Source organism: Acetoanaerobium noterae, assembly GCF_900168025.1.
In the GTDB taxonomy this organism is placed as follows: Bacteria; Bacillota; Clostridia; order Peptostreptococcales; family Filifactoraceae; genus Acetoanaerobium; species Acetoanaerobium noterae.
Genome location: NZ_FUYN01000003.1, coordinates 288,358 through 502,099, shown reverse-complemented (window position 1 = coordinate 502,099; position 213,742 = coordinate 288,358). Strand labels below are relative to the sequence as shown.

Sequence of the window (213,742 nt, the reverse complement as noted above, 5' to 3'; positions counted from 1 at the left end):
GTTCCTTGATTTTCTTATTTAAAGCTCGTATTTCTTCACTTGAAGCATTATTTTCTTTATTATGTGGTTTAATATATTGGCATTCTTCACTGTATTTTTTAATCCATCCTGCTATTGTAGATTTTGCTACTCCATAGGTCTGGTAAAGATTATTTAATGATTTACCATCTAAATATTCTTTAACTAATTCTTTCTTAAAATCTATATCGTAATATGTTTTCATTTGCAATCCTCCTAGTCCGATTTTATTATATATTTTCGTACTAGATGTTACAACTTTATTATACCATTACAGAGGCTTGCTCGACCAATAATCTCCCTCGGTTCTCATGTAAGAAAGGGAAGAAATAAGGGTGAAAAATGGGTTCTCCTCTTTGTTTTCTAGCTTGTTGAAGAAAGATATAGTTGCTCGATATGGCTTGTTGCAGGGCGATTCTAGGACTCTTATCGGGCGTTCAAATACCTCCTGAAAACGAGTAATTCTCCGCCCCAACACCGATAATAGATTGTTTCTAGATTTAGTATCTGATGAGGATTTTTCTTTTTTCATTCCTTTATTTAAGGTTGTATGAAAGAGAGTGTTGAACGACGATTGAGGGGCGGGAAAGTTACTTGAATATCGATGGATTTGTACCGCCTTTTTCTAGAAATAAATGTGCCTTAGAAGAAGGAGATAAAGGAGTTTTCTCTAAATAGATGTTGTAAGGTGATTAATGAAAAGTGTGTTTTTATAGTTCTGCTTTCATTAAGTAGTTTTGTGACCTGTTCTTAAAGTAAAAAGTTATCAGCACCTTACACTCTTTCATTACGTTATATTTGAAAATAGTATTTATGGGAAGAACGGTTTAACCTATTTTGGTTTCTCTGTTCTTTTTTTTGCAAGGAATCGCGGATTGGGCTGCAGGTTGTCACCAATCTTTATTTTCATCTGATTGGGAGATGATGGATGGGAAATGTGAGTATATGGATGCGATGGAGATGATTTCTCACCAAACTTTATTTTCAATAGGAAAGTGGGTGAAGAGGTCGTGTGCTAGTGATACCAGTTAGTTGAGTTAATTTATCTTGCTTGTTGGTTTTCACTCGACTTTATTTTAAATGCACAATAATCAAATCCTATCTATGAGATTAATTTCATGATAGGATTTTTTTATGATAATATTAAGTATGAACGTTTATACATAAGAATATAAGACATAGGAGGAAGTCATTTTGGAAGCGAGAAAATTATTAGATATATTATTGGTGGCTGAAAGATTAAAGGATACGACTCGTCATTGCTATACGGCAAAGGGAAGGCATGAGAGTGTTGCTGAGCATAGCTGGATGATGACTTTGATGGCTTTTTTTATGAGAGATGAGTTTCCTGATGTAGATATGGATAAGGTTATGAGGATGTGCGTCATTCATGATTTAGGGGAATGCTTTACTGGAGATATTCCTACTTTTGAAAAAAATGAAGCCCATGAGCAAAAGGAAGAAGATTTGCTATACGGCTGGGTAGATTCTTTGCCAGAAAAATATGCAATAGAAATGAGAGAGCTTTATGAGGAAATGTCAGAGAGAAAAACTGCTGAAGCCAAAATTTATAAAGCTATAGATGGCTTAGAGGCAGTGATTCAGCATAATATCTCTGACATATCCACATGGATTCCTAAGGAATATGATTTAAACCTGACTTATGCGCAGGACAAGGTTGAGTTTTCTGAGTACTTGAAAGAGCTAAGACAGCTTGTCCGTGAAGATACTTTAAAGAAAATAGATGAAGCGAAATAATCGTTAGCTTCTAGTCTATATTATATACAAGACTATCAATGAAAATCTTGTGATTTTTAGTCAAATCTAGTGGCTCGTAGCTATAATTTCCCTCGGTTCCTTTGATTAATCTAAGCTTTGGTCTAAGCGGCAGTCCTTTTATTACCTCGTCGACTACCGCTATATCACCTGTGCTTAGTTTAACTAAGGAGCCTGGTGGATAAGGATTGATTTTTTTAGTAAATACTGAAACTACGTTGCTATCAAACAATCTTCCAGAGCCAGCCATTAGATATTCTATGGCTTCGTGAGGGGTAGTTGCTCTGCGGTAAGGCTTATCTGAGGTCATAGCATCATATACATCAGTTATACCTACGATTTGTGAAACTGTATTTATTTCTTCACCAGATATTCTAAGAGGATAGCCTGTTCCATCTAGCTTTTCGTGATGCTGAAGTGTAGCTTGCTTTACATAGGCATTTAGAAAATGCTTATCCTTTAAAAATTCAATTCCTATTTTAGGATGATTGATTATCATCATTTTTTCTTCTGTTGTAAATTCAGTTTTCTTTTGGAAAATATCAGGTGGGATAAGAGCCATTCCTATATCGTGGAATATCCCAGCTAAAAATATATTTTTTGTCATTTCGTAATTATAGTCCATATCCATAGCTATAAGTGCTCCTAGGATACCACAGTTGAGGGAAGACATATAGAGGTAGTTTTCTACGCTCTTGATATCTATATATTCTAGAGGAATATTTTTTTTAGAAGACAGCTCTAATAGTATTTCATCTACAATAGAATTCAAGCTGCTCATATATTCATAAATAGATTTTGATTTTAGCTGTCCGTTTGCATCTCTATAGCCAGCAGCTAAAAATATTTCCTTGATTATAAGCATGGCTTTGTTTCTTAGGTTAGGATGAATTAGTCTATTTATTTTTGAATTAGAATGTTCATCTGTAATATAGAGGGTGAATATTTGGTTTTCTTTAATCTTATTTAGTAGCCTTGCAGTTAACTTTATACCTTCATTTGCTAACAAAACTCCATCAACAGAGTAGATAGTATCTCCAAGTATGGAATTTTCCTTTATATGTTCTATAGGAACAAATCTCATTAATATACCTCCGAATTAAATTATATTTACTATTATATGGGAAATATATTGATAGTGCAAACGTCTTATTGAAAATAAGACTTAATTATGAAAAAATTTACATATACTAGGTTCGAAGATTAGCAAATTGCAATTATAAGTTTTAAGAGATATTTGATTTAATCTTGGGTATGTTATAGAAAGAGAGCAAAAAAGGATGTGATAGAGATTTGAATATATTCAGTGAAAAATTAAAAGAAGTTTTTTTCTCAGTGCTTCCAGTTACCATAATAGTAGTCTTGCTTAACTTTACTATAGTGCCACTGGGGTATAATTTGATGTTTAGATTTGTTATAGGGGCTATGTTTATAGTTATAGGCTTGACTTTATTTTTACTCGGAGTAGATTTAGGAGTTACACCATTTGGAGCTGTGCTTGGGGATGAAATCACTAAGCGAAATAAACTCTGGATTGTAGTATCGGCTGGATTAGTACTTGGATTTTTTATATCATATGCTGAGCCTGGATTACTTATTTTAGCAAATCAAATTGACACTGTAACTCTAGGGAATATTTCGAGCAGTTCGATTTTGATAGTAGTATCAGCAGGAATAGCTTGTATGATGGTTTTAGGATTTTTAAGGATATTGTTTGATTTGCCATTATATATTATATTAAATGTTTCATATTTGATTGTTTTGATATTAGGATTTTTTGTTTCAGAGGAATTTTTGGCTATTGCCTTTGATGCATCTGGATCTACTACAGGAGTTCTGGCTGTGCCTTTTATTCTAGCATTATCCTTTGGTATATCTGCTAGGAAAAAGAACAGTAAATCATCTGAAAAGGATAGCTTTGGATTAGTCGCTATTGCATCAGTTGGAGCCATTGCTTCAGTTATGATTTTAGATATTTTTAGTAAAACAAGTGAATTTGCAGGAACCTTGCCAAGCAGTCAATTTGAAAATCTTTCAATTTCTGGAGTATTTATGAGAGAAGTGTTTCCAGCTATTCATGATAGCTCTATAGCATTTTTGCCTTTATTAGTGATTTATATAATAACTATACTAATATCAAAATCCATATCCAAAAGAGAAAATAGAAGGATGGTTTTTGGTTTTATTTATGCATTTCTAGGATTGATAATATTTTTTATCGGAGTAAATGCTGGTTTTATGGAAGTAGGAAGTCTTATAGGAAGTCACTTAGTAGAACAGGAAAAATATATTTTCCTAATATCCATAGGGTTTGTTTTAGGAATAGTTACTATTCTTGCAGAGCCTGCTGTATATGTACTTACTCATCAGATAGAAGAGGTAACAGCTGGTTATGTAAAAAGAAGATCAGTTTTAGTAGCTCTATCTGCTGGAGTTGGACTAGCCGTTGCTTTATCTATGCTGAGGATTGTAACTAGTGATATAAGGCTATGGCATTATTTGCTTCCAGGCTACATTATTGCAGTTATGCTGACATTCTTTGCTCCAAAGCTCTTTGTAGGTATTGCTTTTGACGCAGGAGGAGTAGCAACAGGTCCGATGACAGCAACTTTTATTTTGGCATTTACTCAAGGGGCGGCAAACAGCTATCCTAATGCAGAGCTACTAGCAGATGGCTTTGGAATGATAGCCATGGTTGCCATGATGCCAATAATCACACTGCAGATTTTAGGACTTGTTTTTAAGATTAAAAATAGAAAAACGATAGAAGGAGAAGAGAAATCCTTATGATAATATATGATATGAATGTACTGATTTTAAAGCATGGTATGGGTAGTAAAGCTATAGCTATGGCAAAGGAATGCAATATATCAGGAGGAACTGTGCTCCTTGGAAAAGGAACCATCAGAAATTCTTTTTTGAGTTTTTTTGAGCTAGCTGAGTCTACTAAAGAGATAGTTTTAATTATTGCAAATAGAGAGCTAGGGTGCAAGTTCTTAGAAAGAGCTAATAGCGAATTTAATTTGATACATCAGAATCATGGAATAGCTTTTTCTATTGAGCTATCAAAGGTCATGGGGTATACAAGCTACAAGAAGGATACTTTAAATTACTGCCAAACTGGAGGAGAAGTTATGTTTAATTACGATTCTATTTTTGTAATAGTTGATAAAGGAAAAGGTGAGGATGTAGTAGATGCAGCTAGCGAGGCTGGAGCTAGAGGAGCAACTATTGTAAATGCAAGAGGCTCTGGAGTCCATGAAACTAGTAAAATCTTTGCGATAGAAATAGAACCGGAGAAAGAAATTGTTTTAATTCTTACAAAAGACGATATCACACAGGCTGTTTGTGACAACATAAATAAAAAAATGAAGCTTGATGAATCTGGAAATGGAATATTGTTTGTGCAAAAAGTTAATAAAGCCTATGGAATATATTAGGATAGAGGATTATAATGTGATTATATATGAAATTAATATTTTTAATTATTTAGATATTTTTATTGATAATATTAAATAAAGGTTGTATAATTATAAATAGAGAAATAATTAACAAAGTAAAATTTAAAATTTAGTTTTCCTATGAAAGGAAACTGAGCCGTTGAAACGACTAAAGATAACGTTGTTTGTTGCGGCTTTTTTTTGTTTGATTTTTTATATATTCGGGAGGGAATTATTATGCATATGGCTGATGCTTTAATGTCACCTGCTGTAGGAACTGCTTTATGGGGAAGCAGTGCAGTGGCTATGGCTTATTCTTCAAAAAAGGTTCAAAGTGGGTTGGACGATAATAAAATTCCACTGATGGGAGTTATGGGGGCTTTTGTTTTCGCGGCTCAAATGATTAACTTTACAATACCTATGACAGGCTCTAGTGGACATATAGGTGGAGGCTTGTTGTTATCAATTATGTTAGGACCTTATGCGGCATTCATAACGATGGCGTCAATACTGGCAATCCAAGCTTTGTTTTTTGCAGATGGAGGGTTGCTAGCATTAGGAGCGAATATTATAAACCTAGGATTTTTTACTTGTTTTATTGCATATCCATATATTTTTAAACCTATGATGAAAAATAAATTTGATGAGAAGAATTTATTTAAAGCAAGCCTTACAGCTTCAATATTAGGACTTCAAATGGGAGCCTTTGCAGTTGTACTTGAAACTTTGATTTCAGGCAAAACCGAACTGCCATTTTGGAACTTTTTACTTCTAATGCAACCTATACATCTTGCAATTGGAGTAGTTGAAGGTTTAGTTACTGCAGCTGTAGTTACTTTTGTTTGGAAGAATAGACCAGAGATTATTTCATCATCTTTTGAGAATAATAAACTTTCAGGAGTTTCTATTAAAAGCGTAGCATCAATGATTATGATTATGGCTATTTTAACAGGAGGCTTTGTTTCTTGGTTTGCATCCTCAAATCCCGATGGACTTGAATGGTCGATGTTTAAAACATCTGGACAAGAAGAGCTAGAAGCAGATGGCCATGTTTATGAAAAATCTGCTAGCCTTCAAGAAAAAACTGCAGTACTTCCCGATTATGGCTTTAAGAATACAGAAGGAAGCAATATAGGAACTTCAGTATCTGGAATTATAGGCGGTGGAATTACATTTGTCGTTGCATCTGCTTTGGGATTTGGGATTAATCAATATAAAAAGAAAAATAAAACAGATAAAAAAGCTGCATAAAGGAAAGTGATATATGTCTAATATTGCTAAATCTAGTCAAAATTTAAGATGGATGGATAATCAAAGCGATAAAAACACTATAATTCACAGGATAAACCCAGTTGTAAAGCTAGTCGTATCTTTGATTTATATATTTACTATAATATCCTTTGACAACTATTCACCTCAGAGGCTTATTCCATTTATTTTTTACATATTCATTGTGAGCTCACTTGCTGAGATTTCACTGATTCATTTACTTAAGCTTTCTGCTGTATCACTGCCACTTATAATTGGGATTGGGATATTCAACCCTATTTTTAATCGAGAAGTTGCATATTACATAGGAAGCATACCTATTTCTTTTGGTATGCTTTCTTTTTGTACGTTATTTATAAAATCATTGATGACAGTAATTTCAGGATTGCTATTAGTCGCTACTACTGGAATAAATAACCTTGGAATGGCACTTAGAAAAATTGGACTTCCTAAGATATTTGCAGTTCAGATTATGTTGACTTATAGATATATCACTGTTTTTATGGAGGAAGTAAACACAACTCTCACAGCTCACTCTTTAAGAGCAAACAACAAAGGGGTTTCATATAAGTCATACGGATATCTCGTGGGAAATATCTTGCTTAGAACTATTGATAGATCTCAGAAAATATATGAAGCGATGTGTCTAAGAGGTTTTCATGGAGATTATGTAACTGGAAAAAATCCTAAGATAAATAAAACTGATATTATATATTTAGCTGTATGGTCGAGTTTATTTATTTTTATTAGATATTTTAATTTATCACAGATAATTGGAAATTTGATTATAGGAGAGTTTTAATATGAGCCATAATACTATAAAAGTAATGGATTTGCATCATACATATCCCGATAAAAGAGAAGCGCTAAGAGGAATTTCCTTTGAAGTACAGCAAGGAGAATCTATAGGTTTAGTTGGAGCAAATGGAGCTGGAAAATCTACATTACTTCAGCATCTTGTAGGTGTGCTAATGGCTTCAAGTGGAAGTATAGAAGTAGGACATATACCTGTAAATAAAACAACGCTTCAGACAATAAGGCAAAAAGTTGGATTGGTTTTTCAGGATTCTGATAATCAGCTTTTTATGAATAGAGTATATGATGATGTAGCATTTGGACCTAGAAATTACAATATTCCAGAAGATAAAGTGGATGATATAGTTAAAGAAAGTTTAAATAGGATGGGTATCGAGCATTTAGCTGAAAGGGCTCCGTATAAGCTTTCTGGAGGAGAAAAAAAGTCAGCCGCTATTGCTAGTGTATTAGCAATGTCTCCTGATATTTTGGTGATGGATGAGCCAACCTCAGGACTTGATCCTAAATCAAGAAGAAATTTAATTAATATTTTAGGTTCTTTTGAGCATACAAAAATTATTGCAACTCACGATATGGATATGGTAATAGATTTATGTGACAGAACTATAATTTTAAAGGATGGATTAGTAGCTGCTGATGGGCCTACTTTAGAGATATTTTCAGATGCAAAGCTTTTGGAAGAATGCTCTTTAGAAATTCCACTTCGAATGGCTAGCTGTCCTAAATGCTCAAAGCAAAGTGAATGATTTTTAGAAATATATTTACAATCAATAAAAGCTAAAGAGAAGCCTTAGCCTCGTCTTTAGCTTTTTTATTTTCTATATAAAAATAAAAAAATCATTTAGTATTAAAATCTTTTTATCAAGCTGCTTTAATCTAGTTCTTAAATTTTATAATTTTTATACTGTTTAAACTTATAATACTCTATTGTCGTAATCATATTTATCCATAATTACACTGTTGTTGTCACGATAATGTGTATATACTAGATCTCTTCTGTAATCATCACGTTCATCAACCGCAACTATAATATATCCTTGGTCTAGATATCCTTTAAATTCATCAAGTTCAGCTTCATCTACTCCTAAATCAACTAAAGCACCAGCAAGTCCGCCTACTGCTCCACCTGCTATTATACCTCCAAGAGTTGCGGCTATAGGGCCAGCAGCTAAAAACGGTCCTACGCCAGGGATAGCAAGTACTCCTATTTCAGCAAGTAAGGCTCCTGCCCCGCCTATAATACCACCGGTTACTGCACCTGTTGTAGTATTTCTAGCAGTGTCCTCAGTTTTTATTTTAGTATTAGTTACATTCTCTACATTTCTTATTTCATCATGATGTTTAGCCATAACAGATATTTCTTTGTCGCTATATCCATTTGCTCTAAGACTTTCAATAACTTTGATTGCATCAGTTTCTGTTTTAAATACTCCTATAAGTTTCTTGTTAACCATAATAAGCCTCCTTAGACTATTAATTGGAAAAAACACATTAACACTATAGGTTGGTTCAAAATTAACACATTGAAAATATTAAACATAAAAAAAAAACAACCTAGTATATATATAACCACTAAAATCGATATTAAACATTTTTGATATTTAGTATCAAAATGAGATAGCTATTGATTTGAAAATTATAATGAGATTAGAAATAACATAAAACGGATATTATATATTTGAGAATAATGTTTAAAAAATATGAAAAGGAGGGGCATGATTTAGCCAAAGTTAGATTGTGCTAAGCCATTATGAAATTATATGAAGGAAATATGTACTGGCCTACAACAAAAAAATCTATAAAATATGATAGCTTAAATACGGATATAGATAAAGATATAGCTATAATAGGTGCGGGGATGTCAGGCATCTTATGTGGTTATGAATTAGCAAAAAGAGGACATGAGGTAGTTTTAGTAGAGGCTGAAGAAATAGCTAAAGGTAGCAGTAGTGCCAATACTGGACTATTACAATATTCTAGCGATAAGATGCTTTATGAGTTTATAGATGAGATTGGAAAAGAAAATGCTGTATTATTTTATAGGATGTGCCATGAAGCCATGAAAGATTTAAAAACTCTTTCTGAAAGGCTTCCTGAAAGAGGAGATTTTGTAACTAGAAAGAGCTTGTATTTGGCAAGTAAAATTGAGGATATAACGAAGCTTAAAAAAGAGTATAAAGCTCTTTTGGAAAATGATTTTCCAGTTGAGTATATTGACAGCAAGGCTCTAGAGACTGACTATGGGATAAAAGGAACTGAGGCTTTGCTTACTAAAGAAGATGCAGAAGTAAATCCGTATAAATTTATACTTGAAATATCAAAGGAGGCAGTAAGGTTAGGACTTGATATATTTGAAAATTCTAAAGTTTTAGACATTGACAAATCAGATGATTGTTTTATTATTAAAACAAAGGATGGTAGTATAAAAGCAGAGAAGCTAGTATATGCTACGGGATATAAAGCTAGTAATTACAGTGAAATAAAAGATGGAGAGATAAATAGAACCTATGCACTAGCAACAGAGCCTATCTCTGGTGACAGCTGGAAGGATAGATGCTTAATTTGGGAAACTGCTAGACCTTATTTTTACGCTAGAATGACAGAAGATAATAGAATCATACTAGGCGGTGAAGACGAAGAAAAGGATAGTATAACAAATAGTGAAGAAAAATTGCAAAAAAATACATTAAAGCTACTAGAAAAGCTGACAAATCTTTTTCCACATATTGAAACCAAAATCGAGTATTCATGGAATGCTGTATTTGGAGAATCTGACGATGGAATTCCATTTATAGGACAGGACACAGATGACAAAGATGTTTATTATTGTCTTGGCTTTGGAGGAAATGGAACTGTATATAGTATGGCTGGCTCAAAAATAATTGCTGACCTAATAGAAGGAAAATCAAATAAATATGCTCATATTGTGAGCTTAGATAGACAAGGATAATGATAAATTTAAAATATCTTATTATAAATCTTTGAAAACTATTATAAATCGGAGGTAAGGATATGCTAGAGAAAATCGTTCAAGGGAAAAGTTTAGAAACGTGGTTTAATGAATTTCCTAAGCTAAGAGAGGTGTATGATTTAAAGGAAGTGCTTTGGATTAATGACAAGTATGAATCAATAAAAAGTAAAACAAGCTTTGAACCTAGCATGGATGATATTTTGGATGCTATGAATCGCTTGGGTAGGTTTGCTTCATATATAAAGGTTGCATTTCCTGTAACTAGAGAAAGTGATGGAATCATTGAGTCAGAGCTATTTGAAATTGATATGATGAAAAATGATTTAGCAAAGAAAGCTAATAAGGATTTTGAGGGAAGATTGTTTATAAAAGGAGACCATGCTCTTCCTATATCTGGCTCAATAAAAGCCAGAGGTGGAATATATGAGGTACTAAAGCATGCAGAGGATTTGGCTATTAGTCATGGTCTTTTAAAGGAAGGCATGGATTATTCTGTTTTTGATTCAGAGGAGTTTAGAGCTTTATTTTCTCAGCATTCCATAGCTGTAGGCTCTACTGGAAATCTAGGGCTTAGTATAGGAATAATAAGTGCTAGGCTTGGGTTCAAAGTTTATGTTCACATGTCTTCAGATGCGAAAAAATGGAAAAAGGATTTACTTAGAAGTAAAGGGGTTACAGTAATTGAGTACGAATCTGATTATAGCAAGGCTGTAGAAGAAGGAAGAAAACAGGCAGAGCTAGATGACAAGATGTATTTCGTAGACGATGAAAACTCTGTCAATTTATTTCTAGGATATGCGGTTGCAGCTCTTAGACTCAGCAAGCAGCTAAAGGATATGAATATAGCTGTAGATAGTGAGCATCCATTATTTGTTTATCTGCCTTGCGGAGTTGGAGGAGGCCCTGGAGGGGTAGCATATGGACTTAAGCTGATATTTGGAGATAATGTTCATTGCTTCTTTGCTGAGCCTACTCATTCTCCATGCATGCTCATAGGGATGATGACTTCACTGCATGACAAGGTAAGCGTACAGGATTTTGACATTGACAATAAAACTGCTGCTGACGGGCTTGCAGTAGGAAGACCATCTGGGTTTGTAGGAAAAATATTAGAAAATTTACTAAGCGGAGTTTACAGCGTTACTGATGAAAATCTATTTATAATGCTTTCTGATTTAGCTGATTTAGAAGAAATATACCTTGAGCCTTCTGCACTTGCTGGAGTAAATGGAATAGTTCATATGCATAGTGAAGAGGCAAAGGGTTATATAGAAAAAAATAATTTAGCTGATAAAATGAAATCTGCTGTTCACATTGCTTGGGCTACAGGTGGAAGTATGGTGCCAGAAGCTGAGATGAAGCTTTATTATGAAACTGGTGACAAGCTTAGAAAATAAATAGTGTTTATGTTAGGACATATCGAGGTATTTTTAGGATATGTCCTTTTTTTGCTTCCAGTATTTACTATGTAAAGTTTTTGATATAAAATGATATAGGAACTTATGTTCGTTTTTGTAGAGGTGATGAAATGGAATTTAAAATAGTATCAGATTACAAACCTATGGGAGACCAGCCTCAGGCTATAGACACCATGGTTCGCTCGATAGAATCAGGAGCAAAGCATCAGACCTTACTTGGGGTTACTGGTTCTGGTAAGACCTTTACCATGGCAAATATAATAGAAAGAACTCAAAAACCGACCTTGGTTATAGCGCATAATAAGACACTCGCCGCTCAGCTTTATGGTGAATTCAAGGAGTTTTTTCCAGAAAATGCTGTAGAGTATTTTGTTTCTTATTATGATTATTATCAGCCAGAAGCCTATGTAGCTCATTCAGATACCTATATAGAGAAGGATTCTAGTATAAATGATGAGATAGATAAGCTAAGACATAGCGCTACAGCAGCTGTTCTAGAGAGAAGAGATGTAATAATAGTAGCCTCAGTTTCTTGTATTTATGGTTTGGGGGATCCTTCTGACTATGAAGAGATGATGGTTTCGCTTCGCCCAGGGCAAAATAAAGATAGAGATGATGTTATTAAAGAGCTCGTTGAGATTCAATATGAACGCAATGATATCAACTTTGTGCGTGGTACATTCAGAGTAAGAGGAGATATAATAGAAATACTTCCTATAAACACTGATGAGAGAGGTATACGAATAGAGTTTTTTGGTGATGAAATAGAAAGAATTTCGGAGATAGATTATATTACTGGAGAGATAGTAGGACTGAGAAATCACGTAGCTATTTTCCCGGCATCACATTATGTTACAAGCAAGGAGAAGCTAGCTAAAGCAATCGAAAAAATAGAAGCAGAGCTAGAAGAAAGAATTGAGTACTTTAAGGAAAGGGATATGTTCCTAGAAGCTCAAAGAATAGAGCAAAGAACTAAGTACGATTTAGAAATGCTAAAAGAAATAGGCACTTGCAAGGGCATAGAGAACTACTCAAGACATCTTAGTGGAAGAGATGAAGGGGAAAGACCATTTACACTTATGGATTTCTTTCCAGATGATTTTTTGATTATAATAGACGAATCTCACGTAATGCTTCCTCAGCTTCACGCTATGTATGCAGGTGATAGGTCAAGAAAAGGTACACTTATCGATTATGGATTTAGATTGCCTTCAGCATTTGACAACAGACCTCTTAGGTTCGAGGAGTTTGAGCAAGTTGCAAACCAAATTCTCTATGTATCTGCGACACCTTCGAAATACGAAATGGAACATTCTGTAGCATTTGGAGAGCAAGTAATCAGACCTACAGGATTAGTTGACCCTGAAATAGAAATAAGACCGATAAAAGGGCAGATAGATGACTTGTTATTTGAAATAAATGAAAGAGTTAAAAAGAAAGAGCGTGTATTAATAACTACTCTTACAAAGAAAATGTCAGAAAATCTAACTCAATATCTTAAAGAAGCTTCTGTAAAGGTAAGATATCTTCACTCTGATATTGAGACCTTAGAGCGTATAGAGATAATAAGAGACTTAAGACTTGGAGAATTTGATGTACTTGTAGGGATAAATCTTCTAAGAGAAGGTCTAGATTTACCAGAGGTTTCGCTTGTTGCTATTTTGGACGCTGACAAGGAAGGCTTCTTGAGATCTGAGACTTCTCTAATACAAACTGTAGGAAGAGCGGCAAGAAACTCAAATGGAAAAGTTATCATGTATGCTGACAACATGACAGGCTCAATGCAAAGAGCTATAACAGAGACATATAGAAGAAGAGAAATCCAAATTAATTACAATAAGGAAAATAATATAACTCCTACTACTATATTCAAAGAAATAAGAGGAGTAATAGCAGCTACTAGTGCAGCTGAAGGAGAAGGAACTTACTCAGTAAGAGAAACTATAGACAGAGAGAGAGTTAAGGACGAGATTATTAAGCTAAGCACTGAGATGGTTGAGGCTGCAGAAGCGCTTGAATTTGAAAAAGCAGCAAGCCTTAGAGACAGGATAAGAGAGCTTGAATCAAAGTTATAATCCTAGTAATTTTTATGAGATAAAACGGAGGAAGAAATGGAAAGAAGCGAGATAATAATTAAAGGGGCTAAGGAGCATAATCTAAAAAATGTAGATGTGACTTTACCTAGAAATAAATTTATTGTATTTACAGGATTATCAGGCTCAGGAAAATCCTCATTGGCATTTGATACCATATATGCCGAGGGACAAAGACGTTATGTAGAGAGTCTTTCCTCTTATGCCAGACAGTTTTTGGGACAGATGGAAAAACCAAATGTAGAGTATATAGAAGGGCTTTCTCCTTCCATATCAATAGACCAAAAAACCACATCTAGAAATCCACGTTCTACAGTTGGAACAGTAACTGAAATTTATGACTATCTGAGACTTCTATTTGCGAGGATAGGAGTTCCGCATTGCCCTGTGTGTCATGAGCCTATAAGCCAGCTTACAGTTCAAGAGATAGTGGATAAGGTAATGGAACTTCACGACAGGACTAAAATTCAGATAATGTCACCTGTAGTAAGAGGAAAAAAAGGACGCCATGAGAAATTACTTGAAGCTATAAGAAAAGATGGATATGTAAGAATAAGAGTAGATGGCGAAAATATGGAAATAACAGATGATATTGAGCTAGATAAGAATAAAAAACACACTATAGATGTAGTAGTTGACCGTATAGCTGTAAAATCAGGAATAGAAAGTAGACTTTCAGATTCCATTGAAACAGCAGTAAAGCTTTCAGATGGGCTAGTTATTATAGATGTAATAGATGATAAGGAAATGCTATTATCTACTAAATTTGCATGCCCAGAGCATGGTGTAGGTATAGAGGAGCTCACACCTAGAATGTTCTCTTTCAATGCACCTTATGGAGCCTGCGAAACTTGTAATGGACTAGGGAGCATGAAAAAAGTAGATGAGTATCTAGTAGTGCCAAATCAAGATTTGTCTCTAAGACAAGGTGCTATAGATGCTTGGTTTTCTTCAGGCTCAGGAGCAAATGAAGATACCTATTACTTCAAAATGATAGAATCCCTAGCAACAACTTATAAAGCATCGCTTGACGTACCTTTTAGAGATTTGGATAAAGAGTTTAAGCAAAAGCTACTATATGGAACACCAGATATGATTGAGTTTAAGTATGAAAGCAAGTATGGAGGAAACAGAACCTATAAAGCACCTTTTGAGGGAGTAATCCCGAACCTAGAGCGCAGGTATAAAGAGACTCCATCAGAGTATATAAGAGAAAAAATCGAAAGTTATATGTTTGAAAGTCCATGCCCAAGCTGTCATGGAGCTAGATTAAGACCAGAGATACTGTCAGTTACTTTAGGAAATAGAAATATATCTGAGGTTACGGATTTCTCTGTAAATGAGATTCTAGATTACGTAGATTCTCTTGAGCTTACACCAAAACAAGAATTCATATCTAAAGAAATTCTAAAAGAAATAAAAGTAAGAACTAATTTCTTAAAGAATGTTGGACTTGATTATCTTACCTTGTCTAGAAAAGCAGGAACGCTTTCAGGTGGAGAATCTCAAAGAATTAGGCTAGCGACTCAAATAGGTTCAGCCTTGGTAGGTGTGCTTTATGTATTAGATGAGCCATCGATAGGACTTCACCAAAGAGATAACGACAAGCTACTTGCAAGTCTTAGACACCTTACTGATATTGGAAACACTTTGATTGTAGTAGAGCATGATGATGATACTATGAGAGCGGCAGACCATATAGTGGATATTGGACCAAAAGCAGGAATCCATGGAGGAGAAATAATAGCGCAGGGAACCCTAGAGGATATAAAGAAGAATCCAAATTCGATAACTGGACAATACCTAAGTGGTAAAAAACGAATCGAGGTTCCTAAGGAAAGAAGAGCTCCAAATGGAGCTAAGCTAACAATTAAAAATGCATCAGAAAATAACCTTAAAAATATAGATGTGGATATACCACTAGGGGTGTTTACCTGTGTGACCGGAGTGTCTGGCTCTGGGAAAAGCTCGCTTATAAATGAAATTCTTTATAAAGGAGCGGCGGCTAAAACCCAAAGATTAAAGGAAAGACCAGGAAAGCATGACGAGATACTAGGGCTGGAGCAAATAGATAAAGTAGTAGATATAGATCAGTCGCCTATAGGAAGAACACCTAGGTCGAACCCAGCGACTTACACTGGCGTTTTCGATATGATAAGAGATGTCTATGCACTTACTCCTGAAGCAAAAGCAAGAGGCTATAGCAAAGGAAGATTCAGCTTCAATGTAAAAGGTGGACGCTGCGAGGCATGTAAAGGCGATGGAATTATCAAAATAGAAATGCACTTTCTTCCTGATGTATATGTTCCTTGTGAGGTATGTAAGGGTGAACGCTATAACAGAGAAACTCTTCAAGTAAAATACAAGGGCAAGAGTATTTCAGATGTGCTTTCTATGAATGTAGAAGAAGCGCTTGAGTTTTTTGAGAATATCCCTAAGATAAAGAGAAAACTAGAGACTCTTAGCGAAGTAGGGCTAGCATATATAACCTTGGGACAGCCATCGACTCAGCTATCTGGAGGAGAAGCTCAGAGGATTAAGCTTGCAACTGAGCTGAGCAAAAGAGCCACAGGAAAAACGCTATACATCCTAGATGAGCCGACTACAGGTCTTCATGTAGACGATGTAAAGAAGCTCATAGAAGTTCTTCAAAAACTAGTAGATGGTGGAAACACAGTCGTAGTAATAGAGCACAACCTAGATGTTATTAAGACCTGCGACCATATTATTGACTTAGGCCCTGAGGGTGGAGATAAAGGTGGCTCTGTCCTAATAGAGGGGACACCTGAAGAAATAATTAAGTGCAAAGATTCATATACAGGATATTTCCTAAAAAAATATCTGTAATGATACTGTTATTTCAACTAGAGGTAAAATCTGCTAAACTATAAGTAGAAGCATCGATGGCTATGAAATTATAGTAATTTATGAATACAACGAGATTCAATAATGAATTCTTTGTCTTAAGGAGTGTTATAAATGAAAAAATTAACTAAGTTACTTGCAGTATTATTAGTTTTAGGGATTATGGTAACTGGATGTAACAACCAAATTAAACCATCTGAGCCTGACAAAATCCCAGTAGAGTCTAATGAAGGGCAAGAAAATCCAGATAATCAAGCTAAACCTGAAGATGAGCCTGCAGTAGATAAAGATTTAAAACAAGTAAATGCAATATTTTACTCTATGGATGCTGATAAGGCAGATATGATAATTTTAGATTCAAATTTAGATTCAAAAGAAATAACTCTAAAAGATGAAGCTAGAGTATTTTTAACTGATAAAGAAGTAAATACAGTGGTTAGCCTTCAAATTAAGGAGTCAAGCAAAGGAATAGAGGTATACAATGCCAAAGATGCTGATAAAGCAACAGCTAAGGCGAAGTATATAGGCTTTGCAGACAACAATTTTGCTGAGTTTGAAATAATGAATAAGGCTTTTGTACTTCAGATACCTGAAGCTTTAAAAACTGAACTTGAAAAAGTAAATACAAATGAACTACTAGAAATTACTATAAAAACCAATGAAATACCTATAGCCAATCCTGTGTTAGAATCTTTTAAACGAGGTCAATAATTTACAGGTATCCTATTTTATGCACAAACAAGACATCATACTTTAGTAGGAAAAACTACTGAAATAGGATGTCTTTTAATTTACAAAAAACGGTAATTAAGTTATAATATTACTAGGTCTTTAGAATGAAGTTGTGGGTCCAATTTAGTCCAGACTGAGAGGTATAATAATGATAAAAACGATTGTAGTAGATAACGATGCACTAATTCGAGATATTGTACAAAAGATATTGGAAGATAATAGCCAAATAGAGCTGGTTCACAAGGCGGAGGACGGGTTTGACGCCTTGGAATATTTAGAAATAAATAAAGTAGACTTAGTTCTTCTTGATATAGGTATGCCTAAAATTAATGGAATTGAGGTACTTCAAAAGATTAAAAACCTATATCCCCATATAAAGGTAATCATGCTTACTAGCTGTAAGGATAAAGAAATAGTACTCAAATGCCTTAATCTTGGAGCAGATGGCTACCTTTCCAAAGATGTAGACTGCGAAGGCATAATTGACGCAATACTAAGAGTACATGATGGTGAGATGGTGACTTTCCCAAAGGTATCTGACCTTATCATAGAGGATATGGATTATGTTAGAAAGCAGATAGAGGAGAATACCAAATCTCAAAAGCTTACAAAAAGAGAACTGCAAGTTATGTCACTAATATCAAAAGGAATGTCAAATAAAGCCATAGCAAAGCATTTAGAAATAAGCGATAAAACAGTTAAAAACCACGTATCAAGCATACTTAGAAAGCTATCCTTAAATGATAGAACTCAAATTGCAGTATATACACTTAGCAACAATATTTTTTAGCAGAAATATAAAACTTAAAAGAATTTCCATATATTTAAGAAAAACTGCTAGCAGTTTTTTGATTGATAATTTTATATAAAAAAAGCTGAACTTCCTAGAGTAAACTTTAGAATGTTCAGCTTTTTTACTTTTATGACAATTAATTTGCTATTTTTGGAACTGTAGTTTTTTCTTGGATTGTTTCTAATATTTTTTCTAATCTAATGTGGATATCGTCGATTATACCGTCACGCTCATAGTGAAAATCATTAGAATCTAACATATAGCTATGGGTGATGGCTATAGTTTTTGCACCTTTATCATAGGCTTCAGCTACCATATTCTGAAGCTTTTCTGTTGTAAAAAATTCTAATCTAAGCTCTTCATTCCTGCTAAGAGCATAAACAGGCATAGGATTAAGTAGTCCTTTAAGTGGAGTGTACTGCTCTCTGTATGGATTATGAGATTCGTACTTAATATCTGTAAGCTCTGCTAGTATTTTACTAGTATCTTCATTCATTGAGAAACAGCCACCTCTATATATCTGAATAGGTTCAATTCCTTTATTATCCAAATATTTCATGCATAGATTTACGATTTGTTTTTGCTCTTCATAGCTGTAGCTAGCTAGGTATTCCTCGTCAGGTCTAATAAATGAGCATTTTGAAGCTATAGCTTCTGGAAGATTGTCTGGATGTATATGAAGTCCAAAAATTACTTTGTAATTTTCTTTGATTTTATCAATTAGATTTAGCTTAGAAAGCATGTCTGCAAAGTACGGAGTTATAAATAGAATACAGGTTATGTTATTATTTGTTGCAAGCTTTAAAAAACGCTCGAGATTCAATACATTATTTTCTAAATTTTTATCGTAATTTGTACCTTCACAGTCCATGCTGACCACTAGCTCAAAGCCTTCGTTTTCAAATAGGGAACGGATATCGTTGTTATAAATGGGTTTATTTACAGAATTTGACATGATTTTATATCTCCTCTCTTGTTAAAGTTACAACTTATGTATATAATTAAGTTGTTAGATTGCCAACTTTATTATATACATAAAGTTTGAACTTGTCAAAATTAAACAGTAAAGGAGAAGGACTATGAAAACACTAGGATTCCCAAGAATGCACAAGGAAAAAGGAGAAATAAGAGCGTTTTTACCAGATTTTTTTGAAAAATTAGAGGTTAATGGTGCTAAAATTTATATAGAAGAAGGCTATGGCTCTAAGATGGGGTATAAAAAAGAAGACTATTTATCTGTAAATAAAAATATAGAATTTGTCTCAAAAGAGGAAAGCTACAAGCAAGATATTATTATAGTACTTAGAAGTCCAGAGTTTGATGAGCTTGAACTTATACCGGATGGGAAAATATTAGTCAGCATGCTTCATTATCCAACTAGAGCAAAGAGAATCAAAGTTCTTAAAAGAAAGAATATTAAAGCAGTATCGCTAGATTCTATACGAGGAGATTTTCTTCAAAGACTTGTATTTAACGCCAAAGGAACTTCTCTTCATGGGATGGAGATAGCATTTTCTGAGCTAGAGAAGATAAAACCAGACTTTTATAGCAATACCAGAGGCCCATTAGAGGTATCTATAATTGGTATGGGTATGGTAGGCTTACAAGCTGGAAAAGCCGCTAGTAAATTTGCTCTTCCAGAAATAGCAAAGAAAATAAAAGAAGCTAAGGCAAAGGGCGTACTTATTAATATGCTACCTAGAAACATCACCTCAGATAGAGAAGAGATGATTAAAATATTAAAAAGAACCGATATATTAGTAGATGCCTCAACTAGAGACAATCCTTATGAATATATTGTTGACAATGAGCTACTTGGGAACTTAAAAGAAGAGGCTATAATACTTGATTTGACTGCTGATCCATATTTAGTTGATGAAGAAGGAATCCAAGTAAAAGCCATAGAGGGAATTCCTACGGGTACCCTTGATAAATATGTTATATACAAAGATGACAAAGAGTATTATGATATACCTGATACAGTAAATACATCTAATCGAAGAACTGTTGTGAGCTGCGATGCATGGCCTGGAGTCAAGCCTCGTGAATGTATGGAGCTTTATGCTGTGCAGATGCTTCCGCTTATTACAAAGCTTCTAGAAAAGGAATTTGATGAGATGTCTTTAGAAAGTCCTTATTATTTTGAAAGAGCAATATATAGAGCAACTCTAGATTACTTTTTCAAATATGATAAAATTAAAACAGAATAATGAATTTGTGGAGGGGTTGTAAGTTATGAAAGGGCAAAAGAAGGCAGCATATGTCTCTATTGCATTGGATATCGCGAACAAGATATTAAATGGAGAATTTCGAGAAAAACAAAAGATTAGTGGAAGGTCAACACTAGCCAGTATGTACAATGTTTCTCCAGAGACAATTAGAAGAGCGATAGTCCTGCTGGAAGATATGGATGTAGTAAACAGTAGCAGAGGTAGTGGAATTGATGTCATATCTAAATCTGCGGCAGAGAAATTTATCGAGAAAAATAAAAGCAGCAGATATATTTCTTCTATTAAAGATGAGATTAGAGATTTGATGCAACAAAAAAAGAAAATCGATGAGCAAATACAAGAGAGCTTTGACACTATTTTTGACTATATTGAAAGATTCAAAAGTGATACGCCATATACGTTTATAGAAATTAAAGTTACTGCTGATTCAAAAAAAATAGGTAAAAAAATAAATGAAGTTAGGCTTTGGCAAACTACAGGAACAACTATGGTTGCATACAGACGTAAAGGTGAAACCGTGATATCACCTGGACCTGATTATGTATTTGAAGAGGGAGACACCATAGTAGTAATAGGTAGCAACAATGTCTATGAAAAGGTATATGAGTTCTTGTATTCATAATTGTTTTGGGGGGCTTGTCCGTGAAAAAGAAATTAGCCTGGGGATTGGTAATTCTTAATTTTTTGATTTTGCTTTTAGCATTAGGCACTTGGATATATTCAAATACTCTAAGACCGCCTAATCCAGATATGAGTAGAGGTATTCTTCAAAAAATATTAAAAGCAGATACAATTGAGCAAAATATTTCAAATAAATCCAAGCTTTTAGATTTAGGCGATGATGCCTTTGCAGTTGGATACTTAGAAAAGGGCAATTTATTTTTTGAGTTCTATGATGAAAATCTAAATAAAGTAAATCAGCTAAAAACTGAATTTACTGGAGTTAAGGATTTTGCTATAAAAGTAGATGGAGAGAATTATTTATTATACACACTTGCAGATGGCAATATAAGAAAAACTATAGTAGAGTCCAAAAATTTAAAAAGAATTGGCAAAGATATTAGAATAGATGAAGCCGATTTTATGGTTCAAAAGGATGGTTATCTAGTATATGGGAAAAATGATGGGTTAGGAGTAGTTGAAAAGGATGGAAAAACTTATATCCTGAAAACTCAAGATAAAGTCATAAATGCAGACATTAAGGTGAGTGATGAAGGTGTAAAAATAGTTTATGCAACTATATCAGATATGACTACTCATCTTAGATATACTAAATACTTAAATGCCGCGTTTAGTGATTATAGGGATATTGCTGAGCTTGGTACAGATATAAATAGAAAATTGAGAAGCTTGGTATTGGAATCAAATCAAAACCAAAGTACTTTAATTTATGGAATAAAGGATCACAAAAGCCAGAATGTGGCATATTATACTGTGGATATAGATAAGGCTGAAGCAAAGCCAGTTTCTGTATCATCACTTCATCAGGATTCAGCACCAGTTTTTTACAATGGTACTAGCGAGATGATTTTATTAATTGATGATGTAAAGGGAAATAGTGTATATACTCAAGCCGCAATTGCTGATTTAAATGCCTCAGAGCCTAAAAAGCTTCTTACTAAAGGCAAAATAACAGCTTACAATCCAGAAATGATAAGCCTTAATGGGCATGATTATTTAAAGTATGAAAATGTAATGGCAAACAAAAAAGAAGTGTATCTTGCCTCATCAAGCCCAAGCATAATGGAAAAAACTAGTAAGCCAAGTGTGGATGAAGTAAACGGTATACTAGGAGAAACAGTTGCAGCTTCAGTATTTGGATATGCTTTTTCTCTTAGCTATTTCGGATATATATTTATATTTATTTCATTATTATTTTTCTCAGCCATGTTGTTTTTTGTGAGCTGGACAGAGAGAAACCCAGGAAAGATAATAATCGCAGCTGCTGTAATGCATTTGATTGCTCAGCTTATGACTATGTCGAGCTATCTCATTCAAAATGCTCCATCAAACATAGCTTTGCCATTTTATCTAAAAAATCCAGTAATAGTAATTGCTATGATAGTAATAAGCTTGCTGATATCACTTGCATTTATTTTTTACAGGCATACTAGAAATGACATGAAACAAAGACTTTGGGGAACATATTTTGAGTTTTTTACTGTAAATACTATACTGTATATGCTGATATTTTTCCCTTATCTAGCGGTGTACTATATATAACAATGAAATTAAGAAATCCTAGATTAATAAGCAACTACAGAAATGTAAAGGCTTAAAAATAATCTAGGATTTTTAATGTCTATAAATAGGTATTTTAGTTTGCAAACTAGCAAGTTATGTGAATAAGAATGTCATATTAAACCAACCGTTATTACTAGTACAGCTTGCAGACGCCTTATATTTATTTACGATTGACAATATAGACTGCATGCCTATTCCATGACCAGGCTCAGTGCTTGTTGGGAACCCACTCCTTCCAATTAAAATTTCACCGTTAAATCTATTTTTGAAGATGATAGCTAGCTTTTCATCATAGAATCTAGCACTTATATAGATTTCTTGCTCATCAAGGCTTTGCTTAGAGCTAGCGATTATTGCATTTTCAAAAGCGTTGGCTATCAGAATGGCTATATCGTTGCTATTCCACGGAAGCTTATCTGGTATATTAAGCTCTAATTTCACATCTATATTTTTCTCTTTAGCCTTTGTCATATAAACCAATAAGGCAGAATTTACTATAGTGTTTTTACAATATACGAGAGGTTCAGTAGCTTTCATAGTTGCGTCTAGCTCTTCAATATATTTAAGTACATCTTCAGTTTTTTTATCTTGAATTAATGACCTAATTATTCCAAGGTTATGTCTCATATCGTGTTTGCAGATTTTAATGTGATTTTCTGATTCTCTAAGAATTTCAGCTTGAGCTAAGATGCCTTCTGTTTGAAGATTCATGATTTTATTTTGATTCTTTAAGTAAAGCATGTTTTCCAGAGATTCAAAATCGAGAGTAATCCATTTCCAAGATATAATTAAGGACAAAGCGGTCATTATTCTAGAGATAATCTGAGGAAGGCTATTAATCCACTCGTTATTCATAGTAACCATTGCATCACTGTAAATTGCAAGGGCAGGAATCATCCATATTACATTCCAATAATAATCATTTGTTATTTGGCTATTAAAAATAATCGAGTTAGAAACTTTCTTCCAAAGTGGAATGAAGAAAAGAATAAATAAAATGCTATAGCCGATGGTTTGAATGGAAAGTTGAAGGTACAAAGGTGTAGCAGTGCTTATTCTACCTACAAATAAAGCCACTATGGAATGTAGAAATAAAGAGTAGCCACCTTGCATTCCATAAATAAAAATATGCTTGTATAAATTTCCTTTGATAAATGCAATATTTATAAAAACATAGATTGTAGATAGTAAAAATAAGAGACGTTTATATGTAAGAAGCGTGACGTTGCTATAATCACCCCTAACGAGAACATACACAGCAAAATGCTGAAAAATAAATGCAGCAGTGTAATATATAAAAAGCTTTTTTTTTCTTCCAAGTTCTAGAGATTTTGAAAAAGGAAGGTATCTCATGACTAGCCCAGGAAGCTGGGCAATAGTGATAGCAAGTATAGTTATAAATAACGGCATCAAAAACCCCTTCTATTTATAAAATAAGTAGTATATTGTTCTATAACCTCAGTCTTTCTTCTTCTACTGATAGGAATTTTTTCTCCTGTTTTAAGTAGAAAGTCGTTTTCTATAGGTTTGACTATATAATCCATATTTACAGTGAGATTTCTATAGCATTCTAAAAAACGATGGTCTTCACGTAAAGCTTTAGAATAATCAGAATATTTTCCTGAAGACTGAACAACTTCAGAAGCAAAATGGATAAATAAGTTTCTAACTGAGCTTTCAATATATACGATATTTTTATTCAAAACAAACATGTCCCCAGAGCTTGTCTTTATAGTTATCCCACATTTATCAAGATTAAGTAGCTCTACAAAATAATCCAAAGCCTTGTAAAAAGCTTTCATATGTTTAGTTACAGGTTTTAGTATATAACTCAGAGCATGAACCCCATATCCATCTAGGATATGTTCAGTGCTAGTAGTAAAAAAAATAATCTTGATATTTTTATCAAGTAGCAATAATTTTTCTGCAGTTTCAATCCCAGTGAGCTCTGCCATATAAATATCCAAGAGTACTAGGTCAAATTCTGCTGGCATAAAGCCATCTATAAACTCTTCGCCACTTTCATATTCACAAAACTCAGGAGTAATATCAAACTGTTGAAAGCGAACAGAAAAATAGTCAGTAACAAGACTGATAATCTCGTTTCTCTCTTGTACTAAATCATCTACAACTGCTATTTTCAAAACGGACCTCCTAGTTATTGTTAATATAATTATATATCAAAAATTTACCATCTTCAAAAAATATTTACCACTCAGTCAAAAAAATGACCGCTCGGTAAAAATCCATAGAAAAAAATAAACTTAAAATATAGAATAAACGGTGTGTGTCTATGGCTATTAAAACTAGTCTATACTTAGATAACATGTAAAAAAATTAAGAATTGAACTAAAAAAGGAGGTAAAAAATATTGAAAACAAGTCAAATGAAAACAATTCAACTAAAAGCAAATAAGAAGAAAAAAGTTCTCTCAATGCTACTTGCCCTTACTATGATATTCCAAGTTAGTATTCCAGCAGTATTTGCAGAGAATGAAGAAAATCAAAAGAGGATAGTAGCCTTTGAAGAGCTAGCAGATGATGTAAAAAACATCACTGTAGAGGTAGATAGCACTGAAGGAGAGGTAGTAGAAAAAATGCCAAGCTCACTTACTGCCTCATATCAAGAAACAACTACAGGCTCAGCCATAGAAATCACCATAGAAAATGTAACCTGGGAGCTGGATGAGGCAAATAGTGAATCAGCTACCTTTGATTCATCTCAAAGTGGTGCTAGCTATACCTACAAAGCAAAGCTACCAGCTACAGATAGCATAGGAGATGAGCTAGTATTAGATAGTGGTGTTTCACTACCGAATATAACAGTACTAGTAGGAACTACTCCTATCCTCATGTCAACTAGAGGAACAAACCCAGTCACAGAGCTGTGGATAGGACCTACAAAGGTAGTAAGCGGAGAAGCAGTATTTACTACTAGTGGTATAGGCTGGAGCTATGATAATAGTACTTGCACACTTACATTAAATGGAGCAAATATTATAAAGGCAGCACCAAGTGATGAGATAGACTACGGAAATTTGGATTTAAGTGCGGCTCGTTATGGACTCTTCTGTAGAGGCGATTTAAATATAGTGGTTAACGGGAATAACACAATTGATATGAGAGAGTTTTCTCCTCAGAGAAGTATGGGAGCTTATATTAAGGGTAATACGACAGTATCAGGAAATGGCAAGCTGACATTTGGAGGACTGTTCAGAGGACTTCTTGCTGATGGCGATTTAAGGGTTCAAGATGATGTAGAACTAGAAGGTATTTTTGCAAAAGAAACAGAGTTTACAAACTATTCTGGTGGTGGTATTGCTATTCTTAGAAATGCAACTGTTACAGACAGGGCCCATTTGATAGGACGAGCAAATAACGGAGGGCAAAACACAGGAATTCATTTATTTGGTCAGATGACCATAGGGAATGAAGCGATGGTAAGTGCTTTTGCCAGGTTTGGAAATGGTGGAAATAATAAAGGAATAGATGCCCTTAATGCTAATATAGAGGTAAATGGAAAACTAATCGTAGAATCTGCAGATGCTGCAGATAGAAAATATGGTTCTGGAATTTATCTATATAACTCTAACCTAAAAGTACTAGGAACTGGAAGTGTCGAAGCTAGAGCAGGAAATCCTGGCCCAACATCAGGTTATGGAGTATATGGAGTAAAAACTTCAGGAGGCTCTATCACTATAGACGGAGGCGGATTTCTTGCATCAGGAGGCTCAGGAGCTATCTATCCATCAAGTACACCAGTAACTATAACTGAGCCACCGGTTTACTACGAAATCAGTGAAAATAAAGATGGTAGTAACCCTACTATTTACACTAGCGCTGAGGATTGGGCTACTGTAAATGGAAAGTTTGAAAACATTAAATATATCAAGGCAACTACCATTTATGATGTATATGTAAATGATGTGCAAGTAACTAGGCTAAACTCTCATGATGTACTAGGAGATGGAACCGTATCTTATGAGGTAGCAAATGTAACAAATCCTGCTACACTTAGACTAAATAATGCCAGCTTTGCTGGAGATTTAAAGCTTAGTGAACCTACGAGTATAATACTTACCGGAGAAAATGCTGTAGGAGATATCCATACAAAAGGGGAGCTAAAGCTAGGAGGAAGTGGAGAGCTTACTCTAAATGGAAGCTTAGAAGGAACTGATACTAAGGTAATAGTAGAAGGTCAAGCTAAACTAATCACCTTAAGTGATATCACTATAAAGGAACTAATAAATAATTCAAGTATAGAAAATAATGCAAAACTAACAATCACAGATAGTATTAGTGGTAGTGGAGATATAGTAAATGAGGAAAGAATTGTTTTCCCATCATCAACTGATGAGAATTTTGTAAAAAATGTAACTGGAGATGGACTATGTGAGATAGTAACTGGTGCAGGAGAGCCTTCAGCATTTTACTCACAAGGCCGTAGGCTTTTTTTAGTAACTGATTCACTCGACTTTACAACAGATCCATCTCATGGAAGCTACAAAGCTTATGCCACATTAGAAACTGATGGATATAGCTTTGATAGTATAAATAAAGTTCTAACTTTAGGAAATATATTAATAGGGAGTGTATATGACTACGCTATTAAGCTTCCAAAGGAAGCTACTGTTAAACTTGAGGGAATAAGCCATATTTCTGCCGGTAAATTAGGAATATTAGCAGATGACAACTTAATAGTGGATGGAGCAGGTTTTTTAAAAATAGAAACTGAAAATTTACCTTGCATACTAGCAAACAAAACTCTATCCATCAATGATGGAAAAATCATAGCAAAAAGTTCAAGGATAGCATTGCTGGTATTAGATGTTGAGCCAAACTCAAATGGAATTATATTAGGAAAAACAAGAAGGATTCTTACCCCCGAAAATGCAAATATAATTTCATCACAAACTCAGGCATTTGGAGCACAAAATGTAAGCTCAGTACTTTCTCCTAATGAAAATATACTTAGGATAGAGGAATCAAATCCAGCTTCAATTTCAGGAACAAATGCAGCTAAAAAAGTTGTAATAAATAAAAAGCTAGAGCAAGATGAGCTAAGTGTAAATGAAACTGGACTAAAAACCTATGGAGATGAAACCTTTACTCTAGCTACTACAGGTGGAAGTGGTGAAGGAGATATATCATTTGAAAGTTCAGATGCTGAAGTACTAAGTATAAATGGTGATATAGCAACAATAAAAAAAGCTGGAAATGTAACCATAACTGCAAAAAAACAAACAGATATAAATTATCTAGAAACCTTTGCAACTAAATCAATAAATATAAGCAAAAAAGCTCTTAATATAAAAGCTGATGATAAGCTAAATGTAGTAAAAGGAAGCACCATGCCAACCCTAACTTACAAAGTTAATGGCCTAGTAGGCTCAGACATTCTAACTAAAGAGCCAGTAATTACTACAAGTGCTACAGATACTAATGCCGTAGGCGAGTATGTAATATCCATATCAGAAGCAGAAGTGTCAAATTCTGATAGCTATGAGATAAGCTATACAAATGGCAAGATGACAGTAATAAATAGTAGTAATGGAAATAATGGTAATAATGGAGATTCAGGCAATAACAGTGGAAATGGTTCTTCTAGCGGTAGCTCATCTAATAAAGATGACAAGGACGATAAAGAGCCAACTAAAGCTCCAGTAAATCAAACACCACCAGCACAAGGAGAACTACCACTACAAACTACTGAGCAAAACAGCACTAACGCTCCAGTATTTTCAGATACTGAAAATCACTGGGCGAAATCAGATATAGATTTCGTAATACAAAGAGGCTTATTTGGTGGAACAGGAGATGGCAAATTCTCTCCAAATATGCCAATGACTAGAGGAATGTTTGTAACAGTTCTAGGAAAACTAGCAAAAGCAGATTTAACTGGATTTGATTCAACGGATTTTAAGGATGTAAAAACAGATGCTTACTACCTTCCGTATATCCAGTGGGCAAATACTTCTGGAATAGTAAATGGAATATCCTCAGAAGAGTTTGCGCCAGATATGGAAATATCTAGAGAGCAAATGGCAGTTATGCTACTAAACTATATTAAAGCAATGAATATAGATTTAACGAAGCTAAATGAAGAAAATAATTTTGCTGATACAGATGAAATGAGCGCCTGGGCAACAGAAGCTGTAAAAGCCATCCAAATGTCAGGCATATTATCAGGAAAACCTGACAACAAATTTGATCCAAAAGGAATAGCTACAAGAGCTGAAGTAAGCTCTGTGCTAAGAAAATTTATAGAATTAACAGAGCAGAAATAGTTAATATTTCAAATTTTTAAAAAATAGCTTGCATTTTTATTCGGTATAAAATATAATAGCTATCAAATAAAAAAACGATTAAAAATATATCTAAGGAGAGATACTAATGAACCTTCTAATACTTACAACTGTACAACTACATCATCATTATTAGAAGGGTATGTGCCGTTATTGGTCCAGCCCTGTTCGTGTTTTGAAAGGGCTAACTTCTAATAATGGCGAAAATAAGATATATTTTATTTTTAGTACGCACAAGAGCCATTTTGGATTTATAGTCCAAGGTGGCTTTTTTTAATTCAATAAAAAGGAGAGATATTATGCTAAGAATAGCACTTGCAAAAGGAAGGCTTCAGGAGGATTTTTTAGATTTAATATACCAAAATCAAGGCACTATGAGTCAAAACAAAAGAAGCTTAAGATTAACAGATAGATTAAGAAACTGGGAAATTCTTCTTCCAAAATCTCAAGATGTACCTCAGTACTTAGATATGGGAATGGCTGATATAGGTGTGGTGGGCAAGGACGTACTTCTAGAGTGCAAAAGCAACTTAAAAGAGGTAATGGATTTAGAGCTTGGAAGATGCAAGATGGTAATAGCTGGACCTACTGAAAACAAAGGAAAAGTTAAGTATAAAACTGTAGCAACTAAATACCCAAATATAGCGAAGGATATTTTTAAAAATAAAGGAATTGATGCTGAAATCATTTATCTTCAAGGCTCTGTGGAGCTTGCTGTGGCAACTGGAATAGCTGATATCATAGTAGATATAGTTCAAACAGGCAGAACCTTAAAAGAAAATGGACTTGTAGTTTATGAGGAGCTATTTGATATTAATGCAAAGCTAGTAGTATCTAATGCAATATCAAGCAGAAAATTTGCAATGATAGATAGCTTGATAAATGAATTACAAAGAGGAGGAGAGCGCTGTGAATATATTTAAGCTAAATTCTGAAAAAGCAAAAGCTTTCCTAAATAAAATAAGCTCTAGGCAAGCAGATATGGAAGATAAGGTGCTAGATACTGTTAGAGAAATAATAAACAAGGTAAGACAAAACGGAGATAATGCATTAATAGGCTATGCAAAGCAGTTTGACAAGGTAGATTTAAAAAGCCTAGAAGTAAGCAGTATAGAGCTAAGCGAGGCCGAAAATAAAATTGATAAAGATGTTAAAAAAGCTATAGATAAGGCATATGAGAATATATGGGAATTTCAATCAGCTCAAAAGCCTGAGGATTTTATTTACGAAAAGGAAGGAATCGTATCTAAAACTAGATATATACCTATAGAAACAGCAGGAATTTATGTACCAGGGGGCAAGGCTGCCTATCCATCATCGGTACTTATGAATGCCATACCAGCAAGAGCAGCTGGGGTTAAAAATATCATCATGACAGTTCCTTGCGATGAAAATGGAGGGATAAACCCTGAAGTGCTATATGCTGCAAAGCTTTGCAAGGTAGATAGAATATTCAAGGTCGGAGGAGCACAGGCAATAGCAGCTCTTGCATATGGTACTGAGTCTATTCCAAAGGTAGATGTAATTACAGGGCCAGGAAATATCTATGTGTCAGTTGCAAAAAAATTAGTTTATGGAGCTGTAAATGTAGATATGATAGCTGGACCTAGTGAAATACTAATAGTATCAGATGGAAATCAAAATCCAAGCTATATAGCGGCAGATTTGATTTCACAGGCAGAGCATGATGAGCTAGCATCATCTATACTACTAACTCTAAGCGATAAAGAAGCAGAGGCTGTATCAAATGAAGTGGGCGTTCAGCTATCAAAGCTTCCGAAATCTAAAATTGCATCTGAAGCAATTAAAAACTATGGGGCAATTCTAGTATGTGATACTAAGCAAGAACTCATAGATATAGCTAATCAAATAGCTCCAGAGCACCTTGAGGTTTTGTTAGAAGATAAAAAATTTACTGACAGCCTTATAAATGCTGGATGTATTTTTTCAGGAAAATACTCACCGGAACCACTAGGAGATTATATGGCTGGGCCGAATCACATACTTCCAACCAATGGAAGCGCTAGAGCTTTTTCGCCTCTAGGGATTCAAAGTTTTATGAAAAGAAGTAACTATATAGAAGCAAGCAAAGAAGGGCTTGAAAAAATTTATAAGGATATAGCTTGTTTTGCAAAGGCAGAAAATTTAGATGGACATGCAAATTCGATTTTGAGGAGGTTTTCAGATGATGAGTAATATATTAAAGCTAGATGCTAATGAGAGAGCTAAGGATTATGAAGCAGAGATAATAGCTTCAATCATACAAAAGTCAGTACTTTCCAAAGTGAGTATAAATAGATATCCTGATGCAAAGGCTATTAAGCTAAGAAAGGCATATAGCAAGTATTCCAAAATTCCTTATGAAAACCTAGTTGCAGGAAATGGTTCTGATGAGCTTATAGATTTAGCATTTTCAGTATTTGCTCAGTCTAAAACTGTAGTTTGCTTTGATCCAGATTTTTCAATGTATGAGGTATATTCTAAAAAATATAATGCTAGCTTGATTAAGGTTAAGACCATGAAGCTCGAAGACCTTATAAATGCTGCAAGAATAAATATGGCATCAGTTATAGTTTTTTCAAATCCCAACAATCCAACTGGCAAAGGTTTTTTGAAATCAGATGTAGAGCAGCTGGTTAAAACATTCTGGGGAACTGTTATAGTAGATGAAGCCTACATGGATTTTTACAATCAAAGCGTGTCTGACCTGATATCAAAATACGACAATCTTGTAATAACCAAAACTTGCTCAAAAGCCTTAGGGCTGGCAGGGATAAGAGTAGGCTTCTTAGGCTCCAATTCAAAGAATATAGATAAAATAGAGCAGATACGCTCTCCATACAATGTGAACAGCTTGACCCAAAATATAGCTACTGAGATACTGAGTTATCCTAAGCTTATTGCAAAATACATTAAAGAAGTGAAATGCTCAAGAGATGATTTATATTCTTCACTTATAGCTGAAATAAATGATGATGAAACCGAGATTTATGAAAGCTCAGCTAATTTTATCTATATAAAAACAAAGTACTCAGCAGATATCTATGAATATTTACTAGAAAAAGGAATCCTAATTCGTTCATTTGAAGATGGGATAAGAATAACTGCAGGCAATATAGAGGACAATGTGAAGCTGGTATCTGAGATAAAAAGAGCTATATCACTTGCTAAAGAAGAAAGAAGGGGATATCAAAATGAGAGGGCAGTATAAAAGACTCACATCGGAGACAAAAATCGAAATTCTTTTAGATACCAGGGCTGATGAGTATAAAAGCTTAGAATCAGATACTGGAATTGGATTTTTCGACCATATGCTCATAACCTTTGGACGATATGCGAACTTGAATGGTTATATAAAAGTCGAAGGAGACTTGTTTGTAGATACTCATCATACAATCGAAGATACTGCAATAGCTTTAGGCAAGACTTTAAAAATGATGATAAAGGATACCTCAATAAATAGATATGCAAACGCAATTATTCCTATGGATGAAGCTCTAGTTAGAACAGTTATAGATATGGGTGGTAGAGCTTATCTAGATTTTGACTATGAATTTAAAAGAGAAAAAATCGGAGCTTACGATACGGATATGACACTTGAGTTTTTAAGGGCTATCGCAAATAACAGCGAATCTACCATTCACATAGATGTATTAAAAGGGAAGAATGACCATCATATAACAGAGGCTATTTTTAAAAGCTTAGGATTAGCAATAAAACAAGCAATAACAGTAGTGGATGGAGAAATATTTTCGACCAAAGGAAAGGTGGAGGAATAAATGATAGGAATTTTAGATTACAATGCAGGAAATTTAAAAAGTGTAGAAAGTGCCCTTGAAAACATTGAAGCAAAATCAATGGTAATAACGTGTCCAGCTCAGTTAAGTGAAATTTCTGGACTGATTATCCCTGGAGTTGGCTCATTTAAGACTGCAATAGAAAATCTAAAAGCTAAAGGTTTTACTAAAGAGGTCATATCAGAGTTTGCAAAGACAAAGAAGATACTGGGGATTTGCTTGGGAATGCAAATATTTTATGACTCTGGGACTGAGGAAGGGCTAAGCACTGGGCTAGGATTTTTTTCAGGGAAAGTGGATTTGCTAGATAAGGCAGTGGTGACTCCTCATATGGGTTGGAATAAAATTGAGCTAAGAAAAAGCACTAGGCTCACTAGAGGCTTAGGCGATAAGTTTGACGGATATTTTGCTCACTCATATAGAGCATATGAACAAAAAGATGAGGTCGTAGGCATCTGTAGCTATACAGAAGATATGCCAGTTATAGTGGCAAAGGACAATATATATGGACTTCAGTTTCACCCAGAAAAAAGTGGAAACTCAGGACTTAAGATACTAAGAAATTTTAAGGAGATGTGCTATGAAAATTATACCATCTGTAGACATTAAATCGGGAAGAGCGGTAAGACTCTATCAAGGAAATTTTGCAAAAGAAACAGTAGTTGGGGAAAATCCAGTTGCTATTGTGAATAACTTTCTTAATCTAGGAGCAGAAGAAGTCCATATAGTGAATTTAGATGGGGCTCTTGGGGATAAGTCTGCAAATATGGGGATAATAAAGGACATATGTAAATTGAAAACATCACAAAGGCAAAAGATTCAGCTAGGAGGTGGAATAAAAACTATTGAAGATATAGAAACTGCTCTAGAGCTTGGGATAGACTCTGTAGTTATTGGCTCCATGATAGCAGAAGATTTTGAGCTATTTGTAAAAGCAGTAGGAATATATAAAGATAAAATAGTTGCAGCTCTTGATGTGAAAGGTGAAGTGCTGATGACTAGAGGCTGGCTAGATGGTTCAGAGGCACTGGTATATGATATCACGAGTAAGCTGGAAAATCTAAATGTAAGAAGAATAGTATTAACAGATATCACAAAGGATGGAACACTTTTGGGGCCAAATATTAACTTAGCTCTAGAGCTAAGCAAAATCTACAGTGGCGAGATAATAGTATCAGGTGGAGTAGCTGACTATGAAGATTTAGAGAGTATAAAAGATAATAAGCTTGCAGGAGCAATACTAGGCAAGTCCATTTACAGTGGCAGAATAGATTTGGAAAAAGCATTTGAATTAGGAGGAAGTTATGGCATATAAACGCATTATCCCATGTCTTGATGTAAAGGATTCAAAGGTAGTTAAAGGTATTAATTTTGAAGGCTTAAAAACTATAGCAGATCCAGTTGAGCTTGCTCAAAAATACTACATGGATGGAGCAGATGAGCTTGTATTTTTAGATATATCAGCAACCTTAGAAGCTAGAAAAACTATGCTTGAAATGGTGGAAAAAGTCGCAAAATCAATATTTATTCCATTTACTGTGGGAGGAGGAATCTCAACAGTTGAGGATATGAGAAATGTGATTTTAAAAGGAGCGGATAAGGTATCGATTAACAGCAGTGCAGTGAAAAATCCTAAGCTGATAACAGATGGAGCCAAGCTATTTGGAAGTCAATGCATAGTAGTAGCAGTAGATACCAAAAAAATAAATGGCAGAGAAGAAGTAGTAATAAATGGAGGTACTACTCAGACAGGAATGGATGCTTTAGAGTGGATAAAAAAGGCGGCAGATTTAGGAGCTGGAGAGATACTTTTAACTAGTATGGACAGTGACGGAACAAAGAGTGGATATGATACTGAATTTCTAGATAAAGTAACAAAGGCTGTAAATATTCCAGTGATAGCCTCTGGAGGTTGTGGTTCAAAAGAAGATATCTTAGAGGTATTTGAAAAAACAGGAGCTACTGGAGCTTTAGCTGCTTCTATATTTCACTACAATCAAGATAGCATAGGAAGTGTAAAAAAGTATCTATCACAAAATGAAATATCAGTTAGGGTGGGATAAAGCTATGGTTGATTTTAGCAAAGGATTGGTTCCAGTAATAGTTCAAGATTATAATACAAATCAGGTGCTGATGCTAGGATACACAAACGAGGAAGCGTATAGTAAAACACTTGAGACTAGGTGTGTATATTTTTATAGCCGAAGCAGAGATAAACTCTGGAAAAAAGGGGAAACCTCAGGAAATATTTTAAAGGTTAAAGAGCTGTATTTAGACTGTGACTCAGATACAGTACTTATAAAAGCCCTACCAGAAGGCCCTACTTGTCATACTGGTGAAACTAGCTGTTTTTTCAACCAGATTGTTTAAGAGATTATATAGAATATAGAAATTAAAAATTAAAAAGGTATTTTAATAAAATTTTAATCGGTATGTATTTAATGATATATGAACGATATAGACTTTTAAAGGTGGTGGAAAAATGAAAAATTTAAGTGAGCTTTATGAAGTTGTTTTAAACAGAAAAGCAAATAAGGTAGAGGGTTCTTATACCTCGTATTTATTTGACAAGGGACTGGATAAAATCCTCAAAAAAGTAGGGGAAGAAAGTGCAGAAGTGATTATCGCAGCAAAAAATGATGACAAATCAGAGCTTATATATGAGATATCAGATTTGCTGTATCACCTTACAGTACTTATGGTCGAAAAGGGTGTAGATTATAAAGATATAGATGAGGAATTGGAAAAAAGAAGGAAATGATATCTATTAAGTTTTTATTTTCTGCCGATATATAATATAGAGCAAAAATGGAAATATGACTTGTATTTTTGTTGATTATCAAGGAGGAAATAATATGGATATTAAATCAGTTAATTCGCAGGGACAGATACTACCTCAAGGTAAGCCTGTGAAAGAAAAGCTAGCTGAGAAGGACAAGGATGTCAGCTCTCCAAAAGTAGAAAATAATCCAGCGGTAAAGTATGAGAAATCAGAAAAAGTTGAAGAAAAATATATAACCTACGATAAAACTGCTGTTGATAAATTAAAAGCTGAAGCTGAGCAAAGACATGCTAACCTAAGGAACATGGTTAAGGAGCTTTTGAGAAGACAAGGGCTTACTTTTAATGACGTATTTGAAGACGGAAAAGAAGTAAAAGTAGATGAGCAGACTAGGCTAGAAGCTCAGGCATCGATAGAAGAAGGCGGAGAATATAGCGTAGATGCAGTAGCGACTAGAATAGTTGATTTTGCAAAAGCAATTTCTGGGGGAGATAAAGCTCAGATTGGTAAGCTAAAAGCAGCTATAGAAGATGGATTTAAGCAAGCCAAGGAAGCACTTGGAGGATATCTTCCTGAAATTTCTCAAAAAACCTACGATGAAGTTATGAAACGTATGGACGAATGGGCTAACGAATAATTTAAAATCAAAAATTTTTAACTAATTATAAAAGCACAAGTTTTATTATACTGAAAAACTTATTTTATTAACAATAAAAGCCTTGAATCATTTTATACTAAATGATTCAAGGCTTTTTAAGTTATTCTAAGACTCCTATTTTATTAAAAGGGAAAAGACGTACCATAGCTCTTCCTTGGACTTTATCTATAGATACGGTTCCAAAGCTTCTGCTATCCAAGCTATTATCTCTATTATCTCCCATTACAAAAATTTCACCTTCTGGAATTTCTTCTATATAGATATCACCAAAAGTAAAATCGCCTAAGATGTAAGGTTCTTCTTGTAACTCTCCATTGAGATATACTTTACCATCGTAGATTTGAAGCTGATCACCAGGAAGAGCAATGACTCTTTTGATTAGGTTTTTTGTATCTCCAGCTTGAAACTTTTGGATGAAGTTGAAGCTTTGCAGTTCATATTCTTCAAAAGGGATATCTGAAGTGAAGGATACAATATCTCCACGCTCTATTTTGGCATGGTCGTTTAAAATAAGATAGTCATTTTCAACTAGAGTTGGATTCATTGATACACTGTGAACTTGAAGTGGAGTGATAAATACATTTATAAGAAATGCTGCAGCAAAAGCTATCACAATAGTTTTAATCCATTCAAAAATTACATTTTTCATTAAAGAAACCTCCAAATTTCATATGCAAATTATTATCATGCAAATTATAACACATATACATAAATAAGGTTAACATCTAAATGACAATATTTCATGTGAAAAATGTAAAAGATGTAGTTTAATAATCGAGCTGTTTATTTGAGTTGAAAAATGTTTTATAGCCTAGGCTAAGACTCAATATAGTAGTAAAAGACACACTTCCCAAAATTCCTAGCATAATAGCTATTTGATATCTTATGGCAACCACTGGAGAAGTACCTGATAGTATTTGACCAGTCATCATACCAGGAAGAAAAATTATCCCCATTCCAAGCATGGAGTTGATGGTTGGCAATATAGCTGAATCGAAAGCTGAATCTATAAATTCTTTTGAGGCTTGTTTTGGAGTTGCACCCAGCATAAGTGCAGTTTCTACTTTGTCCTTTTGAGTAGTCATGCCTTTTATTAATGTAGATATTCCGAGAGAAATACCTGTCATAGAGTTTCCTATAAGCATTCCAGCTATTGGGATAAAATATCTAGGGTCATACCATGGTGATATCCGAACAACTATAATCAAGAAATAAAATAAGCTAGATAAGGTGCCGATGCTCATAGAAAAAGCTATTATTTTTTTTAGCTTTGAGCTAAGAGGATGCTTGCTTTGCTTAAATATAGTATAGATTGCAAAGCACTCCATCAAAATAATTATGCAAATCGTATAAAGCATACTTACATTATCAAAGATATATACAAGTACATAGCCAGTCAGTATAAGCTGAATAGTCATTCTGATAGTGGAAATCAGAAGTTCTTTTTCCCGATTTAGCTTTCTTTTTCTTATGATTACAAGTGTAATTAGCACAAAAATATATGCAAGTCCAAGCTGAATAAAGCTCAGCTCCAATATCGAAGAATCCAATTTCTACACCTCCTTAATATCAATTACTGAGCCGTTTTCCATTTTTATTATGCAGTCAGAATAATCATCTGCAACCTCAGTAGAATGACTTACCATTATCAAGGTTTTATTAGTTTCCTTTACATGTGTATACAAAGTCGATATGACGATACCTTCAGTTTCTTTGTCGAGTGCAGAGGAAGGCTCATCTAGCAAATAAACTTCAGGGTTCATGAGCAATATTCTTCCTAGGGATAGTCTTTGCTTTTCTCCACCAGATAGCTTGTCTGCATCTGCAGATAGTGAAAGGTTAAGTTGAACTTTATGAAGAACCTCGATTAGCTTATCATCAGATGGGTGAGGCTTTTCTGAGAAATCAAGTCCAATTAGAAGATTATCTTTAACTGAACCAGCAAAAACAACAGGAGTCTGAGATAACATTACTACGTTTCGTCTATGAGCGATTGAATCTACTTGTTCTAAATCATTTTCTAGGTAGTAAACTTTTCCGCTTTCAGGACTAATGAGTTTGTTTAAAAGCTTAAGAAGAGTAGTTTTACCACTTCCGCTTTTTCCTACTATAGTAGTGACTATGTTTGAACCAATTTCTAAATCTTTTACATCTAATATATTTTTGTATTTAAGATTTTCTATTTTAAACATAATACCCCCTTATTTAATCTCTTTAAAGAGTTCATAAGCTTTGGCTTTAGCTTGCTCTAGTATATCTTCGCCAAGAGGAGTGATAGAATAGTATTTTCTAATTTTGCCATCTACATTTTTATCCTCTTTAGTAAGCAGTCCTTTATTTTCCATACTGTGAAGTATAGGATAAAGTGTGCCAGGACTCATATCATAGCCATGCTCTTCTAGCTCGTCTATCATCCAAGTACCATAGATAGGCTCTTTCTTTGCATGATGCAATATGTGAATCTGAATAAAGCCAAGAAAAAATTTTCTTAAGATTTGATCTGCCAAGTGTATCACCTCAATATTATTTAAACGAAAAACAATATCGAATATCGATATTGTTTTAATTATAGCATTTTATAAATTTTTTTACAATGAAAGTCATGCGGAACATTAAGGATGAGTTTTTTTATAAAGGAGCTTTGGAATATCAAGCTCGATAAGAAGCATTCCTACAACTATAAGAACAGCGCCCATACTTCCTTTTACTCCTAGAACTTCGCCCACTGCAAGGTATGCAAATATAGCTGCAAATACTGGCTCACAGGTGTAAATAAGTGCAGTGTGAGTAGCTGAGGTGTATTTTTGAGCTACGTTTTGAACTATATAGGCTCCAGAAGTACATACTAAGCTTAATATAGCTAGGTTAATCCACACTGGAAGACTTACAGGTACTGTAGGAGTTTCTATTGCTAGAGATACTATAAGACTTAAGAAACCTACTACTCCGATTTGAACTATTGCAAAGGCTATGGATTCTGCTTTTACAGTAAACTTGCCCACGAGAATGATATAAATTGCAAAGAATACAGCGCAAACTCCTGTGTAGATATCTCCAATATTTAGTCCGCCTACATCTTGATTTAGGGTGATTAAGGCAAGACCCGAAAAAGCTAAGGCGACACTTATTACAGTTAGAAGATTTGGAAGCTTTCTTGCGATTATTGCAGAAAAAATAGGAACAAGTATTACGCTAAATCCAGTGATAAAAGCGGATTTGGATGCTGTGGTGTAATTTATTCCTACTGTTTGAAAAGCATAGGTTGCAAATAACAATAAGCCCAGCAAAATTCCATACTTTAAGGTAAATTTATCAATTGAAATTATTTTTTTGTAATAAATTACTGCAGATATAAAAAAAGCAAAAATGAATCTTAAAGCAAGAAAATTATAGGATTGAAGCTCAGACAGTGAGTTTTTGGTCAATATAAAGGAAGCTCCCCATCCAACCGTAACAAGTAGTAAGGCAATATCTGCCTTAAGTTGTTTTGTCATCTAATCTACTCCTTTGCACAGCTGTATTTTTAATGATATAGCTATAATTATATCTCATATTTAGTGTTTGAAAAGCCAAATACTATAAGTTTTATGGGAAAGCTGAAGATAATTATTGCTATTAAATTTTAGCGATAATTATATTAGCCTAAGTGATAGGTTGAAAATGTGAAATAAAAATTTCTAATTATTATTATAACTATGAATATTTATGTATAAAAATAATATATTTCGAATAATTATTTATTTTGTGAATAAAATAGTATATAATGAGAATAGCAGCACTAGATGATAAATTTTTTTATTATAGGGAGGCGTGTTAAATGGGAGAGATAATTAAAGGTAAACCAGTAGCAGATAGTATTACTGAAGAGCTTATTCAGGAAGTTGAGCTATTAAGTGTTAGGGGGATAACACCAAAGCTAGCTATCGTAAGAGTTGGAGCTAGAGGAGACGATTTAGCTTATGAAAAAGGAGCTCTAACAAAATGCAAAAAAGTTGGAATTGAGACTCAAGTTGTAGAGCTTGCAGCAGACATTACACAAGATGACTTTATAGCAAAGCTTCAAGAATTAAATAACGATGCATCAGTTAATGGTATGCTAATATTTAGACCATTGCCACAACAGCTTGATGAGAGCGTAATTAAGTACATAATCTCACCAGAAAAAGACGTAGATTGTTTTAGCCCTGTAAATGTTGGTAAAATGACTGAAGGAGACGAAACAGGTTTCCCACCATGTACACCAACTGCAGTTATGGAAATTCTTAAGTTCTACGATGTAGATGTAAAAGGTAAAGATGTTACAGTAGTTGGAGCATCTATGGTTGTTGGTAAGCCAGTATCTATACTTTTACTTAATGAATTTGCAACTGTAACTACTTGCCATATCTTTACAAAGGATTCTGCTAAGATGACTAAAGAGGCTGATGTAGTTGTAGTAGGCGTTGGAGTTCCTAGACTAGTTAAAGAAAACTGGGTAAGAGAAGGCGCTGTAGTTATAGATGTAGGTATAAACGTAGATAAAGATGGAAATATGTGTGGAGATACTGATTTTGATAACATAGTTGATAAAGCAGCTATGATTACTCCAGTTCCAGGAGGAGTTGGATCAGTTACTACTTCTATCCTTGCTAAGCACGTAATTAAAGCTTGCAAGCAACAAAACCATGTAAATTCAAAAGAAATCGAAGCAGTAATGAACTAATTAAATAAATTTCGAATTTTATAAGTACACTGTAGATATATTGCTATATTTACAGTGTACTTTCTTATGCAGAAATTTCGTGGTAGAATAAGAATAAATTCATATAAGGAGTGATATATCAATGAGTAAAAAAGTAATCGCAACAGAAAAAGCACCGGGAGCAATAGGACCATACTCTCAGGCTATGAGAATAGGAAATATGATTTTTACTTCAGGACAGATTCCACTTAATCCAGCAACTGGAGAAATGGTTACTGAGATTGCTGCAGCTACAAAGCAATCATTAGAAAACGTAAAGGCTATACTTGAAGTTGAAGGAGCTACTATGGATAACGTTATAAAAACAACTGTTTTCCTAAGCGATATGAATAATTTCGTAGCTATGAATGAAGTATATGCAACATATTTTCCACAAAACCCTCCAGCTAGATCAGCTGTAGAGGTAGCTAGACTTCCTAAGGACGCAATAGTAGAAATAGAAGTTATAGCAGCTCTTTAATAATCATATATTATGTACTTACAGCTTGAGTTTAAATGCATAGGCATGGCTCAAGCTGTTTTTTAACCTAAAACAATCGAGGTGAGTATATGAAAATCGAGAATAAAGAAAATAAGACTGTAATTAATGTAGGTTTAGTAGGCTATGGCCTATCAGGAAGGTTTTTTCAAGGTGGAGTATTAAGAGGTTTAAAAGAGTTTGATATAAAGATGATAGTTACGACAAATCCGGAGAAAAAAGTTCAAGCTAAGCTGGATTTTCCTAGGGCAGAAATTGTCGATAATATAGATGAAATTACAAAAAATGATAATATAGATTTAGTGATTATAAGTACACCTAATCAGCTGCACTTTGAACTGGCAAACAAAGCACTAGATGATGGGAAGCATGTTGTAATTGAAAAGCCATTTACACCAGACTCTCTAAGTGCAAAAGTTCTGATTGAAAAAGCAGAGAAGCTAAAGCTAGTACTTTCTGCATACCAAAATAGAAGATATGATGGAGACTATCTGACTCTAAAAAGTCTAATAGCTAATGGCAGTTTAGGAAGACTGGTAGAGCTTGAATCTCATTTTGATAGATTTAGACCAGAGGTTAAAAAAGATGGCTGGAGAGAATGCAGTCTCCCAGGATCTGGAGTATTGTTTGATTTAGGCTCGCACCTTATAGACCAAGCACTTGATTTATTTGGGATGCCAGATGAATTATACTGCGATATTGCAAGGCAAAGACAATCAAGTGAGGTAGACCAGTTTGAAATGATACTTTACTACGAAGAAAAAAACCTTAAAGTGACATTAAAAGCGGGCTCACTTGTAAATGTTGTTTTGCCAAGATTTATGGCCTTAGGTACTAAGGGAAGCTACGCAACTTACGGTCTAGATCCTCAGGAAAATGCTCTAAGATGTGGTGAGAGCTATCCTATTGCAGCTGTAGATGAAGAATCCTATGGAATTTTATATGAAGAAGATAATAAAAAAGTCATACCTACATTAACTGGAGACTATAGACTTTATTACAAAGGAATTTACGAAGCTATAGTTAATAAAACAATACCTCCTGTGACTGCTTTAGAGGCTTATCAAGTGATTCGTCTAATAGAGCTAGGACATATGAGCGATGCAGAAAAAAGAAGAATTTCTGTAAAAGAAAATATCTAGATTATAAATCGTGAAAGGGGATAGCTGCCTATGCTAAGAGGCTTGGTTAGGCTGATAAAAAAATACTCTATAAGCTTACTTGTTATAGCCATATGCTTGGCATCTGTAGTGCTAGGACAGTTAAAAGCTATTAATTCAAAGCTCGTTGAAGAAGCTCCAGACTATCATTTTTATTTCATCGCTCAAAGCTCGACTGACCCTTTTTGGCAAAAAGTAGAGGAGGGAGTAAAAAAAGCTGCACTTGACTACAATGTCTATGTAGAATATGTATCTCCGAGATTTTCTAATGCTCAAGAGGCTTATAAGTATCTTGACATAGCAACTATTTCAAACGTCGATGGAATAATTACCTATGTGCCTAGATTGGCTGATTACTCAAAGCGTATCGACCAAGCTTTTGAACAAAATATCCCAGTTGTGACAGTAGATAGCGATTCCTCTTCTAGCAAAAGACAGGTATATATAGGAGCAAACAGCTATACATTTGGAAAAGAAGCTGCAAAGCTAATGCATGAAGCTACTGGAGGGATTGCTAAAATAGCAGTAATTTCCAATGAAGATATAGGAAGCGATACCTTGGAATATGACCTTAAAATGAGCGGATTCTTCGATTTTTTAAAGGAACAGCCAAATATGGAAATAGTAAAGGTATATACCTCTGCTATGGGAGTAATTAGCTCAGAGGAAATAACTCAGGATATAATAAGCAATCATCCTGAAATTAACGCTATTCTTACGCTTAGCACTTCAGATACTCTAGGTAGTGCGAGGCTTATAGTAGATAGAAATAGAGTAGGAAAAATTAAACTTGTAGGAACAGGAAGCTCAGATAAAATAAAAGATTATATAGATAAAGGCATCATTCACAGTACTATTGAAAGCGATGGATACAGCATGGGATATATGAGTGTAGAGAGTATGGTAAATATTAATAAAGGTTACTACACTCCTACCTACATAAATACTCAGATAAACATCCAAAAGCAAGGTAGGTGATAAGATGAAAAACTATTTTGCTAAATTCATTGGAATAAGAAAAAAGCTCATAATTTACTTTTTAGTTCCTATATTTTTGCTTGGAAGCGTAAGTATGATTTCATATTTTACGGCAGTATTTTTAAAGAGCAATACTCAGGATATAATAGTGGATTACGTATATCTTAATAATTTGAAAAACGATGTAACTGAGTTAAATATGGAGCTTGAGAAATATCTAATCAGTGCTTCTTCTGAAGATTTGCTAGACTATTATTCCCATTATAATAGTCTAAATAATCTGGCAGCTAAAATTCCTAGAAAATTAAGCTATAACAGAGATGAAATGCTGTTAAAAGACATAGGCTTTATGCTAGAGGACTTGCTAGCTGAAACTGATAAGGCTGTAATTTCAAAGCGTGGAAGAGTAAGTAGCCAGTATACCGAGCATTTTGCAAGAAGTAATGAAATCAGAGCATATATAGATTCATATATAGTAGAAATGCTGAACAACCGCCTAGAGGAAGGCTCAAAGCGATATGACGTTTTAAATCAGACTATGAGATTCTTGTTTATACTCAATTTAGGTCTTATTATTTCTATGATAGTAGTAACCCTTATTGTAGCAATAAGGTCATCGTATAAGCTCACCCAGCCTCTTACAGATTTGTCTCATAATGCTGAAGAAATAGCCAAAGGGAATTTTTATATAGAAATGGAAAAGACCCATACAGGAGATGAAATTGATATACTTTCTGAAGCCTTTATAAAAATGATGGACAGCGTAAAGGGACATATAGTAGATATAAAAAATCAAGCGGAGGTTGAAAATAGATTAAGAGACCAAGAGGTACAGAACTTTAAAATGAAAGCCCTTTTAAAGGAATCTGAACTGAAATTTTTACAGTCTCAGATTAATCCACATTTTCTTTTCAATACATTAAATGCAGCTTCTCAGCTAGCTGTAATTGAGGATGCAGAGACGACTTCACTTTTCATACAAAATATAGCGGATATATTTAGATACAATCTAAAAAGCTTGGACGAGCTAGTACCCCTTAGTGATGAACTTGAATTTGTGAGCAACTATATGAGTATACTCAAGATGAGGTTTGGGGAGAGAATAGCTTATGAATATAACATAGACAAGGACTCGCTAGGAATAAAAATCCCTAGGATTACACTTCAGCCAATAATAGAAAATGCATATATTCACGGACTTCAAAATCTTGAAAGAAATGGAACTATAAGGCTTGAAACTAAAGTAGAAAATGATGTTCTTATAATTTCCATTGAGGATGATGGGATGGGGATGACAAAAGAGCAGGTAGATAATTTAATAAATGAAGATAATGCCGAGGAAACAGCTGTAGAAAACTCAAATAAGCATCTTTCAGGCATAGGTGTAAGTAATGTTATAAAAAGACTCAAGCTTTCATTTCAAGTAGAAGAAAAACAAAAGATAATTGATATAGTGAGTACACCAGACAAGGGAACCAAGGTAATCTTAAGTTTACCACTCAATAATAGACTATAGAGGTGTTTTATGCTAAGAATACTGATTGCAGATGATGAATATCTAGCGATAGAGGCTGTTAAGAAGATAATAAAAAACAATATTGAGGATGTAAATATAGTAGCAACTGCATCTAGTGGAAAAGAAGCTATAATTAAAGTTAATGAGCTTAGTCCAGATATAGCTATAATGGACATTCAAATGCCTGGAATAGATGGACTAGAAGCAATTAGACAGATTAAAGCCAGCAATCCAAATATATTGTTTATAGTGCTTACAGCATATGATCTTTTTGATTATGCAAAAGAATCTATCGGTCTTGGAGCGGTAGAATATCTGCTAAAGCCAATAAAAAAAGACCAGCTTCTTATGGCAATAGAGAAAGCAAGCAAGATAGTTAAAAGCAAGCAAATTCAAAATAAGTGGGAGTATGAGCTAAAAGAGAAGCTAACCCTTGTTTCGCCATTGCTTGAAAATCAGTTTATAACTCAGCATATGTATGCATTTGAAGATTTTTTTTCAAAGGATTTTTATGAAAATTTATTTGAAATAAATCTTGAAAAAGGATGTGCAATCACACTGAAAATAACTGAGGATGGGCCAGATGATTACAAAACATCTAGTCAAATTCAAGCTTTTTTTGAAACAGCTAGGATATTATTAAAAAAAATAGCTCCTTGTATTGTGAGCCAGAGCGTTGCAAGCAAGCAGTACGCATGGGTGCCAAATACTGATGATAGGCGAATATCAGATTTCTTAATCGATGAAATAAAATCCTTGCATCAGAAATTATCGAGACAGTTTCCTTATGAGTTTAAGATAGGCATAGGCAGCTTAAAGGATTATGAAAATATATATGAGTCCCTAAAAGAAAGTGAGCTAGCAGCTTTTGGTGATTATAAGGTTAACGTTTATGAAGCTGATAATAGCGTGAATGAGTCTGAGGTAAAGGACTATGCCTATCAGCTTGTAAGGCTAGCTGAGAATATTGGAAGACTAGACTTTGTGGGAGCAAAGCACAGCTTAAAAAAATTCCATGATAAAATATCTCACCTTCCAGCGCATATATATAAGCAAAGATTATTAGAAGCCCTAGTGATATGTGAAAAGCACCTTCCTATAGATATGACTCAAAAAACAGGAGAAAAAATAGAGCGGTTATTAAACTCAGACTCTATATTAGAAATGGCGAATCAGTTTTCTAATTTCATATTGCAGTGGGATAGTGAAGCAAAAGCTCAGCTACTGTCTATAGAAGAAGGCGTGATTCCAGATGCCTTAAAATACATTGATAAGCATTACAATGAGAATATTAGCATGGATTTTGTAGCCAAGCAAGTGAATATCAGCTACCATTATTTCAGTAAAATTTTTAAGCAGAAAATTGGAAAAAGCTTTACAGATTATCTTACGGATTTAAGAATAGAAAAGTCACTCGAAATGTTAAGCAGGACTCAAAAAAGTGTCAAGGATATAAGCCTTGAGATAGGATATAATGACCCGAATTACTATTGCAAGATTTTTAAAAAAATAACTGGATTGACACCGACTGAATACAGAGCCGGGAGTGATAAATGATGAATAAACCTAAACTAGATACAAAAAAAATAATTATAGGAGCGCTGATTATTACATTGTTAGCACTTGTAATTATGATAGCCTATGAAACTAACATATATCTTAAAGCAAATGAAAAAAACGACAGTATCTTAAAAGCAGAAAACAAGCTAACGAAAATAGGTCTTACTCTTGGGACACTAAAGGAAGATAGATGGATAAAGGACAGTGGCCTTCTAAGAGCAAAGGCGGCTGAATACGGAGTTGATTTGATAGTTCTAAATGCAAATAACAATGACAACGACCAAATAGAGCAGGTGAAATATCTATTAAAACAAGAGATAGATGTTTTAATGATAGTTCCAACAGATTATAAAGCAGCAGCAGAGGCGGTATCTCTTGCCAAGGCGAAAGGAGTTCCTGTTATTTCTTATGACAGGCTAGTTCAAAATGCAAATGTAGACCTTTACATATCCTTTGACAACTTCAAAGTAGGCCAGCTTATGGCACAGACAGTAGTAGACGAACAAGTACAGGATTTACTGATAATTAATGGAGCAAAGTCTGATAACAATACAAATATGATAAAACAAGGCTATGACTCAATATTAAAGCCTTATATTGAAAGTGGCGAAATCAATTTAATTGAAGAATATTGGGCCACAAACTGGCTTAAGGAAGAGGCTTTTAGATATACAGAAGAGACTTTGAAAAGTGATGTAAAACCAGATGCAATTATATCTGGAAATGACAGTCTTGCTGAAGCTGCATTTGAAGCACTTTCTGAATACAGACTCTCAGGCGAAGTTATACTAGTGGGGCAAGATGCAGATTTAACTGCTTGTCAAAGAATAGTAGAAGGCACTCAGCTTATGACAGTATACAAACCAATAGATGATTTGGTTACTATAGCTATAGAGATGGCTATAAAGCTTGCAAATGGTGAGAAAATTGAAACTAAAGCCACAATGAGCGACGGGACTTATGATATCAAGTGCTTATTTTTAGAACCAGTTGCAGTTGATAAATCTAATATAGACGAAACAATAATAAAAGACGGATTTCACTTAAAATCAGATGTATATCGCAAACAGTAAAATTTAGACACAAAATATTACAGATATTTTCTAAAATTTACATTTTTTTTATTAATCCCCCCAAATCCTTATATATGTTGTTAAATTAGTATAGTTACTTAATTTTAGAATTTTGAGATAATTTAAGAGATAAAAATCTTATGTTTATCAGGAAAACGATTTATTTAAGGAGGAAGGGTAATGAAAAAAGTATTAGCACTACTTATGTTTGTCGTAGTTTTAATGGGACTAACTGCGTGCTCTGGACAAAGTGCACAAGTTGACGTAGGAATAGTTCTACCAACCAAAGACGAGCCTAGATGGGTTCAGGATGAAACTCGTTTTAGAGAAGCATTAAAAGATACAGAGTATTCTGTAGAGATTCTATTTAGCCAAGGTTCATCAGCTAAGGAAAAAGAAAATGTAGATGCTCTTATTGCAAAAGGTATTAAGACTCTAATTATCTGTCCTCACGATGGTGGAGCAGCAGCGGCAGCGGTTGAAGCAGCTAAGGCAGAGGGAATAAATGTAATATCTTATGACCGTTTAATCACTGATACTGAAGCTGTAGATTATTATGTAACATTTGATTCTATAGCTGTTGGTGAAGCTCAAGCTCAATACTTAGTAGACAATGCAACTGGAACTGGACATCCACTTTACCTGTATGCAGGAGCTGCATCAGATAATAACGCTTTCCTATTCTTTGAAGGAGCTTGGAACGTACTTCAGCCTAAAATCGCTGATGGAACTTTTGTAATCAAGAACTCTTCAGAGGCTATAGCTCTTCAAGACAAAGCAACACTTACAAGAGATGAAATGGGTAAAATTATCGGCCAAATCACTACTAACTGGGATTTCAACGAAGCTAAGAACAAAGCAGAAGCTCACCTTACTTCAGCAGCAGATGCAGATAAGGGAGATGTATTTATACTAGCTCCAAACGATGGAACTGCAAGAGCTATAGCAGATGCATTTGGATCAGACGCAGCTGTAACTAGCTACCTTGTAACAGGTCAAGATGCTGAGATAGCTTCAGTTCAATACATCATAGATGGAAAACAATCTATGACAGTATTTAAAGATGTTCGTACTTTAGTTAAAGACTCAATTGATATGGCAGTTGCATTATTATCAGGAGGAACACCTGATACAACTGGATCATATAACAATGGAAAAATAGATGTAAAAGCTAAGCAAACAGAAGTTATAGTTGTAGATAAAGAAAATGTAAAAGCTGAGCTAGTTGATTCTGGATACTATAAAGCAGAAGAATTTACTGGGCTTGAGTAATTAAATTAATAGAGGCTTGCAAGGGCTAAACCTTTGCAAGTCTCTTAAAACTCATAGCTTTAATTAGAGTTTGTTTTGGAGGAATTGTCCATGAGTGAATATATATTGGAGATGAATAACATATCCAAAACCTTTCCAGGAGTAAAAGCTTTGGATGAGGTTAGTTTTAAAGTAAAAAAAGGTGAGATTCACTGTTTGGTAGGAGAAAACGGAGCAGGAAAATCTACACTTATGAAAGTACTAAGCGGAGTATATCCTCACGGTGATTATGAGGGAGATATAGTTTTTAATGGTCAGGTTCAAAAATATTCAGGGATAAGCGACAGCGAAAAAGCTGGCATTGCTATAATCTACCAAGAACTAGCACTTGTTCCAGAGCTTACAGTATATGAAAATATATTTTTAGGCCATGAAATTAAAAAAGGTAGATTGATTGATTGGAATGAAACAATTTTAAAATCTAAAGAGCTTTTAAATAAGGTTAAATTAAATGTCGATCCTTCATCAAAGGTCAAAGAACATGGAGTGGGAAAGAGACAGCTTATAGAAATTGCAAAGGCGCTTAGCAAGGAAGTTAAATTGCTTATACTAGACGAACCAACAGCAGCGCTAAATGAAGATGATAGCGAAAATCTACTAACACTACTTAAGGAATTAAAGTCTCACGGAGTAACTTCTATTATGATTTCTCATAAATTAAAAGAGGTTATTGCTATTGCTGATACAGTTACAGTTTTAAGAGATGGAAAAACCATATGCTCAAAGAGCAATGAAGACGAACCTATAAGTGAACCATTTATAATTAAAAATATGGTAGGAAGAGATATTGATAATATTTATCCTAAAAGAGAAGAGCATAATATCGGTGAAGTAATATTTGAAGTGAAAAATTGGAATGCTTTTGACTATAAACAAGGAAGAGACATTCTTAAAAACATAGATTTTGACGTAAGAGAAGGCGAAGTTGTTGGAATAGCAGGACTTATGGGAGCAGGAAGAACTGAGTTTGCCCATAGCGTGTTTGGTAATATCAGTAATTATAAATTATCAGGAGAGATTGAATTTTTAGGTAAGGCAGTTCAGCTTAGAAATCCATACGATGCAATTAAAGCTGGAATTGCTTATGTTTCAGAGGATAGAAAAGGTGATGGACTCATATTAATAGATGATATCAAGCAAAACATAACGCTAGCAAATTTAAAAAAATTCTCTCCAAATGGTCTTATAAACAAAAATGAAGAAGTAAAAATAGCATCGTGGTATAAAGATTCTATGAATATTAAGGCACCTAGCATAGAACAAAAGGTAGGGAATCTAAGTGGAGGAAATCAGCAAAAGGTATCCTTTGCAAAGTGGCTGTTTGTTTCACCTAAGCTTCTGATTCTGGATGAGCCTACTAGAGGAATAGATGTAGGAGCAAAGTATGAGATATATACCATAATAAATGATTTGATATCAAAGGGTCTGAGCATTATTATGATTTCTTCAGAGCTTCCAGAGATACTGGGAATGTGTGATAGAATTTATGTCATGGCTGAGGGTAAAATGACAGGAGTTTTATCTAGCGAGGAAGCAAATCAAGAAATAATTATGCAGATGGCCACGAATTAGGAGGCAGGCAATGAGTTTAATAAATGAAGCTAAGGGCTTAATAAAACAAAACATTCGAGAATATGGTATGTATATTGCCTTGATAATCATAATGGTTACCTTCAGTGCAGCTACAGGAGGACTGTTCATGTCCTCGAGAAATATAAGTAATCTTATAAATCAAACTGGGTATATAGCAGTACTTGCAGTAGGTATGACTCTAGTTATGGTTATAAAGCACATAGATTTGTCAGTTGGATTTTTGGCAGGATTTCTAGGTGCTATAGCGGCAATACTTATGATGAGATTTAATGTATCTGTTCCAGTGACTATACTTTTAGTTCTAGTATTTGGAACGATAACAGGAACCTTTACAGGATTTTTAGTTGCGAAGATGGGAATTCCAGCTTTCGTTGCATCTCTTGCAGCAATGCTTGTATTTAGAGGTGCACTGCTTATGGTTACTGAAGGTACAGGAACTATAGTAATTTCAAACAAAGCGTTTAATGCTATTGGAAATGGGTTTATTCCAGATTTCGTAAATATGGGAAATCTCCATGTGCTCACTCTTATTATAGGAATAGTGGGAATTGCAGCTTATGTTTGGTCAGAGATAAAAACAAGAAATGATAAGATAAAGTATAATTTCGAAGTGATTTCTAGCACTATGTTTACTATGAAGCTAGTTGCTATAAGTGCAGTTATAGGATACGTAACATGGATACTAGCAGGATATAACGGCTTATCTTGGACAGTTGTAATTACTATTATAGTAGTTTTAATCTATCACTTTATAACTACTAAAACTATTATAGGACGCCATGTTTATGCAGTAGGTGGAAATGCTGAAGCAGCAAAACTAAGCGGTATTAATGTAGAACGAATCACCATGATAGTGTTTGCATCCATGGGGATGTTATCAGCTTTATCAGGCATATTATATACTTCTAGGCTTCAGTCAGCTACTACAACAGCAGGAACGCTATTTGAGCTAGATGCAATAGCTGCCGCCTATGTAGGTGGAGTATCTGCAAACGGAGGAGTAGGAAAGGTTACGGGTTCTATTATAGGAGCTTTCGTAATGGCTTCTCTTACAAATGGTATGAACTTGGTTGGAGTAGGAATATCCTACCAGTATATTATAAGAGGTATTATTCTAGCAGTAGCAGTAATATTTGATGTAAAAACTAGAAACAGAAGTAAGTAAGACCCCTCCATAAAAAATAGCCTGCTCTATATTGTGAAAACAAAGAGCAGAGCTATTTTTAAATTATATTAAAATAATATAAAGCAAATATCTGAATAAATAAAATTGCAGGTACCCCATATACGAAGCTAGCATGCTTTGTTTTATGGCGAAATGCATACATTCCAAGAAGAACTCCTGGACTTCCAAATAACGCCGAAGTTATAAATAAGGTGCTTTCTTTAATTCTCCAATGATTTTTTTTTGCCCTTCTTTTATCTATATACATAAGTATGAAACCAACTATACTCATAAGGCAAGAGCCAATAATAACAAACGATAATGAATTCACAAAATCTATCTCCTTTTTCATAGTGATTTATTATAAAAATCTTTTGTCTATTATATCATGATTCGTTTATTTCTTCGGATTTTTGTTGTATATTATTGTATATACAAATACTAAACGGTAGATACGGGGGAAAATTTATGCTAGGGACTATAGTAAATGCACTTTCAATTGTTGCTGGAAGCTTGATAGGGCTTTTTTTAAAAGGTGGAATCCCTGTATCGATGGGAGAAACAATAAGTAAGGGACTCGGACTTTGCATCATATACATAGGTATGTCAGGAACCATGAGCACCCAAAATCTATTGCTTGTGATTTTTTCACTAGTAATAGGAGCGATAATAGGAGAACTTATAGACATAGATAAACGATTTGCAGAGCTTGGAGATTTCGTTGAAAAAAAGCTAAACAAAAATGGAGAATCTAAAATAGCAGAAGGCTTTGTAAATGCAAGCTTGCTTTTTTGCGTAGGCTCAATGGCTATAGTTGGGTCACTGCAAAGTGGACTAGAAGGCAATCATGAGACCTTGTTTACTAAATCTGTACTAGACGGAATAACCTCAATTATATTTACCTCTACTATGGGTATAGGTGTTATTCTTTCAGCTGTTAGCGTATTTATATATCAAGGAGCAGTTACACTATTAGCAAGCTCTATAAAAGCGCTTTTAACAGATGCTATAGTTGCTGAGATGACTGCTGTAGGAAGCTTGCTTATTTTGGGAATAGGACTAAATATGGTAGGAGCAACTAAGATAAAGGTTGCAAATATATTGCCAGCTGTATTAATCCCTTTCATTTATGGAATGATTATGAAAATAGGAATAGGAATGTGATAGTTTGCTAAGCGATAAATTAAAGGATTTAATTAAGAACCTCCCGCATCAGCCGGGAGTTTATCTTATGAAAGATAAAACCAAGAAAGTAATCTATGTGGGAAAAGCTATCTCACTTAAAAATAGAGTTAGGCAGTATTTTCAGAGTAAGAAAAACATGGATGCAAAAGTAAGGGCTATGGTGAGTCATATAGATGAGTTTGAATACATCGTTACAGACTCGGAAATGGAAGCTCTGATATTAGAAAATAATTTAATAAAAGAATATAAGCCTCAATATAACATTTTGCTTAGAGATGATAAAACCTATCCGTACATAAAGGTTACTCTAAACGAATATTTCCCTAGGGTACTAAAGGTTCGAAAGGTAGAAAAGGATAAGGCAAAATATTTTGGACCGTATACAAATGCTTTTATAGTAAACGAGACCTTGGAGGTTATAAAGGAAATATATCCTATAAGAACCTGCACTAGAGATATTAAAAGGTCTATAGAAAAAAAGGAAAGACCTTGTCTTAACCTTTACATCAAAAAATGTGTGGGACCCTGTACTGGAAAAGTAGATGAAGCTGAATATATGAAGATGATATATGAAATCATCGATTTTCTATCTGGAAAAAGCGAGGATATGATAAGCATACTAGAAGAAAAAATGAGACAAGCTGCAAAAAATCTGGATTTCGAAGAAGCAGCAATTCTTAGAGATAAAATATCTAGTATGAAAGGCATGCTTGAAAGACAAAAAATTGTTTCAGCCTCTACCATAGACCAAGATTATATCGCTGTAGCCAAGGAAGAGGATCTGTCATGTATTCAAGTATTCTTCGTAAGAGGCGGCAAGGTAGTTGGAAGAGAGAATTTTATTTTCGACAAGAGCAGAAATTCTCAAGCAGAAGAAATAATAAGCTCATTTATAAAGCAGTTTTATATGAGCGTGAATTACGTTCCTAAAGAGCTTGTTGTAGATACTGATTTTGAAGATATGCAAATAATGTCTGACTGGCTTTCAAGCAAAAAGGGTCAGAAGGTTCAAATAACAGTACCTCAAAAAGGGGATAAAAAGCATCTTTTGGATTTAGTAAGAAAGAATGCCTTTGAAGCTATAAAGCAAAAAAGTAATCTTAAAATGGCAAAGCTAGAAAGAACAGTTGGAGTAATGAAGGAGCTTCAGGAATTTCTTCAGCTAGATGAGATGCCAGTAAGAGTCGAAGCTTTTGATATATCAAATATCCAAGGTGTTGACTCAGTGGGAGCTCAAGTAGTTTTTGTAAATGGAGAAAAAGCAAAAAAGCTATACAGAAGATATAAAATTAAGTCTGTGGATGGACCAAACGACTATGCATCAATGGAAGAAATAATAAGAAGAAGACTAAAGCATCCTGATTTGCCTGATTTAATACTTATGGATGGTGGAAAAGGACAGGTTTCAGTTGCTAAAAAGGTAATAGCTGAAGAAGGTCTAAGCATACCAGTGCTAGGTATGTATAAGGATTCGAGGCATAAAACCCTAGGACTTACTACTGAAAGTCAAGCTGTAGAGCTTTCAAAGCACAGCCTGATATATAGATTTATAGCTAGTGTGCAGGAAGAGGTTCACAGGTTTGCTATTAGCTATCACAGATCTTTACGAGATAAAGGGATGGAAAAATCGGAGCTTGATGAAATATCAGGCATAGGAAAGACTAGAAAGATGGCTCTTATTTCAGAGTTTAAAACAATAGAGCGTCTAAAAAATGCCACGTTGGAAGAGCTAGCCTCTGTAGAAGGCATGAATAAAAAATCTGCCCAAGCAGTATTTGAACATTTTAGAAAGGGGCAAAAAAGTGATTGATAAATCAGATACTAAAAAAGTTTCAATAAGGAAAATCATTGAGGATTTAAAGATTGGAGTTGCCTATATACCTGATGGAGTAGATTATCATATTTCTACTACAGATATAAATAGACCTGGCATGCAGCTTAACGGGTACTATGATCATTTCCCAGATGACAGAATACAGGTCATGGGAAAGGTCGAATATTCATACTATCTTTCACTGGACGAAGAAACAAAAAAAGAGCGTATGGATAAATACATGTCATATGATTTGCCTGTAGTGATAGTAGCAAGAGCTCAAATGCCAGATGAAATTATGATTAATGCGGCAAGGAAGTATAATAGAATAATACTTACAACCCCTATGGGCACTACTAAATTCATCTATAAGCTGCTTGATTATTTAAACGAGCTCTTAGCTCCTGAAACTATGATGCATGGGGTTTTAGTTGATGTAGATGGAATGGGGATACTAATCACAGGTGAAAGCGGAGTAGGCAAAAGTGAAACTGCACTAGAGCTTATAAAAAGAAGCCATAGACTTGTTGCTGATGACGCTGTTGAGATAAAAAAAATTGAAGATGATATGCTAGTAGGAAAATCTCCTGAGACTATAAGATATTTTATGGAGATTAGAGGACTTGGAATACTCGATATAAAAAGTCTTTATGGAATAGGCGCAGTTAAACCTACGAAAATAATTGATTTAGTTGCGCATTTAGAGCCGTGGGTTGAAGGCAAGTACTATGACAGAATAGGCTTAGATGATGAATTTATAGAGATTTTAGGTGTAGCTGTTGAAAAAATAACTATTCCAGTAAAGCCTGGAAGAAATTTGGCTGTGATTTTAGAAATTGCTGCTAGAAATAATCGGTTAAAAAGAATGGGTTATAATGCAGCCCAGACATTTAATGAAAACTTGATGAAAAGACTATCTGAGGAGGGGTAAAGTGAGTAGATTTTATATAGGTGTAGATATAGGAGGAACTGAAGTAAAGACTGCCTTGGTGGATGAAAACGACAAAGCAGTATTTGCACAAAATATCCCTACAGAGTCAGAAAAAGGCTATGTTCATACCATAAATATGATTGCAAATCAGATAAAAACTTTATTAGATGATAACAAGGTATCACTTTCCATGGTTAATTCTATAGGCATAGGTATTCCGGGGCTTACTGATGGAAAGTCAAAGGTATATATGGCTCCAAATATCTCTTGGGTAGATATAGATATAAAGGCAGAAATGGATAGGCATTTTCCTAAGACAAGAGTATTTATTGCCAATGATGCTTCAGTAGCCGCTCTTGCAGAGCATCATTTTGGAGCTATAAAGGGAGCAAAAAATGCTGTAATGATAACACTAGGAACTGGAGTAGGCGGAGGGGTTATCATAAATGATAAGCTATACAGTGGAACTAATGGAATAGCTTCAGAAATAGGTCACCTCATAGTAGGAGAAAATTTCTATAATTGCAATTGTGGGAACAATGGTTGCCTAGAGACTTATTGCTCGGCTACTGCCATTATAAAATATGCTCAGAGATTATTTGTAGACAGCCCATGTAGCAAAATAATAGATATGACAGATTCTAAACCTGAAAATATCACAGCAAAGCTTATATTTGATGCCTATAAAGAAAAGGATTTAATGGCAAAAATTATAGTTAAACGCTTTGTTACTTATCTTTCTATAGGAATCATAAACCTTATGAACGTATACGATCCAGAGGTTTTTGTTATAGGTGGAGGAGTATCAAAAGCCTATGATTTATTTATAGATGAACTTGAGAAAGAAGTAGATGAAAGATTGACATTTAAAAATGCTCCTAGGGGAAAAATTGTAAAAGCTAAGCTAGGAAATGATGCTGGAGCAATAGGAGCAGCTATGCTAGGGTTATATATGTAATATAAGGGGGGATAGAGTTGTCGCATACAGATGATAGACAGGGAAGGGTTCCATTTGAATATATAAGAGATAAATTTTCAAAGGCAAACCCAGAGATTATGGCGAAAAATACATTTAGTAAATTAATAAACTCAACTATTCACATGAATTTTATGGGAAGGCCTTATGCAGTTCAGCATCCTTCTGGTAAAATCTTTGATGAAAATAATAAAGAAGTAGAATTTTATACTGTAAGAATTTTATTTTTAAGGTTTTTAGTTAATGGTCAAGGGATAAAGCCTACAGGAAAGCATGTAACCTACAAAGACATACCTGGTGGGCTAGTTTACTATCCAAATTTTAGTAAGAGAACAATTGAAAGATTAGCTAAAACCTATGGAAGTGATTTAGAAAAATTCGAAAGCGATATGCAGAGTATAGGAGCAGTTAAGGTTTTGCAAGGGGATAAGGCTTACAAATTTCCATTTATGAACGAAACCTATATGACTTTTATAATATGGGAAAAGGATGAAGAATTTCCACCTGCTGCAAATATTTTGTTTGACCAAAACATCCAATTTTATTTTGATGCTGAGGATCTTGCGGTAGTTCCAGATGTCGCTATTGACATTATTAAAAATAAGGGTATAATGCCAGATTGGATAGGTTTATATAAAAAGAAATCCATCTAATAATTATCAGAGGTGACGAATTTGAGCTATGTATTGCTAGTAATTGGATTTATTATACTTATCAAAGGGGCAGATTTCTTTGTAGATGGAGCCTCATCTATAGCAAAGATTGCAAAAATGCCTACCTTGCTAATAGGACTCACAATAGTTGCATTTGGAACAAGTGCTCCAGAAGCAGCTGTAAGTATTAATGCGGCATTAAAAGGGTCTAATGATATCGCGATTGGAAATATTATAGGTTCGAATATCTTTAATTTGCTTGTCGCAGTAGGTTTATCGGCTATGATTAGACCTATTAAGGTTCAAAAAACAACTATCATTAAGGAATATCCTCTATCAATTTATTCTGTAGCACTCCTGATAATACTATCTCTTGATAATTTATTTGCAGGAAACGATGCGAATTTACTTACAAGAGGTGACGGACTAATACTTCTGCTTGGATTTGGAGTATTTATGTTCTATCTAATAGAAATGGCAGTCCTATCAAAAGAAGCTGATGATGAGGTAGAAGAAATAGTTAAGCTACCACTTTCCAAAAGTATCATCTTCTCTATTTTAGGATTAGTTGGAATAGTTTTTGGCGGGGATATGGTTGTGAAATCAGCTACGGATATTGCATTACATGTTGGAATGAGTGAAACTCTTGTAGGGCTTACTATTGTGGCAGTTGGAACATCGCTTCCAGAGCTGGTTACTTCCGTGACAGCGGCTAGAAAAGGCGAGAGTGATATAGCTATAGGAAATATCATAGGTTCTGGATTATTTAATATATTCTTTGTGCTTGGAGTATCAGCTACAATACACCCTATTGCTGTATCAAGCAAATTAATTTTTGATTTTATTATTTTGGCTATAGTTACTGTAATATCTCATGTATTTGCATATAGTAAAAAAGAAGTCGATAAGAAAGAAGGCTTTGCACTTACAGCAATGTATATTGCGTATATGGTGTATATAATTATCAGAAATTAGAGGGATGAAGTAATATGATAGATAATGAGCTTATTAAAGAAGCTTTGGAAATCATAAATATAATAGAGGATTCAGGCTATGAAGCCTATATAGTAGGAGGGAGTCTTAGAGACTCCCTTTTAGGTATGCAGCCAAAAGACATAGATATAGCTTCATCAGCTAGTCCTACCGAGATAAAACGAATATTCAATAGCTATAAAACTATTGATACAGGCATAGATTTTGGAACTGTCACTCTAATATATAATGATAAACCTGTCGAAATTACTACATTTAGAAGTGAATCTGTGTATTTAGATAGTAGAAGACCAGATAGTGTAAGCTTTGAAAAAAATGTAGATGAAGATTTAAAAAGAAGAGATTTTACTATAAATGCTATGGCTTACAATCAATCTAAAAAGCTTGTGGACTTATTCTCTGGAGAAGAGGATTTAAATAACAAGCTTATAAGATGTGTAGGAAGCCCAGATGAAAGATTCAGTGAAGATGCTCTTAGAATGTTAAGGGCTGTAAGATTTGCATGTGTACTAAACTTTGATATTGAGAAAAACACCTTTGAGGCTATAAAGCATAATGCCTCAAGGATTGAGCATATAAGCAAAGAGAGAATTCAAGCAGAGCTAAACAAGATATTCATGAGCAGTAAGCCATCTAGAGGAATAAGATTGCTACTTGATTCAAAGCTATTAGATTATGTACTACCAGAAATATCAAGGCTATCAGGCTTTAACCAGAATAATCCCTTTCATCACTTAGAGCTTCTAGAGCATACTTTATGCGTCCTAGATAAAGTAGAGCCAAGGCTTCAGCTTAGGCTTGCAGCTTTATTTCACGATGCAGGAAAAATAGATACAGTTACACTAGATGAAAATGGAATAGGTCATTTTTATGGTCATGATTCGGTCAGTGAAGAGATAACAAAATCAGTGCTAAAAAGATTGAGATATTCAAATGAGATTATAGAGCTGACATCTCAGCTTGTGAGATATCATATGATACAAGCAAATGTAATAGGAAAAAAAGGGATACAAAAGCTTCTTAGGATTTTTGGTGAAAATAATATCTTCGTGCTTGCTGATTTGCACTTTGCAGATTCAAGCTGTACAACTATGGGAGTAAAGGAAGATGTATTTAGATTAAAAATAAGACAAGTTTTAGAGGAAAATATTCCATTTTCAGTCAAAGATTTAGACATAGATGGATATGATTTGATGAAAATTGGAGCAAAGGGAAAGCAAATTGGAGACATATTAAATGAGCTACTTGAGCTAGTCAGTGAGGATGCCTCTAAAAATAACAAAAATCAGCTTATGCTATATGCTAAGGAGATATACTCTAATTTAGAGTAAAAGTAAAAACCATGAGAATTTAGCTTTCTCATGGTTTTACAGAAGGGTATATTTGAAAAGAAGAATTTGCTATATAGAGGCTACCTATCCTTTCAAGGTTCACCTCTAGGGCGACTGTCACGCCATCCCTTATGTATTATTTTATAGATTTAATATCAAACTGCAATAGATTTTACACAATCTTAACTGTTACATTAAGGTTAAGAATCAAAACATATTTTGCTAGGAGTTATTTATTTTGAAAAGTATAATAGACAAATTATCTGAAGAGGTTGTATTTATTGTTTTGCTGTTTGTTTTTTCGGTTTCAGTATTTTTTAGGATACCTACTATAGAAGCCATAGACTGGGGCGTATTAGCTGCACTTTGGAATCTTATGGTAGTTGCACTTGCTCTTGAGGAGCAGAGGTTTTTAGATTATTTAGCCAATAAAATCTGCATAAGGTACCATACTGAAAGAAAGCTTGCTTTTGCACTTATAGGACTTAGCGCTTTATTTGCAATGTTCATGACAAATGATGTCGCTCTTTTGACTTTAGTTCCAATAACTATAATAATAGGGAAAAAAGGAAGGTTTAATCCATATAAATTAGTGGCTCTTGAAACTATAGCTGCTAATGTAGGAAGTAGCTTGACTCCATTTGGAAACCCTCAAAATATTTTTCTATTTAATTATTTTAATATGAAGCCATTGGAGTTTTTTTCTTTCACTGCTCCATTTGTAATCATATCTATGATAGGACTGCTACTTATAGCAATGACTTGCTCCAAAAGCAAGCTAGATTTTGATTTAGAAAAAATTATAATTAAATCGAAAACGGAAATAATAGTATATTTAGGGTTACTGGTAGTTGCCATTTTATCGATTTTGCATGTGTTATCTTGGCATTTAATTACACCCATGATCTTTATAGTAATTTTTATTATGAAGAAAAAATTAATTATCGATGTGGATTATTTTTTGTTAGGAACCTTTGTACTATTTTTCTTGCTGGTTGATAATCTTTTAGCTTTAGATAATATTGTAGATATAATTAGTACACAGCTACAAACGCCACTTAAGACTATGTGGGTATCTGCTATAGCGTCTCAAGGCATAAGCAATGTTCCGGCCGCTATATTGCTATCTCCATTTACATTAAATAAGGAAGCTTTGCTAATAGGCGTTTCGCTAGGTGGATTTGGAACTCTTATAGCATCACTTGCTAACTTGATATCATGGAAGCTTTATATCAAGGCTTTTCCAAAAAGAAAATACTTTAGATACTTTACATTAACCAATGTAATATTGTTGATTTTTGTAGGAGCAATTATGACTTTGTGGATTTTTAACTAGTCCACAGCGTCATCTGCTCCTTTTTAATGCTTGAAATTGGACAGAAAAAAATCATCGTGATAGAATTGTAGGATATATATTTTAGACTAGAGGTGTTTTAGATGAAAGACATAGGTTTAGTATTGGAAGGCGGAGGCATGAGAGGAATATATACCGCTGGAGTATTGGACTTTTTTATGGATAAGAATTTTTATCTTCCATATGTGATAGGAGTATCAGCTGGAGCTTGCCAAGGAGTATCTTACGTATCTAGGCAAAGAGGCAGAGGGAAAAATGCAATTCTAAACCATATAGAGAATCCCAGATATATAAGTAAGAGAAATCTTGTGTTTAAGCGTTCTATTATGGATATGGATTTTTTATTTGATGAAATTCCAAATAAATATGAGCTTTTTGATTATGATACTTTTTTTGAAAATGAGCAAAAATGTATTTTGGTAGGAACTAGCTGTAAGACTGGACAAGCTCTCTACTTTGATGCAAAGAAGGATAAAAGCAAGCAGTTTGTTTTAGATACCTGCAGAGCCTCAAGTAGTCTTCCGTTTGTAACCCCAATAGTAGATGTTCGGGGAGAGCCAGTGCTAGATGGAGGCATAGCAGACTCTATACCTATAAAAAAGGCTATTGCTGATGGCAATAAAAAAAATATTATTGTACTTACCAGAGGTAGGGAATATAGAAAAAAACCATCAAATACTGCTTTCATTTCAAAAAAAGTGTATAAAAATTTCCCAAAGCTACAAGAAACTATTTCAAGTAGATATAGGGTTTATAATGAAACCTTGGACTATATTGAAAGCTTAGAAGAGCAGGGCGAGGTATTTGTTATTAGACCTAGAAGAAAAGTGGAAATAGACAGGATGGAGAGAAATAAATCGAAGCTTGCTGATTTTTATAAAACTGGATATGAAGATGCACATGATATCTGGGCAGATTTGAGTGATTGGATGAGTAAAATTAAGTAAATCAAAAATTATATTTTTATCAATACAGAAAATATGTATAGTACTGCATATTTGATATATAATAGGTATAGCGATTAATAATTAGGGAGGGATAGTTATGAATTATTCAAACATCATGGAAGAAATCAAATCGACAAGAGATTATAAAGAAACTGTAGTAAAGGGCGAGCTTTTAAAAGAAATAATATCTGCTGGAGATACTGCACTAGAAAATCACGGACTAGACATAGTATTATTTGAAGATGGAGAACAAACAAAGCAAAAATTAGAAGGTAAAGCTGGATACTTCGGTAAATTCATAGGTGCACCTCACTATATTGCTGTTCTAAGCGATGACGGAAGAAAATCTAAAGAAGATGCAGCTTATATTATGGAGATGATGAGATTCAAGGCTCATAAGGAAGGTCTTGGAAGCTGCTGGATAACTATTCCTAATACAGATGAGATTAAAGCTGATTTAGGTATAGATGCAGCACGTTCACTTTGCGGATTTTTAGCTATAGGCTACCGTTATGCAGGTATCTTCAAAAAAGATATTCAAGAAAAAGCATTTAGACAAGGAGCAATAGAAATAACATATATGGATGAGTGGGGCAATACTCCTGAATGGGAAGATTTAGAAGCAAGAGGCTTAGATCAAGTCTTTTATTTAACTAGATTTGCTCCATCATGGGGAAATAAACAGCCATGGAAGTTCTTAATTCTAAAAAAACATGTTATTCTTGCGGTTGAGAAGGATTCAAGCGCAGATACAGATTTGGATACAGGAATTATTAAATTCTATTTTGAAAAAGCTTGTGTAGACAAGGGATTATCACTTCAGACTGCTGAAGCAAGTGGAGAGTTTAATATTCCAGAGAGCTATGAAATTAGAGCGGTATATAATATATAACTGGAGGCAATTATGGATTTGACGGGCTTAAATAAAGACCAGCTATCAGCGGTTACAAGAGTCGAAGGACCTTTGCTAATTTTAGCTGGTGCGGGCTCAGGTAAGACTAGAGTAATAACGTATAGGATAGCTCATATGATAGAGGATTTAAAAATATCACCTTATTCTTTGCTGGCTATCACATTTACAAATAAAGCCGCAAAAGAGATGAGGGAAAGGGTTAATTCATTAATTGGAGATAGAGCCAAGGATATGTGGATTAGCACTTTTCACTCTCTTTGCGTTAGGATATTAAGAAGAGATATAGAACGAATAGGCTACAATAGATCCTTTGTAATCTATGATACTCAGGATCAGCTAAGCTTAATTAAAGAGTGTATAAAGGAATGCGGCCTAAGAGAGGACAGCTTTAAACCAAGCAGTGTCCTCTCTGCAATTTCTGGGGCTAAAGATAAGCTACTTAACCCAAAGGCATTCGAGGCTAGATATTTTAATGATTTTAGATTATCAAAGATTTCTAAAGTTTATGACTTATATCAAAGAAAACTAAAATCAAATAATGCACTAGATTTTGATGATCTTATTTTTAAAACAGTAGAGCTTTTAAAAACTGATGAGTTTGTGAGAGATTTTTACCAAAGAAAATTTCAATATGTCATGGTCGATGAGTATCAGGATACCAATCATGCTCAGTATGTGCTTATAAACCTTCTAAGTGAGATGCATAAAAATCTATGCGTAGTAGGAGACGATGACCAGTCTATTTACGGATGGAGAGGCGCAGACATAGCAAACATTCTAGATTTTGAAAAGGATTATAAGGATGCTTTTGTAGTCAAGCTAGAGCAAAATTATCGTTCTACTGAAGTGATTTTAGATGGAGCAAACAGCGTAATAAAAAGAAATCTAGGAAGAAAAAACAAAAAACTTTGGACTCAGCTGAAGGAAGGCGAAAAAATCAAGCTTCATAAAGCCTATGATGAAAAAGATGAAGCTAATTTTATAGCTAGAGAAATTAAAAAAAGACAAGAGGAAGAAGATAGAAATCTAAGAGATTTTGCTCTTTTATATAGAACAAATGCTCAGTCAAGAGCACTTGAAGAGGCTCTTATTAAGCATTCGATTTCATATAAGATATTTGGCTCGCTGAAGTTCTACGATAGAAAAGAAATCAAAGACATAATGGCATATCTTAGATTGGTTCAAAACCCTCTAGATGATTTGGCTTTAAAACGAATAGTAAACGTGCCAAAACGTGGTATAGGAGCTAAGACTCTAGAAAAACTAGAAGAAAGAGCATTAGTCACTGGGGAGAGCTTGTTTGGATTACTTCATGATTTGTCTGGCTTTGATTTATCCACTAAGGTAAAAACTACCTTAAATAAGTTTGTAATGATGATTAATTCATTTATGGATATGAAAGAGATTTTGCCGCTTACTGAGTTTGTTCAAAAAGTCATAGACAACACAAGATATGTGGATGAGCTAAAGGCAGAAGATACAGATGAAGCAAGAGGAAGGATTGAAAATATAGAAGAGTTTAAGTCTGTTGTAATGGAGTTTATGCAAAATTCAGAGGAAAAAACTTTGGAAGAGTTTTTATCTTCAGTGTCTTTAGTGTCTGATTTAGACAGTATAGATGAAGAGGATGATTTTGTAACCTTGATGACCCTTCACAGTGCAAAAGGCTTGGAATTTCCAGTGGTATTTTTAGCTGGAGTAGAGGAAGGAATTTTCCCTATATCTAGAGCTATGCTAGATGAAAATCAATTGGAAGAAGAGAGAAGACTTTGCTATGTGGGTATGACGAGGGCAAAACAAATTTTATATATTACCTATGCAAATGAGAGAACTCTATATGGAAGGCGAAATCATGCTATTGCCTCTAGATTCATATCTGAAATAGATGAAAGTCTTTTTGAAGAGAATGCTAAAATAGAAAAGACGAAACCTCAGAGTTTATATGACAGGTATAAGGATAAATATAAGATAGGACAAGATGATAAACCTAAATTTGATGGTCAGGATGATATTACTGTAGGCTCAAAAATCAAGCATCCTAAATTTGGCATAGGTATGGTAGTTGCAAAAACAGGCACTGTCTACACGATAGCATTTGAAGGACAGGGCATAAAGCAAATTGACACTACGTTTATCAGTCTAAGCAAGCTATAGAATTTAGTAAATGCAAAAGGGGAGAACTATTATGGAAAAAAAAGCAGTAGCACTCGATATGATGAAATTTTTGGATGCATCAAAAACGCCTTATCATGCCGTTAAAATATCTGTAGAAAAATTAAAGGAAGCTGGCTTTAAAAGATTAAACCTAAACAAAAAATTTGAAGTCAAAGAAGGCAAAGGCTACTATATAGAGTATGGAACTGCATTGATTGCTTTTAGAGTTCATACAAAAACAGATGGCTATCAGATAATAGGAAGTCACACCGACTCTCCAGCAATGATGATTAAGCCTAAAGCAGTAATAAAGGACAACGGTTATGTAAAGCTAAACACTGAGATTTACGGTGGACCTATTTTAAATACATGGATGGATAGACCTCTATCTTTAGGAGGAAGAGTGCTGCTTCGCTCTGGAAAATCTATGGAGCCTACAGAGGTACTTATAGATTTTGAAAAGCCTGTAGCAATTATCCCAAATCTAGCTATCCACTTAAATAGAGATGTAAATAAAGGAATTGAGCTTAATAAACAAAAGGACATGCTTCCTCTAGTTTCTCTTAGTGGAGACTTTATAGGTGAGGATCATTTGATTCATAAAATCGCTGAGTACCTGTCTATTGAAAAACAAGGAATCCTGGATTATGAGCTATATGTTTATGATCCTCAACCAAGCTCATTTGTTGGATTTAATGATGAATTTATATCAGCACCTAGAATAGATAACCTTTCTATGCTTCATGCTTCATTAAAAGCTCTAATAGAAGCTGAAAAAGGAACAGGAATTAAGATGGTAGTGAGCTTTGATAATGAAGAAGTAGGAAGCATGAGCAGATTAGGAGCAGATTCAACTATCCTTGCAGATGCTCTAGAGAGAATTGATTTAGCTCTTGGGTTAAATAAGGAAGAGCATATGATAAACATAGATAAATCATTTATGATATCAGCAGATATGGCTCATGCAGTTCACCCGAATTCTCCTGAAAAACATGATCCTACTAATAGACCTAAGCTTAATGCTGGACCTGTTATAAAGCTCAGTGCAAACAAAAGATATACAACAGATGGTTATTCTTCTGCTGTATTTAAAAATCTTTGCGAGGAAGCCTCAGCGCCATACCAGACCTTTGTAAATCCGTCTGACCAAGTAGGAGGATCAACTATAGGACCGATATCTTCTTCACATCTTTCAATTAAATCTATAGATATCGGAAATCCAATGCTTTCTATGCACTCTATAAGAGAATTGTGCGGTTCAGATGATCAATATTACCTAACAAAGATATTCTATAAGTTCTTTACGGTGTAGACATGAATTATGAACATATATGGGATGTGATATATAGACTTTCTGGCAGAGTAAGAGTTTCTAAATCACTAATCAATAGAAATGAAGAAATATTGCTTCATATATCAGATACACCATATAGCATATTTTCAGCTCTAGATAGTTTGATTATGACATTAAAACCTGAGTATATAGTGCATACAGGAGATTTAGTGGACAATATAAAACTAGAGCTTTATCCTAAATCTTTACCTAGATATAAATTATATCTAAAGAACCTAATGAAAATAATGCAAAAACCATTTGTCAAGGGAATATATATTTCCCTTGGCAATCATGACGATATAGAAGCTATTTCTGAGTATAAGAAATTAGATAATAGAATAACTGTAGGCAGAGAGCCTAATAGCATTAAATTAGGAAATAAAACAATTCAATATGCTCATTACCTTGAAGCTCTGAAAGACACACCAAATTCATATGGACTTTATGGGCATGACCTCTCAGTAAAAGATGAAATTTCTGAAAATTCTATTTATTTAAACGGTATAAAAACTATTAATATAATCATGCTAAAGTCAGGAACTATATATAAACTCCAGTATCCTATAGGCACTGATGATGCAAGACTAAAAAAAGGTAGAATTGGATTTTAGTGTTATATTTAAAGGACAAGGGAGGCATAGTCTATGTTTTCTTTTTTTAGAAATGGAGTAAATTTTATAGTTTGGGCTTCAGATGACATCTCTATGTTAAGAGATAATATACTTGAAATTAGCAAAGGGCAAGAGCTTTCTCTCGAAGAGGCTTTTGATTCATCAGGTGAAGATGATACTATAGTAATTTTGACTAAAGAAATGGCTGATAAAGTCAGTAGTGAAAATCTTGAAAAGGTTATAATTGCTAATATCAGCAGCGAAGATTTACTATCTAGATTTATATCTCAGGAAAATCCTCCCCAAAATACAAAGGTAAGAAGTGCTCCTTCAATTATTGTAATGAGATATTTTGGTGATGTGGAAAAGATTATAAGTGAGATTGAGCACGACTATGATTGTAGGGAAGGTAGCTTTGTAGATCTTTTAGAGCAAGGAAATGATAAGGGTGTAATATTAAGCTTTACTGATAGAAGCTTGAAATCGGATGTTTTTATTAGAAGCCTTTATAAAAAAGCTTTGTATATCAAGCTTCCTTATGAAACCTTTATGGCAGATATGAGAATGCATGCACTGAGATATATTAACGAAGGGATAGGCAAAAAGGATTGGTATGAATTAGAGATAAGAATCTACGATAGATATCAAGCCTATAGCCTTCAATACGATAGATTAATTGAGATTTTAGAAGAACTTGAGCTAGGATTAGTTTTAGGAGAGGCTTGGACTAAGGATTACCCTAGAATGTTTATGCCAGTGGGGGTGTATAGAATTAGATTCTTTACATTTAACCCACCAAAAGATATAAAAAAAGTTCTGCTTGGTTTTGAGTATACCAGCGATGGAACTAGAATAGTAGATATGGATTTATATCAGGGGAAAACTAAAATTAACTGGACAGATACCTTGGAAAAGGAGCTTCCAAGAATCAGGTTTAAAATGGCAGAGGTATTTAGACAAAGAAGCATAAGCCAAATGAGAGAAGATGTCGTAGATAATATTAACAAGCTTGATGAAATGATACTAAATACAAGAGTCGAGTAAATGAATTATGGGGAGTTTATGCATAAAATTATAAAATGATACTATAGATAAAAAAGGGGTAAATAGGATATAAGTAATCTGAATAAGGGAGAGATAGTATATGGACCTAAATAATGGTAGATTAGAAATCCTCACCTTCGGTAGCTTTGATATCTTAATAGATGGAGAATCCCTTTTGACTCAGTTTGGAAAAAGTCAAAAAGCACTTTCGCTATTGAAATATTTTATATCTAACAGAGGTAAAAAAATCCCTGTAAACAGAATAATTGAAGCAAATTTTAAACTATACGACTATACAGACTATAACAATGCACTAAGAAGCCAAGTTCACAGACTAAGAAAAATAATAAAGGATATAAATTCGAAGCTTGAATGTGAAGTAATGAGACTTGATTTTGTAGCTGGAAATTACGTATTTAATTTAGAGAAAGAGTATATTTTAGATGTAGAAATATTTGAAGATTACGTTTGTAAATTTTCCCTAAATCCACTGGAATTAGAGGATAATTTTGAGAAAATATCAGAGCTAAAGACAGCACTTAAGCTTTATAGAGGAGATTATATTGAAGGCGCTGAATTTTATGATTGGATATTCCCTCTCAGGACACATTACAAAAGACAGTATCTAATGCTTTTTTCTCAATATATAGGACACCTAGCCAAAAAAGCTAGATATGATGAAGTAATCAATGAATGCGAATCTGCACTTTCTATAAATTTTTTTGATGAAGTAATTCATGAGTATTTGCTCGAGGCCTTATTTAAATCAAATAAAGCTAATCAAGCTCTAAACCACTATAACTATGTTACTTCTAGATTTTATACTGAGATGAATATGAAGCCTTCAGAAAAAATGAAAGAAATCTATCAGAAAGTACAAAAAAGAGAAAACTCAGAGTATGGTACTGATCTTTTTACCTTAGAAAGAACTATACGGCTTGCAGAGCAGTCAGATGGGGTGTTTTTTTGCGATAAAGATTTCTTTATTAACCTTTACAGACTAGAGCTTCGAAAAAAAGAAAGAGAAATAGGTAAAACCATGGTTGGGATAGTAACGGTGTCTGCCTATGACTTAAGAGAAATAAGCGAAGAGGAGTCTGTAAAGATAGTGGAGGATATAGGCCCGGTAGTAGACAAATATATGAGAAAATACGATGTTATAACAAAACTAAATAAAAATCAGTTTGCTTTTATGATGTTTAATAGTAGCGAAGAAATGATAAAAAGAATAAATCAAAGAATGAACTTTTTATTAAATCAAGTCAAGAAAAAGCATAGAATATTATTTACTCTTAGCTGTAAACCAATACAAGCAACTGATGAAAATTACAATGAGACTGCCTTTTAGGGCAGTTTTTTATTGGAAGGAAAACAAGCTTATCAAAAATTATGAGCCATTTTAGTTGTTTTAATAGTGTTGATTCTTATTGAATGAATAAAAAGGTTTTCACGTAACTGAAATGTAACTGAAAACAAATTGTAATCAAATTGAAATAAAAATCCTATGTAATTTTAGCTTGGTAAAAGTAAGATAAGAACTTTTAGAAGATATGAGGAGGTGAAACCGTGAAGAAAATAAAATTGTGGCAAATCATTATCTTAATTTTTGCTCTTACTTTTGTAAATATCCATCCAGCTCTTATTTATGCCTCTCAGTTAGAAGTAGAGTCTCAGGATGTTTCATCTGATTCAGTGGAAGGTGAAGTAGATATACAAAGCGAAGATGCCCCGCAAGTAGAAGCATCGGACGAGGAGCAAAACATTGAACCTCAAGAAGGAGAAGGTGAGCAAAATTTAGAAGAACAAGAGCCACCAGGAGAACCGCAAGCTGAAGAAGATTTAGACAGTCCTGATGGTGATATCGAAAATCCAGATGGGGAAGAAGTAATTGAAGATGAAGAAACACCTCAAGGACCAGTAGATGGAGAGCTCCCACCAACTGAAGAAGAACCTGTAGATGGAGAACTTCCACCAGTAGAGGAACCAGTTGAAGAGCCTGTAGATCCAAATGTACCACCAATAGAAGAGCCGGTTGACCCAAATGCACCGCCAGTAGATCCTAACACACCACCGGTTGATCCAAATGCACCACCAGTAGATCCTGTAGTTGATCCGACAGTTCCAGTTATTGGAGGGGGAGGGGTAATAATACCACCGATAACCGCAATACCTGGTGAGGAAATTATTGTTACGAAAACAGCTGACAAGGATCAAGTAAATCCTGGAGAAACGATTAATTACACTATTGAAGTTACTAATAATTCAGGTGGAGATTTGACAGGACTTACAGTAGAAGACCCTATGATAAATCTTATAGAAACGTTTGATTTATTAACTGGGGAAACAAAAGTTTTCACTGGCAGTTTTGAAGTAAAACAACCTGAACCTATAATGGTAGCAGGAGAAGAAATAATGGTAGCTCCTGAAGAGCCTCCTGTGATTACAAATACTGTAAGAGTATATGGTACAGGACCAGTCGGTGAAATTAACAAAACTGCTACTGCAGTAGTCAACGGAGATGCAACTTTATTGCCAGAAATTATTGAGTTAGCTGAAGCATCACAAGAAACTGGAGATATTTTTGTAGATATATCTAAATATCAAGAATTACCGATGCTGAGAAGCTTTGGATTATCTGTTGTAAATCCTTATGAGAATGATTTTCTATCAATAGATAAAACAGCTAAAACATTAGATTTAGAAGAAAGATTATATCAGATAGATTTTCAAATTACTGGGACTCCTCCAGATAAACCTATTGATGTATTTCTTGTAATTGATACTTCAGGAAGTATGGGATACAGAATACCAGGGGATTCGCATACACCACTATATTATGCAAAAGATGCAGCAATTGAATTTGCGAAAAAAATAATTGATGAGGTTCCTGGAAGTAGAGTAGGAGTAATAGAATTTTATGGTCCACAATATGCAAGTGGTTATGGAGATTCAGATGATGCAAGAGTTGTAACTGAATTAACTAATAATAAAACTACTTTAACTAATAATATAAACTCTCTTGTTGCGGGGGGAGGGACTAATACTCAAGCAGGATACAACTTGGCTAACACAAAAATATCCCAAATAGAGAGTTCTAGAGATTCCGTAAAAGCGGTTGTATTTTTGACAGATGGAGTTTCAACTGCGAGCAATGGTAATCTTTATGGACCGGGAGATCCAATAAATCATAATGTCCATACTATTGCTGGATATACAGCAGGCCAAAGTCTATATTCAACATTAGGTGGAAATTTATTTAATATAGGATTGTTTGGTGTATATGAAGATGAAACAGAAGTTTTAGCTATAGCAAGAGATACAATGAACTTAGCTGTAAATTATGATAGTGAAAAATATTATGAAACAATGAGCGCAGCCAATTTAAATCCAGTATATCAAACAATTGCTACTAAACTTCAATATGCAGCAACAAATGCTGGGGTAGTAGATTTTATGTCTATACCAGTCAACGACCACTTCGAGGTTATAACAAGTAGTATTACAGCTAGCAAGGGTACGGCTGTATATAATCCTTCAACCAAGAAGATTGACTGGACTATAGGAGATATCAGAGAAGAAACTGTAACTATGAGTTATCAGATTAAAGTGATAGATGATATGTGGCCTACAGCTGCATGGCCATCTAACTGGAGCTCTTTAGATACAGTAGGACCATTTGGATATACTAATGAGCCTAATGCAGGGCTTAACCCAGTATATACAAATGCTTCAGCTACACTTAGTTACAAGGATCCTAATAATATAAATTCAACTATGGATTTCCCTATGCCAAAGGTTCCAGTACCACCAGTACTAAGATTAAATATAATAAAAGCAATAAATGGCACAGGACTTCCTAAAGAATTTGAAATTAATATCTCAGGTAATTTATTGAATCAAACAAGTACTAACTTTAACCACTTCACTTACGGTGGAACTCACAAATTCTGGGGATTAAAGCAAGGTTTGTATACTGCAACTGAAGCCTACTTGCCATATAACTATAAGCTAGTTGGAATTTCAGCTCCAGTTAATATCACCTATTCTAATCCTGAAGATAGCATCACTGTAACAAATGAACCTAAAAAAACTGGTTGGTTCTATGATGATGATGAAGAAAAGAACTATTTCCATGTAGGCGGAGTAATAATAGCTGATATGAATTTTGATTCTAAGAAAATTGAAATAGCAAAAGCATAAAAGGTAGGTGATGGGGATGCTAAAGAAGATAACAAGTATATTATTTAACTCTATATTTATAATAGTAACAGTAGTATCTTTAGTTTTCGTATATACTATGCTTCAAAATGCAGGTCGTATACCAGATATTATGGGATACAGACTCTATGTAGTTCAAAGCGGTAGTATGGAGCCAGATATTCAAACAGGAAGTTTGGTAATTAGTAAAAGAGTATCCCCTAAGGACCTTGTTATAGGTGATGTAGTGACATTTAAATCAAAAGATGATTCTACTACACTTGTAACACATAGAATAGAGCAAATATCTAAAGAAAACGGAGAGCTTAGCTTTATAACTAAGGGAGATGCAAATGATGTAATCGACTTAGAACCAGTTAAGCCAGAAAATATCATAGCAAGAGTACAGTATGATATTCCATATCTTGGATATATGACTGAGTTTATAAAGACTAAACAAGGTATGCTTTTAGTAGTGATAATACCCGCGATAGCACTACTTCTCATAGAAATATTTAAACTGATAGGTTATGCAAGTGAGCTGGATAAGCAGAAAAAAGCTCAAAATCATGAAATTAAGTTTTAAGATTAGTGATTTAAATTATTTACCTTATGTTATTTAATCGTTCGGATATATTTATTAATTAAATTCCACTTTAAGGAGGGAAATATCATGTTACAAAGAAAAATGCTAATGAGTATAGCTTCTGTGTTGGTTTTAGTAGCTCTTATTGCTGGGGCAACTATGGCGTGGTTTACTGATAGTCAAACTGTAGCTGCAACATTTACTGCAGGTACTGTAGAAGTAGGAATTACTGATCCTACAGATATAGACATTGTTAATCCTGGAGACATCATTAAATTTGGAGAACCTCAAGATGCTGGATATTATCATGGGTTTGATGAGGACAGAGAAATTCCTCAAGGTGGATATGATAGAGCGCTTAAGATCAGCTATACAGGCACCAAAGCAGCTTACGTAAGAGTATTAGTAGGTGCTGGATGGGTTGGAGAATTAGCTAATACAAATCTTACACTTGAAGGAGTAGAAGGAAGTCATTGGGTACTTCAAGAAGATATGGTTGATGGAAAATATGTTTTCCTACTTGATGGTATCTTAAATGGAGCTGATGAAGATTTTGGAGTTTATGATTTAGCAGATGTTGAAAATGTACCTTTTATAGTAACTATTGATGGTGCAGGAACTGGAAATGAGTATCAAGGCGCAGCACTAGATATGGAATTTGAAGTTCAAGCTGTTCAAGCTGCAAACGTAGATCAACTTAATCCTCCATTTGAAACAGTACCAGAAACTTAAAATAATAGTAATTTAGATTTTGAGAAGCTATAAGTTAAATTAAATGAGATTTTCTTTAAAAACTAATATTAATAGAGAGGGGTGTGAAGATGAAACGAAAATGGATGATACCACTATTAACAGGCATCTTCGCCGCCTCGCTGATTATAGGGATTACTACAGCATATTTCAGCGATTCTGCAGCGGTCAGCCCGGATATTACAGCGGGTACGGTAGTAATAGATTTAAGTGAAAACTTTAATCCGCCTACAAATTGGCAGGCCGGAGAGACCACACCAAAAGAGATACTGATTAAAAATACAGGCAATAAGCGTGCATATATTAGAGTAAGAGTAGCGGGAGTATGGCAAAAAGATCAAGCGGATACAGCGCTAGATATAAACAATGTACAGGTAACAAACAATTCTAGCGACTGGGTACTAAGCGGAGGCTATTACTATTATAAACATGTGCTTAATGCCGGAGCTACCACTTCCCCACTCAACCTATCAGTTAAATTGCTAAGTAAAGATGAAAAATATAATGGTCACACATTTATGTTGAAGGCTTATTCACAGGCAGTTCAAGCTACAAATGGAGCATATATGGATGTTTGGGGCTTGTCAAGTTTGCCGCCTGAGGTTGAAATCCTTTCCTTACCATAGGGTATAGGTAAAGATAAAACCCTAGAAAGGAGGGTAACATGTATAAAAGAATTGCAATAGGAATCTCTAGTATAGCTCTTTCGCTAGCTCTTATAGTATCTGGACTGATTTTGCAATCGCCTTCAATAGCATTTGCAAATAACATTGAAGTTAGTAGTGATGCTACAGGACAACTTAAAATTGAGCCTGTTGGAGATAAGTTTTTTGATCTTAGTAATATGGGACCAGGAGATGGAACCGATAGTGACATAACACCAAATGATGAAAGATCTACTATTAAGATAACAAATGGTTATTCTCAAAGATTTCAAGTTTGGCTGATAGCAAAAAGAGATATGGGAATCGAAATCCAATCTCCAGATTTATATGATCAGTTGATGCTAGAAGTTGTTTATAGAGGAGAAACAGACCAGACCTCTATAAAAGGGTATGCAAAAGATGAAATGAGCTTAGGTTTTTTTGAACCTGGAGAATCTCAAATAATGAATTTAAAAGTTTCATTACCTGAAGAATTAGGAAATGAATATCAAGGAAAAGAGGCTGGAGTAATTTGGTCTTTTAGAGCAGAGATACCTGATACACCACCTCCACCACCTCCACCACCACCAGATGATGACGATGATGATGAAGATGAGCCAGAGGATGTTCCAGAAGAACCAGTACCTCTAGCAGTAGTAGAACCAGTACCTGAGGAAATTATTCCTGAGGAAATAGTTCCACTAGCAGTTCCAGAAGTTGAGGAAGCTATTGAGGAAGAACCAGTTCCACTAGCAGTTCCTAAGCTACCTAGAACAGGAGGAATGGCACCAATATTCTTCTATAGTGCTGGAGCAGTATTACTTGGAGCAGGAGTTGTTATACTAAGAAGAAAAGATGATGATGACGAGAAATAAAAGTAAAATATAAAATTAACTAATGCGCCTTCTCTTGAAGGCGTATTTTTTTAGTAGTATTATAGATAAAAGGCTGTTAATGTATACAATATTAATTTAGCAAAGGGGATGTAAAGATGTCAGTAATACCTACTAGAACACAAGCATGGGAGCTACTTAATGAATACAATCAAACAGAATATCTTATAAAGCACGCACTTGAAGTAGAAGGCGTAATGAGATATTTTGCCAACTTATTAGGAGAAGAGGATGTAGATAGATGGGCTCTTATTGGACTTCTTCATGATTTAGATTATGAAAAATACCCAGATGAGCACTGTATCAAGGTTCAAGAAATACTTAGAGAAAGAGATGTAGATGAATCTATTATTAAATCAATAGTAAGCCATGGCTATGGACTGGTTGCCGATATAAAGCCAGAGCATCAGATGGAAAAAGTGTTATTTTGCATAGATGAGCTATGTGGACTTATCCACGCAGCAGCAATTATGAGACCTTCTAAGAGCGTTATGGATATGGAGGTTAAATCAGTACGTAAAAAGTTTAAATCTCCTAGCTTCGCAGCTGGAGTATCCAGAGAAGTAATCCAGCAAGGGCTAGACATGTTAGGCTGGGAATTAGACTATGCTATAGAGCATACGATACTAGGAATGAGAGAAGTAGCTGAGGAAATTGGATTAAAATAGAATAATGATTCAAAAAAGTGAAAACTCCGGTAGGGCAACCGGAGTTTTCTGTTTGAGGGTCAAAATCTATCATATCTTAGGAGTATGATGATACATTTTTTCTTACAACTATATTCTAGCAAAGTATATTCTTTTCATAGTTACAAAATACTTACATAAGATTTACAAAACTGTAATTGAATTTAACTTTTTTGAAATAGTATAAATATACAATATATGTTAATCTTTTAATTAAGTGATTCCTATCTATCACTTAATTAATCTAATTTGGAGGGGAATATGGGAATTGAAGACATTTTAAAATTTGCAGTACCAGGAGTAGGAATATTACTTTTAATAATTATTATTGTGGTTGGTTATGTAAAGGCATCACCTGATGAAGCAGTTATTATTTCTGGTGTAAAGCGTACTCCTAGAATAATAAGAGGAAGAGCATCAGTGATGATTCCGTTTTTTGAAAGAAAAGATAGACTTACATTAAAAGTTATAAAAATCGATGTAAAAACTAAAGAATCTGTGCCTACACAGGAATTCATAAACGTAAATGTAGATGCAGTAGTAACTGTAAAGATAAGCTCTGATGAAGATTTGCTTCCAATAGCTGCTCAAAACTTTTTAAATAAAGATGAAGCATATATCCAAGCTATAGTAGGAGAGGTATTGGAGGGTAATGTCAGAGAAATAGTTGGAACTATGACTCTTGAAAACATGATTTCTAATAGACAGGAATTTGCTCTTAAGGTACAGCAAAATGCAGTACCTGATATGCAAAAGATGGGAATAGAAATAGTGTCCTTTAATGTACAAAACTTCTCAGACAAAAGTGGTATCATCGAGGACCTTGGTATAGATAACACTATGAAAATCAAGAAAGTAGCTGCAATTTCTAAGGCTGATGCTGAAAGAGATATCCAAATTGCTCAATCCAGAGCGGATAAGGAATCTAATGATGCTCGTATAGATGCTGAAAGAGAAATAGCAGTCAGAAATAACGAGCTAGCTATGAGAAAAGCTGATCTTAAAAAAGCTGAGGATACAAAAAAGGCAGAAGCTGATGCGGCTTATGAAATTCAAAAAGAGGAACAACGTAAAACTATAGAAATAACCACTGCAAATGCTAACCTAGCAAGACAAGAAAAGGAAATAGTAATAAAAGAAAGAGATGTCCAAATCAAAGAGAGAACCCTAGAAGCTGAAATCAAGAAAAAGGCAGAGGCTGATAAATTCGCCAGACAGCAGCAGGCAGAGGCAGAGCTATTTGAGAGACAGAAAAAAGCAGAAGCAGATAAGTTTGAAGAAATAGCAAAGGCAGAGGCATTAAAAGCAAAAGCAGAGGCTGAAAGAATAGCTAAAGAGGAAGAAGCCATGGGGGTTAGAGCCTTTATGCTAGCAGAGGCGGAAGGTATCAGAGCTAAAGCTCTAGCAGAAGCCGAAGGTATAGAGAAAAAAGCAATAGCAATGGAAAAAATGAAAGAAGCTGCAATACTAGAAATGTACTTCAACGTACTTCCTGATATAGCTAAAAATGTAGCTGAACCATTAACTAATATTGATAAGATAACTATGTATGGTGAAGGCAACTCAGCAAAAATGGTAAAAGATATCATTAATTCAACTACTCAAATATCAGAAGGATTAACAGAAGGACTAGGAATAGATATGAAAGCATTAATTTCTGGTATAGTAGGTGGCAAGATGGTGATGAATCATGAGCATGCTGAACCAAAGGAAATAAATGAGGTTAAAAACTTTATAGAAACAACTAAACTAGATGATATAACACCAACTGAATAAAAAAATTATTGCCTAATGTAATACTTAGAGGAAAGTCTTTTTCTGGGAAAATATACGTTACTGGAGAATAAAAAAAGAGTGCGACTATATATTGATGGTTTTTGAAATCAACATATGGCAGCACTCTTTTTTATTTTTTTTAATAAATTACATTTAGATTTTACTTATTCTAGTTGCATTAAGAACTGCAATAACTGCAACTCCTACATCAGCAAATACAGCTTCCCACATATTAGCCATTCCAAAGGCTCCAAGAATTAGGACTAGTCCTTTGATGCCTAGTGAGAAGTAGATGTTTTGCCATACTACTTTGTTTGTGAACTTGGCTATTTTTATAGCTTCTGCGATTTTTGAAGGCTCGTCTGTCATGATTACTACATCAGCTGATTCTATGGCTGCGTCACTTCCTAGGCTTCCCATAGCAATTCCAATATCTGCTCTTGCAAGCACTGGAGCATCGTTGATTCCATCTCCTGTGAAAATAACCTTGCCTTTTGGACTAGACATTTTCATAAGCTCTTCAAAAGCAGCTACTTTTTGATCTGGAAGAAGGTCGTATTTTACATTATCGATTCCTATTTTTTCTGCAATATCTAGAGCTGTCTTTTCGTTATCTCCAGTTAGCATAGCTATAGAATGTATGCCTACGGATTTTAATTTTTGCATCGCTAGCTTTGAGTCTTCTTTTATTTTGTCATATATAGATATACTACCAGCGTAGCTTCCATCAACTGAGAGATGAACTATGGTTCCAAATTTATCATTTATATAATCAATTTTTTCTTCTTGCATCAATTTTTCATTTCCAGCAAGCACTTTTTTACCATCTATTACAGCTCTTACACCGTAACCAGGAAGATTTTCATAGCTTTGGATTCTGTCGTAATCTATAGGCTTATTATAGGCTTTGAGTATAGATACACCTATAGGGTGAGATGAATGACTCTCTGCATAGGCAGCGAGCTCTAGTAGCTCATTATCGTTCATTCCATGAGCAGGAGTAATTTCCTGTACTTTGAATATTCCCTCTGTAAGTGTTCCAGTTTTATCAAATACTGCTATTTCTGCATTTTTTAAAGCTTCTAGATAGTTTCCCCCTTTAATTAATATCCCATGCTTAGAAGCAGCTCCTATACCTCCGAAAAAGCCTAGAGGGATTGACACTACTAAAGCACAAGGGCAAGATACAACTAGAAATATCAAGGCACGGTATAGCCACTCGCTAAAATTAAATCCTGTAAAAAATGGAGGGATAATAGCTAGTGCTAGTGCAAAGAAAACAACAGCAGGAGTATAGTATCTGGAAAATCTAGTAATAAATTTCTCGGTTGGAGCTTTTTTAGCTGAAGCATTTTCTACAAGCTCTAGAATCTTATTTACTGTAGATTCTCCAAAGGTTTTTTCTACCTTCATTTCTATTGCGTGAGTTTTGTTAATAAAGCCAGATAATACAGTATCGCCCTTATTTACGATTCTAGGAACGGATTCTCCTGTTAAGTTAGAAGTATCCATCTGAGTGGACTCGCTTAGAAGAGTTCCATCTAGAGGCACTTTTTCTCCAGGCTTTACAAGTATTATATCTCCTATATTTACAGCCTCAGGCTTTACTATTTCAAAATTATTATTAACCTTTAGATTTGCATAGTCAGGCTTTATGTTCATAAGAGCTTTTATGGATTTTCTGGAACGATTTACAGCCATATCTTGGAATAACTCTCCTACGTTGTAAAACAGCATTACTGCTACGGCCTCTGGATATTCACCTATAGCAAAAGCTCCTAGTGTTGCAATTGACATTAAGAAGTTCTCATCAAAAACCTCTCCTCTAAGGATGTTTTTAAATGCTGATAAGAGGACATCTTTTCCTATGATTATATAAGCTATTATAAATATTGCTAGCTTAATCATGTCACTGCCTTTATACATAATACCAAAAGCATAAATAGCAATGGTTATACCTATTATAAGCATTTCTTTTTTGTGATCTGCAAGAGAATGAGAAACATTAATATCAGCATGACCATGAGAATGCGAATGACCGTGAGAGTGACTATGAGAGCGGTCGTCATCGTGAGAGTGATTGTGTTCATCGCAGTCACAGCTATCATTTTCTTTTTTATTAACAGGCGCACTAGATGCAAGTCCAAGGCTCATTGGCTCTTTGTCAGTAAGGTAGGCTTTTGGTTCTATCTGTGTGCAAAGCTTATTTAGTTTTTCAAATACTGTATTTTTATCTGAGTCTTGTTTAAATTTTACGTTTATCTTTGCACTTGCGTAGTTTACGTGTATTTCTTCAATTTCAGCAAGCTTTGATGCTTTTTCTTCGAGTTTCTGTGAGCAATTAGCACACATCATTCCATTGATATATAGCGTTAGTTCCATCATTATCACCTCTCAAGTATATGGGCATAACCCATGTTAAATATTGTCTGTACATGTTCGTCATCTAGGGAGTAATATACTACCTTACCGTCTTTGCGGCATTTTACTAGTCTAGCTTGCTTTAGGACTCTTAGCTGATGTGAAATCGCTGATTGAGTCATACCTAGTAGAGCAGCTATATCGCAGACGCAAAGCTCTGATTGAAATAGAACATAAATGATTTTAATTCTGGTGGTATCACCAAAGACTTTGAAAAATTCTGCTAAATCATAGAGATTTTCATCCTTTGGCATTTTGCTTTTTATATCATTGACTGTATCCTCGTGGATAGTGTCACAGCTACATTTGGGAGCATCTTTTGCCACTAGCTTCACCTCTTTTATATTTGTTCATATGAGCAAATATTCATATGTTAATTATATATTAATCCTGATTTGAGCTTTTGACAAGTGTTATTTATTAAATTTTATAAGTTTTAGGTATAATATTTTTTGGAGTGGATTATTATGATATAATATAGTAAATTTATATGAAAAACAGGAGGGCAATATGAGTCAAAATCCAATAGTAACAATGAAAATAGAAGATAGAGGAGAAGTAAAGATAGAGCTTTATCCACATATAGCGCCAAATACTGTAAACAACTTTATTTCTCTAGTAAAAAAAGGTTTTTATGATGGACTTATATTTCACAGAGTGATTCAAGGCTTTATGATACAAGGTGGGGATCCAAAAGGAAATGGTACTGGTGGCCCAGGCTACGGCATCAAGGGCGAGTTTAGTAAGAACGGTCATGTAAACAATCTTTCTCATGAGCCAGGAGTTATTTCTATGGCGAGATCAGCGCATCCAGATTCTGCTGGTTCACAGTTTTTCCTTATGACTTCAGTAAGTCCTCATCTAGATGGATCATATGCTGGATTTGGAAGAGTAGTAGAAGGAATGGATATAGTAGAAGCTCTAGAAAAAGTTAAAACTAATTTTTCTGATAAGCCACTAGAGGATATAGTTATAGAGTCAGTAACAGTAGATACCTTTGGAGTAGAATATCCAGAGCCTATAACTCAGTAGAAAAAAATACCAAGACTTCTTATGTCTTGGTATTTTTTTAATTTTCTGATTTTTTTAGAATAAAATGTTTAATATAATTATATTTAGGTATATATGAAATAAGAAGTTCAGGTGTAAAGAATTAGGATAGATAATCCTAATAGAGTATTATACCAGTCATTCCCACCGAAAGTGCAGCGAATGACAATCAAAGTAAGAACTTAAGCAACAACCAAAGAATGTTTGTTTAATCAGTCTATAGGCTAAGTCCTATACGAAACGATTAAACCCCAGAAAGTTGAGTAACAAATAGGTTATAAAAGTTAATGCAACTTTTAGGAGGTAATAGCATCGAAAAAGCATCTATTTTTTTACAACTGAATATTTTAAATAGGAATTACACCTTAATTTCTTAAAAAATGAGATACTTGGAGTCGGGACTGGTATCTCATTTTAATTTGTAAAAAAATAAAATTTCAAAAAAATATATAGTATACCAATATGAACTGACCCCTCAATGTTAGATTTAGAATTCTAACATTGAGGGGTCAGTATTTTGATACTTAAATTATATTTTAGGGTTATTATAGTTATTCTTTATTTGAAAGCCTTATTATATTTACTTTTATTTGAATTAGATAAATAGATTAAGCCCAGAATCCTCAGTTTCAGCTAGATATGATGCAACACCAGCTATTTCAACTCCATCAATTAGCTCTTCTTGTTTGATTCCCATGATATCCATACTCATGGCGCAAGCTACTAGCTTTACACCCATTTTTTGTGCATTAGCGATTAATGTTTCTACATCGTCTACATTTTTCTTTTTCATTACATAGTTTATCATTTTTGAACCCATGCCGCCCATGTTCATGTTTGAAAGCTTAAGCTTTTTAGCGCCTTCTGGCATCATTTTAGAAAACATGTTTTCTAGAGCATCTTTTTCTACTTTAACTCCAGGCTTTCTAAGGACGTTTAATCCCCAGAATGTGAAGAACATAGTTACTTCTTTGCCCATAGATGCAGCTCCTGTTGCTATGATAAATGAAGCCATAGCTTTATCTAGGTCTCCACTAAATACTACCATTGTTGCGCCATTTTTTTCATTTACTACTGGAGCATTAGTCGCCCCTAGAGCTGGGGCTACTCTGGGTGTATCAGTTCCTTTTCTAAGAAGGGTTCTGAAATGAGTCTTGTCAAATTCTGATGAAATTAATGTGTTACCTGTTTTTTTACACCATGCAGAAATATCCTTGCTAAAGCCAGGGTCAGTTGCTAGAACTTCTAACATCTGTCCATTTTCCATAGTACTAACAGCTGCATAGACCTGAGCTATAGGACCAGGACACTGAAGCCCTCTAGCATCTACAGTTAAATCTGGGCTAGTACTTCCAGTAAAAGAATCTATATTATGATCTGCTATATGCATCTCACCAGCATCATCCACATATGCACAGCCAGCAGCTTCTGGAGCGCCATATACATCAGAATAAGTCTTGTATCCGCCATCTAGGTTCTTAACATTATATCCGTGCTGTTTTAAGATTCTAGCAGCAAGATATCCTCTAAGACCTACTTGACAAGATACATAGAGTTCTTTGTCTTTTGGAATTTCATCTAGTCTTTCTCTTATTTCATGAAGAGGAATGTTTATGGAGCCTTCTATAAAGCCCATTTCTCTTTCCATAGGCTCTCTTACATCTATTAGCAAGCCACCATCAGCGATTAGCTTATCGATTTCATTATAATATACTACATCTACTAGACCATCTAAAATATTGCTAGCTACATAACCAGCCATATTTACAGGGTCCTTAGCAGAAGAATATGGAGGTGCGTAGGCAAGCTCTAGGTTGGTTATATCTCTTACGGTCAAATTACCTTTTATAGCAGTAGCGATTACATCTATTCTCTTATCAACGCCATCGTAGCCTATGCCTTGAGCTCCTAGAATTTTACCACTTGGGACTTCGAATATCAGCTTAAGTGATATAGGAAAAGCTCCTGGATAGTATCCAGCATGTGAGCCTGGGTGAATATGAATAGTCTTGTAGTTGGTTTTGCCAAGCCTAGCTAGGGCTTTTTCATTATGCCCAGTTGAGGCTGCAGTTAAATCAAATACCTTTGCAATAGAAGTTCCAAGAGTTCCAGGATACTTTGAATCAATGCCACAGATTCTATCAGCAACTATTCTTCCTTGTTTGTTTGCTGGCCATGCAAGTGGCACCATAGCAGGCTCATTGTATATATAATCAATAGTTTCTATCGCATCACCGATAGCGTAGATATTAGGATCTGAGGTCATCATATTTTGGTCTACTTTTATATGACCTCTTTCACCTAGCTCTAAGCCTGAGGATTTTGCTAGCTCATTTTCAGGGCGTACACCTATCGATAGTATAGTAAGCTCTGTGTCTAGCACTTTTCCGCTGTTTAGACCGATTTTTGTTCCTTTTTGGTCGAAGTAAGATACTCCATCGGATAAAATAAGCTCAACACCCATATCAGTTACATGCTTATGAAGAATGCTTACCATTTCACTGTCAAATGGAGCCATGATTTGGTCTGCCATTTCTACTAATGTAACTTTGATTCCTCTATGCACTAAATTTTCAGCCATCTCTACACCGATAAAGCCTCCACCGATTACTACAGCTGATTTTGGTTTTTTATTATCAACATGAGCTTTGATTGCATCTGTATCTGGAATATTTCTTAGAGTAAATACATTATCTGCTTCATCAAGACCCTTGATAGGAGGCTTGATAGGATTTGCTCCAGGAGATAATACGAGTACATCGTATCTTTCTTCGTAAGTAGTTCCAAGCTTAAGATTTTTTACTGTTACAGTTTTCTTCTCTCTATTTATAGCAGTTACTTCACTTAAATTTCTAATATCCATATTGAATCTTTCAGACATGCCATCTACTGTCTGTACTAGAAGAGCATCTCTTTGAGGAATAACTTCTCCTATATAGTATGGAAGACCACAGTTGGCAAAAGATATATACTCGCCTCTTTCAAACATTACTATCTGTGATTCTTCATCAAGTCTTCTAAGTCTTGCTGCTGTAGTAGCTCCTCCAGCAACCCCACCAACTATCAATATTTTTTTCATAATAACCTCCATTTAATTTAATTATTTACATATTCGAATAAAACGATTAATTTGGTATAGATTTATTATTATTTTACATTGGAATTATTTCCAATATTTAGCAGTTTAAACTAAAAAATACATTCTACAAGCTTTTTTATTCTTGAGTCTGAAATTTCATAAATAATCTCTGTGCCTTTTCTTTCTCCTTTTATGATTCCAGCTGATTTTAGCTTAGATACATGTTGAGATACAGTTGATTGAGGCAGGTTAAGACAGCTGTGCATATTACTTACATTGCAAGGACCATTGCCAATAAGTCCTCTTACTATGCATAGCCTTACCGGATGGGCTAGTGCTTTTAACAGCTCCGAGGTTTCTTCCAGTTGTTTAAAATCCATATCAAAATTGTTCATTTGTTCCTCCTGTATTTCGTTATATTCTAATATTACGATATATAAATGTGGTTGTCAATAATTAGTCAAAAATATTTTTTAAAATTTCTCCCCATAGCCTAATAATTATACTAAAATAGATATAATTGTAGTACTATTATAAGAGGAACACTAATTTTTCTAGTAGTTATGGACTAACAGTTATGTAGTCATTAGGTAAATGGCTACAATATAAAGATGCTTTAATACAACGAATATATTGCTCTATTGATAATGAGAAAATGTATAATATTATAATATAAGAAAGCTAAAGGAGGATTTTATAATGAAATATATCGATTTAAGAAGTGATACTGTTACTGAGCCTACACAGAGAATGAGAGAGGCTATGATGGACGCAATAGTTGGGGATGATGTTTATGAAGACGATCCGACTATGAAGGAGCTAGAAGAGTACGCGGCCAATTTAGTAGGCAAAGAGGCTGCACTATTTGTGCCTAGTGGTACTTTCGCAAATCAATTGGCTATATTTACTTGGTGTAATAGAGGAGATGAAGTAATCCTTCCACACGATTGTCATGTAGTTATGCATGAGGTTGGAGCTGCTTCAGTAATAGCTGGAGTACAGCTTAGAAGCATGCCAGCTATTAATGGACAAATGAATCCTCAAATGGTAAAAGAAGCTATAAGAGAAGATGATATCCACTATCCAGAGACAGGACTTATATGTATGGAAAACGCTTATTCAGATGGAACAGTACTTCCTCTTGAGCATATGCAAGAAATTTATGCTATTGCAAAGGCTCATGATATTCCTGTGCATTTAGACGGAGCTAGGGTATTCAATGCCGCTACGGCTTTAAAGGTGGATGCAAAGGACATGCTTAGATATACTGATTCTGTTATGTTTTGTCTTTCAAAAGGCCTTTGTGCACCAGTAGGCTCAATTTTAGCAGGAAGCAAGGAATTTATTGCTAAAGCTAGAAAAAAAAGAAAGCTACTAGGTGGTGGAATGAGACAAGTTGGAATGCTAGGAGCTGCAGGCTTAATATCATTAAAGGAAATGAGATTAAGACTTATTGAAGATCACGATAATGCTAAATATTTAGCAGAGGAGCTGGATAAAATTCAAGGAATTGAAGTAATTAAGGACGCTCTTGATATCAATATGGTATTTTTTAAAATTACAGATGAAAGACTAGAAGCCCAGCTTACCCATGAAAATTTCTTCAAAAATGGAATCAAAATCAATCCTGCTGAAGGTGGGCTTATGAGATTTGTTTGTCATTATTATATTAATAAATCAGATATAGATAAGGTTTTAGGGGTAATAAATGAGATGAGAAGATATTAATAAATCATCAGGAGGTCTGTTATGAAAAGAGCCTTATTCATTTATAATCCACTATCAGGAAATAGACTTGTTCCAAGAGAGCTTGACAGGATAATTGAAAAATTTCAAGAAAACGACATTTTCTTAGATATGTATAGAATAGCTGAAGATAACAGTAAAATAATAGAAGCTATGCATAGAAAAGATATAGATATGATTATAGGGGCAGGTGGCGATGGAACTATAGGAAATGTTGCTAACTGGATGATTAAAGAAGGTATAAAGCTCCCATACGGAACTCTTGGAACTGGAACCTGCAATAATTTTACTCATAATATAGATATCCCTGAGGATATGGAAAAAGCTATTGATATAATCTGCCAAGGACATAGCTATAGTGTAGATGTAGGTATAGTAAATTCAAAACACAGCTTCCTGTCGAGCTTAGCAGGAGGGATGTTTGTTGAGGCTTCTTTTAAAACTGAGCCAGAGCTAAAACAAAAGCTAGGGCCCTTTGCATATTATTTGAAAGCCTTAAGTGAGCTTGCAAGCTTAAAATCTTATCCACTAGAAATAGATACTGGCACTGATATCTACAAAGAGAATGCGTATTTAGTTATGATACTAAATGGGACCCATGTAGGAAGCTTTAAAAGAGTATTTTCTGAAAGTCAGATTGATATTTCCGATGGACTTATGGAGATGCTAGTGCTTAGAGAAGGAAATCCTATAGAAATAGCAAACATGTTCCTTATGATGATGAGAGGAGAAGACTATCTAAAAAGTGATAGTGTACTTCTTCTAAAGTCAGATTATTTTAAAATTAGCTCAACTGAGAAAGTTAATATGAGCATAGATGGAGAAAAAGGACCTATGCTTCCTATTGAAGTAGAGGTTAGAAAAGAAGCAATTGAGGTTTTTGTACCTAAGACAAAACTTTAATCTATTTAGATAAAAGTATATTATATCAATTTAGTAAAAATTATTTATATTTTTTTATTTTATGGTATGATATACTTATAGTTAGGATAAAGGTCCTAAACAAAATAGTGAGTTGGGATGAGGAAATGTATGGAGATTATCAATAATAGATACAGAATATTAGAGACGGAATATAGTAATAGAGTATTTTCATGCCATGTTGCAAAGGATATACTCTACCCAAACGAGGCATCGTTTAGAATTTTCATTGTAAAGCCACAAATGATGCCTAGCCTTGCTATGCAAAAATTCATATCTGATTTTCAAGTCTATTCTAGTATCAAGCATCCCTATATTGTAAAAGGCGAGCATGTGGATATGGTGTTTTCTATCGATAGAAAACCTGTAGAGAGGACAAATTACTATTTTGTTGTTGAGAAGTTCGACTATAATACTTCATTTTTAGATTATTCATATGAACAAACAGATTCAGATATTTTATTAGATAAATTTATAGATATACTGAGAATATTTGAGCTTATGATTAGAAGAGGCTTTTATTATGATTTTGCTTCAACAGAGCATATTTATCTAGATGACAATCACAATATTAAAATTAAAGATTTTTTATTAACTCAAATTGAAAATATAAGCTTTTCATCTCACGAGCAAAGAGCAGATTTAAAGTATAGAGCTCCAGAGCTTTATTCTGGAGAAAGTACTACTATCTTATCTGTTATTTATGCTTTGGGAATGGTTCTTAAGAGTCTATTAAAGAATCCTTCATTTGAAGTAAATTTTGGGAATAAAATCAAACCTGTTATTGACAAGATGACTGCATATAGATATTTAGATCGATACATGTCTATCACTCAAATAATAGAGGATATAAATTTCTTTTGCGACAAGGATTATGAGTTTCTTTTTGAAGATAAAAATTATTATATAGATAGAAAACCTGGACTTGTAATTAGAGACTCGATTAAGAACTCTATTTTTAAAGGAGTAAATAACCTCAAGGCTGGAGACTATGGAGTACTTCTTTATGAGATAAAGGGAGATAGAAATACAGGAAAGACAAAAACCTTGAGGCATATTAGAAAGCAGCTTTCACTAAATGGTGTAAATATTTTTGCTAGCTTTGATGAAGACAGACCCATACTTAAATACAAGAGTATGCTCCCAGTAGTCAGCAAAATATTAGCTGAAAGAGGCTATGATATTATTAATAAATACGAAAAGGTAAAGGCATTTTTAAAAAGTGGAAGCTGTGAAAAGGATGATTACACTAGCTATTCTCAAATAAATACCTTTATTAAAACGGCTATTGATTCTCAGCTTTCTGCAATAATAATAGATGATTTAAAGGAAACCGATGTTGATTCAATCGAAATCATAAAATATTTGATGTATGATAAAAAATTAAAGGAAAAGCTACTGATAATATATACGTCAGAAGATAATATTCCACTTGAAAAAACTGAAAGCTATATGCTCAATAATCTTACTATAGATGAAACTACTCAGCTAATTAAATCAATTTTGTGTATAGATTACAATCCTATAGACATAGCAACTAGAATATATAAAGACACTATAGGAAATATCAAGCATGTAAAAAACATATTGTTTGAGCTTATTGATCAGAGGATACTCGAGCTTGATAATGCAGGAAAGTGGATTTTTAAGTCAGATAAATACGATGACCTCAAAATCTCTGAGGAATCCTTAGAAAGCCCTCAAAAATACTTAGAAGTACTTAATTATATACAGCAAGAGGCTATAATCAATCTTTCGCTTTTTAAAAACCCATCAACTGCTGAGGATTTAGCCACAATGTATTCACCAGATATTAAGTTCATCGATATAGTGGATAGCTTGATGGATTTGGTGAAAGCGAAAATTTTAATTACTCAGTTTAATGACGATGGATATTATTATGAGTTTGAGGATAGAGTATTTAAGAAAAAGGTATATGACAGTATACCAGCAGATATAAAGCTTTTAAAGCATAAGCAGATGGCTCAAAATACAATGAGCATGAAAAAATCATTAAAGGGAAGACGGCTTGATGAGCTTATTTACCATCTTAAGAAATCTAAAAGCCATAAAGAGGCTAGTGTATATGCTATAAAAAAGGCAGAAGAATATTTTAAAGCAGGGTCTATTATTGAAGCGTTTGAAATGGATAAAGAAGCTATAGAGCAGGCGGTTTTATCCAAGGACCATACAAGGCAGATAATAACCTACCAAAAGGCAGGAAATAGATGCCTGAAAGAAGGTATGCTGTCTAAAGGAAATGATTATTTTAAGGATTCATTGATGATTGCAAAATCGATTAATAATCATAAAGTTATATTAGTAACCTTAAACAAAATAGCAGATGTTTATATGCAGCTAAATGATTTTGTTTTGGCAAAAGCTACGCTAGCCGAGATAGCTAAAGCACTAAAAAGCTATTCTAATACTAAAGCTCAGCTTGATTATTACATCTCAATGCTTTCGTATTTAATTAAGATAGGCGAGTATGAATCAGCAAAAAAATGGATAGAGTCAGCAGAAACGCTATGCCAAGGAAAATATAAGAAGCATTATGCTTGGGTACTTTACTATAAGGGCGTGATTTATCACGAGGAGGGCTATTCAACTGAAGAATTGCTAGCTCTTCATGAAAAAATACTGGATTTGTTCATTCACACTGGCGATAAGATGGGAATAGCCCAGACCTATAACAGCTTTGGTTTTATCTACTCTGAATATTTACTTGATAACCAGAATGCTATGCATTATTTCAAGCTGATGAAGGATTTTGCTGAAGCAAATAAGCTCATGCCTCAGGTTGCTATTTCAAACTTTAATTTAGGGGAAGCAGTTCTTAGAAATTTAAATTATGAAGATGCAATCGATTATTTTAATAAATCCATAGAGGCATCCATTTCATTAAAGAAAAAGGATTTAGTTTTCTACGCTTACATTTATATGGCTCATATTATGATTGAGATGTTAGATTTTTCAAATGCTGGAGTTTATATAAAAAAGGCTGAGTATTTGTTTGATGAGAATATAAAATACGATAGAGCTATTTTGTTTTATCATGAAATTAAAGCAGTACTTAACATGTATGCTGGAAATAAAGATATAGTAAGAAAACATGTTAAGATAATTTCAGATTCAAAAACAAAGCTAATGGGCTTCCAAGCAATTACTTCAAAAGCTGTAGCTTTATTTGCAAATCTTGATAAGCTTGAATCGAGCGAAGATGCAGAAAGAACCCTTAGAGAGATATTTGAAGTTACTAAAGAGCTCTCTAGATATCCATATTCAGTAAAAAGGTTTTTGGATATAGGGCTTATAGCAAAATACTTTTCTAAGTCAGAGCTTATAAACGAAATCTATGGATGGGTTCTAGACAATGTAGATATAAAAGAAAGCATTAGAGCAAGAAACATAAGAGATTATATGAAATATTATATTAATTCAACTGATGCTAGAACAGATTATATGGAAATGCTTGCAGTTAACTTAAATCCAAGCTTTGACATGAGACTTTTATTTCAAGTTAATCTTATTTTGAGTGAGGACTATATAAAGAATAAGCATTATTTTATAGGTGTAAGCTATCTGGTTGAAAACTATATTAAGCTAAAGGATAAAATTTACAGCTTTAATAAAGAAATGAATTTGGATAACTTCTTGGGAAGTATGCTATCAAGTATTATAACTAGGATATTATCAATAGAAGATTTACATTTGTCTGAGCTTGAAAAAATTGATATATATAATCCAAATGTGGAATCCATAAAAGCTATAGTTGATGAAAATGCAATTTTAAAAGTATTACTAAAAGATAAGACCTTTACAGATGAAGCGAAAAAACATCTGAACTGGGATAGAGATGAGCTGAGCACAGATTCTATAATAGAGAATCTTAAATACTCGAATATCGGAAATATAGAGTTTTTACTAAAGCAGCTTATGACTATTACCTGGGCTCAAACTGGAGGTATTTATCTAAGACAGGATAAAGAAATAAACTGTATATCAAGTGTAAATGACATAAGAGATACTCAAGAGCTAGAAATGATTTTTAATCAAGTGGATGTAGTCCAAGACAAGCTTATAGTATCGGAATTTGTAGAAAATAGCGATTCTATTTTCAAAAGCCTTCTTCCATCGCAAGCTAAAGGATTTATGTGTATACCTATATACACGGACAATCTACAGCTAAATGACAGAAGGCTTACAAGAAATAATATAATTGGATATGTTTATTTAGAATCAAAAATGGTTTTAAATAGCTTTACTGAAGAGTCTTATGTGGAAATAGGAAAATTTATTAATTTACTTTCTGCTTTTATAGATAATTATAATCTTTCGCTAAAATATTCAATTGATAAGCTAACTCAAGCTTACAATAGACAATATTTTGATATTTTTATTAAAAATGAGCTTGAAAGTGCTCAAGGGCAAAAATCTATGTTTTCATTAGTGATTATGGATATTGATTTTTTCAAATCTGTAAATGATACCTTTGGCCACGGCTTTGGAGACATTACTTTAAAACGGTTTTCGAAAATAGTTCAAGGCTCTATTAGAAGCTCTGATTTATTTGCAAGGTATGGAGGGGAAGAGTTTGTACTGGTTCTAAAACACACAAGTGCTGTAGAAGCCTATAGCATAGCTGATAGAATCAGAGAAAAAATGTATAATGAGCTGAAGGATTTAGAAGGCAAGCCTATAACTGTAAGTATGGGTATATCCACATATCCAGAGCATGGGGTATGGGAGGAAGAGCTTATAAACAAGGCTGATATAGCGCTATACAAAGCAAAGGATTCAGGGCGTAATAAAGTGTGTATTTGGGATAATACTTTAAATAACTCTGAGATTTTTGACAGGAAAAAAGAAAATATAATTGCGTCTATATTTGGCGAAAATCATCAGCGCTCAAACCTGTTTGTCAACTCGATTAATCTAATAAAAACAAGCGATGGTGATACAGAGGTGTTTGATAAGTACATTCTAGATGTGCTCAAATATTTTGAGGCGGAAAAGCTCTTTATAATTAAGTACGAGGACTCTGAAATAGAATCGTTAATTAAGGGAACCTCACAAGGAACCTTCGTAATCAAGCATGGGTTTGAAAATCAAATAAACCTAAATATTGTCAAAACCTGCTATGATGAGGAAAAAAGCCTTTATTTGACAGATTGGGAGCAAGTTTCCAAGCTGGATGAGCTTACTGGTATGCCAGAATGGGATAGTGTATTATCTACACCGATAATTCATAAAGGCAAGAAAAAAGGGGTGCTTTATATGTGCGCTCCAGTTAGATTCAAGGAGTTTAGTATAGTAGATAGTTCTGTTGCACAAATCATTGCTCCGATAATAGGAGATTTTATGTAGTGAATTATTTTATCTAGTACAGATTGATTATTCACTTATATGACTTAATCTGATATCATTAGTATGTAGAGAACTCAAATCTTGATATGGATATAGGAGTGTTGCTTGTGCTTAATATTGTAACATCAGATCAAAGACATTATGTAGACAGAGACTGGCTTAAAGGATATTTAACCTTCTCCTTTCAAGATTATTATGATGAGGAAAACAATGATTTTGGCAATCTTTTGGTTTTCAATGAAGAGGTATTAAGTCCAGCAAAAGGCTTCAATATGCATCCGACTCATTATATGGAAGTTATAACCTATGTTCTAGAGGGAGAGTTAGCCCACTTAGATAATGTATCAAACGAAACCACTCATGTTAACACGGGAGAGTTTCAAATACTTCATGCAGGTGATGGTATAGAGCATAGCGAGAAAAATGCATCTAAAGAATATCCATTAAAGTTTTTACAATTTTGGTTTTCTCCTAATAGTTATGAAAATAAAGCTGGATATGATAAGCTGAGCATTGATAAAGAAAAAGCGGCAAACTGCTTATATAAGATTTTTGGCAAGGATGATGGACTTTGCCATATAAGACAGGATGTGAACTTTTATCTTAGCATACTAGACAGCGGAAAAACACTGGAATATACTCCTACTGAAGGAAGAAAAACTTTTATTTTTCTATTGGATGGGAAACTAGATATAAACAGACATATATTAAACAGCAGGGATTCAGCTAGAACTAAAGATTCTGAAAGTCTTTTAATCAAAGCTTTGGGAAAAAGTGAATTCTTTCTTATTGATATTAACTAGGCAGCCAGTGGCTGCTTAGTTTTTTTCATTCCAGATTATTTAAATTTATATGTGGTATAAAATTAGTGCAATATTTTTTGTTATAATGTAACATATTCTTTAGAAGATTAAAAAAGAAAGGACTAAACTAGTTTACCTGTTTAGAAATAACAAATTATGACATCGACTAAAACAAAATTCGACAAAACATTTTTTAAAACCATGCTTGCCATAGCTATACCGATATCCATTCAAAATCTTATCAGTTCTTCTCTTAACATGATAGATATATTGATGATAGGCAGAGTCAGTGAGAATGCTCTTGCCGCTGTAGGAATGGCAAATCAGCTGTTCTTTTTCTTTATGCTAATTTCCTTTGGTATTTGCTCAGGTGCTGGTATTTTTATTTCTCAATATTGGGGTAAAAAAGATATAGCTAAAATAAAATCCACACTTGGATTCGCCATCATAGCTGTGGCTATTATTGGACTAATATTTTCATTTGTAGCTATAGTGCTTCCTAAATATATCATGATGGTATTCGATGCCAAGGGTGAGGTTATGGAGCTTGGGGTATCATATCTAAGAATAATAGGCATTAGTTATGTAGTTACGGCAATAAGCTTTGCATATGGATTTTCTTGCAGAAGTGTCCAAAAAGCAAATATGCCTATGATAGTAAGCTCAATATCTTTATTAATTAACACTGGACTTAACTATTTGCTTATATTTGGTAAATTTGGATTTCCTGAGATGGGAGTTAGCGGAGCTGCACTAGCCACAGCAATTGCAAGATTTACAGAGCTATTTCTAATGATACTAATAATATATAGAGATAAAGCTCATCCTCTTGCCGCTAATATTAAAGAGCTGATGGCATTTGACAAGGATTTTCTAAAAAAATACTATGTTACAGCAACTCCAGTTATTATAAATGAAATGATGTGGTCGCTTGGAACTATAATGTATTCTGTAGCTTATTCTAGGGTAGGAACTACAGCTATTGCAGCAGTTCAGGTGGCAAATACGGTTTCGAACATATTTATGGTAGGCTCAATGGGAGTAGGAAATGCTTGCGCAGTTATGCTTGGAAGTGAGCTAGGGGCAGGAAGAGATGAAATAGCAATTAGGTATGCTAAGAGATTTTGTGTGATTACTTTTTCCATAGGAGCAGGAGTGGGATTACTTTTATATACTAGTATTCCTTTAGTAAATACATGGTTTGGAGTTACACCTAATTTAGAACAAAGCGTTAGAAATATTTTGCTAGTAAAATGTTTTTTCTCTCCATTTGTTACTTTTAATACAGCTTTGATTATAGGTATTTTACGAAGTGGTGGAGATACAAAATATGCCTTGTTTTTAGAAATGGGTGGAGTATGGCTTATAGGCGTGCCGATGGCTTTTTTAGGGGCTCTTTGGTTTAAGCTTCCGATTCATTTTATAGTGCTTATGGTTAGTTTTGAAGAGTTTTTTAAAACTATAGTAGGACTTCCTAGAGTTCTTTCAAACAAATGGGCTAAAAATCTAGTAGAAGATACAGCCTTGGCTTAAATAATAAATAAAAACTTTATTGTATCAAAGAAAGGGTGAGAGATATTATGAAGGTATTATTTACTTATGATTATGGAAAAGAGAAAATGGATAGTATCAGAGCTTTAGGTTATGAAGTTGAGATTATTGATGAAGGCAGATTTACTCCTGAGCAGGTGCCTTATGATTCTGAGGTTATGTGTTGCTACAATCCTTTTGATAGACTAGACATAACGAAATTTCCAAATCTTAAGCTGATTCAGCTATCTAGCATAGGCTTTGATTTTATACCGAAAGAGGATATCCTAAATAAATCTATCACCTTGTCAAACAACAGAGGTGGATATTCCATACCTATGGGTGAATGGATAGTTATGAACCTTCTTATGCTTTCAAGAAAAGCTGTAAAGTTTTGGGATAATAAAAAAGAAAAGAAATGGAAGCTAGATTCTAAACTCACAGAGCTATATGGAAAGACGGTTACATTTCTAGGTACAGGAACTATATCTAGTGAAGCGGCAAAAAGGCTTCAAGGATTTGAAATGAATGTAGTAGGAGTAAATACAAAAGGAACTGATACACTTTATTTTGATAAGGTTTATGCTCTAGAGGAAGTAAAAACAGCTATTGAGCAAGCGGATTATCTTGTAATGGTACTTCCTTTTACTGAAAGGACTAATCATTTTCTAGATAAAGAGAAGCTTTCATGGATGAAGAATACTGCTATGCTAATCAATGTTTCAAGAGGAAATGTCATAGATGAAGTAGCTCTTACTGAGGCACTAAAATCTAAAACTATAGCTGGAGCGGCTTTAGACGTTTTTGAAGAGGAGCCTCTAAGCTCTGAAAGTGAACTTTGGGAGATGGATAACGTATTTATTTCACCTCATAATTCATGGATATCAGAGCAAAGAGATAATAGAAGATTTAATTTGATTTATGAAAATTTAAAAGCATTTATTCAAAATAAACCTTTAAAGAATGTAGTAGATATAAAGAGGGGTTACTAAATTAATTATTAAAAATAATTGGGGTGATTAGTTGTCGGAGATAAGAATTGATCCTATAACAGGAAGACATGTAATTTTTGCTGTAGAAAGAGATTTAAGGCCAACTGACTTATGGAATTTAGCTAAAGAGGTTAATCCTATGTCAGAACTTGACTATGTGCAAAAATGTCCTTTTTGCAAGGGCAATGAATCAGCTACACCAGAGGAAATATTAAAGGTTCCAGATAGTGAAGATTGGAAGGTAAGGGTATTTCCAAACAAATTTCCAGCCATAAAAAGCATGGATGATGAAAATATGCAAAGCTCAAAGCCACACTCAATATATGAAAAATACAGTGGTATAGGCACTCATGAGGTTATAGTTGAGTCGCCTTTTCATAATACGAATTACTTTACCATGAACCTAGAGGACTTTACAATATTTATTGAGGCGATGGTTTTAAGATATAAGGCTATAATTAGCAATAAGGATATAGAATATGTGAGCTTTTTCAAAAATCATCAAAAATTAGCTGGAGCTTCATTGTTTCATCCTCATAGCCAGCTTATAGGACTAAATTCTGTTCCAGATTTTGTAAAGTATGAGGTAGAAGGCTCCAAAACTTTTTTTGATAAAACTCACTCCTGTCCTTATTGCCATATACTAGAGCTTGAGCTAAGCAAAAAGGAAAGGCTCATATATGAAAATGAGCACTTTGCAGTTATTTGCCCATTTGCCCCTAAGTATAAGTACGAGACCTGGATACTTCCCAAAAAACACCTTCCTTATTTTGAAACGGAAGACAATATAGATGAATTGGCAAAAGCTCTTTACTTTTGCTTTAAAGCCATGTATATAGAGCTTGGAGATTTTCCTTTCAATATGTTTTTGCATGCACTTCCAAAAACTATGAAATCTGGAGAAATATACTATCACTATCATTTCGAAATAAACCCTAGACTTTCTGGAAATGCAGGCTTTGAACTTGGTACAGGAATTTATATTAACAGTATATATCCAGAGGAAGCTGCAAAGAAGCTAAAGGAAGCTTTGGAAAAGGAAGAAAAATAAAATAGCAGAGGTGATATTCATGGCCGAATCTATAAATGAAAAAGACATTTATAATAAAATTAATGAGCTAAGAGAGCACATTGAGCATCACAGCATACTTTATTATGTTCAGGATAGTCCGGAAATCTCTGATGCAGATTTTGATATGCTTATGAAGGAATTAATTGCTTTAGAAGAAAAATATCCAGAATATATTACTGAAGATTCACCCACTCAAAGAATAGGTGGAGAGGCTCTATCGAAATTTGACCAGGTACGCCACAGCGTTCAGATGATGTCGCTTTCAAATGCGTTTTCAAAGCAGGATTTACTAGATTTTGATTCAAGAGTAAGGCAAATGATACCAAAGCCTGAGTATGTTTTGGAATTTAAAATAGATGGACTGTCAGTTGCACTTACATATGAAAAAGGAAAGTTCAAAGTAGGAGCAACAAGAGGGGATGGAGTAGTCGGAGAGGATGTAACAAAAAATCTAAAGACAATTAAATCAATACCTATGAAGCTAAAGGAAGAAGTATCTTTAGTAGTAAGAGGAGAAGTCTATATTCCTAAGGAAAAATTTAAAGAGCTCAATTTACAACAAGAAGAAAATGGGCTGGCCTTATTTGCAAATCCTAGAAATGCAGCCGCAGGTTCGCTTAGGCAGCTTGATTCAAACATCACAGCTAAAAGGCCACTTGATATATTTATATTTAATTTACAAGAAATAATAGATAAGGATATATATACTCATAGTGAAGCTTTAGAATATTTAAAAGCTCTTGGACTAAAAGTAAGTCCTATGAGAAATGTCTATTCCTCGATGGAAGCTGTCTGGGACGAAATATCAGTTTGGCATGACAAAAGGCATGAGCTTGATTTTGAGATAGACGGGATAGTTATAAAAGTAAATGATCTAGCTCAAAGAGCAATGCTTGGAGAGACAGCTAAAGCTCCTAGGTGGGCTATCGCTTATAAATTTCCAGCGGAAAGACAGCTCACTCAGATAGAAGATATAATCGTTCAAGTTGGAAGAACAGGTACTATTACGCCAACTGCAATTTTGACTCCTGTGAGGATTGCTGGGTCTACAGTTAGCAGAGCTACTCTTCATAACGAGGACTTCATAAAAGCGAAGGATATAAAGATAAAGGACTGGGCCTACATTCAAAAGGCTGGAGATATTATCCCAGAGGTATATGAAGTTGATAAAAGTAAAAGGACAGGTTTAGAATGCGAGTTTAAAATGCCTGAGACCTGCCCTGAGTGCCATACTCCTACAGTTAGAGTTGAAGGAGAGGCCGCTTTAAAATGCCCTAATATTACTTGTCCAGCTCAGATAAAAAGAGGAATAATTCATTTTGTATCAAAATCAGCTATGGACATAGATAAGCTAGGAGAGGCTATAGTAATTCAGCTATATGAAGCTGGACTAATAAGGGATATGGCTGATATCTATTATCTTAATCCAGATGAAGTTTTGGCTTTGCCAAGAATGGGCTTGAAATCTGTTTCGAATCTAATGAAGTCTATAGAGGAATCCAAAACAGCAGGGCTTGATAGACTGCTGATAGGGCTAGGGATAAGATATATTGGAACTAAGGCGGCAAAAACTCTCGCAGCTGTATATTCTGATATAGAGCAGATTAAACTGGCTTCAGTAGAAGAACTACTTCAAATTGATGAAATAGGAGAAAAGATGGCTCAAAGCATTTTTCAGTTTTTTAAAGTTGAGGAAAACTTAAATTTAATTGAAAGACTAAAACTAGCTGGAGTTTCCATGAGCGTTGATAAAAAAAATAGTCAGCAAAAGCCTATATTTGAAGGTATGAAATTTGTGCTGACAGGAACCTTAGAAACGCTAAAAAGAGATGAAGCGGCAGTATTAATAGAAGAAAGACTGGGAAAGACATCCTCATCGGTTAGCAAAAATACAACTGCAGTTATAGCAGGCGAAGAAGCAGGCTCAAAGCTAGATAAAGCTATAGCTTTAGGTGTTGCAGTAATAAATGAAGAGGTATTTAAAAAGCTTCTAGAGCTTGAAACTAAGGAAGAGGTCCTTGCCAAACTTTTAGAATCACAAGAAAGGTAGGTGAGTTAGGATTATTTATCCACCTAAGCTAAGTACTGCCGAGCGTGAAAGTCTAGGAATGGTTTTTACTGATGATAAAATTTCAAATTTTATGGTAAGAAGAAGCCTAAAGCTTTTAAGTGATTCCTTTGAATCTAAAAATAAATCTATCGAAGCTGCAAAGATACTGGATCCTTGTATAGGAGGTGCAAGCTTTGATATAGCAATATTCCAAGCTTTGGAGCAAGAGTATATAAAAAGCTATAAGCTAAGTGAGTTCCTAAAAACTAACTTTATTGGGATAGATATAGAAGCATCGGCTATTGAGCTTGCTAAAGACAACTTAAAAAAGGCTGGGATAAGCTATGCGGATAGCCTAAATCTTAAGTGCAAAGATTATTTGACTGATTTTAATGAACAAGGCTTTGACCTTATAATAGGCAACCCTCCTTATATAGGAGAAAAGGGAAATAGAGCTGTGTTTTCTAAAATAAGAGCTACTGAGTTTGGGCAAAAATATTATGAAAAAGGCATGGACTATTTTTACTTTTTCATTGAGAAATCTTTAGAGCTATTAAATGAAGATGGAATTTTAGCTATGATAACCCCAGCCTATTGGACTAGGGCAGATTCAGCTTCAAAATTAAGAGAAGCTATTAGAGCTAGAGCTAGCTTTATAGATATAATTGATTTTGGAGAGCTTAGAGCATTTAAAGATGCGGCAGGTCACCACAGCTTGATTTTTTTTCTTCAGAAGAAAAAAACAGCAGAGTTTTCTTACTACCTTATAAATGAAACCAAAAATGACTTAGGCAAAATCTTAAAAAATATTTTAGATGACATAAATATGAGCCCTGAACCTGAAATTTCTATATCAAAAGAGAAGCAATCAGATTTTATTAAAAGCTGTGTTTCTAGTGAATTTTGTATGACCTATTCCCCGTACTTTAATTTCATATCTAAAAAGACACAGGGTATTTTTGAAAAAATAAAGAAGCATACAAAATCGACTTTAGGAGAGCTTGCAGCTATTAATCAAGGCATAGTAAGCGGAGCGGACAGGGTAACAAATAAAAACCTAAGTGTTTTGAAAGAACAAATTGATAACGAAGCTGATATGAATATAAAGATAGGTGATGGGATATTTGTTTTAAATGAAAAAGAAGCTAGCGAGTATATAAATGTATGCTCTTGCTTAGTAAGCTTCTACAAAAATTCAGACATCACCGCTTACTCAATAAAAAAGCCGAAGTACTTTTTGTTTTATTCTACTAACAAAATGAGTGATGCTGATAAGGAAAAGGCTATAAGGCATCTTTCTAAATTTGAATTTATACTAAATAAAAGAAGAGAATCTATGCTAGGAAAGCTTCCATACTATCATTTGCAGTGGCCAAGACGTAAGGAGATATTTACAGGGGAAAAGATAGTATCACCCCAAAGAGCCCTTTATCCGAGCTTTGCATATTCCAATGAGGAGCTTTACGCTAGTGCGGATGTGTATTATATTACAGACATTAAAGAAAATCCATTTTTTATTTTAGGCTATTTAAACAGCTCCTTCACTGACTTTTATTTAAGACATGTGGGCAAAAAGAAGGGAAAATATCTAGAGCTATACCAAAGACCTCTAAGTGAAATGCCTGTTATAGATATAAGCGAGGATAAAAAGCTAGAAATAGCGTATAGAGCGCAAAAAATCACTAATTCCAAGATATGCAACGCTTTGGAGATAAGTCAATTGAAATTAGAAATAGATAATATAATATGGAATGAGCTTTACAATCTTTAAGAAAGCTTAAAAGAATCTAAATATTGAGCCATAAATGTTAACAAAACTTAACATTTGTGGCTTTTTTTAACAAAACAATATGTACGCCATTTAAAGACATATAATTTTATTTTTATATTTTATAATTTTTAATTAACAAACAACAATTGTTGATAAATTGTGAAAATATTAAAAATTAAGCTTTTGTTTGAGTTTATATTTTAATATACGATAAACGATAATGAATGTCACCTTAGAACGTTCATTTTTCAAGTACAGTTTTAAAATGTTAAATAAAGTTAAAATTTGATTTGCTGTAATATTATTGAAATAAATAAATCTTATGCATATAATAATTTTTAACAATGATTCTTGAGGAAAAGTTTCATTCAATTTTACAAATGTTTAGAAAAGGAGTGATAAAATGGGAAGATATGTTCTGAAAAGAATTGGATCAATGGTAATAACATTATTTGTAATTACTACGTTCACATTTATAATGATGCACCTTGTTCCAGGAGGACCATTTACATCTGAAAAGAAACTTCCACCAGAAATAGAAAGAGCTTTGGCGGAAAAGTATAATCTAAATGATCCTATTAGTACACAGTATTTCGATTATTTAAAAGGTGTTGCTCAAGGAGACCTTGGCCCATCATTTAAGTACAAAGGTAGAGATGTTAGTGGAATGATAGGAGATTATTTCCCGGTTTCAGCTCAGCTTGGTGGAATTGCAATCGCAGTAATTTTACTTATAGGGGTACCGATAGGAGTTATATCGGCACTAAAACAGGGAACCTGGCTAGACAGCTTTGTAATGCTCTTTGCGATATTAGGGGTAACGATACCGAGCTTTGTGCTAGCAGCACTTATGATTTATGTATTTGGGGTGAAGCTTAAGGTCTTGCCAACTTCACGCTGGGCGTCACCGAAACATATGGTAATGCCTGTATTTGCACTTGCAGCATACTCAGTAGCGTTTATAGCAAGATTAACACGTTCATCTATGCTTGAGGTTATTCAGCAGGACTATATTAGAACTGCTAGAGCGAAAGGTCTTAGCGAAGGCGTTGTAGTTTTCAAGCATGCACTTAAAAATGCACTTATACCAATAGTTACATATATAGGACCTATGGCGGCAGGGATATTAACTGGATCGTTTGTTATAGAAAAGATTTTCGCTATCCCTGGAATGGGAAGAATGTTCGTTGAGAGTATCAGTAACCGTGACTACACAGTAATCATGGGTGTTACAATATTCTATGCAGCAATTCTAGTAGTAATGGTATTTATAGTAGACTTAGTCTATGGAGTTATCGATCCTAGAATAAAAATAGACGAAGATTAGGAGGCGGATTATGGAAAATACACAATTAAAAAATGCTCAAGATTTATGGCAACCGCTTTCTAAAGCAGAAAGAGATGCTGATAAGATAGTAAGACCATCTATGACTTACTGGCAAGACGTATGGAGAAGATTAAAAGGAAATAAGGTTGCAATGGGTTCATTGATTTTTCTAGTATTCTTAATTTTGGTTGCAATATTTGTGCCTATGTTCTGGCCATACAGCTATTCTGACCAGAATCTTATGAATGCTAATCAAAGCCCTACTGCAGAGCATATATTTGGTACAGATAAGCACGGTAGAGATTTGTTTATTCGTGTAATCTACGGAGCGAGAATTTCACTTACAGTTGGTATAGCAGCTTCTATTATCAATCTAGTAGTTGGAGTTGTATACGGCGGTATTTCAGGTTATGTAGGTGGAAGAACTGACAACCTAATGATGAGAATAGTTGATATTCTTTATACTATTCCACTAACATTATACGTTATCCTGCTTATGGTTTGGCTAGGAGCAGGTATGAAAAGTATTCTTATAGCAATAGGTACTACATACTGGATTAGTATGGCGAGAATAGTTAGAGGGCAGATTCTTTCTCTAAAAGAGCAGGAATATGTTATGGCAGCTAGAACACTTGGCGCTAGCGACTCAAGAATACTATTTAAGCATCTAGTTCCAAATGCAATGGGACCAATTATAGTTACAATGACAATGTCAATTCCAAGTGCAATATTTACTGAAGCCTTCCTATCATTTATAGGACTTGGGGTATCTGCTCCTAAAGCTTCATGGGGGGTACTTGCTAACGATGCTCTAGGTAGCTTTATGCTATATCCGCATCACCTATTCTTCCCAGCACTTGCACTATCGTTAACAATGCTTGCTTTTAACTTTTTAGGCGATGGACTTAGAGATGCTCTAGATCCAAAAATGCGTAAGTAAAGGAGGAGAATGTATATGTCATCAGAAAATTTGTTAGATGTTAAAAATTTAAAAACATCCTTCTTTACCCATGTTGGAGAGGTTAAAGCTATAAGAGGGGTGGACTTTCACCTTAAAAAGGGAGAGGCTATAGGTATAGTTGGAGAGTCAGGTTCAGGTAAATCTGTTACTTCTCTTTCTGTAATGAAATTACTGCTTAATCCAGGTAAGATAATAGATGGACAGATACTTTTCAATGGAGAAGATTTAGCTACAAAAACTGATAAAGAGATGCAAAGCATAAGAGGAAATGAAATTTCAATGATATTCCAAGACCCGATGACTTCTCTTAATCCAGTTTACACTATCGGAGACCAAATAATGGAGGCTATAATAAAGCACCAAAAGGTTTCTAAAGAAGAAGCTAGAAAAAAAGCTGTAGAAATGCTTAGACTAGTTGGAATTCCAAGTCCTGAAAAACGTATAAAGCAATATCCTCACGAGTTTTCAGGTGGTATGAGACAAAGAGCTATGATAGCTATGGCACTTTCTTGTGAGCCTCAGCTTCTAATAGCTGATGAGCCTACAACAGCGCTAGACGTTACTATTCAAGCCCAAATACTTGAGCTTATGAAAGACCTTAAGGATAGATTAAATACATCTATCATCCTTATAACTCACGACCTTGGAGTAGTTGTAGATGTATGCAGTAGAATAATAGTAATGTACGGTGGTCTTATTATGGAAGAGGGAAGCAGCGAAGAAATCTTCTATAACCCTAAGCATCCATACACATTGGGATTACTTAAATCAATTCCTAAGATAACAGAGAAATCTGATAAGCAAAGATTAATTCCAATCGATGGAACGCCTCCAGATTTACTTAAACCACCAAAAGGCTGTCCATTTGCACCAAGATGTGATTTTGCTATGAGAATATGTATGGAGCAAAGCCCAGAGTATACTCAGATGAGCCCTACGCACAGATCTATGTGTCATCTACTTCATCCAGATGCACCTAGTGTGCCTGAAATCAACGGAAATATGAATAAGGAGGGACAAGCTTAATGATAAATAAAGATGCAGAAGTATTGATTGAAGTCAAAAACCTTAAAAAATATTTCCCTGTACACAAAGGCTTCTTTAAGAGAACTACTCAAAATGTACAAGCAGTGGATGATGTATCATTTGCTATAAGAAGTGGAGAAACATTAGGACTTGTTGGAGAGTCTGGCTGTGGAAAATCTACAACTGGAAGAACAATAATCAGACTGTATGAGCCTACTTCAGGTGAAATTATTTATAAAGGAACTGAAATAGGAAGATTATCACAAAAAGAATTAAAGCCATATAGAAAAAAAATACAAATGATATTCCAAGATCCATACGCTTCATTAAACGCTAGAATGACAGTTGGAGATATCATAGGAGAGCCACTAGATATTCATGAGCTAGCTTCAGGTAAAGAAAGATTAGAAAAAATTCACCAGCTGCTTCACGATGTTGGACTTAACCCTGACCATGCCACTCGTTATCCTCATGAGTTTTCAGGAGGACAAAGACAAAGAATTGGTATAGCTAGAGCCCTTGCTGTTGAGCCAGATTTCATAATCTGCGACGAGCCTATCTCAGCTCTTGACGTATCTATTCAAGCACAGGTTGTAAATATGCTTGAAGACTTACAAAGAGAAAGAAATATAACCTACTTATTCATTGCCCATGACCTTTCTATGGTTAAGCATATTTCTGACAGAATAGGGGTTATGTATCTTGGTAAAATGGTTGAGCTTGGACCTGCAGATGATTTATACAACTCACCTCAGCATCCATATACTCAGGCACTACTTTCAGCAGTACCAGTACCTGATCCAAATATTTCTAAAAACAGTAAGAGAATCATCCTTACTGGCGATGTACCTAGCCCTATGAATCCTCCTTCAGGATGCAGATTCAGAACTAGATGCCAATACGCTATGGATATATGTAAAGAGCAAGAACCAGAGTTTGTAGAAATTGCGCCAGGCAGAATGTGTGCTTGTCATCTTCATAAAAAATAAACTTTATAAAAAAAATTCCTCATATTTCTAAAAAAAGTTTGAAAATTCTAGAAAATCAGATATTATAGAATAAAAGGTTTTTTTATATGATATTTTCTATAGATGTAATTTTTTTACATCCGTAGATTATATAGAGCTAAACAAAGGTTAGCACTAAAAACTAAGGAGGGAAAAAAATGAAGAAAAAATTAATCGCGTTAACACTAACTGCATTAATGGGATTCTCTGTTCTTGCAGGTTGTGGCGGAAATCAAGCTGCTGAAGGCGGCGACGAGGCTGCAGGTGAGTCTACTGAACCAAAGATTGTTAGACATAACTTAGGGGCAGATCCTCAAACTATCGACCCAGCACTAAACACTGCGGTTGATGGAGCAATATTCCTAGTTAACGTTTTCGAAGGTCTTTGCAGAACTGACGAAAATGAAAAAGCAATCCCTGGTATGGCTGAGAGCTGGGAAGTTTCAGAAGATGGACTTACTTACACATTTAAGTTAAGAGATGCAAAATGGTCTGATGGCGAGCCAGTAAAAGCTCAAGATTTCGAGTTTGCTTGGAAAAGAGCACTTGACCCAACTACAGCTGCTGAGTATGCATACCAAATGTATTACTTAAAAGGTGGAGAAGCGTTTAACAGTGGCGAAGCTACAATAGATGAGGTTGGAGTTAAAGCTATTGATGACAAGACTTTAGAAGTTGTTTTAGAGTCACCTACTCCATACTTCTTAGAGCTTACAGCATTCCCAACATATTTCCCAGTTAGAAAAGACATAGTTGAAGCTGATCCAGAAGGATGGGCTCTAAACATGGAAACTTACATCAGTAATGGACCTTTCAAAGCTGTTGAGTGGAGCCATAATGACGTATTAAAAGTTGTTAAAAATGAAAATTATTATGATGCTGATAGCATTCAATTAGATGGTATAGATTTCTACATGATAGTTGAAGAATCAACTGGAATGTCTGCATATGAGTCTGGTGAGATTGATTACCTAGAGCATATTCCTACAGATCAAATTCCTACTCTTCAAGAATCTCATGAAGATTTCGAAATTCAGCCTTACCTAGGAACTTACTTCTATGTATTTAATACTACTAAAGAGCCAGTTAACGATCCTAAGGTTCGTAAAGCTTTAACTCTTGCAATAGATAGACAAGCTATCGTTGACGTAGTAACAAAAGGTGGACAAAAACCTGCATCTGGATTCGTACCATCAGGTATGACTCTAAGCGATGGTAGTGACTTTAGAGAAAAAGGCGGAGACTTTGGTATCCCTGCAACTGCTAACGTAGAAGAGGCTAAGAAACTTCTTGCTGAAGCTGGATATCCAGATGGACAAGGCTTCCCAACTATCGAAGTTATGTACAACACTCTTGAAGCTCATAAAGCAATAGCTGAAGCTATCCAAGAAATGTGGAAACAAAACCTAGGAATCAATGTAGAACTTAGAAACGAAGAGTGGAAAGTATTCCAAGAGACAAGAACTCAAGGAGACTTCATTATAGCTAGACATGGTTGGATTGGTGACTATGTTGACCCTATGACATTCCTAGATATGTGGTTATCAAACTCAGGAAACAACGATGCTGACTGGTTCAACGATGAGTATGACAAGTTAATCGCTGATTCTAAAAAAGCTGAAGGAGCAGATAGAGACGCTCTTATGCTACAAGCAGAAAAGCTAATGATGGATGCAAACATCACTATGCCTATCTACTACTACACAAAACCAACACTACTAAAATCTTATGTTAAAGGTGTTCACTTCTCACCTCTAGGATTTGTGTTCTATCACAACGCTACAATCGAAAAATAATTAAAAATTTTTTATAAATAAAGAAGCGGCCTAGGTCGCTTCTTTATTTTGTTGCTTTAAATACTGGACTTCTTAATTAAAAACACAACGAAAGATAAATGGTGTATAATTAATTTGGCGTAAAATAATTAGCACTATTAAATTTATTTAGTTTCAAGTAATTTTTAGATTACTATATTAAATTAAAAGCTTTTTAATCACTTATAGTAGGAGTAATTGAATGAATATTTTAGATGAAGGAAAGCTCTCTATAGAGCAACTTAAAGAATTGGTTTTTGAATATACTAAAAATTTTAGAGAAGAAGTACTCACTCATCCGTATATAGGGCAGGATTGTGCTGTAATTGATTCAAAGGGAAGTATGATATCTATATCCTCAGATCCTATTACAGCCGCTAAAGAGGATATAGGAAGGCTAGCTGTGGATATAAATTTAAATGATATAGCGGCTTCAGGAGCTTCTCCGTTTGCCATTACTGTAACTATCTTATGCCCACTAGGAACGACTGATGAAGATATAAAACTAGTCATGAAGGATATATATGAAAGTGCAAGAGCTAAAGACGTTCAAATTATAGGAGGGCATACAGAAGTGACCTCAGCAGTAAATAAAATGATAATTTCTGTCACAGCGCTTGGGCTGTTGTCAAAAGCTCATTTTGAAAATGTACCAGTATTTCAAGCTGGAGATTATATATATGTTACAAAGGACATAGCAATGGAAGGAACTCATATAATAGCTTTAGAAAAATCCTCAGAGCTATCACAGCTTCTAAGTGAAGAAGATAATAAAACGCTTGAAGATTACTCTAGAAATCTAAGTGTTGTTGAGGACTCGAAGCTAGCTAGAGACTATGAATGCATAATGCATGATATAACAGAGGGTGGAGTCTTAGGGGCTGTATGGGAAACCTGTGAAATGATAGGGTTTGGAGCAAAGCTTGATTATAGCTCGATGCCACTATCTGAAACTTCAAAGAAAATCTGCCACTTTTATAATATAAATCCTCTTAGACTTATTTCCAGCGGAAGCATGCTTATTGTTGCTAAGGCTCATTCTTCAAAGGCCATAGAACAAGCATTTGCTTTATCGAATATAAGGCTTTCAAAAATAGGAGAGCTTTCAAAGGATGAAGCTGTAGTGATTTTTGAAGATGGAATTTATTCAAGTGTTTTGCCTCCAAAGTCAGATGAACTTTACAAGGTAGTATAAAAAGTATTAAGAATAAATTACAATACCTCAGTAGAGTTGAATTTTTAAACTATAACGTGATATGCTAAATATATTAAAAAATATTTAGCATATTTTAGCTTTTGGCTGCTTTGGTTTGAAGTAGGAGGATATTAAGATGAAAAAAGGTTTCAAACAATACATAGCTTTAACATTAGCCCTAGGGCTTTTGATACCATCTGTTTCTTTTGGAGCTCCCAAAATTGAATACGGAAAGTTCATAGTGGGAGGCAAGACTCAAAAAATTGCTCTTGCAAACGTAAGTGTAGATTCTGCTCCACTTACAGTATCTAGTGGAGAAGTTCCACCTCTTGTTATAGATTCTAGAACTTTAGTTCCTGTAAAGCTAGTTACAGAAAAATTAGGAGCTCAAATTTCTTGGAATGCAAAAACAGAAGAGGTGACTATAAAAAAATCAGATAAAACTATAGTTTTAAAAATAAACAGCTCTACTGCTAAAGTAAATGGCAAATCCAAGACACTTCCTGATAAGGTTTCGCCTATAATAGTAAATAGTAGGACTATGGTTCCGCTTAAATTTATAGCTGATGAATTTTCGCTTACCGTAAATTATAATGCGGCAAACAACAGCACTAACTTGATTTCAAAATCAGGAGAGCATGTTAATGACGCATTATTTCCGGCTGACACTGTAGTAAATACGGATGATATACTTGGAAGCTTAGATTTGTCTGGAGTTACTGTTGTTCAAAATAATTCCAATAATAATTCAGTTGATTCAAATAACAATTCGAATCAATTGCCTATAGTAGATGTGGATAATATTATAAGTACACCACAAGGCAGCAATAATCAAGTAAACACTAGCACTTCGTTAGCCAAGCAGGTTTCCTATAACCTAGTCCAGCAAAATATGGACAATGAAATATTTAGTATAACTGGGACTAGTGGGCTTAGTAGCTCTAGCTTTTTCCTATCTGATCCAGAAAGACTAGTTATAGATATTCAAGGTGCAGCTATAAATTCTAGCTTAGATGCCAATAAATTTTATTCAAATAGTGCTTTTATTAAAGAGATGAACTCATATTATCATGCTTCAGAAAATAAGCTTAGAATAACCTTAAAATTAAAAGACGATACTAAAAGAGAAGAAGTTCAAATTAAGCAGAATCCTGCTTCAGTTGATGTGACTTATAAATCTCAAAAGCCAAAGAATTCCAATATGACGTATAGCGCAGATAGAATTAATTCGAAATTTGAGCTTAGACTTCTTTCGTCTTACAATGCTCCATCAGTTAATTTTGATATGTTTTCAAATGTAGTTGAGCTTACTATTCCATCTAGCGTTTCAAATCTTCAGCCAGAGATTAGAAATGTAGATGATAGAAATATATCCTCTATAGAAGTAATAAATCAAGGGCAAGATACTAAGATTAAGTTTAAGCTTAAGGAAAGAGTAAATTATGCTCTTACTGAGAATGGAATAAATTCTAAAATAGGTATAAAATTTACAAAGCAAAATAGAACTAAGCCTCTTATAGTTGTAGATGCTGGCCATGGGGCAAAGGATCCGGGAGCAGTTTCAGGAGGCTCTACAGAAAAAGAACTCAACCTTATTATTTCTCAGAAGCTTTCTGCTAGACTAAAGCAAGAAGGATATGAGATAATTACAACTAGAGACACTGATGTTTTTATAGAATTAGTAGATAGAGCAGCCGCAGCAAACAACAGCGATGCAGACTTATTTATAAGCATACACCATAATGCAGCTGGAAGCAGTGCCGCAAATGGAATAGAAACGCTTTACTATCCATCAGATGACAACAAAGCCTTGGCACAGATTTTCCATAGCGAGATGCTAAAGTCATCTGGAGCAAATGATAGAAAGATAATTCCAAGAGCAAACCTAGTAGTACTTAATAGAACTAAAATGCCTGCAGCTCTTTTGGAGCTAGGATATATGACAAACTCATCAGAGCTTGCAAATTTAAAAGACGATGCTTACCAAAATGCTATGGTTGAAGGTATAGTCAAAGCAGTAAATAGATATTTCAAAGGCTATTAGCCACAAAGGAGAAATAAATGTCAAAAGAAAGCAATATGCTAAGAGAAATAAAAATAACTAAGAACTTTACAAAATACGCTGAAGGTTCAGTACTTATTGAGTTTGGAGACACAGTAGTGCTTTGTAATGCATCTATAGAGGAAAAAGTACCTCCCTTTCTTAAAAATACAGGTACAGGCTGGATAAGTGCAGAATATTCCATGCTTCCTAGATCGACTCACCAAAGAAAAATCAGAGATTCAGCTAGAGGTAAAATAGATGGTAGAACTCATGAAATCCAAAGATTAATAGGAAGAGCTCTTAGATCTGTTGTAGATATGAAGGTACTAGGAGAAAGAACTATTTGGATTGACTGTGATGTGCTTCAAGCCGATGGAGGAACTAGAACAGCTTCCATTACTGGAGCTTTTGTAGCACTTTGCGATGCTATGGCAAAGCTTTATGAAAAAGAAGCAATAAAAAGCTTCCCTATAAATGCTTTTGTAAGTGCAGTCAGTGTAGGGATAGTAAAAGGCAAGCCAGTGCTTGATTTATGTTATGAAGAAGATTCAAGCGCTGAAGTAGATATGAATGTAGTTATGACAGATAAAGGTGAATTCATTGAAGTTCAAGGAACAGGAGAACAGCATCCTTTTTCAAAGAATCAGCTTATGCAGCTTTTAGATTTAGCACAGCAAGGCAATGAACAGCTTATGAAAATTCAAAGAAGAGCGATTGGAGAGCCTATATCTTCACTAATTTCTCCAAGACCAAAGCAAGAAATGGTAATTGCTTCATCTAACAGCCACAAGATTGAAGAAATAGGCAGCATACTTGCTGATTTTGGAATTGAGCTGTTGTCTTTAAAGGATGTTGGGCTAGAAGGCTTAGAAATAGAAGAAACAGGCTCTACCTTCGAGGAAAATGCAATTATAAAGGCAAAGGAAGTAATGAAGCTCACTGGAAAAGCTGCAATAGCTGACGATTCTGGTCTTATGGTGGATGTACTAGGTGGAAGACCGGGGGTTTACTCTGCTAGATTTTCTGGCGAAGGAGCAACAGATGAGAAAAACAATGAAAAGCTGTTAGGGCTTTTAAAAGGTTATGATTTAGACAGTAGAACAGCTAAGTTCGTATCTGCAATTGCAGTTGTATATCCAGATTCTAGGCAGTACATAGCAAAAGGAATCTGCAAGGGACTTATAGGCTTTGAAGGCAAAGGAGATATGGGCTTCGGCTACGACCCTTTATTTACTCCTGATGGTTTAGATAAAACTTTTGCAGAGCTAACAAAAGAAGAAAAAAATAAAATAAGCCACAGAGCGAAATCTCTTGATGAAATGAAAAAGATATTAAATGAAATCTTATAGAATATATGATATAATATTTAAGTTGAAATTAAGAGAGAAAGCTATCAATAAATTAGGAGGAATAGAATGAGCAGTGAAATTTTAAAAAAAGAAAATAGCGTTGTTACGCTGAAGCTCACTATAGATGCACAGAGCTTTGATAAGGCATGTAAAGATGCTTACAATAAAAACAAAACTAAATTCAACGTTCAAGGATTTAGAAAAGGTAAAGCTCCAATGAGCATAGTTGAGAAATTCTATGGAGAAGGAGTATTCTTTGAGGATGCTGTAAATACACTTTTCCCAGACGCTTTTGAAGCAGCTGTAAAAGAGCATGATTTAGATACAGTAGCTAGACCTGAAATCGATGTAGAAGAAATCGGTAAAGGAAAGAACCTAGTTATCATAGCTGATGTAGCTGTTAAACCTGAAATCACTCTTGGAGAGTATAAAAACTTAACTGTAGAAAAACCTGATTCAGAAGTTTCTGATGAAGAAGTTGAAAAAGAAATCGAAGCAATGAGAGAGCAAAATGCTAGATTTGTTACTGTTGAAGATAGAGAAGTTAAAGAAAAAGACATGCTGTTAATCGACTTCAATGGAAAAGTTGATGGAGTGGAGTTTGAAGGCGGACAAGCTGAAAACTACTCAATAATAGTAGGTTCAAATACATTTATTCCTGGCTTTGAAGAGCAATTAGTAGGAATGAAGCTAAATGAAGAAAAAGATTTAAGCGTTAAATTCCCAGAGGAATATCATGCTGAAAATCTTGCTGGCAAAGATGCTGTATTTACTGTAAAAGTAAATGAAATAAAAGAAAAAGAGCTTCCAGAGCTAGATGATGAGTTTGCTAAGGATGTAAGCGAATTCGATACTTTAGAAGATTTAAAAGCTGATGCAAAAGCAAAGCTTCAAAAAACTAAAGATGAATATGCTGATAGAGAATTAGAAAATAAATTAGTTAAGATGGCTGCTGAGAATGCTACTGTTGAAATTCCAGAGGCTATGATTGACTCTCAAGTTGAGAATATGGTTTACGATTTTGAATATCAATTAAAATATCAAGGCCTTGATTTAGAGAACTACCTAAAGTTCACTAACATGAGCATTGAAGGATTAAAGGAGCAAATGCGTCCTGATGCAAAATCAAGAGTACTAAACAGCTTAGTAATAGAGGCTATATCTAAATCAGAAAACATCGAGTCAACTGAAGAAGATTTAGAACAAGAACTGGCTAAAATGGCTGAAAGCTACAAAATGGAAGTAGATAAATTAAAATCTACATTAAGACCATCTGATATGGATTATATCAAAGATACTGTTGTTGCTAGAAAAACAGTTGAATTCATAAAAGGAAACGCAAACCTACAGTAGCCATTTTGGCTACTGTAATTTTTTTAAGTAGACTTTAAGTTTTAGTTTTTAGTTTTATTTGTCCTTATTAGGGTATAATAGTTCCTAGGAAATGTAAAAACAATCTTGTAGTTTATGACTATAACATATACAATAAAAGGAGGATTTAAAGTGGCATACGTACCAATAGTAATCGAACAAACAGGAAGAGGAGAAAGAAGTTACGATATATATTCTAGATTATTAAAAGATAGGATAATATTTTTAGGAGATCAGGTTAATGATCATACAGCATCGTTAATCGTTGCTCAGTTGCTTCATTTAGAATCAGAAGATCCAGATAAGGATATCTTCCTTTATATCAATTCACCAGGAGGAAGCATAACAGCTGGGATGGCAATTTATGACACTATGCAGTACATCAAACCAGATGTAGCTACGATTTGCGTAGGTATGGCAGCTTCTATGGGGGCTTTCTTACTAACTGCAGGAGCTAAAGGCAAGAGATTTGCTCTTCCAAACAGTGAAATTATGATTCACCAGCCACTAGGTGGGACTCAAGGACAAGCAACAGATATAAAAATTCATGCAGAGAGAATTATCAGAATGAGAAATAAATTAAACGAAATTATGGCTGATAGAAGTGGACAACCTTTAGAGAAAATCGAAAGAGATACAGAAAGAGATTTCTTTATGTCTTCGACTGAGGCTAAAGAATATGGACTTATTGACGAGGTATTAGAGAAGAGACCTTAGTCAAAAATTTTAAAAGAGGTGTAGTTAATGTCGAGATTTGATGAAAAGAAGCAGCTTAGATGCTCCTTCTGTGGTAAGAGCCAAGAGCAGGTTAAAAGACTGATTGCTGGTCCGAATGTGTACATCTGTGACGAGTGTGTTGAGCTTTGCCAAGAAATAATTAAAGAAGAATTCGAGGAAATAATCGATACAGAAATCACAGGGTTACCGAAGCCAAAGGAAATAAAAGATTACTTGGATGAGTATGTAATAGGCCAAGATGATGCGAAGAAGACCTTAGCTGTTGCTGTTTATAATCACTATAAGCGTATATACGCTGTGGATGGCAAGGCAAAGGATATAGAGCTTCAAAAGAGTAATATTCTTATGCTTGGACCTACTGGTTCAGGAAAGACCCTTCTTGCTCAGACTCTTGCAAAGATGCTTAACGTTCCATTTGCTATGGCTGATGCTACAGCGCTTACAGAAGCAGGTTACGTAGGAGAGGACGTAGAAAATATCCTTCTAAAGCTGATTCAGGCTTCAGATTACGATATTTCAAAAGCAGAAAAAGGGATAATATATATAGATGAAATAGATAAAATAACAAGAAAATCTGAGAATCCATCAATAACTAGGGATGTTTCAGGTGAAGGGGTTCAGCAAGCCCTACTAAAAATAATTGAGGGAACTAAAGCAAATGTTCCGCCTCAAGGAGGAAGAAAGCATCCTCATCAGGAATTCCTTCAAATAGACACTACTAATATCTTGTTTATTGTCGGAGGGGCTTTTGATGGCATAGACAAAATAATTCAAAGACGTATGGGTGAAAAAGCTCTAGGCTTTGGAGCAAAAATCGTTTCTAAAAACGATATTGCTGTAGGTGAAATTTACAAGCAGGTTCAAACAGAAGACCTTCTTAGATTTGGACTTATTCCTGAGTTCATAGGAAGGGTTCCAGTTGTAGTATCGCTTGACCCATTAGATGAAAAAGCTCTTATCTCTATTTTAAAAGAGCCAAAGAATGCTCTTGTAAAGCAGTTTAAAAAGCTTTTTGAAATGGATAAGGTAATCCTAGACATTGAAGATGAAGCTCTTGTAGAGGTTGCTAAAAAGGCAATTGCTAAGAAAACTGGAGCGAGAGGACTTAGAAGCATTTTAGAAAAAGTTATGATGGATATCATGTATGAGGTTCCGTCTAGAGATGATATAGAAAAGGTAGTTATTACTAAGGAAAGTATCACAGACAATAAACAGCCTTATGTAATTCTTAAGTCTAATAAAAAGGATGATACCCCAGAAGAGACAGCTTAGAAATTAAAACTTAAAATAATTAATTAAGGGATGCAAGTGCATCCCTTAATTAATTATATAAATAAACCTAAAAAGCCAAAAAACATAAGTATCACAATAGGATGAAGCTTAGTGAAAAGCAGGAGCGTCAAAGATGCTGAAAATATAATAAACGATTTTAAATCGATTACGCTTTTTAGTAAAGTCGAATAGGCAGCTGATAAAATCAGTGCAGCAGTTATAGGCCTTAAAAAAGTAAAGATATGCTCTGAGATATCACTTGATTTATATTTTTCAATGAACCTAGTTACTATGCTCATGAATATAAATGGTCCGCATACTATGCCAAGAGTAGCTGAAACTGCTCCCCAAAACCCTAAATATCTAAAGCCTATGAAGGTGGCAGCATTTATGGCAATTGGACCAGGTGTAACCTGAGATATTGCAAGGATATCGAGAAATTCTGAATTAGTAAGCCATCCGTGATTTTCAATAATCATGGTTTCTATATATGGGAGCATAGCATAGCCTCCCCCGAAACTAACAGAACCAATCTGTAAGAAAGCTAAGAAGAGTGACAGTAATATTTGCATATACCTAAAAGCACCCCCCCTAAGATTATAAATAGCGGATTTACATCTAAAAAAGCTACAGCTAAAAACGTTATAGCAATAAGAGCAATTGATGAAGCTTTTTTGTTGCTTTTTTGAAAAATATTTATAAATGAAAATGCAAGTAGTGCAGGAACCACTGGTATTATACCTGAAAAAAATCCATCTAATATTTTGGAATTTCTAGTTTTAGAGTAAAACAAAGAAATAAATAAAATTATTATAAACGAAGGCAGAACAGTTCCAAGTAATGAAAGAATAGCTCCTATAAGGCCATGGATTCTATAGCCCATAAGTACAGATAAATTGACAGCAATAGGACCTGGAAAGCTTTGAGCTACAGAAATATAATCTACGAATTCTTCTGAAGAAAGTAGCTGTCCTTTTTTAACTAGCTCAGTTTCCATAATGGGAACCATGGCATAACCGCCACCAAAGGTAAAGAGACCAACCTTGAAAAATGTCAGAAAAAATTTAAACACAATAAAAACTCCTTTGTTGATTAATAATGCAAGATATCCTACTTTTATGATATCATTAGTATGAAAAATAAGTCTATGAAAATAAAGAAATTAATTATATATACGCTATATATTGATAGTTATATATTGAAAGGAGCATAGTTATGGCAAAAAATTATAAAATGAAAACAGTAGACATGCCAATTATTCCCTTAAGAGGAATATCTATATTCCCATACATGGTACTTCACTTTGATGTGGGAAGAGAAAAATCTATAATAGCTCTTGAAGAGGCTATGGTAAATGAACAGCTAGTATTTTTAACAACTCAAAAGGATCCAGAAATAGATATCCCAACTGAGGATGATTTTTATAACATAGGAACTGTTTGTAAAATCAAGCAAATGCTAAAGCTTCCTGGAAACACCATAAGAGTATTGGTAGAGGGTATATCAAGAGCGAAAATAAAAGAGCTCTATCAGATTGAACCATATTTTAGAGCAAAAATCCAAGAAGCTATTTATTCTGAGGAGCTTAGAGAAGAAAAAGATATAGATGCAACTATGAGACTGGTGCTAGATACTTTTGAAGAGTATGTAAATATAGGAAATAAAGTGTCTGGAGAGGTATTAATAACCTTGGCTGACATAGATGAGCCTAGCAGATTTGCTGATACTGTAGCTGCAAATATCATATTAAAGCCAGCTCAAAAGCAAAATATTTTAGAGATTTTTGATCCAAAGCTTAGACTAGAAGAAATCTATAGAATACTGCTTGAAGAAATTGAAGTATTAGAAATTGAGAAAACTATAAATATAAGAGTGAAAAAGCAAGTTAATAAAATTCAAAAGGAATACTACCTTCGAGAACAGCTTAAAGCTATTCAAAGAGAATTAGGTGAAGACGAAGAGGTTTCTGATGAGCTAGATGAATACAAAGAAAAGTTGAAAAAGCTCAAGGTATCAAAGGAAATAAAAGAAAAGATAGAAAAGGAAATAGCAAGACTATCAAGAATGTCGCCATCATCAGCAGAAGGTGGAGTAATAAGGTCATATCTTGATAATTTCTTTGCCCTTCCATGGGATAAGGAAAGCAAGGATAAGCTTGATATCAAGCTTGCTGAAAGCATACTTGACGAAGACCACTTTGGTCTTGAAAAAGTAAAAGAAAGAATCATAGAATATCTAGCAGTAAGACAGCTGTCAAAATCTATGAAAGGACCTATCCTATGCTTAGTAGGGCCTCCTGGAGTAGGAAAGACCTCTATAGCAAAATCCGTTGCTAGATCTCTTAACAGAAAGTTCGTTAGAGTTTCTCTTGGTGGGGTTAGAGACGAAGCAGAAATAAGAGGACATAGACGAACTTACGTAGGGGCAATACCTGGACGTATCATAAATGCTATAAAAGAAGTAAAGGTTAAAAATCCAGTATTTTTATTTGATGAAATAGATAAAATGGCATCTGATTTTAGAGGAGATCCTGCATCTGCGATGCTAGAGGTTCTAGATCCAGAGCAAAACAAAGATTTTACTGATCACTATATGGAGATACCTTTTGATCTTTCAAAAGTGCTTTTTATAACCACGGCAAATTCTTTATCAACAGTGCCTAGACCGCTTCTAGACAGGATGGAAGTAATAGAAATCTCAGGCTATACAGAAGAAGAGAAGCTAAAGATTGCAAGGATTTACTTGCTTCCGAAACAGCTAAAAGAGCACGGACTCTCTGAGGACTTTTTAAAGCTATCTGATGAGAACCTAAAGCTAGTAATTTCAAAATACACCAGAGAGTCTGGCGTAAGAAATTTAGAGAGAAAAATTGGGCAGCTTTGCAGAAAAGCGGCAAAGAGCAAGGTAGAAAATCCAAAGCTTGAATCAGTGACAATCACTAAGCAAAATATGGAAAAATATCTTGGAAAGCCTATATTTAGATACCAAACTGTATCAGAAAAACCTGAAATAGGAAGCGTGACTGGTCTAGCATGGACACCTGTAGGAGGAGATACCCTTACTATAGAGGTGACTACAATGCAAGGCTCAGGAAAGCTGGAATTAACAGGTCAGCTAGGAAATGTAATGAAGGAATCTGCTAAAGCTGGTATGAGCTATGTTAGGTCAATAGCAGATAGATATGGAATAGAGCCAGAGTTTTACAAGGAAAAGGATATACATGTTCATATTCCAGAGGGAGCCATTCCAAAAGACGGGCCATCTGCTGGGGTTACCATGGCTACAGCTCTTTTGTCAGCACTTAGTAAGATTCCTGTAAGTGGTGAGCTTGCTATGACTGGAGAGGTGACTCTAAGAGGAAAAGTGCTGCCTGTTGGAGGAATAAAAGAGAAAGTACTTGCAGCTCATAGAGCTGGGATAAAAAAAGTACTGCTTCCACAGGATAACAAAAGAGATATAGATGATATACCTCAAAATATAAGAAAGCAACTAGAATTCGTTCTAGTTTCAAATATGGATGAGGTTTTAGAGCATGCGCTTATAATGGATAAAAGCGAAAAAAAACAGCAAGTAAAAAAGGATGAAAAATAATGAAATTAAAATCAATTGAACTAGTAATAAGTGCAATGTCTAAAACTCAGTACCCTCATGATGGACTGCCAGAGGTTGCTTTTGTAGGAAGATCCAATGTAGGAAAGTCTTCTGCAATTAACACTCTTCTAAATAGAAGAAGCTTAGCAAGAGTAAGTCAAAATCCTGGGAAAACAAGAACTATTAATTTTTACAAAATCAATGAAGAATTCTACTTTGTTGATTTGCCAGGCTATGGGTATGCAAAAACTGCTAAAACAGAACGTCAACACTGGGGAACAGTAATGCAGGAGTATTTTGAAAACAGTCAGGATTTGAGACATATTTTCCTGCTGCTTGATATTAGACATGAGCCAAAGGAAGATGATATTTTGATGTACAAATATGCAGTGCATTACAATATCCCAGTAACAATTATTGCAACAAAATCAGATAAGATATCAAGAGGTGCATTTCAAAAAACTTTTTCTATGATGAGAAAAAAGCTGGATTATCATGGAGAGAAGATACTTCCTATATCTTCGCTTAAAAAAACAGGAAAAGATGAAATTTGGAACCATATTGTCAATATTTTTGAGCAAGATGGATATAATATAACTGTAGAATAGATATTATACGAAAAGACTCTACCTGGGGTAGAGTCTTTTCTGAAAAAAGGAGCTAGCTTATTTATGATTTATCTTATCCAAGGGACAAATATTCTAGTTTTATTAGGTATGCTTATTGTTCCATTTATTCTAGGATATTTTTTTATAAAAAAGATTAGAGAAAAAAATGAAGAAAGTGAAACCCTAGAAGTTAGAATGGCTTTGCTTGAGAATAGAGTAAAGGAACTAGAAGAATATATAGAAGATTCTAGATGGGAGTAATGAGTTATGGCCTTGAAATCTGTTAGATGTTTTTTGATTATGACTATGATACTAGGGATCCTAATAGGAATTCAGATAAAAAGTCCTTATCAAATCAGCTCTGATGGTTCGTTTATAATGAGAGACACTATAACTAAAATAAACAAAGAAAGAATTGAAAGCTATGCTCTTATGAAGCAAAAGAAAGCCTATGAGAGAGAAATTGAGAAGTTGGAAGACAAAGCATCGGATGAAAATGAAGCTTTAATGGAATACAAAGATAAGGCGGACTACTTAAAAAATCTTATGGCATATACAAGTGTAGAAGGCCCAGGAATTAGAATAATAATCGATACCCACGATGACAGAAATCTGGCGTACCTTATGGAAGAAAGAAAGCTATTTATTATTTTAGTCAATGAGCTAAAAAGCGAAGGTTGTGAAGCTATAAGTATAAACGGGCAGAGAATAAATTCTATGTCTGAAATAACTCTAGCAGGTAATCATATTAACATCAACGCTGTAGCAATAGCTCCGCCATATGAGGTAAATGCAATTGGAAACAGCGCGAAGCTACTAAATTATGTAAACACCAAAAGCCCTATAATAGATATCATGAGAAATGGTTATAATCTATCGATTAATTTTAAAGTTGAAAATAGTTTGATACTCCCAAAGCTGGACTATATTAAAAGCCCAGAGTATATAAAAGAAGTCTTGTAAAGCAACTTTAGGAGGGTTTGAATTGAAAGAAATAAATGTGCTTATTTTGACAGTAACAGCTGGATATGGACATATAAGTGTTTCAAATGCCCTAAAAGATTATCTTGAGAAACGGGAAATAGATTCTAAAGAAATTAATGTAGAGATTTTTGATATTTTAGGAGATGTAAATCCTTTGATTAATAAGGTTTTTACTGAGTATTACCTAAAAGCGATTAAGTATATACCAAATGTCTACTCGTTCTTATATAAAAAGGAAGCAGAAAAAGCTTTAGAAAATCCTAGAAAATTTAAAAGAAGCTCTAAAAAGTTAAAGCAAAAGATACAAGAAGAGGAAATCACAGTTACAGATATTTTTAATAAAGTAATAATCAAGAAAAAGCTTATGTCTATATTAAAAAAGCAAAAGCCTAACTTTATAATTTGTACTCATCCATTTATAGGTGAATTACTTGAGCTTACAGAAATATACGAGTATGTAAAATCAGAAGAAGGATTAAATGCATGTATACTAACTGTAGTAACTGATTACGTAGTTCATCCATCGTGGCTTAATGATGCAAGTGATTTTTTTATTTTTGCATCAGATAGACTTAAGTACTTTCTGAATGAAGTAAAACCTGAGCTACTTGAAAAAGATGAAAATGACAATGTAAAAGCGAAGTTTTTTGGTATTCCGATTAAAGATTCATTTAATAACACATATGACAAAATAGAATTAAGAAAAAACCATGTGTTTCTTAAAGAAAACTATGATTTTTTAGCATATGACTATGCCCTAGGAGATAAATTCACATATTTAATTATGGGTGGAGGATACGGAATAGGAAATATAAAGGACTATGTAAAGCTTCTTATTGAGCATGAAAATAATAGCTCAATTAATCTTCATAGTTCTTCTAGACACAATGAGCTGTCAAACATTTTAGTCGTTTGTGGAAATAATCAGGAGCTTTATGATGAAATACTGAATTTAAAGAAAGAAAAAGACTATAATAACCAAATCATGGTGCTCGGGTTTGTTAAAAACATAGATGAAATAATGAAAATGAGTGATGTTATTATAACAAAGCCAGGTGGAATTAGCATAACAGAGGCTATGGCATGTAGGCTTCCTATTGTGATAAGAGAATACTTACCAGGGCAAGAAGAAAGAAATACTGAGTTTCTTTTAAACAATAATTTAGGAATATATACAGCTGAAGATAGTAGCTTTTTAGCATATCTTTCTCAGCTAAAACACGATGAAGATTATAGAAATCAAATAATTGATAATCAGAAAAAGATATATAAAGTTAATGAACCTTCTGATGTGAATAAAATTAAAAATAGTGGTGTTGATAATAATCCAAATTTAAATAAAGATAGTTCTTTATATAGGATATATAATCTTATGAGTGAGGAATGTTTTAAAAGGAGAGATAATGAATTATATAAGTATTGAAAAACCAAGTCCGTATGACAATGTGATATCGTTTGATATATTTAAGTATAGCGATGAAGTTACTTTAGAGACTCAGCTTTTTTCTCTAGATATAATTAAAATAAATCCCTTAGAGCAATTTAAAGAAAAAATTAAACCTAGCTATAAAGTTCTGGTTTATGATGTACATGTAGAAAAGCAGGATATAGATTTTAATGAAATAGCTAAAATAGTAAATCAAGAATGTTTCGAGATAGAAAGCATGGATATATTTATCTCAATAACTATATAGGAGAAAAAAATGATACTTATTTCCAATTTAAAAATTGGCATAGAAGATAATATGCAAGATTTGACATTTAAAATCAGAAAAAAATTAAAGCTTAAAGACCAGAGAATGCAATATAAAATAGTAAGAGAATCCATAGATGCAAGAAAAAAAGGAAAAATAGATTTCGTTTATCAGGTGCTAGTTGAAGTAGATGATCCAGATAAGATTTTAAAATCAATTAAAGATCCAAATGTAAAAGAATATAAAAAACCTGAACCTACTCCCTTAAAAAAAGGACATTTGAAAAAAAATGGAAGAGTTTTAGTTGTAGGAAGTGGTCCAGCAGGACTATTTGCAGCATATACTCTTGCTGAAAATGGTTATAAGCCCATACTTATTGAAAGAGGAAAGTGTATAGAAGAACGTTCTGACGATGTAGAAAAATTTTGGAGAGATGGTATATTAGATCCAAAATCTAATGTTCAGTTCGGAGAAGGTGGAGCTGGAACGTTTTCTGATGGAAAGCTCACAACTAGGATAAAAGACAATAGAGTTTCAGATGTCTTGGAAATCTTTCATAGCTGTGGCGCGCCTGAAGAAATACTTTATGCTCATAAGCCACATATAGGAACCGATGTCCTTAGGAATGTAGTTATAAATATGAGAAAGCGCATCATAGAAATGGGAGCAGAAGTAAGGTTTGAAGCCATGCTTGAAAAAATAGAAGAAAAAGATGGTCATATAAGTGGAGCCTGGATAAACTCTGAATATATAGAGGTATCTGCACTAATTTTAGCAATAGGGCATAGTGCTAGAGAAACCTACAAAATGTTAGATGATTTTGGTGTAAAAATTATTGCAAAGCCATTTGCTGTTGGGTTTAGAGTAGAGCATCCTCAGCAGATGGTAAATAGAGCTCAGTATAAAGAGTTTTATAATCATCCTCGTTTAGGTGCTGCGGATTATCAGCTTACTTATAAGTCGGATAAGTATGAGCGCTCAGCATATACTTTTTGTATGTGCCCAGGAGGGCTTGTTATTGGTTCGTCATCAGACAAAGATGAGCTAGTTGTCAATGGAATGAGCTATCACGCTAGAAATTTGGAAAATGCAAATAGTGCGTTACTAGTAAGCGTATCACCAAAAGACTTCAAAGCTGGAGCTCTATCTGGGATTGAATTTCAAAAGAAATTTGAAAAAATGGCTTTCGAGCTTGGTGGAGGAAAATATAGAGCACCAGTTCAAAGAGTGGAGGATTTCCTAAAGGGTGAAAAAACAAAAGCTATAGGAAGAGTCAGACCTTCGTATAATCCAGGATTTACAATGGCAGATTTATCGAAGGTTTATGATAAAGACCTTACAAATACTCTTAAAGATGCAATATTAGATATGGATAAAAAGCTAAAGGGCTTTGCTCATCCAGATGCAATATTGACTGGGGTAGAAACTAGGTCCTCATCTCCAGTCAGAGTAGTAAGAGATGAACTCACATTTGAATCTGAATCCATAAAAGGACTCTACCCTTCAGGAGAAGGAGCAGGCTATGCTGGAGGGATAGTATCATCAGCTGTAGATGGGATAAAATCAGCCCAGGCACTTATAGCGAAGTACCAGCCTCAAGTGTAGATTTTATCACAATATAAAACTTAACATAAAATCAATAATCTTAACATTTTTAACATAGACTTAACATTTAATACTCTACTATTTGGTATACTTTGATTCGTAAATAATTAAGGGTGTTCCCAAACATTAGGAGGAGATCATGTATATTGGTATAGTATTAGGGTTACTAGCAGGTCTAGGTTTATTCTTATACGGAATGAACTTGATGGGAAATGGCTTACAAAAAGCAGCTGGAGACAGACTAAAAAAGATAATAGAGCTTCTTACGAGCAATAGATTTATTGCAGTTTTAGTAGGTATATTTGTAACAGGAGTAATCCAAAGCTCAAGCGCAACTACCGTTATGGTTGTAGGCTTCGTAAATGCAGGAATAATGCAGCTTAACCAAGCTATAGGTGTAATTATGGGTGCAAACGTAGGTACTACTGTAACAGCACAGCTAGTATCCTTCGACTTAGAAGCGATTGCTCCAGTAGCTGTTGGTATTGGTGTAATTATACATATGGTTACTAAAAGCGAAAAGCTAAAAAGCTACGCTGAAATTTTAATTGGATTTGGTATACTTTTTGTAGGTATGACATATATGAAAGATGCTATGTCTCCGCTTCGCGAAGTCCAAGCATTTAAAGACATGCTAGTAAATTTTGGGCATAATCCTATATTAGGAATATTAATGGGATTTACTTTAACTTTATTAGTTCAAAGCTCAAGTGCATCTATAGGTATACTTTTAGCTTTAGCATCTCAGGGAATGCTACCTCTAGAAGCAGCACTTCCTATACTTTATGGAGATAATATAGGAACCTGTACTACAGCCTTAATATCTAGTATAGGGGCTAGTAAAAATGCTCAAAGAGCGGCTGTTATGCATCTTACTTTTAACATTATAGGTACTTTGATTTTTGCATTAATATTAAACAGACCTATTATGATGGTTGTAACTTCAATTGACCCTACTAACATAGCTAGACAAATTGCAAATGCTCATACATTATTTAACATAACTAACGTGATTATTCAGTTCCCATTTGCTGGATTAATTGTTAAAATAGCAGAGAGAGTTATTCCAGAAAAACCAGAGGAGCTTGAACTTAAAACAACTAGCTTCATTGACCTACGTATGCTTAACACTCCATCTATAGCATTAAAAAATACTATAAAAGAGTGTCTTCATATGGGAAATAAAGCTAAATACTCTTTAGAAAATTCTATGATAGCTCTTATTGATAAGGATAGAGATGCTGCTTTTAGAACCTTTGACACTGAAAAAGAAATTAATCAGTTAGAAAGAGATATTCTAGAATACTTGATTCAGCTTTCTAATGCAGCGATTTCAGGTGAAGATAGAGCAATAGTAGATGAGCTCTTTAACACTATTAACGATATTGAAAGAGTTGGAGACCATGCCGATAATATAGCTGAACTATCTATGTATTTTATTGAAAAGGATTTGACCTTCTCAGAAGAATCAATTAAAGATATAAACACTATGTATGAAAAAGTAATGAAGACTTATGAAATGTCTCTTCAATCAATGAGAGAAGGAAGCTCAGAGCTTGCACTTAAGGTAGTTAAAATGGAAGAACAAGTAGATATAATTGAGCGTTCTTGCAGAAGTGCTCATATATATAGACTTAATAATAGTATGTGCAATCCTGAGGCCGGTATAATATTCTTAGACTTATTAAGCAATCTTGAGAGAATATCAGATCATGCTTCGAATATAGCCAAAGCGGTTATAGATGCAAAAGGAAGTATTTCTGCATAAAGCTTGATGAAGATTCCATATCAAGATGCTTAGGAAGGATGTGTAATGATGAATAACTTAAAATTAGACGTCACTAAATGTCAGCAATTTGTGGCAAAACATGAATTAGAATATCTTAAGCCCTTAGCTAAGCTAGCAAATGATATGGTCAATAATAAAGCTGGTGCAGGAAATGAATTTATGGGATGGGTGGATCTTCCTTTAAATTACGATAAAGAAGAATTTGATAGAATACTAAAATGTGCAAAAAAAATTCAAGTGGATTCAGATGTATTAGTTGTTGTGGGTATAGGAGGGTCATATTTAGGAGCGAGAGCTGTAATAGATGCTCTTAGTCACAATTTTAAAAATGACCTTTCGAAATCACAAAGAAGATATCCTAAGATTTTGTATGCAGGCAACTCAATTTCATCTACCTATATGGCAGATTTGCTAGAGGTACTAGAGGATGTTGATTTTTCTGTAAATGTAATTTCGAAATCTGGAACAACAACTGAACCAGCAATTGCTTTTAGGATTTTGAAGGATGCCCTTGTTTCTAAATATGGAGAGCATGAAGCTAAAAAAAGAATTTATGCAACAACAGATAAATCTAAAGGAGCTCTTAGGACTTTAGCTTCTCAGGAGGGCTATGAAACCTTTGTTATTCCAGATGATGTTGGTGGAAGATTCTCAGTGCTTACTGCAGTAGGGTTATTGCCAATTTGTGTTTCTGGTATAGATATAACCATGCTTATGAAAGGTGCTCATGACGCTCGAGAGCTTTATTTAAGAGATGATTTAGAAACCAATTCTCCACTTATATATGCTATGTATAGAAATGTACTACTAAGAAAAGGCAAGGATTTAGAGTTATTAGTAAATTATGAGCCTCAGCTTCAATATATTTCAGAATGGTTCAAGCAACTATTTGGAGAAAGTGAAGGCAAGGATAAAAAAGGGATTTTCCCAGCTTCTGTGAACTTTTCTACGGACTTGCATTCTATGGGACAGTATATCCAAGATGGGAAAAGAAATATATTTGAAACTATAATAAAAATCGACTTGCCTAAAAAAGATATTGTTATAAAAGCAGAATCTGAAGATTTAGATGGACTAAATTATTTGGCTGGCAAAACAGTTGATTACGTTAATGATAAAGCTTTTTTAGGTACTACTCTTGCTCATACTGATGGAGAAGTACCTAATCTAGTAATCCATCTACCAGAATTAAATGCATATCATTTGGGAGAGCTGATTTACTTTTTCGAGAAAGCGTGTGCGATTAGTGGATATATCTTAGGTGTTAATCCCTTTGATCAGCCTGGAGTAGAAGCCTATAAGAAAAATATGTTTGCTCTTCTTGGAAAAACAGGCTATGAAGAGGAAAAAGCTATCTTGGAAAAAAGGCTAGAATTGGATGAAAACTAATGAACAGAACTAAAAAGCTAGTTTATTTATCGCTGATGATTTCTCAAAGCCTTGTGCTATATATCATAGAGTCGTTTTTACCTCCTTTATCATTTATTGCTCCTGGAGCAAAATTAGGTCTTGCAAATATCATAACCTTAAGTGTGCTATATATTTCTGGGGTGAGAGATGCTTTTGTAGTGTTGGCAATGAGAATATTGATTTCATCTTTTTTTTCAGGAGGAGTATCCTCTTTCATATATAGTATTTCTGGAGGGATGCTCAGCCTACTCGCTATGTCAGCTACTAAAAAGCTTTCTCGCTTTGACATAAGCATAGTAGGGGTAAGTGTATCGGGGGCACTGTTTTACAACATAGGGCAGCTTCTTGCAGCTGCAGCTATAATCAGAAATATAAAGATTCTTATGTATCTGCCTGTACTTGCATATGTATCTGTTGGAACAGGAATATTTGTCGGAATAGTATCAAAATTTTTAGTTGAAAGATCTGGGTTTAAAAAATATATTACTAAAGCTCCTTAAGGCGGATGCCTAAATGAGCTTTTTTTATTAATTAAAATCATTTGTATATATGCACAATTATGGTAGAATTAATCTAAAGATTCTAAATATTTGGGGCTAAATAGAATCTTTGTAATTTACCTAGTATAAATAATCATAGAGGGTCTAAGGAGTGGCAAAATGAGTAAAAACAGAATAAAAATTGCTATATTGCTTTCTGTAATAATCGTCATTGGATTTGTGTCATATATATATACTCAAAATAATCAATCTATAAAAGAGCAAGTAGTTATCAATTATTATTCACAACCAGATATCAATGGTGTGGTGTCAGAAATTATAAGTAATTTTGAAAAGCTACATCCAGATATAAAAGTTAATCTAGTTGAGCTCCCACCTAATACAGACGATAAGCTTATTACTATAAAGAAAGCTTTCCAATCAGGTGAAATGCAAGTAGATGTTTTTGATTCTGATATAGTTTGGCCACCGATTTTTGCAGCCTCAGGCTGGGCTGAGCCATTGGATGAGCATGTGAGTAAAGAGGAGCTAGAAAAATTTCTTCCTGAATCAGTAAACGCTAATCTTTATATGGGACAGCTGTGGGGATTGCCATATAGAATAGATGCAGGAATGCTTTACTATAGAAAGGATTTACTTGAAAAGTATAATAAAAATGTCCCTATGACTTGGGATGAGCTAGTAGAAACTTCTATTTATATCATGGAAAGAGAAGATAATATAAAAGGCTTTGGAGCTTCCTGGGATGAATTTGAAGGACTTACTGCGAATGCACTGGAATATATTTGGAGCTTCGGAGGAAGCATATTTTCAGATACTCACTCTCAGCAAGTAAATATTAACACTAAGGAATCTATTGATGCATTATCCTTTATGGTGGATATGATACATAAGCACAAGATTACTTCTAATGAAATAACTGTATATAGCAGTGGAGACGTAAGAGAGAGCTTTTTTAATGGAGATATTATTTTTATGAGAGATTGGTCTAGTGGATGGGAGCTTTCTCAAGATCCCCAGAATTCTGAGGTAGTAGGTAAAGTCGGGATATCTGAGCTTCCTCTTGGTGATATGAAGGGAAACAACTATACTACGCTTGGAGGATGGCAGGTAATGGTGTCGTCATTTTCCAATAAAAAGGAAGCAGCTATAGAGTTTGCAAAATACAGAACCTCAGAAGAAGCTCAAAAAGTTGGGGCTTTGAAAATGAGTCATCTTCCTTCTATTAAGAAGCTATATAATGACTCAGAAATAAATGAAAGTATGCCATTTTTGAAATATATGTATCCGTCTTTTGAAAAAGCATATTTAAGACCTGTGTCACCTTATTATGCTGAGATATCAAAGACAATTCAAAATTCAGTGCATAGAGCTTTATTAAATGAATTAACACCAACTCAAGCTATTGAATTAATTGAAATGAATTTAAAGAATATAACTCAGACTAAACAGGTTGTTGCAAATTAATTTTGAAAGAAAAGTTGCAGATGAAAATTATTTGACTATACAAGAACCTTAATTTTTAAAGCGAAAATGAAATTATAATGAATAATGCCTTCAAAAAAAGAGACTATATGTCTCTTTTTTTATATAAAAAATGAATTTTTATATGTAGTTTATCCTTTCTTTTGCAATTTTTATAACATTATGATAATATTAAAAGGACTTTTTTTAAAAATAGGAGAGAGAGGTGTTTCAATGAAAAAGATGGGACTCACTGGAAAAATATTTTCCGGACTTATTTTAGGAGCAATATTTGGAATAATTCTTCATTATTTTGTTCCCGCAGGAAATTTTAGAGATAATATCGTTGTAGGTGGAGTGCTAAGACTATTTGGACGAGGTTTTGTACAGGCTATTCAAATGCTTGTAGTACCACTTGTATTTGCTTCTTTAGTAGGAGGAGCCGCTGCAATAGGGGATGTAAAAAAACTAGGAAGAATAGGTGTAAAAACTGTAGGATTTTACATGGTTACTACTGCACTAGCAATTACTATAGCACTAATTATTGGTGAAATTATCAATCCAGGCTATGGACTTGACCTATCTCAGATTGTAACATCAGAGCCAACAATTGGAGAAAAAACCAATTTGATTGATGTACTACTTGGAATTATACCAACAAATCCTGTTAACTCACTTGCGTCAGGTAACATGCTTCAAATAATATTCTTTGCGATATTAACGGGAATAACTGTTGCAGTGCTTGGAGAAAAAGCCAAAGTATTTTCAGATTTCATAGATAACCTTAATGAAATTATGATGAAAATGACTATGATCATTATGAACTTCGCTCCAATTGGAGTATTTTGCCTTATTGCCTCAACATTTGCAACAACAGGATGGGATGCATTTATACCATTACTTAAATACATGGGAGCAGTATTGTTAGCTTTATTTATTCAAGCAAGTGGTACATATATGGCAATGCTTTCTATATTTGCCCAGCTAAATCCAATTCGTTTCTTCAAAAACTTTGCACCTGTTATGAATTTAGCTTTTTCTACGGCTTCATCAAATGCATCAATACCACTTAATATTGAGACCATGGAAAAACGTATGGGTGTTTCTAAATCCGTTGCTTCGTTTACAATTCCTCTTGGTGCAACAATTAACATGGATGGAACAGCTATAATGCAAGGAGTTGCAGTAGTATTTGTATCTCAGGTATATGGAATTGAGCTTACTCTGGCATCGTTTTTGACAGTTATTTTGACTGCTACCTTAGCTTCTGTTGGAACAGCAGGAGTTCCTGGAGTAGGACTTGTAACACTTTCTATGGTTCTAACCTCAGTAGGCTTGCCAGTTGAAGGGATAGCTTTGATAATGGGAATAGATAGACTGCTAGATATGACTAGAACAGTTGTTAATATCACTGGTGATGCAGTATGTACTCTAATCGTTGCGAAAAAAGAAAAAGAGTTCGACCAAGAGATATTTTACAATGACAACTCTGAATTAGAGGAAGCTGCAATATAATAATAGAGTTTTGTTGATGAAACAATCAAATATAGACATTTAAACTAGTATAAATCTATAAAAAGAGCAATACAGGGCAATTAATTCTGTATCTGCTCTTTTTTATGTTTCAATTTTTTATAATCTTAATGTATAATATAATTACTAGTTGCAATTTAATTGCAAGAAAAATTAAAAAATAGGAGACTATGATGAAAGAAAAGATTTTAGAAGTTAAAAATCTTAGCTTTAGTTATAAAGACCAGAAAGTTCTATCAGATCTTTCTTTCGATGTATATAAAGGAGATTATTTTGGAATCCTAGGACCTAACGGCTCAGGAAAGACTACGCTTTTAAAGCTGTGTTTAGGATTAATTAGCAGTAAAGAGGGAAAGATAAAAATTTTTGGTGAGGATATAAAGGACACTGAACAAAAAAATAAAATATCCTATATATCTCAAAAATCAAATGCTTTTAATGTGAGCTTTCCTGCAACTGTGCAGGAGCTTATTTACTCAAGCTTAAGATCAGTAGGATATGATTCAAAATCGTCTAAAAAGATGACTAGCGATGCTATAGAATTGGTGGGTATAGGTCATATAGCAGATAGAAGGATAGGAAATTTATCTGGAGGACAACAGCAGAAAGCATTTATAGCTAAAGCTATATCTTCAAAGCCTGAGATAATATTTCTAGATGAGCCTACAGTTGGTATAGATTATGGCTCAGAAGGATTTTTTTATGAAGCTATGCATATGCTAAATCAAAAAGGCGTGACTATATGTATGATTAGTCATGATATATCAGCTATTACATCTTATGCAAATAGAGTTGCTTGCATAGGTGAGGATACCTTTCACATCCACGAAAGCAATGACATCATGGATATAGAGACATCACTTAAAAAAATATACGGCAAAAAAATGAGATTGGTAACACATTAGGAGGAGTTATGCTAGAATACGCATTTATGCAAAGGGCACTGATAGGCGGTTTATTAGTCTCGATTATCGCTCCTTTTATGGGAACCTTTATAGTGGTAAGGAGAATGTCGCTTATAGGAGACAGTTTATCCCATGTTGCACTTTCTGGAATAGTGTTAGCTGCATTATTTGGGATTGAGCCTATTTATGGAGCAGTGGTTATAACCGTAATTGCTGCATATTTTATTTTCTTCCTCAGAGAAAATTACGCCTCATATGAAGAAATATCACTCGCTATTATAATGTCATCAGGCATTGCATTGGCATCGGTTCTTATGGGATTTTCTAAAAATATAAGAGGTAATTTTTTATCATATTTGTTTGGAAGCATAACAGGAATAAGCAATCAGGATATATATATTATGATTGCCTTATCAATTATAATATTTGCTTTTTGGGGAGTAAATTATTATAAGTTGTTTCACATGGCATTTGATGAAGAAAGTGCTAAAGCTATGGGAATAAAAACTGATAAGCTAGGTAAGATATTTATAATTTTAATAGCACTTTGCGTTGTTGTATCAATGAGGATTGTGGGAGTTTTGCTTATATCCTCGATGATGGTGATTCCTGTAGCTGCTGCGATGCAATATTCGCTTAGCTTCAAGCAAACTATAATTTCATCTATAATAATAGCAGTTATTTCAGTAATCGGAGGAATAACACTTTCATTCTATTTTGATTTGGCATCAGGGGGAACTATAGTATTAATAAGTGTAATAATACTTATAGCTAGTATATTGCTTAAGGGTAGGAGATGAGGATTTGATTAATAAAGAAGAAATCATAGAAAAACTAAGAAATAATGGACAAAGGCTAACGAGAATTAAATCTGAAGTTGTAGATATTTTTCTAGAGACCAAGGGATATCTCGATGCAGCATCTGTTCATGAAAAACTAGATAAGAATGCCGATTTATCTACAGTGTATAGAAATTTAGAATCGTTATATGATGCAGGAATTTTAGATATAGTATACAAGAACGACAAAAGATGGTTTAAGCTTATTGAATCGCATGAACATACTCACTACGTAGTATGTGAAAAATGCGGAAGCAAAAAAGAGCTGGATTTTTGTCCGTTTTCTCATATAAATAGCCAAATAGAAGGATACGATATACACTCGCATGTGTTTGAGCTTTTTGGAATATGTCCTAAATGTAGGAAAGAGCAATAAGGAAATAATAAGTAATTTTTTAATACTTAAATTTTAAATTATTATTATATGAAGAGTTTTACTTTTAAAGTAAAGCTCTTTTTTTATACCTAAAATTAACAAGAACCTAAAGTGTATTTAACATATCCAAACTTACTACTTAGTAAAATTAGTCTGTAATTTAAAATATCTGATACAGCATTAGGAGGAAGAAATGGATATTAAATTTAATGACTTTAAGAAGTTAAAAGGTAAATTTAGAAATTTTAAAATGCTTAATACAAGGTTCACTTTGAATGGGCAGAGTAGAGGTTTTTTGAAAGATAGGTTTAAAACGAATCTAGACATGAGAATAATAGATAATTTTAGCATTCAAAACAAGCTTTTAGTTCTTGTCTTAGTAACAAGTTTAATTCCTCTTATGCTTTTGAGCAGTATTGTACTTGTAAATACAAGTAGCACAATGAAAGAAGAGATATACAAGGAAAATGAGCTGTATACTTCTATGACAAAAAATCGAATAAATGACTATTTTGATAATAGACAGTCGGATGCAAAGCTGGTTGCTCAGTCTAAGCCAATTAGAGAAGGGCTACAAGTAATTAATTCGTTTGAGGCAGATAAAACTAAAATTGATGCGATAAATAAGGATTTTGAAAATATTTTAAAATTAGCAATTGATGAGTATAACTATACGGATGTTTTCATAACTAACAAATACAAGGAAGTAGTATTTTCAATTAATTATGACAAGCTAGACATTTCTCCTCTTGCTGTAGAAGGAAGCTATGTTCAAAAAGCTCTTGATGGAAAGCAAAACTGGTCAAGTGTGTTTAGAAACAGCTTTATAGATGACAACATTATGGTTTTATCTACACCTATATTTGGATATCAAGATGAAGCTAGCCCTATAGGAGTACTTAATATAGTGCTTAATCAAGAAGAAATAAATAGAATTGTTCAATCTGAGATAGAAAAGATAGGAAAGACAGCGCAAATATATATTGTAGATGACAAGGGAATGCTTTTAACGGACACACTTAAGAATAAATCAGAGGAAATTAAAGCTCTAAATTATGAAGTGAAATCTAAAGCAGTAGATAGCTTGATAAAAACTTTAAATAGGGGAGAATATGATTATTCTGAAACAAAAGCCTATAAAAATTTTCAAGGGAACAAGGTTATTGGAACTGTATCGACAGTAAATATAGGGGATTCCTATAGCGGAATTATAACTGAAATTGAAGAAAATGAAGGCTTTTATAAGCTGTATGAACTAAGAAACAATTTGATTTTAGTAGCTTTAATCATAATTTTAATCTGCTTTATAATAGCAACTTTTTTATCCCGAACTATAAGTCAGCCGATTAAGCAGATAACCAAATGGAGTGATGAAATAGCAGAATTTAAACTCGAGCATGATGAATTAAAGCAAGAGAAACTTCGAAAAGATGAGGTAGGAGAATTACATATAGCTATGGGAAAAATAGTCAATAATTTTAAGCAAATAATAAATCAGGTGAATACTTCTTCAAAGTCAATAGCAGAAATTTCCAGTACCTTAGATCAAAACTCCCTAACTTGTGAGCTTATGGCAAATGAAGTGGATAAAGCTATAGAAAACATAGCTGTGGGCTCTGAAAAGCAAGCTGAAAACTCTATAGAATGCTTAACTGAAACTGAAGTATTAAGTGAAATATTAGAAACTCAGGAAAGTCATATAAAGCAAATGTATTTAGAAACTAGTCAAGTGGTTAATGTTACGAATAGTGGACTTAAGGTAATTGACGAACTAGAGCAAATAAATGAAGCTTCTAAAGAAGCAAATAAAAATGTTTATCACAAAATAAATGAAGCAACAGAAAGCTCAGTAAAAATTGGAAAAGCAAGTCAAATGATTATTGATATAGCAAGTAAAACGAACCTACTAGCAATAAATGCATCAATTGAAGCGGCTAGAGCTGGAGAAGCTGGAAGAGGCTTTGCAGTAGTAGCAGAGGAAATAAGAATGCTATCTGAGCAGTCTAAGGATTCTGTAAATACTATAAATGCTATTGTAAATGAAGTTAAGGATAAGAATTCTCAAGCTGCGAAAACGATCGATACACTTGTTGAAATATTTGAAAAGCAGAAAACAAGAGTTATAGATACTAAGTCCACATATTATCAAATTATAGATTCAATTTCTAAGGTAAATAGTCAAGCCAATCAGCTGAAATCTGGTACTGAGCTTATAAAGGAAGCGAAGAAGGCTGTTGAAACTAATATAGAGCTTCTTTCATGTATCAGTCAGGAAAACTCAGCTTCTACCCAGAAAGTTTCTGGCTCTGTTAAAAATCATGCTCAGGCAATAACAAAGATAGTTGAGACCTCTAATATATTAAATTCACTTTCTAATGAGCTAAATCAAGCTGTTGAGGTTTTTGAGCTATAAAAATCAGATTAGGATTTAACATAATCTTTACCAAAAGTTTACCTTATCTAAACGAAAGACAAAATTTGAGGTGCTATAATTCAGTTGTAAAGACAAGTTAACAAAGTATGTAAAAAACATACTAAATAAAAAGATAAAATATTAGGAGGTTACTTAAACATGAAAAAATGGATGGCAGCATTACTAGCAGTGGCTTTGATGGTGGGGACAGTTGGATGTGCAGGCAATAGCTCTGAGTCAGAAGGAACTCAAGAAGAAGTAACAAGTGAAGCTTCAGAACTATCAGGACAGGTAATAGTTGATGGCTCAGGAACAGTGTATCCTCTTATGGCAAACATAGCAGAAAATTACATGACAAATGTTCAGCCAGGAGTAAGTGTACAAGTTGGTAGAGCAGGTTCAAGTGCAGGCTTTAAGAAATTCATTCCAGGTGAATTAGATTTTGCAGATGCATCTAGAGCAATCAAGGATGAAGAAAAAGCTCAACTAGAAGAAAAAGGAATGAAATTAGGAGAAAATGTTCTAGAGTTTAAGTTAGCTCTTGATGGACTTACAATGGTAATAAACAAAGAAAATACTTGGGCTAAAGAAATGACCAAGGATGAGATTGTTAAGATGTATCTTTCTGGAAGCTACAATGCTGAGGATGTTGTAAAGTGGTCAGATATAAGAGCAGATTGGCCAGCAGAAGAAATCAAATTCTATGGACCTAATGAAAATCACGGAACCTTTGAATTTTTCTTTGAAAAGATTTTAGATGAGCAAGATATGGTTAAAACTGCAAATCTACAACAAGAGTATTCAACACTAGTAGACTTAGTTTCAAACGATAAAAATGCTATAGCATTCTTTGGATATGGATATTATGCTAGCAACCAAGACAAGCTTCAAGCTGTTCATGTTGATTTTGGAAACGGACCAGTTGAGCCAACTCTTGAAACTATAGGTGAAGATCTTCCATATGCTGGCTTTACTAGACCAGTGTTCACATACCTAAACGCAGATTATGCAAAAGAAAGACCTCAAGTTCTTGATTATGCAAAGTTTGTAGTATCAAAGGATGGAGCAGCTAAACTAGCAGGGGACAATGGATTTGCACCTCTTCCTGATTCAGTATACGCAGAGTATCAAGCTCAGCTAGAAAAATTAAGTCAATAAAATTTTATATAAATTACTGGATAAAGATGAGGGATACTTTTCTCTCATCTTAGTCTGGTTTTAAATACTAATGATAAATAGCTAGATGGTTTACGAAAGGAGCATGGTTGTTATGGGTAGTATGCCCAATGTAAGAGAAATGATTCAATTAAATATCAGTAAGAATAAAAATACTTCAGATAAAATAATGCCTAAGTTTTTATTTGTAACAGCATCTATTTCAATATTAACTACTGTAGGAATAATACTTACTCTAGTTATAGATGCAGCAAAATTTTTCAGTAGTGTGCCACTTGCCGAGGTGTTTAGTACAAACCTGTCACCTCTAGGAGCAAATCCATCATTTGGAATCCTTCCTCTTATAAATGGAACTATATTTACTACGCTTATTGCTATGCTAGTTGCTATACCCTTTGGTTTATCATCAGCAATTTATTTAAGTCAGTTTGCAAGTGAAAGCAAAAGAAAAATATTAAAGCCTATGATGGAGGTTTTAGCTGGAATTCCAACTATAGTTTATGGATTCTTTGCTTATTCTTTTGTAACACCTTTGCTTATGAAAATAATACCTTCACTAGAAGCTAAAAATGTTATAAGTCCTGGAATTGTAATGGGAATAATGATTATACCTCTTGTCGCATCTCTATCTGAAGATGCTATGAACGCGGTTCCTGAGTCTATGAAAGAAGGAGCACTTGGACTTGGTTCTACTAGATTAGAGGTTGCTTTTAAGGTAGTAATACCTGCTGCTATATCAGGAATAATGGCATCATTTGTTCTAGGAATATCAAGAGCAATAGGAGAAACTATGATAGTGGCTATAGCAAGTGGAAGCAGTAAGGCATTTACCTTTGATATCACTAGATCTATGCAGACCATGACAGCTTATATAGTTGAGTTTACAAGTGGAGATGCAGGAAGCGGAACAGTTGGTTACTACAGCTTGTATGCTGTTGGATTATTGTTATTCTTATTTACATTAATCATGAATCTGCTAGCACAGTATATTTCTAAAAAATACAGGGAGGAATATTAATATGAACTTAGATGTACAAATTAAAAATACTGCTCCTCTTAAAAATAATTTAACTCTGAAAACTAATCCTGATAATAAGGGATTTGAAATAAACATGAAAAAAATGAAACACAGAATAGCCCTTGATAAGGTTTCTAAATTTATTTTTTCTCTTTCAACTCTAGTTTCACTAGTTGTGCTTGGGATTCTAATATATAGAATATCAGTGCAAAGCATAGGCTGGCTGGATATGGATTTTTTAACTAGCAATCTTTCGATTTTTCCTGAAAAAGCTGGAATAAAAGGAGCTATACTTGGAACCTTATATCTAATGAGCATCGTAATACCAGTTGTATGCATACTTGGAGTATCTACAGCTATTTATCTTGAGGAATATGCAAATAAAGGGAAAATCCAATCCTTTATAAAGGTCAATATATCAAACCTTGCCAGCGTGCCATCTGTAATATTTGGTTTACTTGGACTTGCTGTTTTCGGGAGAATATTTTCTTTGGGTTCAAGTATTTTAGCTGGAGGGCTTACTATGTCATTATTAGTGCTTCCAGTTGTAGTTGTGGCTAGTCAAGAGGCTTTAAGAGCTGTGCCAGGATATCTAAGAGAAGCTTCATATGCAATGGGAGCTTCAAAATGGACTACAACTTGGAAGGTAGTGCTTCCTGTAGCTGTTCCAGGAATACTTACAGGCGTTATTTTATCTGTATCAAGAGCTATAGGAGAAACCGCGCCTCTTGTCGTGCTAGGTGTTCCTACACTTATTATGAAGCTTCCGACTAGCATTATGGATGATTTTACCGCTATGCCAATCCAGATTTATTACTGGACTTTAGATACAGTGCTTACAAAAGAATATGCTAACCTAGCAGCTGCAACTATAGTAGTTTTGCTCCTAGTGTTATTTATAATGAATTTTACAGCTATTTTAATTAGAAATAAATTTCAAAGAAAATTTTAATTAGGAGGAATGAAGCTTGACAGAAAATGTAAAGTTAAGCAGTGAAGTCGTTTATGACGTAAAGGATTTAAATTTATGGTATGGAAAAGACCAGGCTCTTAGAAATATCAACATGCAGATTCTAAAAAATAGAGTTACAGCAATCATAGGACCTTCAGGTTGTGGAAAATCAACTTTTATAAAAACACTAAACAGAATGATAGAAAATATACCAGTTGTAAGAACTACAGGAGAAATAAACTACCACGGAACTGATATATTTGATAAAAGTGTGAGGCTAGAAGAACTTAGAACTAGAGTAGGAATGGTATTTCAAAAACCAAATCCTTTTCCAAAGAGCATATACGAAAATGTGCTTTATGGACCTAAAATTCATGGAATAAAGGATAAGAAAATACTATCTGAAATTCTTGAAACTAGTTTAAAGGCAGCGGCACTATGGGATGAAGTAAAGGATAGATTAGATGACAACGCCTATGGATTATCCGGAGGACAACAGCAAAGACTATGCATAGCTAGATGCCTAGCTGTTCAGCCCGATGTAATTTTGATGGATGAACCTACGTCAGCTCTTGACCCTATAGCAACATCTAAAATAGAGGACTTGATTGAAACGTTGAAAAATCAATATTCTATAGTAATAGTTACTCACTCGATGCAGCAAGCGGCGAGAATATCAGATAAGACGGCATTTTTCTTAATGGGAGAAATGATAGAGTACGATGATACAAATATAATATTTACTTCGCCAAGAGATAAAAGAACAGAAGATTATGTAACTGGAAGATTCGGTTAGGAGGATATGATGATAAGAGAAGGGTTTGACAATGATTTAAAATATCTTTCTTCTCAGGTTTTAGTGATGATGGATATGGTAAGAGATATACTAACAGAGGTTATAAGGACTTTAGAAGAGCAAGATGTTCATGGAGCAAGAGAAATATTCAAGTTTGACGACAGAATAGATGAGAAAATGAACCAAATTGAAGAAAAATGTATTGAGCTGATTGCTTTGCAGCAACCAAAGGCAAAAGACTTAAGAACTTTATTTTCTCTTATTAAAATGGTCACTGATTTAGAGCGTATGGGTGATTACTGTGTAAATATTGCTAGAGAGGTAATTCTTATAGGTAAAGAGCCTCTTATGAAAGAACTAAAGGACATACCTAAAATGAGAGATATCATACTAAATATGATAGATGCTACAAAAATTAGCTTTAAGGAGCTAGATGCTGACCTTGCAATAGAAGTGAGCAGAGATGATGAGATGATAGATGAAATCTATAAGGATATATATAATGAGGTTCTACTAAAGATTCACGAAAATAGAGAAAATATAAGCCAAGGTACGAAACTTCTTTTCATAGGCAGATATCTAGAGAGAATAGCTGATCATCTTACTAATGTATGTGAAAAAATAGTATATATTACTAGAGGAGAGCGACTAGAACTAAATTAGTAATGTTGTTTTAGTTAAAATAATCTGTAGAAATATATAGAGAGTACAAAATAAATATATAATTTTAATTTTTATTCTAAAATGAAGTATATTAATACAAGCATATCCAACTGTGATATAATAAAACTAAATAATATGCAGTTAGGGGAGAATAGTATGGGAATCTATCTTGATAATGGAGCCACATCATATCCAAAGCCGAATCAAGTTGCTAAAGCAGTATTTGATTTCATGGTGGATGTAGGAGTTTCATCAGGCAGAGGCGGATATAGAAAAGCAATGGTCGCTGATAAGATAGTTTACGATACTAGAAAGCTTATCTCTAAACTATTCAATCAAAATGACCCTAAGAAGGTCATTTTTACTTTAAATGTGACTGAAGCCATAAATATGGCTCTTTATGGAATACTTGAAGAAAATGACCATGTCATAACAAGCTCCTTGGAGCATAACGCTGTTTGGAGATGTCTCAAGACCATGGAAAGAGATAAAGGCATAACTATTTCGAATGCTTCCTGTGACAAAGACGGAACTACAAAAGCTGAAGATGTAGAAGCTTTGATTAATAAAAATACAAAGCTTATAATCTTCACCCATGCTTCAAATGTTCTGGGGAGTATCCAGCCTATAGCGCAAATAGGTGAGATAGCGAAAAGACACAATGTACTATTTTTAGTGGATACGGCTCAGACAGCAGGAGCTTTTGATATAGATATGCAAAGAGACAATATAGATATAATTGCATTTACTGGGCACAAGTCACTTATGGGGCCAATGGGAACTGGTGGACTTGCAATCAGAGAAAGCGTAGATTTTAATCCTATAAAGCAAGGTGGAACTGGGGGAGACTCTGCTTATCCTTATCAAGTAGATTACTATCCAAATAAGCTTGAAGTAGGAACCTTGAATATAAGTGGAATAGCAGGACTAAAATCAGCTCTTGAATACATAGAAAATGAAGGAATCAAGACCATACATAATAAAGAAAAAGAGCTAAGAGCCTATGCCTATGAGCAGCTAAAAAAAATCGAGAAAGTAAAGCTTTACGGACCAGATGAATCAAAGGGCTCGGCTATGGTTATATCCTTTAATATTGAAGGAATGCGCTGTGAAGATATAGCATATAAACTCGATAAAAACTACGATATCATGATAAGGGCAGGACTTCACTGTGCTCCTCTAGCTCATGAATTAATAGGGACTATAAAAACAGGAACAGCAAGAATTGGGATAGGTTATTTTAATACTAAAGAGGATATTGATAAGCTTTATGAGGCTCTTGTAGAAATTTCAAATGAAGCTTAGTATTTAGTAAGATAGGAGAAAATCATGGGGAAACTATTAGAAAGTATTATGCTTGATTTTATTGAGCCATGCACGGCTGATTTTAATAGAGTTAAGTTTCATGCAATTTTTGATAAGGACATTTCAGAAATTTTTCCATATTTAAATACCCAGATGAAATCGGCTATTTACAATGTTAGCTCAAATAGCCTGACCTTTAAAAAAGAATTTAGATTAATTACTCTTCATCCCACAAAATTATCTGTATCAAAAGCTATAAATGAGTTTGATGCATATGAAATAATGGATATGGTTATGGAGCTAGTGAACTCTACTTATGATAGCAAGTCAAATATTACGCCTTTGTACGAAAGAAGAGCAAACCCATCAACTATAGAAGTTTATAAGTATCTTCCAAAAACAAATTGCAAAAGCTGTGGCTGTGCTACTTGTCTTTCCTTTGCCGCAAAAATGATAGCAGGAGAATATAAAATTAATCACTGTAAGACAATTTTTATTGAGGGCTATGAAGAGCAAAAGGAAAAGCTACTAGATATGGCTCAGACATTTGGCTGGGACTAAAATTATTATAGATGGAATTTAACAAGTTTCTCTTGACTATATTTATAGTAACATTCTATAACAATCTATTACCTATAGAAACAGAATTAAAAGATAGGATACTTTTATTTATGTGTGCTCTTTCAGCTGTCTTATTAAGGAAGGGATTTAAAGATATAGAAAAGAAAGAAAACTTGGCATCGTGGAAGAAAACAACTTAAAAGAGTAACCAAATATATTAATGCTTATAAACTAATAAGAATAATATCAACATAAGTTTTAATTGGAACTGGTACTGGAACGGGTAAAAAAATCTAAAAACCATACGAAATAATAGTGAGAATAATAAACAAAAGTCTTGAGTATTGAAATTACAATATTTAGGGCTTTTGTATTGTGATAGATAATATATGACAATATTACAATCAGCTATAATATGCAAAGAAGTCCAAGAGCTATCAAATGGTAATCTGAACTTCATTAATGTAAGTAGTCAATTTTATAATAAAGAAATAGCAGAGTTTGACTTTGTTGTTTCTTGGATTCTTCAAGAGGGAGTATATAAAGAAAAAATTACGCTTATTGATCCATCAGGAGAAGCTATTCCATCAAGCGAGAAACAGCTAGAAGCTCAAAATTATTTTTTTACATCCATTACTACTTTTACGGTCGAGTTTGAAAAAAGTGGTGTATACTATATAAGTATAGGATTAGATGAAAAAGAATTTATGAAAATACCTGTTATAATTAGTTCTCATGATACTGAGTAAAGGGTGAAAATATATGTTATCACTGATTATTTTATTTGTCTTATCAATTAGCGGGATGTATTATTTTCTTAAACTAAGAAAACTTGATAAATCTAAAAGTGATGTTATAGCTAGTATTATTATTTTTGCGCCTGTTATTAATAATCTTTCTATAAACAGGAAAGTAAAAGATATAATATTAATCTTCATGTTATTTATTGCAGTAGTTTTATATAAAATTTGCATTAACAATATAGAGAGAAAAAACCTTCATATTGTAGAAAAAATAAAAAATAATTTAGAAGAGTAACCAAATATATTAATGCTTATAATCTAATTAATAATAATTTCATAAGAAATCTAACGGTATATTAAAATACCTCTTATGGTTGTTATTAAGATGAACTTAGGAGAAAAAAATATGATTTCTATTGTGATAATAGGTATATTATCAATAATGACAATATACTATTCTTTTAAATTAATTAAAATTGATAAATCAAGAGGTGATGGAGTAGTTAGTATTATTGCGTTTTCTACAATTGTAAATATTTTGCCAGTAAATACTCATATAAGAGGGATACTAATAATATCTATTTTATCTCTTGCAATTTTTTTGTGTAGAATGAGCTTTAAAAATATAGAGATAGAAAAGAAAGAAAAGCTTGGTATCGTAGAAGAAAACAATTTAAAAGAGTAAGCAAATATATTGATGTTCATAATCTAATAAGAATAATAACAACATAAGTTTTAGTTGGAACTGGTACTGGAACGGGTAAAAAAATCTAAAAACTATACGAAATTAAAGATATACACTAGAACTATCTGTAAAAAAGATACTGATATTGCAATACTTTGTAAAGAAAAGATATAAAGATAGTGAAGAGTGGGAATAGCAAATAAAAGCCCTGAGTATTGAAAATTACAATACTTAAGGGCTTTATTATTACAATCAGCTATAATATGCAAAAAAGTCCAAGAGCTATCAAATGGTAATCTGAACTTCATTAATGTAAGTAGTCAATTTTATAATAATGAAATAGCAGAGTTTGACTTTGTTGTTTCTTGGATTCTGCAAGAGGGAGTATATAAAGAAAAAATTACGCTTATTGATCCATCAGGAGAAGCTATATCATCAAGCGAGAAACAGCTTGAAGCTCAAAATTATTTTTTTACATCCATCACTACTTTTACGGTCGAGTTTGAAAAAAGTGGTGTATATTATATAAATATAGAATTAGATGATAAAGAATTTATGAAAAAACCTGTTATAGTTAATTCTCTAGATACTCAGTAAAGAGGAGATTATATATGATTTTTCCTATTTTAATTATTGTTATACCAAGTATTTCATTGTATTATTGCATAAAATTAAGAAAACTTGATAAAGAAAGAAGTGAATTAATCGGAAGTATTTTTTTGTTTTCTACAGTTTTAAAAATTCTACCGATTCATTATAAAACAGGTGGATATATATTTGTTTTTGCCTGTGGTATTGTGATTCTATTGTGTAAAATAAACATTAAGAAAATAGAAGGAAAAAATAAAGAAAATTGTACCAAAATAGAAGAAAATACATTAGAGCAGTAAAAAAATACATCAACAATAATAAATTGGCAGGTAGCTGATATTAATCAGTTATGAATTGATAGTTCCTAAATATAAGCAATGTTACTATATAAGTATAGAATTAGATGATAAAGAATTCATGAAAATACCTGTTATAGTTAGTTCTATAGATACTGAGTAAAAGGAGATAGGTTATGATTACAGTCATATTAATGGCTATTTTATTTATAGTTTCGATATATTACTTTTTTAAGCTAAGAAAAGTTGATAAAACAAAAAGCGATAATCTTGCTACCATAATTATCCTAACTCCTGCAGTTAATAATCTATTACCTATTGAAACGGAATTAAAAGATATGATACTTTTATTTATGTTTTCTCTTTCAGCTGTCTTATATAGGAAGAGCTATAAAGATATAGAAAAGAAAGAAAAACTTTGTATCTTAGAAGAAAACAACTTAAAAGAGTAAGCAAATATATTAATGCTTATAATCTAATTAATAATAATTTCATCAAAAATCTAACGGTATATGAAAATATTTCTTATGGTTGTTATTAAGATGAACTCAGGAGAAAAAAATGATTTCTATTGTGATAATAGGTATATTATCAATAATGACAATATACTATTCTTTTAAATTAATTAAAATTGATAAATAAGAGGTGATGGAGTAGTTAGTATTATTGTGTTTTCTACAATTATAAATATTTTGCCAGTAAATACTCATATAAGAGGGATACTAATAATATCTATTTTATCTCTTGCAATTTTTTTGTGTAGAATGAGCTTTAAAAATATAGATATAGAAAAAAAAGAAAAGATTGATAACTTAGAAGTTAACAATCATAAAGACTAACAGATTATATTGGCAAAACAACTTGATATATAACAAAATTCTAAATAAGCCTTTAAAAGAATATTCGTCTTAGAGAATTTTATTAAATTTATTCATAATGTTAAGTAGAAGAGTTTATTCTATACTTATTTATCCAAAACTTTTACCTAAGGTATTAAATGAATAGAATAATATAGAAGATAGAAAACATGTGTGCCTTGAAGTGAAAATTAACGATATAAAAAATGTTATTACATTTTAGTATGATATATTTGAACCAAATTATGCTTTTTATATAGCATAGAGAGGGTTATCAAGCTTATGTTAATGGAAAAAGAGAAGAAAACAATATAGAGATTTAAGATTATGCGCTATCTTTATTGGTAGGGCTTTTTTTATTTTAAGATAGAAATATTTATAACACTTTTATATTAAAATTATTTTTTAAATTTATAGAAGTGATATACTTTAAATGTAAATTGTATAACAGTTATTCATATTTTGAATTAAGGGGATATATTATGATTATTGCCGACAATTATTTTCACGATATTGGTATATATAGAAATAAACAGCAGATGGAAGAATATTTTAAATTAAAAATCAAAGAGATAAATTCAGATCCTGAACTTACAGAATTAGCTATATTAAAAAAAGGCTTGTTTAAAGAATTTTTAGAAGAGTTTTATATTCTTTATTTGTACAGCATATCAAGATATTGCCCGCAAAATAGCAAGATGAAGATTATAATAGGAAACCAAAATTATGATGCATTGATATATCATGATGATAGAATTGAAAAATTGGAAATTAGCTATTTTGTATACGGTAAATTTGAAAATATGAATGCTAAAAAAATTATAGAAAATAAAATTGGACTAATAAATAAATCTATTGATTTAGATTATAATATATGTTCTTACTTTTATGATTTTATGAACAATTATAAAAAAAAATGTATGAAAAATTATTTAAACACAACTTTAATTATAACTTTAAGGACATTTGACTATTTTGAAGTATTTGATAATAGTGCAAAAGATTTTATAAACATAATTATAGATTCTATGGCTAAAATAAATACAAATGCTAGACGAGTTCTGCTAATGGTTATTAATAATGATGGGATATATAATATCGATAATAATATATATATTGTTAAGTAAATAAATAGTATATAGAGCTAAAAAATACTAGAGGAGAATAGATAATGACCTTATACTCAATTAATATGACAATACCAATGGTAATAATTTCAGAACCTAGTAATATCATAATTAACAAAATGATAGATTTATTACCTTCGATTACATTAATAACAGGAGGTCTATGGGGAGTATACAAATACATCCAAGAAAAAAATCGCAATTTTTATCTAAATATTCTTGAAAATGTATATGGACCTTTATTTGAGGAGTTAGTGATAATGGAATATATGAGAAAACATTTAATTAATGCTGAAAAAGATCAGTTTGAAGTAGATAAAGCTCCTTTTATACAATTAGGTAAGACTGAAAAAACAAAAAAAGATGAAGATTTAGAGACTTTAATATATGATTTGGATAATAAAATTAAAGAAGTAATTAAGAATTCAAATTTAGCATATGCGCCTAAGGATTTGGTTGTATTATTAAAAGCATATATGTTTTTAGATGAAATAAAATATATGCCAAAGTTTAATTATGAAGAAGAAAAAGATAAAATACAGAAAGCAATTAGAAGAAATGTTATTATGGGATATTCTAAATATAGAAAAAAATTAGGATTACAAGATATATCGCTATTTTACAATTTCTGCACTATTAAAAAAGGCAATATCAAATTCAAATAATTAATTATAAAAATAATCAAAGAGATTTATTTTTGAGTGTTTGAAAAATTAGAGAGTAACTATTAAAAAGTTATTCTCTAATTTTTGTTTGGACAAATTTAGAACAAATTTTGTTTAAATTTTTCATAAACTATGGTAATATATTTTCTAATAAGTTTCATTTATGGTTAAAAATTTATATGTGTCTTATTGTATAGTGATGTATATAAAACTAATACCATAATAATCTCTAATATAAAGATAAAGTGGCTGTGAAAAAGAGGTCTGATTTTGGAAACTCAAGAGAGCAAAACTCATAGGCTGAGAGGTTTTGCAGTGAAAGATATCTGATGTAGCTTTGGAGCCTTCTTTCTGAGCTTAGTAGGAAAGACGTATCTCTGCGTTAAAGGGTTTGAGAGCTGCTTTTAGCAGAATTAAGGTGGTACCGCGAATAAGTCCCTTCGTCCTTAAATTATGGATGAGGGGCTTTTTATATGCAAAAATATTAGGAGGGAAAATCATGACAAATCTTCCAAAAAATTATGATCCGAAAGAATTTGAATCGAGAATTTACAAGCAGTGGGAAGAAGGAGGCTACTTTAAAGCAAGAATGAAGGCTGGACAGCCATCATATTCTATAGTTCTTCCACCACCAAATATTACAGGCCAGCTTCATATGGGACATGCACTTGACCATACACTTCAGGACATACTTATCAGATGGAAAAGAATGCAGGGCTTTAATACTCTTTGGCAGCCAGGAACTGACCATGCGAGTATTGCAACAGAAGTTAAGGTAGTTGAAAGAATTAAGGAGCAAGAAGGATTATCTAAGGAAGAATTAGGAAGAGATGAATTCTTACAGCGTGCCTGGGTATGGAAGGAAGAGTTTGGTGGCAAGATTGTTGAGCAAATGAAAAAGCTAGGAGATTCTTGCGACTGGGAAAGAGAACGCTTTACTATGGATGAAGGCTGTAATAAAGCAGTTACTGAGTTTTTTGTAAGATTATACAACGATGGATATATCTATAGAGGAAACAGAATAATTAACTGGTGTGTGGATTGCAAGACTTCACTTTCTGATGCAGAAGTAGAGCATGATGAGGTTGCTGGTAATTTTTATCATGTAAACTATAAAGTAAAGGATAGTGATGAAGTTATAGAAATAGCTACTACTAGACCAGAGACTATCCTTGGAGATACAGCTGTAGCTGTTAATCCTAGTGATGATAGATTTAAGCATTTGGTAGGAAAGACTCTTATTCTTCCTATTTTAAATAGAGAGATACCTGTTATAGAGGACGACTACGTAGATATGGAGTTTGGTACTGGAGCAGTTAAGATTACTCCTGCTCACGACCCAAATGACTTTGAAGTAGGAGAAAGACATGGTTTAGAAAAGCTCATAGTTATGAATGAAGACGGAACTATGAATGAAAAAGCTGGTAAGTATGCTGGCATGACGAGATTTGAATGCAGAAAAGCAATAGTAAAAGACTTAGATGAAATGGGACTTTTAGTAAAAGTAAAAGAGCATAATCACAATGTAGGTCATTGCTATAGATGTCATAATGTAGTAGAGCCTCTTGTATCTAGGCAGTGGTTTGTAAAGATGAAGGACCTTGCTGCTCCAGCTACTCTTGCTCTAGAAACTGGAGATTTGAAATTAGTACCTGATAGATTTGATAAAACGTATCTTAACTGGCTTAATAACATAAGAGACTGGTGTATATCTAGACAGCTTTGGTGGGGACATAGAATTCCAGCTTATTACTGCCAAGACTGTGATGAGATAATGGTAGCTGATAGCAAGCCACACATCTGTCCTAAATGTAAAAGTAATAATATTAAGCAGGATGAGGATGTACTAGATACTTGGTTTTCATCAGCTCTTTGGCCGTTTTCTACTTTAGGATGGCCACAGCAGACAGCGGAAATGCTCAAGTTTTATCCTACCTCTGTTCTAGTTACTGGATATGACATTATATTCTTCTGGGTTATTCGTATGGTTTTTTCAGCCTTATATGTACTTGATGAGGTTCCATTTAGCCATGTATTTATCCATGGACTAGTAAGAGATAGTGAAGGCAGAAAAATGAGCAAATCACTTGGTAATGGAATAGACCCTCTTGAAATAATAGATACTTATGGAGCTGATGCACTGAGATTTACATTAGCTACAGGAAACTCTCCTGGAAATGACATGAGATTCTATATGGAAAGAGTGGAAGCATCTAGAAACTTTGCAAATAAAATCTGGAATGCATCTAGATTTATATTTATGAACCTTGAAAACTCACAAAAGAAAGAATTTAAAAGAGAAGATGTAAATGAGGCTCTTGAGCTTTCTGATAAGTGGATAATTTCAAGAGTTAACAGCTTATCTAAAGAAATGACTGAGAATATGGATAAGTTTGAGCTTGGAATAGCTGTATCAAAGGTATACGATTTTGCATGGTCAGAGTTCTGCGATTGGTATATAGAGCTAGTGAAGCAAAGATTATATTCAGAAGATAGTATCTCAAAGGATGCTGCTTTATATACTCTTACCTATGTACTTGAAAAGATTCTAAAGCTTCTTCATCCGTTTATGCCATTTATTACGGAAGAAATCTGGTCTTACATGGAAAAAGAAGAAAAAATCATAGTATCAAGCTGGCCAGTATATCAAGAAGAAGATGAATTTAAATCAGAAGAAGAAAAAATGGAAATCATCATAAATGCAATTAGAAATCTTAGAAATTTAAGAGCTGAGATGAATGTTCCACCTTCTAGAAAAGCTAAGCTTTTAGTTGTTTCAAATTCAGCTACAAAAGCTGTGATAAAAGAAGGAGAAAACTACTTTACCGCTCTAGCTTCAGCCTCAGAAGTAAGCTATATGGATAATGAAGACCTAGTTCCAGAAGATGCTGTAAGTGTAGTTTTAGATGGTGCAAAGCTATTTATTCCTATGGATGAGCTAGTTGATTTTGAAAAAGAGCTCGAAAGACTTACAAAAGAAAAAGACAAGCTAGAAAGCGAAATAAAAAGAGTTGTAGGAAAGCTTAATAATCAAGGATTCCTTGCAAAAGCACCTCAAGCTCTTGTAGATGAAGAAAAAGCTAAGCAGGATAAATTCGAGCAGATGCTAGATGCAGTAAACCAAAGATTAGAAAATGTAAAAGCAAAACTTTAGGCAAAGGAGCTTGCAAACAATGAATTATGAACAGGCACTATCTTATATATCTTCAACTTATTCTCTAGGAATAAAAAAAGGTACTGAAAATATTTCTTATTTACTCAATTTACTAGATAATCCACAAAATAAAGTTAAAGTAATTCATGTTGCAGGAACAAATGGCAAGGGCTCTACGTGCTCATTTATCTCCTCTGTACTCACAAAGGCAGGGTATAAGGTGGGGCTGTATACCTCGCCTTTCCTTGAAGTTTTTAATGAAAGAATGAGAATTAACGGAAACAATATAGAAGATCAAAGATTGGCCGATTTGGTTGAGATAGTTAAGGAAAAAATTGAAATAATGGTTGCGGATGGGATGCCTCATCCTACAGAGTTTGAAGTAACTACAGCAGTTGGATTTTTATATTTCGCACTTGAAAATGTAGATTACTTAGTTCTTGAAGTAGGACTCGGAGGAAGATATGACGCTACAAATGTCATTGATAATCCTATACTTACAATAATTACTTCGCTTAGTATAGACCATGTAGACCAGCTTGGAGATAGTCTTGCAGGAATAGCTTTTGAAAAAGCAGGAATTATCAAAAATTCAGTTCCACTAGTACTATATCCACAAAAAGAAGAAGCATCAGCTGTGATATATGATCAAGCTAAATTGAAGAATGCTCCAGTTTATCAAGTGGAGTCATCAAATGTGAGCATTAGTGAAAAGTCTCTTTATGGTCAAAAAATGACTATGAATATTTCAGGAGAGAGCTTTGAAGATCTTGCTATTTCTTTAATAGGCGATCACCAAAGTAAAAATGCTCTTACTGCAGTTACGGCACTTAAAGTTCTTAGAGATAATAAATTAGCTGAGTTTACAAATGAGCACTTAAGACAAGGATTAAGTGAAACAAAGTGGGCTGGCAGATTAGAGCTGCTTGTAAAAGAACCAATCACTATAATTGATGGTGCTCACAATGAAGATGGAGCAGAGGTTTTAGCTCAGGCCATAAGAAAGTATTTATCTGATTACAAAGTTACTCTTGTATTTGGTATGCTTAGAGATAAGGATATAAATAAAGTGCTTGGGATACTTCTTCCAGTAGTTGATAAAGTAATAACAGCTATGCCGAACAGCGACAGAGCTATGACAGCAGAGGATTTAGCCCAAAAAGTAAAAGCTTTTGAAAAGCCAGTTGAGGTTTCTAAAAATATTAAAGATGCTGTAGAAAAAGCAAGTATGATAAGTGGAGAAAAAGAAGCCATAGTTTATGCGGGTTCGCTTTATATGATAGGGGAAGTAAGAACTCTAATTAATAAAATGAATGATTCTCTTTAGAATTGATATTAAAAAACTGAGCCTATAATTATATGATGCCTCCAAAAGATATGGTCTAATTTATTTAAATTATGACTTTATCTTTGGAGGCATTTTTTATGAAAATAGATTAAGCTATTTCGAAGCTTGTTTTAAGATATTCTTTAAGAGCATTGGAAAGCTGGTCAGGACATGAGGTTGTTTTATTTCCGCAGGTGATTCCTTCAAGTCTAGTGATAGCCTCGTGAATATCCATATCTTTAACTAAAGATGAAATTCCAATCAGATTACCTGGACATCCTCCTACGAATTCTGCAGATTTAATAGTATTGTTTTCTATATCGAAGATTATTTCTCTTGAGCAAGTTCCTTGAGTTTTATATTTTAGCATGGGATCCTCCTGAGTCGTTTATGGTTTTTTAATTAAGGTTTCTATTATTGAGCTATATAAATTTGATGCGTTATTTTTCCAGTTTTCAGCTATGATATTGGCAGTTTTGTTAGTAGGCACATTTAAAGATATGCTGATATAGGGACGGTTGTTATCTATAATCTCTAGCTTTACATCAAACTGTCCGTCAGCTAGTTTTTTAAATTCTGCCTTAACCTCTCTATCTCTTATTATATTTTCTTTGTTTTTGTGTACAAATATATCTAGGCTTTCTTTTTTATCACTATCTATTCTATTAGTAAAATAATTAAGCGCAATTTTCCCTTTTTCAGAAATTGAATAGTAGTCTAGATTGTTTTTGCTTGTTAAGTTGACAAGCTCAGCTTCCTTAAGCTGATATAAGTACTCCTGAAGAGAAAAATAATCGAGCAAATCATTTTCTATAAATATATTTGTTATTTGACCATTAGTAAGAGGAAGCTGCATTTTATTTAATATATATAGAATATATAACTTATTTAAAGCAAGTTCTTCAGATGACTTTTCAAACACTATACCACCTCATAATTTGACGTATATTATATTACAATGATTATTGTGCCATTAACAGAAAAATATATCAATATATTTATTTTAAATAATAGCTTTTTATGATTGATATTTTGCATGCCCTTGATTATAATAGTAATATTCTCGTTTTGGGCTTTCCAAGATGAAAAGTATTAAATAGTATGATATAATTAATATGTACATTATTACATTATGATAATTAGAGGGTGAAACTGTAGAAATGTCAAAAATGGAGATTGAGTGTATACGAAGTCTTAAAAAAAATTTAGCTCATGAAAAAGAAGATTCTTTAGAAGATATCATTACTGTTGTGAATCCATCACTTGGTGAGAGGGTATTGCTACTTGGGAATATCAAAAATATTGGCAAATACATCAGGAAGATGGGGGCAGAGGTAAAGATACTTCAATGTGAGGACCAGGCTTTAGATACTACCAATTATTTATTAAATGAAAGCTGTGAGTTTATAAGTGGCAACATCGATAATATGCCATTTCAAGACGAATATTTCGATAAAGTAATTTTTTTGGAGAGTTTTAACAGCTTTAAAGATGAAAAAAGAGTATTAAAAGAAATTGTAAGGGTGCTAAAAAATAGTGGACAGCTTCTTATAAAGGAAAATGACTGTAATTGTATGTCTTATAAAGTGGAGTCAATTAAGTCAATGATAAGAGGAGAATACTGTAAATACTACAATCCTGATGAACTGTCGAATAAGCTTAGAGACTTTGGCTTAGATGGAACAGTTGAAACGGTTACTAAGAAAAAATATATTTATTTAGGAACTAAAATTTCATAAAGACTAGGGAAACCTAGTCTTTTTTTTAAATATTTAAGGCGGGATGTAAAGTGGATAACAATGTTTTGATAACTTTGATTGCAGTTTTGTTTATAATATTAATAAGCATCCAATACACCTTAAACCAAATTTTAAAGGTACTTAGAGAAATAAGGATTAGTCAAAAAAAAACAGATATAAATAAATATGATTAATTTTGTCATGGAATTACAATTTTAATGGAGGTTTGAAATGGATATTGATAAAAAAGTATGGGAAGTTCTATGTTCTGAGGAAGAAATCAATCAAAGAATTACTGAAATGGGAAAACAAATTAGTGAGGAATATAAGGGCAAAAACTTATATGTTATATCATTACTAAAAGGTAGCTTTGTTTTTACAGCTGATTTAGTAAGAAAGATTTCGATTCCTGTTAAAATTGGATTTATGACTACATCTAGCTATGGACATTCAGATACTTCAAGTGGAAAAGTTCAAATGAAAGCTGATATTACTGATGATTTAGAAGAATATGATGTTATGGTAGTAGATGATATAGTAGACTCTGGAATTACTATGAATTTTGTTTTAGAGCATCTAAAATCCAAGAATCCAAAGAGTCTAACCTCATGTGTTCTTTTAGATAAACCAAGCAGAAGACAAATATTCATGGAGCCAGATTATGTAGGCTTTACTATTGAAGATAAATTTGTAGTTGGTTATGGACTAAACTATGGAGATTATTACAGAAACATACCTTATGTGTTTGCTGTTACAAACGAAGATAAAGAGTAAGCTAAAAGCACTGCCGTGATATTAAAATCATAGCAGTGCTTTTCCAAAATCAAAAATATAACGGGAGGTATTTATGAATAGAGATTATATTTGGAATTTTAATGATGAGTTCATCAGTTACCTAAAATCCACGAGAGCAAATTTAAATGCTATGCCTGAGCTAGGCATGCAGGAATATAAAACTTCTGCTTACATAAAAAATGAGCTAGACAAGATGGGATATGCATATAAAAGCCATATTGAAACTTCAGTTTCAGGAATGATTAAAGGATCAGATCCAAGTAAAACTATTGCTTTTAGAGCGGACATGGATGCTCTAAACAGCAATAATCAAATCAAGCACCTTTGTGGTCATGATGGGCATATGACAATCCTTTTTGGACTACTAAATTACATAAAAACAAATAAAATAATTCCAAAAGATAATATAGTATTTATATTTCAGCCTGCGGAGGAAGCACCAGGCGGAGCTCAACCTATGATAGAAAATAACCTAATGACAGATTACAATATAGATGAAATTTACGGACTTCATATATATCCCGAGCTTAAAAAAGGAGAAATAGGCTGTAAAAAAGGTCCTTTTTTAGCAAGAATATGTGAAATAGATGTTGAAATTTTAGGAAAAGCCGCTCATGGTGCAGCGCCTCATAAAGGCAAGGATGCTATTTTAATAGCAAGTCAGTTTTTAAATATGGTACAGGGGATTATTTCAAGAGAGGTCAGCCCTATAAATCCAGCCGTATTGACATTTGGAAGTATTCATGGCGGAAGCAGACGAAATATCATATGTGATAAAGTAAATCTAGAAGCTACTCTTAGAGTTTTTTCAGATGAAGTATATGACTTTATCAAAGCTAGAGTTATAAGTATAGCAAAAGGCTTAGAATTAGCTCATAATTGTACTATAACTGTAAATACAAATGACGATTATCCTGCAGTGAACAACGATGAAGCTCTTTATGAGCAGTTTAAAAGCCTTATTACTTCTGACGAATCACTTAAATATATAGACCTTGATTATTTGATGATATCTGAAGATTTTTCATATTACCAAAAGGAAGTACAAGGTCTGTTCTTTATGCTAGGAAGTCAGAATGAGGAGCTTGGTCATATTCATGGACTTCACACTCATGAATTCGATTTTGAACCAGAGGTGCTTTTAGATGGAATTGATATCTTTCTAAAAATACTAAAGTCAAAAAATATTATTTAGAATCTAGGTAAAGAAGTTTAATTTGATTTTTAGAGTAGTCAATTAAAGCTTCAGCTTTCATTTTTGCAAGCTCTCGTGAAATAGAGGTACGGCTAACTCCTATTTTCTCAGCGAGAGCTTTTTTAGTTATATTAAGTTTTATGATATTGGTATTTTGCTTTTTAGATTCGTAGTCAAAATAGTTTAATAAGCTTTGTCTTATAGTCTTACTTACATAATGTTTGATTTTATCACCAAGCATCATTGCATTGTCTGATATAAGCTCTAAGAATATTTTTAGAAAGTTTACATTTTCAGATAAAAGCATAAACAAAAGCTTTTTATCTATTTCTAGAAGCTCAGAATCTGTATGAGTTTCTACAGTCATAGGATAATAAGGATTTTTAGAAAAAATCAAATTGCCTCCTATTAAATCATCTCTTATAAACTCAGTCACATTGAGTAAATTCCCATCCTCATCTATTCTGTTTACCACTACTCTGCCAGATACTAGAATTTCAACCTTTAAGCACTTTTCAGAATCAAAGTGAATTATGCTATTTTTTTTATATTTGACTAGCTTTAGCTGCCCGGATTTTAAGTAATATTCTAGATCCTTATCAGAAACAGTATCTATAAGTGAAAGCCCCTCTAATTTCTTTATAATTGTTTTCATTATTTTCTCCATGTGTTACCTTGGTAACTCTTTTTATATAATTATACTGATATACTTTTTGTAAAGCAAGAATGAAAATAGCTTTGAGTAAATTAGTTTTAAAAGTAAGAATGGGGGAGAGTATGGATATATTTACACTTAGTTTTTGGGCAATATCAATTATATTATTTGGAATATCAATTACTAAAGACAAGAAAAAAACTATTATCGCAATGAAAAAGTCTAAAAGTATGATGAAAAATATGATAGGAGAGATATTAGGCATTATCTTTTTAATTGGATTGGTACTGACATTTATTCCACCTGAGACAATAAAAGCTTTTCTTGGGTCATCAAAATCTCCACTTGTAACAATTATATCTGCACTAGCAGGAAGCGTTACTCTTATTCCTGCATTTGTAGCTTTTCCACTTGTAGGCTCATTAGTAGATGCAGGTGCCAGCATAGTACCAGCTGTAGCATTTTTGACTACCTTAACAATGGTAGGGGTAGTTACTTTTCCTCTTGAGAAGAAAAAGTTTGGCTTTAAATTTGCATTGCTGAGGAATGCTCTTAGCTTTGTATTTGCCATAGCTATAGCTTTAGTGATGGGGGTAATATTATGAAGATAAATAAATTTATGCGAAAAAATAAGACTCTAATATTTGTAGCCTTAGTCTATATAGTGTTATTAATATCAAATCCAGAGAAAGCAACAAAAGCTATTAGTAATAGCACATATTATTTAGTAGAAATGATTATGATTATGCCAGTGGTGTATCTTCTTACTGTAGTATTGGATGCACTTATACCAAAGGAAGCTATAATAAAAGGATTTGGCTTTGACTCAGGATTGAAAGGAAATATATTAGCTCTGTTTTTAGGAAGTATTTCAGCAGGTCCGATATATGCAGCTTTTCCGATTTCTAAAATGCTGCTAGACAAAGGTGCTAGTTTAGGAAATGTAGTTATTGTTCTTAGCTCTTGGGCAGTAGTAAAACTACCAATGCTAGCAAATGAAGCTAAATTTTTAGGAGTAAAATTCATGGCTATAAGGTGGGCTTTCACTGTTATTGCAATTTTTATTATGGGATATATATTTAATAGATATTTGAGCACTGAGGATATTCCTAGTGAGTAAATTTTGAAAAAAAAATAAAGTGTCTATTGAATAATATAATATATTAGGAGGAAAAATTTATGGTAGAACAAGTATTTAAATTTTCAACTGGTAATGAAAAGGCTGTAGAAAAATTAATTATGGATGAAAACGTACATTATATTCACATGGTATTTAATAAGGAAGAAGGTCTTCCTGAACATTATTCAAATTCAAATGTATATATGTCAGTAATAAGAGGAAAATTATCGATAGATTTAGATAATCAAGGAGTTCATAAATATGATTCTGGAAATTTATTAAAAATTCCTAAAGGAATAAAAATGAACGTAAAAAATCTTGATGAAGATACTTTAGAGCTAATAGTTGTAAAATCGCCTGCACCAAGCAATATGTAATGCAAAAAACCTATCCGAAAATCGGATAGGTTTATTTTATAAGATAAATACTAAGGGGGAGTGGGAAAATAGTATTCTATCTTTTGGACAAAAGTTATTATAGCATGCTAAAAAATAAAATCAAGGGCTTTGATAAAAGATGCACAATAAAAATAGTTGGCAATATTCAGAAAATATACTTATATATATAGGAAATGATTTATAAGAATAAGATACAATATTAATTTCTCTTAAGAAGCTTATAAAAAAATATTACTTTAGAGCATTTCTCATATAAAGCCTCTTCTTCATGATTCATAGATAGGAAAAGCTCGTCTATATTCAGCTCACTATCCAAATAATTATTAAGATAATTATATAAATCATCTATGTCATGAAGGTCTCCGCTGGCTTTGTGGAAATCAGCAATGGATTTGTAAAGATGCTTTGAAGAAAAATCTATCAAATTCAAATCATATAGATACTTAAATTTTTTGCCTATTATTCTAGCATCGTGAAAATCATAGTTAGATTCATTTTCTGAATTTGCAATAATATCTATGAGATTTTTATAGTCCTTAGTCCATATAGCATCCAGCTTATATTTCTTTATGATTTTATCAGAAGGTAAAAATAGTTTCTCACTAGAAATTTCAATTAAATGGTCTAATTTGCTATATACATCATTATCCTTTAGTATTATTTCTATTTCCTGAGTGGATTCAGCAAGGTCACCTTCTAGCATTAATTGTAGCTCTTCTAAATCTAAATTTAAGCTCTTAACAAATTCGTTTAGCACAAAGTATTTTCTTGGATTCTCAAGACTATGAAAATATGTGTTTAGTAAGCTATTCAGGGATTTTAAAAACTCTTTATTTCTTTTATCTAATTTTATAAAATACTTATTTATGATTTTAAGCTGCCTTATTGCTATTCTTTTTTTGTGAACCCATGAAGGCGAATAGATATCTTGGGAATCACTATCCTCTAATAAGGATTCAAGATTATTTTTCCAAACTTCATGCCAATTATCAATAGGAGAAACTTTTATATCTATAGAGTCTATTTTTGAGGCATAGACTCTATAAAGCTCTGCCCAATCATCTTCAGAAATTAAGCCTTCTTTATAATGAGCAAGAGAATCAGCATCTTTAATGAGCTCGCAGTAGCTGTCGTCGATTATTTTCTTTTTTGAATGAAGAGATATTGCCTTAGCTACTTTTTTGATTTTCTTATTGCTTAGATGCGTTTCATTTTTAAGCAGATTAGAGCAAAAATTAGAGCCTGCTAGAGCATGACCTTTACCTATAAAGCCTTCCTTGGTTCTTCCAAGATCATGACCATAGGCGATTAACAGCGCTAATTTGGAATCTAAATGGCGACTTTTAGCTAATTTTTTAGAATAATCTGCAACGTGTTTCCTATGAGAAAGTTCAAATGCAGAATCTGCTGACTCTTTAGCATATTTTTTAGAAACTGTTTTTAATAGCTTTACTGGTTTCATATCAATCTCACCTCAATAATTTTGATTGCTTGATAATATATTTACCCAATATTCATCTCTACTCTCTTAATTAATATAGTGTAAACGAGTTTATATAATATAAAAATTTGGCAAATTAAAAGTTTATTTTTCTAGGTATAAATTGACATGAAGGATAGAAAATACTATCATAATATGATATGAAAAAATAAAGGAAGCAGGTTGAAACTTTATGGAGCAATATACTCATTTGCCTATGATTTATGATAGATTGATGCAAGATGTGGATTATAATAGCTGGGCTAAATATTTGGTTGATATAATTGGCATCCATAATAGTTCTGTTAATAATATTCTTGAACTTGGATGTGGAAGTGGGAATATTACTAAACATCTTTTAGATATGGGATATGAAGTTGTGGGTATAGATATTTCAGAGCAGATGCTTGAGCTTGCCCATGAGAAGCTTAAGGACTATGAAGATAAGGTTATATTAATGGAGCAGGATATAAGAGAGCTTGATTTTGAAATATATGAAATTGATTGTATTCTAGCTGTCAATGACACTTTTAACTACATCCTAGAGGATGATGAAGTAAAAGATATATTTAATTTTATCTATTCTCATCTCAAAGAGACTGGATGCTTTATTTTTGATATCAGCAGTCCATATAAGCTTAAGACTACTCTAGGCAACAATACTTACGGAGAATCCATGGAGGATTTAGTATACCTATGGGAGAACTACTTTGATGATGAACATAAAGAGCTGACAATGGATGTGAACTTCTTTATAAAAAATGAAGAAAAAGACACCTATAGGAGATTCGAGGAAACACATATTCAAAAAGCTCACGATCCCCTTAAGCTAACTAGATTTTTAGAGGATATTGGATTTAAGAATATAAATGTATACAGTGACTTTGATATATCTCCGGGATATAATAATGAGTGCCAGAGAGTATTTATATCTTGTAATAAATAATTTTAAGATTTTGAAAGGAGGCTGTTGATTTATCTTGATGCTTATTGAGGTAAATTGGCGATAAATAGATGAGTTATATATTAAGAGGAACATCGAAAAATCATGGAATAAGAATATTTGCAGCTGATACTACTAGTATGGTAGAGGAAGCTAGAAGACTTCATAATACAAGTCCAGTCGCTTCAGCGGCTTTAGGAAGAGCGCTTACAGCTTCTAGCATTATGGGAATAATGATGAAGGGTGATAATGACAAGCTGACCCTTAGCATAAATGGAAAAGGCCCACTTGGCACTATAGTTTGCGTAGCAGACTCTAAAGGCACAGTAAAGGGTTACGTGAGCAATCCACTTGTTGATATTCCAAGTAGAGCTGATGGCAAGCTAGATGTAGGCTCAGCAGTTGGAATAAACGGACTTGTTACTATAATTAAGGATATGGGGATGAAAGAGCCTTATACTGGTCAGTACCCTCTTGTCAATGGAGAAATAGCTGAGGATTTGACTGCGTACTATGCATATTCTGAGCAACAGCCTTCAGCTATTGCCCTTGGAGTGCTAGTAGATGTAGATTATAGTATTAAGGCGGCAGGAGGCTTTATAGTTCAGCTTATGCCTGAAGCAGAGGAAAAAGATATAGATATTTTGGAGAAAAATTTAAGCCAAATCACCTCAGTATCACATCTTATAGATGATGGAAAAACACCTGAGGATTTGATAAACCTAGTGCTAAAGGATTTAGAACCTATGATTTATGAAAAAATTCCTGTGAGCTATAAGTGTGATTGTAGCAGAGAAAGAATAGAAAAAGCACTAATCAGTATAGGGAAAAAGGATTTAGATGAAATAATAAAAGAAGATAAGCTCGCTGAAATTTCATGCCATTTCTGTAACACTGTGTATCATTTTAATGAAGCTGAGCTTATAGATTTAAGAAAATCCTTAGATAATTAATATAAAAATACTCCATAAGCAAAAAATATACCAATTTTAGATAATTTGGTATATTTTTTGATTTTACTTGGATTATTTGATAGAATAGACTTAAATACAGTGGTAATATAACATAAAACCAATAGCATATTTATTTATGAGGAGAATGCTCCATGAAGATGAGTTTTGGATTAGAAATTAACCAAAGCCAAAAAATGATACTTACTAAAGAGCTAAAGCAATCACTAGAGATACTTCAAATGAATAGATTTGAAATAGAGGAGCTCATAGTAAGGGAAACAAACGAAAATCCTACACTTGAAGTAGAAAAAAAAGACGAGATAGATTGGGAGAAATATTTAAAAAATCTAAGAGACTCTTCATATAAAGTATATTCAAATTTCTTTGAAATACCAGATGATGAGGATAGCAATGCAGAGAATTATTTAAAAGATAATGTCAATATGTACGATTATCTGAGCCAGCAGCTTAGATTAATGAGCTTGGACTCAAAAGTATTTGCCGCTGGTTGTTATATCATAAGAACTTTAAATAAAGACGGATACTTTAAAGAGGATATTAGAAATGCTTGCAGAAATGTAGGCGTAGCTGAAGAGGTTTTTACAGAGGCATTAGAGGTGGTTCAAAGCCTAGAACCTAGCGGAATTGCTGCTAGAAATATATCTGAGTGTTTGCTTCTTCAGATTAAGGACAAGGGAATCTCAGATAAGGTACTGGAAAACATTATCATAGAAGATATAGAAATGATAGGAGCTCATAAGTATAAGGAGCTTTGTAAAAAGTACTCTATTCCTTCTGAAAGATTAAAAGCATATATAGATTATATAAAAACTTTGGATCCAAGACCTGCTAGACAGTTCGCGTCTGATGAAAACCAATATGTGCTTCCAGATGTAGTAGTAGAAAGAAAAAGCCATGGTTTCGAAGTTAGATTAAATAATGATAGCTTGCCGAGTCTTAAAATAAGCAGCTTTTATGAAAAAATGCTCAAGGATTCTATTGAAAAAGAAACTAAAGACTATATTAAAGAGAAGCTTCAGAGCTCATTGATGTTAATTAAAAATATAGAGCAGAGAAAAAATACTGTACTAAAAGTTGCTAAAGGGATAGTAGAAGAACAAGAAGAATTTTTCTTATATGGCAAAAATCATATCAAACCCATGATACTTAGGGATATAGCTGAGAAAACGGGTTTTCACGAATCGACAATATCACGTACTGTAAATGGAAAATACATGCTTACACCAAAAGGACTTTTTGAGTTTAAGTATTTTTTCAGCAGTGGAGTAAAAGATTGCGATGGAGATATGGTATCTAATATAAATATAAAAAATGAGCTTAAGGATATTATAGATAAAGAAAATAAGAAAAAACCACTTAGTGATCAAAAAATATGTGATATTTTGAATTTAAAGGGTATAAATATATCTAGGCGAACTGTTGCAAAGTATCGCGAAGAACTAAATATCCCAGGCTCTTCAATTAGAAAAGAAATTTAATTTTTCCTCTTGAAAAACTACGGAATATAATATACAATAAATATGAAGCGGGACGTAAATAAAGTCGATGGTCTTTAGAAGTCCCGCATAATTTTGAAAAGACAGGGAACGAAAATAAATCAGTGGACTTAAAACGTCCCTTGGAAGGTGAGGTGAGCATGAAAAAGCTGATTGATCTTCAAAGAAAAGTTGTACCTGAAGTTCTGGAAAACATGGAAAAAAGATATTCTATATTAAAGGAAATTTCTTTGAGTAGTCCTATTGGAAGAAGAATGCTAGCAGGCAAGCTTAACTTGTCGGAGAGAGTAGTTCGAAGCGAGGTTGAATTTTTAAAGGAACAAAACCTAATTAATATAGACGCTTCTGGTATGTTTATGACAGATGAAGGCATAGATGTGCTAGAAAATTTAAGTAGCTTTATTTCAGAAATTAAGGGTATAACGAAATTAGAAGATATACTCACCAAAAGACTTGGAATAAAAAAGATTGTTATTATTCCTTCATCGATTGACGAATGTCCAGCTTGTAGTATTGATATGGCTAAAGCTGCAGGAAGATATTTCTTTTCTATCATGAGAGAGCACAAGGTTATAGGAATAACTGGAGGAACGACTATGCATAGCTTTGCAGAAAACCTTCCTCAAATGAAAACTGAGATGCCGCTTACTATAGTTCCAGCTAGAGGGGGACTAGGAGAAGAAGTAGAGATTCAAGCCAACAACATAGCTGCTATGGTATCAAAAAAGCTCAATGGACATTATGTACTTCTTCATGTTCCAGACAACATCGATAAGGACATAATGGAAAGCATAACAAGTATTCCTCAAGTTAAAAGCACTCTTGAAGCTATAGATGAGATAGATTTGCTTGTGTTTGGAATAGGCAACGCATCTGATATGGCTAAAAGAAGAAAAAGCAGCGACAAGGAATGCATGGTAATCAAAGAAAGAGGAGCTGTATCTGAAGCTTTTGGCCATTATTTTAATATTGATGGTGAAATAGTTTATGAAACCAGTACAGTGGGAATAAAACTAGATAAGTACAAAGCTTTAAATGATATCATTGGTATAGCTGGAGGCAAGAAAAAAGCTGAAGCAATCTTATCAATAGCTAGAATCAATAGAAATCTAGTTCTTATAACTGACGAAAGTGCCGCTAATTACCTTATGGAAATAACAGGCGGATTTGATGATAATTAATTTTAATATTAAAATTTTAGGAGGTTTTTACAAATGGTAAAAGTTGCGATTAACGGTTTTGGTAGAATTGGAAAAAGTGTACTTCGTGCATATTTTGAAAATGGCGGAAAAGAAAAATTCGGTTATGATATAGTTGCTATTAACAACCCTGGAGATTCTACTGGAGCAGCTCATTTGTTTAAATATGACTCTTGCTTTGGAACATATACTGGAGATGTAGAATTAAAAGATGGAAAATTAATAATAGATGGACATGAAATAGTAGTAGTTGATAATAGAGATCCACTTCAATTACCATGGAAAGAAATGGGAATTGACATAGTTATTGAATCAACTGGTGCTTTTACAAAGAGAGAAGGAGCAGCTAAGCATATTGAGGCTGGAGCAAAGAAGGTTTTAATTACTGCGCCTGGTAAAGACGAAGATATAACAGTAGTTATGGGAGTTAACGAAGAGAAATATGACCCAGCAAATCATCACATAGTATCTAACGCTTCTTGTACTACAAACTGCCTTGCACCATTTGCAAAGGTTATAGATGAGAAGTTTGGAATTGTAAAAGGTCTTATGACTACAGTTCACTCTTACACTAACGACCAAGGTCTTTTAGATCAAAAACACAAAGATTTAAGAAGAGCAAGAGCTGGAGCTTTATCAATCATTCCTACTACAACAGGAGCTGCTAAAGCTGTTTCATTAGTATTACCTCAGCTTGAAGGAAAATTAAACGGATTCTCTCTAAGAGTTCCTACTCCTACTGTATCTGTAGTTGACCTAGTAGTTGAGCTTGCAAAACCAGCTACTAAAGATGAAATCAACGCTGCGCTTAAAGAAGCATCTGAAACTACAATGAAAGGCATTCTTGGATACACTGAGGAGCCACTAGTATCTATTGACTTTAGAAAAGATGAGAGATCTTCGATTGTAGATGCTCTATCTACTATGGTTATTGATGGAAACATGGCAAAAATCGTATCTTGGTATGACAATGAGTGGGGATACTCAGTAAGAGTAGTAGATTTAGCTGCATATATGGTAAAAAAAGGACTATAATATAAAATTCTAACATAAGCCCAGGTTCCCGAAAGGGGCTGGGCTTTTTTGAAGGGAGAGAAAATCAGTGTCAATGCTAAATAAAAAGGCTGTAAATGATATAGATGTAAAAGGTAAAAAAGTAATAGTTAGATGTGATTTTAATGTACCTATGAAAAACGGTGAAATTACTGATGATAGAAGAATTAAAGGAGCACTAGAAACTATAAACTATCTTATTGAAAATAAAGCAAAGGTTATACTTATGTCTCACCTAGGCAGACCTGATAAAAAATATGAGCCTGAGTTTTCACTAGCTCCAGTAGCAAAAAGATTAAGCGAGCTTACTGGCAAGGAAGTAAAATTGGCACAAGATGAAGCTGTAGTTGGCGAAAATGCAAAAGCACTTACTGCATCTATGAACGAAGGCGATATTGTACTTCTTGAAAATGTTAGATTTGTAAAAGGCGAGACAAAAAATGATTTAGACTTTGCAAAAGAATTAGCATCACTTGCTGATGTATTTGTAAATGATGCATTTGGTACTGCTCATAGAGCTCACTCGTCAACAGCTGGAATAGCAAACTATCTTCCTTCAGCTATGGGATTCTTAATAGAAAAAGAAGTTTCAATCATGGGAAAAGCGCTTGAAGCTCCAGAAAGACCTTTTGTAGCAATACTTGGAGGAGCAAAGGTTTCAGATAAAATTTCTGTAATAGAAAATATGATGGACAAAGTAGATACGCTTATTATAGGCGGAGCTATGGCATATACCTTCAAGAAAGCTCTAAACGTTCCAGTTGGAAGCTCAAGAGTAGAAGATGACAAAGTAGAGCTTGCAAAGGATTTATTAGAAAAAGCAAAGCAAAAAGGTATAAAGCTACTTCTTCCTATTGACCACATGGTTGCAAAGGAATTTAATGAAACTAGTGAATCTTTTGCCACTGATACAGAAGAAATTCCAGAAGGCTTTATGGGACTAGATATTGGACCTAAAACTATCAAGCTTTTTGAAGATGAAATAAAGCAAGCTAAAACAGTAATTTGGAATGGACCTATGGGCGTGTTTGAAATGCCTAAATTTGCGGTAGGAACAAAATCCTTAGCAGAAATAATTGCAAATACAGATGCTGTATCAATTATAGGCGGAGGAGACTCAGCTGCAGCAGTTGAACAGCTTGGATTCGCTGATAAAATGACTCATATCTCAACAGGTGGAGGAGCATCTCTAGAGTTTTTAGAGGGTAAAATTCTTCCTGGTATAGATGTACTTGAAAGCAAATAGGAGGCAAAAATGAGAAAACCTATAATAGCTGGAAATTGGAAAATGCATAAAACAATAGCCGAGGCGCTTGAGTTTGTAGAAAAAATTAAAGCTGAGGTTGCTGGAACGGATGTAGAGACAGTTATTTGCGCTCCATTTACACAGCTAAAGGATATAAAACAAGCAGTAAAGGATACGAACATCAAAGTAGGAGCTCAAAACATGCATTATGAGGAAAAAGGAGCTTTTACTGGCGAAATATCAGCAGCTATGCTAAAAGAACTAATGGTAGACTATGTAATAATAGGACATTCAGAGAGAAGACAGTATTTTAATGAGACAGATGAAACTGTCAATAAAAAAGTAAAAAAGGCTTTAGCTTATGATATAACTCCAATCATGTGCGTAGGAGAGTCTTTAGAGGAAAGAGAAGCAGAAAAAACTAAAGAAATAGTAAAAGACCAAACGATGAAAGGCCTAGAAGGACTTACTAATGAGCAGGTCTCATCTCTTGTTATAGCCTATGAGCCTATTTGGGCTATAGGTACAGGAAAAACTGCATCTAGCCAAGATGCAAACGAAGTAATTGCTTATATCAGAGAGGTTGTAAAAGACATGTACTCTGAGGAAGTATCTGAGGAAGTTCGTATTCAGTATGGAGGCAGTGTTAAGCCTTCGAATGTTGAAGAGATTATGAATGAAAGTGATATTGACGGAGCACTTGTGGGAGGAGCCTCATTAGAAGCCTCTGATTTTACTGCTTTAGTCAATTTTTAAGAGGAGAAATCTATATGAGAAAACCCGTAGCGCTTATAATTCTAGATGGCTTTGGATATCTGCCTACAGATAGAGGCAATGCTGTAAAGCATGCCAATACTCCAGTATTTGATTCTATATTTCAAAATTATTCACATACACTTATAGGTGCAAGTGGAGAAGATGTAGGATTGCCAGATGGACAGATGGGAAATTCTGAAGTTGGGCACCTAAACATAGGTGCAGGAAGAATTGTATATCAAGAATTAACAAGAATAACGAAAGAAATTAGAGAAGGCTCACTTTTTACAAATCCAGCCTTGCTAGAGGCTATGGAAAATGCTAAAAAAGAAGGAAGAGCACTTCATCTTATGGGCCTTTTATCAGATGGAGGAGTGCATTCTCACAATTCACATATTGAGGGCTTGCTTCTTATGGCAAAGCAGCAAGGTGTAAAGGATGTCTACGTGCATGCTTTTATGGACGGAAGAGATACGCCTCCGCAAAGTGGAAAAGACTATATCGTGCAGCTAGAAAACTTTATGAAAACTCATGGCATTGGAAAAATTCTAACTGTAAGTGGCAGATACTATGCCATGGACAGAGACAAAAGATGGGACAGAGTAAAGCTAGCCTATGATGCTATAGTAAAGGCTGATGCTCCAAAAGCAAAATCCGCACTTTCATGCATTGAAGCTTCATACCATGAGAATGTAACAGATGAATTTGTTCTTCCTACCGTAATTGGAGAAGGACTGACTACGCTTTCTGCTCATGACTCAGTTATATTCTTTAATTTTAGACCAGATAGAGCAAGAGAGCTAACTAGAGCGATTGTGGATAGAGACTTTGATGGATTTGAAAGAGAATATTTCGAAACGACATATGTCACCATGACTCAGTATGATAAGACTATGCCTAATGTAATAGTAGCTTATACTCCTCAAACTCTAGATAATACACTAGGAGAATATATAGCGTCTAAAGGAAAAACTCAGCTTCGTATAGCAGAAACAGAAAAGTATGCCCACGTTACATTTTTCTTCAATGGAGGAAGAGAAGAGGCTTATGCCAATGAAGAGCGTATATTAGTACCTTCTCCAAAGGTTGCAACCTATGACCTAAAACCTGAAATGTCAGCTTATGAAGTAACAGATATGTTAATTAACGATTTAGAAACTAATCCTAAGGATTTAATTGTTCTAAACTTTGCAAATCCTGACATGGTAGGACATACTGGAGTATTTGAAGCAGCGGTTAAAGCAGTAGAAACTGTAGATATATGTCTAGGAAAAGTACTAGATAAGATAAAAAGTCTAGGTGGAGTTGCTTTTATAACAGCAGATCATGGTAATGCAGAGCAGATGTTTGATGATCTTGGTGGACCATTTACAGCTCATACTACAAACAAAGTACCTTTTGTAATGGTTGATGATGTAAATAAAAATATAAAATTAAGAGATGGCGGAAGACTGTGCGATTTTGCACCTACAATTTTAGAAGTAATGGGACTTGAAAAGCCAGAGCAAATGACTGGGATAAGTCTACTAATTAAATAATAAAATAAACCAAGGAGGAAACAAAATGTTTATATCTGATGTATTTGCAAGAGAAATTCTAGATTCAAGAGGAAATCCAACTGTAGAGGTAGAGGTAGTATTAGAGTCAGGAGAAATGGGTAGAGCTGCTGTTCCATCTGGAGCATCAACAGGTATCTATGAAGCTGTAGAATTAAGAGATGGAGACAAGTCTCGTTATTTAGGCAAAGGAGTACTTAATGCAGTTGATAACGTAAATGAAATCATAGCTCCAGAGCTAATAGGCATGAATGTATTTGACCAAGTTGGAATTGATCAAATGCTAATTGAGCTAGATGGAACTGATAATAAAGGTAAATTAGGAGCTAACGCTATTCTTGGAGTTTCTATGGCAGTTGTTAAAGCAGCGGCTGAAGAGCTAGGAATGCCTTTATTCCAATATTTAGGAGGAGTAAACGCAAAGGTTCTTCCTACTCCTATGATGAACATCATAAACGGCGGAGAGCATGCAGATAATAACGTAGATATTCAAGAGTTTATGGTTATGCCTGTAGGAGCTGATTCATGGGCAGAAGCTCTTAGAATGGGAGCAGAGATTTTCCATTCACTAAAATCTGTATTAAAAGGTAAAGGTCTAAACACTGCAGTAGGCGATGAAGGTGGATTTGCACCAAACCTTGGTTCAAATGAAGAAGCTTTAATGGCTATAGTAGAAGCTATAGAAAAAGCTGGATATAAGCCAGGAGATGAAGTTAAAATAGCTATGGATGCTGCTGCTTCATCATTCTATAGTGCTGATAAGAAAAAATACGTTCTTGCAGGAGAAGGCAAAGAGCTTACATCAGAAGAAATGGTTGCTTTCTATGAAGATTTAGTATCTAAATATCCTATTATTTCTATAGAAGACGGACTTGATGAAAATGATTGGGATGGCTTCAAGCTTATGACTGAAAGACTTGGAGATAAGATTCAGATCGTTGGAGATGACTTATTTGTAACAAATACTGCAAAGTTAGAAGAGGGAATTCAAAAAGGTATAGCAAATTCAATTCTAATTAAGCTAAACCAAATAGGTACTATAACAGAGACTCTAGATGCTATAGAAATGGCTAAAAGAGCAGGTTACACTGCTATCATTTCTCACCGTTCTGGAGAAACTGAAGATACTACTATAGCTGATTTAGTTGTAGCGGTAAATGCTGGACAAATCAAAACTGGTGCTCCTTCTAGAACTGATAGAGTTGCTAAATACAACCAATTAATCAGAATAGAAGAAATGATAGGCGAAGTTTCTCAGTATGCAGGTATGAATGCATTTTATAACATTAAAAAAAGATAGTTAGATTTTAGGACTAAACTTTAAATCTGATTAAGTTTTTAAATGCTAAGCAAATAGTTGTAATTAAATATATAGAATTTAAAACATTTTAAAAACTGCATCACAATAAAAATAGCGAGGGCTTTTATAGCTCTCGTTGTTTTGTCTAAATTTTTAATAATAATATCCAAAATTTGCCATTGACAAATATAATTAATTTTGCATTACATATAATCTTATTTATTGCTTTATACTTATCACTATGTTAAAATATGTAGGTATGATTAGCATGTATATGCATAAGGAGGTGCTTAATATGAAAACATTTCTAATGATTGTGGAGATTATTGTAAGCTTAGGTCTAATTGCCAGTGTACTTCTCCAGTCAGGAAGAAGCGCAGGTTTCTCTGGGGCTATAACTGGAGGAGCAGAGCAGCTTATGGGAAACAAAGCAAGAGGTATGGATGTTATTTTTAGAAAAATAACAGCAGCGTGTGCAGTATTGTTCATAGTATTAGCAATCGTATTAGTAGCACTACAGTAAAAAACAAAATTTTTAGGAGGTATTAACAAATGCAAAACTTAATATGGGCTCCTATCGTTGGAGTACTTGCCCTTGTATTTGCATTCGTTCTTTCTTCAAAAATCAACAAAGTTGATGTTGGAACTGAGAGAATGAAAGAAATCTCTAATTACATCCACGAAGGTGCGATGGCTTTCTTAACTAGAGAATACAAGGTATTAGTTATTTTTATCGCGGTATTATTCGTAGTTTTAGCAATTGGTATCAACATACTTACAGCAGTTTGCTTTTTAGTAGGAGCGATATTCTCTACACTTGCAGGATTCTTTGGTATGCAGGTTGCGACTAAAGCTAACGTAAGAACAGCAAATGCTGCTAGAGAAGGCGGAATGAACAAAGCTCTTTCTATAGCTTTCTCAGGCGGAGCGGTTATGGGTATGTCTGTTGTTGGTCTTGGTATCTTTGGAGTAAGTGTACTTTATATGATATTAACAAGCATGGGATATGACTCTGCTGCAGCAACAAATATTCTTACTGGATTTGGACTAGGAGCATCTTCTCTTGCACTTTTTGGTCGTGTTGGTGGAGGTATTTATACTAAAGCTGCAGACGTTGGAGCTGACCTAGTTGGTAAAGTTGAAGCTGGAATCCCAGAAGACGATCCAAGAAACCCTGCAGTTATCGCTGATAACGTTGGAGATAACGTTGGAGACGTTGCTGGTATGGGAGCTGACCTATTTGAGTCATATGTTGGATCATTAATCGCAGCTATGACGCTTGGTATACTTGCTGTATCAAACTCTGGAGAATCATATGGAGTTTTAGGAGCTATTTTCCCTCTTGCAGTTTCTGCTGTTGGTATAATAGGCTCTATCATCGGAACCTTCTTCGTAAAAGGTGATGACAATTCAGATCCACATAAAGCTCTTAAAATGGGTACTTATGTAGCTGGAGGAATTACAGTTTTAGCATCTTTCTTCCTTTCTAATATGTTCTTAGGAAACCTTTCAGGTTTTTGGGCTATCATAATTGGTCTAGTTGTAGGAACTATTATCGGACAAATTACAGAAATTTATACTTCTGCAGATTTTAAACATGTTAAGAAAATTGCTGACCAGTCTGAAACTGGACCAGCAACTACTATAATTTCAGGTCTTGCTGTTGGTATGGAATCAACAATGTGGCCACTAATTATCATTGCAGTGGGTATATTAGGTGCATATATGGCTGGAGGACTATACGGAATAGCTCTTGCAGCTGTAGGTATGCTTGCAACTACTGGTATGACAGTAGCTGTAGATGCTTATGGACCTATTGCGGATAACGCAGGTGGTATTGCAGAGATGTGCGAGCTTCCAAAAGAAGTTAGAGCAATCACTGACAAACTTGACTCAGTTGGTAACACAACTGCTGCTATTGGTAAAGGTTTTGCAATTGGTTCTGCTGCTCTTACTGCGCTTGCTCTATTTGCATCATACACAGCAGCTACTGGACTATCATCAATCAGTTTAACTAACCCAGAGGTTATTGCGGGAATGTTTATAGGTGGTATGCTACCATTCCTATTCTCAGCTATGACTATGGAAGCTGTTGGTAAAGCTGCATTTGATATGATTGAAGAAGTTAGAAGACAGTTTAAAACTATTCCTGGAATCATGGAAGGAACTGGTAAGCCTGATTATGCAAGATGCGTAGATATTTCTACAGCAGCAGCTCTTAGACAAATGATTGTTCCAGGAGTTATGGCTGTATTATCACCACTTGCTATTGGACTTTTACTTGGAACTGAAGCTTTAGGAGGACTTCTTGGTGGAGCTCTTGTAACTGGAGTTCTTATGGCTATCATGATGGCTAATGCAGGTGGAGCTTGGGATAATGCTAAGAAATACATTGAATCTGGAGCTCATGGCGGAAAAGGTTCAGAAGCTCACAAGGCAGCAGTTGTTGGAGATACAGTTGGAGATCCATTCAAAGATACATCTGGACCTTCTATCAATATCCTAATCAAACTTATGACTATAGTTTCTCTAGTATTTGCACCAGTATTTGTTCAGTACGGTGGAATACTTCTTGGACTATTTGGAAAATAATTAATAAAAAAAAGAACTATGTTCATAGCGAATATAGTTCTTTTTTTTATATAAATTAATTTTATTTGTTGACATCCTCTAAAATCGTGGTAGAATAAATCACAATACATAATACAGTATAAATATTAGGATGAATGTATATCCATCCAGAAGGGATAAAAAAATGGAAAACCTTATTGGAAATATGATAAATGCAAATAATAAATTTTATTTTAGCTTTTTTAGCTTGGGCTTTTATTTTTATAGCGCAGGCTATTTTGCATTCCAAAAATCATATAAAAATCCAATGAGATATTCTTTATATTATCCGCAGGTTCTTCAGCATTAAGCTTAAGCAAATACGGGAATAGTGAATAAAAATACCTGATAAACTTAGGGTCTCATTGAAACTTCAATGAGGCCCTTTTTTAATATAAGTATTAAATTTTAAATTATTATTTCTTATACTTTCTATTTGGCCACAGAAAATATAAGAATTTAAATAGATTTAATAGATTAAAATCCATAAGAGCTTAAAGAGCTTAAAGAGCTTAAAGAGCTTAAAGAGCTTAAAGAGCTTAAAGAGCTTAAAGAGCTTAAAGAGCTTGAAAATCAATAAAAATTCAAATGAGACTATGTAAATAATATAAGAGAAACTTAAAGCTGATAACGAACTTAAAAATTAAAAAAATAGGAGTGATTTAAATGGTAATAGTATTAAAGCCTGGGATATCTAGAGAAGAGATTGAAAAGATAAAATTAAAAATGCAAAGCCTTGGATGCAGTGTACATGAAGTAGTAGGTGAAAGTCGCCATATAATAGGACTTGTAGGAGATACAAGCAAAATAGATAAAGAATTAATAAGTGCAAACAAAAATGTTGAAAAAGTTGTAAATATCCAAGAACCATTTAAAAAAGCAAATAGATTAATAAAGCCAGAAGGTAGCATAGTGGAAGTAGCAGGAAGAAAAATAGGCTGTGGACACATAGGAATCATAGCTGGTCCATGCTCGGTAGAAAGCAGAGAGCAGATTATATCAATAGCAAAGGATGTAAAGACTTCTGGAGCAGGTTTTTTAAGAGGAGGAGCATTTAAGCCAAGAACATCTCCGTACAGCTTCCAAGGGCTAAGAGAAGATGGATTAAAATTATTAGTTGAAGCAAAAAAAGAAACTGGTCTTCCTATAGTGACTGAAATTATGTCAGCAGCTCATTTAGATATATTTGAAGAGCATGTAGATGTAATGCAGGTAGGAGCTAGAAATATGCAAAACTTCGAGCTGCTCAAAGAGGTTGGAAAAAGTAAAGTTCCAGTCCTTTTAAAAAGAGGAATGTCTTCAAGTATAGAAGAATTCATAATGTCAGCAGAATACATCATGGCAGAGGGAAATGAAAATGTGATTCTATGCGAAAGAGGAATCAGAACCTTTGAAAATTACACAAGAAACACTTTAGATTTAAGTGCTATTCCAGCTATAAAAAAGCTGAGTCACCTTCCTGTAATTGTAGATCCTAGCCATGCAGCTGGACTGGCATGGATGGTTGAGCCTTTATCAAAAGCTGCGATAGCTGTAGGAGCTGATGGACTAATGATAGAAGTTCATAATGACCCAGCAAATGCAAAATGTGACGGACAGCAGTCAATAACCCCACTGCAGTTCACAAACTTAATGCATACTATCAATCAGCTAGCAGTTATTGAAAATAAAGCAGTTTCATTTTAGCAGGTGAATAAAGTGGATGAACCAGATTTTTTTATAAATAAAAATCAAGGGGTTGCGATAGTTGGACTTGGACTGATTGGGGGCTCGATTGCAGGAGCTCTTAAAATAAATGGATTTAAAAATATCATGGGTATAGATACGCAAAATAAAGCTATTGAAGATGCTATAAATAAGGATTTTATAAAGCTAGGGGATACTGAACCTGAAAATATTTTACCTTTAGCTGAAATTGTTATTGTGTGTCTATACCCTAAAGAAACAGCTGAGTTTATAAAAAAACACATGAACGATTTTAAGTATAAAGCTGTGATAACTGATGTTTCAGGAATAAAGTTAGATTTAATTAATGAAATTAACTTATGTCTTAGAGAGGATTTGGAGTTTGTAGGAGGACACCCGATGGCAGGAAGTCATTTTAGAGGATTTGACCACGCAAACCCAAACTTGTTCATGGATGCAAATTACATCATAACACCTACTGACACAAGTAGCCTAGAAGCTATAAGCAAAATAAAAGGTCTTGCCAAGATACTCGGATGCAAATCTATATCTGAGATTAATCCAGGCAAGCATGATGAAGCGATGGCACTAGCGAGCCATATGCCTCATATCACAGCACTAGCGCTTATGGACATGTGTGATGTGAGGGAAATGGGAGCTCTTCTAGGACCTAGCTTTAAGGATGCCACAAGAGTAGCACAAATAAACAGCAGACTATGGGCTCAGCTTCTTATAAGCAATAAAGACAATTTAGATGAGCAAATAAAAATCATGGAGAAAAAAATGGAGCAGCTCAGAAAAGCAATAATATCATCAGACATAAAAGAACTAGAGCATCTTATGGAGCAAGCAGGAAGCAAAAGGAGGAAGATAGGTTGAAAAAAGTAAAAATAGAGCCTAAAGAATTAAGTGGAGAAATCTCAATACCACCATCCAAAAGCATTAGTCATAGAGCTGTAATAGCGGCATCCTTATCAAGTGGAGTAAGTGAAATAAGCAACATAGTAATGTCAAAGGATATAAAGGCTACATGTGAGGCTATGAAACAGCTAGGAGCAGAAATATCTGAGGTGAAAGCTGAAAATGAAAGAGTAAAGCTTATAATTAAGGGAATAGAAACATTTAAAGCACCTAAAGCTTCCATAGATTGCAATGAATCAGGCTCCACTCTCAGATTTATGATTCCAATAGCGATGATTAGTAATAGTGAGGTCAGCTTTATAGGAAAAGGAAAATTAGTTGAAAGACCACTAGATGTATACTACAAAATATTTGATGAGCAAGGAATACATTACGAAACAAAAGATAATAAGCTACCACTTAAAATAAATGGAAGCTTAACTCCTAGTACTTTTGATATGAGAGGGGATGTAAGCTCTCAGTTTATAACAGGATTGATGTTTGTTCTTCCCCTTTTAGATTCGGATTCAAAGATAACAATAACAGGGGAGCTTGAATCAAAGGGCTATATAGATTTGACGATATCAGTACTTAGCAAGTATGGAATTGTGATAGAAAATGACGATTATAAAGCTTTTTATATAAAAGGAAGACAGGTCTATAAAGCGTGTGATTATAGAGTGGAAGGCGATTTTTCTCAAGCAGCATTTTGGTTAGTTGCAGGATGTTTAGGTGAAAAGATTACTAGTAGTGATTTAAACGAGGCTTCTCTGCAGGCAGATAAAGAAGTGATAAATATTATAAAGTCTATGGCTGGGAAAATATCTTGTGAAGATAATTCATTTATAGCTCAAAAGAGCCAGACTAAACAAACTGTAATAGATGCCTCGCAGATTCCAGATATAATACCGGTGCTTTCTGTACTAGCCTCTGTGAGTAAAGGTACTACTATAGTGAAAAATGGAGCGAGGCTTAGAATAAAAGAATCAGATAGACTTACAGCAACAAAAACGGAGCTAAATAAGCTAGGAGCTGACATAAAAGAAGAGGGAGACACTCTTATAATTAAAGGAGTGTCCAAACTTAGAGGAGCCAATGTAGATAGCTGGAATGACCATAGGATAGCTATGGCAATGGCAGTAGCATCGATAAGGTGTGAAGGAAGCATTATAATCGATGGAGCCTCATCTGTAGATAAGTCATATCCTAACTTTTGGCAGGATTTTAAAATGCTTGGAGGAGATATATGTGAGCAGAGTTGATCAGCTTAGATTCATAATAGATGATATCGATAAAAATATTGTGAGACTATTTGAAAAGCGAATGGAGACAGCTGAAAAAATAGCTCAGTACAAGCTAGAAAATAATCTAGGCATATTAAATACATCAAGAGAAGAAGAAGTAATAGAGTCAGCACTAAATGAGCTATACAATAAAGATTATAGAGATGAGCTTGAAGAATTTATAAAAAAGCTTATGGAAATAAGCAGAAGAGTTCAGCAAAAAAGAATTTTAGGTATGGGCAAGAAAAGAATTAAAATTGGATTCCAAGGCGTAGAGGGTTCATTTGGACATCAAGCGGCTATAGAATATTTTGATAAAGATGCAGAATTTATGGAGTATATGAGCTTTGAGGATGTATTTAAAGGCTTGTTAAATGGAGAAACAGATTATGGAGTACTTCCTATAGAAAATTCTTCAACAGGAAGCATAAGCTCAGTATACGATTTAATTGGAGAATATGGTTTTTATATAGTAGGAGAAAAATGCCTTAGAATAAAGCAAAATCTAATAGGGGTAAAAGGAGCTTCTATTAAGGATATAAAAGAAATTTATTCGCATACTCAAGGATTTGAGCAATCTAGCTCTTTTTTAAAAAAGCATCAGGAATGGAAACTCATTCCCTACCACAATACAGCTTATAGCGCAAAAACTGTAGCTCTTTCAAATGATTTTACAAAGGCAGCTATAGCTAGCGAAAAGGCTGCAAGGCTTTACAATCTAGATATCATAGAAAAAGATATCAATGACAATGAGCATAATTACACGAGGTTTGTTATAATTTCTAGAAAAGCTTTAGAATATATTGATACAAGCAAAATTAGCGTTATGTTCTCAATAAAGCATAGGGCAGGAGAACTCTATAAAGTTCTTGAAGGCTTTCACCTTAACAATGTTAATATGCTGAAAATAGAATCTAGACCAATAAAAAACAGACCTTGGGAATACATGTTTTATATAGATTTTGAAGGAAGCTTAAATGATATAGACATAGTTAAAAGCATAGAAAAAATTAAAAATAGTAGCACCTACTTTAAATTATTAGGAAATTATACGGCAGATAAAAATGCATCCTAAAATAATTATTTTAATGAAAGTTTGGTTAAGGGCTGTTTAATAATAAAAGAAAACCGTCAATAAAATGGATTAGTTCTTTAAAGTAGGCAGTTAAAATAACTGCCTACCTAAGTAAGAAAAGCACTCATCCAGTTTAAATGACGGTTTATATATTTATCTTAAGCTTAACAGGTCACTGACTTTTTCATAAGGAATTTGAACTTCATAGTAATTTCCTTTTGAATCCTGCATCAATATCACAAAAAAGAGTTTATTATCTATAGGTCTTATATAGTAGTTTGTAGTTTCATCTAATTTTACTGAGCTAGAATAAGCTTCAACTGTAGTTTTAAAGGCATCCATATTTTTACTAGAAACGGCTCTTGTTATAGGAATTACATTTCCATTTTTGATATCAAAAGCTTTAGATGTTAGCACTTTATAGGAAGCTGAATTTTTTACCATAGTCCCTTCGTAAACTACATATCCAGTCTTGTCGCCTATGTACATGATATTGATTTTGATATTGTTTATACCTCCATCTTGAAGCGAAGATATTTGACTTTTAGCGATTTCATGCATTTTTATAGCAGCATTTGCTGGAGCTACATTTAAAGTTACTGTAATTTTACTGCCATCCATACCTACATTTGCCTTTAAGACTTCTGATAAAAAATCAAGTGGCACATACATTCTGCCATTTCTCACCTCGGGTGTGATATCAAGCCTTATATCAGCCATAGCACCATAGCTGTAATAATAGTCGTTGGTAGTAGCTTTAGCAACGATAGCCTTATCATCGAGGGAAGCTGTTCTTGTTTTTGAATCCCAGCTTAAATCAAGATTAAAAGCCTCAGCTACATTTCGTATTGGAAGCATAAGCTCATTGTTTCTAAAGTATATATCGGAATTTCTAACTCTTTTGCCATTTAATGTCAGATTAATAGTGCTTATTCTTGATTTTAGATAACTAAGAGCATTGTCTCGTTTGGAATCTAAAACTATTTCTACTTTACGGCTTATAGAATAATCTGTAGCCGCATAGGATATATTTGTAGTCAAAATACATATTGCTGAAAGAATAACAGCATAAAAAGCTCTAAGCTTCATCTACATCACCTCTTAAGGTAATGATATAGTATAAATATTACATTATGCAGATTTTATCGTTACGATTATATTACGAAAAAAGATTAAACTAAATATTAATAACTCAAAAAATCAGTTATCGTTAAGTAGTTTAATCTCAGCTCTTACTTTCTAAATGAAATTTCCTTTAGAACAGCAGTCTCATTACGTTCTTTTACCATATTGATAGACCATTCGTTTTGGAATAGTAAAACAGGATGTGAATCTTCGTCCTCAACTATCATGGTATCCATAGTGATAGAGAATTTTGAAGGATTAAAGCCTTCCATTTCAACCCATCTGATATATCTATATGGAGTTCTTTCCATTATTACGTCTACACCGTATTCATTTTTAAGCCTATATTCTAATACCTCGAACTGAAGTGAGCCTACAACTCCTACGATTAGCTCTTCTATACCTATATTAGGTCTTTTAAATACCTGAATGCTTCCTTCTTCAGCTAGCTGAGTAATTCCCTTTTGGAATTGCTTTCTCTTAAGAGAGTTTTTTGCAAATATCTTTGCAAAGTGCTCAGGTGCAAAAAGTGGGATTCCTTCGTATTTTGTCTTCGAATTATCAGCGCACAAGGTATCTCCGATTCTAAATATTCCTGGGTCATGAATACCTATTATATCTCCAGGGTAGGCTTCATCTACTATTACTCTATCTTGAGCCATAAACTGCTGAGGCTGAGCAAGTCTAACTTTTTTATTCACCTGAACGTGATTTACTGACATGCCTTTTTCAAACTTGCCTGAGCATATTCTCAAAAATGCAATTCTATCTCTATGTGTAGGGTCCATATTAGCTTGAATCTTAAATATAAAGCCTGTAAAATTATCTGTTTTTGGGTCAATAAGACCGTTGCTACTTTGTCTTGGAGTAGGAGGAGTAGTCATTTCTAAAAAGGATTCCAAAAATGGCTCAACACCAAAATTTGTAAGGGCACTACCAAAGAAAGTAGGCGTTAGTTCCCCAGATAGAATTTTTTCCATATCAAATTCATCCCCAGCCATATCTAGAAGCTCAATATCGCTTAGTAGCTGTGAATGAAGGGTTTCACCAAGTAGCTCGTTGAACTTTGGATCATTAATATCCCCGCTGATTACATTTCCTTGGCTTTGACCGTGGTTGCTATCTTTAAATAATTCAATTTGCTTTTTTTGTCTATTATAAACGCCTTTGAAATCTCTTCCAGCTCCAATAGGCCAGTTTACAGGATAAGAGCGAATGCCAAGTACACTTTCGACTTCCTCCATAAGTTCAAAAGGGTCTTTACCCATACGATCCATTTTGTTTATAAATGTAAATATTGGAATTCCGCGCATCTTACATACATGGAATAATTTTTTTGTCTGGTCCTCTACACCCTTTGCACAGTCGATAACCATAACAGCGCTATCAGCAGCCATAAGTGTTCTATAGGTATCCTCACTGAAGTCTTGGTGACCAGGTGTGTCTAGTATATTAATGCAATATCCGCTATAATCAAATTGAAGTACACTCGAAGTAACAGAAATACCTCTTTGCTTTTCTATTTCCATCCAGTCTGAAACTGCATGCTTTTGAGAACGTCTTGATTTTACAGAGCCAGCTAAGCGTATAGCCCCTCCGTAGAGCAAGAATTTTTCTGTAAGTGTGGTCTTACCAGCATCGGGATGTGAGATGATGGCAAAGGTTCTTCTTCTATTTACTTCATTTATAAAACTCGTTGTTTGTTCCGACATAAATACCTTCCTTATTCCATTTGATAAAATATATATCCATAACTATATAATTTTATCCTTAATAATAAGCGGTGTCAATGAATTAAAGCCAGATAAAGGGGTATAACACAAAAGCAAGCAAAAATTAGGAGGGAAAATAATGAAACTAAGTATAAAAGAGAGCATATTACAGCTCATGAGAGAAGAGGCATACAGCCCTCTTAGTAAAACTGAATTATGTCAAATATTTTGCGCTAGTAAAGCAGATAAAGATATTTTAAACAGCATACTGTATGAAATGGAAGAGGAAGGCCTAATATACAAAACAAAAAAAGAAAAGTATGGACTTCCGCAGAAAATGAATTTATTTGTGGGCAAACTAAGTGTGCATCCAAAGGGATTTGCATTTTTAGATACAGGAGTAGAAGGAGAAAGAGACATCTTTATTCCAGCAAGCGCATTAAATGGTGCTATGCATCATGATAGAGTAATAGCAAGAGTAGTGAAAAGCGAAACTACTCAGAGTCGTACTGAGGGCGAGATAATTAAAATAATAGAAAGAGGTTATACAGAAATTGTAGGAAAATTCGAAGCTTCTAAAAATTTTGGATTTGTAATATCAGATAATAAAAGGCTTACGGCAGATGTTTTTATAGCAAAGAAAGATTCAATGGGAGCTAAAACTGGAGACATAGTAGTATGTAAGATAACTAAATATCCTCAAAAAGGAAGAAACCCAGAAGGCAAAGTAAAAGAAATTCTAGGAAAACAAGGAGAAAAAGGTGTAGACCTGCTTTCTATTATAAAGCAAAATGGTTTGCCAGAGGAGTTTCCTAAGAAGGTTCTAAAGCAAGCGCATGAAATACCAGAAGACATAGATCCAAGAGAAATTCACTCAAGACTAGATCTTAGAAATGAACTTATATATACAATAGATGGTTCTGATGCCAAGGATTTAGACGATGCAATTTCGATTGAAAAGTTAAATAACGGAAATTACAAGCTAGGTGTCCATATAGCAGATGTTACTCATTATGTGACTGAAGGAGCTCCACTAGATGATGAAGCTCTAAAAAGAGGAACCTCTGTTTATCTAGTAGATACAGTTATTCCTATGCTCCCACCAAAGCTTTCAAATGGAGTATGCTCGCTTCATCCAGATGTAGACAGACTTACCTTATCATGCATTATGGAAATAGATGAAAAAGGCAAGGTTGTAAGTCATGAAATCAAAAAAACAGTTATTAACTCAAAAGCTAGATTAGTTTATGAAGATGTATCTGATATTTTAGAAAATGACAATGAAGAGCTAAAACAAAAATACAGCTATATTTTAGATAAGCTAAAGCTTTCTGAAGAGTTAGCAAAGATATTAACTGCAAGAAGAAATCAAAGAGGGGCTATGGACTTTGATTTTCCAGAGAGCAAGATTCTTATGGACGAAGCTGGAAATGTTACAGATATAATTAAGTACGATAGAAGAATAGCAAATAGAATAATTGAGGAATTTATGCTTATAGCCAATGAAACAGTTGCAGAACAGTTTTTCTGGGCACAGATTCCGTTTGTTTACAGAGTTCATGAAAATCCAGATCCTGAAAAAATAAGAGATTTTGTTAAGTTCATAGGAGCATTTGGATATACTTTAAAAGGTGATATAGAGGAAATTCACCCAAAAGAACTTCAGAAATTGCTTGGAGATATAGAAAATACCAAGGAAGAGCTAGTAATATCAACTCTTATGCTTAGATCTCTTAAGCAAGCTAGATATTCACCGATTTGTACTGGTCACTTTGGGCTTGCAGCTAAGTATTACACTCATTTTACTTCGCCTATTAGAAGATATCCTGACCTTCAGATTCACAGGATAATAAAAGAAACTATTGATGAGTCACTAAATGAAAAAAGACTTAATAGATTAAAGGCTATAGTTGAGAAGGCGTCTGAGCAGTCTTCTATAAGAGAAAGAGAAGCAGATGAAGCCCAGAGACAAGTTGAAGACCTTAGAAAAGCTGAGTATATGAAGAACCATATAGGAGAAGAATATGAAGGAGTTATTTCTTCAATTACTTCATTTGGTATGTTTGTGGAGCTTTACAACACAGTAGAAGGGCTAATAAGACTTAACAATCTTTCAGATGACTATTATATCTTCGACCAAGAAAATTATTTGTTATTTGGAGAGCATACAAAAAAGACCTTCAAAATCGGAGACAAAATTAATATTAAGGTGGATAGTGTCAATATACCTCTTAGAGAAGTGAACTTTGTCCTAGCTTAATTTAATTTTTTCGTTAAAAAATTATGTAAAATATGATAATATGATTTATGTATATAAACTTAGAAAAGAATACAAAAATTGAATCGTTAAAAAATAATAAAAAATTATAGTCTGAAGGGGAGTGCTATAACCTTATGAATACCTTGTCAGTAAAGATTCATGAAGATGTACATTATATTGGAGTAAATGACAGAGAAACCCATTTGTTTGAAAATATGTGGCCGCTAGATAACGGAATAAGCTATAACTCATATCTTTTAACTGGAGAAAAAAATGTACTTTTAGATACAGTGAAGATTACTAAAGTAGATAGCTTCTTAGTAAAAATTCAAAACATCCTAAAAGATAAGCCACTTGATTACCTTGTAATTCATCATATGGAGCCAGACCACTCAGGCTCTATAAAATCTGTAATAGATATGTATCCAGATGTAAAGCTTGTAGGAAACAAAAAAACTCAGGATTTCTTAGAAGCGTTTTATGGCGTAACAGGAAATTTCATCGAAATTAAAGAAGGCGATACTTTAGATTTAGGAGATAAAAAGCTTACATTTTATATGACTCCTATGGTTCACTGGCCAGAGTCTATGGTGAGCTATGAGTCAAAACATAAAATATTATTTTCTCAAGATGCTTTTGGAGGTTTTGGTGCTTTAGATGGTCCTATATTTGATGATGAAATAAACTGGGATTTTTATGAATCAGAAACTAGAAGATATTATTCTAATATAGTTGGAAAGCATAGTAAGCAAGTTCAAGTAGCTATAAAAAAACTATCTGGACTTGATATATCTATGATATGCCCTGTTCATGGACCAGTATGGAGAAGCAAGCCTGAAAAGATAGTTTCTCTATATGATAAATGGAGTAAATTTGATACAGATGAAGGTGTTGTAATAGTATACGGTACTATGTACGGAAACACTTCTATCATGGCAGAGGCTATAGCAAGAGTACTTGCTGAAGAAGGTATCAAGGATGTGAAGATGTATGACGTATCCAAAACTCATAACTCACATATTATAAATGAAATCTGGAAGTACAAGGGCTTAATTCTTGGAAGCTGTACCTATAACAACGGACTTTTCCCAATAATGAGCAACCTTGTAAATGTAATCAAAATGAACAATATTCAAAACCACATTTTAGGAGTTTTCGGTTCGTATAGCTGGAGTGGGGGAGCAGTTAAAACATTAAAAGAGTTTGGTGAAACTTGCCAGTATGATTTTATAGAAAATGTAGTTGAAGTTAAATGCTCACCTGCAATTGATGACCTTGAAAAATGTGCAGAGATAGCTAAAGAAATGGCTAAGAGGCTAAAAGAAAGCAGATAAAGGTGATATAAATGGAAGGTTCGAAAACCGTAGCAACCAATCGAAAAGCAAGATTCAATTACGAAATCATAGAAACGTATGAAGTCGGAATCGAACTAAAGGGAACAGAAGTAAAATCAATAAGAGCTGGAAAAGTAAACTTAGGAGAGGGCTATGCAAGTGTTGATAATGGCGAGGTTTTTCTAAAGCAAGTGCATATCAGTCCATATGAACAGGGAAATATTTTTAATGTAGACCCTCTTAGAGTAAGAAAGCTTTTGCTTCATAAACAGGAGATTAGAAAGCTTATAGGAGAAACTACTCAAAAAGGCTACTCTCTCATACCTCTTTCCATGTATCTTAAGCGTGGAAAAGTGAAAGTACAGCTTGCTCTTGCAAAAGGTAAGAAGAATTATGATAAGAGAGAATCTCTTGCAAAAAAAGATGCTCAGCGCAGGATGGAAAGAGAAATAAAAGACAGATATTAATTATATTGTTGCAACCGCTTCTATTATCAAGGAGCGGTTGTAGTTATATTGAGAAGAAAAGTTAAAAATTATTACATATATAATTTTATAGGAGATGATTTATGAAAATTTATAAAAGTGTCCTTAGTATTTTTTGTATTTTGACTATTCTTTTTTCTTTCACTTCCTGCTCTAGTAAACCTACCGAGAAAGAAAATCCTTTAGATCCTCAAAAACCAGTTACTGTAGTATTATGGCATTACTATAATGGAAATATAAAAGAAAAGTTTGATGAGATAGTATCGGAATTTAATGAAACTGTAGGTATGGAAAAAGGAATTGTTGTTGATGCCCAAAGTCAAGGAGATGTAGACCAGTTAGCTACATCAGTACAAAATTCTGTTAATCAGGCAATAGGTTCTTCTCCTATGCCAGATCTTTTTGCGGCTTACCCAGATACAGCGCTTACGGTACACAAAATAAAAGGTCTTGTGAATTTAGAACAGTATTTCACTCAAGATGAGTTAAATGAATATAGAAAAGAATTTTTAGAAGAAGGCAATTTTTTGTTTGATGAAGGCTTGTATATAATGCCTATTGCAAAATCAACAGAAAACCTATTTATAAATAAAACCTCATGGGAGAAGTTTGCTACTGAAAATTCCATAGACGATAAAAAGCTTCAAACCTGGGAAGGCCTCACTGAAGTAGCGGCTGTATACTATGAAAATACTGGAAAGAGCTTTTTTGGAATTGATTCAAATGCTAACTATATGATACAAGCAGCTATGCAGCTTGAAAATGAAATATATAAATATAATGAAGACGGCTCTGCTGAGTTTAACCTATCAAAAGATTCAGCTTATAAAATATGGCAAAACTATTATGTACCATATATAAATAAGCATTTTGCAAAAACTGGCAGATTCAGCTCTGACGATGCAAAGACAGGCACTGTGATTGCTTATGTAGGCTCAACTGCGGGTGCATCATATTTCCCAACAGAAGTGACCTTTAGTCAAGACAATATAGTACGAATAGAACCTCTCACTATAGCTTACCCACATTTCGAAAGTGGAAATCCAGTAGCTATTCAGCAGGGAGCAGGAATATGTATGACAAAGAGCGACTATGCACATGAATATGCATCAGCAGAGTTTTTGAAATGGTTTACAGATACAAAGCAAAATGTTAAATTTGCAATAACGACTGGATATTTTCCAGTTAAAAACGAAGCTTTAAATGAAGAAATATTATTAGCTGCTCTCGAGGAAAACAATATTAATAGCGAATCTATAAAGTCGACTATAAAAACAACTAGCAAAATGCTTGAAACCTATGAGCTATATAGTAATAAGCCATTTGATAAAAGCTATGAGATTAGGAGATTTTTAGAAACCAGCTTGTTTGATAAGGTTACAACGGACTTAGAAGCTTTAGATTCAAGCAACTTAGAGATTGATGAAAGAGCTAAAGCTATAGAAGAGTTAACCAGTATGCCTAGCTTTGAAAAATGGTACGAGGATTTAGTAAATAATGCCAACAAAATTCTAAAAGGATAAGGACGTTATCATGAGACGGATATTGAGACAAAGAAATTCAATTGTATATAGATTGACTATTTTTGCGATTATTATAATTGTAATACAGTCTTTGTTTTTAATAGCTGTTTTAGTCAATGGAGGAGTTTTAAGACAAGCTAAATTAAATGCTTATGAATCCTTTAGCGATAAAGTTCAAGGCAGAAAAGCATATTTAGAGCTTGAGATGAAAAATAGATGGACAAATGTAGACCCTTTTTTGTCGCAAATATCAAAAAAGCTTTCTAAGACCTATGAAACAGATACACTGCTACTAGATGATTTGTCTTCAGAGTTAATAGAAATGCTGAGAACTACAAAGGCAACTGGAGCTTTTATATTGCTTACTGATGATATAAATGATAATAATGTTCCGGGACTTTATTTTAGAGATTATGACCCTTTGTCGGATAATCTTTCTTTTAAGGATTTATATGTAGTAGTTGGCCCCTCTGAAATAGCAAAAAAACTCAAGGTACCTTTAGATCAGATGTGGAGCTATGATTTACGATTAACAAGTGATAATCAGGATTTTATAAAAAGGCCTCTTAACCTTGCTAATTTATCAAACGACTCTAAACTTTTAGGCTACTGGAGTAAGCCATTTAAATTGTCGGATACTGATTTGCAAATAATGACTTACTCTATGCCTATATTTGACTCTAAGAACAACCTAAAAGGCATAGTAGGAATAGAGGTTACACTTAATCATATGATTAAAATGCTTCCAGCTACTGATTTGAAGCTTAAGGATTCACTTGGCTATATTTTAACTCATAAACCCACAAAGGATTCTAAGCCCATACCATCAGTAATAGTAAGTGCACTCCAAAAGAGATATTTAGTAGAAAATGAACCACTAAATCTGCTTATTGAAAATGAAGACTTTGGAATTTATAAGCTTTTAAACCACAGTGGTAGTTATGATATTTATGCCAGTGTAGAAGAACTTAAGCTGTATCAACCAAATACACCTTTTGAAGGAGAGTCGTGGTATCTAGTTGGATTTATGAGAGGAGAAGAACTATTCTCATACGTGTATAGAACTCAAAGTATACTATGGGGAGCTTTTATTATAGCTCTAATAGTAGGAATATTTGGAGGAGTGTATTTTAGTTATAGATTTTCAAAACCAATTGTGGATCTTTCTAAAAAAGTAAGGGAAAGTAATAAAAATGAAATTATGATAGTGGAGCCTACTGGTTTACTTGAGGTGGATGAGCTAGCACAGGCTATGCAGGAAGCCAATAATGAAAGACTGGAGTCTGTATCTAGACTAACTAGAGTAATTTCGCTATTTGATTTGCCAATCGCTGCTTTTGAAATAAAAAATAACAGTGATGACATTTTTGTAACAGAAAAGCTTTACACTATATTAGACCTTGATGATAAAAATAAAACCACTTTTATGAACAAACTAAACGAGCTTCTAAATAATCCTGAGGAAAATGAGGAAGGCGTTTATAAACTAAATCTAGAATATCCGAGATGGGTTAAGCTAAAGATGACTGATTCTTCAGATACTACAATTGGAGTCATTCAAGATATTACTGAAGAGATGAAGGAGAAACTTCAAATAAGAAGAGATAGAGATATTGACCCGCTTACTAGACTTCTAAATAGAAGAGCTTTTCAAAGCTATATGGAGCAGTTATTAAATAAAAATCCATTAAAAAGCTCTGCACTTGTTATGTTTGATTTAGATAATCTGAAAAATATGAATGATACCTATGGCCATAAATGGGGCGATTTCTATATAAAAGAAGCTGTTCAAAGACTTAATAACATAACTCAGAGAAACAAGATGCTGCTTGGAAGACGCTCTGGGGATGAGTTTGTTTTACTCCTTTATGGGTTTACGAGCAAGCAAGAAATAGAAGACTGTATGAATGAGTTCTTTTCATATATTAAAGGCAATACTATAAAGCTTCCAGATGGAAAGGATTATAGTATTGGTATATCTGCTGGACTTGCTTGGATTGATAGCTGGCCTACAGATTACGAGGATTTATTGAATAAAGCAGATGAAGCGCTTTATATATCTAAATTTAATAATAAGGGTAACTGGACTGAACTTTAAGCTTAGGAGTTTGTAGATCTTAGGTGAAAGGAGTTAACTATGGAAAAACTAAAAGCAGTAGACTCTAAGAAATATATAGCATTGTTTATAATTCTTTCGATGTGTTACTCCATGATAACTTTTATTGTGCTACAAGATAGAATAAAGAGCCAATACAACCTACTTCACCAAGAAACTACTAAAATAGCTAAAGGGTATTCAAATAATTTGTCAAATGCTGCAAATGCAAAGGAAATAATATCTGAGCTGCTTGAAGAAAAACTTTATATAGCTAGCGAAAGTATAGCTACTAAGCTAAATACCTTAGAAAGCAGTCAACTTGATGCTTTGGCTGATGAATATAGAGTTGACGATATCCATATTTACAATCCTCAAGGAGTAATTGTAAAGACAAATGTCAAAGAGTACATTGGGTGGAAAGCTTTTGAGGGGCATCCAGTTTATAATTTTATGACAGGTAACAGCAATAGTCTAATAGAAGAGATTAGACCTGACACGGAGTCTGGAGTGTATTTCAAATATGGATATTATAAGCTAGACAATGGCTCTTTTGTTCAAATAGGTATAAGGGCTGAAAAAATTCATGAGTTTTTAAACGATTTTGAGATTCAAAATCTTATAAGAACACTTAAGGAGATTAATTCTCTTGAGAAAGTATTATTTATAGATAATGAGTTACGTATTGTAAATAGCACTGATTATAATCTGACTGGAGTAAAGATAACTAATCCTAGAATCAGGGAAATCATTGAAAAGAACGAAGAATCGGGATTTATTGCTCAAAATAAAAACGATGAGTATTATCAATTTTATCAGCCTATTAATTTTGATGGAGTTAAGATTGGAACCTTGGCAATATATTATGATACTGAGTCTATAAGACAAAGCTCTAGGCTTATTATTATGAATGGCTTAGTAATTTATTTGATAGTACTATGTATATTAGGATACATTGTCAGTAGCTTTTATAGTAAAAGCAAAAGGTATTTTGACATAGGGTTTTATGACAAGCTTAGCAATCTCCCAAACAAGCATTACTTTGAAGAATATATAAAGCCGTTGCTAGCTAAAAGCGATGTTCAAAATCAGGCACTTATTTTCATCAATATAAAAAACTTCAGCGCAGTAAATATTTCCTATGGATATGCTTTTGGAGATGAAGTAATTAAGAAAATAGCTTTAAATCTCAAAAATATAAATACTGTAAAAACTACATTATTTAGAATGGAATCTGATAGATTTTTATTGTTTGTAGAAAATTATACAGATGAAAATGAAATATTGAGCTTAATTGCCCAAATAAACAATGTTTTTAGCACATCCCTTGACTTAAGCAATAGCGATTATTCACTTACAGTAGAGTTAGGAATAGTTAAGCTGGATGAAGAGGATTTAGAGCTTGATAGAATTATGAAAAATGGAGCTATTGCCTTAAAAAATGTAAAAAGGGATACCTTTGTAAACTATGTGTTTTTTAATAAAGACATGGAAGAGGCTTTAATTAGACAAAATAAAATAGAGCGTGAATTAAGAAAGGCATTAGCAGATCCCTTGCAGGAAATTATATATGTAGAATTTCAACCTCAAGTAGATATCATTTCAGGTAAAATACTTGGTTTCGAAGCTTTAGCTAGGATGAAGTCAGGAGATTTAGGCCATGTTTCGCCTATGGAATTTATTCCTATTGCCGAAGAAAAACTTCTTATAGTTGAATTAGGTAATTTTGTTTTGAAGAAATCTTGCGAGTTTATTAAAACTTTAAATCAGCACAATATATTTAATCAGTGGGTAGCAATTAATATATCAGCAGCTCAAATCCTTAGAAGTGATTTTGTAAAAACTATTCTAGGCATAATAGAGGAATGCGATTGTGACAAAAGCCAAATAGAATTAGAAATTACAGAGTCGTTGCTTATTGATAATTTTGAGCTTGTTAACAATCAACTGGATAGACTTCGTAGATTTGGAATAAAAATATCACTTGATGATTTCGGCACAGGATATTCCTCTTTTTCAATGCTTGAAGAGACGAATATAGATAAGCTCAAAATTGATAGAAGCTTTATAAATAGGATAACTGAGGATAATTCTGAAACTTCAATAGCAGAGGATATAATTTCTATGGCTCATAAGCTAGGACTCACTGTAATTGCAGAAGGAGTCGAAAGCCAAAATCAAAAGAATTATTTATCAGAGCATGAGTGTGATATAGCTCAAGGCTATTATTATAGCAAGCCGGTTTCGTTGGAAAAAGCAATAAATATGGCTACTAATAATTAATTGGTAGCTATTTTTATTGCTTTAATAGGCGAGGGTCTTATTCAATAAGGCTTTTCGAATCTTTGATTTTATCAATAATAACAAATACAACTATAGTTCCAATCACTGCTAAAACGCTACTGATAAGCAAGAGAGAAGAAGCACCGCTTAAATCAAGTACAAATCCTCCGATAAAGCTTGCAAATACAGTGCTTAAAGTCATCATGCTAGTGATGAGAGATTGACCTTTAACAGCCTCATTCTTATCCATAACTTCATCGACAAGATGAACACTTGAGGATAAAAATAAAGGAAAAGAGATGAGCTGAAATAAAAATGCTATATAGATGAAGCTAACTGAGCCAGCTAAATATGTTAGAAATATTTTAAATGAAAAGGCTACAGAGGATAGCTTGAGCATAAACTGACAGCTGAGCTTTTTTCTGATTTGAGTAAAGAAAAAAAGTCCAGGTAGCTCTAGCACAGCCATGAAAGAAAATAATTGGCCCATTTGATTACTGTTTCCACCTACATTTTCAAGAATTTGAATCAAGTAGCTATTAAGCACTGAATTTTGGAAAAAAATCAGCATTACTGCAAATGAAAAGATTACAAAGTTTTTATTACGGCGTATAAATTCTGCAAGGCTTATCTTTTGTTGAGATTTTTGCATTTTATTTAAATCTATGTTATCTATATCAGCTTCAATTACTGCTTTTTTGGATATAGATGCAGTAGTTAAAAGAGATACAATAAGCAAAAAAAGAATTATTATTCCAGCCGTAGGAATGGCATTTGTGCCATATTTATATACCATAGCACCTAATATGCTAGTCATTGCAGCGTAAGAGACAGAACCAAAGCTACGAGACATTCCAAAATTTATTGGATTTCTAGCAGTGCTATAATGAAAGGCAATGGACGTTACTATAGGCTGAAGAGATGACATAAAAGCAGCTAATGTTATAAATACTATAGTTAAGGTTAAGGATTTCATTTTAAATAGGTATAAGGAAGCTGTTCCAAATATAAGCCCAATGGCTACTATATTAGTAAGCAAAATGAGTGGCTTTTGCTCCATTTTATCCACCATATCAGCTAGAATAGGCTGGAGAATTACAGCTCCTATACTGGAAAGTGCAAGTATAACACCTATTTCTGAATTGGTATAATCTTTACTGAGTAGAAAAACAGATGCAAAGCTCATTATAGCGCCAAAATACATCCAATATGAGCCTTGGACAGCACTATATGAAATATTTAATGATTTTTTCATGAAATTTCCTCTTACTTTCTCAAATTATGTTCTATTATATAGATATGATTGTATCATCTTTTTTCGCTATATTGAATCAATTAATTGTCAGGAGGAGGGGATGGTTATAAAGCAGAAAAAGAAAATAATGTTGATTGCGGGGAGTAGATATACTCAGGATGCTTTATATAGCCAGCTGATAGAGTATATAGGAGCTGAAGCTGAAATTATAAGATACACGATAGATGAAGGTATAAAGCCAGAACTAAATAGCGATTTATTTGTATTTTCAAGCAGCGAGTCTTACAAAGAATTCAGTCAGATAGAGAAAGAATATAAACTAACTAGCTATATAATTGGAAAAAGAATGATATCCTATGAATATCTAGATAGAGTTATGATGCTCCCGAAAAATCAGAAAATAGTATTTGTAAATGACACGAAGGAAAGTGCTGAGCAAGGGATACAAGAGCTTGTAGATTTAGGTATAGACTATCTTGACTTAATTCCTTATCATCCAGGCATAATCAAAATGCCAGAGGATATTAAGATTGCCATCACTCCAGGAGAAATAGACAAAACACCGAAAGGAATAGATGAAGTTTATGATATAGGTGTTAGGATTTTAGATTTTGTAACTATAGTCAATATACTAAAAAAATTGGATATCCTCGATGATAGAATAAAGATTTTTGCTAATAAATATTCTAATAAAATCATAGATTTATCAAAAAAAATTATGATGCTTAGTGAAAAAAATGAAAAAACAGAAAAATTTTTAAGACAAAATATCGTTGGGAAAGGCTATTATGCTAAGTATTCTTTTGATGATATAAAAGGGAAAAGTGAAGAAATTGTTGAAGCAAAAATAAGAGCAGAGAAGCTAGCTAAAACGGATTTAACTATACTTATCGATGGAGAAAGTGGAACAGGAAAAGAGCTATTTGCCTCAGCGATTCACAATGCTTCAAAGAGAAATAAAGCTCCATTTATTGCAGTTAATTTTTCTGCTATTTCTGATGAGCTACTTGAATCTGAGCTTTTTGGATATGAAGAAGGGTCATTTACAGGAGCAAAGAAAGGTGGAAAGATAGGACTGTTTGAGCAAGCGGATAAAGGAACAATTTTTTTGGATGAAATTGGAGATATCTCTATAAAAATGCAATCTAAGCTTCTTAGAGTGCTTCAAGAAAAAGAGATAAGAAGAGTCGGAGCGGATAGAATTATTCCTGTAGATATAAGAATAATAGCAGCTACTAATAAGGATTTACGCCAGATGATACAGGAAAAACAATTCAGAGAAGACTTGTATTATAGACTTAAGATGGGGTATGTAGGACTTCCTGCACTTCGGCACAGAAAAGAAGATATTCCTATTATTATTGAAAGCACATTTGAATCTAAAGAAATGAAATCAAGGAGTATTGATGGCAGGGTATTGGATGTATTAATAAATTACGATTGGCCTGGGAATATAAGAGAGCTTATAAATACTCTGATGTACATGTCAGCAGTATGCGATGAAAAAATATTAGATATATCTAGTTTGCCAGATGATAGATTTTTTGGCATTAGTAGTGAAAGTATAAAGGATAAGATAAATATTGAATTAAGTATCAACGAAAAATCTGCACTTATTGCCATCCATAACTTGATTTCTAAAGGAGAGCTTGCGAGCAGGGAAAAAATAATTATTAAAATGTCAGATAGTGGACATAAAATTTCAGATTACCAAATTAGAAAAATTATAAAAAATCTTGAGAGTAAGCAGCTATTAGGAAAAGCTAAAGGCAGCTATGGGCTATATATTACTCAAACAGGAAAGAAAGCTATAACCGATAGTCTATAAATTCAAATAAACATCCAAAAAACTAAAATAAATCCAAAAAAATATCAGAAAAACATCCAAAAAAACTAAAAAATTATAAAATTAAATTACAAAACCAAATACTACTGATTTTTAAATATGCAGAATTTATTAAAGTATTAAGTAATAATATATGCAGATGAGTTAAATCAGTAGTTTTTTTATGTGTAATTATATATTAACGTTAATGAATTTTGATAATTCTGATAAATTGGCATATATTTTGCTCTTTGCTTAAGCGAACTTATAAAAAGGAGGGAAATATAATGTCAATTAAAAAGAATGAGCTCAAAGAATCAAAATCCAAGAGTATGTTAGAAAGAAGCTATAAGGTACCTGATACCTATGTAATTATTTTCTTTGTAGTGCTTTTAGCTGCTGTTCTTACATATGTTGTGCCACAGGGATATTTTGAAACAAAGGATGTTACCTATATGGTGGATGGTGAAGAAAAAACGAGAACTGTTGTAGATTCAGAGACATTTCAGTACGTTTTGGATGATTCAGGTCAAAAGGTTACTAATGGTGTTAAATTCTTCGAACCATATGGAGAAGTGGGTTTTTCGAATTACATGTTTGAAGGTTTAGTGAAAGGTGATAAGTGGGGCTCTACAGTAGGGATAGTTGCTTTTATCCTTGTTATAGGAGGGGCATTTGGAATAATATTAAAAACTGGCGCAGTTGAAGCTGGTATTTTATCCATGATAAAAAGAACTAAGGGAAAAGAAGCATTACTTATTCCAATTATTTTCTTTTTATTTTCTCTAGGAGGAGCTGTATTTGGTATGGGTGAAGAAGCTATACCATTTGCTATGATATTAGTACCACTACTTATTGCCATGGGATATGATGCTATTGTAGGTATCATGATAACCTATGTAGCAACTCAAATTGGATTTGCAACCTCATGGATGAATCCATTTTCTGTAGCTATAGCTCAGGGTGTTGCAGGGATTCCAGTACTTTCTGGAGCAGGATTTAGAATAGTAATGTGGGTAGTATTTACTTTAGTTGGAATTGGGTTCACATGGAAATATGCAAGCAATATAAAGAAGAATCCAACTGCTTCAGTGGCTTATGAATCTGATGCATTTTATAGAAATGATTTTAAAGAAAAAGATATTGATGTTAAGTTTAATCTAGGTCATATTCTTGTGCTGCTTACTATATTAGCTGGAACGATATGGGTAGTTTGGGGAGTAATGGAAAACGGTTACTACATACCAGAAATTGCTACACAATTCTTTGTAATGGGGCTTGTTGCTGGAATTATTGGAGTAGTTTTCAAATTAAATGAGATGGGTATAAACGATATAGCAGCTTCATTTAGAGATGGAGCTAAGGATTTAGTGGGTGCGGCTCTAGTTGTAGGTATGGCTCAAGGTATAATTTTAGTACTTGGAGGGACTAGCTCAACTGATGGGACTGTTTTAAATACAATTTTATACAATACAAGTCAAATGCTAGTTGGATTACCAACAGTTGCGGCGGCTTGGGTAATGTATGTTTTCCAATCAGTATTTAATTTCTTTGTAGTTTCAGGATCAGGCCAAGCTGCTCTTACCATGCCTCTTATGGCTCCACTTGGAGATTTAGTTGGAGTTTCTAGACAGGTTTCTGTTCTTGCTTTTCAACTAGGAGATGGACTTACTAACTTAATTGTTCCAACATCAGGATGTCTTATGGGAGTACTTGGAGTTGCAAAACTAGACTGGGGAAAATGGGCAAAATGGCAAATTAAATTCCAAGGCATATTGTTTGCTTTAGCTACGGTGTTTGTAATAATTGCAGTAGCTATTGGTTATTAGTAAGCCGGTATTGCCCCTTTGTTAAAATACTTTAAATAATATTTGAAGAAGGCGGTAAAATTATGTTAAAACTCATAAAAAATATTCATGTATATTCACCTGAGGACATGGGAGTAAAAGATGTTTTAATTGCTGCAAATAAAATATGCAGAATTTCTGATGAAATAAAAATCGAATCAAATATTGAAATTGAGATTATAGACGGCAGTGATAAGCTTTTATTTCCAGGATTCATAGACTCTCACGTTCATATACTAGGCGGAGGAGGAGAGGGAGGATTTAAAACCAGAACTCCAGAAATAATGCTAAGCGATATCACAACAGGAGGAGTAACAACTGTGATTGGTACACTTGGTACTGATGGGACAACTAGAAGTATGGCTAGCTTACTTGCAAAAGCCAATGCACTAGAAGAAGAAGGGATTACTACCTTTGTAAACACAGGTTCATATAAAATTCCAGTGAAAACTCTGACTGAATCGATAACGGATGATTTGATTTTAATTGATAAAATTATAGGAGTGGGAGAACTTGCAATCTCTGACCACAGATCTTCTCAGCCTACTTTTGATGAGCTTGCAAAGATTGCTGCTCAGGCTAGAGTAGGGGGAATGCTAAGCGGAAAAGCTGGAACAATAAATGTTCATATGGGAGATTCCAAGCGAATGCTAGATTTGATTGAAGAGATAGTTGAAAAAACTGAAATCCCTAAAAAGCATTTTATACCTACCCATATGAACAGAAATCCTTATCTTTTTGAGAAGTCTATTGAATATGCATCAAAAGGTGGATATGTGGATTATACTACAAGCACTGTACCGCTTTTTATTGAAGAAGGTGAAGTACCAGCATATCATACTCTTAAGCTATTAATTGATAAAGGAGTAGACACTAGTGTGGTTACTTTTACTTCAGATGGACAAGGATCGCTTCCTGGATTTGATGAAGATGGTAATATGAGTAGAATAGATGTGGGCAAAGTTACTTCTTTATATGAATCTGTTAGAGATTCTATAATCAAAGACAAGGTGGATATAGCTAAAGCAATTGCTGTAATTACCGAAAATCCAGCAAAAATTTATGGATTATCAGCTAAAGGGAAAATAGCTGAAGGAAAAGATGCAGACTTAGTAATAGCAGATAAGTCGTCACTTGAAATAGAAACAGTTATTGCAAAAGGTCAAATTATGATAAAGGATAAAGCTATTTTGGTAAAAGGAACGTTTGAATAATAAAACTTTAGGGGGATAAGCTATGAAAAAAATTTTTTCATTGGCAGTTACAGCTTTAATGATTTTGGGAATTGGAAGTATATCTTTTGCCCAGACAGTACCTGAAAACATTAATAGAAAGGATTTAAAAGGGAGCTTGTTTATAGTAGGCGGTGGATATGACAATACCACAGAGGATGCACAGAAAAAGTATATAGATTTAGCAGGAGGAGCAAAAACTGCAAAGATTGGGGTTATTGGAGCAGCTTCTTCCAAACCATATAGAAATTCAATGAAAGTTATTGACAATCTTGTTAATTATGGAATTCCAAGAGAAAATATAAAATTGCTTCCTTTAGCAGTTAAGGATGATTCAAAAACTGAAAATGTTGACGAGTCAAAATGGACGGATAATGCAAATGATATTAAGTTAGCTGCTGAAATAAAGCAACTAAGTGGGATATGGTTTGTAGGTGGAGATCAAACTCTTATAACAAAAGTTCTCCTAAATGAGAATAAAACACCGACAAAAGCCTTAGAAGCAATATGGGAAGTGTATAGCAAAGGTGGAGTTATCGGAGGAACCAGTGCAGGGGCAGCCATTATGAGCGATATCATGATAGCTGGAGGAACGAGCTCAGGTGCGCTTTTAGAAGGCTCTACTGACGTTTATGAATCAATGGGAGATCAAGAGAGGGGACCTCTTTATTTAGAAAAAGGTTTAAATTTTTTTGATAAAGGAATTGTAGACCAACACTTTGATAGGAAAGCAAGATTGGGAAGACTCCTTTATCTTACAAACATAAATAAAGATAAATATCCATATGGGTTTGGTGTAGATGAAAATACAGCTATGGTATATTATCCATCGAACAATACACTTGAAGTATATGGAAAAGGTGGAGTTACTATTGTAGATGCTACTAAATCGACTCTAAAATCAGGAAAATATGAGAATTTTAGAATTAGTTATATAGAAAAGGGCGATATGGTAGATTTGAACACTATGAAAATAAATATTTCTGATAAGAAAGATTCTACTAAAGGATATGAATATATGTATATAGAAAACCCTATGGTAACAGGTCCTCTTGATGGTTATGGGACAATAAAAGATATGCTAGCTTATTTGTTAACAGATAATGAGGCTTCGTCATCAGTAAAGTCATATGTATACAATGAAGCTGGGGAAGGTTTTGAACTCATTTTTTCTAGAGATGAATTAACTGAAGGTTATTATTCAACACCAGAAGGTGGACAAGATCATTATTCAACTGTAAATGTAAGATTAGATTTATCTCCAATAAAAATATCAATTTTGCCTAGAAATTAAATTTATTTTTAAAAAGAGGCCATGCTTGGCTTCTTTTTAATTTGCATTTAAAGGTGTAATTGCATTTGAGTAGGGGTATTAATCTAAAATAATTAGGAGGTGCTTCATGGAACAGAGAAAATTTGTAGTGCCTGAGGTTGTAGTGGGGAAAAACGTTATGGAGCTGATTGGGCGATACTTAGGACATTTTGGTTCAAGAAAGACTATGATTGTAGCTGATAAAAATATACTTAAGCTCAATTGGTTTCAAAATATTATAAATAATCTTATGAAAAAAGATATCGAATATATAATTTTTGATGAGGTTTCAGAAAATCCTAGAGACTATGAAGCTATGCTAGGTGCTGAGCTTTTTTTGGCTGAGGACTGTGACAGTATTGTAGCAGTAGGAGGAGGAAGTCCTATGGACTGTGCAAAATGCATAAGTATTGTCTGCACAAATGGAGGCCATATTTTGGACTATGTAGGAGTAGACCAGATTAGGCTCCCAGGACCTCCGCTCATATGCATACCATCAACAGCTGGAACGGCAGCCGATGTTTCACAGTTTGCAATAATTTTAGATTCTAAAATCCATATAAAGAAAGCGATAATAAGCAAGAAAGTAGTTCCAGATTTAGCTCTTATAGACACTATACCTTTGCTTACTATGGACACCTATCTTACAGCTTGTACTGGAATGGACGCTCTTACTCATGCTATTGAAGCTTATGTATCAAATGCTGCGTCGCCTCTTACGGATGTGCATGCACTCAAAGCTATAGAATTAATAAGTAAAGCCTTACCTAATGCAGTGTCTAGCAATAAAGAAGAAGTTATGGAAGATATGCTCATGGGCTCGCTTCATGCAGGCTTTGCTTTTTCAAATGCTAGTCTTGGAGCAGTTCATGCTCTTGCCCATAGCTTGGGTGGAGTGCTTGACCTTCCACATGGACAGTGTAATAGTATACTTCTTGAGCATGTAATTGACTTGAATTTTGAATATGCACAAGATAGATATAAGGATATTGCCGTAGCAGTAGGATGTGAAGTAGAAGGTCTTTCCAGTGAAGAGATAAAAGCTTGTTTAATTGATGTGATTTCTGAGTTAAGAGAAAAGCTTAGTATTCCAGAAAAGCTTTCTGAAAAGATAAATCCAGAATTAGCAGAAGAACTCTATGTAAATGCAATTAATGATCCTTGTATGGTAACAAATCCTAAAAATCTTTCTTATAAAGAGGTGAAAGGCATATATGAAAAGATATTCAAAGAATAATGATATGCCAACAAGAGAAGCAATTATTGGTCTTGGAGAAAGTTCTGTAAGGAAAAACTATTATCCAGAGCTTCAAGAGAAAATATATACACTCGAAAAAATGAGCAGTAGAAACAATACCTTAATTATGGCTATACCTGATTTACTTCTCGTAAGCGATACTAATGGATATATTTCTCCGTTTGCAACATCCTCGAGGGAAGAAGCCACTTTAGTTTTGTCGGTGATTAGAGAAGAGTATATTCACTCAAAATTAAAGACAGAGATCGAAGAGGTATTAAACACACAAGAACCAAGAAGTTTTGACTTTGAATTAAATTTAAGCGGAGAGAATAAGTTTTTTGAGGCTAGACTTCATTTGACTGAACTAAATGAGGTATTGATAATAATCAGAGATATGTCAGAGAGAATTTCGCTTGAAAACAAGCTGAGGTATATGGCGGAAAGAGATTATCAGACTGGTCTTAGAAATAGAATGAAGTTTGAATTATCCATTAGACAGTATGAAAAAAGAAAAGATATTTCTATAGGGCTTATACTCTTTGATATCGATGGATTAAAAGGAATAAATGATACTCTTGGACATTATGAAGGGGATAAGGTTATAAAAGTCGTATCTGAAAATATTGAAAAAATATTTGCTCAAGCTGATTTTATTGGGAGAGTTGGAGGAAATGAATTTGGCATTGCATATATAAATCCAATGCCGAGGATTATGGATGAAAAATGCTATGAGCTTCAAAAAGCCTTAGAATTATATAATAAGGACAAGTCATATAGCTTTACTGTTTCCTTTGGAATATCGTATTCAGACGGTAATTCAATAAATTTAGATGAGCTCTACCAGATAGCTGACCATAATCTTTATAAAAATAAAATGCTAAAGGAAACCAGTAGTAAAAGTGCTTTAGTTAGAACACTTATGAATGCTCTTGAGGCTAAAGATTATTTAACCGAAGGGCATGCGGAAAGAATGACTGAAAATGCCATTAAGCTTGGAGAATATTTAAAATTAGAAACCCATACAATTGATCAAATTACTCTACTTACGAAATTTCATGATATAGGGAAAGTGGGTATACCTGATGACATATTAAAAAAACCAGGGGCATTGGATGAAAAAGAGTGGAAAATAATGAAAACCCACACCACTATAGGACAAAGAATATCATCTGTATCAGCTGAGCTAAAGCCTATATCAGATCTTATTTTACTTCACCATGAAAAATGGGACGGCTCAGGATATCCTATGGGACTATCTGGTGATGCTATTCCGATTGAATGCAGGATACTGGCTTTAGTAGATGCTTTTGATGCTATGACAAATGATAGACCATATAGAAAAGCTTTGAGTTTTAAGGAGGCAATTAGTGAAATAATAAAATGTAAAGGGAGCCATTTTGATCCAGAGCTAGTCGATATTTTTTTAGAAATCTTATCAAATAAATAAAAAGTAAATATTCAACTTTTGTAAGGGGTACTGTGTGTAGTATAATCAGATTAAAGTCAGTTGTAAGGGGGGCAGGGTATCATGTCAAAATATAAAAGAATAGTGGTGTCTATAATAGTATTTATACTCATGTTCTCACTGTTTGCTTTTACGGCATATATTGAGTATAAGCGTACTATAGAATCTGATATCCAAACCTTAAAAGACAAACTAAACGTTACTAGAACAAATCTTGAGTCAAACATTTCATCAAAAATAGTAGCTGTAAATGGCTTAAAGACTTATGTGGAGCTAGATAAAACCTTCAATCAAGAAGAATATGAAAACTTTGCAAAGGCTGTGTATGAATCCTCAAATGACATAGTGAGAAATATTACATTTATTACTGATACAACTATCACGCATGTTTATCCATATGAGCAAAGTGCTAATATTATAGGATTGGACTTAGCAGATCAACCTGAACAGAAAGATTTAATTCTTTATGCAAAAGAAAACAATAAAACTATAATAACCTCTCCTGTGGATTTAGTAGAAGGTGGAGTAGGGATTATCGTAAGAGTGCCAGTACTTAGTCATGGAGAGTATTATGGTCAGGTTGCACTAGTATTTGATTATAATAAAACCATAGAGTATAGTGGACTTAGAACTCTTCAGGATGACTATTTCATAAAATTAAAAACTACGGATAATATTAAATCTAAGGAATCTATAATTTGGTCAAATGCTCATGGTAAGGATTATGTATTTGATTATAATATGGTCAGCGCGAATATTAACATGTACAATGCGAATCTAGTTTTGGAGGCAGTGCCAAAGCATGGCTTCAATCGAAAATCTACATTATTTAATTTCATTATGCTAATAGGAGCTATGCTATCCTTACTTGCGGCGATAACAGTATATAGGCTCATGAAGGTTACCGATAAGCTTAAAGTAAATAAAGAAGAGCTACAAAAATCCTACAAGGATGCCTTAGATGCCAATATGAATCTCGAACTTACAGTGAGCCAGCTAAAGGATAGCGAGGAACGCCTCAAAGCTCAGTATGATGAGATAAAAAATCAAGAGGAATATATTAGATTCTTAGCAGAAAGAGATTTTCTTACTGATTTATATAATAGAAGAAAGCTATCTATGAATTTGGAAGAAGGTATTAAATCAGGGAAAAATGGAACTATTATCCTTATAGATATTGATGATTTCAAAAATATAAATGACACCTTAGGCCATTACTATGGTGATAAGGTATTAAAATATGTGAGTAGATTAGTGTCAAGTATTACATTTTTTGAAGAATATACACCATATAGGATAGGTGGAGATGAATTTGTACTCCATATTCCTGGAGATATTTCAAAAGATAGGATGAAGACTTTTATATCGTATCTATTTGAAACCTTTGGAAAAACTCATTATATCGACAATATAAAAAATACTATAACAGCGAGCTTAGGAGTTGTAAGATATCCTGAGGATGCTAATAGCGTAGATGAAATTATAATGAAAGCAGATTTAGCTATGTACAATGCCAAAAAGCAGGGCAAAAACAGATACTGCTATTTTGAACAAAGCATGATTGAAAGCTTTGATTGGAAAATAAGCATTGAAAAAGAACTAAGAGAAGCAGTTGAAAACAATTTATTTTATCTCATGTATCAGCCTATAGTTGATGCTATGACAGGTAGATTTAAATATTTTGAAGCATTGATAAGAATTAAGGATTCAAATATTCCACCAAACATATTCATTCCTGTAGCTGAAGAAACTGGTCTTATTTTGAAAATTGGTCGCTGGGTTATGGAAGAAGCTATGGCTCAAATTAAAATTTGGGAGAATATGGGTTTAGAAAATAGAAAAATTTCAGTAAATGTTTCGCCTATGCAGATTCAAGATTACGAACTGATTAGTTTCTTAAGAGATGAATTAATTAAAAATAATGTCGATCCAGCTGATTTTGAGATAGAAATTACTGAAAGTGTACTTTTAGAAAATAGAGAGCACAATATTAAAGTACTTGAAAATATTAAGGAACTTGGAATAAAAATAGCACTTGATGATTTTGGAACAGGCTATTCATCACTGAGCTATCTTACCTATATTCCTGTAGATAAAATTAAACTCGATAAAAGCTTGAAAGACAGATTTTTAAGCTTAGATAACTCTCAGGTAATAAAAGGACTTATCTCCTTATGTCATGGACTAGACTTAAAAGTAGTAGTTGAGGGAGTCGAAACTTTAGATGAAAGCGAAAATCTCAAGATTCAAAATGTGGATTATCTGCAAGGATATTATTTTAGCAAGCCAATGAAAAAAGAAGATGCAACTTTATATATAGAAAATGACATTAAAAAAGATTGAGCTTTTTAGGCTCAATCTTTTTTTGGAAACCAAGGGAAAAACACAGGTGTTTTTTCTGCATATTCTTTATAGCCAGGGCGATTTGCAAAGCTTTTTTCTAGCATTGGAACGCCTGAGACAAATAGTAGAAGGTAGGTTATAGTAATAGGGCTTAGGAAAACTAAAATGCTAGAACCTGAGAAAAATGAAATTATTCCAAGTCCCCACCACATAGTCGCTTCTCCGAAATAATTAGGATGGCGAGTATAGCTCCAAAGTCCCTGATCCATAATTTTACCTTTATTTTCTGGATTGGCTTTAAAAATTTTAAGCTGATAATCGCCTACGCTTTCAAAGTAAAACCCTATAATCCAAATTATAATTCCTACGCCCCCTATTAGAGTGAGCTTTGAAAATGGCTCATTATTTAATAGAATAATAGGAAGTGCAACTATAAACATGAACACTCCTTGAAGCATATATACCTGTAAGAAGGCTCTTGGGATTACTAGCTTACCCCACTCTTTACGCCAGTTTGCATATCTAAAATCCTCTTTCTTGCCGAGATTTCTTTTTATTATGTGATAAAAAAGTCTAAGCCCCCAAATTGTTATAAGGACAGTTACGATTATATTTGGGAGATAAAAATTAGCTGTTCTAATTGTAGTGAACCATGCCACTATTACAAATCCAAGTCCCCAACCTATATCAACTATAGAATTATTTTTAATTAAGGTTCCAACGATGAAAAAGCAAAGAAAATAAATAAATATTACCAGCATTGTCTCTAGAATTATAGAGCTCATAACTACACCTGCTTTCATAGTCACATAAGACAAATTAGCGAATAAAACCAATTGCTACTGCTTTTTCACCTGCATGAAGAGCAGTTACTGATGAAATCTCGCAAATATATTCTGGTTCATAGCCTAAAATATTAGTAACTTCTTTTGCAAAGCTGTTAGCAGTATCCAAATCATCTGAGTGTACTATGCAGTAAGACGAGATTTTGCTTTGCTGATTTTTTTGATTAACTAGCTTTAGTATTTTGTTTATTAAAGTGGTTTTTGAAAATGCAACGGAAAAAGCACTGCCGTTTCCTTCTCTATCGATTGAAATTATAGGTCTAAGCCTAAAAAATATACCGATTTTACCTACTATTTTAGGAAGCCTTCCACTATTTAGTGCATTTCTAAAGGTATTAAGGGCTACATATATTTCGCTTTTCGGTATTTTATCATTTAAATAATCAATGATTTCCTCCATAGTAGAGCCTGCATGAGCCATTTTAGCGGCATGAAGAACGAGTAGCCCTTGAGCAGCAGAGTTGACTTTACTGTCTATTACTTTTATAGGATACCCAGAGTCACTTAGCTCTTTTGAAGCTTTTATCATAGCACTATGAGTGCCACTTAATTTGCTTGATACATTAATTATTATGATATTTTCATAGTTCTGACTTAAAAATTCTAGCTTTTCTTTAATCTGGATTTCGTTTGGCAGGGAGCTGTTTGGATATATAGGTGATGACTTCATATATTCATAAAAATCTTCGGAAGAAATGCTTACTTTATCTAGATAACTGTCTTCTCCAACGGTAATATTAAGTGGAATTTGGTGAATCATATACTTATCAATTAAGTTTTTAGGAATATCGCCAATAGAGTCTGTAACAATAGCTGTAGTGCCTTTCTTATCGTTAAGTTTTTCTTGGATAAAAATATCATCTACCTTTGGCCTAGATATATTACCTAATTTTGAGATAGCCTTAAAAAAATCACTAACTCTATCAGTATGGATATGCACATGTTTAAAGTCTTCATTGCCAGCGACAATCAAACTATCACCATAGGCTATGAGTGTTTCCTTAACAACATCAGTGCTTGGAAGATTGCCCTTTATTATGCATTCTGCACAGTATCTATAAGAAGATTCTTCGTGTATTATACTATCGTGAGATGCAGATAAATCACTTAAACTAAATCTTTTAATCTCAGGAAGGACTTCTCCGCGAAGATATCTCAATGCTCCTTCTAAAAATAAAACAAAGCCTTTTGCACCAGAGTCAACAACATCGTTTTTCTTTAGAATTTCAAGTTGTTCTTTGGTGTTATCAAGGGACTTAGAGGCATATCCAACAGACTCTTCAAATAAATCATCAAAGGAATCATAATTTTTATGATTATCTACTATATAGTTTGACCAATCCTTGATAACGGTTAACATAGTACCTTCAACTGGATTCGATAGAGCATTGTATAAACCGTAAGCTGAATTTTTGCTGGCATTTGCAAAATCATGTAGCATTATTGAAGCTTTACCTTTGGTTTCGGATGCTAGCCCTGCAATGTATTGTGCAAAGATTACCCCAGAGTTTCCTCTAGCACCGGATAAAGATGCCTCAGCCATAGATTTCAATGTTTCATACACTGAATCCTTCACTTGAGCATAATCCAAGACGCTGTTTAAAGTAAATACTAAATTATTTCCTGTATCACCATCAGCTACTGGAAATACGTTAATTTTATTAAGCTTATCTCTATTGCTTATTACTTCGCTTGCTCCATAGCTAAACAGCTTAAAAAAATCATTTCCATCTAAGATAGTCTTTTTCATGTGTCCCTCCTAAGATATATGTCATCACTTTAATATAAAGGTTTTAATCACTAGAAAGCTAACGGCGCTTGTAGAGGCTGATAAAAAACTGCCCCAAATCAAATCTACAATAGTTATAAATAGAGGCCAGTTTTCCAAGGTAGCTAGGTTGGTAAGGTCGTAGGTAGCATAGGTTATAAATCCAAAAACAGCTCCAGCAAATAGGGCATAAGAAAGACTGTTTTTTTCTATAGCTGGATTTACAACAAAAAATAAAATTCCACCTACAAATATCATGTAAAAAATAATAGCAGCAGTCCAATTGATATTTTTAGCCATAATAAAGCCTAGATATTTAGCGTATAAGTCTTTGGCAATAAATCCAAGCCAAATTAAATCTATTATAAGAAATATAGCAAAAGCACTCAGGTATGATTTAATTATATACATATTCAATTCCCCCTTTGTACTTAATATATTCCCTTAGAATGAACCTATAAACCATTTAGAAATACTAAATTTCAATATGGATAGGTAAATAAAATTTATCAAAAACTCAGTGAAAAATTTGATTATAATAGCATATAAAAAAATTGATTCGCTTTTTTTTGTGGTATATATAGAAAAATAGTGAATTTATGAGAGAAGGGATGAAAATGATTAATAAAGTTAATAAGCCCATAACATATTTTCTGATTTCATTTTTAATTATTTTCATCCTATCGTTTTCTGTTATTTTTATTATGGAGAAAGAAATCAGCAAGTCAAAGTCAGATGACATTATGGCTTCAGAAGTGAGAATAGTTACTACAAAGACTCAAATACTAGAAGATGCTTTGTATAGAATAATTGGAGATTTAGGTTATTTAAATCATGTATATAGTTTAAGGTTATCTGAAAATGTAGATTCAGATGAAATAGCTATTGAATGGACAGAGCTAGCTAAGCATAAAAAAATATATGATCAAATTAGATATATTGATAAAAATGGCAATGAAATCATAAAGATAAAATATGATGGAGCAAAAGCCTATAGAGTCGATGATGATACCCTTGAAAATAAAAAAAACAGATATTATTTTATTAAAGCTGAAAATATAAAATATGACAAAATATATATATCACCAATGGATTTGAATATGAAAAATAACTCTATAGAAAAGCCATTTAAGCCTGTTATAAGATTTTCCACACCGGTTTATAGTAAAAATGGAGATTTTGATGGAATAATAATTTTGAACTATCTTGCAAAACCAATGATAGAGCGCTTTAATACTATTGCTTGTAGTGAAAATGCTGATATTTATCTTATAAATAAAGATGGGTATTTTTTATCATCAAAAAATTCAGAGGACGAATGGGGTTTTATGTTTGAGGATAAACACGATATCACATATAGCATCTTATATCCTAAGGAATGGGAGCAGATTAAGCTCGGAGAAGGTCAGATAGTAACAAATAATGGAGTGTTTACTTTTAAACCAATATATATAGATAAAAACAGTATAGACAACTTGAACGTTATGGAAGAAGGTAATGTTATATCTGAGGATGTAAAGTGGTTTGTTGTATCACATATAAATCAAAATGCCCCTGCATATAAATTTTTTGCAACAAGTCCTATTAGTTTAGGGGCTATTATTCTCAAAGACAATCTACCTAAAATTTTGCTTATAAGCTTGGTTGCTTTTCTTCTAGCTTATCTTATATATGTCAATAGGAGAACATATTTTAAGGTAAAGTACTATTCTGAATTTGACTCTCTTACTCAGCTCTATAACAGAAGATATGGTTATAATAAAATTAAAGCTCTGATAGATAGGGACGAAAGAAGAAGTAATATTTTTAGCATCTGTTTTATAGATATCAATGGATTAAAACAGATAAACGATTATTTGGGACACTCCTATGGAGATGAGCTAATTATAACAGTTGCTGAGGTTATGAAAAAGCAAATAAGAGATGAAGATTTAGCAGTTAGGTTAGGTGGAGATGAATTTTTGATTTTGTTCAAAGATGTAGATGCTGATGAGTCAGAAAAAATTTGGAGCAGAATAGTTGCTAACTTTAATGAAATAAATGAAAAGGAAAAAAGACCATATATAATCAGTGCTAGTCATGGAATAATTGAGTATGACAATAACCAAAAAAGAGCAATTGATGATTTAATAACTAAAGCTGATGAAAAAATGTATCTAGAAAAAGAAGAGATAAAAAGGGATTTAAATGTTATAAGACCAAAGGTATGATTATATTGTGAAGAAATAGGCTTGATTTATAAGACTGATTTTTAGCTCATAAATCAAGCCTATTTTATTATAAATTAACCGTTAATATTAGTTGGGTAAATCCAGAATGAATCAGATAAACAGAAAAAAATTTATCAGTATAAATAATTGTTTGCTAAGGAAAAAGGTAGGGTATTTTTAATAAAAATAGGGACTTTTTGACTATACAAATTATAAATAATGAGGTATATTTTGTATATAACATGCTTTAATAGGTTTAAAATATTTTAGGAATGCTGTTAATAGCTTAAGAATTACTGATTAGAAATCTTAATAATCAAGAATAAAGACTAAGGGAGGCGAGAATATTGAAAAACTTTATTGTTATATTAATAATTATATTTAGTATTATCGCTCCTATATCTTCGTATTCAGAATCTGATATTTATAAAAGAGATGAGCTTTTTCATAGTCATGGCTCAGTTATGCTTATTTTGGATTCAGATTCAGGTAAAATTTTGGATGCTAATAAAGCAGCTCAAAAATTTTATGGATATTCATTGTCTGAGCTAAAGTCAATGAATATAAGCCAAATAAATATATTAGATGAAAAAGAGATTAAAGCTGAAATGCAGCTTGCAAAAAACCAAGAAAGAACTTATTTCGAATTTAAGCATAAGCTAAAAAACGGTGAAATAAAATACGTAGAAGTATACTCTTCTCCTATTTTTTATCAAAATGGAGATGAGGCATTGTTGTCCATCGTGCATGATATTTCCCCAAGGGTTTTGGCAGAAAATCAAGCTAATAGAGCAAGGATAGGGGCTTTTTCTATGCTTGCAGTATTACTGTTTGCTCTAGCATATATAAGCATAGCTACAAGAAAAAATTCAAAAAAAGAAATAGAAATAAAGCGAAGATTTCAGAGTCTTTTTGACAATATGAATGAAGGTTTTGCGCTTCATGAAATTATATGTGATGAAGCAGGAAAGCCTATTGACTATAAATTTTTGGAAGCAAATAAAGCCTTTGAAACAATTACAGGTCTGAAAATAGATGAATTAAAAGGAAAGACTGTAAAACAAGTTCTTCCAAAGACTGAGCAGTACTGGATAGATTTATATGGGAAGGTCGCACTAACTGGTGAGCCTAATAAATTTCAACATTATGCTAGAAATTTAATGAAGTACTTTAGTGTTAACGTTTATAGTCCTAAATCAAATCAGTTTGCTACGGTATTTAGTGATGTTACTGAAGAAGTTTATTTTTCAGAAAAAATAAGATATTTGAGCTTTCATGATCAGCTCACAGGACTATATAATAGACATTTTTTTGAGGAAGAGTTACTAAGACTAGATACTGAAAGAAATCTTCCACTTACTATTGCACTATTAGATGTAAATGGACTTAAGCTTACAAATGATGCTTTTGGGCATAAAAAAGGAGACGAACTGCTTGTTAAAGTAGCTGAAAATTTAAAAACTGAATGCCGTTTTGATGACATAATAGCTAGAATAGGTGGAGATGAGTTTGTTATACTTCTTCCAAAAACATCTGAGCAAGAGGCTTCTAATATAATAGAAAGAATATATGCTTCGATTGAGAACACAAAAATGGACAATATAATAATATCTGTGTCAATAGGCTTTGACACCAAAACAAATGCAACTCAGCCAGTTAGTGAAATTTTTTCCAAAGCTGAAGAGCATATGTATAGAAAGAAGCTTACAGAAAGTCAAAGCATGAGGAATAAAACTATAAGTCTGATACTTCAAACTTTAAATCAAGCAGACAGCAAAGAAAAAAGACATTCCGAAAATGTAAGCAAAATAGCTGTTAAAATAGGAGAGCTTTTAAACCTTAACCAGCAAACGCTTAAAGAAATAGAGCTAGCAGGATTGATGCATGATATAGGAAAAATAGCCATCAATAATGAAGTTCTTACGAAGTTTGGAATTTTTTCAGAGAGTGAAATGATAGAGATAAGAAGACATCCAGAAATTGGGTACCATATTTTGAAATCTGTAGATGAATACGCACCTCTTGCTGAATGTGCACTTTCTCATCATGAAAGATGGGATGGAACAGGTTATCCTAGAGGATTAAAGCAAGATGAAATTCCTTTTATTGCTAGGATAATTCAAATTGCAGATGCTTTTGATGCGATGACTTCTTTTAGAAGCTATAAGGAAACCTTAAGCATTCAAGAAGCATTAGAGGAGATTAAAAATAATTCTGGAACTCAGTTTGACCCAGATATAGTAAAGCATATAACTTCTGACAAACCTTTTTTATAAAAGAAAATAAATATGATTATCAATTGATAATTGTGATTGGACTATATACCTAAGGGTATAAACTTAAGGAATTTAATTTCCAGCTATTTATGTTTTAACTCTTGAGAGGAGAAAAGATTATGGTAAAGAAAGTCAGCGTTTTGATGGTACTACTTTTAATGATGACATTAATACCGGCACAATCTTTTGCTAACGAGTACAATCTATATATCAATGGAAACAATACAGGTGGAATGATTATGGAACATTCTGGAGTGAAGATGCTTCCACTGAGGTATTTAGCAAATGCTTTAAATCTAGAGCTTATGTGGAACCAAAAGGATTTAGCCGCTTCTACAGTATTTGATGGCAAGGATGTAATGTTTAAAGCAGGAAATGACATGGCTATGGTAGGAGGTATGTCTGTAAGATTAGATCATCCACCTACATTAATGCATGGAAGATTGTATATTAGCGAAATGACTCTTCATGACATCATGGGACTTAAGGTTACCTATGATGGAATGAAAGCAGAAATTAATCTTCCAAAAGATATTATAGATGTTGCAGTTGAAGCAGGAAGCTTTAAAACTTTGGCAGCAGCGCTTGAGGCAGCTGACTTAATAGGCGCTTTAAAAGGTGATGGTCCATTTACAGTATTTGCTCCAACAGATGAAGCCTTTGCAAAGTTACCAGCTGGAACAGTTGAAAGCTTACTATTACCAGAAAACAAAGCCAAGCTAATTGATATATTGACATATCATGTTGTAGCTGGTGAAGTTAAGAGCTCTGATGTTGTTAATTTAGAAAAAGCAACAATGTTAAATGGTAAAGATGTAAAAATAACAATTGATGGTTCAAATGTAATGGTAAACCAAGCTAAGGTTATAGCTGTTGACATTGAAGCATCAAATGGTGTTATACACGTAATAGATGAAGTTATAATTCCAGAAAGCTAAAAAAATACAGACCTTGAGTCTGTATTTTTTTTGATAAATTAAATGTTTTTTTCTATATATTTTACAAGAGCCTCAGTAGTTTTGTACAAATCCTCTAAAGCCATGTATTCCTCTACTGTATGAACATTATTCATTCCAACTGCTAGAATAATTGAGTTAAAGCCCTTCTGAGCAAATATATTGCTGTCTGAACCTCCGCCTATAACAATCAGCTTAGATTCGATGCCCATGTCCTCATATACCTTTGCAAATTCCTTTGCAAATTTTAAATCATCCAGAGGTTTTAAAACAGGGAATTCACACACATATTCAAGCTTATAGCTTCCACCAAATTTCTCAGTAGCACTTTTGATAGCTTTTTCATACTCTTTTATTATTTCCATTATTTTTTCTTCAGAATGACTTCTAATTTCTCCAGTAAATTCACAAGCATCAGGAACTACATTAGTAGGGAAGTCAGATTTGATTGATGAAAAGTTAGATGTTGTAAGCTCGTCAATTCTTCCTATATTCATATTCGAAAGAGCCTCAGCAGCCATCAAGATAGCATTGATACCCTTTTCTGGTTCAATACCAGCATGAGCTTTTTTACCACTGAATGTAGCTTTTACAAAATATCTGCTAGGGGCAGAGTGAGCAACAGTTCCAGCTGCTCCTGAGTTATCTAGGACTATCATGTTTTTAGCAGGTTGCATATGGCTTGGAACTTTATCCCAGTCTATATTTTTAGCGCCTAACATGCCTATTTCCTCTGCAGGAGTAAATATAGCAAATATATCTCTATGAGCAATATTTTCTTCTTTTATAGTTCTTATAGCTTCAATTACTGCAGCAACTCCTCCTTTATCATCTGCACCAAGAGTAGTTGTTCCATCTGTTTTTATGATTAAACCTTCCTCGATTACTTTAAGGTTTTCGTTTGGCTCTATTACATCCATATGAGCAGAAAAAGTGACTCCATCGCCTGGCACAGTTCCAGCAAACTTTGCAAAGATAGTAGGGCTATCTCCATCGTACTTCACATTTCCGTTATCTAAGTAAATCTCTGCTCCCATTTCAGTTAATAGGGTTACTAAGTACTTAGCATAGTTACCTTCTTTTTTTGATGGAGAGTAGATTTTTACCATTTCAATAAAATTGTCTTTAAGTCTAGTTTTGTTCATTTGAGTCACTCCTATACATAGTTATATGAATAAATAATTTTATATAAAAATCATTACTCATATATAATACAACAAAATTCAGAAAAACAAAATTAAATTTATGAAGTAGGCTGAATAAGCTCTATATTAAGTTCTTGGAGTAGGTTAGTCCATTCATCTGATAAAGGTCTATTGACTACCATAGCATCTATACTTGATAGAGGAGCTATCAGAGAAAAAGAGGTTCTATTGAATTTTGTATGATCTACAACCAAAAATGTACGATTAGAATGCTCAATTGCTATTCTTCTGATTTCTGCTTGTTGTTCATTTGAATCTGTGATGCCAAATTTCATATGAACAGAGCTACAAGAAACAAAAGCTTTATCAAAGAAGTAACGCTTCATATCTTGAAGTACGCTTCCACCTAAAAATGACATGGAGTAATTATCAAAAACTCCTCCAATTAAAAATAATTTTATATTTTCAGAGCTAGACAAAAGCATAGCTATTTTTAATGAGTTGGTAATAACGCTGATTCTTTTTTTTGCGATTTTCATTGCAATATATAAAGATGTAGTTGAAGAATCCAGGAATATTGAATCTCCATCTTTGATAAGAGGAATACACTCTTTTGCAATTTTTTCCTTATCCTTAACTAGTATTTTTTCTCTTAGACTCACAGATGCATCACTTTGGACAGACTCGTCTATATATGCTCCGCCATAAATTCTCTTTAAAAAGCCTTCCTCTTCTAATAGCTGTAAATCTCTTCTGATGGTTTCTTCAGTCACGTTAAACGTTTTCGAAAGCTCAGAAACAGTTACGCTTTTCTTTTGAATTATAATTTCTTTAATTTTATTTTTTCTTGTAATGGCAAGCATAGAGCTTCCTCCTAAATTTTTTTGAATACGAAATTAAAATATCTGTGTTTATGTGGATTTTTTATTTGTTTTTTAGAAATTCATCATGTTGTTAATATAATATTAATATAAAAATGTAAAAAAGAATAGCTTTTTATTTGAAAAATAGAGCTTTTAGTTAAAAACAACAAAACAAAAAATATCAAACATAAAACAAAATAAAAACTTTACAAAACCAAATAAATAATGGATAATATACTTAATTTAGAATATACATTACCGTAATAAAGGAGGTGTGAAATGTATTATCTAAAAGGACAAACCTATATGCCAGAATTTGAAGCCAAAAAAATGATTTGTCAGATAGGAAAAAGAATGTATGACAGAAATTTTGTGGCATCAAACGATGGCAATATATCTGTAAGAGTAGGTAAGAATGCTGTTATTTGTACTCCTACTGGAGTTTCAAAAGGATTTATGACACCTGACATGCTAGTCAAGGTAAACCTAAAAGGGGAACGAATAGCTGGAAGATTAATGCCATCATCGGAAATGAAGATGCATTTGAGAGTATACCAAGAAAATGAAGAAATCACTGCAGTTACTCATGCTCACCCTCCAGTTGCAACATCGTTTTCAATTGCAGGGATTGAACTGAATAAGCCGCTTTTATCTGAAGCTGTGGTTTTGTTAGGAAGGGTTCCTATAGCTCCATATGCTACTCCAGGAACTAATGAAGTACCAGATTCTGTAGCTCCATTTTGCAATACTCATAATGCAGTGCTACTGGCAAATCATGGAGCGCTTACTTGGGGGAAAACCTTGGAAGAAGCATACCATAGATTAGAAACACTAGAGCACTATGCGACTATTTTGATGTATACATCTAGAATTATAGGCGAGACAAACGAGCTCAATTGTGAACAGGTAGGCACATTAATAGACATAAGAGAAAAAATGGGAATAAAAACAGGCGGAGTACCTAGTTGTTCTTCAGCTTCAACGATAGAATCCCAAAATTCTGTTGTTTTAGGAAAACAAAAAGAAACTAAACTAGAATATAAATCAGAAAACAAAGAAGAAATATTAGAAAGCATAGTATCTAAGGTAACTGAAAAAATCCTTTTAAAGCTAAGTGAAAGCAGGTGATATAGTGCAGGATTTTATCACTGAAAGAGATGTTGAAAAAATAATAGAGCAAGTATTAAGCAAACTAGAGCCAGTAATTGAACAAGTAAAACCAAAAGAAATCAACATGCTCCCAAATAAAACAAATATAGATTTTTCACAAAATGCAAATGGAATATTTGAAAGTATAGATTTAGCAGTTGAATCAGCACTTGAGGCTCACATAATATTGACTAGCTATAGGCTAGAAGATAGAGAAAAAATGATTCAATCAATTAGAAAAGAAGTTTTAGGAGATATAGAAAATCTTGCAAGGCTTGTATATGAGGAAACAAAGCTAGGAAAATATGAAGATAAAATAGCAAAGATAAATCTTGCAGCTTCAAAAACACCTGGCACTGAAGATATCAAAACAAGCGCAATTTCGGGAGATTACGGATTAACTATAGAAGAAATGGCTCCATTTGGAGTTATAGGTGCTGTTACACCAGTTACAAATCCTGTCGAGACCCTTATAAATAATGCAATTTCAATGATTTCTGGCGGGAACAGCGTTGTATTTAATGTACATCCATCATCTAAGAAAAGCAGTGCATATACAGTTGAGCTAATCAATAAAGCTGTATTAAAAGCAGGAGGACCACAAAACCTAGTAACTATGGTGAAAGAGCCTACAATAGAGACAGTAAACCAGCTTTCTTCTCATCCTAGAATCAGTATGATGGTGGGAACAGGTGGACCAGGACTAGTTAAATCTCTATTGAAATCAGGCAAAAAAACCATTGGAGCTGGAGCAGGTAATCCACCAGTTGTAGTTGATGAAACAGCTGATATGAATTTAGCAGCCAAAGGGATAATTGAAGGGGCTTCATTTGATAATAATATACTTTGTATAGCTGAAAAAGAAGTCTTTGTTGTAAATCAGGTTGCAGATGATTTGATTTATAATATGCTTTCAAATGGAGCATATATGCTAAATCAAGAAGAGCTTGAAAAGGTAATGAAGGTAACTTTAGTAGAAGACGAGGATCTAGGTGCAAAAAGCTGTACCTTGTCTTTGAAAAAGAAATACCACGTTCATAAAAATTGGGTAGGCAAAGATGCCTCAAAAATTTTGAGTGAAATAGGTATAGCTAAGCAAGATGTGAAGTTGCTTATATGTGAAGTTGACAGTGACCACCCTTATGTAACCCTAGAGCAAATGATGCCAATACTTCCACTTGTAAGATGTAGTGATGTGGATGAAGCTATAAAGCTAGCTGTAAAAGCAGAAGGTGCAAACAAACACACAGCATCGATTTTCTCTAGAAATGTGGATAACATGACTAAGTTTGCAAGAGCAATAAATACAACCATATTTGTAAAAAATGCTCCTACTTTAGCAGGCGTTGGATATAAAGGAGAAGGTAATGCAACCTTTACTATCGCTGGACCAACAGGAGAAGGAATCACATCTGCAAAAACGTTTACAAGAGTAAGAAGATGCGTTTTGGCAGAGGGTGGATTTAGAATAGTGTAGGTGAGTGTGATGAGTAGTAAAGCAATTGGGTGCCTTGAAGTGCTTGGACTCAGCGTAGCACTTGATGCTATGGACAAAGCGTGCAAAGGCTCGGATATTAAAATACTTGGGATAGACTGCAATAATCCTTCAGAAGGAGACAAGGCTAAAATACCAAATGTATTTCAGGT

184 protein-coding genes and 1 other annotated feature (1 of these 185 cut by a window edge) are annotated in these 213,742 nt (G+C 33.7%); of the genes, 154 read left to right on the top strand and 30 right to left on the bottom strand.

Annotation, left to right across the window (positions count from 1 at the left end; translation table 11 throughout):
- Positions 1-223: transposase (locus tag B5X47_RS08475; RefSeq protein WP_079589713.1), on the bottom strand; the 223-nt coding region annotated here is incomplete at its 3' end.
- Between the two features lie 653 nt (positions 224-876).
- On the opposite strand from B5X47_RS08475, the gene B5X47_RS13795 reads away from it, so the two are divergent.
- Positions 877-1,050, top strand: coding sequence for a hypothetical protein (locus tag B5X47_RS13795; RefSeq protein WP_159446442.1), 174 nt, complete (start codon positions 877-879; stop codon positions 1,048-1,050).
- A 162-nt stretch (positions 1,051-1,212) separates the two neighbouring features.
- Positions 1,213-1,776 (top strand): HD domain-containing protein, encoded by a 564-nt coding sequence (locus B5X47_RS08470; protein WP_013360718.1) that lies wholly within the window; start codon positions 1,213-1,215, stop codon positions 1,774-1,776.
- 10 nt (positions 1,777-1,786) lie between these two features.
- On the opposite strand, the gene B5X47_RS08465 is transcribed toward B5X47_RS08470, so the two are convergent.
- Positions 1,787-2,878 carry an HD-GYP domain-containing protein gene (locus tag B5X47_RS08465; protein WP_079589712.1) on the bottom strand — a complete coding sequence of 364 codons (1,092 nt, stop codon included), beginning with the start codon at positions 2,876-2,878 and terminating at the stop codon, positions 1,787-1,789.
- 209 nt (positions 2,879-3,087) lie between these two features.
- Here B5X47_RS08465 and B5X47_RS08460 point away from each other — a divergent pair, with 209 nt between their 5' ends.
- The 5 genes from B5X47_RS08460 to B5X47_RS08440 all read left to right on the top strand — a co-directional run bounded on the left by B5X47_RS08460 (position 3,088) and on the right by B5X47_RS08440 (position 8,065).
- Complete coding sequence (locus tag B5X47_RS08460; protein ID WP_079589711.1) at positions 3,088-4,584, top strand: DUF1538 domain-containing protein; 1,497 nt, start codon at positions 3,088-3,090, stop codon at positions 4,582-4,584.
- Positions 4,581-5,234, top strand: a complete 654-nt coding sequence (locus B5X47_RS08455) for a P-II family nitrogen regulator (RefSeq protein WP_079589710.1) — start codon at positions 4,581-4,583, stop codon at positions 5,232-5,234. Before B5X47_RS08460 ends, B5X47_RS08455 begins: the two co-directional genes overlap by 4 nt.
- A gap of 237 nt (positions 5,235-5,471) precedes the next feature.
- Entirely contained in the window at positions 5,472-6,485 is a 1,014-nt protein-coding gene (locus tag B5X47_RS08450) for an energy-coupling factor ABC transporter permease (protein WP_079589709.1), read from the top strand.
- Positions 6,486-6,498: 13 nt separating this feature from the next.
- A complete protein-coding gene (cbiQ, locus tag B5X47_RS08445; protein WP_079589708.1) occupies positions 6,499-7,305 on the top strand; it encodes a cobalt ECF transporter T component CbiQ in 807 nt (268 codons plus the stop codon).
- A gap of 1 nt (position 7,306) precedes the next feature.
- The gene (locus B5X47_RS08440; RefSeq protein WP_079589707.1) at positions 7,307-8,065 is read left to right on the top strand and encodes an energy-coupling factor ABC transporter ATP-binding protein; all 759 of its coding nucleotides are present in this window, start codon (positions 7,307-7,309) and stop codon (positions 8,063-8,065) included.
- 168 nt (positions 8,066-8,233) lie between these two features.
- Here the strand turns inward: B5X47_RS08440 and B5X47_RS08435 are convergent, their stop codons facing one another.
- Entirely contained in the window at positions 8,234-8,773 is a 540-nt protein-coding gene (locus B5X47_RS08435) for a general stress protein (protein WP_079589706.1), read from the bottom strand.
- Between the two features lie 296 nt (positions 8,774-9,069).
- Here B5X47_RS08435 and B5X47_RS08430 point away from each other — a divergent pair, with 296 nt between their 5' ends.
- The 6 genes from B5X47_RS08430 (at position 9,070) to B5X47_RS08405 (ending at position 18,188) form a co-directional block, all read left to right on the top strand.
- Positions 9,070-10,269, top strand: coding sequence for an NAD(P)/FAD-dependent oxidoreductase (locus B5X47_RS08430; RefSeq protein WP_079589705.1), 1,200 nt, complete (start codon positions 9,070-9,072; stop codon positions 10,267-10,269).
- A 62-nt stretch (positions 10,270-10,331) separates the two neighbouring features.
- Positions 10,332-11,687, top strand: a complete 1,356-nt coding sequence (locus tag B5X47_RS08425) for a D-serine ammonia-lyase (protein ID WP_079589704.1) — start codon at positions 10,332-10,334, stop codon at positions 11,685-11,687.
- Positions 11,688-11,818: 131 nt separating this feature from the next.
- Positions 11,819-13,783 (top strand): excinuclease ABC subunit UvrB, encoded by a 1,965-nt coding sequence (uvrB, locus tag B5X47_RS08420; protein WP_079589703.1) that lies wholly within the window; start codon positions 11,819-11,821, stop codon positions 13,781-13,783.
- Between the two features lie 36 nt (positions 13,784-13,819).
- The gene (gene uvrA, locus B5X47_RS08415) at positions 13,820-16,648 is read left to right on the top strand and encodes an excinuclease ABC subunit UvrA (protein ID WP_079589702.1); all 2,829 of its coding nucleotides are present in this window, start codon (positions 13,820-13,822) and stop codon (positions 16,646-16,648) included.
- 132 nt (positions 16,649-16,780) lie between these two features.
- Positions 16,781-17,377 (top strand): hypothetical protein, encoded by a 597-nt coding sequence (locus tag B5X47_RS08410; protein WP_079589701.1) that lies wholly within the window; start codon positions 16,781-16,783, stop codon positions 17,375-17,377.
- 169 nt (positions 17,378-17,546) lie between these two features.
- Complete coding sequence (locus B5X47_RS08405) at positions 17,547-18,188, top strand: response regulator (protein ID WP_079589700.1); 642 nt, start codon at positions 17,547-17,549, stop codon at positions 18,186-18,188.
- A 139-nt stretch (positions 18,189-18,327) separates the two neighbouring features.
- On the opposite strand, the gene B5X47_RS08400 is transcribed toward B5X47_RS08405, so the two are convergent.
- Complete coding sequence (locus B5X47_RS08400; RefSeq protein ID WP_079589699.1) at positions 18,328-19,146, bottom strand: polysaccharide deacetylase family protein; 819 nt, start codon at positions 19,144-19,146, stop codon at positions 18,328-18,330.
- 124 nt (positions 19,147-19,270) lie between these two features.
- Between B5X47_RS08400 and B5X47_RS08395 the strand changes: the two genes are divergently transcribed.
- Genes B5X47_RS08395 through B5X47_RS08385 form a run of 3 tightly spaced genes read left to right on the top strand, consistent with a single transcriptional unit; the run spans position 19,271 to position 22,645 of the window.
- Positions 19,271-20,401, top strand: coding sequence for an alanine dehydrogenase (locus B5X47_RS08395; protein ID WP_079589698.1), 1,131 nt, complete (start codon positions 19,271-19,273; stop codon positions 20,399-20,401).
- A 25-nt stretch (positions 20,402-20,426) separates the two neighbouring features.
- Entirely contained in the window at positions 20,427-21,044 is a 618-nt protein-coding gene (locus B5X47_RS08390) for a GntR family transcriptional regulator (RefSeq protein WP_013360732.1), read from the top strand.
- A gap of 20 nt (positions 21,045-21,064) precedes the next feature.
- Positions 21,065-22,645: a hypothetical protein gene (locus B5X47_RS08385; protein ID WP_079589697.1), complete on the top strand. Its 1,581-nt coding sequence runs from the start codon at positions 21,065-21,067 to the stop codon at positions 22,643-22,645.
- A 114-nt stretch (positions 22,646-22,759) separates the two neighbouring features.
- Here the strand turns inward: B5X47_RS08385 and B5X47_RS08380 are convergent, their stop codons facing one another.
- Positions 22,760-24,076: a sensor histidine kinase gene (locus tag B5X47_RS08380; protein ID WP_079589696.1), complete on the bottom strand. Its 1,317-nt coding sequence runs from the start codon at positions 24,074-24,076 to the stop codon at positions 22,760-22,762.
- Positions 24,076-24,810 (bottom strand): LytR/AlgR family response regulator transcription factor, encoded by a 735-nt coding sequence (locus tag B5X47_RS08375; RefSeq protein WP_079589695.1) that lies wholly within the window; start codon positions 24,808-24,810, stop codon positions 24,076-24,078. Before B5X47_RS08375 ends, B5X47_RS08380 begins: the two co-directional genes overlap by 1 nt.
- A gap of 227 nt (positions 24,811-25,037) precedes the next feature.
- Between B5X47_RS08375 and B5X47_RS08370 the strand changes: the two genes are divergently transcribed.
- From B5X47_RS08370 to B5X47_RS08320, 11 genes are all read left to right on the top strand, one after another.
- On the top strand, positions 25,038-28,952 hold the full coding sequence (locus B5X47_RS08370; RefSeq protein WP_079589694.1) for an S-layer homology domain-containing protein: 3,915 nt from the start codon (positions 25,038-25,040) through the stop codon (positions 28,950-28,952).
- A 317-nt stretch (positions 28,953-29,269) separates the two neighbouring features.
- The gene (gene hisG / locus B5X47_RS08365; protein WP_079589693.1) at positions 29,270-29,893 is read left to right on the top strand and encodes an ATP phosphoribosyltransferase; all 624 of its coding nucleotides are present in this window, start codon (positions 29,270-29,272) and stop codon (positions 29,891-29,893) included.
- On the top strand, positions 29,880-31,166 hold the full coding sequence (gene hisD / locus B5X47_RS08360; RefSeq protein WP_079589692.1) for a histidinol dehydrogenase: 1,287 nt from the start codon (positions 29,880-29,882) through the stop codon (positions 31,164-31,166). The genes hisG and hisD overlap by 14 nt, the downstream gene beginning before the upstream one ends.
- Positions 31,156-32,181: a pyridoxal phosphate-dependent aminotransferase gene (locus tag B5X47_RS08355; RefSeq protein ID WP_079589691.1), complete on the top strand. Its 1,026-nt coding sequence runs from the start codon at positions 31,156-31,158 to the stop codon at positions 32,179-32,181. Before hisD ends, B5X47_RS08355 begins: the two co-directional genes overlap by 11 nt.
- On the top strand, positions 32,165-32,749 hold the full coding sequence (hisB, locus tag B5X47_RS08350; RefSeq protein WP_013360742.1) for an imidazoleglycerol-phosphate dehydratase HisB: 585 nt from the start codon (positions 32,165-32,167) through the stop codon (positions 32,747-32,749). Before B5X47_RS08355 ends, hisB begins: the two co-directional genes overlap by 17 nt.
- Entirely contained in the window at positions 32,750-33,376 is a 627-nt protein-coding gene (gene hisH, locus B5X47_RS08345; RefSeq protein WP_079589690.1) for an imidazole glycerol phosphate synthase subunit HisH, read from the top strand.
- Positions 33,348-34,082 carry a 1-(5-phosphoribosyl)-5-[(5-phosphoribosylamino)methylideneamino]imidazole-4-carboxamide isomerase gene (locus B5X47_RS08340; protein WP_079589689.1) on the top strand — a complete coding sequence of 245 codons (735 nt, stop codon included), beginning with the start codon at positions 33,348-33,350 and terminating at the stop codon, positions 34,080-34,082. Before hisH ends, B5X47_RS08340 begins: the two co-directional genes overlap by 29 nt.
- Positions 34,072-34,830 (top strand): imidazole glycerol phosphate synthase subunit HisF, encoded by a 759-nt coding sequence (gene hisF / locus B5X47_RS08335; RefSeq protein ID WP_079589688.1) that lies wholly within the window; start codon positions 34,072-34,074, stop codon positions 34,828-34,830. Before B5X47_RS08340 ends, hisF begins: the two co-directional genes overlap by 11 nt.
- Positions 34,805-35,137, top strand: coding sequence for a phosphoribosyl-AMP cyclohydrolase (hisI, locus tag B5X47_RS08330; RefSeq protein ID WP_079589687.1), 333 nt, complete (start codon positions 34,805-34,807; stop codon positions 35,135-35,137). The genes hisF and hisI overlap by 26 nt, the downstream gene beginning before the upstream one ends.
- 112 nt (positions 35,138-35,249) lie before the next feature.
- The gene (gene hisE / locus B5X47_RS08325; RefSeq protein ID WP_079589686.1) at positions 35,250-35,528 is read left to right on the top strand and encodes a phosphoribosyl-ATP diphosphatase; all 279 of its coding nucleotides are present in this window, start codon (positions 35,250-35,252) and stop codon (positions 35,526-35,528) included.
- A 94-nt stretch (positions 35,529-35,622) separates the two neighbouring features.
- A complete protein-coding gene (locus B5X47_RS08320) occupies positions 35,623-36,186 on the top strand; it encodes a hypothetical protein (protein ID WP_079589685.1) in 564 nt (187 codons plus the stop codon).
- A 121-nt stretch (positions 36,187-36,307) separates the two neighbouring features.
- On the opposite strand, the gene lepB is transcribed toward B5X47_RS08320, so the two are convergent.
- The 5 genes from lepB to B5X47_RS08295 all read right to left on the bottom strand — a co-directional run bounded on the left by lepB (position 36,308) and on the right by B5X47_RS08295 (position 39,701).
- A complete protein-coding gene (gene lepB / locus B5X47_RS08315; RefSeq protein WP_079589684.1) occupies positions 36,308-36,856 on the bottom strand; it encodes a signal peptidase I in 549 nt (182 codons plus the stop codon).
- A gap of 118 nt (positions 36,857-36,974) precedes the next feature.
- Positions 36,975-37,757: an ABC transporter permease gene (locus B5X47_RS08310; protein ID WP_013360750.1), complete on the bottom strand. Its 783-nt coding sequence runs from the start codon at positions 37,755-37,757 to the stop codon at positions 36,975-36,977.
- Between the two features lie 3 nt (positions 37,758-37,760).
- The gene (locus B5X47_RS08305) at positions 37,761-38,399 is read right to left on the bottom strand and encodes an ABC transporter ATP-binding protein (RefSeq protein ID WP_079589683.1); all 639 of its coding nucleotides are present in this window, start codon (positions 38,397-38,399) and stop codon (positions 37,761-37,763) included.
- A 9-nt stretch (positions 38,400-38,408) separates the two neighbouring features.
- Positions 38,409-38,723: a PadR family transcriptional regulator gene (locus B5X47_RS08300; protein ID WP_334293176.1), complete on the bottom strand. Its 315-nt coding sequence runs from the start codon at positions 38,721-38,723 to the stop codon at positions 38,409-38,411.
- A gap of 96 nt (positions 38,724-38,819) precedes the next feature.
- Entirely contained in the window at positions 38,820-39,701 is an 882-nt protein-coding gene (locus B5X47_RS08295; protein WP_079589681.1) for a DMT family transporter, read from the bottom strand.
- A 323-nt stretch (positions 39,702-40,024) separates the two neighbouring features.
- Between B5X47_RS08295 and B5X47_RS08290 the strand changes: the two genes are divergently transcribed.
- From B5X47_RS08290 to B5X47_RS08245, 10 genes are all read left to right on the top strand, one after another.
- Positions 40,025-40,909 carry a bifunctional 5,10-methylenetetrahydrofolate dehydrogenase/5,10-methenyltetrahydrofolate cyclohydrolase gene (locus B5X47_RS08290; RefSeq protein WP_079589680.1) on the top strand — a complete coding sequence of 295 codons (885 nt, stop codon included), beginning with the start codon at positions 40,025-40,027 and terminating at the stop codon, positions 40,907-40,909.
- 121 nt (positions 40,910-41,030) lie between these two features.
- Positions 41,031-41,408: a RidA family protein gene (locus B5X47_RS08285; protein ID WP_079589679.1), complete on the top strand. Its 378-nt coding sequence runs from the start codon at positions 41,031-41,033 to the stop codon at positions 41,406-41,408.
- 89 nt (positions 41,409-41,497) lie between these two features.
- Entirely contained in the window at positions 41,498-42,568 is a 1,071-nt protein-coding gene (locus tag B5X47_RS08280) for a Gfo/Idh/MocA family oxidoreductase (protein WP_079589678.1), read from the top strand.
- Positions 42,569-42,598: 30 nt separating this feature from the next.
- On the top strand, positions 42,599-43,564 hold the full coding sequence (locus tag B5X47_RS08275; RefSeq protein WP_079589677.1) for a substrate-binding domain-containing protein: 966 nt from the start codon (positions 42,599-42,601) through the stop codon (positions 43,562-43,564).
- Positions 43,565-43,568: 4 nt separating this feature from the next.
- Positions 43,569-45,080: a sensor histidine kinase gene (locus tag B5X47_RS08270; RefSeq protein ID WP_079589676.1), complete on the top strand. Its 1,512-nt coding sequence runs from the start codon at positions 43,569-43,571 to the stop codon at positions 45,078-45,080.
- Between the two features lie 9 nt (positions 45,081-45,089).
- Complete coding sequence (locus B5X47_RS08265) at positions 45,090-46,637, top strand: response regulator transcription factor (protein WP_013360759.1); 1,548 nt, start codon at positions 45,090-45,092, stop codon at positions 46,635-46,637.
- Positions 46,637-47,713, top strand: coding sequence for a sugar ABC transporter substrate-binding protein (locus B5X47_RS08260; RefSeq protein WP_079589675.1), 1,077 nt, complete (start codon positions 46,637-46,639; stop codon positions 47,711-47,713). The genes B5X47_RS08265 and B5X47_RS08260 overlap by 1 nt, the downstream gene beginning before the upstream one ends.
- Positions 47,714-47,893: 180 nt before the next feature.
- Positions 47,894-48,985 (top strand): sugar ABC transporter substrate-binding protein, encoded by a 1,092-nt coding sequence (locus tag B5X47_RS08255; protein ID WP_079589674.1) that lies wholly within the window; start codon positions 47,894-47,896, stop codon positions 48,983-48,985.
- Between the two features lie 90 nt (positions 48,986-49,075).
- Positions 49,076-50,596: a sugar ABC transporter ATP-binding protein gene (locus tag B5X47_RS08250; protein WP_079589673.1), complete on the top strand. Its 1,521-nt coding sequence runs from the start codon at positions 49,076-49,078 to the stop codon at positions 50,594-50,596.
- Between the two features lie 10 nt (positions 50,597-50,606).
- A complete protein-coding gene (locus B5X47_RS08245; RefSeq protein ID WP_079589672.1) occupies positions 50,607-51,782 on the top strand; it encodes a sugar ABC transporter permease in 1,176 nt (391 codons plus the stop codon).
- A 58-nt stretch (positions 51,783-51,840) separates the two neighbouring features.
- Here B5X47_RS08245 and B5X47_RS08240 read toward each other — a convergent pair whose 3' ends face one another.
- Complete coding sequence (locus tag B5X47_RS08240) at positions 51,841-52,113, bottom strand: DUF1294 domain-containing protein (RefSeq protein WP_330395754.1); 273 nt, start codon at positions 52,111-52,113, stop codon at positions 51,841-51,843.
- A gap of 137 nt (positions 52,114-52,250) precedes the next feature.
- Between B5X47_RS08240 and B5X47_RS08235 the strand changes: the two genes are divergently transcribed.
- The 22 genes from B5X47_RS08235 to B5X47_RS08130 all read left to right on the top strand — a co-directional run bounded on the left by B5X47_RS08235 (position 52,251) and on the right by B5X47_RS08130 (position 77,555).
- The gene (locus tag B5X47_RS08235; protein ID WP_079589670.1) at positions 52,251-52,946 is read left to right on the top strand and encodes a DUF554 domain-containing protein; all 696 of its coding nucleotides are present in this window, start codon (positions 52,251-52,253) and stop codon (positions 52,944-52,946) included.
- Positions 52,947-52,977: 31 nt separating this feature from the next.
- The gene (gene uvrC / locus B5X47_RS08230) at positions 52,978-54,777 is read left to right on the top strand and encodes an excinuclease ABC subunit UvrC (RefSeq protein ID WP_278278431.1); all 1,800 of its coding nucleotides are present in this window, start codon (positions 52,978-52,980) and stop codon (positions 54,775-54,777) included.
- A complete protein-coding gene (hprK, locus tag B5X47_RS08225; protein WP_079589736.1) occupies positions 54,773-55,711 on the top strand; it encodes an HPr(Ser) kinase/phosphatase in 939 nt (312 codons plus the stop codon). Before uvrC ends, hprK begins: the two co-directional genes overlap by 5 nt.
- Before the next feature lies 1 nt (position 55,712).
- Entirely contained in the window at positions 55,713-56,669 is a 957-nt protein-coding gene (locus B5X47_RS08220; RefSeq protein WP_079589668.1) for an ROK family protein, read from the top strand.
- A 17-nt stretch (positions 56,670-56,686) separates the two neighbouring features.
- Positions 56,687-57,340 carry a DUF3786 domain-containing protein gene (locus tag B5X47_RS08215; protein ID WP_079589667.1) on the top strand — a complete coding sequence of 218 codons (654 nt, stop codon included), beginning with the start codon at positions 56,687-56,689 and terminating at the stop codon, positions 57,338-57,340.
- Positions 57,341-57,361: 21 nt separating this feature from the next.
- Positions 57,362-58,315, top strand: coding sequence for a calcium/sodium antiporter (locus B5X47_RS08210; protein WP_079589666.1), 954 nt, complete (start codon positions 57,362-57,364; stop codon positions 58,313-58,315).
- A 14-nt stretch (positions 58,316-58,329) separates the two neighbouring features.
- Positions 58,330-59,664 (top strand): CCA tRNA nucleotidyltransferase, encoded by a 1,335-nt coding sequence (locus tag B5X47_RS08205; protein ID WP_079589665.1) that lies wholly within the window; start codon positions 58,330-58,332, stop codon positions 59,662-59,664.
- A 238-nt stretch (positions 59,665-59,902) separates the two neighbouring features.
- On the top strand, positions 59,903-61,000 hold the full coding sequence (locus tag B5X47_RS08200; RefSeq protein ID WP_159446441.1) for an SLC13 family permease: 1,098 nt from the start codon (positions 59,903-59,905) through the stop codon (positions 60,998-61,000).
- Positions 61,001-61,101: 101 nt separating this feature from the next.
- A complete protein-coding gene (locus B5X47_RS08195) occupies positions 61,102-61,965 on the top strand; it encodes a patatin-like phospholipase family protein (RefSeq protein WP_079589663.1) in 864 nt (287 codons plus the stop codon).
- A gap of 97 nt (positions 61,966-62,062) precedes the next feature.
- Positions 62,063-62,857 carry a nitroreductase family protein gene (locus tag B5X47_RS08190; RefSeq protein ID WP_079589662.1) on the top strand — a complete coding sequence of 265 codons (795 nt, stop codon included), beginning with the start codon at positions 62,063-62,065 and terminating at the stop codon, positions 62,855-62,857.
- Between the two features lie 12 nt (positions 62,858-62,869).
- On the top strand, positions 62,870-65,032 hold the full coding sequence (pcrA, locus tag B5X47_RS08185) for a DNA helicase PcrA (RefSeq protein ID WP_079589661.1): 2,163 nt from the start codon (positions 62,870-62,872) through the stop codon (positions 65,030-65,032).
- Between the two features lie 31 nt (positions 65,033-65,063).
- A complete protein-coding gene (locus B5X47_RS08180) occupies positions 65,064-66,344 on the top strand; it encodes a M18 family aminopeptidase (protein WP_013360775.1) in 1,281 nt (426 codons plus the stop codon).
- A gap of 2 nt (positions 66,345-66,346) precedes the next feature.
- The gene (locus B5X47_RS08175) at positions 66,347-66,979 is read left to right on the top strand and encodes a metallophosphoesterase (protein ID WP_079589660.1); all 633 of its coding nucleotides are present in this window, start codon (positions 66,347-66,349) and stop codon (positions 66,977-66,979) included.
- A 33-nt stretch (positions 66,980-67,012) separates the two neighbouring features.
- Positions 67,013-68,023: a hypothetical protein gene (locus tag B5X47_RS08170; protein WP_079589659.1), complete on the top strand. Its 1,011-nt coding sequence runs from the start codon at positions 67,013-67,015 to the stop codon at positions 68,021-68,023.
- A gap of 100 nt (positions 68,024-68,123) precedes the next feature.
- Positions 68,124-69,371, top strand: coding sequence for an AfsR/SARP family transcriptional regulator (locus B5X47_RS08165; protein ID WP_079589658.1), 1,248 nt, complete (start codon positions 68,124-68,126; stop codon positions 69,369-69,371).
- Between the two features lie 218 nt (positions 69,372-69,589).
- Positions 69,590-72,223, top strand: coding sequence for a VWA domain-containing protein (locus B5X47_RS08160; RefSeq protein ID WP_079589657.1), 2,634 nt, complete (start codon positions 69,590-69,592; stop codon positions 72,221-72,223).
- A 16-nt stretch (positions 72,224-72,239) separates the two neighbouring features.
- Positions 72,240-72,806, top strand: coding sequence for a signal peptidase I (locus B5X47_RS08155; RefSeq protein ID WP_159446440.1), 567 nt, complete (start codon positions 72,240-72,242; stop codon positions 72,804-72,806).
- An 87-nt stretch (positions 72,807-72,893) separates the two neighbouring features.
- The gene (locus B5X47_RS08150) at positions 72,894-73,538 is read left to right on the top strand and encodes a TasA family protein (protein WP_079589655.1); all 645 of its coding nucleotides are present in this window, start codon (positions 72,894-72,896) and stop codon (positions 73,536-73,538) included.
- Between the two features lie 89 nt (positions 73,539-73,627).
- The gene (locus B5X47_RS08145) at positions 73,628-74,182 is read left to right on the top strand and encodes a TasA family protein (RefSeq protein ID WP_079589654.1); all 555 of its coding nucleotides are present in this window, start codon (positions 73,628-73,630) and stop codon (positions 74,180-74,182) included.
- 38 nt (positions 74,183-74,220) lie between these two features.
- Entirely contained in the window at positions 74,221-75,075 is an 855-nt protein-coding gene (locus B5X47_RS08140; protein WP_079589653.1) for an LPXTG cell wall anchor domain-containing protein, read from the top strand.
- 116 nt (positions 75,076-75,191) lie between these two features.
- On the top strand, positions 75,192-75,761 hold the full coding sequence (locus B5X47_RS08135; RefSeq protein WP_079589652.1) for an HDIG domain-containing metalloprotein: 570 nt from the start codon (positions 75,192-75,194) through the stop codon (positions 75,759-75,761).
- 279 nt (positions 75,762-76,040) lie between these two features.
- Positions 76,041-77,555, top strand: a complete 1,515-nt coding sequence (locus tag B5X47_RS08130; RefSeq protein WP_079589651.1) for a flotillin family protein — start codon at positions 76,041-76,043, stop codon at positions 77,553-77,555.
- 153 nt (positions 77,556-77,708) lie between these two features.
- Here B5X47_RS08130 and B5X47_RS08125 read toward each other — a convergent pair whose 3' ends face one another.
- Both B5X47_RS08125 and B5X47_RS08120 read right to left on the bottom strand, forming a co-directional pair.
- On the bottom strand, positions 77,709-79,940 hold the full coding sequence (locus B5X47_RS08125; protein WP_242951028.1) for a heavy metal translocating P-type ATPase: 2,232 nt from the start codon (positions 79,938-79,940) through the stop codon (positions 77,709-77,711).
- Positions 79,941-79,942: 2 nt separating this feature from the next.
- Positions 79,943-80,302, bottom strand: coding sequence for an ArsR/SmtB family transcription factor (locus B5X47_RS08120; protein WP_079589649.1), 360 nt, complete (start codon positions 80,300-80,302; stop codon positions 79,943-79,945).
- 184 nt (positions 80,303-80,486) lie between these two features.
- On the opposite strand from B5X47_RS08120, the gene B5X47_RS08115 reads away from it, so the two are divergent.
- Entirely contained in the window at positions 80,487-81,008 is a 522-nt protein-coding gene (locus B5X47_RS08115; protein ID WP_079589648.1) for a peptidylprolyl isomerase, read from the top strand.
- A 613-nt stretch (positions 81,009-81,621) separates the two neighbouring features.
- On the opposite strand, the gene B5X47_RS08110 is transcribed toward B5X47_RS08115, so the two are convergent.
- The gene (locus B5X47_RS08110) at positions 81,622-84,105 is read right to left on the bottom strand and encodes a CoA-disulfide reductase (RefSeq protein ID WP_330395753.1); all 2,484 of its coding nucleotides are present in this window, start codon (positions 84,103-84,105) and stop codon (positions 81,622-81,624) included.
- Between the two features lie 110 nt (positions 84,106-84,215).
- Positions 84,216-84,500, bottom strand: a complete 285-nt coding sequence (locus B5X47_RS08105; protein ID WP_013360790.1) for an ArsR/SmtB family transcription factor — start codon at positions 84,498-84,500, stop codon at positions 84,216-84,218.
- A 304-nt stretch (positions 84,501-84,804) separates the two neighbouring features.
- On the opposite strand from B5X47_RS08105, the gene ltaE reads away from it, so the two are divergent.
- The 20 genes from ltaE to clpX all read left to right on the top strand — a co-directional run bounded on the left by ltaE (position 84,805) and on the right by clpX (position 114,461).
- Complete coding sequence (gene ltaE / locus B5X47_RS08100) at positions 84,805-85,833, top strand: low-specificity L-threonine aldolase (protein WP_079589647.1); 1,029 nt, start codon at positions 84,805-84,807, stop codon at positions 85,831-85,833.
- A 21-nt stretch (positions 85,834-85,854) separates the two neighbouring features.
- Positions 85,855-86,754, top strand: coding sequence for a YegS/Rv2252/BmrU family lipid kinase (locus B5X47_RS08095; protein ID WP_079589646.1), 900 nt, complete (start codon positions 85,855-85,857; stop codon positions 86,752-86,754).
- A 129-nt stretch (positions 86,755-86,883) separates the two neighbouring features.
- Entirely contained in the window at positions 86,884-92,139 is a 5,256-nt protein-coding gene (locus B5X47_RS08090) for a diguanylate cyclase (RefSeq protein ID WP_159446438.1), read from the top strand.
- Between the two features lie 107 nt (positions 92,140-92,246).
- A complete protein-coding gene (locus B5X47_RS08085; RefSeq protein ID WP_159446437.1) occupies positions 92,247-92,942 on the top strand; it encodes a pirin family protein in 696 nt (231 codons plus the stop codon).
- Positions 92,943-93,098: 156 nt separating this feature from the next.
- Complete coding sequence (locus tag B5X47_RS08080; RefSeq protein WP_079589643.1) at positions 93,099-94,475, top strand: MATE family efflux transporter; 1,377 nt, start codon at positions 93,099-93,101, stop codon at positions 94,473-94,475.
- 47 nt (positions 94,476-94,522) lie between these two features.
- Complete coding sequence (locus B5X47_RS08075; protein ID WP_079589642.1) at positions 94,523-95,464, top strand: phosphoglycerate dehydrogenase; 942 nt, start codon at positions 94,523-94,525, stop codon at positions 95,462-95,464.
- A 31-nt stretch (positions 95,465-95,495) separates the two neighbouring features.
- On the top strand, positions 95,496-96,515 hold the full coding sequence (locus B5X47_RS08070; protein ID WP_079589641.1) for a galactose-1-phosphate uridylyltransferase: 1,020 nt from the start codon (positions 95,496-95,498) through the stop codon (positions 96,513-96,515).
- A 19-nt stretch (positions 96,516-96,534) separates the two neighbouring features.
- Entirely contained in the window at positions 96,535-98,586 is a 2,052-nt protein-coding gene (ligA, locus tag B5X47_RS08065; RefSeq protein WP_079589640.1) for an NAD-dependent DNA ligase LigA, read from the top strand.
- Between the two features lie 10 nt (positions 98,587-98,596).
- Entirely contained in the window at positions 98,597-100,357 is a 1,761-nt protein-coding gene (locus tag B5X47_RS08060; protein WP_330395756.1) for an Eco57I restriction-modification methylase domain-containing protein, read from the top strand.
- A gap of 403 nt (positions 100,358-100,760) precedes the next feature.
- Complete coding sequence (locus tag B5X47_RS08055; protein WP_079589638.1) at positions 100,761-101,684, top strand: ABC transporter permease; 924 nt, start codon at positions 100,761-100,763, stop codon at positions 101,682-101,684.
- A 10-nt stretch (positions 101,685-101,694) separates the two neighbouring features.
- Positions 101,695-102,624: an ABC transporter permease gene (locus B5X47_RS08050; RefSeq protein WP_079589637.1), complete on the top strand. Its 930-nt coding sequence runs from the start codon at positions 101,695-101,697 to the stop codon at positions 102,622-102,624.
- Between the two features lie 9 nt (positions 102,625-102,633).
- Positions 102,634-103,671, top strand: a complete 1,038-nt coding sequence (locus B5X47_RS08045; protein ID WP_013360802.1) for an ABC transporter ATP-binding protein — start codon at positions 102,634-102,636, stop codon at positions 103,669-103,671.
- Entirely contained in the window at positions 103,671-104,660 is a 990-nt protein-coding gene (locus tag B5X47_RS08040) for an ABC transporter ATP-binding protein (protein WP_079589636.1), read from the top strand. Before B5X47_RS08045 ends, B5X47_RS08040 begins: the two co-directional genes overlap by 1 nt.
- A 176-nt stretch (positions 104,661-104,836) precedes the next feature.
- Entirely contained in the window at positions 104,837-106,474 is a 1,638-nt protein-coding gene (locus B5X47_RS08035) for a peptide ABC transporter substrate-binding protein (RefSeq protein WP_079589635.1), read from the top strand.
- Between the two features lie 220 nt (positions 106,475-106,694).
- A complete protein-coding gene (locus B5X47_RS08030) occupies positions 106,695-107,687 on the top strand; it encodes an AIR synthase family protein (protein WP_079589634.1) in 993 nt (330 codons plus the stop codon).
- 136 nt (positions 107,688-107,823) lie between these two features.
- Entirely contained in the window at positions 107,824-109,731 is a 1,908-nt protein-coding gene (locus tag B5X47_RS08025) for an N-acetylmuramoyl-L-alanine amidase (RefSeq protein WP_079589633.1), read from the top strand.
- A gap of 17 nt (positions 109,732-109,748) precedes the next feature.
- Positions 109,749-111,080 carry a ribonuclease PH gene (gene rph / locus B5X47_RS08020; protein ID WP_079589632.1) on the top strand — a complete coding sequence of 444 codons (1,332 nt, stop codon included), beginning with the start codon at positions 109,749-109,751 and terminating at the stop codon, positions 111,078-111,080.
- A gap of 66 nt (positions 111,081-111,146) precedes the next feature.
- On the top strand, positions 111,147-112,433 hold the full coding sequence (tig, locus tag B5X47_RS08015; protein WP_079589631.1) for a trigger factor: 1,287 nt from the start codon (positions 111,147-111,149) through the stop codon (positions 112,431-112,433).
- Positions 112,434-112,583: 150 nt separating this feature from the next.
- A complete protein-coding gene (clpP, locus tag B5X47_RS08010; RefSeq protein WP_013360809.1) occupies positions 112,584-113,168 on the top strand; it encodes an ATP-dependent Clp endopeptidase proteolytic subunit ClpP in 585 nt (194 codons plus the stop codon).
- A gap of 27 nt (positions 113,169-113,195) precedes the next feature.
- A complete protein-coding gene (gene clpX, locus B5X47_RS08005; protein ID WP_013360810.1) occupies positions 113,196-114,461 on the top strand; it encodes an ATP-dependent Clp protease ATP-binding subunit ClpX in 1,266 nt (421 codons plus the stop codon).
- 53 nt (positions 114,462-114,514) lie between these two features.
- On the opposite strand, the gene B5X47_RS08000 is transcribed toward clpX, so the two are convergent.
- Positions 114,515-114,961 carry a chromate transporter gene (locus tag B5X47_RS08000; RefSeq protein WP_242951026.1) on the bottom strand — a complete coding sequence of 149 codons (447 nt, stop codon included), beginning with the start codon at positions 114,959-114,961 and terminating at the stop codon, positions 114,515-114,517.
- A 44-nt stretch (positions 114,962-115,005) separates the two neighbouring features.
- Entirely contained in the window at positions 115,006-115,533 is a 528-nt protein-coding gene (locus B5X47_RS07995; RefSeq protein WP_079589629.1) for a chromate transporter, read from the bottom strand.
- A gap of 143 nt (positions 115,534-115,676) precedes the next feature.
- On the opposite strand from B5X47_RS07995, the gene lon reads away from it, so the two are divergent.
- From lon to B5X47_RS07835, 34 genes are all read left to right on the top strand, one after another.
- On the top strand, positions 115,677-118,052 hold the full coding sequence (gene lon / locus B5X47_RS07990; RefSeq protein ID WP_079589628.1) for an endopeptidase La: 2,376 nt from the start codon (positions 115,677-115,679) through the stop codon (positions 118,050-118,052).
- Positions 118,052-118,660: a ribosome biogenesis GTP-binding protein YihA/YsxC gene (gene yihA, locus B5X47_RS07985; RefSeq protein ID WP_079589627.1), complete on the top strand. Its 609-nt coding sequence runs from the start codon at positions 118,052-118,054 to the stop codon at positions 118,658-118,660. Before lon ends, yihA begins: the two co-directional genes overlap by 1 nt.
- 63 nt (positions 118,661-118,723) lie before the next feature.
- Positions 118,724-118,921: a hypothetical protein gene (locus B5X47_RS07980; RefSeq protein ID WP_079589626.1), complete on the top strand. Its 198-nt coding sequence runs from the start codon at positions 118,724-118,726 to the stop codon at positions 118,919-118,921.
- A gap of 6 nt (positions 118,922-118,927) precedes the next feature.
- A complete protein-coding gene (locus B5X47_RS07975) occupies positions 118,928-119,623 on the top strand; it encodes a DUF881 domain-containing protein (protein ID WP_079589625.1) in 696 nt (231 codons plus the stop codon).
- 22 nt (positions 119,624-119,645) lie between these two features.
- A complete protein-coding gene (locus tag B5X47_RS07970) occupies positions 119,646-121,067 on the top strand; it encodes an MGDG synthase family glycosyltransferase (protein WP_079589624.1) in 1,422 nt (473 codons plus the stop codon).
- The gene (locus B5X47_RS07965; protein ID WP_079589623.1) at positions 121,048-121,338 is read left to right on the top strand and encodes a hypothetical protein; all 291 of its coding nucleotides are present in this window, start codon (positions 121,048-121,050) and stop codon (positions 121,336-121,338) included. The genes B5X47_RS07970 and B5X47_RS07965 overlap by 20 nt, the downstream gene beginning before the upstream one ends.
- A gap of 9 nt (positions 121,339-121,347) precedes the next feature.
- On the top strand, positions 121,348-122,943 hold the full coding sequence (locus B5X47_RS07960) for an NAD(P)/FAD-dependent oxidoreductase (protein WP_079589622.1): 1,596 nt from the start codon (positions 121,348-121,350) through the stop codon (positions 122,941-122,943).
- 139 nt (positions 122,944-123,082) lie between these two features.
- Positions 123,083-124,711 (top strand): Na/Pi cotransporter family protein, encoded by a 1,629-nt coding sequence (locus B5X47_RS07955; RefSeq protein WP_079589621.1) that lies wholly within the window; start codon positions 123,083-123,085, stop codon positions 124,709-124,711.
- A 48-nt stretch (positions 124,712-124,759) separates the two neighbouring features.
- On the top strand, positions 124,760-126,121 hold the full coding sequence (locus tag B5X47_RS07950) for a glucose-6-phosphate isomerase (protein WP_079589734.1): 1,362 nt from the start codon (positions 124,760-124,762) through the stop codon (positions 126,119-126,121).
- Positions 126,121-126,642, top strand: coding sequence for a Gx transporter family protein (locus tag B5X47_RS07945; RefSeq protein WP_079589620.1), 522 nt, complete (start codon positions 126,121-126,123; stop codon positions 126,640-126,642). Before B5X47_RS07950 ends, B5X47_RS07945 begins: the two co-directional genes overlap by 1 nt.
- A 159-nt stretch (positions 126,643-126,801) precedes the next feature.
- The gene (locus B5X47_RS07940) at positions 126,802-128,109 is read left to right on the top strand and encodes an ABC transporter substrate-binding protein (RefSeq protein WP_079589619.1); all 1,308 of its coding nucleotides are present in this window, start codon (positions 126,802-126,804) and stop codon (positions 128,107-128,109) included.
- A gap of 231 nt (positions 128,110-128,340) precedes the next feature.
- On the top strand, positions 128,341-129,621 hold the full coding sequence (locus B5X47_RS07935; RefSeq protein WP_079589733.1) for a dicarboxylate/amino acid:cation symporter: 1,281 nt from the start codon (positions 128,341-128,343) through the stop codon (positions 129,619-129,621).
- Positions 129,622-129,812: 191 nt separating this feature from the next.
- Positions 129,813-130,544 (top strand): metal ABC transporter ATP-binding protein, encoded by a 732-nt coding sequence (locus B5X47_RS07930; protein ID WP_159446436.1) that lies wholly within the window; start codon positions 129,813-129,815, stop codon positions 130,542-130,544.
- A gap of 8 nt (positions 130,545-130,552) precedes the next feature.
- Complete coding sequence (locus B5X47_RS07925; RefSeq protein WP_079589617.1) at positions 130,553-131,344, top strand: metal ABC transporter permease; 792 nt, start codon at positions 130,553-130,555, stop codon at positions 131,342-131,344.
- Positions 131,345-131,348: 4 nt separating this feature from the next.
- A complete protein-coding gene (locus B5X47_RS07920; protein ID WP_079589616.1) occupies positions 131,349-131,759 on the top strand; it encodes a Fur family transcriptional regulator in 411 nt (136 codons plus the stop codon).
- A gap of 193 nt (positions 131,760-131,952) precedes the next feature.
- Positions 131,953-134,172: a methyl-accepting chemotaxis protein gene (locus tag B5X47_RS07915; protein ID WP_079589615.1), complete on the top strand. Its 2,220-nt coding sequence runs from the start codon at positions 131,953-131,955 to the stop codon at positions 134,170-134,172.
- Positions 134,173-134,331: 159 nt separating this feature from the next.
- Positions 134,332-135,330, top strand: a complete 999-nt coding sequence (locus B5X47_RS07910) for a PstS family phosphate ABC transporter substrate-binding protein (protein WP_079589614.1) — start codon at positions 134,332-134,334, stop codon at positions 135,328-135,330.
- 85 nt (positions 135,331-135,415) lie between these two features.
- Entirely contained in the window at positions 135,416-136,366 is a 951-nt protein-coding gene (gene pstC, locus B5X47_RS07905; protein WP_242951025.1) for a phosphate ABC transporter permease subunit PstC, read from the top strand.
- Position 136,367: 1 nt separating this feature from the next.
- Positions 136,368-137,318 carry a phosphate ABC transporter permease PstA gene (gene pstA / locus B5X47_RS07900; protein WP_200805100.1) on the top strand — a complete coding sequence of 317 codons (951 nt, stop codon included), beginning with the start codon at positions 136,368-136,370 and terminating at the stop codon, positions 137,316-137,318.
- Between the two features lie 16 nt (positions 137,319-137,334).
- Positions 137,335-138,114, top strand: a complete 780-nt coding sequence (gene pstB, locus B5X47_RS07895) for a phosphate ABC transporter ATP-binding protein PstB (RefSeq protein WP_079589612.1) — start codon at positions 137,335-137,337, stop codon at positions 138,112-138,114.
- A gap of 9 nt (positions 138,115-138,123) precedes the next feature.
- Positions 138,124-138,777: a phosphate signaling complex protein PhoU gene (gene phoU / locus B5X47_RS07890; protein WP_159446435.1), complete on the top strand. Its 654-nt coding sequence runs from the start codon at positions 138,124-138,126 to the stop codon at positions 138,775-138,777.
- Between the two features lie 156 nt (positions 138,778-138,933).
- Positions 138,934-140,082, top strand: coding sequence for an aminotransferase class V-fold PLP-dependent enzyme (locus B5X47_RS07885; protein WP_079589610.1), 1,149 nt, complete (start codon positions 138,934-138,936; stop codon positions 140,080-140,082).
- A 24-nt stretch (positions 140,083-140,106) separates the two neighbouring features.
- Positions 140,107-140,643 carry a (Fe-S)-binding protein gene (locus tag B5X47_RS13960; protein WP_079589609.1) on the top strand — a complete coding sequence of 179 codons (537 nt, stop codon included), beginning with the start codon at positions 140,107-140,109 and terminating at the stop codon, positions 140,641-140,643.
- Between the two features lie 389 nt (positions 140,644-141,032).
- A complete protein-coding gene (locus B5X47_RS07875) occupies positions 141,033-141,392 on the top strand; it encodes a hypothetical protein (RefSeq protein WP_079589608.1) in 360 nt (119 codons plus the stop codon).
- 13 nt (positions 141,393-141,405) lie between these two features.
- Entirely contained in the window at positions 141,406-141,681 is a 276-nt protein-coding gene (locus tag B5X47_RS07870; protein WP_079589607.1) for a hypothetical protein, read from the top strand.
- A gap of 111 nt (positions 141,682-141,792) precedes the next feature.
- Positions 141,793-142,071 carry a hypothetical protein gene (locus B5X47_RS07865; RefSeq protein WP_079589606.1) on the top strand — a complete coding sequence of 93 codons (279 nt, stop codon included), beginning with the start codon at positions 141,793-141,795 and terminating at the stop codon, positions 142,069-142,071.
- A gap of 258 nt (positions 142,072-142,329) precedes the next feature.
- Entirely contained in the window at positions 142,330-142,668 is a 339-nt protein-coding gene (locus tag B5X47_RS14095; protein WP_408605644.1) for a hypothetical protein, read from the top strand.
- Positions 142,669-142,682: 14 nt separating this feature from the next.
- Complete coding sequence (locus B5X47_RS07860; RefSeq protein ID WP_079589605.1) at positions 142,683-142,961, top strand: hypothetical protein; 279 nt, start codon at positions 142,683-142,685, stop codon at positions 142,959-142,961.
- Between the two features lie 173 nt (positions 142,962-143,134).
- Positions 143,135-143,410 carry a hypothetical protein gene (locus tag B5X47_RS07855; RefSeq protein ID WP_079589604.1) on the top strand — a complete coding sequence of 92 codons (276 nt, stop codon included), beginning with the start codon at positions 143,135-143,137 and terminating at the stop codon, positions 143,408-143,410.
- Between the two features lie 216 nt (positions 143,411-143,626).
- The gene (locus B5X47_RS13790) at positions 143,627-143,797 is read left to right on the top strand and encodes a hypothetical protein (protein WP_159446434.1); all 171 of its coding nucleotides are present in this window, start codon (positions 143,627-143,629) and stop codon (positions 143,795-143,797) included.
- A gap of 500 nt (positions 143,798-144,297) precedes the next feature.
- Positions 144,298-144,942, top strand: a complete 645-nt coding sequence (locus tag B5X47_RS07850) for a hypothetical protein (protein ID WP_079589603.1) — start codon at positions 144,298-144,300, stop codon at positions 144,940-144,942.
- Between the two features lie 44 nt (positions 144,943-144,986).
- Positions 144,987-145,607, top strand: a complete 621-nt coding sequence (locus tag B5X47_RS07845; RefSeq protein ID WP_079589602.1) for a hypothetical protein — start codon at positions 144,987-144,989, stop codon at positions 145,605-145,607.
- A gap of 242 nt (positions 145,608-145,849) precedes the next feature.
- Positions 145,850-146,058, top strand: a binding site (T-box leader).
- A 48-nt stretch (positions 146,059-146,106) separates the two neighbouring features.
- The gene (locus B5X47_RS07840) at positions 146,107-148,761 is read left to right on the top strand and encodes a valine--tRNA ligase (protein ID WP_079589601.1); all 2,655 of its coding nucleotides are present in this window, start codon (positions 146,107-146,109) and stop codon (positions 148,759-148,761) included.
- 19 nt (positions 148,762-148,780) lie between these two features.
- Positions 148,781-150,088 carry a bifunctional folylpolyglutamate synthase/dihydrofolate synthase gene (locus tag B5X47_RS07835; protein WP_079589600.1) on the top strand — a complete coding sequence of 436 codons (1,308 nt, stop codon included), beginning with the start codon at positions 148,781-148,783 and terminating at the stop codon, positions 150,086-150,088.
- Between the two features lie 109 nt (positions 150,089-150,197).
- Here B5X47_RS07835 and B5X47_RS07830 read toward each other — a convergent pair whose 3' ends face one another.
- Together B5X47_RS07830 and B5X47_RS07825 are read right to left on the bottom strand one after the other, a co-directional pair.
- On the bottom strand, positions 150,198-150,458 hold the full coding sequence (locus B5X47_RS07830; RefSeq protein WP_079589599.1) for a TIGR03905 family TSCPD domain-containing protein: 261 nt from the start codon (positions 150,456-150,458) through the stop codon (positions 150,198-150,200).
- Positions 150,459-150,476: 18 nt separating this feature from the next.
- Entirely contained in the window at positions 150,477-151,010 is a 534-nt protein-coding gene (locus tag B5X47_RS07825; protein ID WP_079589598.1) for a DUF4364 family protein, read from the bottom strand.
- Between the two features lie 238 nt (positions 151,011-151,248).
- Between B5X47_RS07825 and B5X47_RS07820 the strand changes: the two genes are divergently transcribed.
- The 3 genes from B5X47_RS07820 to B5X47_RS07810 all read left to right on the top strand — a co-directional run bounded on the left by B5X47_RS07820 (position 151,249) and on the right by B5X47_RS07810 (position 153,817).
- Positions 151,249-151,827: a class I SAM-dependent methyltransferase gene (locus tag B5X47_RS07820; RefSeq protein WP_079589597.1), complete on the top strand. Its 579-nt coding sequence runs from the start codon at positions 151,249-151,251 to the stop codon at positions 151,825-151,827.
- Positions 151,828-152,058: 231 nt separating this feature from the next.
- Positions 152,059-152,601, top strand: coding sequence for a hypoxanthine phosphoribosyltransferase (gene hpt / locus B5X47_RS07815; protein WP_079589596.1), 543 nt, complete (start codon positions 152,059-152,061; stop codon positions 152,599-152,601).
- A gap of 73 nt (positions 152,602-152,674) precedes the next feature.
- Positions 152,675-153,817 (top strand): amidohydrolase, encoded by a 1,143-nt coding sequence (locus B5X47_RS07810; RefSeq protein WP_079589595.1) that lies wholly within the window; start codon positions 152,675-152,677, stop codon positions 153,815-153,817.
- Here the strand turns inward: B5X47_RS07810 and B5X47_RS07805 are convergent.
- Positions 153,810-154,472 (bottom strand): Crp/Fnr family transcriptional regulator, encoded by a 663-nt coding sequence (locus tag B5X47_RS07805; protein ID WP_159446433.1) that lies wholly within the window; start codon positions 154,470-154,472, stop codon positions 153,810-153,812. The two genes, B5X47_RS07810 and B5X47_RS07805, sit on opposite strands and share 8 nt — an antisense overlap.
- Before the next feature lie 122 nt (positions 154,473-154,594).
- Between B5X47_RS07805 and B5X47_RS07800 the strand changes: the two genes are divergently transcribed.
- The 3 genes from B5X47_RS07800 to B5X47_RS07790 are packed head-to-tail and all read left to right on the top strand — an operon-like array spanning position 154,595 to position 155,969.
- Entirely contained in the window at positions 154,595-155,077 is a 483-nt protein-coding gene (locus B5X47_RS07800) for a permease (protein ID WP_079589593.1), read from the top strand.
- The gene (locus B5X47_RS07795) at positions 155,074-155,592 is read left to right on the top strand and encodes a permease (protein ID WP_079589592.1); all 519 of its coding nucleotides are present in this window, start codon (positions 155,074-155,076) and stop codon (positions 155,590-155,592) included. The genes B5X47_RS07800 and B5X47_RS07795 overlap by 4 nt, the downstream gene beginning before the upstream one ends.
- Positions 155,593-155,651: 59 nt before the next feature.
- The gene (locus tag B5X47_RS07790) at positions 155,652-155,969 is read left to right on the top strand and encodes a cupin domain-containing protein (RefSeq protein ID WP_079589591.1); all 318 of its coding nucleotides are present in this window, start codon (positions 155,652-155,654) and stop codon (positions 155,967-155,969) included.
- 220 nt (positions 155,970-156,189) lie between these two features.
- On the opposite strand, the gene B5X47_RS07785 is transcribed toward B5X47_RS07790, so the two are convergent.
- Positions 156,190-157,452 carry an HD domain-containing protein gene (locus B5X47_RS07785; RefSeq protein WP_079589590.1) on the bottom strand — a complete coding sequence of 421 codons (1,263 nt, stop codon included), beginning with the start codon at positions 157,450-157,452 and terminating at the stop codon, positions 156,190-156,192.
- 211 nt (positions 157,453-157,663) lie between these two features.
- Here B5X47_RS07785 and B5X47_RS07780 point away from each other — a divergent pair, with 211 nt between their 5' ends.
- The 15 genes from B5X47_RS07780 to pheA all read left to right on the top strand — a co-directional run bounded on the left by B5X47_RS07780 (position 157,664) and on the right by pheA (position 175,547).
- Complete coding sequence (locus B5X47_RS07780; RefSeq protein ID WP_079589589.1) at positions 157,664-158,416, top strand: class I SAM-dependent DNA methyltransferase; 753 nt, start codon at positions 157,664-157,666, stop codon at positions 158,414-158,416.
- Between the two features lie 68 nt (positions 158,417-158,484).
- Entirely contained in the window at positions 158,485-159,366 is an 882-nt protein-coding gene (gene hslO, locus B5X47_RS07775) for an Hsp33 family molecular chaperone HslO (protein ID WP_079589588.1), read from the top strand.
- Positions 159,367-159,518: 152 nt separating this feature from the next.
- The gene (gene rpoN / locus B5X47_RS07770) at positions 159,519-160,865 is read left to right on the top strand and encodes an RNA polymerase factor sigma-54 (RefSeq protein WP_079589587.1); all 1,347 of its coding nucleotides are present in this window, start codon (positions 159,519-159,521) and stop codon (positions 160,863-160,865) included.
- Positions 160,866-161,023: 158 nt separating this feature from the next.
- Positions 161,024-162,064, top strand: coding sequence for a sugar-binding transcriptional regulator (locus B5X47_RS07765; protein ID WP_079589586.1), 1,041 nt, complete (start codon positions 161,024-161,026; stop codon positions 162,062-162,064).
- Between the two features lie 33 nt (positions 162,065-162,097).
- A complete protein-coding gene (gene gap / locus B5X47_RS07760; RefSeq protein ID WP_013360861.1) occupies positions 162,098-163,117 on the top strand; it encodes a type I glyceraldehyde-3-phosphate dehydrogenase in 1,020 nt (339 codons plus the stop codon).
- A gap of 73 nt (positions 163,118-163,190) precedes the next feature.
- Entirely contained in the window at positions 163,191-164,381 is a 1,191-nt protein-coding gene (locus tag B5X47_RS07755; RefSeq protein ID WP_079589731.1) for a phosphoglycerate kinase, read from the top strand.
- Between the two features lie 9 nt (positions 164,382-164,390).
- Positions 164,391-165,137 (top strand): triose-phosphate isomerase, encoded by a 747-nt coding sequence (tpiA, locus tag B5X47_RS07750; protein ID WP_013360863.1) that lies wholly within the window; start codon positions 164,391-164,393, stop codon positions 165,135-165,137.
- A gap of 14 nt (positions 165,138-165,151) precedes the next feature.
- Positions 165,152-166,675 (top strand): 2,3-bisphosphoglycerate-independent phosphoglycerate mutase, encoded by a 1,524-nt coding sequence (gpmI, locus tag B5X47_RS07745; RefSeq protein ID WP_079589585.1) that lies wholly within the window; start codon positions 165,152-165,154, stop codon positions 166,673-166,675.
- A 25-nt stretch (positions 166,676-166,700) separates the two neighbouring features.
- Entirely contained in the window at positions 166,701-167,993 is a 1,293-nt protein-coding gene (eno, locus tag B5X47_RS07740) for a phosphopyruvate hydratase (protein WP_013360865.1), read from the top strand.
- 295 nt (positions 167,994-168,288) lie between these two features.
- Positions 168,289-168,516 carry a preprotein translocase subunit SecG gene (gene secG / locus B5X47_RS07735; protein ID WP_079589584.1) on the top strand — a complete coding sequence of 76 codons (228 nt, stop codon included), beginning with the start codon at positions 168,289-168,291 and terminating at the stop codon, positions 168,514-168,516.
- A 29-nt stretch (positions 168,517-168,545) separates the two neighbouring features.
- Positions 168,546-170,585, top strand: a complete 2,040-nt coding sequence (locus tag B5X47_RS07730) for a sodium-translocating pyrophosphatase (RefSeq protein ID WP_079589583.1) — start codon at positions 168,546-168,548, stop codon at positions 170,583-170,585.
- A gap of 684 nt (positions 170,586-171,269) precedes the next feature.
- Entirely contained in the window at positions 171,270-172,289 is a 1,020-nt protein-coding gene (aroF, locus tag B5X47_RS07720; protein WP_079589582.1) for a 3-deoxy-7-phosphoheptulonate synthase, read from the top strand.
- Between the two features lie 12 nt (positions 172,290-172,301).
- Positions 172,302-173,168 carry a prephenate dehydrogenase gene (locus tag B5X47_RS07715; RefSeq protein ID WP_079589581.1) on the top strand — a complete coding sequence of 289 codons (867 nt, stop codon included), beginning with the start codon at positions 172,302-172,304 and terminating at the stop codon, positions 173,166-173,168.
- Positions 173,165-174,451, top strand: a complete 1,287-nt coding sequence (gene aroA / locus B5X47_RS07710; protein ID WP_079589580.1) for a 3-phosphoshikimate 1-carboxyvinyltransferase — start codon at positions 173,165-173,167, stop codon at positions 174,449-174,451. Before B5X47_RS07715 ends, aroA begins: the two co-directional genes overlap by 4 nt.
- A complete protein-coding gene (pheA, locus tag B5X47_RS07705) occupies positions 174,438-175,547 on the top strand; it encodes a prephenate dehydratase (RefSeq protein WP_079589579.1) in 1,110 nt (369 codons plus the stop codon). The genes aroA and pheA overlap by 14 nt, the downstream gene beginning before the upstream one ends.
- 153 nt (positions 175,548-175,700) lie before the next feature.
- Here the strand turns inward: pheA and B5X47_RS07700 are convergent, their stop codons facing one another.
- Positions 175,701-176,636, bottom strand: a complete 936-nt coding sequence (locus B5X47_RS07700; protein WP_079589578.1) for a stalk domain-containing protein — start codon at positions 176,634-176,636, stop codon at positions 175,701-175,703.
- A 143-nt stretch (positions 176,637-176,779) separates the two neighbouring features.
- On the bottom strand, positions 176,780-178,384 hold the full coding sequence (locus tag B5X47_RS07695; RefSeq protein WP_079589577.1) for a peptide chain release factor 3: 1,605 nt from the start codon (positions 178,382-178,384) through the stop codon (positions 176,780-176,782).
- 139 nt (positions 178,385-178,523) lie between these two features.
- Here B5X47_RS07695 and rnr point away from each other — a divergent pair, with 139 nt between their 5' ends.
- The 6 genes from rnr (at position 178,524) to B5X47_RS07665 (ending at position 188,364) form a co-directional block, all read left to right on the top strand.
- A complete protein-coding gene (rnr, locus tag B5X47_RS07690) occupies positions 178,524-180,644 on the top strand; it encodes a ribonuclease R (RefSeq protein WP_079589576.1) in 2,121 nt (706 codons plus the stop codon).
- A gap of 134 nt (positions 180,645-180,778) precedes the next feature.
- Entirely contained in the window at positions 180,779-181,978 is a 1,200-nt protein-coding gene (locus B5X47_RS07685) for an FprA family A-type flavoprotein (protein ID WP_079589575.1), read from the top strand.
- An 11-nt stretch (positions 181,979-181,989) separates the two neighbouring features.
- Positions 181,990-182,445 (top strand): SsrA-binding protein SmpB, encoded by a 456-nt coding sequence (smpB, locus tag B5X47_RS07680; RefSeq protein WP_013360876.1) that lies wholly within the window; start codon positions 181,990-181,992, stop codon positions 182,443-182,445.
- Positions 182,446-182,546: 101 nt separating this feature from the next.
- A complete protein-coding gene (locus tag B5X47_RS07675; protein WP_079589574.1) occupies positions 182,547-183,986 on the top strand; it encodes an extracellular solute-binding protein in 1,440 nt (479 codons plus the stop codon).
- Between the two features lie 10 nt (positions 183,987-183,996).
- Positions 183,997-186,084 carry a diguanylate cyclase domain-containing protein gene (locus tag B5X47_RS07670; RefSeq protein ID WP_079589573.1) on the top strand — a complete coding sequence of 696 codons (2,088 nt, stop codon included), beginning with the start codon at positions 183,997-183,999 and terminating at the stop codon, positions 186,082-186,084.
- Between the two features lie 39 nt (positions 186,085-186,123).
- Complete coding sequence (locus B5X47_RS07665) at positions 186,124-188,364, top strand: putative bifunctional diguanylate cyclase/phosphodiesterase (RefSeq protein WP_079589572.1); 2,241 nt, start codon at positions 186,124-186,126, stop codon at positions 188,362-188,364.
- 37 nt (positions 188,365-188,401) lie between these two features.
- Here the strand turns inward: B5X47_RS07665 and B5X47_RS07660 are convergent, their stop codons facing one another.
- Positions 188,402-189,619, bottom strand: a complete 1,218-nt coding sequence (locus B5X47_RS07660; RefSeq protein ID WP_079589571.1) for an MFS transporter — start codon at positions 189,617-189,619, stop codon at positions 188,402-188,404.
- A gap of 100 nt (positions 189,620-189,719) precedes the next feature.
- On the opposite strand from B5X47_RS07660, the gene B5X47_RS07655 reads away from it, so the two are divergent.
- The 7 genes from B5X47_RS07655 to B5X47_RS07625 all read left to right on the top strand — a co-directional run bounded on the left by B5X47_RS07655 (position 189,720) and on the right by B5X47_RS07625 (position 200,883).
- Positions 189,720-191,447, top strand: coding sequence for a sigma-54 interaction domain-containing protein (locus B5X47_RS07655; RefSeq protein WP_079589570.1), 1,728 nt, complete (start codon positions 189,720-189,722; stop codon positions 191,445-191,447).
- A gap of 284 nt (positions 191,448-191,731) precedes the next feature.
- On the top strand, positions 191,732-193,273 hold the full coding sequence (gene yfcC, locus B5X47_RS07650; RefSeq protein WP_242951024.1) for a putative basic amino acid antiporter YfcC: 1,542 nt from the start codon (positions 191,732-191,734) through the stop codon (positions 193,271-193,273).
- A 62-nt stretch (positions 193,274-193,335) separates the two neighbouring features.
- On the top strand, positions 193,336-194,505 hold the full coding sequence (gene iadA, locus B5X47_RS07645; RefSeq protein WP_079589569.1) for a beta-aspartyl-peptidase: 1,170 nt from the start codon (positions 193,336-193,338) through the stop codon (positions 194,503-194,505).
- Between the two features lie 22 nt (positions 194,506-194,527).
- Positions 194,528-195,817 (top strand): cyanophycinase, encoded by a 1,290-nt coding sequence (locus tag B5X47_RS07640; protein ID WP_079589568.1) that lies wholly within the window; start codon positions 194,528-194,530, stop codon positions 195,815-195,817.
- Positions 195,818-195,923: 106 nt separating this feature from the next.
- A complete protein-coding gene (locus B5X47_RS07635; RefSeq protein WP_079589567.1) occupies positions 195,924-197,072 on the top strand; it encodes an iron-containing alcohol dehydrogenase in 1,149 nt (382 codons plus the stop codon).
- Positions 197,050-198,522 carry a bifunctional diguanylate cyclase/phosphohydrolase gene (locus tag B5X47_RS07630; RefSeq protein WP_079589566.1) on the top strand — a complete coding sequence of 491 codons (1,473 nt, stop codon included), beginning with the start codon at positions 197,050-197,052 and terminating at the stop codon, positions 198,520-198,522. Before B5X47_RS07635 ends, B5X47_RS07630 begins: the two co-directional genes overlap by 23 nt.
- Before the next feature lie 81 nt (positions 198,523-198,603).
- On the top strand, positions 198,604-200,883 hold the full coding sequence (locus B5X47_RS07625) for a bifunctional diguanylate cyclase/phosphodiesterase (protein ID WP_079589565.1): 2,280 nt from the start codon (positions 198,604-198,606) through the stop codon (positions 200,881-200,883).
- Positions 200,884-200,894: 11 nt separating this feature from the next.
- On the opposite strand, the gene B5X47_RS07620 is transcribed toward B5X47_RS07625, so the two are convergent.
- From B5X47_RS07620 to B5X47_RS07610, 3 genes are read right to left on the bottom strand one after another with little or no spacing between them, the layout of a single operon-like run.
- Positions 200,895-201,668, bottom strand: coding sequence for a DUF1295 domain-containing protein (locus B5X47_RS07620; protein WP_242951023.1), 774 nt, complete (start codon positions 201,666-201,668; stop codon positions 200,895-200,897).
- A 34-nt stretch (positions 201,669-201,702) separates the two neighbouring features.
- On the bottom strand, positions 201,703-203,478 hold the full coding sequence (locus B5X47_RS07615; protein ID WP_079589563.1) for a DAK2 domain-containing protein: 1,776 nt from the start codon (positions 203,476-203,478) through the stop codon (positions 201,703-201,705).
- A gap of 24 nt (positions 203,479-203,502) precedes the next feature.
- The gene (locus B5X47_RS07610) at positions 203,503-203,907 is read right to left on the bottom strand and encodes a DUF2177 family protein (RefSeq protein ID WP_079589562.1); all 405 of its coding nucleotides are present in this window, start codon (positions 203,905-203,907) and stop codon (positions 203,503-203,505) included.
- Between the two features lie 206 nt (positions 203,908-204,113).
- Here B5X47_RS07610 and B5X47_RS07605 point away from each other — a divergent pair, with 206 nt between their 5' ends.
- From B5X47_RS07605 to B5X47_RS13875, 3 genes are all read left to right on the top strand, one after another.
- The gene (locus tag B5X47_RS07605) at positions 204,114-205,706 is read left to right on the top strand and encodes a sensor domain-containing diguanylate cyclase (RefSeq protein ID WP_159446432.1); all 1,593 of its coding nucleotides are present in this window, start codon (positions 204,114-204,116) and stop codon (positions 205,704-205,706) included.
- A gap of 347 nt (positions 205,707-206,053) precedes the next feature.
- Positions 206,054-207,982: an HD domain-containing phosphohydrolase gene (locus B5X47_RS07600; protein WP_079589560.1), complete on the top strand. Its 1,929-nt coding sequence runs from the start codon at positions 206,054-206,056 to the stop codon at positions 207,980-207,982.
- Between the two features lie 119 nt (positions 207,983-208,101).
- Positions 208,102-208,920, top strand: a complete 819-nt coding sequence (locus tag B5X47_RS13875) for a fasciclin domain-containing protein (RefSeq protein WP_200805099.1) — start codon at positions 208,102-208,104, stop codon at positions 208,918-208,920.
- 38 nt (positions 208,921-208,958) lie between these two features.
- Here B5X47_RS13875 and B5X47_RS07590 read toward each other — a convergent pair whose 3' ends face one another.
- Both B5X47_RS07590 and B5X47_RS07585 read right to left on the bottom strand, forming a co-directional pair.
- A complete protein-coding gene (locus B5X47_RS07590; RefSeq protein WP_079589559.1) occupies positions 208,959-210,083 on the bottom strand; it encodes a M20/M25/M40 family metallo-hydrolase in 1,125 nt (374 codons plus the stop codon).
- A 98-nt stretch (positions 210,084-210,181) separates the two neighbouring features.
- Positions 210,182-210,946 carry a DeoR/GlpR family DNA-binding transcription regulator gene (locus B5X47_RS07585; protein WP_013360891.1) on the bottom strand — a complete coding sequence of 255 codons (765 nt, stop codon included), beginning with the start codon at positions 210,944-210,946 and terminating at the stop codon, positions 210,182-210,184.
- A gap of 279 nt (positions 210,947-211,225) precedes the next feature.
- Here B5X47_RS07585 and B5X47_RS07580 point away from each other — a divergent pair, with 279 nt between their 5' ends.
- The 3 genes in view from B5X47_RS07580 to B5X47_RS07570 are tightly spaced (at most 9 nt apart) and all read left to right on the top strand, a layout consistent with a single transcriptional unit that may run on beyond the window.
- Entirely contained in the window at positions 211,226-212,074 is an 849-nt protein-coding gene (locus tag B5X47_RS07580) for a class II aldolase/adducin family protein (protein WP_079589558.1), read from the top strand.
- The gene (locus B5X47_RS07575) at positions 212,061-213,572 is read left to right on the top strand and encodes an aldehyde dehydrogenase family protein (RefSeq protein ID WP_143215787.1); all 1,512 of its coding nucleotides are present in this window, start codon (positions 212,061-212,063) and stop codon (positions 213,570-213,572) included. Before B5X47_RS07580 ends, B5X47_RS07575 begins: the two co-directional genes overlap by 14 nt.
- A gap of 9 nt (positions 213,573-213,581) precedes the next feature.
- Positions 213,582-213,742 carry the 5' end (the start) of a BMC domain-containing protein gene (locus B5X47_RS07570; protein ID WP_013360894.1) on the top strand. Its footprint extends 163 nt past the window's final position, so the window shows 161 of its 324 coding nt (coding positions 1-161); its start codon is at positions 213,582-213,584; the stop codon falls past the right edge of the window.

Coding starts and splice junctions, on each gene's coding strand:
- B5X47_RS08195 (WP_079589663.1), top strand. CDS start 61,102: ATGAAAGACATAGGTTTAGTATTGGAAGGCGGAGGCATGAGAGGAATA.
- B5X47_RS07590 (WP_079589559.1), bottom strand. CDS start 210,083: ATGAACAAAACTAGACTTAAAGACAATTTTATTGAAATGGTAAAAATC.
- B5X47_RS08090 (WP_159446438.1), top strand. CDS start 86,884: ATGGAGATTATCAATAATAGATACAGAATATTAGAGACGGAATATAGT.
- B5X47_RS07625 (WP_079589565.1), top strand. CDS start 198,604: ATGTCAAAATATAAAAGAATAGTGGTGTCTATAATAGTATTTATACTC.
- B5X47_RS08050 (WP_079589637.1), top strand. CDS start 101,695: ATGGAAAATACACAATTAAAAAATGCTCAAGATTTATGGCAACCGCTT.
- B5X47_RS08165 (WP_079589658.1), top strand. CDS start 68,124: ATGGACCTAAATAATGGTAGATTAGAAATCCTCACCTTCGGTAGCTTT.
- B5X47_RS07785 (WP_079589590.1), bottom strand. CDS start 157,452: ATGAAACCAGTAAAGCTATTAAAAACAGTTTCTAAAAAATATGCTAAA.
- B5X47_RS07885 (WP_079589610.1), top strand. CDS start 138,934: ATGGGAATCTATCTTGATAATGGAGCCACATCATATCCAAAGCCGAAT.
- B5X47_RS07630 (WP_079589566.1), top strand. CDS start 197,050: ATGAAAAGATATTCAAAGAATAATGATATGCCAACAAGAGAAGCAATT.
- B5X47_RS07800 (WP_079589593.1), top strand. CDS start 154,595: ATGGATATATTTACACTTAGTTTTTGGGCAATATCAATTATATTATTT.
- B5X47_RS07935 (WP_079589733.1), top strand. CDS start 128,341: ATGAAAAAGATGGGACTCACTGGAAAAATATTTTCCGGACTTATTTTA.
- B5X47_RS08290 (WP_079589680.1), top strand. CDS start 40,025: ATGGGAGAGATAATTAAAGGTAAACCAGTAGCAGATAGTATTACTGAA.
- B5X47_RS08145 (WP_079589654.1), top strand. CDS start 73,628: ATGAAACGAAAATGGATGATACCACTATTAACAGGCATCTTCGCCGCC.
- B5X47_RS08055 (WP_079589638.1), top strand. CDS start 100,761: ATGGGAAGATATGTTCTGAAAAGAATTGGATCAATGGTAATAACATTA.
- tig (WP_079589631.1), top strand. CDS start 111,147: ATGAGCAGTGAAATTTTAAAAAAAGAAAATAGCGTTGTTACGCTGAAG.
- yihA (WP_079589627.1), top strand. CDS start 118,052: ATGAAATTAAAATCAATTGAACTAGTAATAAGTGCAATGTCTAAAACT.
- B5X47_RS08435 (WP_079589706.1), bottom strand. CDS start 8,773: ATGGTTAACAAGAAACTTATAGGAGTATTTAAAACAGAAACTGATGCA.
- B5X47_RS07615 (WP_079589563.1), bottom strand. CDS start 203,478: ATGAAAAAGACTATCTTAGATGGAAATGATTTTTTTAAGCTGTTTAGC.
- B5X47_RS08040 (WP_079589636.1), top strand. CDS start 103,671: ATGATAAATAAAGATGCAGAAGTATTGATTGAAGTCAAAAACCTTAAA.
- B5X47_RS07930 (WP_159446436.1), top strand. CDS start 129,813: ATGAAAGAAAAGATTTTAGAAGTTAAAAATCTTAGCTTTAGTTATAAA.
- B5X47_RS07685 (WP_079589575.1), top strand. CDS start 180,779: ATGAATACCTTGTCAGTAAAGATTCATGAAGATGTACATTATATTGGA.
- B5X47_RS07955 (WP_079589621.1), top strand. CDS start 123,083: ATGTATATTGGTATAGTATTAGGGTTACTAGCAGGTCTAGGTTTATTC.
- B5X47_RS08260 (WP_079589675.1), top strand. CDS start 46,637: ATGAATAAACCTAAACTAGATACAAAAAAAATAATTATAGGAGCGCTG.
- hisF (WP_079589688.1), top strand. CDS start 34,072: ATGGCATATAAACGCATTATCCCATGTCTTGATGTAAAGGATTCAAAG.
- B5X47_RS07675 (WP_079589574.1), top strand. CDS start 182,547: ATGAAAATTTATAAAAGTGTCCTTAGTATTTTTTGTATTTTGACTATT.
- B5X47_RS07695 (WP_079589577.1), bottom strand. CDS start 178,384: ATGTCGGAACAAACAACGAGTTTTATAAATGAAGTAAATAGAAGAAGA.
- B5X47_RS08280 (WP_079589678.1), top strand. CDS start 41,498: ATGAAAATCGAGAATAAAGAAAATAAGACTGTAATTAATGTAGGTTTA.
- B5X47_RS07730 (WP_079589583.1), top strand. CDS start 168,546: ATGCAAAACTTAATATGGGCTCCTATCGTTGGAGTACTTGCCCTTGTA.
- uvrB (WP_079589703.1), top strand. CDS start 11,819: ATGGAATTTAAAATAGTATCAGATTACAAACCTATGGGAGACCAGCCT.
- B5X47_RS07805 (WP_159446433.1), bottom strand. CDS start 154,472: ATGAAAACAATTATAAAGAAATTAGAGGGGCTTTCACTTATAGATACT.
- B5X47_RS07665 (WP_079589572.1), top strand. CDS start 186,124: ATGGAAAAACTAAAAGCAGTAGACTCTAAGAAATATATAGCATTGTTT.
- B5X47_RS08355 (WP_079589691.1), top strand. CDS start 31,156: ATGATGAGTAATATATTAAAGCTAGATGCTAATGAGAGAGCTAAGGAT.
- B5X47_RS08410 (WP_079589701.1), top strand. CDS start 16,781: ATGAAAAAATTAACTAAGTTACTTGCAGTATTATTAGTTTTAGGGATT.
- B5X47_RS08455 (WP_079589710.1), top strand. CDS start 4,581: ATGATAATATATGATATGAATGTACTGATTTTAAAGCATGGTATGGGT.
- B5X47_RS07850 (WP_079589603.1), top strand. CDS start 144,298: ATGATTATTGCCGACAATTATTTTCACGATATTGGTATATATAGAAAT.
- B5X47_RS08000 (WP_242951026.1), bottom strand. CDS start 114,961: ATGCTCCCATATATAGAAACCATGATTATTGAAAATCACGGATGGCTT.
- B5X47_RS08305 (WP_079589683.1), bottom strand. CDS start 38,399: ATGTTTAAAATAGAAAATCTTAAATACAAAAATATATTAGATGTAAAA.
- B5X47_RS07670 (WP_079589573.1), top strand. CDS start 183,997: ATGAGACGGATATTGAGACAAAGAAATTCAATTGTATATAGATTGACT.
- B5X47_RS08320 (WP_079589685.1), top strand. CDS start 35,623: ATGGATATTAAATCAGTTAATTCGCAGGGACAGATACTACCTCAAGGT.
- smpB (WP_013360876.1), top strand. CDS start 181,990: ATGGAAGGTTCGAAAACCGTAGCAACCAATCGAAAAGCAAGATTCAAT.
- B5X47_RS07940 (WP_079589619.1), top strand. CDS start 126,802: ATGAGTAAAAACAGAATAAAAATTGCTATATTGCTTTCTGTAATAATC.
- B5X47_RS07655 (WP_079589570.1), top strand. CDS start 189,720: ATGGTTATAAAGCAGAAAAAGAAAATAATGTTGATTGCGGGGAGTAGA.
- B5X47_RS08190 (WP_079589662.1), top strand. CDS start 62,063: ATGAATTATTCAAACATCATGGAAGAAATCAAATCGACAAGAGATTAT.
- B5X47_RS08265 (WP_013360759.1), top strand. CDS start 45,090: ATGCTAAGAATACTGATTGCAGATGATGAATATCTAGCGATAGAGGCT.
- phoU (WP_159446435.1), top strand. CDS start 138,124: ATGATAAGAGAAGGGTTTGACAATGATTTAAAATATCTTTCTTCTCAG.
- B5X47_RS13875 (WP_200805099.1), top strand. CDS start 208,102: ATGGTAAAGAAAGTCAGCGTTTTGATGGTACTACTTTTAATGATGACA.
- B5X47_RS08155 (WP_159446440.1), top strand. CDS start 72,240: ATGCTAAAGAAGATAACAAGTATATTATTTAACTCTATATTTATAATA.
- B5X47_RS08180 (WP_013360775.1), top strand. CDS start 65,064: ATGGAAAAAAAAGCAGTAGCACTCGATATGATGAAATTTTTGGATGCA.
- B5X47_RS07840 (WP_079589601.1), top strand. CDS start 146,107: ATGACAAATCTTCCAAAAAATTATGATCCGAAAGAATTTGAATCGAGA.
- pstC (WP_242951025.1), top strand. CDS start 135,416: ATGGTTTACGAAAGGAGCATGGTTGTTATGGGTAGTATGCCCAATGTA.
- B5X47_RS08140 (WP_079589653.1), top strand. CDS start 74,221: ATGTATAAAAGAATTGCAATAGGAATCTCTAGTATAGCTCTTTCGCTA.
- B5X47_RS08025 (WP_079589633.1), top strand. CDS start 107,824: ATGAAAAAAGGTTTCAAACAATACATAGCTTTAACATTAGCCCTAGGG.
- B5X47_RS07925 (WP_079589617.1), top strand. CDS start 130,553: ATGCTAGAATACGCATTTATGCAAAGGGCACTGATAGGCGGTTTATTA.
- ltaE (WP_079589647.1), top strand. CDS start 84,805: ATGAAATATATCGATTTAAGAAGTGATACTGTTACTGAGCCTACACAG.
- ligA (WP_079589640.1), top strand. CDS start 96,535: ATGGCCGAATCTATAAATGAAAAAGACATTTATAATAAAATTAATGAG.
- B5X47_RS07640 (WP_079589568.1), top strand. CDS start 194,528: ATGAAAAAAATTTTTTCATTGGCAGTTACAGCTTTAATGATTTTGGGA.
- B5X47_RS08380 (WP_079589696.1), bottom strand. CDS start 24,076: ATGCCGTTATTTATAACTATACTTGCTATCACTATTGCCCAGCTTCCT.
- aroF (WP_079589582.1), top strand. CDS start 171,270: ATGGTAATAGTATTAAAGCCTGGGATATCTAGAGAAGAGATTGAAAAG.
- lepB (WP_079589684.1), bottom strand. CDS start 36,856: ATGAAAAATGTAATTTTTGAATGGATTAAAACTATTGTGATAGCTTTT.
- rpoN (WP_079589587.1), top strand. CDS start 159,519: ATGAAGATGAGTTTTGGATTAGAAATTAACCAAAGCCAAAAAATGATA.
- B5X47_RS08175 (WP_079589660.1), top strand. CDS start 66,347: ATGAATTATGAACATATATGGGATGTGATATATAGACTTTCTGGCAGA.
- B5X47_RS07915 (WP_079589615.1), top strand. CDS start 131,953: ATGGATATTAAATTTAATGACTTTAAGAAGTTAAAAGGTAAATTTAGA.
- rnr (WP_079589576.1), top strand. CDS start 178,524: ATGAAACTAAGTATAAAAGAGAGCATATTACAGCTCATGAGAGAAGAG.
- B5X47_RS07635 (WP_079589567.1), top strand. CDS start 195,924: ATGGAACAGAGAAAATTTGTAGTGCCTGAGGTTGTAGTGGGGAAAAAC.
- B5X47_RS07960 (WP_079589622.1), top strand. CDS start 121,348: ATGATACTTATTTCCAATTTAAAAATTGGCATAGAAGATAATATGCAA.
- B5X47_RS07810 (WP_079589595.1), top strand. CDS start 152,675: ATGAATAGAGATTATATTTGGAATTTTAATGATGAGTTCATCAGTTAC.
- pstA (WP_200805100.1), top strand. CDS start 136,368: ATGAACTTAGATGTACAAATTAAAAATACTGCTCCTCTTAAAAATAAT.
- B5X47_RS07845 (WP_079589602.1), top strand. CDS start 144,987: ATGACCTTATACTCAATTAATATGACAATACCAATGGTAATAATTTCA.
- B5X47_RS07780 (WP_079589589.1), top strand. CDS start 157,664: ATGGAGCAATATACTCATTTGCCTATGATTTATGATAGATTGATGCAA.
- hisI (WP_079589687.1), top strand. CDS start 34,805: ATGAAATATCAGTTAGGGTGGGATAAAGCTATGGTTGATTTTAGCAAA.
- B5X47_RS08430 (WP_079589705.1), top strand. CDS start 9,070: ATGAAATTATATGAAGGAAATATGTACTGGCCTACAACAAAAAAATCT.
- yfcC (WP_242951024.1), top strand. CDS start 191,732: ATGTCAATTAAAAAGAATGAGCTCAAAGAATCAAAATCCAAGAGTATG.
- B5X47_RS08150 (WP_079589655.1), top strand. CDS start 72,894: ATGTTACAAAGAAAAATGCTAATGAGTATAGCTTCTGTGTTGGTTTTA.
- B5X47_RS08235 (WP_079589670.1), top strand. CDS start 52,251: ATGCTAGGGACTATAGTAAATGCACTTTCAATTGTTGCTGGAAGCTTG.
- B5X47_RS07585 (WP_013360891.1), bottom strand. CDS start 210,946: ATGCTTGCCATTACAAGAAAAAATAAAATTAAAGAAATTATAATTCAA.
- B5X47_RS08275 (WP_079589677.1), top strand. CDS start 42,599: ATGCTAAGAGGCTTGGTTAGGCTGATAAAAAAATACTCTATAAGCTTA.
- B5X47_RS07855 (WP_079589604.1), top strand. CDS start 143,135: ATGATTACAGTCATATTAATGGCTATTTTATTTATAGTTTCGATATAT.
- B5X47_RS08250 (WP_079589673.1), top strand. CDS start 49,076: ATGAGTGAATATATATTGGAGATGAATAACATATCCAAAACCTTTCCA.
- B5X47_RS08285 (WP_079589679.1), top strand. CDS start 41,031: ATGAGTAAAAAAGTAATCGCAACAGAAAAAGCACCGGGAGCAATAGGA.
- eno (WP_013360865.1), top strand. CDS start 166,701: ATGTTTATATCTGATGTATTTGCAAGAGAAATTCTAGATTCAAGAGGA.
- B5X47_RS08110 (WP_330395753.1), bottom strand. CDS start 84,105: ATGAAAAAAATATTGATAGTTGGTGGGGTTGCTGGAGGAGCTACTACA.
- B5X47_RS08425 (WP_079589704.1), top strand. CDS start 10,332: ATGCTAGAGAAAATCGTTCAAGGGAAAAGTTTAGAAACGTGGTTTAAT.
- B5X47_RS08255 (WP_079589674.1), top strand. CDS start 47,894: ATGAAAAAAGTATTAGCACTACTTATGTTTGTCGTAGTTTTAATGGGA.
- hpt (WP_079589596.1), top strand. CDS start 152,059: ATGGATATTGATAAAAAAGTATGGGAAGTTCTATGTTCTGAGGAAGAA.
- tpiA (WP_013360863.1), top strand. CDS start 164,391: ATGAGAAAACCTATAATAGCTGGAAATTGGAAAATGCATAAAACAATA.
- B5X47_RS07875 (WP_079589608.1), top strand. CDS start 141,033: ATGACAATATTACAATCAGCTATAATATGCAAAGAAGTCCAAGAGCTA.
- B5X47_RS08035 (WP_079589635.1), top strand. CDS start 104,837: ATGAAGAAAAAATTAATCGCGTTAACACTAACTGCATTAATGGGATTC.
- B5X47_RS07700 (WP_079589578.1), bottom strand. CDS start 176,636: ATGAAGCTTAGAGCTTTTTATGCTGTTATTCTTTCAGCAATATGTATT.
- B5X47_RS07605 (WP_159446432.1), top strand. CDS start 204,114: ATGATTAATAAAGTTAATAAGCCCATAACATATTTTCTGATTTCATTT.
- B5X47_RS07795 (WP_079589592.1), top strand. CDS start 155,074: ATGAAGATAAATAAATTTATGCGAAAAAATAAGACTCTAATATTTGTA.
- B5X47_RS07820 (WP_079589597.1), top strand. CDS start 151,249: ATGTCAAAAATGGAGATTGAGTGTATACGAAGTCTTAAAAAAAATTTA.
- secG (WP_079589584.1), top strand. CDS start 168,289: ATGAAAACATTTCTAATGATTGTGGAGATTATTGTAAGCTTAGGTCTA.
- B5X47_RS08465 (WP_079589712.1), bottom strand. CDS start 2,878: ATGAGATTTGTTCCTATAGAACATATAAAGGAAAATTCCATACTTGGA.
- B5X47_RS08400 (WP_079589699.1), bottom strand. CDS start 19,146: ATGTCAAATTCTGTAAATAAACCCATTTATAACAACGATATCCGTTCC.
- B5X47_RS08080 (WP_079589643.1), top strand. CDS start 93,099: ATGACATCGACTAAAACAAAATTCGACAAAACATTTTTTAAAACCATG.
- B5X47_RS08440 (WP_079589707.1), top strand. CDS start 7,307: ATGAGCCATAATACTATAAAAGTAATGGATTTGCATCATACATATCCC.
- B5X47_RS07950 (WP_079589734.1), top strand. CDS start 124,760: ATGAATAACTTAAAATTAGACGTCACTAAATGTCAGCAATTTGTGGCA.
- B5X47_RS07975 (WP_079589625.1), top strand. CDS start 118,928: ATGGCCTTGAAATCTGTTAGATGTTTTTTGATTATGACTATGATACTA.
- B5X47_RS08340 (WP_079589689.1), top strand. CDS start 33,348: ATGAAAATTATACCATCTGTAGACATTAAATCGGGAAGAGCGGTAAGA.
- hisE (WP_079589686.1), top strand. CDS start 35,250: ATGAAAAATTTAAGTGAGCTTTATGAAGTTGTTTTAAACAGAAAAGCA.
- B5X47_RS08270 (WP_079589676.1), top strand. CDS start 43,569: ATGAAAAACTATTTTGCTAAATTCATTGGAATAAGAAAAAAGCTCATA.
- B5X47_RS07865 (WP_079589606.1), top strand. CDS start 141,793: ATGATTTCTATTGTGATAATAGGTATATTATCAATAATGACAATATAC.
- B5X47_RS07835 (WP_079589600.1), top strand. CDS start 148,781: ATGAATTATGAACAGGCACTATCTTATATATCTTCAACTTATTCTCTA.
- B5X47_RS08045 (WP_013360802.1), top strand. CDS start 102,634: ATGTATATGTCATCAGAAAATTTGTTAGATGTTAAAAATTTAAAAACA.
- hisH (WP_079589690.1), top strand. CDS start 32,750: ATGATAGGAATTTTAGATTACAATGCAGGAAATTTAAAAAGTGTAGAA.
- B5X47_RS08125 (WP_242951028.1), bottom strand. CDS start 79,940: ATGATGGAACTAACGCTATATATCAATGGAATGATGTGTGCTAATTGC.
- B5X47_RS07945 (WP_079589620.1), top strand. CDS start 126,121: ATGAACAGAACTAAAAAGCTAGTTTATTTATCGCTGATGATTTCTCAA.
- gpmI (WP_079589585.1), top strand. CDS start 165,152: ATGAGAAAACCCGTAGCGCTTATAATTCTAGATGGCTTTGGATATCTG.
- hslO (WP_079589588.1), top strand. CDS start 158,485: ATGAGTTATATATTAAGAGGAACATCGAAAAATCATGGAATAAGAATA.
- uvrA (WP_079589702.1), top strand. CDS start 13,820: ATGGAAAGAAGCGAGATAATAATTAAAGGGGCTAAGGAGCATAATCTA.
- B5X47_RS07620 (WP_242951023.1), bottom strand. CDS start 201,668: ATGAGCTCTATAATTCTAGAGACAATGCTGGTAATATTTATTTATTTT.
- B5X47_RS08105 (WP_013360790.1), bottom strand. CDS start 84,500: ATGAACAATTTTGATATGGATTTTAAACAACTGGAAGAAACCTCGGAG.
- B5X47_RS07790 (WP_079589591.1), top strand. CDS start 155,652: ATGGTAGAACAAGTATTTAAATTTTCAACTGGTAATGAAAAGGCTGTA.
- lon (WP_079589628.1), top strand. CDS start 115,677: ATGGCAAAAAATTATAAAATGAAAACAGTAGACATGCCAATTATTCCC.
- rph (WP_079589632.1), top strand. CDS start 109,749: ATGTCAAAAGAAAGCAATATGCTAAGAGAAATAAAAATAACTAAGAAC.
- B5X47_RS08390 (WP_013360732.1), top strand. CDS start 20,427: ATGAAAGGGCAAAAGAAGGCAGCATATGTCTCTATTGCATTGGATATC.
- B5X47_RS08395 (WP_079589698.1), top strand. CDS start 19,271: ATGAAAACACTAGGATTCCCAAGAATGCACAAGGAAAAAGGAGAAATA.
- B5X47_RS08030 (WP_079589634.1), top strand. CDS start 106,695: ATGAATATTTTAGATGAAGGAAAGCTCTCTATAGAGCAACTTAAAGAA.
- hisB (WP_013360742.1), top strand. CDS start 32,165: ATGAGAGGGCAGTATAAAAGACTCACATCGGAGACAAAAATCGAAATT.
- B5X47_RS08450 (WP_079589709.1), top strand. CDS start 5,472: ATGCATATGGCTGATGCTTTAATGTCACCTGCTGTAGGAACTGCTTTA.
- B5X47_RS08405 (WP_079589700.1), top strand. CDS start 17,547: ATGATAAAAACGATTGTAGTAGATAACGATGCACTAATTCGAGATATT.
- B5X47_RS08205 (WP_079589665.1), top strand. CDS start 58,330: ATGATAGATAATGAGCTTATTAAAGAAGCTTTGGAAATCATAAATATA.
- hisG (WP_079589693.1), top strand. CDS start 29,270: ATGCTAAGAATAGCACTTGCAAAAGGAAGGCTTCAGGAGGATTTTTTA.
- B5X47_RS07660 (WP_079589571.1), bottom strand. CDS start 189,619: ATGAAAAAATCATTAAATATTTCATATAGTGCTGTCCAAGGCTCATAT.
- B5X47_RS08135 (WP_079589652.1), top strand. CDS start 75,192: ATGTCAGTAATACCTACTAGAACACAAGCATGGGAGCTACTTAATGAA.
- gap (WP_013360861.1), top strand. CDS start 162,098: ATGGTAAAAGTTGCGATTAACGGTTTTGGTAGAATTGGAAAAAGTGTA.
- B5X47_RS13960 (WP_079589609.1), top strand. CDS start 140,107: ATGGGGAAACTATTAGAAAGTATTATGCTTGATTTTATTGAGCCATGC.
- B5X47_RS07830 (WP_079589599.1), bottom strand. CDS start 150,458: ATGCTAAAATATAAAACTCAAGGAACTTGCTCAAGAGAAATAATCTTC.
- cbiQ (WP_079589708.1), top strand. CDS start 6,499: ATGTCTAATATTGCTAAATCTAGTCAAAATTTAAGATGGATGGATAAT.
- B5X47_RS08170 (WP_079589659.1), top strand. CDS start 67,013: ATGTTTTCTTTTTTTAGAAATGGAGTAAATTTTATAGTTTGGGCTTCA.
- B5X47_RS08095 (WP_079589646.1), top strand. CDS start 85,855: ATGAAAAGAGCCTTATTCATTTATAATCCACTATCAGGAAATAGACTT.
- B5X47_RS07965 (WP_079589623.1), top strand. CDS start 121,048: ATGAATTATATAAGTATTGAAAAACCAAGTCCGTATGACAATGTGATA.
- B5X47_RS08075 (WP_079589642.1), top strand. CDS start 94,523: ATGAAGGTATTATTTACTTATGATTATGGAAAAGAGAAAATGGATAGT.
- B5X47_RS07765 (WP_079589586.1), top strand. CDS start 161,024: ATGAAAAAGCTGATTGATCTTCAAAGAAAAGTTGTACCTGAAGTTCTG.
- B5X47_RS08115 (WP_079589648.1), top strand. CDS start 80,487: ATGAGTCAAAATCCAATAGTAACAATGAAAATAGAAGATAGAGGAGAA.
- B5X47_RS07860 (WP_079589605.1), top strand. CDS start 142,683: ATGATTTTTCCTATTTTAATTATTGTTATACCAAGTATTTCATTGTAT.
- B5X47_RS08130 (WP_079589651.1), top strand. CDS start 76,041: ATGGGAATTGAAGACATTTTAAAATTTGCAGTACCAGGAGTAGGAATA.
- B5X47_RS07610 (WP_079589562.1), bottom strand. CDS start 203,907: ATGTATATAATTAAATCATACCTGAGTGCTTTTGCTATATTTCTTATA.
- B5X47_RS07910 (WP_079589614.1), top strand. CDS start 134,332: ATGAAAAAATGGATGGCAGCATTACTAGCAGTGGCTTTGATGGTGGGG.
- B5X47_RS07580 (WP_079589558.1), top strand. CDS start 211,226: ATGTATTATCTAAAAGGACAAACCTATATGCCAGAATTTGAAGCCAAA.
- B5X47_RS08245 (WP_079589672.1), top strand. CDS start 50,607: ATGAGTTTAATAAATGAAGCTAAGGGCTTAATAAAACAAAACATTCGA.
- clpX (WP_013360810.1), top strand. CDS start 113,196: ATGTCGAGATTTGATGAAAAGAAGCAGCTTAGATGCTCCTTCTGTGGT.
- iadA (WP_079589569.1), top strand. CDS start 193,336: ATGTTAAAACTCATAAAAAATATTCATGTATATTCACCTGAGGACATG.
- B5X47_RS07755 (WP_079589731.1), top strand. CDS start 163,191: ATGCTAAATAAAAAGGCTGTAAATGATATAGATGTAAAAGGTAAAAAA.
- B5X47_RS08295 (WP_079589681.1), bottom strand. CDS start 39,701: ATGACAAAACAACTTAAGGCAGATATTGCCTTACTACTTGTTACGGTT.
- B5X47_RS07870 (WP_079589607.1), top strand. CDS start 141,406: ATGTTATCACTGATTATTTTATTTGTCTTATCAATTAGCGGGATGTAT.
- B5X47_RS07980 (WP_079589626.1), top strand. CDS start 118,724: ATGATTTATCTTATCCAAGGGACAAATATTCTAGTTTTATTAGGTATG.
- pcrA (WP_079589661.1), top strand. CDS start 62,870: ATGGATTTGACGGGCTTAAATAAAGACCAGCTATCAGCGGTTACAAGA.